The 223918-nt window shown below is 68.5% G+C and carries 208 protein-coding genes, 5 tRNA genes, 8 pseudogenes and 1 riboswitch (1 of these 222 cut by a window edge); of the genes and pseudogenes, 113 read left to right on the top strand and 108 right to left on the bottom strand.

Going from position 1 to position 223918, the window contains the following annotated elements:
- On the bottom strand, window positions 1-1429 hold the 5' portion of the coding sequence (gene secA, locus H5395_RS04395) for a preprotein translocase subunit SecA (protein WP_182791295.1). 1277 nt of this gene lie to the left of the window's left edge; the window shows 1429 of its 2706 coding nt (coding positions 1-1429); the start codon lies at window positions 1427-1429; the stop codon falls past the left edge of the window.
- Window positions 1430-1631: 202 nt separating this feature from the next.
- On the opposite strand from secA, the gene H5395_RS04390 reads away from it, so the two are divergent.
- The 4 genes from H5395_RS04390 to H5395_RS18780 all read left to right on the top strand — a co-directional run bounded on the left by H5395_RS04390 (window position 1632) and on the right by H5395_RS18780 (window position 4606).
- The gene (locus H5395_RS04390) at window positions 1632-2513 is read left to right on the top strand and encodes a peptidylprolyl isomerase (protein WP_255440512.1); all 882 of its coding nucleotides are present in this window, start codon (window positions 1632-1634) and stop codon (window positions 2511-2513) included.
- 2 nt (window positions 2514-2515) lie between these two features.
- Complete coding sequence (argJ, locus tag H5395_RS04385) at window positions 2516-3856, top strand: bifunctional glutamate N-acetyltransferase/amino-acid acetyltransferase ArgJ (protein WP_182791294.1); 1341 nt, start codon at window positions 2516-2518, stop codon at window positions 3854-3856.
- A gap of 55 nt (window positions 3857-3911) precedes the next feature.
- Window positions 3912-4322 carry an 8-oxo-dGTP diphosphatase MutT gene (gene mutT, locus H5395_RS04380; protein ID WP_182791293.1) on the top strand — a complete coding sequence of 137 codons (411 nt, stop codon included), beginning with the start codon at window positions 3912-3914 and terminating at the stop codon, window positions 4320-4322.
- A 155-nt stretch (window positions 4323-4477) separates the two neighbouring features.
- Window positions 4478-4606 carry a hypothetical protein gene (locus H5395_RS18780; protein ID WP_255434732.1) on the top strand — a complete coding sequence of 43 codons (129 nt, stop codon included), beginning with the start codon at window positions 4478-4480 and terminating at the stop codon, window positions 4604-4606.
- 437 nt (window positions 4607-5043) lie between these two features.
- On the opposite strand, the gene infB is transcribed toward H5395_RS18780, so the two are convergent.
- The 7 genes from infB to H5395_RS04345 form a co-directional block, all read right to left on the bottom strand.
- Complete coding sequence (gene infB / locus H5395_RS04375) at window positions 5044-7587, bottom strand: translation initiation factor IF-2 (RefSeq protein ID WP_182791292.1); 2544 nt, start codon at window positions 7585-7587, stop codon at window positions 5044-5046.
- Window positions 7577-8215 carry an RNA-binding protein gene (locus tag H5395_RS04370; RefSeq protein ID WP_182791291.1) on the bottom strand — a complete coding sequence of 213 codons (639 nt, stop codon included), beginning with the start codon at window positions 8213-8215 and terminating at the stop codon, window positions 7577-7579. Before H5395_RS04370 ends, infB begins: the two co-directional genes overlap by 11 nt.
- A gap of 16 nt (window positions 8216-8231) precedes the next feature.
- A complete protein-coding gene (gene nusA / locus H5395_RS04365) occupies window positions 8232-9902 on the bottom strand; it encodes a transcription termination factor NusA (protein ID WP_182791290.1) in 1671 nt (556 codons plus the stop codon).
- Window positions 9903-9905: 3 nt separating this feature from the next.
- The gene (gene rimP, locus H5395_RS04360; RefSeq protein WP_182791289.1) at window positions 9906-10577 is read right to left on the bottom strand and encodes a ribosome maturation factor RimP; all 672 of its coding nucleotides are present in this window, start codon (window positions 10575-10577) and stop codon (window positions 9906-9908) included.
- A gap of 142 nt (window positions 10578-10719) precedes the next feature.
- Complete coding sequence (locus H5395_RS04355) at window positions 10720-12087, bottom strand: AI-2E family transporter (protein WP_255440510.1); 1368 nt, start codon at window positions 12085-12087, stop codon at window positions 10720-10722.
- Window positions 12088-12412: 325 nt separating this feature from the next.
- Window positions 12413-13645, bottom strand: a complete 1233-nt coding sequence (locus H5395_RS04350; protein WP_182791288.1) for a saccharopine dehydrogenase family protein — start codon at window positions 13643-13645, stop codon at window positions 12413-12415.
- 24 nt (window positions 13646-13669) lie between these two features.
- Window positions 13670-14770 (bottom strand): carboxynorspermidine decarboxylase, encoded by a 1101-nt coding sequence (locus H5395_RS04345; protein ID WP_182791287.1) that lies wholly within the window; start codon window positions 14768-14770, stop codon window positions 13670-13672.
- Window positions 14771-14964: 194 nt separating this feature from the next.
- Between H5395_RS04345 and grxC the strand changes: the two genes are divergently transcribed.
- The 3 genes from grxC to H5395_RS04330 are packed head-to-tail and all read left to right on the top strand — an operon-like array spanning window position 14965 to window position 16518.
- A complete protein-coding gene (gene grxC, locus H5395_RS04340; protein ID WP_182791286.1) occupies window positions 14965-15225 on the top strand; it encodes a glutaredoxin 3 in 261 nt (86 codons plus the stop codon).
- A gap of 4 nt (window positions 15226-15229) precedes the next feature.
- Window positions 15230-16069, top strand: coding sequence for a carbon-nitrogen hydrolase family protein (locus H5395_RS04335; protein WP_182791285.1), 840 nt, complete (start codon window positions 15230-15232; stop codon window positions 16067-16069).
- The gene (locus tag H5395_RS04330) at window positions 16066-16518 is read left to right on the top strand and encodes a MarR family winged helix-turn-helix transcriptional regulator (protein WP_182791284.1); all 453 of its coding nucleotides are present in this window, start codon (window positions 16066-16068) and stop codon (window positions 16516-16518) included. Before H5395_RS04335 ends, H5395_RS04330 begins: the two co-directional genes overlap by 4 nt.
- A gap of 3 nt (window positions 16519-16521) precedes the next feature.
- Here the strand turns inward: H5395_RS04330 and ubiG are convergent, their stop codons facing one another.
- On the bottom strand, window positions 16522-17262 hold the full coding sequence (gene ubiG, locus H5395_RS04325; RefSeq protein WP_182791283.1) for a bifunctional 2-polyprenyl-6-hydroxyphenol methylase/3-demethylubiquinol 3-O-methyltransferase UbiG: 741 nt from the start codon (window positions 17260-17262) through the stop codon (window positions 16522-16524).
- Window positions 17263-17321: 59 nt separating this feature from the next.
- Between ubiG and pip the strand changes: the two genes are divergently transcribed.
- Window positions 17322-18299, top strand: a complete 978-nt coding sequence (pip, locus tag H5395_RS04320) for a prolyl aminopeptidase (protein WP_182791282.1) — start codon at window positions 17322-17324, stop codon at window positions 18297-18299.
- A gap of 73 nt (window positions 18300-18372) precedes the next feature.
- Here pip and der read toward each other — a convergent pair whose 3' ends face one another.
- Genes der through H5395_RS04305 form a run of 3 tightly spaced genes read right to left on the bottom strand, consistent with a single transcriptional unit; the run spans window position 18373 to window position 21942 of the window.
- Window positions 18373-19854 carry a ribosome biogenesis GTPase Der gene (der, locus tag H5395_RS04315; RefSeq protein WP_182791281.1) on the bottom strand — a complete coding sequence of 494 codons (1482 nt, stop codon included), beginning with the start codon at window positions 19852-19854 and terminating at the stop codon, window positions 18373-18375.
- Window positions 19854-21179: a PQQ-like beta-propeller repeat protein gene (locus H5395_RS04310; protein ID WP_182791280.1), complete on the bottom strand. Its 1326-nt coding sequence runs from the start codon at window positions 21177-21179 to the stop codon at window positions 19854-19856. Before H5395_RS04310 ends, der begins: the two co-directional genes overlap by 1 nt.
- A gap of 40 nt (window positions 21180-21219) precedes the next feature.
- Window positions 21220-21942 (bottom strand): hypothetical protein, encoded by a 723-nt coding sequence (locus H5395_RS04305; protein WP_182791279.1) that lies wholly within the window; start codon window positions 21940-21942, stop codon window positions 21220-21222.
- Window positions 21943-22131: 189 nt separating this feature from the next.
- On the opposite strand from H5395_RS04305, the gene H5395_RS04300 reads away from it, so the two are divergent.
- Window positions 22132-22731: a superoxide dismutase gene (locus H5395_RS04300; protein ID WP_182791278.1), complete on the top strand. Its 600-nt coding sequence runs from the start codon at window positions 22132-22134 to the stop codon at window positions 22729-22731.
- 312 nt (window positions 22732-23043) lie between these two features.
- Here H5395_RS04300 and H5395_RS04295 read toward each other — a convergent pair whose 3' ends face one another.
- From H5395_RS04295 to H5395_RS04270, 6 genes are all read right to left on the bottom strand, one after another.
- Window positions 23044-23562 (bottom strand): sarcosine oxidase subunit gamma, encoded by a 519-nt coding sequence (locus H5395_RS04295; RefSeq protein ID WP_182791277.1) that lies wholly within the window; start codon window positions 23560-23562, stop codon window positions 23044-23046.
- Window positions 23555-26485, bottom strand: coding sequence for a sarcosine oxidase subunit alpha family protein (locus H5395_RS04290; RefSeq protein WP_182791276.1), 2931 nt, complete (start codon window positions 26483-26485; stop codon window positions 23555-23557). Before H5395_RS04290 ends, H5395_RS04295 begins: the two co-directional genes overlap by 8 nt.
- Window positions 26482-26886, bottom strand: a complete 405-nt coding sequence (locus H5395_RS04285) for a sarcosine oxidase subunit delta (RefSeq protein WP_182791275.1) — start codon at window positions 26884-26886, stop codon at window positions 26482-26484. Before H5395_RS04285 ends, H5395_RS04290 begins: the two co-directional genes overlap by 4 nt.
- Window positions 26887-26973: 87 nt before the next feature.
- The gene (locus tag H5395_RS04280) at window positions 26974-27246 is read right to left on the bottom strand and encodes a hypothetical protein (protein ID WP_182791274.1); all 273 of its coding nucleotides are present in this window, start codon (window positions 27244-27246) and stop codon (window positions 26974-26976) included.
- Window positions 27247-27357: 111 nt separating this feature from the next.
- Window positions 27358-27597 carry a hypothetical protein gene (locus H5395_RS04275; protein WP_182791273.1) on the bottom strand — a complete coding sequence of 80 codons (240 nt, stop codon included), beginning with the start codon at window positions 27595-27597 and terminating at the stop codon, window positions 27358-27360.
- A gap of 61 nt (window positions 27598-27658) precedes the next feature.
- Complete coding sequence (locus H5395_RS04270; protein ID WP_182791339.1) at window positions 27659-28942, bottom strand: sarcosine oxidase subunit beta family protein; 1284 nt, start codon at window positions 28940-28942, stop codon at window positions 27659-27661.
- A 154-nt stretch (window positions 28943-29096) separates the two neighbouring features.
- On the opposite strand from H5395_RS04270, the gene ccmI reads away from it, so the two are divergent.
- The 4 genes from ccmI (at window position 29097) to zapE (ending at window position 32279) form a co-directional block, all read left to right on the top strand.
- Window positions 29097-30329, top strand: a complete 1233-nt coding sequence (gene ccmI / locus H5395_RS04265) for a c-type cytochrome biogenesis protein CcmI (RefSeq protein WP_182791272.1) — start codon at window positions 29097-29099, stop codon at window positions 30327-30329.
- Window positions 30326-30793, top strand: a complete 468-nt coding sequence (gene ruvX, locus H5395_RS04260; protein WP_182791271.1) for a Holliday junction resolvase RuvX — start codon at window positions 30326-30328, stop codon at window positions 30791-30793. Before ccmI ends, ruvX begins: the two co-directional genes overlap by 4 nt.
- The gene (locus H5395_RS04255) at window positions 30790-30945 is read left to right on the top strand and encodes a DUF1289 domain-containing protein (protein WP_182791270.1); all 156 of its coding nucleotides are present in this window, start codon (window positions 30790-30792) and stop codon (window positions 30943-30945) included. The genes ruvX and H5395_RS04255 overlap by 4 nt, the downstream gene beginning before the upstream one ends.
- A 203-nt stretch (window positions 30946-31148) precedes the next feature.
- Window positions 31149-32279 (top strand): cell division protein ZapE, encoded by a 1131-nt coding sequence (gene zapE / locus H5395_RS04250; RefSeq protein WP_182791269.1) that lies wholly within the window; start codon window positions 31149-31151, stop codon window positions 32277-32279.
- Window positions 32280-32414: 135 nt separating this feature from the next.
- Here zapE and H5395_RS04245 read toward each other — a convergent pair whose 3' ends face one another.
- A complete protein-coding gene (locus tag H5395_RS04245) occupies window positions 32415-33686 on the bottom strand; it encodes a folylpolyglutamate synthase/dihydrofolate synthase family protein (protein ID WP_182791268.1) in 1272 nt (423 codons plus the stop codon).
- A gap of 3 nt (window positions 33687-33689) precedes the next feature.
- Window positions 33690-34661 carry an acetyl-CoA carboxylase, carboxyltransferase subunit beta gene (gene accD / locus H5395_RS04240; protein ID WP_182791338.1) on the bottom strand — a complete coding sequence of 324 codons (972 nt, stop codon included), beginning with the start codon at window positions 34659-34661 and terminating at the stop codon, window positions 33690-33692.
- Between the two features lie 91 nt (window positions 34662-34752).
- Between accD and cls the strand changes: the two genes are divergently transcribed.
- From cls to H5395_RS04205, 7 genes are all read left to right on the top strand, one after another.
- Window positions 34753-36183 carry a cardiolipin synthase gene (gene cls / locus H5395_RS04235; protein WP_182791267.1) on the top strand — a complete coding sequence of 477 codons (1431 nt, stop codon included), beginning with the start codon at window positions 34753-34755 and terminating at the stop codon, window positions 36181-36183.
- An 11-nt stretch (window positions 36184-36194) separates the two neighbouring features.
- A complete protein-coding gene (locus H5395_RS04230) occupies window positions 36195-36539 on the top strand; it encodes a 4a-hydroxytetrahydrobiopterin dehydratase (RefSeq protein ID WP_182791266.1) in 345 nt (114 codons plus the stop codon).
- Window positions 36540-36548: 9 nt separating this feature from the next.
- Window positions 36549-37226, top strand: a complete 678-nt coding sequence (locus H5395_RS04225; RefSeq protein WP_182791265.1) for an AzlC family ABC transporter permease — start codon at window positions 36549-36551, stop codon at window positions 37224-37226.
- Window positions 37223-37537 (top strand): AzlD domain-containing protein, encoded by a 315-nt coding sequence (locus H5395_RS04220; RefSeq protein WP_182791264.1) that lies wholly within the window; start codon window positions 37223-37225, stop codon window positions 37535-37537. Before H5395_RS04225 ends, H5395_RS04220 begins: the two co-directional genes overlap by 4 nt.
- 68 nt (window positions 37538-37605) lie before the next feature.
- Window positions 37606-39339, top strand: a complete 1734-nt coding sequence (gene ilvD, locus H5395_RS04215; protein WP_182791337.1) for a dihydroxy-acid dehydratase — start codon at window positions 37606-37608, stop codon at window positions 39337-39339.
- An 11-nt stretch (window positions 39340-39350) separates the two neighbouring features.
- Complete coding sequence (locus tag H5395_RS04210) at window positions 39351-40136, top strand: DUF6478 family protein (protein ID WP_182791263.1); 786 nt, start codon at window positions 39351-39353, stop codon at window positions 40134-40136.
- An 8-nt stretch (window positions 40137-40144) separates the two neighbouring features.
- Window positions 40145-40528 (top strand): hypothetical protein, encoded by a 384-nt coding sequence (locus H5395_RS04205; protein ID WP_182791262.1) that lies wholly within the window; start codon window positions 40145-40147, stop codon window positions 40526-40528.
- 3 nt (window positions 40529-40531) lie between these two features.
- Here the strand turns inward: H5395_RS04205 and H5395_RS04200 are convergent, their stop codons facing one another.
- Both H5395_RS04200 and H5395_RS04195 read right to left on the bottom strand, forming a co-directional pair.
- Window positions 40532-41239, bottom strand: coding sequence for a GNAT family N-acetyltransferase (locus H5395_RS04200; RefSeq protein WP_370576370.1), 708 nt, complete (start codon window positions 41237-41239; stop codon window positions 40532-40534).
- Complete coding sequence (locus tag H5395_RS04195; RefSeq protein ID WP_182791335.1) at window positions 41236-41976, bottom strand: molybdopterin-binding protein; 741 nt, start codon at window positions 41974-41976, stop codon at window positions 41236-41238. Before H5395_RS04195 ends, H5395_RS04200 begins: the two co-directional genes overlap by 4 nt.
- A 100-nt stretch (window positions 41977-42076) precedes the next feature.
- On the opposite strand from H5395_RS04195, the gene map reads away from it, so the two are divergent.
- Entirely contained in the window at window positions 42077-42877 is an 801-nt protein-coding gene (gene map / locus H5395_RS04190; RefSeq protein WP_182791261.1) for a type I methionyl aminopeptidase, read from the top strand.
- Here map and H5395_RS04185 read toward each other — a convergent pair.
- From H5395_RS04185 to tsaD, 6 genes are all read right to left on the bottom strand, one after another.
- Window positions 42874-44694, bottom strand: coding sequence for an ABC transporter transmembrane domain-containing protein (locus tag H5395_RS04185; RefSeq protein ID WP_182791260.1), 1821 nt, complete (start codon window positions 44692-44694; stop codon window positions 42874-42876). The genes map and H5395_RS04185 overlap by 4 nt on opposite strands.
- A 171-nt stretch (window positions 44695-44865) precedes the next feature.
- The gene (locus tag H5395_RS04180; RefSeq protein WP_182791259.1) at window positions 44866-45258 is read right to left on the bottom strand and encodes a DUF1761 domain-containing protein; all 393 of its coding nucleotides are present in this window, start codon (window positions 45256-45258) and stop codon (window positions 44866-44868) included.
- A gap of 4 nt (window positions 45259-45262) precedes the next feature.
- Complete coding sequence (locus tag H5395_RS04175) at window positions 45263-45682, bottom strand: EVE domain-containing protein (RefSeq protein ID WP_182791258.1); 420 nt, start codon at window positions 45680-45682, stop codon at window positions 45263-45265.
- Entirely contained in the window at window positions 45679-45951 is a 273-nt protein-coding gene (locus H5395_RS04170; protein WP_182791257.1) for a YciI family protein, read from the bottom strand. Before H5395_RS04170 ends, H5395_RS04175 begins: the two co-directional genes overlap by 4 nt.
- Window positions 45951-46883: an NAD(P)H-dependent glycerol-3-phosphate dehydrogenase gene (locus H5395_RS04165; RefSeq protein ID WP_182791256.1), complete on the bottom strand. Its 933-nt coding sequence runs from the start codon at window positions 46881-46883 to the stop codon at window positions 45951-45953. The genes H5395_RS04170 and H5395_RS04165 overlap by 1 nt, the downstream gene beginning before the upstream one ends.
- A complete protein-coding gene (tsaD, locus tag H5395_RS04160) occupies window positions 46880-47944 on the bottom strand; it encodes a tRNA (adenosine(37)-N6)-threonylcarbamoyltransferase complex transferase subunit TsaD (RefSeq protein ID WP_182791255.1) in 1065 nt (354 codons plus the stop codon). The genes H5395_RS04165 and tsaD overlap by 4 nt, the downstream gene beginning before the upstream one ends.
- 61 nt (window positions 47945-48005) lie before the next feature.
- Here tsaD and H5395_RS04155 point away from each other — a divergent pair, with 61 nt between their 5' ends.
- From H5395_RS04155 to H5395_RS04135, 5 genes are all read left to right on the top strand, one after another.
- On the top strand, window positions 48006-48707 hold the full coding sequence (locus tag H5395_RS04155; RefSeq protein ID WP_182791254.1) for a uroporphyrinogen-III synthase: 702 nt from the start codon (window positions 48006-48008) through the stop codon (window positions 48705-48707).
- Between the two features lie 121 nt (window positions 48708-48828).
- Complete coding sequence (locus tag H5395_RS04150; RefSeq protein WP_182791253.1) at window positions 48829-50901, top strand: COG4223 family protein; 2073 nt, start codon at window positions 48829-48831, stop codon at window positions 50899-50901.
- Window positions 50902-50912: 11 nt separating this feature from the next.
- Complete coding sequence (locus tag H5395_RS04145) at window positions 50913-52661, top strand: heme biosynthesis protein HemY (RefSeq protein WP_182791252.1); 1749 nt, start codon at window positions 50913-50915, stop codon at window positions 52659-52661.
- Between the two features lie 44 nt (window positions 52662-52705).
- Window positions 52706-52781 (top strand) — tRNA-Thr (locus tag H5395_RS04140).
- A 390-nt stretch (window positions 52782-53171) separates the two neighbouring features.
- Window positions 53172-53915, top strand: a complete 744-nt coding sequence (locus H5395_RS04135; RefSeq protein WP_182791251.1) for a hypothetical protein — start codon at window positions 53172-53174, stop codon at window positions 53913-53915.
- 78 nt (window positions 53916-53993) lie between these two features.
- Here the strand turns inward: H5395_RS04135 and H5395_RS04130 are convergent, their stop codons facing one another.
- Complete coding sequence (locus tag H5395_RS04130) at window positions 53994-54497, bottom strand: CAP domain-containing protein (protein ID WP_182791250.1); 504 nt, start codon at window positions 54495-54497, stop codon at window positions 53994-53996.
- A 209-nt stretch (window positions 54498-54706) separates the two neighbouring features.
- On the opposite strand from H5395_RS04130, the gene H5395_RS04125 reads away from it, so the two are divergent.
- Window positions 54707-56587, top strand: a complete 1881-nt coding sequence (locus H5395_RS04125) for an acyl-CoA synthetase (protein ID WP_182791249.1) — start codon at window positions 54707-54709, stop codon at window positions 56585-56587.
- Here the strand turns inward: H5395_RS04125 and H5395_RS04120 are convergent.
- Together H5395_RS04120 and chrA are read right to left on the bottom strand one after the other, a co-directional pair.
- Window positions 56562-57488: an XdhC family protein gene (locus H5395_RS04120; RefSeq protein ID WP_182791248.1), complete on the bottom strand. Its 927-nt coding sequence runs from the start codon at window positions 57486-57488 to the stop codon at window positions 56562-56564. The genes H5395_RS04125 and H5395_RS04120 overlap by 26 nt on opposite strands.
- Before the next feature lie 61 nt (window positions 57489-57549).
- On the bottom strand, window positions 57550-58749 hold the full coding sequence (gene chrA, locus H5395_RS04115; RefSeq protein ID WP_182791247.1) for a chromate efflux transporter: 1200 nt from the start codon (window positions 58747-58749) through the stop codon (window positions 57550-57552).
- 73 nt (window positions 58750-58822) lie between these two features.
- Between chrA and H5395_RS04110 the strand changes: the two genes are divergently transcribed.
- From H5395_RS04110 to H5395_RS04090, 5 genes are all read left to right on the top strand, one after another.
- The gene (locus tag H5395_RS04110) at window positions 58823-59395 is read left to right on the top strand and encodes an NTP transferase domain-containing protein (protein ID WP_182791246.1); all 573 of its coding nucleotides are present in this window, start codon (window positions 58823-58825) and stop codon (window positions 59393-59395) included.
- 19 nt (window positions 59396-59414) lie between these two features.
- Window positions 59415-59611, top strand: a riboswitch (cobalamin riboswitch).
- 127 nt (window positions 59612-59738) lie between these two features.
- Window positions 59739-61604, top strand: a complete 1866-nt coding sequence (locus H5395_RS04105) for a TonB-dependent siderophore receptor (RefSeq protein ID WP_182791245.1) — start codon at window positions 59739-59741, stop codon at window positions 61602-61604.
- Entirely contained in the window at window positions 61598-62416 is an 819-nt protein-coding gene (locus H5395_RS04100; RefSeq protein WP_182791244.1) for an ABC transporter substrate-binding protein, read from the top strand. Before H5395_RS04105 ends, H5395_RS04100 begins: the two co-directional genes overlap by 7 nt.
- Complete coding sequence (locus tag H5395_RS04095; RefSeq protein WP_234450885.1) at window positions 62413-63408, top strand: iron ABC transporter permease; 996 nt, start codon at window positions 62413-62415, stop codon at window positions 63406-63408. Before H5395_RS04100 ends, H5395_RS04095 begins: the two co-directional genes overlap by 4 nt.
- Window positions 63405-64175 (top strand): ABC transporter ATP-binding protein, encoded by a 771-nt coding sequence (locus H5395_RS04090; protein ID WP_182791243.1) that lies wholly within the window; start codon window positions 63405-63407, stop codon window positions 64173-64175. The genes H5395_RS04095 and H5395_RS04090 overlap by 4 nt, the downstream gene beginning before the upstream one ends.
- Here H5395_RS04090 and H5395_RS04085 read toward each other — a convergent pair.
- Window positions 64123-64752 carry a DsbA family protein gene (locus tag H5395_RS04085; RefSeq protein WP_182791242.1) on the bottom strand — a complete coding sequence of 210 codons (630 nt, stop codon included), beginning with the start codon at window positions 64750-64752 and terminating at the stop codon, window positions 64123-64125. The genes H5395_RS04090 and H5395_RS04085 overlap by 53 nt on opposite strands.
- 97 nt (window positions 64753-64849) lie before the next feature.
- Between H5395_RS04085 and H5395_RS04080 the strand changes: the two genes are divergently transcribed.
- Together H5395_RS04080 and H5395_RS04075 are read left to right on the top strand one after the other, a co-directional pair.
- The gene (locus tag H5395_RS04080) at window positions 64850-65161 is read left to right on the top strand and encodes an HNH endonuclease (protein WP_182791241.1); all 312 of its coding nucleotides are present in this window, start codon (window positions 64850-64852) and stop codon (window positions 65159-65161) included.
- 64 nt (window positions 65162-65225) lie between these two features.
- Window positions 65226-65417 (top strand): hypothetical protein, encoded by a 192-nt coding sequence (locus tag H5395_RS04075; protein ID WP_182791240.1) that lies wholly within the window; start codon window positions 65226-65228, stop codon window positions 65415-65417.
- Window positions 65418-65831: 414 nt separating this feature from the next.
- On the opposite strand, the gene H5395_RS04070 is transcribed toward H5395_RS04075, so the two are convergent.
- From H5395_RS04070 to rimO, 5 genes are all read right to left on the bottom strand, one after another.
- Window positions 65832-66503, bottom strand: coding sequence for a toll/interleukin-1 receptor domain-containing protein (locus H5395_RS04070; protein ID WP_182791239.1), 672 nt, complete (start codon window positions 66501-66503; stop codon window positions 65832-65834).
- Window positions 66504-66550: 47 nt separating this feature from the next.
- On the bottom strand, window positions 66551-68206 hold the full coding sequence (gene ettA, locus H5395_RS04065) for an energy-dependent translational throttle protein EttA (protein ID WP_182791238.1): 1656 nt from the start codon (window positions 68204-68206) through the stop codon (window positions 66551-66553).
- An 85-nt stretch (window positions 68207-68291) separates the two neighbouring features.
- Window positions 68292-69488, bottom strand: coding sequence for a homoserine O-acetyltransferase (locus tag H5395_RS04060; protein ID WP_182791237.1), 1197 nt, complete (start codon window positions 69486-69488; stop codon window positions 68292-68294).
- Window positions 69489-69551: 63 nt separating this feature from the next.
- Window positions 69552-70421 carry a sulfotransferase gene (locus tag H5395_RS04055; RefSeq protein WP_370576369.1) on the bottom strand — a complete coding sequence of 290 codons (870 nt, stop codon included), beginning with the start codon at window positions 70419-70421 and terminating at the stop codon, window positions 69552-69554.
- Window positions 70422-70578: 157 nt separating this feature from the next.
- Window positions 70579-71979, bottom strand: a complete 1401-nt coding sequence (rimO, locus tag H5395_RS04050; RefSeq protein WP_182791236.1) for a 30S ribosomal protein S12 methylthiotransferase RimO — start codon at window positions 71977-71979, stop codon at window positions 70579-70581.
- A 251-nt stretch (window positions 71980-72230) separates the two neighbouring features.
- On the opposite strand from rimO, the gene H5395_RS04045 reads away from it, so the two are divergent.
- Window positions 72231-72731, top strand: coding sequence for a hypothetical protein (locus H5395_RS04045; RefSeq protein ID WP_182791235.1), 501 nt, complete (start codon window positions 72231-72233; stop codon window positions 72729-72731).
- A gap of 3 nt (window positions 72732-72734) precedes the next feature.
- On the opposite strand, the gene H5395_RS04040 is transcribed toward H5395_RS04045, so the two are convergent.
- From H5395_RS04040 to H5395_RS04015, 6 genes are all read right to left on the bottom strand, one after another.
- A complete protein-coding gene (locus H5395_RS04040) occupies window positions 72735-73844 on the bottom strand; it encodes a Hint domain-containing protein (protein ID WP_255440507.1) in 1110 nt (369 codons plus the stop codon).
- A 69-nt stretch (window positions 73845-73913) separates the two neighbouring features.
- Window positions 73914-74675, bottom strand: a complete 762-nt coding sequence (locus tag H5395_RS04035; protein WP_182791234.1) for an ABC transporter permease — start codon at window positions 74673-74675, stop codon at window positions 73914-73916.
- Window positions 74672-75610: an ABC transporter ATP-binding protein gene (locus H5395_RS04030; RefSeq protein WP_182791233.1), complete on the bottom strand. Its 939-nt coding sequence runs from the start codon at window positions 75608-75610 to the stop codon at window positions 74672-74674. The genes H5395_RS04035 and H5395_RS04030 overlap by 4 nt, the downstream gene beginning before the upstream one ends.
- Window positions 75611-75640: 30 nt before the next feature.
- On the bottom strand, window positions 75641-76453 hold the full coding sequence (locus H5395_RS04025) for a 1-acyl-sn-glycerol-3-phosphate acyltransferase (protein ID WP_234450888.1): 813 nt from the start codon (window positions 76451-76453) through the stop codon (window positions 75641-75643).
- Window positions 76454-76608: 155 nt separating this feature from the next.
- A complete protein-coding gene (locus H5395_RS04020; RefSeq protein ID WP_182791330.1) occupies window positions 76609-77511 on the bottom strand; it encodes an ABC transporter permease in 903 nt (300 codons plus the stop codon).
- A 71-nt stretch (window positions 77512-77582) separates the two neighbouring features.
- A complete protein-coding gene (locus tag H5395_RS04015) occupies window positions 77583-78257 on the bottom strand; it encodes an ATP-binding cassette domain-containing protein (RefSeq protein WP_182791232.1) in 675 nt (224 codons plus the stop codon).
- A gap of 106 nt (window positions 78258-78363) precedes the next feature.
- Between H5395_RS04015 and H5395_RS04010 the strand changes: the two genes are divergently transcribed.
- Window positions 78364-79350 (top strand): zinc-ribbon domain-containing protein, encoded by a 987-nt coding sequence (locus H5395_RS04010; RefSeq protein ID WP_182791231.1) that lies wholly within the window; start codon window positions 78364-78366, stop codon window positions 79348-79350.
- A gap of 470 nt (window positions 79351-79820) precedes the next feature.
- Here H5395_RS04010 and H5395_RS04005 read toward each other — a convergent pair whose 3' ends face one another.
- The 5 genes from H5395_RS04005 to argH all read right to left on the bottom strand — a co-directional run bounded on the left by H5395_RS04005 (window position 79821) and on the right by argH (window position 85628).
- Complete coding sequence (locus H5395_RS04005; RefSeq protein ID WP_370576367.1) at window positions 79821-82382, bottom strand: DUF4175 domain-containing protein; 2562 nt, start codon at window positions 82380-82382, stop codon at window positions 79821-79823.
- Window positions 82379-83644, bottom strand: coding sequence for a diaminopimelate decarboxylase (gene lysA / locus H5395_RS04000; protein WP_182791328.1), 1266 nt, complete (start codon window positions 83642-83644; stop codon window positions 82379-82381). Before lysA ends, H5395_RS04005 begins: the two co-directional genes overlap by 4 nt.
- A 129-nt stretch (window positions 83645-83773) precedes the next feature.
- Complete coding sequence (locus H5395_RS03995) at window positions 83774-83962, bottom strand: hypothetical protein (protein ID WP_182791230.1); 189 nt, start codon at window positions 83960-83962, stop codon at window positions 83774-83776.
- A 119-nt stretch (window positions 83963-84081) separates the two neighbouring features.
- Entirely contained in the window at window positions 84082-84225 is a 144-nt protein-coding gene (locus tag H5395_RS03990) for a hypothetical protein (RefSeq protein ID WP_182791229.1), read from the bottom strand.
- A complete protein-coding gene (gene argH / locus H5395_RS03985) occupies window positions 84219-85628 on the bottom strand; it encodes an argininosuccinate lyase (protein WP_182791228.1) in 1410 nt (469 codons plus the stop codon). The genes H5395_RS03990 and argH overlap by 7 nt, the downstream gene beginning before the upstream one ends.
- A gap of 19 nt (window positions 85629-85647) precedes the next feature.
- On the opposite strand from argH, the gene H5395_RS03980 reads away from it, so the two are divergent.
- From H5395_RS03980 to H5395_RS03965, 4 genes are all read left to right on the top strand, one after another.
- Window positions 85648-86193, top strand: a complete 546-nt coding sequence (locus tag H5395_RS03980; RefSeq protein ID WP_182791227.1) for a TlpA disulfide reductase family protein — start codon at window positions 85648-85650, stop codon at window positions 86191-86193.
- A gap of 89 nt (window positions 86194-86282) precedes the next feature.
- A complete protein-coding gene (locus tag H5395_RS03975) occupies window positions 86283-87113 on the top strand; it encodes an EAL domain-containing protein (protein WP_182791226.1) in 831 nt (276 codons plus the stop codon).
- Window positions 87114-87211: 98 nt separating this feature from the next.
- The gene (phbB, locus tag H5395_RS03970) at window positions 87212-87937 is read left to right on the top strand and encodes an acetoacetyl-CoA reductase (protein ID WP_182791327.1); all 726 of its coding nucleotides are present in this window, start codon (window positions 87212-87214) and stop codon (window positions 87935-87937) included.
- Window positions 87938-88761: 824 nt separating this feature from the next.
- Window positions 88762-90261 (top strand): catalase, encoded by a 1500-nt coding sequence (locus H5395_RS03965; RefSeq protein ID WP_182791225.1) that lies wholly within the window; start codon window positions 88762-88764, stop codon window positions 90259-90261.
- Window positions 90262-90759: 498 nt separating this feature from the next.
- Here the strand turns inward: H5395_RS03965 and H5395_RS18775 are convergent.
- Window positions 90760-91113 (bottom strand): annotated as a pseudogene (locus tag H5395_RS18775) (LysR substrate-binding domain-containing protein); the annotation flags it as partial.
- Between the two features lie 23 nt (window positions 91114-91136).
- Window positions 91137-91436, bottom strand: a complete 300-nt coding sequence (locus H5395_RS18770; RefSeq protein WP_234450890.1) for a LysR family transcriptional regulator — start codon at window positions 91434-91436, stop codon at window positions 91137-91139.
- Between the two features lie 95 nt (window positions 91437-91531).
- Here H5395_RS18770 and H5395_RS03955 point away from each other — a divergent pair, with 95 nt between their 5' ends.
- Together H5395_RS03955 and H5395_RS03950 are read left to right on the top strand one after the other, a co-directional pair.
- Complete coding sequence (locus H5395_RS03955) at window positions 91532-92740, top strand: pyridoxal phosphate-dependent aminotransferase (RefSeq protein ID WP_182791224.1); 1209 nt, start codon at window positions 91532-91534, stop codon at window positions 92738-92740.
- A complete protein-coding gene (locus tag H5395_RS03950) occupies window positions 92737-93171 on the top strand; it encodes a RidA family protein (protein ID WP_370576365.1) in 435 nt (144 codons plus the stop codon). The genes H5395_RS03955 and H5395_RS03950 overlap by 4 nt, the downstream gene beginning before the upstream one ends.
- On the opposite strand, the gene H5395_RS03945 is transcribed toward H5395_RS03950, so the two are convergent.
- Entirely contained in the window at window positions 93164-93667 is a 504-nt protein-coding gene (locus H5395_RS03945) for a LysR substrate-binding domain-containing protein (RefSeq protein ID WP_234450892.1), read from the bottom strand. The two genes, H5395_RS03950 and H5395_RS03945, sit on opposite strands and share 8 nt — an antisense overlap.
- A gap of 36 nt (window positions 93668-93703) precedes the next feature.
- Between H5395_RS03945 and H5395_RS03940 the strand changes: the two genes are divergently transcribed.
- Entirely contained in the window at window positions 93704-93997 is a 294-nt protein-coding gene (locus H5395_RS03940; RefSeq protein ID WP_182791346.1) for a hypothetical protein, read from the top strand.
- Between the two features lie 14 nt (window positions 93998-94011).
- Here H5395_RS03940 and H5395_RS19325 read toward each other — a convergent pair.
- Window positions 94012-94182 (bottom strand): annotated as a pseudogene (locus tag H5395_RS19325) (LysR family transcriptional regulator); the annotation flags it as partial.
- A gap of 26 nt (window positions 94183-94208) precedes the next feature.
- On the opposite strand from H5395_RS19325, the pseudogene H5395_RS03930 reads away from it, so the two are divergent.
- From H5395_RS03930 to H5395_RS19400, 4 genes and pseudogenes are all read left to right on the top strand, one after another.
- A pseudogene (locus tag H5395_RS03930) lies at window positions 94209-94616 on the top strand (FAD-dependent oxidoreductase); the annotation flags it as partial.
- A gap of 52 nt (window positions 94617-94668) precedes the next feature.
- Window positions 94669-95337, top strand: coding sequence for an FAD-dependent oxidoreductase (locus H5395_RS03925; RefSeq protein ID WP_182791222.1), 669 nt, complete (start codon window positions 94669-94671; stop codon window positions 95335-95337).
- Window positions 95268-96146, top strand: a complete 879-nt coding sequence (locus H5395_RS19405; RefSeq protein ID WP_370576376.1) for a hypothetical protein — start codon at window positions 95268-95270, stop codon at window positions 96144-96146. The genes H5395_RS03925 and H5395_RS19405 overlap by 70 nt, the downstream gene beginning before the upstream one ends.
- A gap of 87 nt (window positions 96147-96233) precedes the next feature.
- Window positions 96234-96848, top strand: a pseudogene (locus H5395_RS19400) (LysR family transcriptional regulator); the annotation flags it as partial.
- Between the two features lie 117 nt (window positions 96849-96965).
- Here H5395_RS19400 and H5395_RS03905 read toward each other — a convergent pair.
- On the bottom strand, window positions 96966-97985 hold the full coding sequence (locus tag H5395_RS03905) for a histidine kinase dimerization/phospho-acceptor domain-containing protein (protein WP_182791221.1): 1020 nt from the start codon (window positions 97983-97985) through the stop codon (window positions 96966-96968).
- Window positions 97982-98728, bottom strand: coding sequence for an ABC transporter substrate-binding protein (locus tag H5395_RS03900; RefSeq protein WP_182791220.1), 747 nt, complete (start codon window positions 98726-98728; stop codon window positions 97982-97984). Before H5395_RS03900 ends, H5395_RS03905 begins: the two co-directional genes overlap by 4 nt.
- 32 nt (window positions 98729-98760) lie before the next feature.
- On the opposite strand from H5395_RS03900, the gene H5395_RS03895 reads away from it, so the two are divergent.
- From H5395_RS03895 to H5395_RS03885, 3 genes are all read left to right on the top strand, one after another.
- On the top strand, window positions 98761-99090 hold the full coding sequence (locus H5395_RS03895) for an ABC transporter permease subunit (protein ID WP_370576364.1): 330 nt from the start codon (window positions 98761-98763) through the stop codon (window positions 99088-99090).
- A 299-nt stretch (window positions 99091-99389) separates the two neighbouring features.
- Window positions 99390-99962 (top strand): amino acid ABC transporter permease, encoded by a 573-nt coding sequence (locus H5395_RS03890; protein ID WP_255440506.1) that lies wholly within the window; start codon window positions 99390-99392, stop codon window positions 99960-99962.
- A gap of 10 nt (window positions 99963-99972) precedes the next feature.
- A complete protein-coding gene (locus H5395_RS03885; RefSeq protein ID WP_220494797.1) occupies window positions 99973-100722 on the top strand; it encodes an amino acid ABC transporter ATP-binding protein in 750 nt (249 codons plus the stop codon).
- On the opposite strand, the gene H5395_RS03880 is transcribed toward H5395_RS03885, so the two are convergent.
- Window positions 100706-101680 carry a GlxA family transcriptional regulator gene (locus H5395_RS03880; RefSeq protein WP_182791219.1) on the bottom strand — a complete coding sequence of 325 codons (975 nt, stop codon included), beginning with the start codon at window positions 101678-101680 and terminating at the stop codon, window positions 100706-100708. The two genes, H5395_RS03885 and H5395_RS03880, sit on opposite strands and share 17 nt — an antisense overlap.
- Window positions 101681-101798: 118 nt before the next feature.
- Here H5395_RS03880 and H5395_RS03875 point away from each other — a divergent pair, with 118 nt between their 5' ends.
- From H5395_RS03875 to purU, 6 genes are read left to right on the top strand one after another with little or no spacing between them, the layout of a single operon-like run.
- Complete coding sequence (locus H5395_RS03875) at window positions 101799-103049, top strand: sarcosine oxidase subunit beta family protein (RefSeq protein ID WP_182791218.1); 1251 nt, start codon at window positions 101799-101801, stop codon at window positions 103047-103049.
- A gap of 9 nt (window positions 103050-103058) precedes the next feature.
- Window positions 103059-103349 carry a sarcosine oxidase subunit delta gene (locus H5395_RS03870; protein WP_182791217.1) on the top strand — a complete coding sequence of 97 codons (291 nt, stop codon included), beginning with the start codon at window positions 103059-103061 and terminating at the stop codon, window positions 103347-103349.
- Window positions 103346-106276: a sarcosine oxidase subunit alpha family protein gene (locus H5395_RS03865; RefSeq protein WP_182791216.1), complete on the top strand. Its 2931-nt coding sequence runs from the start codon at window positions 103346-103348 to the stop codon at window positions 106274-106276. Before H5395_RS03870 ends, H5395_RS03865 begins: the two co-directional genes overlap by 4 nt.
- Window positions 106269-106835 (top strand): sarcosine oxidase subunit gamma, encoded by a 567-nt coding sequence (locus H5395_RS03860; RefSeq protein WP_182791215.1) that lies wholly within the window; start codon window positions 106269-106271, stop codon window positions 106833-106835. The genes H5395_RS03865 and H5395_RS03860 overlap by 8 nt, the downstream gene beginning before the upstream one ends.
- Window positions 106832-107722: a bifunctional methylenetetrahydrofolate dehydrogenase/methenyltetrahydrofolate cyclohydrolase FolD gene (gene folD, locus H5395_RS03855; protein ID WP_182791214.1), complete on the top strand. Its 891-nt coding sequence runs from the start codon at window positions 106832-106834 to the stop codon at window positions 107720-107722. Before H5395_RS03860 ends, folD begins: the two co-directional genes overlap by 4 nt.
- A 35-nt stretch (window positions 107723-107757) precedes the next feature.
- Window positions 107758-108642, top strand: a complete 885-nt coding sequence (gene purU, locus H5395_RS03850) for a formyltetrahydrofolate deformylase (RefSeq protein WP_182791213.1) — start codon at window positions 107758-107760, stop codon at window positions 108640-108642.
- Between the two features lie 440 nt (window positions 108643-109082).
- Here purU and H5395_RS03845 read toward each other — a convergent pair.
- Window positions 109083-109159: transfer RNA gene (locus tag H5395_RS03845), tRNA-Arg, on the bottom strand.
- A 97-nt stretch (window positions 109160-109256) separates the two neighbouring features.
- Between H5395_RS03845 and H5395_RS03840 the strand changes: the two genes are divergently transcribed.
- A complete protein-coding gene (locus H5395_RS03840; protein ID WP_182791212.1) occupies window positions 109257-110282 on the top strand; it encodes a LacI family DNA-binding transcriptional regulator in 1026 nt (341 codons plus the stop codon).
- 3 nt (window positions 110283-110285) lie between these two features.
- Here the strand turns inward: H5395_RS03840 and H5395_RS03835 are convergent, their stop codons facing one another.
- Together H5395_RS03835 and H5395_RS03830 are read right to left on the bottom strand one after the other, a co-directional pair.
- Window positions 110286-110762 carry a DUF411 domain-containing protein gene (locus tag H5395_RS03835; protein ID WP_182791211.1) on the bottom strand — a complete coding sequence of 159 codons (477 nt, stop codon included), beginning with the start codon at window positions 110760-110762 and terminating at the stop codon, window positions 110286-110288.
- A gap of 78 nt (window positions 110763-110840) precedes the next feature.
- Window positions 110841-111533 carry a metal-dependent hydrolase gene (locus H5395_RS03830; protein ID WP_182791210.1) on the bottom strand — a complete coding sequence of 231 codons (693 nt, stop codon included), beginning with the start codon at window positions 111531-111533 and terminating at the stop codon, window positions 110841-110843.
- A 93-nt stretch (window positions 111534-111626) separates the two neighbouring features.
- Here H5395_RS03830 and gatC point away from each other — a divergent pair, with 93 nt between their 5' ends.
- From gatC to H5395_RS03800, 6 genes are read left to right on the top strand one after another with little or no spacing between them, the layout of a single operon-like run.
- The gene (gene gatC / locus H5395_RS03825) at window positions 111627-111914 is read left to right on the top strand and encodes an Asp-tRNA(Asn)/Glu-tRNA(Gln) amidotransferase subunit GatC (RefSeq protein ID WP_182791209.1); all 288 of its coding nucleotides are present in this window, start codon (window positions 111627-111629) and stop codon (window positions 111912-111914) included.
- Window positions 111911-113389 (top strand): Asp-tRNA(Asn)/Glu-tRNA(Gln) amidotransferase subunit GatA, encoded by a 1479-nt coding sequence (gene gatA, locus H5395_RS03820; protein WP_182791208.1) that lies wholly within the window; start codon window positions 111911-111913, stop codon window positions 113387-113389. Before gatC ends, gatA begins: the two co-directional genes overlap by 4 nt.
- 32 nt (window positions 113390-113421) lie before the next feature.
- Complete coding sequence (locus H5395_RS03815; RefSeq protein WP_182791207.1) at window positions 113422-114078, top strand: hypothetical protein; 657 nt, start codon at window positions 113422-113424, stop codon at window positions 114076-114078.
- Between the two features lie 28 nt (window positions 114079-114106).
- Window positions 114107-114763 (top strand): N-acetylmuramoyl-L-alanine amidase, encoded by a 657-nt coding sequence (locus tag H5395_RS03810; RefSeq protein ID WP_182791206.1) that lies wholly within the window; start codon window positions 114107-114109, stop codon window positions 114761-114763.
- Window positions 114757-115092 carry a DUF952 domain-containing protein gene (locus H5395_RS03805; RefSeq protein ID WP_182791205.1) on the top strand — a complete coding sequence of 112 codons (336 nt, stop codon included), beginning with the start codon at window positions 114757-114759 and terminating at the stop codon, window positions 115090-115092. The genes H5395_RS03810 and H5395_RS03805 overlap by 7 nt, the downstream gene beginning before the upstream one ends.
- A complete protein-coding gene (locus H5395_RS03800; RefSeq protein ID WP_182791204.1) occupies window positions 115089-116150 on the top strand; it encodes a quinone-dependent dihydroorotate dehydrogenase in 1062 nt (353 codons plus the stop codon). The genes H5395_RS03805 and H5395_RS03800 overlap by 4 nt, the downstream gene beginning before the upstream one ends.
- On the opposite strand, the gene cysE is transcribed toward H5395_RS03800, so the two are convergent.
- From cysE to H5395_RS03700, 20 genes are all read right to left on the bottom strand, one after another.
- Complete coding sequence (gene cysE / locus H5395_RS03795; RefSeq protein WP_182791203.1) at window positions 116147-116971, bottom strand: serine O-acetyltransferase; 825 nt, start codon at window positions 116969-116971, stop codon at window positions 116147-116149. The two genes, H5395_RS03800 and cysE, sit on opposite strands and share 4 nt — an antisense overlap.
- 59 nt (window positions 116972-117030) lie before the next feature.
- Window positions 117031-117750: a DUF2793 domain-containing protein gene (locus H5395_RS03790; protein WP_182791202.1), complete on the bottom strand. Its 720-nt coding sequence runs from the start codon at window positions 117748-117750 to the stop codon at window positions 117031-117033.
- A complete protein-coding gene (locus tag H5395_RS03785; protein WP_182791201.1) occupies window positions 117743-121615 on the bottom strand; it encodes a glycoside hydrolase/phage tail family protein in 3873 nt (1290 codons plus the stop codon). The genes H5395_RS03790 and H5395_RS03785 overlap by 8 nt, the downstream gene beginning before the upstream one ends.
- Window positions 121616-121659: 44 nt before the next feature.
- Window positions 121660-122094 carry a peptidase gene (locus H5395_RS03780; protein ID WP_182791200.1) on the bottom strand — a complete coding sequence of 145 codons (435 nt, stop codon included), beginning with the start codon at window positions 122092-122094 and terminating at the stop codon, window positions 121660-121662.
- Window positions 122091-122927 carry a DUF2163 domain-containing protein gene (locus H5395_RS03775; RefSeq protein WP_182791199.1) on the bottom strand — a complete coding sequence of 279 codons (837 nt, stop codon included), beginning with the start codon at window positions 122925-122927 and terminating at the stop codon, window positions 122091-122093. Before H5395_RS03775 ends, H5395_RS03780 begins: the two co-directional genes overlap by 4 nt.
- Complete coding sequence (locus H5395_RS03770) at window positions 122924-123556, bottom strand: DUF2460 domain-containing protein (protein ID WP_182791198.1); 633 nt, start codon at window positions 123554-123556, stop codon at window positions 122924-122926. Before H5395_RS03770 ends, H5395_RS03775 begins: the two co-directional genes overlap by 4 nt.
- A gap of 131 nt (window positions 123557-123687) precedes the next feature.
- Window positions 123688-124344, bottom strand: a complete 657-nt coding sequence (locus tag H5395_RS03765; RefSeq protein WP_182791197.1) for a phage tail tape measure protein — start codon at window positions 124342-124344, stop codon at window positions 123688-123690.
- Between the two features lie 16 nt (window positions 124345-124360).
- Window positions 124361-124579 carry a phage tail assembly chaperone gene (locus H5395_RS03760; RefSeq protein ID WP_182791196.1) on the bottom strand — a complete coding sequence of 73 codons (219 nt, stop codon included), beginning with the start codon at window positions 124577-124579 and terminating at the stop codon, window positions 124361-124363.
- Entirely contained in the window at window positions 124576-124893 is a 318-nt protein-coding gene (locus H5395_RS03755; protein WP_234450897.1) for a gene transfer agent family protein, read from the bottom strand. Before H5395_RS03755 ends, H5395_RS03760 begins: the two co-directional genes overlap by 4 nt.
- On the bottom strand, window positions 124890-125318 hold the full coding sequence (locus H5395_RS03750) for a phage major tail protein, TP901-1 family (RefSeq protein ID WP_182791195.1): 429 nt from the start codon (window positions 125316-125318) through the stop codon (window positions 124890-124892). Before H5395_RS03750 ends, H5395_RS03755 begins: the two co-directional genes overlap by 4 nt.
- Before the next feature lie 13 nt (window positions 125319-125331).
- The gene (locus H5395_RS03745; protein WP_182791194.1) at window positions 125332-125763 is read right to left on the bottom strand and encodes a DUF3168 domain-containing protein; all 432 of its coding nucleotides are present in this window, start codon (window positions 125761-125763) and stop codon (window positions 125332-125334) included.
- Window positions 125760-126098, bottom strand: coding sequence for a head-tail adaptor protein (locus H5395_RS03740; RefSeq protein WP_182791193.1), 339 nt, complete (start codon window positions 126096-126098; stop codon window positions 125760-125762). Before H5395_RS03740 ends, H5395_RS03745 begins: the two co-directional genes overlap by 4 nt.
- On the bottom strand, window positions 126095-126703 hold the full coding sequence (locus H5395_RS03735; protein WP_182791192.1) for a hypothetical protein: 609 nt from the start codon (window positions 126701-126703) through the stop codon (window positions 126095-126097). The genes H5395_RS03740 and H5395_RS03735 overlap by 4 nt, the downstream gene beginning before the upstream one ends.
- Window positions 126704-126838: 135 nt before the next feature.
- On the bottom strand, window positions 126839-128008 hold the full coding sequence (locus H5395_RS03730; protein ID WP_182791191.1) for a phage major capsid protein: 1170 nt from the start codon (window positions 128006-128008) through the stop codon (window positions 126839-126841).
- Between the two features lie 158 nt (window positions 128009-128166).
- Entirely contained in the window at window positions 128167-128712 is a 546-nt protein-coding gene (locus H5395_RS03725; RefSeq protein ID WP_182791190.1) for an HK97 family phage prohead protease, read from the bottom strand.
- 3 nt (window positions 128713-128715) lie between these two features.
- The gene (locus tag H5395_RS03720; protein ID WP_182791189.1) at window positions 128716-128949 is read right to left on the bottom strand and encodes a hypothetical protein; all 234 of its coding nucleotides are present in this window, start codon (window positions 128947-128949) and stop codon (window positions 128716-128718) included.
- 1 nt (window position 128950) lies between these two features.
- A complete protein-coding gene (locus H5395_RS03715) occupies window positions 128951-130141 on the bottom strand; it encodes a phage portal protein (RefSeq protein WP_234450938.1) in 1191 nt (396 codons plus the stop codon).
- Window positions 130142-130301: 160 nt separating this feature from the next.
- Complete coding sequence (locus H5395_RS03710; RefSeq protein ID WP_182791187.1) at window positions 130302-131687, bottom strand: DNA-packaging protein; 1386 nt, start codon at window positions 131685-131687, stop codon at window positions 130302-130304.
- Window positions 131599-131961 (bottom strand): permease, encoded by a 363-nt coding sequence (locus H5395_RS03705; RefSeq protein ID WP_255440502.1) that lies wholly within the window; start codon window positions 131959-131961, stop codon window positions 131599-131601. Before H5395_RS03705 ends, H5395_RS03710 begins: the two co-directional genes overlap by 89 nt.
- A 1515-nt stretch (window positions 131962-133476) precedes the next feature.
- Window positions 133477-134397: a LysR family transcriptional regulator gene (locus H5395_RS03700; RefSeq protein ID WP_182791185.1), complete on the bottom strand. Its 921-nt coding sequence runs from the start codon at window positions 134395-134397 to the stop codon at window positions 133477-133479.
- A 94-nt stretch (window positions 134398-134491) separates the two neighbouring features.
- Here H5395_RS03700 and H5395_RS03695 point away from each other — a divergent pair, with 94 nt between their 5' ends.
- On the top strand, window positions 134492-135646 hold the full coding sequence (locus H5395_RS03695) for an aromatic ring-hydroxylating dioxygenase subunit alpha (protein WP_182791184.1): 1155 nt from the start codon (window positions 134492-134494) through the stop codon (window positions 135644-135646).
- Between the two features lie 390 nt (window positions 135647-136036).
- Complete coding sequence (locus tag H5395_RS03690) at window positions 136037-137107, top strand: ABC transporter substrate-binding protein (protein ID WP_182791183.1); 1071 nt, start codon at window positions 136037-136039, stop codon at window positions 137105-137107.
- Between the two features lie 30 nt (window positions 137108-137137).
- Here H5395_RS03690 and H5395_RS03685 read toward each other — a convergent pair whose 3' ends face one another.
- The 4 genes from H5395_RS03685 to H5395_RS03670 all read right to left on the bottom strand — a co-directional run bounded on the left by H5395_RS03685 (window position 137138) and on the right by H5395_RS03670 (window position 140615).
- The gene (locus tag H5395_RS03685) at window positions 137138-138085 is read right to left on the bottom strand and encodes a LysR family transcriptional regulator (RefSeq protein ID WP_182791182.1); all 948 of its coding nucleotides are present in this window, start codon (window positions 138083-138085) and stop codon (window positions 137138-137140) included.
- A gap of 97 nt (window positions 138086-138182) precedes the next feature.
- On the bottom strand, window positions 138183-138857 hold the full coding sequence (locus tag H5395_RS03680; protein WP_182791181.1) for a DUF1028 domain-containing protein: 675 nt from the start codon (window positions 138855-138857) through the stop codon (window positions 138183-138185).
- A gap of 4 nt (window positions 138858-138861) precedes the next feature.
- Window positions 138862-139278, bottom strand: coding sequence for a RidA family protein (locus H5395_RS03675; protein ID WP_182791180.1), 417 nt, complete (start codon window positions 139276-139278; stop codon window positions 138862-138864).
- A gap of 35 nt (window positions 139279-139313) precedes the next feature.
- A complete protein-coding gene (locus H5395_RS03670) occupies window positions 139314-140615 on the bottom strand; it encodes an NAD(P)/FAD-dependent oxidoreductase (protein WP_182791179.1) in 1302 nt (433 codons plus the stop codon).
- Between the two features lie 155 nt (window positions 140616-140770).
- On the opposite strand from H5395_RS03670, the gene argE reads away from it, so the two are divergent.
- A complete protein-coding gene (gene argE, locus H5395_RS03665) occupies window positions 140771-141949 on the top strand; it encodes an acetylornithine deacetylase (protein WP_182791178.1) in 1179 nt (392 codons plus the stop codon).
- A gap of 532 nt (window positions 141950-142481) precedes the next feature.
- Here the strand turns inward: argE and H5395_RS19395 are convergent.
- A pseudogene (locus H5395_RS19395) lies at window positions 142482-142580 on the bottom strand (cell wall hydrolase); the annotation flags it as partial.
- Between the two features lie 247 nt (window positions 142581-142827).
- Window positions 142828-143727, bottom strand: a complete 900-nt coding sequence (locus H5395_RS03655; protein WP_234450899.1) for a DMT family transporter — start codon at window positions 143725-143727, stop codon at window positions 142828-142830.
- 130 nt (window positions 143728-143857) lie between these two features.
- On the opposite strand from H5395_RS03655, the gene H5395_RS03650 reads away from it, so the two are divergent.
- On the top strand, window positions 143858-144865 hold the full coding sequence (locus tag H5395_RS03650; protein ID WP_182791177.1) for an Ldh family oxidoreductase: 1008 nt from the start codon (window positions 143858-143860) through the stop codon (window positions 144863-144865).
- A 237-nt stretch (window positions 144866-145102) separates the two neighbouring features.
- Here the strand turns inward: H5395_RS03650 and H5395_RS03645 are convergent, their stop codons facing one another.
- Both H5395_RS03645 and H5395_RS03640 read right to left on the bottom strand, forming a co-directional pair.
- Window positions 145103-145399, bottom strand: coding sequence for a hypothetical protein (locus H5395_RS03645; protein ID WP_182791176.1), 297 nt, complete (start codon window positions 145397-145399; stop codon window positions 145103-145105).
- 79 nt (window positions 145400-145478) lie between these two features.
- A tRNA-Thr gene (locus H5395_RS03640) sits at window positions 145479-145553 on the bottom strand.
- Window positions 145554-145673: 120 nt separating this feature from the next.
- Here H5395_RS03640 and H5395_RS03635 point away from each other — a divergent pair.
- From H5395_RS03635 to H5395_RS03610, 6 genes are all read left to right on the top strand, one after another.
- Complete coding sequence (locus tag H5395_RS03635) at window positions 145674-145874, top strand: hypothetical protein (protein ID WP_182791345.1); 201 nt, start codon at window positions 145674-145676, stop codon at window positions 145872-145874.
- Window positions 145874-147157, top strand: coding sequence for a UDP-N-acetylglucosamine 1-carboxyvinyltransferase (gene murA, locus H5395_RS03630; RefSeq protein ID WP_182791175.1), 1284 nt, complete (start codon window positions 145874-145876; stop codon window positions 147155-147157). Before H5395_RS03635 ends, murA begins: the two co-directional genes overlap by 1 nt.
- Window positions 147150-147626, top strand: coding sequence for a DUF2948 family protein (locus H5395_RS03625; protein ID WP_182791174.1), 477 nt, complete (start codon window positions 147150-147152; stop codon window positions 147624-147626). Before murA ends, H5395_RS03625 begins: the two co-directional genes overlap by 8 nt.
- Before the next feature lie 136 nt (window positions 147627-147762).
- Window positions 147763-149067 (top strand): histidinol dehydrogenase, encoded by a 1305-nt coding sequence (gene hisD / locus H5395_RS03620; RefSeq protein WP_182791173.1) that lies wholly within the window; start codon window positions 147763-147765, stop codon window positions 149065-149067.
- Window positions 149068-149149: 82 nt separating this feature from the next.
- A complete protein-coding gene (locus H5395_RS03615; protein ID WP_182791172.1) occupies window positions 149150-149632 on the top strand; it encodes a UPF0262 family protein in 483 nt (160 codons plus the stop codon).
- A gap of 5 nt (window positions 149633-149637) precedes the next feature.
- A complete protein-coding gene (locus tag H5395_RS03610; protein ID WP_256435026.1) occupies window positions 149638-150141 on the top strand; it encodes a low molecular weight phosphatase family protein in 504 nt (167 codons plus the stop codon).
- Window positions 150142-150211: 70 nt separating this feature from the next.
- Here H5395_RS03610 and hisH read toward each other — a convergent pair whose 3' ends face one another.
- The 4 genes from hisH to H5395_RS03590 form a co-directional block, all read right to left on the bottom strand.
- A complete protein-coding gene (gene hisH, locus H5395_RS03605; RefSeq protein ID WP_182791171.1) occupies window positions 150212-150847 on the bottom strand; it encodes an imidazole glycerol phosphate synthase subunit HisH in 636 nt (211 codons plus the stop codon).
- A gap of 1 nt (window position 150848) precedes the next feature.
- Window positions 150849-151454 (bottom strand): imidazoleglycerol-phosphate dehydratase HisB, encoded by a 606-nt coding sequence (hisB, locus tag H5395_RS03600; RefSeq protein ID WP_182791170.1) that lies wholly within the window; start codon window positions 151452-151454, stop codon window positions 150849-150851.
- 193 nt (window positions 151455-151647) lie between these two features.
- Entirely contained in the window at window positions 151648-152835 is a 1188-nt protein-coding gene (locus H5395_RS03595) for a hypothetical protein (RefSeq protein WP_255440501.1), read from the bottom strand.
- 58 nt (window positions 152836-152893) lie between these two features.
- Window positions 152894-152977: transfer RNA gene (locus tag H5395_RS03590), tRNA-Tyr, on the bottom strand.
- Window positions 152978-153086: 109 nt separating this feature from the next.
- Between H5395_RS03590 and rlmB the strand changes: the two genes are divergently transcribed.
- The 4 genes from rlmB (at window position 153087) to H5395_RS03570 (ending at window position 156950) form a co-directional block, all read left to right on the top strand.
- Window positions 153087-153902: a 23S rRNA (guanosine(2251)-2'-O)-methyltransferase RlmB gene (gene rlmB / locus H5395_RS03585; protein ID WP_182791168.1), complete on the top strand. Its 816-nt coding sequence runs from the start codon at window positions 153087-153089 to the stop codon at window positions 153900-153902.
- 164 nt (window positions 153903-154066) lie between these two features.
- Entirely contained in the window at window positions 154067-154504 is a 438-nt protein-coding gene (locus tag H5395_RS03580) for a YHS domain-containing (seleno)protein (RefSeq protein ID WP_234450906.1), read from the top strand.
- A 192-nt stretch (window positions 154505-154696) separates the two neighbouring features.
- Window positions 154697-155134, top strand: a complete 438-nt coding sequence (locus H5395_RS03575; RefSeq protein WP_182791167.1) for a CoA-binding protein — start codon at window positions 154697-154699, stop codon at window positions 155132-155134.
- 235 nt (window positions 155135-155369) lie between these two features.
- Window positions 155370-156950 (top strand): 2-isopropylmalate synthase, encoded by a 1581-nt coding sequence (locus H5395_RS03570; protein ID WP_182791166.1) that lies wholly within the window; start codon window positions 155370-155372, stop codon window positions 156948-156950.
- A gap of 30 nt (window positions 156951-156980) precedes the next feature.
- Here H5395_RS03570 and H5395_RS03565 read toward each other — a convergent pair whose 3' ends face one another.
- Window positions 156981-157358, bottom strand: a complete 378-nt coding sequence (locus tag H5395_RS03565; RefSeq protein ID WP_182791165.1) for a rhodanese-like domain-containing protein — start codon at window positions 157356-157358, stop codon at window positions 156981-156983.
- A 192-nt stretch (window positions 157359-157550) separates the two neighbouring features.
- Here H5395_RS03565 and H5395_RS03560 point away from each other — a divergent pair, with 192 nt between their 5' ends.
- From H5395_RS03560 to H5395_RS03535, 6 genes are read left to right on the top strand one after another with little or no spacing between them, the layout of a single operon-like run.
- On the top strand, window positions 157551-158585 hold the full coding sequence (locus tag H5395_RS03560) for a rod shape-determining protein (protein WP_182791164.1): 1035 nt from the start codon (window positions 157551-157553) through the stop codon (window positions 158583-158585).
- 10 nt (window positions 158586-158595) lie between these two features.
- Complete coding sequence (mreC, locus tag H5395_RS03555) at window positions 158596-159582, top strand: rod shape-determining protein MreC (protein ID WP_182791163.1); 987 nt, start codon at window positions 158596-158598, stop codon at window positions 159580-159582.
- Between the two features lie 3 nt (window positions 159583-159585).
- Window positions 159586-160125 (top strand): rod shape-determining protein MreD, encoded by a 540-nt coding sequence (locus H5395_RS03550; RefSeq protein ID WP_182791162.1) that lies wholly within the window; start codon window positions 159586-159588, stop codon window positions 160123-160125.
- Window positions 160126-160128: 3 nt separating this feature from the next.
- Entirely contained in the window at window positions 160129-162078 is a 1950-nt protein-coding gene (mrdA, locus tag H5395_RS03545) for a penicillin-binding protein 2 (RefSeq protein ID WP_182791161.1), read from the top strand.
- Window positions 162079-162088: 10 nt separating this feature from the next.
- A complete protein-coding gene (gene rodA, locus H5395_RS03540; RefSeq protein WP_182791160.1) occupies window positions 162089-163231 on the top strand; it encodes a rod shape-determining protein RodA in 1143 nt (380 codons plus the stop codon).
- Window positions 163231-164151: a glyoxylate/hydroxypyruvate reductase A gene (locus tag H5395_RS03535; RefSeq protein ID WP_182791159.1), complete on the top strand. Its 921-nt coding sequence runs from the start codon at window positions 163231-163233 to the stop codon at window positions 164149-164151. The genes rodA and H5395_RS03535 overlap by 1 nt, the downstream gene beginning before the upstream one ends.
- 166 nt (window positions 164152-164317) lie before the next feature.
- On the opposite strand, the gene H5395_RS03530 is transcribed toward H5395_RS03535, so the two are convergent.
- Complete coding sequence (locus H5395_RS03530) at window positions 164318-165079, bottom strand: hypothetical protein (RefSeq protein WP_182791158.1); 762 nt, start codon at window positions 165077-165079, stop codon at window positions 164318-164320.
- Entirely contained in the window at window positions 165076-165675 is a 600-nt protein-coding gene (locus H5395_RS03525) for a uracil-DNA glycosylase family protein (RefSeq protein ID WP_182791157.1), read from the bottom strand. Before H5395_RS03525 ends, H5395_RS03530 begins: the two co-directional genes overlap by 4 nt.
- Before the next feature lie 149 nt (window positions 165676-165824).
- Here H5395_RS03525 and H5395_RS03520 point away from each other — a divergent pair, with 149 nt between their 5' ends.
- The 3 genes from H5395_RS03520 to kdsA are packed head-to-tail and all read left to right on the top strand — an operon-like array spanning window position 165825 to window position 169136.
- Window positions 165825-166478: an ABC transporter ATP-binding protein gene (locus tag H5395_RS03520; protein ID WP_182791318.1), complete on the top strand. Its 654-nt coding sequence runs from the start codon at window positions 165825-165827 to the stop codon at window positions 166476-166478.
- Complete coding sequence (locus H5395_RS03515) at window positions 166462-168294, top strand: capsule biosynthesis protein (protein WP_182791156.1); 1833 nt, start codon at window positions 166462-166464, stop codon at window positions 168292-168294. The genes H5395_RS03520 and H5395_RS03515 overlap by 17 nt, the downstream gene beginning before the upstream one ends.
- Window positions 168291-169136, top strand: coding sequence for a 3-deoxy-8-phosphooctulonate synthase (kdsA, locus tag H5395_RS03510; RefSeq protein ID WP_182791155.1), 846 nt, complete (start codon window positions 168291-168293; stop codon window positions 169134-169136). Before H5395_RS03515 ends, kdsA begins: the two co-directional genes overlap by 4 nt.
- A 3-nt stretch (window positions 169137-169139) precedes the next feature.
- Here kdsA and H5395_RS03505 read toward each other — a convergent pair whose 3' ends face one another.
- Both H5395_RS03505 and H5395_RS03500 read right to left on the bottom strand, forming a co-directional pair.
- A complete protein-coding gene (locus tag H5395_RS03505) occupies window positions 169140-169961 on the bottom strand; it encodes a class I SAM-dependent methyltransferase (RefSeq protein WP_182791154.1) in 822 nt (273 codons plus the stop codon).
- A gap of 122 nt (window positions 169962-170083) precedes the next feature.
- Complete coding sequence (locus H5395_RS03500; RefSeq protein ID WP_182791153.1) at window positions 170084-171304, bottom strand: NAD(P)/FAD-dependent oxidoreductase; 1221 nt, start codon at window positions 171302-171304, stop codon at window positions 170084-170086.
- Window positions 171305-171398: 94 nt separating this feature from the next.
- Between H5395_RS03500 and H5395_RS03495 the strand changes: the two genes are divergently transcribed.
- Window positions 171399-171473, top strand: a tRNA-Gln gene (locus H5395_RS03495).
- Window positions 171474-171839: 366 nt separating this feature from the next.
- On the opposite strand, the gene H5395_RS03490 is transcribed toward H5395_RS03495, so the two are convergent.
- Window positions 171840-173507, bottom strand: coding sequence for a recombinase family protein (locus tag H5395_RS03490; RefSeq protein ID WP_182791152.1), 1668 nt, complete (start codon window positions 173505-173507; stop codon window positions 171840-171842).
- Window positions 173504-173977 carry a DUF2924 domain-containing protein gene (locus tag H5395_RS03485; RefSeq protein ID WP_182791151.1) on the bottom strand — a complete coding sequence of 158 codons (474 nt, stop codon included), beginning with the start codon at window positions 173975-173977 and terminating at the stop codon, window positions 173504-173506. The genes H5395_RS03490 and H5395_RS03485 overlap by 4 nt, the downstream gene beginning before the upstream one ends.
- Before the next feature lie 499 nt (window positions 173978-174476).
- Between H5395_RS03485 and H5395_RS03480 the strand changes: the two genes are divergently transcribed.
- Genes H5395_RS03480 through H5395_RS03465 form a run of 4 tightly spaced genes read left to right on the top strand, consistent with a single transcriptional unit; the run spans window position 174477 to window position 177478 of the window.
- Window positions 174477-174824 (top strand): hypothetical protein, encoded by a 348-nt coding sequence (locus tag H5395_RS03480; RefSeq protein WP_182791150.1) that lies wholly within the window; start codon window positions 174477-174479, stop codon window positions 174822-174824.
- Window positions 174802-176133 carry a DNA methyltransferase gene (locus H5395_RS03475; protein ID WP_182791149.1) on the top strand — a complete coding sequence of 444 codons (1332 nt, stop codon included), beginning with the start codon at window positions 174802-174804 and terminating at the stop codon, window positions 176131-176133. Before H5395_RS03480 ends, H5395_RS03475 begins: the two co-directional genes overlap by 23 nt.
- Complete coding sequence (locus H5395_RS03470; RefSeq protein WP_182791148.1) at window positions 176130-176969, top strand: DUF5681 domain-containing protein; 840 nt, start codon at window positions 176130-176132, stop codon at window positions 176967-176969. The genes H5395_RS03475 and H5395_RS03470 overlap by 4 nt, the downstream gene beginning before the upstream one ends.
- Window positions 176939-177478, top strand: coding sequence for a Crp/Fnr family transcriptional regulator (locus H5395_RS03465; RefSeq protein ID WP_182791147.1), 540 nt, complete (start codon window positions 176939-176941; stop codon window positions 177476-177478). The genes H5395_RS03470 and H5395_RS03465 overlap by 31 nt, the downstream gene beginning before the upstream one ends.
- Before the next feature lie 59 nt (window positions 177479-177537).
- Here the strand turns inward: H5395_RS03465 and H5395_RS03460 are convergent.
- Window positions 177538-178233 (bottom strand): annotated as a pseudogene (locus H5395_RS03460) (IS3 family transposase); the annotation flags it as partial.
- 67 nt (window positions 178234-178300) lie between these two features.
- Between H5395_RS03460 and H5395_RS03455 the strand changes: the two are divergent.
- The 3 genes from H5395_RS03455 (at window position 178301) to H5395_RS19320 (ending at window position 180021) form a co-directional block, all read left to right on the top strand.
- Window positions 178301-179020 (top strand): IS6 family transposase, encoded by a 720-nt coding sequence (locus H5395_RS03455; protein ID WP_182791146.1) that lies wholly within the window; start codon window positions 178301-178303, stop codon window positions 179018-179020.
- A 231-nt stretch (window positions 179021-179251) separates the two neighbouring features.
- Window positions 179252-179668 (top strand): DUF6484 domain-containing protein, encoded by a 417-nt coding sequence (locus H5395_RS03450; protein ID WP_182791145.1) that lies wholly within the window; start codon window positions 179252-179254, stop codon window positions 179666-179668.
- Entirely contained in the window at window positions 179668-180021 is a 354-nt protein-coding gene (locus H5395_RS19320) for a hypothetical protein (protein ID WP_182791144.1), read from the top strand. Before H5395_RS03450 ends, H5395_RS19320 begins: the two co-directional genes overlap by 1 nt.
- Here H5395_RS19320 and H5395_RS03440 read toward each other — a convergent pair.
- From H5395_RS03440 to tssH, 5 genes are read right to left on the bottom strand one after another with little or no spacing between them, the layout of a single operon-like run.
- A complete protein-coding gene (locus tag H5395_RS03440) occupies window positions 180009-180953 on the bottom strand; it encodes a hypothetical protein (protein ID WP_182791143.1) in 945 nt (314 codons plus the stop codon). The genes H5395_RS19320 and H5395_RS03440 overlap by 13 nt on opposite strands.
- 2 nt (window positions 180954-180955) lie before the next feature.
- The gene (locus H5395_RS03435; RefSeq protein ID WP_182791142.1) at window positions 180956-181930 is read right to left on the bottom strand and encodes a DUF4150 domain-containing protein; all 975 of its coding nucleotides are present in this window, start codon (window positions 181928-181930) and stop codon (window positions 180956-180958) included.
- Window positions 181927-182991, bottom strand: coding sequence for a 3-oxoacyl-ACP synthase (locus tag H5395_RS03430; protein WP_182791141.1), 1065 nt, complete (start codon window positions 182989-182991; stop codon window positions 181927-181929). Before H5395_RS03430 ends, H5395_RS03435 begins: the two co-directional genes overlap by 4 nt.
- Window positions 182988-184082, bottom strand: coding sequence for a DUF2169 domain-containing protein (locus H5395_RS03425; protein ID WP_182791140.1), 1095 nt, complete (start codon window positions 184080-184082; stop codon window positions 182988-182990). The genes H5395_RS03430 and H5395_RS03425 overlap by 4 nt, the downstream gene beginning before the upstream one ends.
- A gap of 5 nt (window positions 184083-184087) precedes the next feature.
- Entirely contained in the window at window positions 184088-186874 is a 2787-nt protein-coding gene (tssH, locus tag H5395_RS03420; RefSeq protein ID WP_182791139.1) for a type VI secretion system ATPase TssH, read from the bottom strand.
- A gap of 188 nt (window positions 186875-187062) precedes the next feature.
- Between tssH and H5395_RS03415 the strand changes: the two genes are divergently transcribed.
- The 14 genes from H5395_RS03415 to tagF all read left to right on the top strand — a co-directional run bounded on the left by H5395_RS03415 (window position 187063) and on the right by tagF (window position 205248).
- Window positions 187063-189183 carry a serine/threonine-protein kinase gene (locus H5395_RS03415; protein ID WP_182791138.1) on the top strand — a complete coding sequence of 707 codons (2121 nt, stop codon included), beginning with the start codon at window positions 187063-187065 and terminating at the stop codon, window positions 189181-189183.
- A gap of 108 nt (window positions 189184-189291) precedes the next feature.
- Window positions 189292-190413, top strand: coding sequence for an ImpA family type VI secretion system protein (locus H5395_RS03410; RefSeq protein ID WP_182791137.1), 1122 nt, complete (start codon window positions 189292-189294; stop codon window positions 190411-190413).
- A gap of 54 nt (window positions 190414-190467) precedes the next feature.
- Window positions 190468-191004, top strand: coding sequence for a type VI secretion system contractile sheath small subunit (gene tssB, locus H5395_RS03405; RefSeq protein ID WP_182791136.1), 537 nt, complete (start codon window positions 190468-190470; stop codon window positions 191002-191004).
- Between the two features lie 3 nt (window positions 191005-191007).
- Complete coding sequence (gene tssC, locus H5395_RS03400; protein ID WP_182791135.1) at window positions 191008-192519, top strand: type VI secretion system contractile sheath large subunit; 1512 nt, start codon at window positions 191008-191010, stop codon at window positions 192517-192519.
- A gap of 119 nt (window positions 192520-192638) precedes the next feature.
- Window positions 192639-193130 (top strand): type VI secretion system tube protein Hcp, encoded by a 492-nt coding sequence (locus H5395_RS03395; RefSeq protein WP_182791134.1) that lies wholly within the window; start codon window positions 192639-192641, stop codon window positions 193128-193130.
- A gap of 25 nt (window positions 193131-193155) precedes the next feature.
- Window positions 193156-193905, top strand: a complete 750-nt coding sequence (locus H5395_RS03390) for a type VI secretion system baseplate subunit TssE (protein ID WP_182791133.1) — start codon at window positions 193156-193158, stop codon at window positions 193903-193905.
- Entirely contained in the window at window positions 193905-195764 is a 1860-nt protein-coding gene (tssF, locus tag H5395_RS03385; protein WP_182791132.1) for a type VI secretion system baseplate subunit TssF, read from the top strand. Before H5395_RS03390 ends, tssF begins: the two co-directional genes overlap by 1 nt.
- The gene (tssG, locus tag H5395_RS03380; RefSeq protein WP_182791131.1) at window positions 195728-196777 is read left to right on the top strand and encodes a type VI secretion system baseplate subunit TssG; all 1050 of its coding nucleotides are present in this window, start codon (window positions 195728-195730) and stop codon (window positions 196775-196777) included. The genes tssF and tssG overlap by 37 nt, the downstream gene beginning before the upstream one ends.
- A complete protein-coding gene (gene tagH / locus H5395_RS03375) occupies window positions 196774-198027 on the top strand; it encodes a type VI secretion system-associated FHA domain protein TagH (RefSeq protein WP_182791130.1) in 1254 nt (417 codons plus the stop codon). The genes tssG and tagH overlap by 4 nt, the downstream gene beginning before the upstream one ends.
- Window positions 198028-198032: 5 nt before the next feature.
- Complete coding sequence (tssJ, locus tag H5395_RS03370; RefSeq protein WP_255440498.1) at window positions 198033-198500, top strand: type VI secretion system lipoprotein TssJ; 468 nt, start codon at window positions 198033-198035, stop codon at window positions 198498-198500.
- A gap of 12 nt (window positions 198501-198512) precedes the next feature.
- Window positions 198513-199847 carry a type VI secretion system baseplate subunit TssK gene (tssK, locus tag H5395_RS03365; protein WP_182791128.1) on the top strand — a complete coding sequence of 445 codons (1335 nt, stop codon included), beginning with the start codon at window positions 198513-198515 and terminating at the stop codon, window positions 199845-199847.
- Window positions 199848-199857: 10 nt separating this feature from the next.
- Window positions 199858-201240: a type IVB secretion system protein IcmH/DotU gene (gene icmH / locus H5395_RS03360; protein ID WP_182791127.1), complete on the top strand. Its 1383-nt coding sequence runs from the start codon at window positions 199858-199860 to the stop codon at window positions 201238-201240.
- A 1-nt stretch (window position 201241) separates the two neighbouring features.
- Complete coding sequence (tssM, locus tag H5395_RS03355) at window positions 201242-204772, top strand: type VI secretion system membrane subunit TssM (RefSeq protein WP_182791126.1); 3531 nt, start codon at window positions 201242-201244, stop codon at window positions 204770-204772.
- Window positions 204754-205248, top strand: coding sequence for a type VI secretion system-associated protein TagF (gene tagF, locus H5395_RS03350; protein ID WP_182791125.1), 495 nt, complete (start codon window positions 204754-204756; stop codon window positions 205246-205248). Before tssM ends, tagF begins: the two co-directional genes overlap by 19 nt.
- Here tagF and H5395_RS03345 read toward each other — a convergent pair.
- The 4 genes from H5395_RS03345 to H5395_RS03330 all read right to left on the bottom strand — a co-directional run bounded on the left by H5395_RS03345 (window position 205235) and on the right by H5395_RS03330 (window position 211733).
- A complete protein-coding gene (locus H5395_RS03345; RefSeq protein ID WP_182791124.1) occupies window positions 205235-207562 on the bottom strand; it encodes a type VI secretion system Vgr family protein in 2328 nt (775 codons plus the stop codon). The genes tagF and H5395_RS03345 overlap by 14 nt on opposite strands.
- Before the next feature lie 94 nt (window positions 207563-207656).
- Window positions 207657-210059 (bottom strand): ImcF-related family protein, encoded by a 2403-nt coding sequence (locus H5395_RS03340; protein WP_182791123.1) that lies wholly within the window; start codon window positions 210057-210059, stop codon window positions 207657-207659.
- Entirely contained in the window at window positions 210035-210937 is a 903-nt protein-coding gene (locus H5395_RS03335) for a M15 family metallopeptidase (protein WP_370576361.1), read from the bottom strand. Before H5395_RS03335 ends, H5395_RS03340 begins: the two co-directional genes overlap by 25 nt.
- Before the next feature lie 40 nt (window positions 210938-210977).
- Window positions 210978-211733, bottom strand: coding sequence for a PP2C family serine/threonine-protein phosphatase (locus H5395_RS03330; protein WP_182791121.1), 756 nt, complete (start codon window positions 211731-211733; stop codon window positions 210978-210980).
- Window positions 211734-211849: 116 nt separating this feature from the next.
- On the opposite strand from H5395_RS03330, the gene H5395_RS03325 reads away from it, so the two are divergent.
- The 5 genes and pseudogenes from H5395_RS03325 to H5395_RS03305 all read left to right on the top strand — a co-directional run.
- On the top strand, window positions 211850-212476 hold the full coding sequence (locus H5395_RS03325; RefSeq protein ID WP_255440494.1) for an OmpA family protein: 627 nt from the start codon (window positions 211850-211852) through the stop codon (window positions 212474-212476).
- A gap of 110 nt (window positions 212477-212586) precedes the next feature.
- On the top strand, window positions 212587-214329 hold the full coding sequence (locus H5395_RS03320) for a ShlB/FhaC/HecB family hemolysin secretion/activation protein (protein ID WP_182791119.1): 1743 nt from the start codon (window positions 212587-212589) through the stop codon (window positions 214327-214329).
- Window positions 214330-214342: 13 nt separating this feature from the next.
- Window positions 214343-220213 carry an MBG domain-containing protein gene (locus H5395_RS03315; protein ID WP_182791118.1) on the top strand — a complete coding sequence of 1957 codons (5871 nt, stop codon included), beginning with the start codon at window positions 214343-214345 and terminating at the stop codon, window positions 220211-220213.
- A 52-nt stretch (window positions 220214-220265) separates the two neighbouring features.
- A complete protein-coding gene (locus H5395_RS03310) occupies window positions 220266-222137 on the top strand; it encodes a caspase family protein (protein WP_255440493.1) in 1872 nt (623 codons plus the stop codon).
- Between the two features lie 47 nt (window positions 222138-222184).
- Window positions 222185-222364 (top strand): annotated as a pseudogene (locus H5395_RS03305) (hypothetical protein); the annotation flags it as partial.
- Window positions 222365-222431: 67 nt separating this feature from the next.
- On the opposite strand, the pseudogene H5395_RS03300 reads toward H5395_RS03305, so the two are convergent.
- Window positions 222432-223655: pseudogene (locus tag H5395_RS03300) on the bottom strand (IS256 family transposase).
- Window positions 223656-223918 lie beyond the last annotated feature (263 nt).

The raw sequence follows: 223918 nt of genomic DNA, 5'->3' as shown, positions 1-223918 counted from the left end.
CCTGTTCGTGCTGGCGGGCGTTCAGGACGTTGTGGGGGATGCCCTCGGCCTTCAGCATCTCGGACAGCATTTCCGACTTCTCGATCGAGGTCGTGCCGACCAGCAGCGGCTGGCCCTTGGCGTGCGCCTCCTTGATCGCCTCGATCACGGCGGCGTATTTCTCGGTGGCCGTCCGGTAGACGCGGTCGTGTTCGTCCACCCGCTGGACCGGGCGGTTGGTGGGCACCTCGACCACGCCCAGCTTGTAGATTTCGGCGAACTCGTCGGCCTCGGTGGCCGCCGTGCCAGTCATGCCGGCAAGCTTCTCATACAGACGGAAGTAGTTCTGGAACGTCACGCTGGCGAGCGTCACGTTCTCGGGCTGGATGTCCACGCCCTCCTTCGCCTCGATGGCCTGGTGCAGACCGTCCGACAGACGGCGGCCCTGCATCATGCGGCCGGTGAACTCGTCGATCAGCACGACCTCGCCGTCCTTGACGACATAGTTCTGGTCGCGGCGGAACAGCTTGTGCGCCCGCAGCGCCTGGTTCGCGTGATGGACCACGGTGGTCGATTCGGGATCATACAGCGTCTGGTTCGGCGGCAGGACGCCCGCCTCTTGCAGCCGCTTTTCCAGGAACTCGTTGCCATCCTCGGTGAAGGTGGCGTTCCGGGTCTTCTCGTCGATGGTATAGTGATCCGCAGTCAGTTCCGGGACGAACTGGTCCAGGGTCCGGTAAAGCTCGCTGCGGTCCTGCGAAGGCCCCGAGATGATCAGCGGCGTCCGCGCCTCGTCGATGAGGATCGAGTCCACCTCGTCCACGATGGCGAAGAAATGGCCGCGCTGGCTCATTTCCTCGATCGAGCCCTTCATGTTGTCGCGCAGGTAGTCGAAGCCGAGTTCGTTGTTCGTGGCGTAGGTCACGTCGGCGCGATAGGCATCGCGCTTTTCCGCGTCCTGCTGGAAGGGATAGACCACCCCCGTCTTCATCCCCAGCGCGGTGAAGACCTTGCCCATCCATTCGGCGTCGCGCTTGGCGAGGTAGTCGTTGACGGTGACGATATGGACGCCCCTGCCCGCCAGCGCGTTCAGATAGGCGGGGAAGGTGGCGACAAGGGTCTTGCCCTCGCCCGTCTTCATTTCGGCGATATTGCCCCCGTGCAGGAAGATGCCGCCCATCAACTGGGTGTCGAAGGCGCGCAGGCCAAGGGCCCGGCGCGCGGCCTCGCGGCAGTTGGCGAAGGCTTCGGGCAGCAGCCGGTCAAGGCTTTCGCCGGACTGGGCGCGTCCCTGAAGCTCGCGCGTCTTGCCGATCAGGTCGGCGTCCGACATCGCCTGGAACTGCGGTTCCAGCGCGTTGATCTGCTGGACGAGCGGCCGGACCGATTTCACCTTGCGGTCGTTGGGAGAGCCGAAGATCGACTTGGCCAGATTTCCGATGCCGAGCATGGTGTCCTGTCAGGTTTGGCGCGGCGGGCGTGACCCCACTTGCCCCGACCGACGGCCTTGCCCTATCAGAAGGCCGGAAAATCGGCGGCGGGCGCGCATTTTCGGTTGCGCCGGATGTAGGCCCCGCCCGCCCCACTGTCAACGCCGACGCCCCGGCTGGCCAAGCCGCAAGGCGATCCATCTCGTGAAGGATGCCCCTGCCATGCTGAAATCGCTTCCGGCCCTGATGGCCGCAGCCCTGATGGCCGCGCCCGCGCTGGCGCAGGCGCCTGCCGAAACGCCCCCCGCAACGGCCGAGGCCACGGGCGCCCCCCGCGCCGATACCGTTGTCGCAACCGTGAACGGCGAGGCGATCACGCTGGGCCAGATGATCGCGATGCGCGAAAGCCTGCATTCCTCTGCAGTCGAGGGCCTGCCCGACGCGGCGCTGTGGGACCTGATGCTGGATCAGATGATCCGGCAGGCCGCCGTGGCCCAGGTCGCCGCGCAGTCGCCCAGCCCGCGCGACAAGGCCGTGCTGGAAAACGAGCGCCGCGGCTACCAGTATGCCGCCACGCTGGAAAAGGTCGCCGCCCCCGAGCCGAGCGAAGAGGAACTGCGCGCCGCCTATGACGCGGCCTTCGGCACCCAGACCGAGCCCAGGACCGAATACAGCGCCGCCCATATCCTTGTCGCGACCGAGGAGGAGGCCAGGGCCATCGCCGACGAGCTGGCGAATGGCGCCGATTTCGGGACGCTCGCCGAGGAACGGTCCACCGACAACAGCAGCGGGAACAAGGGCGATCTCGGCTGGTTCACGGCCGACATGATGGTCAAGCCCTTCGCCGACGCGGTGGTGGCGCTTGAAAAGGGCGCCATCTCTGCCCCGGTGCAGTCGCAGTTCGGCTGGCACGTCATCAGGCTGAACGATTCGCGCACTCAGACCCCGCCCGAGTTCGAAGCCGTCCGCGACCAGCTTGCCAACGAGGTCCGCCGCCAGAAGGTCGAGGCCGAGGTGCAGGCCCGCGTCGATGCCGCGACGATCGAGAAGACTCCGGGCCTCGATCCGACGCTGCTGAGCCGCAGCGAACTGCTGGACAACTGATCATGGCCAAGGACAAGAGCGATGCGAAGTCCGGGAAGAAGGCCGGAAAGGCCAAGACCAAGGACAAGGCCGTGGGGAAGAAGGCGGGGAAATCCGCCAAGCCGGTGCTCGTCTCGCCGCTGGCGCCCAAACACTTCCCCGACCTGCCGGTGATCGCGGGCGTCGAGTTCGCCTCGGGCGCGGCGGGGATCAAGTATCAGGGCCGCACCGACGTGACGCTGGTGAAGCTGCCGCCGGGAACCGCCATCGCCGGGGCCTTCACCCGGTCATCCACCCGCGCGGCCTGCGTGCTGGACTGCCAGGACAAGCTGTCGGGCAGCCAGGATACCGACCAGGGCGCGGCCATCGTGGTGAACTCGGGCAACGCCAATGCCTTCACCGGGGCCGAGGGCCAGCGCGCGGTCGATGCGGTCACGGATGCGGTGGCCCGCGCCCTGGGCGTGCCGGCGCGGCGGGTCTTCTCCTCCTCGACCGGGGTGATCGGGGAACCGCTGCCCACGCAGAGGATCACCGCCATCGTGGACCAGCTTGCGGCCGATCTGGACGAAGGCGGGATTGCCGGGGCCGCCCGCGCGATCATGACGACCGACACCTTCCCCAAGGGCGCGGGCGCCGAGATCGAGGTGGACGGCGGCACCATCCGCATCGCCGGGATCGCCAAGGGCTCGGGCATGATTGCCCCCGACATGGCGACGATGCTGGTCTATCTCTTCACCGACGCGAAGATCGAGGCGAAGCTTCTGCAGCGTATCCTGTCCTCGCAGATGGACGAGACCTTCAACGCGATCACGGTGGACAGCGACACCTCGACCTCGGACGCGCTGATCCTGGCGGCCACCGGGCGGTCTGACGCCCCCGCAATCACCGACCTGCGCAGCAAGCCCGCCCGCGCCTTCACGGATGCGCTGGGTGGCGTCATGCGCGACCTTGCCCAGCAGGTGGTCCGCGACGGCGAGGGCGCGACCAAGTTCGTCGAGGTGCAGGTGACGGGCGCGGCGAACGATGCCGACGCCCACAAGGTCGCCATGGCCATCGCCAACAGCCCGCTGGTCAAGACCGCCATCGCGGGCGAGGACGCCAACTGGGGCCGGGTCGTCGCCGCAGTCGGCAAATCCGGGGCGCAGGCCGACCGCGACCGGCTGTCGATCCGCTTAGGCGACATGGTACTGGCCGAGAACGGCTGGCGGGCGCCCGGCTATGACGAGGCCGCCGTAAGCGCCTACATGAAGCAGGACGATCTGGTGATCGGCGTCGATCTGGGCCTGGGCCGCGGCAAGCGCACGGTCTGGACCTGCGACCTGACGCATCGCTACATCGACATCAACGCCGATTACCGGTCGTAAGGGAAGCCGGGGGCTTCGCGCCCCCGAACCCCCGCGGGATATTTGGACGAAGAAGATGGACGAAGGCTTCCGCATGGTTCTGGTCGCGGCGGTCGCGCTAATCGACGCGGACGGTCGGGTGCTGCTGGCGCGGCGGCCGGAGGGCAAACCCATGGCGGGCTTGTGGGAGTTTCCGGGCGGCAAGGTCGATCCCGGAGAAACCCCCGAAGCCGCCCTGATCCGCGAGCTTGACGAGGAACTGGGCATCGAGACCTGGAACTCCTGCCTCGCGCCGCTGACCTTCGCCAGTCACGCCTATGACAGCTTCCACCTGCTGATGCCGCTTTATGCCTGCCGCCGCTGGCAGGGCACGCCCCAGCCGCGTGAAGGGCAGGAACTGGCTTGGGTGCGGGCCGCCGATCTTGCGCGCTATCCCATGCCGCCGGCTGACGTGCCACTGGTGCCGATCCTGCGCGACTGGCTGTGACCTGCGCATTTCGTCGCAGGCGCATGTGGCGCCGTTGCGTCATTCTTCCGGCTTTCCGCTGCGCCGCCTAGTTATCGCTAACCTTTCATCAACGGTTTGGCGACAATATGGGCCATGTTCCCATCAGGGGTCGGAAAGTTCGGGAGGATTGAAGGATGATTCGCACAATCACCGTGGGTAGCTGCATCTCTGTCCAAGGCATGTTCGAACGCGACATGGGCAATGGCCAGATCGCCGTTCGCGTGGGCGAGCAGACCTATGTCGGAAAACCGGTCCAGCGCTGAAATGGCAGGCAGCCAGCACAGCGGGTCGGCAGAAAGATGACGGGGCCGCTTGCCCGGCGGCCTCGTCCATGATCCCGCGCATGTCCGGCGATGCTTTCGCCGGACATGCGCGGGATGGGGCTTTCTTCAGGACAGGGCGCTTTTCTTCACATCGGGGTTGCTTGCCGAGGTGCTGGCTGGAGGCTGATCCCGAGGATCACTTCCCTTGGCCCGCGCGCCCCAATCAGACGCGTCTTCGGGTCTGCGCCGTGACGCCCTGAACGGACACCCATTTTCTCGATTTCTTCAGCAGACCACCGCCAAGCCGTCCGCCATGCTGGCGGATTCGGTTGCTGCCTCCACATCAGCACTTCCGGCTTCTTCGTCTTTCCCCATGCGGCAAAGAAAAACGGCGCGTTCCGTGGGTGGAACGCGCCGCCTGTTCTGCTTTCCGGGGCTCAGAGCTTCCGCTCGACTTCCTCGCGTTCGAAGATCTCGATGATGTCGCCCTTGCGGATGTCGTCGTAGTTTTCAAACGCCATGCCGCATTCCTGACCGGACTGCACTTCCTTGACCTCGTCCTTGAAGCGCTTGAGCGTCTTCAGCGTGCCTTCGTGGATCACCACGTTGTCGCGCAGCAGGCGCACGCCTGCGGAACGACGCGCCACGCCTTCGGTGACAAGGCAGCCAGCAACGTTGCCGACGCCGGTGACGCGGAAGACTTCCTTGATCTCGGCGTAGCCGATGAAGTTCTCGCGCACTTCGGCCGACAGCAGGCCCGAGGCCGCCGCCTTGATGTCGTCGATCAGGTCGTAGATGATCGAGTAATACCGGATCTCGACGCCCTTCTGGTTCGCGGCATTCCGCGCCGGGGCATTCGCCCGGACGTTGAAGCCGATGACCGGCGCGCTGGACGCCTCGGCAAGACCGATGTCAGATTCGGTGATCGCACCCACGCCGTAATGCAACACGCGGACGCGGACCTCTTCGTTGCCGACCTTTTCCAGCGCCTGGACGATGGCTTCGGCAGAGCCTTGCACGTCGGCCTTCACCACCACCGGCAGTTCGGCCACGCTTTCATCAGCCTTGGCCTTTGCCATCAGTTCCTGCAGCGTGGTCGCGGCACCGGCGGCGGCACGCTTGTCCTTGGCGGCCTCGCTGCGGTAGTCCGCGATCTCGCGGGCCTGCGCCTCGGTTTCCACCACGTTCAGCACGTCGCCCGCCTCGGGCGTGCCGTTCAGGCCCAGCACCTCGACCGGGGCCGAGGGACCAGCCTCGCTGACGCGCTCGCCCTTGTCGTTGATGAGCGCGCGAACCTTGCCCCACTGTTCGCCGACGACGAAGATGTCGCCCTGCTTCAGGGTGCCGTTCTGGACCAGAACCGTGGCGACGGGGCCGCGGCCCACGTCCAGCTTGGCCTCGATAACCGCGCCAAGCGCAGCGCGTTCGGGGTTGGCCTGCAGTTCCAGGATCTCGGCCTGCAGTGCAATGGCTTCCAGCAGCTCGTCGATGCCTTCACCGGTATGGGCAGAGACCTCGACGTCCTGCACCTCGCCCGACATCGCTTCGACCACGATCTCGTGCTGCAGCAGGTCCGTGCGGACCTTCTGCGGATTGGCGCTGGGCTTGTCGATCTTGTTGATCGCCACGATCATCGGCACACCCGCCGCCTTGGCGTGGTTGATGGCCTCGACCGTTTGCGGCATCACGGCGTCATCCGCCGCCACCACCAGCACGACGATATCGGTGACGTTCGCACCGCGCGCGCGCATCGAGGTGAAGGCCGCGTGGCCGGGGGTGTCCAGGAAGGTCAGCAGCGCACCCGATTCGGTCGTCACCTGATAGGCGCCGATATGCTGGGTGATGCCGCCGGCTTCGCCCGAGACGACATTGGCCTGGCGGATGCGGTCCAGCAGCGAGGTCTTGCCGTGGTCCACATGGCCCATGATCGTGACGATCGGGGCGCGGGGCTGCAGGTCCTCGGGCTTGTCCTCGACGGTGTGGATGACCTGTTCCACGTCGGCGTCAGAGACGCGGACGGCCTTGTGGCCGAATTCCTCGATCACAAGCTCGGCGGTATCTGCGTCGATGGTCTGGTTGGCCGTGACCATCATGCCCATTTTCATCAGCGACTTGATGATGTCGCCGACACGCTCGGTCATCCGGTTCGCAAGCTCACTGACAACAATGGTTTCCGGCAGTTGCACGTCGCGGAACTGCTTTTCGGCGCGCTGCGACTGGCCCATCGCCTTGGCGCGGGCCTTTTCCTGCTTGCGCTTCATCGCGGCAAGGCTGCGGACGCGCCCGCCCTCGCCCCCGGCAAGCGCCTGGGTCAGGGACAGCCGGCCGGTGCGGCGGTTTTCCTCGGCCTTGGCCTTGGCCTTGGCGTCACTGTCGCCGCTGGTATCGCGGCGGTCGCGGTCGGTGCGGCGCGGGCCCGTCGCCACGCCGGGCTTCTCGGCCCGGGCAGCAGCGGCTTCGGCCGCGGCACGGTCGGGGGTCGCGGCGCGGTCGGCGGGCTTGGCCGTGACCTCGGCCTTCTTCTGGGCACGCAGCTCGGCTTCGCGCAGCTTGCGGGCGTCCTCCTCGGCCTTGGCCTTGAGGGCTTCCTCGCGCTCGCGCTCCTCGCGCTCCTTCGCCTCGATCTCGGCGCGGCGGCGCTCGCGCTCTTCCTCGCGCGCCTTTTCCTCGGCCGCGCGGCGCGCGTTGTCCTCGGCCTCGCGCGCCTTGGCGGCGGCAAGGGCCTTGAGGCGACGCTCCATTTCGGCTTCGGTAATCCCGGCCGGGCGCTTGGACGGGTCCGAGGCCACCGAGGCAGGCGAGTTCGGCCGCAGCAAGGGATTCGGCCCCGTCGCCGGCTTGGGCGTCACGACGCGCTTGCGCTTGGTCTCGACCACCACGTTATGCGTGCGCCCGTGGCTGAAGCTCTGCTTCACCTGGCCCGAACGCCCGCCCGTGCCGCCGCCCAGACCCAGGGGCTTCTTTCCGTCTCTATCGCTCATCCGCTCTCGAATCCTTCCCGGCAACCGAATTGCCGATTTGCCCGCGCAGACCGTTCAGTCTGCTGGCGTCCCTGATAACCTTGTCGGTCAGGCCTCCACGCGCGAGCGCGCTGTGTATGACATGATCGCGCCCGAAAGCCAAACCCAATTCCGACGCCGTAAGGCACCCGAACCAGCGTCCGCCGGTCGGGGTCCACAGCTTGCCCTTGCCACGGTCCGAACCGTCGCTGGCTTGGAACAGCACCTTGGCCTTGCCGTCGGCCAGCCAGCCCTTGACCTTCTCGAATCCCGCCACGGCATCGCCGGCCTTGCGGGAAAGCGAGATCAGCTCGACCACCCGACGCGCCAGCGCCGCCTCGATCCCGTCCACGAGATCCGGCTCTGCTCTTACATGGGCCTTCGCACCGCGGGAAAACAGCCCCTTGTCGGCAGCTTTTTGCAATGCGGATCTGTCTGCCGCGACCCAGAAGCCCCGGCCCGGCAGTTTCTCGGCAAGATCGGGCACCACCATGCCGTCCGGCCCCGCGACGAATCGGATCAGCCCGGCCTTGGGCTGAACCTCGCCCGTGACGAGGCAGCGCCGTTCCGGCGGTGCCTCGCGGTCCTTTTCACGACCCCCGCGCGTCAAGCGGCATCCCGGGGCGTTACACCCCGGCCTCCTCGGTTGCGGGCTCGTCGGCCACGGGGTGCAGTTCGTCGGGGTCCACCCAGCCCAGCATGACGCGGGCGGTCATCACCATGTCCTGGGCCTGTTCCAGCGAGATGCCGAAGGGTTCCAGCAGCCCGTCGTCCTTGACGCGCTGGCCGTCCTGCGTGGTCCAGCCTCCGGCGAGTTCCCAGTCGGCGCAGGTGGCGAAGTCTTCCAGCGTCTTGACGCCGTCCTTGGCCAGCGCCTCGACCATCTGGGAGGTCAGGCCCTCGAAGGCGATCAGGCTGTCCTCGGCGCCAAGCTCGCGCGCTTTTTCCAGGGCCGCGCGGCTGGCGGCTTCCAGGTGGTCGCGGGCGCGGGCCTGAAGTTCCGCGGCCGTTCCCTCGTCCACGCCGTCGATGGACAGAAGCTCGTCGAGCTCGACGTAGGCGACTTCTTCCAGGTTGGTGAAGCCCTCGGCCACCAGAAGCTGGGCGAAGAACTCGTCCAGGTCCAGCGCATCCATAAACAACTGGGTGCGGCTGTTGAACTCGGCCTGGCGGCGCTTCGACTCCTCCTCTTCGGTAAGGATGTCGATGTCGAGACCGGTCAACTGGCTGGCCAGCCGCACGTTCTGCCCGCGCCGGCCGATTGCCAGCGAAAGCTGTTCCTCGGGGACCACGACCTCGATGCGGTTGCCGCCGTCCTCGTCCACGACGACCTTGGCGACCTCGGCCGGTTGCAGCGCGTTCACGAGGAACGTCGCCTGATCCTGCGACCACGGGATGATGTCGATCTTTTCGCCCTGAAGCTCACCGACAACGGCCTGCACACGGCTGCCGCGCATGCCGACGCAGGCGCCGACCGGGTCGATCGAGTTGTCATAGGAGATGACCGCAATCTTCGCGCGGGAACCGGGATCGCGGGCCACGGCCTTGATCTCGATGACGCCGTCGTAAATTTCCGGCACTTCCATCTTGAACAACTCGGCCATGAACTGCGGATCGGTGCGCGACAGGAAGATCTGCGGACCCCGCGCCTCGCGGCGCACGTCCTTGACATAGGCGCGGATGCGGTCGTTCGGGCGATAGCTTTCGCGGCCGATCTTTTCGTTGCGGCGCAGGATCGCCTCGCCCCGGCCCACGTCCACGATGATATTGCCGTATTCTTCCCGCTTGACGACGCCGTTGATGATGGTGCCGGCGCGGTCCTTGAATTCCTCGTATTGCCGATCGCGCTCGGCCTCGCGGACGCGCTGCAGGATCACCTGCTTGGCCGATTGCGCGGCGATGCGGCCGAGTTCCACCGGGGGCACCTGCTCCTCGAACACGTCGCCGACCTGCGGGCCGCCGGCGAAATCCGTCAGCGGGGCGCCGTCGCGCAACCAGCGGGACTGGCCCCTCGTCGGCTCGAAATAGGGCTTGGCGTCAGCGACCGAAAGCTGCGCCTGGTAGTTTTCGACCTCCTCGTCCTCGACGACGGTCCGGACGCGGGTGAAGCCCGCGTTGCCGGTCTTGCGGTCGATGCTGACGCGGATGTCCATTTCCGCGCCGTAACGCGACTTGGCCGCGCGGGCGAGGCTGTCCTCCATCGCTTCGATGACGAGGCCGGGGTCGATCATCTTTTCCCGTGCGACCGCCTCGGCGGTCTGCAGCAGTTCAAGCTGGTTGGCAGAGGTGATGGCCATCAATCACTCCTTGGTCGCGGCAGGGCCGCCTTGTTCGGTTTCGGGGTCCGGCCCCTCGTCCAATTCAATCTCGTCGAAGCCCGAATCCTCGGGGTCGATCGCCTGTCCGTCGCCGATGCCCGCGCCAGCCTCGGCACCGGGGGGCAGCGTGCCCGCCTCTTTCCGCTGCTTCAGCATCAACGCGATCAGTTCGTCGGTCAGCAGCAGCTTGGCCTCGGCCAGAAGATCGAAGTTCAGGCCGATGGTGTGGGTCTGGCCCTGCTCCTCGATGTTCAGCAGCACCTCGTCGCCTTCCACCCCGGCCAGCACGCCCTTGAAGCGCTTGCGGCCGTCGATGGGCTGGTTGGTTTCCAGCCGGGCATCATAGCCCTCGAAGGTCGCGAAGTCCTTGAGCCGCGTCAGCGGCCGGTCGATGCCGGGGCTGGAGACCTCGAGGTGATAGGCGTCCTCCAGCGGGTCCTCGACGTCCAGCGTGGCGCTGACGGCGGTCGATATCTGGGCGCAGTCCTCGACGTTGATCCCCCCTTCCGGGCGGTCGGCCATGATCTGCAGCGTGGCGGTCTTGCCCCCCTGCAAGCGGACGCGCACCAGTTCGTAGCCCATGCCCTCGATCACCGGCTGGATGATCTCGGCCAGGCGCCGGTCGATGGCGGTCTTGGCGATGAGGTCGGTCATTGTCCGATCCTGAAAATAAAAACGGGCCGTCTGGGCGGCCCGTGCAAGCATCCGGTGGGCGAGGTTTGGACCCCCGCGCCGCTGTGATGCTCATATAGCCGAAGGCGGGCCGCATTGCAAGGCCCGCGTCGGGTTTGGCTCATCATGGCCCTTCCTTCTCCTCCTCCAGCGCCGGGGGCGGCTCGCCAGCCAGGAAGTTGCCGAACTTTTCCAGCGCCGGGACGTGATCGGACAGCACCCGCATGACCACCAGCACCGGCACCGCGACCACCATGCCCAGCACCGACCACAGCCAGGCCCAGAGCGCGACGGTCAGGAACACCACGACCGGATTCAGTTGCAGCCGCCACGAGACGAAATAGGGCGTGATGAACTGCCCCTCGAAGGCGGTCAGGCCGAAATAGGTCAGCCCGACCAGGACCGCGGTCCAGCCGTCGTCGAAGACCACCAGCGCCACCAGTGCCGACCCGACATAGCCCAGCGCCGCGCCGATATAGGGGATGTAGTTCAGCACCGCCGCGGCGATCCCCCACAGCAAGGGCGAGGGCATCCCCCAGGCCCACATCGCCAGTCCCGAGGCAATACCGAGTCCCACGTTGATCAGCGTGATCGCGCCCAGATAGGACCCCAAGCTCGCCTCGATCTGGCGCAGCGCGTCATAGGACGCGCGCTTTTCCGACAAGGTGTCAAAGCTTTGCACGATCCGCAGATACAGCAGGTCGCCCGAGGCCAGCAGGAAGAACAGGAAGATCAGGGTGAAGACGGTCTGGCTGACGATGGCGGGGCCGAGATCGAAGATAATCTGGGTGATCGATGTGCCGGTGGAGGGGGCGGCGACCTCGACCCGCAATTCGTTGGTGGGGGCCTCGCCATCGGTGACCGTCGAGGAGGCGACGATGGTGCCCGAATCCTGCGCCACCACGTCCAGCCCCGTAGGGATGGTCTGGGACGGCGGCTGGCCGAGGGGCTGGCCGATGGTGCCGTCCCTGGCCACATTGGGCAGCGCGGCGGCGGGACCGGGCGGTGTCGCGGGAAGCTCGACCGTGGCGACGGTGCCCGGCGCCCCGGGCGGCACCGCCACCACGGCGGCGCTGTTGCCTGAAAGGTTTTCGGCGGCGCGCTCGATGCCGCGGAAGTTCTCGCGGAAGGTTTCATAGCGTTCCTGAAGCTGCCGGCTGATGCCGGGCGCTTCCTCGATCAGCGCGCCGGCAGGACCCGAGATGAAGAAGCCGAGCGTGCCGATGGTCGCGAGGATGCCCAGCACCACGATGCCGGCGGTGACGCCGGGCCTGATCCCGCGCCGGTCCATCCAGCGCCGGAAGGGCACGAAGACGAAGAACAGCAGCACGCCCAGGCAAACGGGCATCAGGAAGGCCCGCGCCGTCGCCAGCATCTGGAAGGCGAGGATGATGAAGATGCCGGTGACCGCCCAGTTCGCCACCGGCAAGGGTCCCTTCGGCTCGGCCTTCCGGCGGGGGAACATGTGCCGTTGCGGGGGTGTCTGCGCCATTGCCGCCCTTCCAGAGGAAATCCTTGGCCAAGACAGGCCCGGACCCGTGGAACGGCAAGGAATCCGTTTCGTTCCCACAGCTTGCCGGAAAGAACAGGGGAAAAGGCAGGGTCTGACGAAGGCAGCCTGCGCCTTGCGGGGGCGTGATCTCGGGCCTTCGGGGACCGCGGAAAGACCCATTCCGCGCCGGCCGCCGCAGCTTGGCGTGAGGATATGGACCGCAGGCCCTGCTGGCGGGGATCGGTTTTCCCGCCGGCTTTCCCCGGAAATGAAAAGGACCGACCCTCGTCGGGGCCGGTCCTTTCCCAAGGCTCAGGCTACCGCCTCAGATCGGGCGGTCGCCGTCTGCATCGATGACGCGGGTGGGCAGGCCCATCTCGCCCAGCAGTTCAAGGAAGGAACGCGCGGGCAGGTCCTCGACGTTGACCATGCGCTTCACGTCCCATTCGCCCCGCGCGATCAGGATCGCGGCGGCGACCGGGGGGACGCCGGCGGTGTAGCTGATGCCCTGCGACCCGACCTCCTCATAGGCTTCCTTGTGGTCGGCCACGTTGTAGATGAAGACCTCGCCCGGCTGGCCGTCGCGCGTGCCCTTCACGAGGTCGCCGATGCAGGTCTTGCCGGTATAGTCGGGCGCAAGGGTCGCGGGGTCGGGCAGCACCGCCTTGACGACCTTGAGCGGCACGACCTCCAGCCCTTCGGCAGTCGTCACCGGCTGCTCGGACAGCAGGCCGATGTTCTTCAGCACGGTGAAGACGTTGATGTAATGCTCGCCGAAGCCCATCCAGAAGCGCACATCCGCGTCCGGGTAGCGGGCGGGCAGCGAATGCACCTCGTCATGGCCCGAAAGATAGGCGGTGCGCTTGCCGACGACGGGCAGGTCCCATTCGCGGCCGACCTCGAACATCTTGTTCTCGCGCCATTCGCCCCCCTGCCAGGAATAGACCGTGCCGGTGAACTCGCGGAAGTTGATCTCGGGGTCGAAGTTGGTGGCGAAATAGCGGCCGTGGGTGCCGGCATTGATGTCCACGATGTCGATGGACTCGATGGTGTCGAAATACTCGTCCTCGGCCAGCCGGGCATAGGCGTTGACGACGCCCGGATCGAAGCCCGCGCCGAGGATGGCGGTCACGCCCGCCTTCTCGCAGTCCTCGCGCCGCTTCCATTCGTAGTTGCCGTACCAAGGCGGCACTTCGCAGATCTTCGCCGGGTCCTCGTGGATCGCGGTGTCGATATAGGCCGCGCCCGTGTCGATGCAGCCCTGCAGCACCGTCATGTTGATGAAGGGCGAGCCGACGTTGATGACGACCTTCGCATCCGTCTTGCGGATCAGATCGGCCACCGCCGCGCTGTCCATCCCGTCCAGCGCATGGGTCGTGATCGTGCGCCCACTGGCATGGCCTTTCGCCCTGATCCCCTCGACGATGGCGTCGGCCCGGCCTTGGGTCCGGTTCGCCATGTGGATGTCGCCGAACTCGTCGGCCCATTGCGCGACCTTGTGGGCCGAGACCTGGGCGACGCCGCCGGCACCGATGATGAGGACGTTGGGTTTGGCCACCGCAGCGGTCTCCTTTCAGGAAAATCAGGACAGCGAGTCCCGGAAATCGTCATAGCCGAAGCTGCGCACGGTCGTGATGCGACCGTCAAGCTCGCGGATGCAGATGGCGGGCATGGCCACGCCGTTGAACCAGTTCTTCTTGACCATGGTATAGCCCGCCGCGTCCTCGACGCTGATGCGGTCCCCGACCTTCAGCGGCTGCGGGAAACGCGCATCGCCGAAGATGTCGCCCGCAAGGCAGGACTTGCCCGCGATCTGGTATCCGTGGTCGCCATCCTGCGGCAGCTTGGCATTCTCTCGGTAGATCAGCAGGTCGAGCATATGCGCCTCGATCGAGCTGTCCACGATGGCGACTTCCTTGCCGTTGTTCAGGATGTCCAGCACCGTGAGTTCCAGTGTCGTGGTGCCGGTGATGCTGGCCTCGCCCGGTTCCAGGTAGACCTGCACCCCGAAGCGGTCGGAAAACGCCTTGAGCCGGTCGGCCAGCGCATCCAGCGGATAGTCCGCGCCGGTGAAATGGATGCCGCCGCCCAAGGACACCCATTCCAGCTTTTCCAGGAACCCGCCGAACTCGGATTCGATGCGGTCAAGCTGGCCCGCGAACAGGTCGAAGTCCCGGTTCTCGCAGTTGTAATGGATCATCACGCCGCTGATGCGGTCGAGCGCCTGTTCCAGCCGCGCCATGTCCCATTCGCCCAGACGCGAGAACTTCCGCGCCGGGTCGGCAAGGTCGAATCCGCTGGTCGAGAACCGCGGGTTCAGCCGCAGCCCGCGGGCGATCCCGCTTGCGCGGTCGGCAAAGCGGTCAAGCTGGCCGAGGCTGTTGAAGATGATCTTGTCGGCATAACCCACCGCCTCGTCGATCTCGTGATCGGCCCAGGCGACGGAATAGGCATGCGTTTCCCCCCCGAACTTCTCGCGCCCCAGCCGCAGCTCGTTCAGCGAGGACGAGGTGGTGCCGTCCATGTATTGCGACATCTGGTCGAAGACGCCCCAGGTCGCAAAGCATTTCAGCGCCAGCAGCGTCTTTGCGCCCGAGCGTTCGCGCAGCCGCACCATCCGGTCCATGTTCGCCTGAAGCTTCGCGCGGTCGATCAGGTAGAAGGGGGTCTTCGGTCCGGTCATCGAAGCCTCGGGCGGGAAAGGGGAAACCCGGCATATAGGGTCCGCCGCCCTGCCTGACAAGCAAGTGCGACGCCGGCATGACAGCCGGGAACATGCGCGGGGCGGTTGCGTTCCCATCCGGCACAGGCTCGGGGCGGCTCTGGCAGCCCGCGGGTTTCGCCCCTAGATTCACAAGCGCCTCACAGGAGTTTCCCATGACCGCCCGCGTCGAAATCTACGCCACCCAGAGCTGCCCTTACTGCCATGCCGCCCGCGGGCTTCTGCAGAAAAAGGGTGTGGCCTATGACCTGATCGACGTGAGCGGCGACCCGGAACGCCGGGCCGAGATGACCCAGCGCGCGAACGGCCGCCGCACGGTGCCGCAGATCTTCATCGACGGCGCCCATGTCGGCGGCTCGGACGACATCCATGCGCTGGACCGGCAGGGCAAGCTGGACCCGCTACTGGGGCTGTAAGGGCATGCGCGCGGCCCTGATCCAGCTGAACACCGGCGATGACCCGGCGGCGAACCTGCCCGTCACGCTGGATCTCCTGCGTCAGGCGGCAGCGGGCGGCGCGACGCTGCTGCTGACACCCGAGGCCACCAACATCATCACCCCCGACCGCGACCGCCAGCGCGCGGTCCTGCTGCCCGAGGCCGGGGACCCGACACTCGCCGCCCTGCGCACCGCCGCGCTTGAACTGGGGGTCTGGCTGTCCGTCGGCTCGCTGTCGCTGCGCCATGACGACCCGGCCGAGGAACGCTTCGCCAACCGCAGCTTCCTGATCGCGCCGGATGGCGGGATCGCCGCGCGCTATGACAAGATTCACATGTTCGACGTCAATATCGGCGCGGGCGAGAGCTTCTGCGAAAGCGCCTCGTTCCGGCCCGGCGACCGCGCGGTGGTGGCGCAAGGCCCCTGTCCGATGGGGCTGACGATCTGCTATGACCTGCGCTTTCCGGGGCTGTATCGTCGCCTCGCACGGGCGGGGGCAAAGATCCTGACGGTGCCCGCGGCTTTCCATCCCCGGACGGGCGAGGCGCATTGGCACGTCCTTTTGCGCGCCCGCGCCATCGAGACGGGCTGCTTCGTGCTGGCCGCGGCCCAGACGGGCACCCATCCCGCCCCCCACAGCCCCGACCGGAAGCCGCGCGAAAGCTATGGCCGCTCGCTGGCCGTTGCGCCCTGGGGCGAGGTGCTGGCGGACGCAGGCACCGAGCCCGGCGTCACGCTGGCCGATCTGGACATGGCGCAGGTGGACGACGCGCGGGCGCGCATCCCCGCATGGCGCCACGACCCGCTTGTCTGGGGACCATGAGCGACGATTCCGAATCTGCCGCCGCGCTGGCCGCGAGCCTTTTCGCCGAGGTCATCGTCAGCGAGCAGATGGCCCGCGCGCTTGTCACCCGCGCCCTGCCCCGCGGGATGCAACTGTCGCATTTCTCGGTGCTGAACCTGCTCGCCCATCTGAACGAGGAACGCACGCCGGCCCAACTGGCCGATGCCTTCCACGTCAACCGCAGCGCCATGACCAACACCGTCGGCCGGCTGGAATGGGCCGGCCACGTCCATGTCCGTCCTGACTGGAACGACGCGCGGCGCAAATGGGTGGGGATCAGCCCGTCGGGCCGGGCGGCGCGGGATGCGGCGCTGGCGGCCTTCCTGCCGCACCTGACCGAGATCGTCCGCGACATCGGCCCCGCCGAGGTCCGCCGCGCCCTGCCCGTCCTGCGTCGGCTGCGCGAACGTCTTGAGGAGGAGGCGTAGGCCCTACTGCCTGACCCCGGTCATCAGGTAATTCACCGACAGGTCGCGCTTGGACAGCGACCATGACCAGCCCAGCGGGTTGAAGACCATCCCGCTGCGGTCCACCACCCGCACGCCTGCCGCGTCGAACATGGCCCCAAGCTCGGTCGGGCGGATGAAGCGCGACCATTCATGCGTCCCGCGCGGCAGCCATCGCATGATCCACTCGGCCCCGACAATGGCCGCGGCAAAGCTTTGCGGCGTGCGGTTGAGGGTCGATGCGACCAGCAGCCCGCCCGGCCGCAGCAGACGCGCGCAGGTGGTGATGAACTCCTGCGGGTCGGCGACATGCTCGACGATCTCAAGCGCCAGCACCACGTCGAAGCGGGCGCCTTCGGCCAGGATCGCCTCGGCCGTGGTCGCGCGATAGTCGATGGCAAGGTCCGACTGCGCGGCATGAACGCGGGCGACCTCGATGTTCTCGGCCGCGGCATCGGCGCCCGTGACCTCGGCCCCCAGCCGCGCCATGGGTTCCGCCACCAGCCCGCCGCCGCAGCCGATATCCAGCAGCCGCAGCCCCTCGAAGGGCCGGCGAGCTTTCCGGTCGCGCCCGAACTCGGCGGTGATCTGGCCGGCGATATAGTCCAGCCGCAGCGGGTTCAGCATGTGCAGGGGCTTGAACTTGCCGGCGGGGTCCCACCACTCGGCCGCCATCGCCTGGAACTTGGCGACCTCGCCCGCATCGATGCTGCTCTGTCCGGTCATCTCGCTTCTCCGTCTGGTGCCGATTGGCCTTGGCCCGGCGAGCGGTATATATCTCAGCCATGGACCGTATGGCAGACCGAAACGCCGCGTCACCCTCGCATGGCCGGCTCTACCCCCCGATCGAGCCCTTCGACGCGCGCATGATCGACCGCGGCGACGGCCACCGGCTGTATGTCGAGCAATGCGGCAACCCAAATGGCCGCCCGGTGATCGTCCTGCACGGGGGACCGGGGGGCGGCTGCAGCCCGATGATGCGCCGCTTCTTCGACCCCCATCACTGGCGGGTCGTGCTGTTCGACCAGCGCGGCTGCGGCCGCTCGGTTCCCCATGCGAGCGTCATCAGAAACACGACCGCGCATCTGCTGTCCGACATCGACACGATCCGCGAAAAGCTCCGCCTCGGCCCCGCCGTCCTTTTCGGCGGCTCCTGGGGGGCGACGCTGGCCCTGGCCTACGGGCAGCACCGGCCCGAGGCGGTCTCGGCCTTTGTGCTGCGCGGGGTCTTCCTTGGCCGCCAGTCGGAACTCGACTGGTTCTATGGCGGCGGCGCGGGGCGGTTCTGGCCGGAGCTCTGGGCGCGCTTCCAGGGGGCCATTCCCCTTGCCGAACAGGACGATCTCATCGCCGCCTACCACCGCCGCCTGTTCAGCGGCGATGCCTCGGTCGAGACGCGCTACGCGATGCCCTGGCTTGCCTGGGAAAACGCGCTGGCGGGCCTCGACACCGGCGCGCCCTCGCACGCGCCCCCGGCCTATGCGCGCACCTTCGCACGGCTGGAAAACCATTATTTCGTCAACGCCTGCTTCCTCGACGACAACCAGCTTCTGCGCGACCGCCACCGGATCGAGCACCTGCCCGCCGTGATCGTCCAAGGCCGCTACGACATGGTCTGCCCGCCGATCGGCGCATGGGAACTCGCGCAAGGCTGGGCAAAGGCCGAGCTGCGGATGATCCCCGCATCGGGCCATGCCCTGACCGAGCCGCGAATCGCCGCCGAACTCGTCCGCGTCCTGCAGACGATGGCCGGGATCGACTGACGCAAACGTCCCTCCTCGGGCCGGATTGAAATATCCCGGGGTCCGGGGCAGAGTCCCGGTCCGGCCGAGAAGTTCACGCCCCTTTGGGTTTTTGCCGGTCCTTGTGCTTCGCCAGCGACCCGGTCTGGCGCTTGTTCGACTTGTCCTTGTAGGGGTTCTTCGTCCCTTGGTCGCGGAAGGTCAGCCGGATCGGCGTTCCGGGCAGGTCGAAGTCCTGCCGCAGCCCGTTGACCAGATACCGGCGATAGCTTTCCGGGATCTCGTCGGTATGCGTCGCCATGACGACAAAGCCCGGCGGCCGAGTCTTCACCTGCGTCATGTAGCGCAGCCGGATGCGGCGGCCGCCCGGCGCGGGCGGCGGATGCGCCTCGGTCATGGCGGTCAACCACTGGTTCAGCCGCGCCGTGCCGATGCGGCGGTTCCAGACTTCATGCGCCTTCAGCACCGCATTGTGCAGCCGGTCCAGCCCCTTGCCCGTCCGGGCCGAAACCGTCACCAGAGGCGCGCCCTTCAACTGCGGCAACAGCCGCTCGAAGGCTTCGCGCAACTCGTTCAGCTTGTGCGACTTATCCTCTTCCAAGTCCCACTTGTTCGCCGCGACCACGACCGCCCGCCCTTCGGTTTCCGCGAAATCGGCGATGCGCAGATCCTGCTGCTCGAAGGGGATGGCCACGTCCAGCAGGACCACCACCACCTCGGCAAAGCGCACGGCCCGCAGCCCGTCGGCCACGGAAAGCTTTTCCACCTTGTCGGTGATCCGCGCCTTCTTCCGCATCCCGGCAGTGTCGAAGATGCGGACCGGGGTGCCCATGAACTGGGACCGCACCGAGATCGAATCGCGGGTGATCCCCGCTTCGGGGCCGGTCAGCAGCCGGTCCTCGCCGATGATCTTGTTGATGAGCGTCGATTTCCCGGCGTTCGGCCGCCCGATCACCGCAATCTGCAAGGGGCGGGTTTCGCTCGGACGCCAATCCTCGGCCCCCTCGCCCGATTCCGCCTGCTCGTCGGTCAGGGTGACGTCGGTTTCGGGCGTGATCGGCGCGGGACGCTCGGATTCGACGATCTCGGACAGCGGCTTCAGGGCGCGATACAGGTCCTCCAGCCCCTCGCCATGCTCGGCCGAGATCCGCAGCGGCTCGCCCAGACCCAGCGACCAACCTTCGGTCGCGCCAGCCTCACCCGCCGCCCCTTCGGCCTTGTTGGCGGCTAGGATGACGTGCTTCGCCCTCCGCCGCAGGATGTCGGCGAAATATTCGTCGGCCGCCGTCACGCCCACGCGCGCGTCCATCACGAACAGGCAGATGTCGGCCTCGTCCACCGCGCGTTCGGTCAGCCGCCGCATCCGGCCCTGCAGCGAATCGTCCTCGACCATCTCCAGCCCGGCCGAATCGATCACGACAAAGCGCAGGTCGCCCAAGCGCGCGTCGCCCTCGCGCAGGTCGCGGGTGACGCCGGGCTGGTCATCGACCAGCGCCAGCCGCTTGCCGACAAGGCGGTTGAACAGGGTGGACTTGCCGACATTGGGCCGCCCGACGATGGCGAGGGTGAAGCTCATCAGCGGAACGCGTGCAGGCGGCCGTCGCGGCCGGAAACATAGATCGTGCCGCCCGAGACGACGGGCGCGGTCGCCGCCCCGCCGGGGATCGGCGCCTGCCCGACCAGCGCGCCCGAGCGGGGGTCGAAGCTGCGCAGCACCCCGTCGGATGAGGCGACGAACAGCCGGCCCCCCGCCAGCACCGGGCCGTAGTGGACATGGATATCGTCCTGCCGCCGCACCCGTTCCGCCCTGTAATAGGGCAGCGGCACCGCGAAGATGCGCCCGCCGGTCGCCGCGTCCAGCCGCACCAGTTGCGCCTGGTCGTTGACCGCGAAGATCGAGCCGCCGGCGACCAGCACCGGGCTGTTCGCCCCGTCCTGTTCGTTCCACAGCGGCAGCCCCGTCGCGCGGTCGAAAGCAGCGATGCGCCCCGAGGACGAGCCCGCCAGCACCACATCGCCCGCGATCACCGGATCGCCCGTCAGGTCGCGGATGAAGGCGATGGCGCGGCCGCGGCGGGTGCCGGCGACCTGCGCGCTCCACCGTTCGACGCCGGTGGCGGTGTCGACGGCCAGCAACTGCCCCGAGGCGAAGGGGAAGACGGCAAGATCGCCATCCACCGCGGGCGCGGACACCCCCGTCACGCCCGACTGCGCGTTGATGCCGGATACGGTCCACAGCACCCTGCCGTCCGAGGCCCGCACTGCCCAGCCGGTCGAATCTCGGCCTGCCACATAGACCACGCCGTTCTGCACCGTGGGCGCGCCGCCGATCGGCGCCTCGACCCGCTGCCGCCAGAGGATGCCGCCCGAGCCTGCGTCCAGCGCCACAAGCTCGCCATAGGCCGTGGTCACGAAGACGCGCCCCCCCTCATAGGCGATGCCGCCGCCGGACACGCTGTCGCCCCGCTCGGTCGCAGGGGTCAGGTCGCGGGTCCAGGCGGTGCCGCCGTTCAGCGCCGTGGCCGCCACCTGCACGCGGCTGTCCAGCGTGAAGACGCGCCCGCCTGCCACAACCGGATCGGCGCCGATGCGGTGACGCCGCCCCGAGGGCTGGCCGATGGGGGCCGACCACAGCGGCTGCAGCCCGGTCCCGGCCAGCACGGAATGCGGGATCAGATGCGCCGGATTCGCCGCCCGGGTGGTCCATTCGACCGAACGCGGCGCGGGCAGGTTCAGCGCTGTCGAACTGACGCCGGCGGGTCCGTCAACCGCGGGGCCTTCGGCCGAGGCGATCTCGCGCGGGTCAAGCCGGACGCCGGGCAGGATCGTGTCGCGCGACTGGCAGGCTGCCAGGGCGGTCAGGGCGGTCAGGGGCAGCAGCAGCGCGTTCAGTCTGGTCATCTCGGGCTCCGGGTGGCGGCGCAGGCGAGGGATGGAGGGTTCAGCCGGCCACCGCCGGCATCACCCCGGCCGGGGGCGTGGAATCGGGGGCGGTCAGGCTGTCCGTTCCCGGTTCGGGATCGACGCCGAGGGTTATCAGATGCTCGGCCAGCCGCTGGTGCATCTGCTGGCTCAGCCCGTCCTTCTGCTGGATCTGGCGGATCAGCGTCACCGCGTCATCCCGGCGCCCCGCGCCCGACAGCGCCACAGCCTTGAGTTCCAGCGCGATCAGTTCGAACGGCGCTCCGGAGGCCGAAAGCCGCGCCAGCACGGCGTCGCGGGTGGCGGGGTCCATCCCCGCCCCCTGCGCGATCACCGACTTCAGCGCGGCCAGGTCCCTGACAACCGCGTCGTCGCCCGCCTTGATCGCCGCCGCGTCGAACCGCTGCGCGGCTTCCGCGACATTTCCGGCCTCGACCAGCGCATTGGCGGCCAGGATGTCGCGCAGCACCGTCTGGCGGACGCTGCCGGCCGGAACCTCGGCCAGCGCCTGCGCACGGGCGGCCGCATCGCCCGAGGCCCCGGCAGCAAGGATGGCGTCGCCGAAGTCCTGCGCCGCCGCCGTATCGCGGGCCCGGGAATATTCGCGCCATGCGGCGCCCGCGACCAGCGCCACGACCAGCAGAAGCGCGATCCAGCCATAGCGGCGCAGCATCAGGAACAGCCGGTCGCGGCGCAGATCCTCGGTCACCTCGTCGATGAAACGGTCGTTCTGGTTCGCCATGCGCGGCCGCTTTCCCTGCCCTTTGTCGTCGATGCTGCCCTTCTACACATGGCCGGGGCGGTTTGCCAACGCTTGCGCGGGATGTCGGCCCCTGTGTCCTGATCGGAACCGCTTCCCCTTGCAAGGCGTTGTCGGGGCAGCGAGACTACACCGTGACGTGTAGCACAAACCCCTGAAAGGACTGCAAACATGGCTTTCACCCTGCCTGATCTGCCTTATTCCCACGACGCGCTGGCCAGCGGCGGGATGTCCAAGGAGACGCTGGAATATCACCATGACAAGCACCACAAGGCTTATGTCGACAAGCTGAACGAGCTGATCGCGGGAACCGAGTGGGAAAACGCCTCGCTCGAAGAAATCGTCAAGGGCAACTACAAGGAAGGCGCGGTCGCCCAGAACGGCATCTTCAACAACGCCAGCCAGCACTGGAACCACGCCCAGTTCTGGGAGATGATGGGCCCGAACCCCGGCAAGATGCCCGGCAACCTTGAATCCGCGATCACCGAATCTTTCGGCTCGGTCGCCGACTTCAAGAAGAAGTTCGCCTCCGAGGGCGTGGCGCAGTTCGGCTCGGGCTGGGTCTGGCTGGTCCGCAACAGCCAGGGCGGGCTTGAGATCACCAAGACCGAGAACGGCGTCAACCCGCTGTGCAAGGGCCAGACGGCGCTTCTGGGCTGCGACGTGTGGGAGCATTCCTATTACATCGACTTCCGCAACGCCCGCCCCAAGTATCTGGAAAACTTCCTTGAGAATCTCGTGAACTGGGAAAACGTCGCCTCGCGGATGTGAGTGACGCGACATGACGAAGGCCCGCCACAAGTGGCGGGCCTTTTGCTTTCGTCAGAAGCCGGTTGGTTGAACAATTTGAAGTCTCGAAGGCGCGAAGAAGAACCTCAAGCTACGTCCATGGCGGAAGGCCGAGCGACCGGGGGCAACGCCTTCTTGGCATCAAAGCCGATCAGCGAGGGACCGGGTTCGTGCCGGCCACGGGCTTTCGGGTGGCCGGCGGTATCCGCAGCTTGCAAGCGGATGTCATCCGGTCAGAAGGCGCTTTCTGACGCTCTGCCGTCCTCGCTTGCTGACGCCCCTTGCAGGGTTGCCTCAGCGTGGGTCCAGTTGCGTTCCCGGAGCCGCCGCGCCTTCCAGCACCTGCCTCAGGTAGTCGGTAATCGCGCGGAAGGCGACGATGCGCCATCCATCCCCCTGCCGCCACAAGGCGCAGGCCACCTGAGCGGCGCGGGTGCGGCGGACGGCGTCTTCGGGCAGCGTCCCGAAATCAACGGGGCAGAGCTTGGCCAGCACCTGCTCGGGCGCCTGCCCCGCCAGGTCGAAGACGCAGCGCATGTCGCTGACATCCTGCACCAGCGCATGCTCGGTCGAAAGCGCGTCGGCCAGGGCGGAAAGCGCCTCGGGCATCCCTGCATGGGGCAGGATCAGCAGCAGTTCATCCGGCGACATCCAGCCGAGCCAGCGGCTGCCAGCGGTGGTGAAGCGCAGCTTGTCGGGAATCGCCAAGCCCGCCGCCGCAGCGATGGAATCGGCCGCGCGGTCCAGGTCGGCGCGGATCAGGATCATGCCGAGGCCGTGGACCTGGGTGATGGCTGCCAAGGCGTCAGACATTCGCGGCGGCCCCTTCCTTGTCATGGAACACCGGATCGACGATGCGGGCACGGAACGTATCCTTCTGCACCGGGAACTCCAGCACCTCTCCCATCCGCTCGGGGCCGTGCCGCACCAGTCCCATGGCGATCGGCGCCTTCAGCGTCGGCGACCAGTAGGTCGAGGTCACGCGGCCCTGCGTGTTCCGCTGTCCGTTGGCATTCACCCCTTCGGCCACGGCCAGCGCCCCGTCCGGCAGCACCCGTCCATCGAGGCTCTCCAGCCCCACCAGCCGCCAGCGGTCGGGGTCCGCCATGAAGCGGCGTTCCTGCGCGCGCTTGCCGATATAGTCGGGCTTTTTCGTCGAGATGGCCCAATTCATTCCCAGATCCTGCGGGATCACTGTGCCGTCAGTCTCGTCCCCGATCATGATGAAGCCCTTTTCGGCGCGCATCACATGCATCGCCTCGGTGCCATAGGGGGTGATGCCGAACTCGGCCCCGGCCTCGTGCAGCTTTTCCCATATCTCAAGCCCGCGGTTGGCGGGCACGGCGATCTCGAAGGACAGCTCGCCCGAGAAGCTGATGCGGTAGATGCGGGCGGGGACGCCCGCCAGATGGCCTTCCGCGAAACTCATGAAGGGCAGCGCCTCGGCGGACAGGTCCATGCCGCCCAGCTTTTCCAGCACCATGCGCGCTTTCGGACCGGCAACGGCGACCTGGGCGAATTGCTCGGTGATGTTGGCGGTGTAGACCTTCCAGTCCCACCACTCGCATTGCAGCCAGTCCTCCATATACCCGTGGATGCGGTCGGCGCCCCCTGTGGTGGTGTGGCAGAGCCATGTGTCCTCGGAGAGCCTGACCGCCACGCCGTCATCGACAAGGAAGCCGTTTTCCGAACACATCAATCCGTAGCGGCACTTGCCGACCGGAAGGCTGGACATCATCCCGGTATAGATCATGTCGAGGAAGCGGCCCGCATCCGGTCCTTTCACAAGGATTTTTCCCAGCGTCGAGGCATCGAGCGTCCCCACCCCGGCCCGAACGGCCAAGATTTCGCGGTTCACGGCATCCCGGTGGCCTTCGCCCGTGCGGGGATAGCAGTAGGCTCGGCGCCACAGGCCGACAGGCTCCCAATGGGCGCCATGGAATTCGTGCCAGTCATGGATTGGGGTACGGCGCAGGGGCTGGAAGACCTCACCCCTTGCCTCGCCCGCGATGGTGCCCAGAGTCAGGGGCGTGTAGGGCGGGCGGAAGGTCGTCGTGCCAGTCGCGGCGATAGGTTGATCCAGAGTCGAGGACAAGATAGCAAGTCCGTTGATGTTGCTGATCTTTCCCTGATCCGTCGCCATGCCGAGCGTGGTATAGCGTTTTGCGTGTTCCACACTGGCATAGCCTTCCAGCGCGGCAAGCTGGACGTCGGAAACCTTGACGTCGTTCTGATAGTCCAGCCACATCTTGAAGCGCGCCTTGGGTGTGGCGTTCTCGGGCATGACCCAGACCGGCAAGATCGGCGCCTCGGGTCCGGCATCGCTCAGCCCGGCCACCCTCAGATCGCCCGCGGCCGCACCCGCCGACAGCACGTTCGGCTGTCCGTTCGCGCCAACTGGCGGGCGGTCGGGGTCGGGGGCGAACAGCGCCTGATCCTCATGCCACTGCAGTTTGCCGCCGCAATGGCTCCACAGGTGGACGACCGGGGACCAGCCGCCCGACATGGCGATCACGTCGCAGGCGATGGTTTCCAGCGGCTCGCCCGCGCCCTGATGCGCGCAAAGCGTCAGGCCCTCGACACCGTGCTTGCCCTGCACCGCAGCGATGCCCTTTCCTTCCGCGATCCGCACCCCGCGGTCGCGCAGAAGGCGGGGCAGCGGCCCGTCGACGGCAGGCCGGGCGTCGATCACGACGGGCACCTCAAGCCCCGCATCCAACGCCGCTAGCGCCGTGCGGTAGGCGTCGTCGTTGTTCGTCACCACGGCGATGCGGCGGCCGGGCGCCACGCCGTAATCCGCGATGTAGTCGCGCACGGCCGAGGCCAGCATCACGCCCGGCACATCGTTGCCCGCAAAGGCCAGCGGCCGTTCCAGCGCCCCGGCCGCGTTGACGACCCGCCCGGCCCGGATGCGCCACAGGCGCTGGCGCGGGATGTTCGCGTGGGGTTCGTGGTCGGCCAGATGCTCTCGTGCGAGCAGGTAGCCGTGATCGTAAAGCCCCGTCGCCATGGTGTTGCGGCGCAGGGTGACATTGGGCAGGGCGCGCAGTTCCGCCAGCAGGGCCTCGATGAGATCCGTGCCGTCGGGATGATCGACCGGGCTGCGGCCGCCCCAATGGGGCTGCTGTTCCAGCAGGATCACGCGACCGCCCGTCCGCGCAGCCTCGCGGGCCGCCGCAAGCCCGGCAATTCCGCCGCCCACCACGACGACCTCGGCAAAGGCATAGGCCTGCTCATAGTGGTCGGCGTCGGGCAGCTTCGGCGCGCGGCCAAGGCCCGCGGCGCGGCGGATCACCGGCTCGAACACCCGCTTCCAGGCGGCGCGGGGATGGATAAAGGTCTTGTAATAGAAGCCCGCCGGAAAATACCGCCACAGCCTGTCGTTGATGACCCCCCAGTCTCGGTTCAGGCTGCCCCAGGCGTTCTGGCTGACCGCGACCATGCCATCGACAAGCGGCGTGGTGGTGGCGCGCTGGTTCGGTTCGAACCTCGCGCCCTCGCCCAGGCCCAAAAGGGCATTTGGCTCCTCGACGCCCGAGGCCACGGGGCCGCGCGGGCGGTGATACTTGAAGCTGCGCCCCATCAGAAGCTGGCCATTCGCCAGCAGCGCCGAGGCGAGCGTGTCCCCGGCAAACCCGTCCATGCCGCGGCCGTCGAAGCGGAACCGGCGCGGCTGGGCGCGGTCGATCAGGCGGCCGCCCTGGGACAGGCGGAAGGGCGCGGTGCGTCTGGTCATGCGATGGTGTCCCGCGTGGGCGTTGGGTTCGGGGCGGGATCGCGCTCGACCCCCGGCGCGCTGTCATCCTCCAGCGGCTCGGGCGGTGGCTGCCAGCCGGGTCGGGCCGCGCGGATCCTGGCTATCAGGGGATCGGGCGGGCCGTCGCATTGCGGCGGGTAGGTGCCGAAGACCTGCAGGGTCGCGGTGTCGCGGGCGGCAAGGAACCACTTGCCGCAGCCGTAGACATGGCGCCAGCGTTCGAAATGCACGCCCCTGGGGTTGCGGCGCCCGAACAGGTAGGTTTCGAAATCCGCGTCCGACGAGCCGGGACCGAAGCGTTTCAGATGCGCCTCGCCGCCCGGCGCAAGCTCGGTTTCCTCGGCGGCTACGCCGCAGAAGGGGCAGGTCAGGGTCAGCATGGAACGCAGGTCCTTCCAGTCGGGACAGTGCAACGCGAAAGGCCCCGCGCGCGGGACGCGCGGGGCATGCTGCGGAACGCGACCGGGTCAGCCGCGGGTCGTGTCGGTGCCGGTGCCGGGCGCCACGTCGGGGTTGGGCGGGGCCTCGCCGGGCGCGCCGGGCTGAGGCGCATCGCCGGTTTCCCCGGCAGGCTCGCCGGCGGTGCCCTGCGCCGCGGGGCTGTCGGGCAGGGGCGTGGGTTCCGGGACCGGGGCGGCCATGAAGAACAGGACCGCGACCAGGATGACCGCAGCCGCAGCCAGAACCAGCAGCCAAGGGTTGACGCCGGTTGACGAGCGGGAATTTCCGGGAGGTGCCATGATCGAACCTTTGCACAGATTTCACTTGTCGCGGGGGCGACAGGCCGGAAAGGACCCGGCTGCCGCGCAGAAACGATGCGCGGCGCGGCCTGGGCGGGCCGCGCATCGGACTCAGTCTCTGCCGCCGGGCATCCCGGCGGAAGGTGGCGCGCCCGCATCCGCCATGGCCTCGACCAGCGCCCTGTCGTCCGGGGTGCCGGAACCGGGCAGTTCGGCGATGCTGACGTCGGCGATGCCGCTTGGGGGCGCGCCCGCCCCGAAGTCGAGAAACCATGCCAGCGCCACCGCGGCGGCCGCGACAAGGGCCGCGATGATCCACAGGTTCCGGTTGGTGGGGTTGAGGGCTGCCATGATCGACTCTCCTTGCCGGTCATCGAACGCCAACGGCCCGCCGCAGGTTTCCCGAGCAAGATCAATGCGCCACCCCGGCGGCCACGCTTTCGTCGATGAAGCGTCCCTCGGCAAAGCGGTTCAGCCCGAAAGCGGCGGCCAGCGGTCCCGGCGCGCCCTTCGCCACCAGTTCCGCCATGGCCCAGCCCGATCCGGGGATCGCCTTGAACCCGCCGGTGCCCCAGCCGCAGTTGACGAAGATGCCCTCGACCGGCGTCGTGGACAGGATGGGAGAGCGGTCGCCGGTCATGTCCACGATGCCCCCCCATTGCCGCAGCATCTTGAGGCGCGACAGCATCGGGAAGGTCTCGATCAGCGCGCGCACGGTTTCCTGGACATGGTGCCAGGACCCGCGCTGGGTGTAGTTGACAAAGCCGTCGGTGCCGCCGCCGATCACCATCTCGCCCTTGTCGGATTGCGACAGGTAGCCGTGGACGGTGTTGGCCATCACGACCACGTCCATGCAGGGCTTGATCGGCTCGCTGACCAGCGCCTGCAGGGCAAGGCTTTCGATGGGCAGGCGGAAGCCCGCCATTTCCGCCAGAACCGAGGAATGGCCCGCCACCACGATCGCCAGCTTGTCGCAGCCGATGGTCCCGCGCGTGGTGGTGACGCCGCGCACCTGCCCGCCGGTGGTGTCGATCCCCGTGACCTCGCAGTTCTGCAGGATGTGCATTCCCATGTTGGAACAGGCCCGCGCATAGCCCCAGGCCACGGCGTCGTGGCGCGCGGTGCCGCCGCGTTCCTGGTAAAGCCCGCCGAGGACCGGATAGCGCGGGCCGTCGATGTTCATGATCGGGACCAGCCGCTTGACCTCGGCCGCGTCGATCCAGCGGGTCGAGACGCCCTGCAGGTGGTTGGCAATGGCCGTGCGCTTGTAGCCGCGCACCTCATGTTCCGTCTGCGCCAGCATGATCAACCCGCGCGGGCTGAACATGACATTGTAGTTCAGGTCCTGGCTGAGCGTTTCATACAGTTGCAGCGACTTGTTGTAGATCGCGGCAGACGGGTCCTGCAGGTAGTTCGAGCGGATGATGGTGGTGTTGCGGCCCGTGTTGCCGCCGCCCAGCCAGCCTTTTTCCAGGATCGCAATGTCGGTGATGCCGAAGTTCTTGCCAAGGTAATAGGCCGTCGCCAGCCCATGCCCGCCCGCGCCCACCACGACGACCTTGTAGCGGTCGCGCGGCTGGGGGCTGCCCCAGGCGCGGCCCCAGTCGCTGTGCAGGCTCATCGCCTGGCGGGCAATGGCAAAGACCGAATAGCGGCCCGAGCGGCGCTCGGGGACGGGGGGGCGGGAAGGGGTCATCGTCATCGCAGCCTGCGTTCTGGGCGGGGCGATGATTGCCCGGCGGCGCTGCCTTCGCAAGTCCCTCGGTGTCGCAGCCGCGGCCTGCGGCGTCCCGGCGCTTTCGCCCGTGCCGGAAAACCCCTATCTGGTCGGGCAAAGCAAAGAGGCGGCGATGTTCTGGATACTGACGGCGGCGATGACAGTCCTGGTGGCGGTGGCGATCCTGCGGCCGTTCATGGGGCGCGCGCAGGCCGTGGCCGAGCCGGCGGCCGCCTATGACCTGGGCGTTTACCGCGACCAGCTGCGCGAGGTGGACCGCGACGTGAAGCGCGGCGTCCTGACCGGGGACGAGGCCGACCGGCTGAAGACCGAGATCGGCCGCAAGATCCTCGACGCCGACCGCGCCATGGCGAAGCCTTCGGCGCCCGCGTCCCGCAGCGCCCGGCCCTGGGTTGCCGCCGTTGCGCTGGCGCTGGTGGTGGCGGGCAGCACCGCGATCTACTGGCGTCTCGGCGAGCCGGCGATGCCGGACCTGCCGCTGGCCGCGCGCATCGCCGCCTCGGACGAGCGGCTGGCCGCCCTGCCCTCTCAGGCCGAGGCCGAGGCGGCTGCGCCCGCGCAGCCCTCCCCGCAGGCCGATCCCGAATACCTGCGGCTGGTCGAACAGTTGCGCGACGCCGTGTCGCGCCGCCCCAACGACCCGCAGGGCCTTGAACTGCTGGCCCAGCACGAGGCCCGCCTAGGCAACATCGCCGCCGCCCGCGACGCGCAGCAGCGGCTGATCGCCATCCGCGGCCCCGCGTCGCAGGCCCCCGACCACGTCCGCCTGGCCGCGCTGATGATCGAGGCGGCGGGGGGCTTCGTCTCGGCCGAGGCGCGCGCCGAGATCGAGGCGGCGCTGCGGATCGATCCCGCCGACGGGCAGGCGCGCTATCTGGCCGGGCTGATGTATGCCCAGAACGACCGCCCGGACCTTGCCTTCGGCCTCTGGCGCGACCTGCTGGAAACCGGCCCGGCGGATGCCCCCTGGGTCGCGCCGATCCGGCAACTGATGCCGGAACTTTCATGGCTCGCGGGCGAGCCGAACTACCAGCCGCCGCCCATGGCCGGATCTGACCTGCCCGGCCCGGATGCCGGGGCTGTGGCCGCCGCCGGCGAGATGAGCCCCGAGGAACAGCAGCAGATGATCACCGGGATGGTCCGCAACCTCGAGGCGCGGCTGATGACCGACAGCGGCCCGCCGGCGGAATGGGCGCGGCTGATCACCTCGCTGGTCCGCATCGGCGAGGAAGCCCGCGCCCGCGAGATCCTGGCCCGCGCCCAGGCCATCTTCGGCGGCACCCCGCAGGCGATGGAGATCATCGACCGCGCGGCGGCGACCGTGGGCCTGGTCCCCGCCCCATGATCTGCGCCGCCATCGAGGATTTCGCAGCAAGCCTTCCCCGCAGCGGTGCCATCGCTGGGCTGGACCTTGGCACCAAGACCATCGGCGTGGCGGTCAGCGACGGGATGCGGCAGGTGGCGACGCCCCTGACGGTGATCCGGCGGCAGAAGTTCACGCTGGACGCGGCAGAACTGCTGCGGATCGTGGATGAGCGCGGCCTTGTCGGCATCGTGCTTGGCCTGCCCCGCAACATGGACGGGACCGAGGGTCCGCGCGCCCAGTCCACCCGCGCCTTCGCCCGCAATCTGGAACGGCTGACGCCTCTGCCGCTGTCCTTCTGGGACGAGCGTCTGTCCACTGTCGCGGCCGAGCGCGCGCTGCTGGAGGCCGACGCCTCGCGCCGCAAGCGGGCCGAGGTCATCGACCAGGTCGCGGCGGGCTATATCCTGCAGGGCGCGCTGGACCGGCTGCGGTATCTGGCATGAGCGTTGAAAGCCCCTGCCGCAAGCTCTGCGCGCTTGACCCCGACACGCGGGTCTGCGCCGCCTGCCTGCGGACCCTGGACGAGATCGCCCGCTGGGGCCGGATGGCCGACGAGGAAAAGCGGGCGGTCCTGCGCCGGATCGCGGCCACCTAGCGGCAAGGACGCCGCTGCAACAGCCTGCCGGTTTCCGCTTGATGTGCCTCCGTTGCCCTGCGGGCCGGACGTTCTGTGCCTCGGCGATGTTGTTGTTCTTCGCCCAGATATCCCGGGTTGAATGGGGATGGGGACCCATTCATGGGCAGCGACCGCCTTTTCGCCACCTTGCGCAAGAGGCCGATCTTTGGCACGGCTCGGCCATGAGCAATCCCGTCACGCACCAAGTCACCGCCGCCTATGACCGCCGCGTTGCGGAAGGCGCCATCGGGGACGACGCAGCCCAGCGCATGGTGCTGCCCGCGCTGGACCGGCTGGTGGCGGCGCTGGGCCGGCCGCATCCGGCGGGCAAGCCCGGCGGCCTGCTTGGCCGCATCTTCGGGGCGAAGGCCAATCCGCCGCCGCCGGGGCCGGAACTCAAGGGCATCTACATGTGGGGCGGCGTCGGGCGCGGCAAGTCGATGCTGATGGACCTGGTGATGGATGTGGCCCCCCTTGCCGAGAAGCGCCGCGTCCATTTCCACGAGTTCATGCAGGAGGTGCAGGCCGGGCTGAACGAGGCCCGCGCCCGGGGCGAGCAGGACGTCGTCCGCCCGGTGGCCGAGGGCATCGCCGCCCGCACGCGGCTGTTCTGCTTTGACGAGATGCAGGTCACCGACATCGCCGACGCGATGATCGTGGGACGGCTGTTCCAGGTGCTGTTCGATCGCGGGGTGACGGTGGTCACGACCTCGAACCGGGTGCCCGAGGATCTCTACAAGGACGGGCTGAACCGGCAGTTGTTCCTGCCCTTCATCGCGCTGGTCCGGGAACGGATGCATGTCCTGCATCTGGAATCGTCGCGCGATCACCGGCAGGGGCGCGTGGCCTCGGGGCAGGTCTGGTTCACCCCGGCCGACGCCGCCGCGCACGAGGCGCTGGACGAGTTATGGGTCGAACTGACGAATGACGCCCGGCCTTCGCCGCGCGAACTGCCGGTGAATGGCCGCAGCCTGACGATCCCCGCCGCATCCGGCAGCGTGGCCCGCACGGGCTTCGAGGATCTGTGCGGGAATCCCCTCGGCCCGGCGGATTACCTGTCCATCGCCGGGGCGTTCGACGCGCTGCTGATCGACGGCATCCCCACGCTCGGGTCCGCGAACCACGACCGCGCCAAGCGCTTCGTCACGCTGGTGGATGCGCTTTACGAAGCGAAGGTGCGGCTTTACGCCAGCGCCGCCGCCGAGCCCGAGGCGCTTTACCCCGAGGGCCGCGGCGCCTTCGAGTTCGAGCGGACGGCGAGCCGGTTGCGCGAGATGCAGGGAGCGGGCTGGGGAAGCGCTCCGGCTTCGTGAAGTCCGGGGCCGCCTGCCGGAGATGCGGCCGTGGCGCTGCCTCCGTGAGCGTGGCATGGGTATTTGGGCCAGAAAGAAGCCTGCTGGCCGGTCCCGGATGGGAAAGCGGCGTGGGTGTGAAATGACCGCAGTGGTTCAGCCGTTCTCGCGCAGCACGCGGCCTGCGAGGTAAAGCGAGCCGCAGATCAGAATGCGCGCGCCCGGATGCTGGCGGACGATCCCCGCGACGGCTGCGGACACGTCGGGCGCGGTGGCGGCGGGAATGCCCACGCTTTCCGCCATGTCGGCGGTTGTCCGGGCGGGCAGCGTCGCGGGTTCGCCTTCGATCGACACCGCCGTGAGGCTTTCAACCTGCGGCGCGAGCGGGCGCATGTAGCCGGCCACGTCCTTGGTGTTCAGCATCCCGCAGACCAGATGCGTGGGCTTGCGCGGCATCGCGGCCAAGGTCGCCGCTAGCGCCTCGCCGCCTGCCGGGTTGTGGCCGCCGTCAAGCCAAAGCTCGCAGGACCCTGCCGCCCGGACCAGCGGCCCGCGCGTCAGCCGCTGCATCCGGGCGGGCCATTCGACCTGTTCCATCGCCGCCACGGCCTCGGCCTGTCCGAAACCCAATTCGCGCAGGGCGGCGATGGCGGCGCCCGCGTTCCCGATCTGGTGCGGACCGGGCAAAGCAGGCAGCGGCACATCCGCAAGCCCGCGTTCATCCTGATAGACCAGCGCATCCGCTTCGCGCGCAACGGTCCAGTGCTGGCCCGCGACCGAAAGCGGGCAGCCAAGGCGGGCGGCCGCAGCCTCGATCACCGCAAGCGCCTCGTCGGGCTGGCGGGCCACGATGCAGGGGACGCGGCGCTTGAGGATGCCCGCCTTCTCGCCCGCGATCTGCGTCAGCGTCTCGCCCAGATATTGCGTGTGATCGACGCTGATGGGGGTGATGACGGTCAGGAGCGGCGCCTTGACCACGTTGGTGGCGTCCAGACGCCCGCCAAGACCCACTTCCAGCAGGGTGTAATCCGCAGGCACCCGCGAGAAGGCTAGGAAGGCCGCCGCCGTCGTCACCTCGAAGAAGGTGATGGGACGGCCCGCGTTCACCCGCTCGACCTCGGCCAGCGTGTCGGCCAGCATCTTGTCGCCGATGAGTTCCCCCGACAGCCGGATGCGCTCGTTGAAGAAGGCGAGGTGCGGCGAGGTATAGGCGTGGACCCCCAACCCCGCCGCTTCCAGTCCCGCGCGGATGAAGGCCTGGGTCGAGCCCTTGCCGTTCGTCCCTGCGACATGGATCACCGGCGGGATGCGGTCCTGCGGGTCGCCGAGGTCCGACAGCAGTTGCCGTATCCGGTCCAGCGACAGGTCGATGACCTTTGGATGCAGCGCCGTCAGCCGCTGCAGGATGGCGTCGGTCGCGGCGCTCATGCCTCAGTCCCGCGCGGCGGCCGGTTCGGGCGCGGCGATCACCTCGGCCGGTTCGGGTTCCGGCGGGGTATCGGGCAGCGCCGAGGGCAGGACGCCCGGCGGCGGCAGGTCGGCCACCACGGGCGCGGATTGCCTGGTCAGCATCCGCAGGACCGAGATCAGCTCCTCGCGCAGCTTCTTGCGATGGGTCACCCGGTCCAGCATCCCGTGTTCCAGCAGGTATTCGGCGCGCTGGAAGCCCTCGGGCAGCTTTTCGCGGATGGTCTGCTCGATCACGCGGGGACCGGCGAAGCAGATCAGGGCGTTGGGTTCCGCGATCTGGATGTCGCCCAGCATGGCGTAGCTGGCGGTCACGCCGCCCGTGGTCGGATGGGTCAGCACGACGATATAGGGAAGCCCCGCTTCCTTCAGCATCTGCACGGCGACGGTGGTGCGGGGCATCTGCATCAGGGACAGGATGCCTTCCTGCATCCGCGCCCCCCCCGAGGCGGAGAACAGCACCAGGGGCCGCTTCATCTCGACCGCCCGCTTGGCCGCGGCGATGATGGCATTGCCGACATACATCCCCATCGAGCCTGCCATGAAGTCGAAGTTCTGCGCCGCGGCGACGATGGGCGTGCGGCCCATCTCGCCCTCGGCCACCAGCATGGCGTCCTTTTCGTCCGATGCCCTTTGCGCGGCCTTCAGCCGTTCGGGGTATTTCTTCTGGTCCTTGAAGCCCAGCGGGTCCACCACCGGCTCGGGCACCTTCACCTCGGAAAAGACGCCGCCGTCGAACAGCGCGGTGAAGCGGGCGCGCGGGCTGATGGGCAGGTGATGGTCGCAGTTGGTGCAGACATTCAGGTTGTCGGCCAGTTCGCGGTGGAACAGCATGGTCCCGCATTCCGGGCATTTGGTCCACAGGTTCTCGGGCACCTCCCGCCGCGAGAACAGCGAGTTGATGCGCGGGCGGACGTAGTTGGTGATCCAGTTCATGGCGGTCCCCTGCGAAATCCGGGCGTCGCGCCGGAATAGGCCGGGGCGGGCGCTATTGCAATCGCGCGCGGGCTCGGCATGGTGCCGGACCATGTGGGCCGACCTGGCGATCATCCTTCATGCCGTGGCGGCGCTAGCCGTCTCGGCAAGGGTGCTGATGCGCCCGCGGCTTGAACCTCCAGTCAGGCTGGCGTGGCTGCTGGTGATCGTCGTGCTGCCGCTGGCGGGCATTCTCGGCTACCTTCTGTTCGGAGAGATCCGGCTGCGGCGCGGCTATCTGCAGACGCGGCGGCATGTGCGCGACCGGCTCGGCGGGCGCTGGCGGCGGGGCGGGCACGACCTGCTCGACCCCCTGCCCGACCATGCCGAGCCGGTGATCCGCTGCGGCCGCGCTGTGGGCGGCTTTCCGGCCGTCGCCGGAAACGAACTGCATCTTCTGCCCGAGGACGACAGCGCGCTGGACGCCATCGCCGCCGAGATAGACGCGGCCCGCGACCATGTGCATCTGCTGTTCTACATCTGGCTGCCCGACCGGTCCGGCACACGTATCGCCGATGCCGCGATCCGCGCGGCCGAACGCGGCGTGACGGTGCGGGTGATCGTCGATGCGGTGGGCTCGCGGCTGCTGGTCCGCTCGGCCCAGTGGGGGCGGATGCGGGCGGCGGGGGTCGCCTGCCATGCGGCCTACCCCGTGGTCTATCCGTTGCTGCAAGTGCTGTTCCAGCGCCTCGACCTGCGCAACCACCGCAAGATCGTGGTGGTGGACAACGCCGTGGCCTTTACCGGCAGCCGCAACTGCGCCGACATGGCATTCGCCATCAAGCCGCGCTTCGCCCCCTGGATCGACATCCTCGTGCGGATCGAGGGGCCGGTCGTGCGCCAGATGCAGACGGCCTTCCTGGCCGACTGGATGAGCTATACCGGGCAGGATCTTGGTCACATGATGGACGGCACGCCCTCATCCGTCGAAGGCAGCGCCATCGCGCAGGTCATCGCCACCGGGCCGGACCACCGGCAGGCGTCGATGTCGGACACGATCACCACCCTGATCCACAGCGCACGCCACCATCTGACGATCACCACCCCCTATTACGTCCCCCAGGCCCCACTGGATTCCGCCATCCGCACCGTGGCGCGGCGCGGCGTCCGGGTCACGCTGATCCTGCCCGAGCGGAACGATTCACTGTTCGTGAAAGCCACCAGCGAGGGGCTGTGGCACGGGCTTCTGTTGGCGGGGGTCGAGATGCGGCTGTTTCAGCCGGGGCTGATCCATTCCAAGATCATCACCGTGGACGGGCGGATGGCGATGCTGGGCAGCGCCAACCTCGACCGCCGCAGCTTCGAGCTGAACTACGAACTGAACCTGGTGGTGGTGGACGATGCGCTGACCGCAGAACTGGACGAACGCCAGCGCAGCTACGTTGCCCGCTCGCGCCCCCTGACGCTGGCCGAGGTGCGGCGCTGGCCCTGGTGGCGGCGGCTTCGCAACAACATCCTGGCGCTGGCCGCGCCGCTGCTGTGAAAGGACTAGGCATGACCGACGCATCCGATCTGGCCACGCGCCATTGCGTGCCCTGCGACGGCGGGACGCCCCCCATGACCCGCGCCGAGGCCGAGGCGGCGCTTGCCGTGCTGGAGGGCTGGACCCTGTCGCCCGACGCAACCGCCATCGCGCGGCGATGGCAGTTCAAGGGCTTCGCCCGCGCCGCGCAGATGGCCAATCTGGCGGCCTGGCTGGCCGAGCAGCAGGGGCACCATCCCGACATCTGCTTCGGCTGGGGCTATTGCGAGGTGAGCTTCACCACCCACGCGGCGGGCGGGCTGACCGAAAACGACCTGATCTGCGCGGCCAGGCTGAACGCGATCCTCGCGCTATAGCCGCCGCCCATGAGCCAGCTTCCCGACAGCTTCTGCGCCGGCCTGCGCGCGGCCATGCCCATCTCCATCGGCTACCTGCCGGCGGCCTTCGCCTTCGGCGCGGCGGCAACCGGCATCGGGCTTGGCGTGGCCGAGGTCGGCGCCATATCGGCCATCGTCTTTTCCGGCGCGAACCAGGCCTTCCTGCTGGCCGCGATCCCGGCCGGGATGCCGGTCGTCGTGATGATCCTGCTGACTGGCGCTGCAAGCCTGCGGCACCTGCTTTACGGCCTTGTCCTGCGCCCCCGCATCCAAGCGGGCCGGGGCGAACGCGCGGTCTTCGCCTTCGGCCTGACCGACGAGGTCTTCGCCACCGCGCTGGCCGCGACCGGCAATGGCTGGCGGCCCGGCGGGCGCTGGCTGATCGCGCTGGCCCTGACCGCCTGGGCCGCCTGGGCGGGCGGCAGCCTGATCGGCGCGGCCGCGGGCGACGCCCTGCGGCGGATGAGCGAATCGGCCGCCGCCGCGATGGGCTTTGCCCTGCCCGCGCTGTTCATCGGGCTGATGCTGGGGTCCATCCGGCGAGAGGTCGCGGTGCCGGTGGCGCTGGCCGCCGCCATCGCCGCGCTGGCGGTCCTGACCGGGCATGACAGGCTGGCGATCCCCGGCGGCGCGCTGGCCTGCCTATCTGCGCGGTGGTTCCGGTGACTGCCGCGCTCTGGGTGGCCTTTGTCGCGATCGGGGCCGTGACCTATCTGACCCGCGCCCTGCCCCTGCTGCGCGACCACCCCGGCAAGGGTGCCAGGCCGCCCCCCGCATGGATGGAGGCGCTGGGCCCCTGCATCCTTGCCGCCATCGCCGTTGCCGTGCTGCTGCCCGAAGCGCGGGGGGCGCTGGCGCAGGGCAGCCTGCGCCCCTTCCTGCTGGGCGCGGCGGCGGCGGGCGCGGCCATGCGGTGGCGCCGCGATGCCGGGCTTGCAACACTCGCCGGGGTTGCGGCTTACTGGCTGGCTCTGTGAGCGCCCTTGCCCTTGCCCGCCCTGCCGCACGCGACTATCCCATCCCCAAGCCAGAGGGGACCAGCCAGATGCACAACACGCGCTTCGACAAGTCGAAACTGCCCAGCCGTCACGTGACCGAAGGGCCGGCGCGCGCCGCGCATCGCAGCTATCTTTACGCCATGGGCCTGTCCGAGGAGGAAATCCACCAGCCCCTCGTGGGCGTCGCCACCTGCTGGAACGAAGCCGCGCCCTGCAACATCGCCCTGAACCGGCAGGCGCAGGTCGTGAAGATGGGCGTCAAGAAGGGCGGCGGCACCCCGCGCGAGTTCACCACCATCACCGTCACCGACGGCATCGCCATGGGGCACGAGGGGATGCGGTCCTCGCTGGCCTCCCGCGACGCCATCGCGGACACGGTGGAACTGACCATGCGCGGGCATTGCTATGACGCGATCGTGGGGCTTGCGGGCTGCGACAAGAGCTTGCCGGGGATGATGATGGCGATGGTGCGGCTGAACGTGCCCTCAGTCTTCATCTATGGCGGCTCGATCCTGCCCGGCCGCTATCAGGGCCGCGACATCACCGTGCAGGACATGTTCGAGGCGGCGGGCAAGCACGCGGCGGGCCTGATCTCGGACGCGGAACTGGACATCATGGAGCGGGTCGCCTGCCCGTCCTCGGGCGCCTGTGGGGCGCAATACACGGCCAACACCATGGCCTGCGTGTCCGAGGCGATCGGGCTGGCGCTGCTCAACTCCTCAGGCGCGCCTGCCCCCTACGAGTCCCGCGACCAGTTCTGCGACGCCTCGGGCGTGGCGGTGATGAACCTGATCGAAAAGAACATCCGCGCCCGCGACATCGTCACCCGCAAGTCGCTGGAAAACGCGGCCCGCGTCGTCGCCTGCACCGGCGGGTCCACCAACGGGGGTCTGCACCTGCCCGCCATCGCGCATGAGGCGGGGATCGACTTCGACCTGTTCGACGTCTGCGACATCTTCCACGACACGCCCTATTTCGTGAACCTGCGGCCGGGCGGGGAATATGTGGCCAAGGACCTGTATGAAGTCGGCGGCATCCCGGTGGTGATGAAGGAACTGGCCCGCGCGGGCCTGCTGCATCTCGACTGCATCACCGCTTCGGGGCGCAGCTTGGGCGAGGAACTGGACGAGATCCGGGGCGAGCCGGACGGCAAGGTCATCCACCCCGTCGCCACGCCCCTGACCCCAACCGGCGGCGTCGTCGGCCTGCGCGGCAACCTCGCCCCCGACGGCGCCATCGTGAAGGTCGCGGGGATGAGCGAGGCGGATCAGGTCTTCACCGGCCCGGCCCTTGTCTTCGAATGCGAGGAGGACGCCTTCGAGGCCGTCCAGTCGCGCACCTACACCGAAGGCTGCGTCTTCGTGATCCGCAACGAAGGCCCGGCGGGCGGGCCGGGGATGCGCGAGATGCTGGCGACCACTGCGGCGCTGTCGGGCCAGGGCATGGGCAAGAAGGTCGCGCTGATCACCGACGGGCGCTTTTCCGGCGCCACGCGCGGCTTCTGCGTGGGCCATGTCGGTCCCGAGGCCGCCCATGGCGGACCGATCGCGCTGGTCAAGAAAGGCGACATCATCACGCTGAACGCTATCGAGGGCACGATCTCGGTGGACCTCTCGGATGACGAACTGGAACGCCGCAGGGCCGAATGGCAAGGCCCGCGCAAGACCGACTATGCCTCGGGCGCGCTGTGGAAATACGCGAAGCTGGTGGGCTCGGCCCGCTATGGCGCGGTCACGCATCCGGGGGCGCAGGCGGAAACCCATATCTACATGGACCAGTAAGGGGGCGCATCGTGGCATTCCGTCCGCGCAGGTGGCTGGCAGACGCCGTGCGGGGCCGGGCGGCCACGCATTGGGCGGCGATCGCCGCCAGCACCGACAGGATGTCGAACGGCCGGTTGCGCGCGATCCAGGCCGATGCGCTGGGCCTGCGGGCCAGCCTCGACCGCTTCCTGTCCCGCGCCCAGTTCCGGCTTGAGGGTCTGGGCCGGGCCATGGACGTGCTGAACCTGCCGCCCGGCACCGACTGGCGCTGGCGGCCGTCCTTCTTGTCCGACCGGATCACGCCCGCGGGTATCGCCGCGCCCGGAAACGGCCAGCATTTGGGCGACGAGGCCGCCGTCTGGCACGATTGCCCGTCGCAGGCGCTGATCCTGCGCCAGATGCCCAACCGCAACGCCGCCGACCTTGCGCCCCATGGCCTGCAACTGGAAACGCTGGGTTTCGGCGGCAGCTACCTTTCGGTGGCGATCAACCTGCCGCCGGACAGTCTCGACAACCTCACCCGGTCGCACATCATCCGCCTTGATGCCACCCTCAGCGTCGAGCGGCCGATGAGCATCTATGCGCGGCTGAACATCGGCCATGGTCCGAACACGGACGAACTGCTGCGCCACCTGGGCGACCTCGTGCCCGGCGATGTGCTGACGCGCGCCATCGAATTCGACCTGCATTACCTTGAAATCAATGAAAAACGGCTGGAACGCATGTGGCTCGACCTGATTTTCGAGACGCCTCAGATGAACTCGGTCCGCATCCGGGACCTGTTCTTCTCGCGCCACCTGCGCGCCGACATGTAGAGGTTCAGATGATCGGGAAATTCGCTTCGCTGGGATTGACGGGCGGTATCTGGGAAGGCGCCCTGCGGCTTGACGAGGCGCCTGCCCGCGTCGCCCTGACCCTGAACGGCCGCACCGTCGGGCTGGCCGAGGTCGAGCCCGAGGGCGAGGGGCTGTGGCGCATCCGCGCAAGACTTCCGGCCGAGACGCTGGCGGGCGGCGTCCAGACCTACATGCTGATCGCCGACGACGGCGAGGGGGTCGAGGGGCCGCGCCCCGGCGCCCTGCGGCTGGGGCACCTGCCGCTGCTGGCGGGCGAGGGGCTGGAGGGCGACCTGCGGGCCGAGATCGACCTGCTGCGGGCCGAGCTTGACCTGCTCAAGCGCGAATTCCGGCGCTTTGCCGCAGGCTGAGGCTCAGCCGCGCCGCCAGTAGCTGTAGCCGCCGGTCTCGGTGAAGCCCAGCCGGTCGTAAAGCCTCAGCGCCGGCGCGTTCGCCCGCGTCACCGCAATCGCCAGCTCTCGCGCGCCCTGCCCTTGGGCAAAGCGCGCCGCGCGGCGGACCATCCAGGCGCCCAGTTCCCTGCCCTGCCATTCCGGCAGCACCGCCATGGCGTGCAGCATGGCGAACGGCCCATGCACCGCGACAAAGGCGATCCCCGCCGCGCGGTCCTGCGTCCGCCCGAGGATCGCGGCCTTCGGCCCCTGCGCACGGTCGATGATCGCCTGCCGTTCGGGGCCGATGCCGGTCTGCATCCACAGGTCGCGCTGGATGGCCAGTGGCGGCCAGCATTCCATTGCCGTGACGGGCGGGATCGGCGGCTCGGCCAAGGGGGCGACCGGGGCCGACAGGATCGCCGTCGGATCGGATTCGCGGTATCCGCGCCCGGCCAGCGCCTCTGCCAGCGTCCCGTCATCCACTGCAAACAGCGGCGGCTGGCCCCAGGCGTGATGCCGGGCCTCGGCGGCCTCGATGTCGTCGGCCGTCCAAGCTCCCACGGCTCGCGCCGCGCTGACGCGGCCGCCGCCGCCTTCGCCGCGTGCGACCAGGAACCCGCCCTCGCGCGCATATTCGGCGGCGGGCCAGGTGGCGGTCCATGCGTCCTCGAACCCGGGCGGGATCACAGCCCCAGCCGCCGGATCAGGGCACCCCTCGCCTGCGCGACCTCTTGCGCGTCGAGGCCGCGGATCACGAGATTGGTGCCGAAGCGGTCCTCTTCGCGAAAGGGATAGCTGCCCAGCGACAGCCGGGGATGGGCGGCGGCGATTTCGCGCAAGCCGTCGGCGACCTCGGATTCAGGCCGCTCGACGCGGATCGAATCCGAGACCACCGGCCGCCCGCGGGTCAGCCGGGGCAGCAGCGCATCGACCATGCTGCGGAAGACCGAAGGAACGCCCGCCATGACATGCAGCCCTCCGATGGAAAAGCCGGGGGCGGCGGATTCGGCGTTCTCGATCAGGGTCGCGCCGACGGGGATGCGGGCCATCCGCAACCGGCTTTCGGTGATCTCGGTCCCGAGCCGCGCCCAGCGTTCCTCCATCATCCGCCGCGCCTCGGCGTTGATTTCCAAGGACGCGCCATAGGCGTCGGCCACGGCATCGGCAGTGATGTCGTCATGCGTCGGCCCGATCCCGCCCGAGCTGAACACCATGTCCCAGGCGCCGCCCAGATGCCGGTCCAGCGCCCGAAGCGCCGCCACGATCACCTGATGATCGTCGGCCACCACCCGGATTTCCCGCAGGTCGATCCCGACCGAGGTCAGCACTCCGGCAAGGTGATGGGCGTTCAGGTCGCGGGTGCGGCCGGACAGGATCTCGTCCCCGATCAGCAGGATCGCGGCGGTGGGATTTTCCGATTGCATCGTCATGCCTCGCTGTTCGGGCGTCATAATGCCCGTGCGCGGGACTGGAACAAGTGGAACCCGAGGGCTATCTGCGTGAGGGAAGTGAAAGGACCGCTCGATGAACGATGCCCGCGTGACCCCCGAAGGAATCCGCATCCATGCCCGCGAGGATTTCGCCGGGATGCATGCGGCCGGACGGCTGACCGCGCAGATCCTCGACGAGGTGGGCGACCTGGTGGTGCCCGGCGCCACCACGGGCGAGATCGACGCCTTCATCGAGCGCCGGGTCGGGGAACTGGGCGCCACCAGCGCCACCATCGGCTATCGCGGCTACCAGCACGCAAGCTGCATCAGCGTGAACCATGTCGTCTGCCACGGCATTCCCGGCGAAAAGCGGCTGGCCGACGGCGACATCCTGAACATCGACGTGACAGTGATCCTGGACGGCTGGTTCGGCGATTCCAGCCGGATGTATGTCGCGGGGACGCCCTCTGTTAAGGCGAAGCGGCTGATCCAGGTGACGCATGACGCGCTGATGAAGGGGATCGAGGCCGTGCGCCCCGGCAACACCTTCGGTGACATCGGCCATGCCATCCAGACCCATGCCGAGGGCCAGCGGATGTCGGTGGTGCGCGATTTCTGCGGCCATGGCGTGGGCCGCACCTTCCACGCGCCGCCGAACGTCCTGCACTTCGGCCGCCCCGGCAAGGGGCCGATGCTGGAGGAAGGGATGTTCTTCACCATCGAGCCGATGATCAACCTCGGCCGCGCCGAGACCAAGGTGCTGGCCGACGACTGGACCGCCGTGACCCGCGACAAGTCGCTGTCGGCGCAGTTCGAGCACGCGGTGGGCGTGACGGCGGACGGCTGCGAGATCTTCACCCTCTCGCCCGCGGGCAGGTTCTTCCCGGCGATCTAGCCCGCGGCGACCCGCGGCACCGACGCGACCGGCGTCGCCGCAGGCCCGTCGGTGAACTGCAGCCGCGCCAGCCGCGCGTAAAGCCCGCCCTGCGCCACCAGTTCCTCATGCGTGCCCTGCTGCACGATGCGGCCCCCGTCCATCACCACGATGCGGTCGGCCTTCTTCACGGTCGCGAGGCGATGGGCCACGATGATCGTCGTGCGCCCCCGCGCGAGTGCGTCGATGGCGTCCTGCACCAGCCGCTCGGACTGGGCGTCCAAGGCGCTGGTCGCCTCGTCCAGCAGCAGGATCGGGGCGTCGCGCAGGATCGCGCGGGCAATGGCGATGCGCTGCTTCTGGCCGCCCGACAGCATGACGCCGCGCTCGCCCACCTGGGTGTCGTAGCCTTCCGGCAGCGACATCAGGAAGTCATGGGCGTTGGCGGCGCGGGCGGCGGCCTCGATCTGCGCGTCACTGGCGCCGGACTGGCCGAAGCGGATGTTTTCCCGCGCGCTGGTCGCGAAGATCACCGGGTCCTGCGGGACCAGCGCGATGGCCTGCCGGAAATCGGCGCGAGCCATGTCGCGCAGGTCGATGCCGTCGATGCAGACCCGGCCCCGGTCGGGGTCCCAGAAGCGCTGGATAAGCTGCACCACCGTCGTCTTGCCGGCGCCCGAGGGGCCGACCAGCGCCACCGTCTCGCCCGGACGGATCGCCAGCGTGATGTCATCCAGCGCCGATATGTCGGGGCGGGTCGGATAGCGGAAGCTGACACTGTTGAAGTCGATGCGGCCCTTGACCGGGCGCGGCAGAGGCACCGGGTTCGCGGGATCGCGCAGCGTGTCCTCGGTCGCCAGCAGGTCGCCCAGCCGCTCGGTCGCGCCGGCGGCACGCTGCAGTTCGCCCCAGATCTCGGACAGGGCGCCCAGGGAACCGGCGACAAGAACGGCGTAGATGACGAACTGCACCAGTTCGCCCACGGTCATGGCGCCCGCGTTCACGTCGCGTGCGCCCACCCACAGGACGCCGACGACGCCCGCGAAGATCAGGAAGATCACCACCGCCGTCATCAGCGCCCGGATGCGGATGCGCCGCGCGGCCGAGGCAAAGGCGCTTTCGGTGACGCCCGCGAAGGCGGCGCGCGCGGGTTCCTCGGCGGTGAAGGCCTGGACGGTCTGCGCGGCCAGCAGCGTCTCGGAGGCGGTGCCCGAGGAACTGGCGATCCAGTCCTGGTTCTCGCGCGACAAGGCCCGCAGGCGGCGGCCCAGCAGGATGATGGGCAGGATCACCACCGGCACCATCAGGAACAGAAGGCCGGTCAGCTTGGGCGAGGTGACGAGCAGCATGACCAGCCCGCCGATCACCACCACCGTCTGCCGCAGCGCCAGCGAGACGGAGCTTGAGATCACCGAGAGGATCAGCGTGGTGTCGGTGGTGATGCGGCTGATGATCTCGCCGGTCATCACCCGTTCGTAGAAGGCCGGGGAAAGCCCGATCACCCGGTCGAAGACGGCGCGGCGGATGTCGGCCACGACCCGCTCGCCCAGCCGCGTCACCAGCGCGTAGCGCAGCGCCGTGCCGAGGGCCAGCGCCGCCGCAATGATCAGGGCCGCGACGAAATATTCGTCAAGCAGTTGCGAGTTCTCGGCGAATCCGTCCACGACGCGGCGCACGGCGACCGGCAGGATCAGGCTGACCGCCGCCGTGGCCAGCAGCGCGACGGCAGCCGCGGCCATCATCGCGCGGTAAGGGCGCAGGAAGGGCCACAGCGCCCTCAGCACCCCGATGCGGCGGGTGGTCGGGCGGTCGATGGCGGCTTTCGGGGCTCGGGCCAAGGCTTTCTCCGGCGCTGGGTCCGGGATGGTGTAGGCATTCGGCCGCGCTGGGGCAACCCGCAGGGCTGCGGCATCCTGCCCGGTGCCGCGGCAGGGTGCGTGGTTCTCAGGCACAGCCCCTTGCCGCACCCTGCTCCCGCAGGGTGCGTGCCCTTGCACGCAACGTTGCCCTCAGACCCCGCCCATGACCGCGCCGACCACGGCGCAGGCGATCACCGCATAGCCCATGTCGATCAGCGTCATCACCATCGGCCGGGGCGAATAGGTGTTGGTGATGAAGAACCACGGCGCCACGATGCCCGCCCCGATCCCCGCGCCCCAGCCGAGGCCCGCCACGATCCCATCGATCCCGGCGCGCACGAACAGGATGCGGATCATCGCCGCAATGGCGACCAAGGCCACCCCCGCCAGCAGGTAGGGCGTGACGGACCGCGACAAAGGATGCCCGATGTTCTGCACCTGCAGCCCCGAGGCATTGCTGTAGATCCGGTCGTTCATCCGGTACCAGATCGCCCCGATCACCCAAGCGAGGATGGCTGCGGCAATGACGATCATCAGTTCCATCGGCTCACCCCCTTGCGCCCGCAAGCGCCAGCACCGCGTCCCATTCGGCATCCGTCACCGGCTGCACCGACAGGCGCGAGTTCTTGACCAGCACCATGTCGGCAAAGCGCGGCTCGGCCTTGATCTCGGCCAGCGTCACGGAACGCGGCAGCGGCTCGACCGCGCGGATATCCACGCATTCCCATCTGGGATCATCCGAGGTGGAATCGGGATGCGCCTCGGCGATCACCTCGACGATGCCGACCACGGCCTTGCCTTCGTTCGAATGGTAGAAGAAGCCCCGGTCGCCCAGCTTCATCTGCCGCATGAGGTTGCGGGCCTGATGGCTGCGGACGCCGTCCCATTCCTCGCCCGCCTCACCCTTTGCGGCAAGGTCGTCCCATGAAAACACCTCCGGCTCGGACTTGAAGAGCCAGCGGTTCATCCGATGACCTTGCGCCACTCGCTGACCTCGACGGATTCAAAGACATCCGCCGCCGCATAGGGGTCCTCGGCGACCCAGGCCCTTGCCGCGTCGAGATCATCCGCCTCGATCACCAGCAATGATCCGCAGGGCTGGCCGTCCTGAAGGAACGGTCCCGCCAACTGCACCCTGCCCGAGCCGTTCAGCCATGCCAGATGCGCCTCGCGCGTGGTCATGCGGCTGTCCAGGCGACCGGGCTTGTCCCGGCAGATCACGGTGAAAAGCGGCATCATTCCTCCTTGAGCGGGCGTGCGAGCAGAAGCTCCACCGCCTGTTTAACGCCCACGCGGCCCCCGGCAAGCCCGGCGATCAGGGTCGAGATCGGCATCTCGATACCGTCGCGGGCGGCAATGGCGGCGACGGCGCGGGCGGTCGCGGCGCCTTCCACGGTAACATGGGGGTCGAAGGGCTCGGCCCGGCCCAACGACAGGCCATAGCGGAAGTTGCGCGACTGCTCGGATGTGGCGGTCAGGATCAGGTCGCCCAGCCCCGACAGGCCGGTCAGGGTCTCGGGGTCGGCGCCGTTTGCCGCGGCGAAGCGGGTCATCTCGGCAAAGCCCCGGCTGACAATGGCGGCGCGGGCGGAATCGCCAAGCCCCGCGCCGATCGCGACCCCCGCCGCGATGGCGATGACGTTCTTCAGCGCGCCGCCCAGTTCCGCCCCGCTCACGTCGGTCGTGCGGTAAAGCCGCAGGACGGGGGTGGAAAGCGCATGCTGCAGCCCGTGGCCCGCCCTCGCGTCGGCGCAGGCGAGCGTCAGGGCGGTCGGCAGCCCCCGCGCGATGTCGGCGGCGAAGCTGGGACCGGTCAGGACGGCTACCGTCGCCGCGGGGCACGCCTCGGCCAGCATCCGCGCGGGCGAGCGCCCGGTGGCGAGGTCGATCCCCTTGGCGCAACTGACCAGCGCCCGCCCGTCCAGCCGGGCCGCGTGGTCGGATAGGAAGGCGCCCGTGGCCTGCGCGGGGATGGCGACCAGCAGGATGTCGGCGTCGGGCAAGCTCTCGGTCGCCGTGATGCCGCCGGGCAGGATGACGCCGGGCAGCAGCGGGTTTTCCCCGCGCCAGCCGATCCGGCGACCCCACAGCGCCACCGGCCCGTTCGCCGAAAGCGCCACCGCCAGCGCGGTGCCGAAGGCGCCTGCGCCGAGGACGGCGACGCTCATGCCTTGGCCCCGCGCTTGCCCGCGCCCAGCATCGGTGCTGCGTTTTGGTCCAGCGGCCAGCGCGGGCGGGCAGCGAGGTCCATGCCGTCGCGGTGGCCCAAGCGGAAGCGCTCGATCCCCGCCCAGGCGATCATCGCGGCGTTATCGGTGCAAAGCGCCAGTGGCGGCGCAAGGAAGCGGACGCCGGCCTCGGCGGCCACCCGTTCCAGCGCCGCCCGGATGGTGCGGTTGGCGGCGACCCCTCCGGCGACGGCGACCACCGGCACGTCGGCTTCAGCCAGAGCGCGGCGGGTCTTTTCGGCCAGCACCTCGGCCACGGCCCGCTGGAACGAGGCGCAGATGTCGGCGCGCAGGCCGTCGCGCAGCCCCCCTTCCGCCGCCACCGCCTGATCGCGGACCCGCAGCACGGCGGTCTTGAGCCCGGAAAAGCTGAGATCGCAGCCGGGTCGGTCCAGCAGCGGGCGCGGCAGCGGGACGGCGGCGGGATCTCCCCTGGCCGCCTCGGCTTCCACGGAAGGTCCGCCCGGCTGGGGCAGGCCCAGAAGCTTCGCCACCTTGTCGAAGGCCTCGCCCGGGGCGTCGTCGACGGTGCCGCCGAGGCGGGTGAACTCCTCGGGACCGGATACCCGCAAGAACTGGCAATGCCCGCCCGAGACCAGCAGCATCAGGTAGGGGAAGCCGATCCCGTCGGTCAGCCGCGGCGTCAGTGCGTGTCCGGCAAGGTGGTTCACGCCGACCAGCGGCAGCCCCGTGCCCGCAGCCAGCCCCTTGGCCAGCATCACCCCGGCCATGACCCCGCCGATCAGCCCCGGCCCTGCCGTCACTGCAATCGCATCCAGATCGCGCAGCCCGACGCCCGCCTGTTCCAGCGCCATTTCGACGCAAAGGTCCAGCCGCTCGGCGTGCGCCCGGGCGGCGATCTCGGGGACCACGCCGCCGAAACCCGCGTGCAGCGCCGTCTGGCCGGACACGACCGAGGACAGCACCTCGCGCGCGCCCGTCACGACGGCGGCGGCGGTGTCGTCGCAACTGCTCTCGATGCCGAGGACGGTAAGGGTCATGGTTGAAATCGCGGGGCTGCTGCGGCTTATCGGGGGTTAGCACCCGTCCCGAGGAAACGCCATGCAAGAGCCTGCCGCACCCGTGGTGCTGATCACCCGCCCCGAAGCCGCCGCCCGCCGCTTTGCCGCGCAGGTCGAGGCATTGGGCCTGCGGCATGTGATCGCGCCCCTGCTGCGGATCGTCGGGGTGCCGCATGACACGGCGGCGGTGCGGGACGCGAATGGGCTGGTCTTCACCTCGGAAAACGGCGTCCGCTTCGCCGGGCCGGGAAGGGGCCGTCCCGCCTGGTGCGTCGGCCCGCGCACGGCGGAACAGGCGCGCAAGGCGGGCTATGACGTGCGCGAAGGTCCGGGCGACGCGGCCCGGCTGATCCCGCTGATCGACGATCTCGGCCCCGGCTGGCTGCACCCCCATGGCGCCCATGTCGCGGCCCGCCTGCCGGCGCCGGGGATGGTGGTCTACGACCAGTTGCCGCTGCCGCCTTCGCCCGAAGCGCTGGCGCTGCTGCAAGGCACGGCGCCGGTGATTCTGCCGCTGTTTTCGCCCCGCAGCGCCCGACTTGCGGCCGAGGCGGCGCGGGGGTCGCCGGGCGCCCCCCTGCGGATCGTGCCGATCAGCGCGGCGGCCGAGGCCGCATGGCGCGTAGCATGGCCTGAAGGCGCGGTCCGGTCCGTCGTCGCGGACCAGCCCGATGCCCAAGGCATTCTGCGGGCCATCCGGGCGGTGACGGATACGGAACGCGAGCCCTTCAGCGCGGGTTGAGCGCGCTGACGCCGCCGTCTAGGGTTGGCGCCATCGTGCCCGCCGTGGCGCGTCCTCTACCTGGGTTTTCGACCGAACCGGCGGGCGCCTGTCCCCCGGAACTGCAAGGGATCGCCGCCACATGACCGACCGCCCCGACGACGCCACACCGACCGGCCGCCGCGCGCCCGCCGTCCCCGGCTCGGCCGTGCCCTCGCGCGAGGCGCCGGCGCCATCGGCCGACGCGGCCGAACGCCCCGCCGCGCCGCCGATCGATTCGGCGCTGGTCGGCAAAGGCGGCGACCGCCCCGCGATGGCGCGGCGGAAGGCTGCAGTACGTCCGGTTTCTGGCGGAACCGACAGGATCGTGGCGGGAAACAGGGTCGAGGGTTCGTCAGGCGACCCCACGTCGGCTGCATTGGCGCGGCCGGACGTGGTGGCGGCCGGCATGTCCGAACCCGTGACCGGCGACGCCGCGAATCCCCCCTTTTCGACCGGCGCCGGGGCGACGGCCGGCGACGGCGCCGGCCCGGCCCCGAAAAGCGGGACGGCGGCGGGATCGCCGGAAACATCCTCTGGCATCCCGGCGGTGGCGCGCGGTGACAAGGTGCGCGGGCCGAACGCCCCTGCCCCGGCAGCCCGCCCCGCCGAGCCACCGGCGCCCGTGCAGCGGCGGGGCGGCTTCGCGCCCCTGTTCCTTGGCGGCGTGGTCGCGGCGGCCCTGGGCGCGGGCGCGGCCTACTGGGCGGTGCCGCGGCTGCCCCCCGCCTGGCAGCCCTCGGCCCCCGCGCCGGCCACCGATACCGCCGCGCTGTCCGAGGCCGCAGCCGAGGCTGCCCGCGCCGAGATCGAGCGGCAGGCGGGCGTTGTCGAATCGCGCGCCATCGAGGCGGCAAGGCAGGCGGCGGCCGATGCCGCCACGCAGGCGGCGGGCGCCAGCCTGTCGGCGCAGGGCGAGACGCTGATCGATCAGGCCCGGCAGGCGGGGGCGGATGCCGCCGCCCAGCTTCTGGCCGAAGCGCCGGCGGGTCCCGGCCCCGACCCCTCGCTGCAGACGACGCTGGCCGCGCAGGCGCGCCAGCTTGCCGCGTTGGATCAGGCGCTGACGGAACTGCGCGAGGCGCCCGGCCAGACGATCGACCTTTCCCCCGTGCAGCAGGGGATCGAGACGCAGGCCGCCCGCATCGACGCGCTGGAACAGGCGCTGTCGGCGCAGCCGGCCGGCGATCCGAGCGCGCTTGATTCGGCGCTGCAGGCGCAGGCGGGCCGGATCGAGGCGCTGGAACAGGCGGTCGCCGGGCTGCGGGACGCTCCACCCGTCGATCTTGGCCCCATCCAGGCACGGCTTGACGAACTGGCGCAGCGCCCGGTCGTGGACACCGAGGCCGTCGAGCGGCTGAACACGCTTGCGGCGGATGTGGTGGCCGCGACCCAGCGCATCGGCATGGTTGCCGAACAGGCCGAGGCGCGTCTGGCCGAGGTGGAATCCCGCGCCGCCACGCTGGCGGACACGGCCGACGAGGCCGCGCGCCGCGCGCAGGCCGCCGCCGCCGCCGCCGCCATCGGCGAGGCGCTGCAGACCGGCGCCCCGCGCGACGCCGCGCTGAGCCAGCTTGCGGAAGCGGGTGTCACCCCGCCCCCCGCCCTGATGGTCGAGGTGCCGACGCTGGACGAACTCGTGGCGGGCTTCCCGCCTGCGGCGCGGGCCGCGCTGCGCGACGCGCTGCAGGCCGAAACCGTGCAGGGACAGGGCAGCTTCCTCGGGAACTTCCTGCGCGCCCAGACGGGTGCCCGTTCCGTCGCGCCGCGCGAAGGGGACGACGCCGACGCCGTGCTGTCCCGCGCCGGGGCCGCGGTTGAACGCGGCGAGATCCGGGCGGCGCTGGCCGAGCTTGCCGCCCTGCCCGAGCCTGCGCGCCCTGCCATGGCGGAATGGACCGCGCAGGCACAGGCCTATGCCGACGCGCATTCCGCCGTCGAGGCGCTGGTCGCACCCGAGCCTGCCGCACCCGCCGCAGGCCAGGAGGAGGCATCCGCGCAGCCTGAACCCGCCGAAGACGAACCCGCAGCCGAGCCCGCCGGCGCAGACGCGCCCGCGCAGGCCGAAGACGCGCCGGACCTGCGGCCGACGCCGCCGGTCATCACCACAACCGTTCCCCTGGGCCAGCCCGCCCCGCCGCCGGCTGACGCCGGTGCCGCAGCCCCGTCCAACTGAGGTTCCTGCCGATGCTTCTCACGCTTCTGAAGGTCACGTTCTTCTTCGCCGTCGTGCTGGCGGCGGCGCTGGGGGCGATGTACCTGGCCGAACACGGCGCGCCCTTGCTGATCCAGTTCAACGGGGTCGAATACACGCTGGGACCCGTGCAGGCGGCGATCGCGGCGGTGCTGCTGCTGTTCTTCGCCTGGCTGGTCGTCCAGATCCTGCGGCTGGTCTGGGCCTTCCTGCACTTCCTGATGGGCGACCGCACCGCCATCGACCGCTATTTCGACCGCGCGCGCGAGCGCAAGGGCTACAAGGCGCTGGCCGAGGGGATGCTGGCCGTGGCCTCAGGCGAGGGCCGTGCCGCACAGGATCATGCGGTCCGCGCCGCGAAATACCTCGACCAGCCGCATCTGACGAACCTGCTGGCCGCGCAGGCGGCCGAAACCGCCGGCGACGCCGCGCAGGCCGAATCTGTCTATCGCACCATGCTTGCCGACAACCGCACCCGCTTTGTCGGCGTCCGCGGGCTGATGCAGCAGCGGCTGGCCATGGGCGACACGGCGACCGCGCTGCGGCTTGCGGAAAAGGCTTATGCGATCAAGCCCGGCCATGCGGATGTGCAGGACACCCTGCTGGGCCTGCAGACGCGCGAGCATGACTGGAAGGGCGCGCGGGCCACGCTGAAGGACAAACGGCGTCAGGGCGCGCTGCCCAAGGACGTGGCGCTCCGCCGCGACGCGGTGCTGGCGCTGCAGGAAGCCTCCGAGGTGCTGGCGCATGGCAATTCCATCAGCGCCCGCGAGGCCGCAATCAGCGCCAACCGCGCCTCGCCCGACCTGGTGCCGGCCGCCGTGCTGGCCGCGCGCAGCTACCTGGCGCAGAAGGACACCCGCAACGCCAGCCGCCTGCTGCAGAAGGCCTGGGGCGCGCAGCCGCATCCCTCGCTGGCCGCGGCCTATGCCGAGATCGTCCCTGACGAGACGCCCGCCCAGCGGATGCGGCGGTTCGAGGACCTGATCCGCCAGAACCCCGACCACCAGGAATCGCGCCTTCTGCAAGCGGAACTGGCACTGGCAGCCGAGGACTTCCCTGCTGCCCGCCGGGCCTTGGGCGATCTGGCGGAAACCCATCCGACCGTCCGTTCCATCGCCATCATGGCGGCAGTGGAACGCGGCTCGGGCGCGGATGACAGCGTGGTGCGCGGCTGGCTTGCGCGTGCGATGAACGCCAGCCGCGGGCCGCAGTGGGTCTGCGACAACTGCCACAACATCATGGCCGAATGGTCGCCGGTCTGCGACAGTTGCCACGGCTTCGACACCCTGACCTGGCGCGAGTCGCCGGTCGCGGCGCAGATGGTCACGGCCGGCAACGGCGTCGAGATGCTGCCGCTGATCGTCGGCCGCCCCCGCCACGCGCCCGAGCCGGGTGAGGCCGCCGAGGTCACGTCACTGCCGGCACCCCGCCCGGCCCCGCCCCGCCCGGCCCCGCGCCCCGTGGCCCCCGGCATGGTGGAACGGGATTCTGACTACGCCCCCTCGGTCACCGTGACGCATCGCCAGGCGCCGCCGATCCCTGACCCGGCCCCCGTGACGCCCCAGCCCCCTGCCGCAGCCCCGGCCATGCCCCAGCCCCCGGTTGCCGAACCAGCCTCGCAGCCCGAGCCGGAACCGCCCACGACGGTCACGGTCGAGGTGATCGACGCCCCTTCGGGCGAGCCGCCCGTGCGCCCGGACGTCGAGCCGCTGGCAGAGGGCAAGCGGGAATCGCGCTGAACCCCCTTTTCCTGCCCGAGGATAGGTGGTAGTCCGCGCCCCACGCCGCAGTAGCTCAGCTGGTAGAGCACGTCATTCGTAATGATGGGGTCGGGGGTTCGAGTCCCTTCTGCGGCACCAGCTTCAGACTGAAAAGCGCCGGTTCGTCCAGATGGATGAACCGGCGCTTTCGCATCTCCGCGCAGCCGGGATGCGGCGTCTTGGCCGCGGGAACTCTCAGGCGGCCGGAAGCCAGCGGGGCCGCCCGCAGGCGGGCATCCTTACCCGGCCGGGATGAACGGGAAACAGCTCGCCATGCGCTGTTCCGACAGGGCCTTCTTTCCGCGGAAAACAGCGCGTCCGGGGTGTCCGGGCAGTTCTCGCCACAGGAATCCTCATGCTTGTCCGTAGGGGCGCAAGCTGTTCAGCCCGCCGAACCCTGTGCGAACCCGTTGACGGTCCCGAGCAGACATCCCTAAGCTTCGGACAAATCACCTTTCAGGCGGATTCTCGGCGGGCAAGGACTGCCCGATGGGAATCCTCGCAGATTACCGGAGAATAAATATGTCCATGGCCCAGCGCATCGCGGATCTCGGTCCCTGGTTTCAGACGCTGGATTTCGGAAACGGCATCCTTTCGCCGGGACGATGGAATCCCCGGCAGCAGGCCGCAGAGATCGCCGGGTGGATACCCGGCGGCATCGCAGGCAAGTCGCTGCTGGAGGTGGGGTCGAATGCCGGTGGAATCGGCATCGGACTGGCCGAGCTTGGCGCATCCGGCGTCACCCTGCTGGAGAAAGGCGAACGCTACCACCGGCAGGCCGAGCTGTATCTGGAATCCCGCAGCCTCCTGCCGGTTCAGGCGGTCAACGGCAGCGCCTTTGACGTGCACAGGATGGACCGCAGGGATGTGACCCTGTGGCTGGGGCTGGTTTATCACTTCCGGCATCCGCAACTGTTCCTTGATTATGCTGCGGGGTGCGGGGGCGCGCTTCATGTCGTCTCGACCCAGGCCACAGACCTTCCGGACCTCACCATGACCAACCGGAAGCGGAAATACGCGGACAACCCCAGCCCCCTTCTGGGATGGGAACCGACGCGGGAGCTTTTCCTGAAGATGCTGGCGCTGGCGGGGTATGACATCATCTCGTGCCATCAGCGTTCGGGCATCGAGTGGACCAACAACCTTTATGTCGTCTGCAAACCGCCAGCCCGGCCGGTCTGTGATCTGGAAGCCGCGTCGCGCATCCTGGGCGGACCGGGCATCTGGTCGTGATCGCCTTTGCCGGTATGAAGCGCCTTCCCGAACTGCTTGCCCCGTGATCTTCCCGGAAGCGGCGCGGCTTGCCGGATTTCAGCCCGGCGCGGCATAGACGGCGGTCCAGAACACCGTCCGTCCGTCCGAACCGACCGCGCGGCCGATGCCGAAATCACGCACCTGCGGCAGCATGACGTTGCCCAGATGACCCGACGAGGCGTTCCAACTGGCAAGAACCGTTGCAAGGTCGAAGGGACCGGCGGCGATGTTCTCGGCCGTGATCCTTGGACGGTAGCCCGCGCCCTTCACCCGCTGGGACGGACCCGAGGAGCGGCTGCCCCCATGCGCCATCACCCCGCGCCGGGCCATGTCGCAGGCGTGCTGCGCGGCGGCGCGGGCGAGCTTGTCGTTCGGGCGCAGCGCCGGAAGCCGGCCCGCGGCGCGTTGCCGGCTGGTGGCCTCGGCCGCCGCGGCATTCTCGCCGGGGCTGGTGGGGGCGCATTGCGCTTGGCCGGGGGCTGAGGCTCGGATCTGGACGGGATCGGCCCATGCAACTACAGGAAGCAGAGCAACAGCCAGCGTCACGATTTTTTTCTTCATGGTTAACCTCCGGTTAACTAGAATTCATGCTCTTGGATTCCGCAGCCACAAAGACATGCTTGCATAGACTGTGCAACTTCAGATTGCGCAGCATCTGAACAAAGGCCCGATGACGCGGCGTTCCCGCGCCTTCCCGCCGCTGAAAACTTGCCGCCTCGGCAGGTTTCGGCCCATGTTCGGTGTGCGAAACTGCGGAAGAGGGAGAGCCGATGGCGCGCTTTGTCAGCATTGCCGACCGGGACCGGATCGAGGCCGAGATGCCCTATGCGGACCGGCCGCTGCCGAAGACGATCTACGGCTTCCTGTCAGGGACGCGCGAACGCCACCCGTTGCGCCCGGCGCTGGCCTTCCAGCTTTTCTCGGACCCGCGCAGCCGGGCCTGCACCCTGAACTGGACCGAGTTCCACGACCGGGTGACCGAGGCGGCGAACCTGTTCCGCAGCCTCGGCGTGGGTCCCACCGATACCGTCGCCTACCTGCTGCCGAACTGCCTGGAAACGCCGGTGGTGCTGGTGGCGGGCGCGACGGCGGGGATCGTCAGCCCGATCAATCCGCTGCTGGAACCGGCGCAGATCGCCAGCATCCTGCGCGAAACGAACGCCAGGGTGCTGGTCACGCTGAAGTCGATGCCCCGGTCGGACGTCGCCCAGAAGGCGGCGGCGGCGCTGGAACTGGCGCCGAATGTGGAAACCGTGCTGCAGGTCGATCTGGCCGACTACCTTTCCGGCCTCAAGCGGTTCCTCGTCCGCTTCCTGCGTCCGCGCGTGGTCGTCAGGCACAAGGCGCGGGTGCTGGATTTCGAGGCCTGCGCCTCGGCCCAGCCGCACGACCGGCTGATGTTCGAGGATGTGCAGGCCGACCGCATCGCCGCCTATTTCCACACCGGCGGCACCACCGGGATGCCCAAGATCGCCCAGCACAAGTATTCGGGGATGATCTACAACGGTTTTCTCGGCGGCTCGTTGCTGTTTGACGAAAAAGACGTGCTGATGTGCCCGCTGCCGCTGTTCCATGTCTTCGCGGCCTATCCGATCCTGATGTCCTGCATCCATTCGGGCGCGTCCATGGTGATGCCGACGCCTGCCGGCTATCGCGGCGACGGTGTGATGGACAATTTCTGGAAGCTGGTCGAACGCTGGCAGGCGACATTCCTCATCACCGTGCCGACCGCCATCGCCGCGCTGATGCAGCGGCCCGTGAACGCCGACGTCTCCAGCCTGCGGACGGCGATTTCCGGCTCGGCGGCGCTGCCGGTCGAACTTTACAACCGCTTCAAGCAGGCCACGGGGGTCGAGATCGCGGAAGGTTACGGGCTGACCGAGGCCACCTGCCTTGTCAGTTGCAACCCCGTGGACGGGCTGAAGAAGGTGGGGTCCGTGGGCCTTCCCCTGCCCTACACCCATGTCCGCATCCTGCGCCGCACGTCCGCAGGCTTCGAGGATTGCGGCGCCGACGAGGTGGGCGAGATCTGCGTGGCCAATCCCGGCGTCATCGAGGGCTCGACCTATACCGAGACGGACAAGAACCGCGACCTTTTTGCGGAAGGCCGCTTCCTGCGGACGGGCGACCTCGGGCGGATCGACGCGGACGGCTACCTGTGGATCACGGGCCGGGCCAAGGACCTGATCATCCGGGGTGGCCACAACATCGACCCGGCGGTGATCGAGGAAGGGATGCTGTCGCATCCCGACGTGGTCGGCGCCGCCGCCATCGGCCAGCCCGACGGCTTCGCGGGCGAACTGCCCTGCGTCTATGTCCAGCTTCGCGACGGCGCAACTGTCGGGGTCGATGCCCTGAGCGGGCATGCCAAGACGCATATCCACGAACGCGCGGCGATCCCCAAGCATGTCGAGATCCTGCCCGAGCTTCCGACCACGGCGGTGGGCAAGGTCTTCAAGCCCGCGCTGCGCAAGCTTGCCATCACCCGCGTGCTGTCGGCGGCGCTGGAAGGGACGGGCGCCTCGGTCGCCGAGGTGGTCGAGGACCGCAGGAACGGCCTGACCGCCCGCATCGCGAAGGGTCCGAAGACCGACGAGGCCGCCGTGAAAAGCAAGCTGGGAGAGTTCACCGTGCCGTGGGACTGGGCATGAGCGCCTGAGCGGTGCGGGCAGCGTCCTCGGCCACGATCTCGGCCAGCACCGACAGCGCCAGCACCTTGGGATCGCGGGCCGAGCGGATGACGCCGATGGGTCCGCGCAGGCGGGCCATGGTAACCTCGGGAACGCCAAGTTCCGCCAGCGCGGCGCGACGGGCGTTGTGCGCCCGCAGGCTGCCCTGGGCGCCGATGTAGAAGGCCGGGCCGGACAGTGCCTCGGCGATGATGGGCGGCTCGATCTCGTGGTCGTGAAAGAACAGGACCACGGCTGTCCATTGGTCGGTGGTCAGTGGCGAAAGCGGCCGGGCCTCGACGCCGCGGGCCTGTGCGGAGGCGCGGGTGGATTCGTCGGGCGAGAGCAGCCGCACCGGGTAGCCTGCGGCATGGGCGAGGGCGGCGAAACTCGCGGCCTCGACGCCGGTGCCGGCGACCTCGATCCGCAGGGGTGGGCGCAGTGGCAGGGCGATGCCAGGGGCCGCGTCGGCATCCGTCAGCGTGACCGTGGCGCGATCCGGCTCGATCAGCAGCCGCGAGGGTTGCCGCGCGGCGCGCAGGGCAAGCGCCTGCCGCACCGCCGAGACATCTGCCAGCGGCACCAGCGCGATGTCGATGCCGCCGCCGCAGGGCAGGCGCAGATCGACGAAGGGCGACCCTTCTCCATAGCGCAACCGGCGCGAGCGGCCGTCGGCGGCGGCCCTTTCGGCGTGGATGGCAAGATCGCCCTCGATGCAGCCCGAGGTGATCTGGCCGACACGGGTCCCGTCCGGCAGGAAGGCCATGACGGTGCCGGGGCGGCGGTAATGCGGCCCCTCGACGCCGGTCAGGATGGCCAGCACCGCGCCGGGAACCAGCGCCTGAAGCGGATCGGCAAGCAGAAGGTCGGGCAGGTCGAACATATTGAACCGGGGCAGCGCAGACGACAGTCAGACCACGCCCCGCGCCGGAAGGCCAGCACCTTCAGGCCACCAGAAGCGCGCCGCCGATTGCGCCCGCAACGACCACGACCCAGGGCGGCGCCTTCCATGCCACCAGCGCGACGCAGCAGGCGAGCGCCAGCGCGAAATCGGCCCGGTTGCCGACGGCGCCGGTGAAGACCGGATCATAAAGGGCCGCGCCGAGGATGCCGACCACGGCGGCATTCGCCCCCTGCATCGCCGATTGCGCCCATGACCGCCGCCGCAGCCGGTCCCAGAAGGGCAGCGCCGCGATCAGCAGCAGGAACCCTGGCAGGAACAGCGCCAGCAGCGCAATGACGGCGCCGGGAATGCCGTTCGGCCGGGGTTCCATCACCGCGCCCAGCCATGCGGCAAAGGTGAACAGCGGCCCCGGCACCGCCTGCGCGGCACCGTAGCCCGCAAGGAAGGCATCCTCGCTGACCCAGCCGGCCGCGACCGTTTCCGCCTGAAGCAGCGGCAGCACCACATGGCCGCCGCCGAAAACCAGCGATCCGGCGCGATAGAAGCTGTCGATCAGCGCGAAGCCCTGCCCCATGCCGGCAAGCAGCGGCAGCCCTACCAGAAGCAGGACAAAGGCCGAGGCCGCCGCCACTCCGGCCCGGCGCGACACCGGAACGGTCGGCATCACGCCCTCGGCCGCGCGTCCGCGGCCGAGGGCAAGCCCGGCCAGCGCCCCCAGAAGGATCGCCGCGACCATCCCGACCGACCCCGGCGCGACGGCCAGCAGCACAACCGCCGCCACGGCGATGGCGGCGCGTTCCCGGTCCGGGCAAAGGCTGCGCGCCATCCCCCAGACCGCCTGGGCCACCACTGCCACGGCCACGATCTTCAGACCGTGCAGCAGGCCCGCCATCAGCGGCCCCTCGATCCGCCCGGCGGTCAGCGCCAGCGTCACCAGCAGGACCGCCGAGGGCAGCGTGAAGGCCAGAAAAGCGGCGATGGCCCCGCCCCAGCCGGCGCGCATCAGGCCCAGCGTGAAGCCCACCTGACTGGACGCGGGGCCGGGCAGGAACTGGCAGAGCGCCACGACATCGGCATAGGCTGCTTCGGTCAGCCATCTGCGGCGGACCACCAGCTCGTCGCGGAAATAGCCCAGATGCGCGATCGGGCCGCCGAACGAGGTCAGCCCGAGCTTGAGAAAGGCCAGAAAGACCTCGGCCACGCTGCCCTGCACCCGTGTTGGCGCGTCCTGCGAAAGCATTGCGGCTCCTTCCCTTGCGGATCGGGTCGCGGCCGGCTTCGCACATGCTATCCTTTGGGGCAACGCGGAGGGCATGTCGATGACGGCACCAGAGGTTGCGGGCATCCTGCTGGCGGCCGGCCACGGCCGCCGCTTTGGCGCGGGCAACAAGCTGCTGGCCGACTGGCATGGCGCCCCCGTGGTGGTTCATGCAGCCGATGCGCTGCGACGGATCGGCGCGGCGCAGTTGATCGCCGTCCTGCGCGACCGGCGGGTGGCGGCGCTGCTGCCGGGGTTCCGCATCGTCATGGCCGACAGTGCCGAAAGCATGTCCGACAGCCTGCGGCTCGGCCTCGCCGCCGCGTGCGCCGACAAGGCGCTGGTCGTCCTGGGCGACATGCCCGCGGTGCCATCTGCCCATCTCGCCGCGCTGATCCGTGCCTGCACCCCGGACCTTGCGGCGGCCAGCGCCTATGTCGCGCCCGACGGGCCTCGTGCCGGAGTTCCCGCCTGCCTGCCCCGCGCCATGTTCGCAGCCGCAGCGGAAATTCAGGGCGACCGGGGCGCACGCCACCTGCTGACGGGCGCGAGGCTGATCCCCCTGCCGCCCGGCGCCGCCCATGACATCGACCGCCCAGAGGATCTGGCTCGGCCGCACGGCCATTGACGCCCGCCCGCCCGCGGGCGTAAGTGCCGCTCGTCCGAGTTCCGGCCCCGCCGGATTCAAAGGGAACACGGGACGGCCTTCGGGCCGAGGCCGTGGCTGCCCCCGCAACTGTGCGCGGAGAGCGGCGCCGAACTGCCACTGGGGACATCCCCCGGGAAGGCCGGCGTCTGCTGTGACCCGCAAGCCAGGAGACCTGCTCGGCGACACCCTTTCGATGGTGCGGGGTGCGCCAGCGAAGCGGCTTGTCCCGCAGCGGTGATTGCCACTGTCCGCGGGGTCGATCCGTCCCCCGGACCCACGCCAATCCTGCGGGCCCATGCGCCCGCGACCACGGGGACCGACCATGTCCGACACCATCCGCACCCTTCGCCTGACCGCCGCGCCGCTTGCGTTGGTCCTTGCCCTTCCGGCCTTTGCGCAGGACTCGCTGACGCTCGACCCGGTAATCCTGTCCGGCGGCTTCTCGCCCGTCGAGGCCGCCGCCTATGGCCGCGCCGCCACCGTGCTTGACGCCGAGGACCTGCGCCGGCGCGGCGTCTCGACCGTGCAGGACGCCCTGCGCGGCTTGCCGGGCGTGTCGGTCAACAGCACCGGCGCCGCGCTGACCTCGGTCCGCATCCGGGGCGGCGAGGGGCGGCACACGCTGATCCTGATCGACGGCGTCAGCGCGGCCGCGGGCGACCAGCCCTATTACCTCAGCGGCCTCGACATCGGGGATGTCGAGCGCATCGAGGTCCTTCGCGGCCCGCAGTCGGTCTATTACGGCTCCTCCGCCGCCTCGGGCGTCATCAACATCATCACCCGCAAGGCCAGCGAAACCGGCGGCCATGCGCGGGTCGAGCTTGGCAACGGCGCGGCGGCGGGCTTGGGGCAAAGCATCGTCACCGACCGCTGGCGGCTGCAGGGCGACTGGTCCTGGCGCGACGACCGGGGCCATGACGTTTCGGGCGGCGATGGCGATCGCGATGGCCTTCGCCGGGGCACGCTGAGCCTTTCGGGCGAGTGGCAGGCGACCGGAACGCTGAGCCTCGGCTTTTCCGCGCGCCGCGCTGATGAACGTTACGACTACGACGACACCGACTTTCTGGCCTCCCGCGTGGAAGATTACGTGGTGGACAGCGACGCCGATGCGGAGCGCGACGAGCGCCTCGGCACCGTCTGGGGCAGCCTCGATACGCTGGACGGCCGCCTGAACCATCGCCTGTCATGGGAGGACACGCGCCTCCGGCTTGACCAGAGCGACGGGACCGAGACGCGGGCACGCCGGCGGGCGCTGAAATACCGTGCGACACTGGGGCTGGACGGCGCGGTGGACACGGCGGAGCAGACGCTGGCCTTCGCGCTGGACCGGATCAGCGACAACGCCTCGGGCGTGGCCGAGAACCGGCGCGACACGACCTCGGGGGCATTGGAATATCGGGGCGCCTTTGCCAACGGTGTCGATGTGCAGCTTGGCTTGCGGCATGACGACAGTTCGGATTTCGAATCCAAGACGACCTGGAACGCAGGCCTGTCCTGGCGGATCGAGGGCACGCCCTGGCGGCTGCATGCCTCGGCCGGGACGGGGCTGCTGCATCCGCAATATTACCAGATCCTCGGCGGCTTCGGCAGCATCGGCAACCCGAACCTCAAGCCCGAGGAGAACCGCAGCATCGATCTCGGCGTGGAATACAGCCTGCCGGACGGGCGCGGCGTGATCGACGTGACCTGGTTCCGCGAGAAGCTGCAGGACGAGATCACCTACAGCTTCCTGCCGCTGCCCGACGGCACCAACTATTACAACGAAACGGGCGAAAGTCGGCGCGAGGGGATCGAAGTGGCAATCCGCCAGGACGTGACCGACGCGCTGACGCTGGGCGCGGCCTATACCTACCTCGACGCGGAAAGCCCGAACAGCGCAATAGAGACCCGGCGGCCCCGGCATGAGCTTGCGCTGAACGCAAGCCTGCAGACATTCGGCGGGCGCGGCTGGGTGGCGGCCGACCTGCGCCATGTCCGCGACATGGCCGACACCCTGCCCTTCGGCAGCTTCGAGACGCGCGAACTGCCCGATTTCACCACGGTCAACCTTGCCGCCAGCTACGACATGACCGAAACCGCGCGGCTGTCGGCCCGCATCACCAACCTGTTCGACAAGGATTACCAGGAATCCTGGGGCTATGCCGCGCCCGGCCGCGCCGGATGGCTGGGGATCGAGACGCGATGGTGAGGCGCCCGGCCCTTGCGGCGGCGCTGGCCGTGCTGCTGGCGCTGCCCGCAGGGGCCGAGCTGCCCGCCCGCGTCGTCTCGATGAACCTCTGCACCGATCAGTTGTCGATGGCGCTGGCCGCGCCGGGGCAGGTGATCTCGGTGTCCCACGTCGCCCGCGACCCGCGCGCCTCGGCGATGGCCGACGAGGCGATGCACTATCCCGTGAACCGGGGCCGGGCCGAAGAGATCTACCTGCTCAAGCCCGATCTGGTGCTGGCGGGAAACTTCGGCGGACCGGCGGTGGCCATGCTGCACCGGCTGGGCGTGCCGGTGGTCGAGGTCGCGCCGCCGACCTCTCTGGTCGAGGCGCGGGATGCGATTGCCCAGGTCGGGGCCGCGCTGGGCCGCGACAAGGCGGCAGCGGCGATGATCGCGGATTTCGACCGGGACGTGGCCGAGCTTTCCCGCGAGGCCGGACCCGACGCGCCCACGGCGGCGACCTGGGGCGCGAACGGCTATTCCGTCGGCGGCGACACGCTGGCCGGTGACATCATGCGCAAGGCGGGCTTTGCGCTGGTGGCGGACGGGCTGGGCATGGAAAGTTCCGGCTTCATCACGCTTGAGCAACTGGTCATGGCCGACCCCGACCTGATCGTGACCGGCACCCCCTATCCCGCCGCCTCGCGGGCGGAAGAGGTGCTGGACCATCCCGCGCTGGACAATCTGAGCGGCCATGTCCTGCGGGTTCCCGACGCGCTGTGGACCTGCGCCCTGCCCCGCTCGCTGGAAGCCTTGGCGATGCTGTCGGCCGAAGTCGAGGCGCTGCGGTGAGCCGCGACGTGCGGCTTCTCGGCGGCCTTGCCGCGCTGGTCGCGGGGCTGGCGCTTCTGTCGCTGCTGACCGGCCCGGCAGGCGCCGGCCCCCGCGCAAGTCTTTCCGCGCTGTGGACCGGAGAGGGACCCTTGGGCATCGTCCTGCGGGAAATCCGCGCGCCCCGCACCCTGCTGGGCATCATGGTCGGCGTCAGCCTCGGCCTGTCGGGCGCGGCGCTGCAGGGCTATCTGCGGAACCCGCTGGCCGAGCCGGGGCTGATCGGCATTTCCACCTCGGCCGCGCTGGGGGCGGTGATCGCCATTCAGGCAGGTGTCTCGGTGCTGGGCCTTGGCGTCCCCCTCGCAGCGCTGGCCGGCGCGCTGGGGGGCGTGGCGCTGATCCTCGGCCTTGCGGGCCGCAGCGGAGGGATCGCGGGCGGGGGCCTCGGACTGATCCTCGGCGGCATCGCCGTTTCGGCGCTGGCGGGGGCGCTGACGGCGCTGGTGCTGAACCTCTCGGCCAATCCCTTCGCCGCCTATGACATCATGTTCTGGACGATGGGCTCGCTGGCCGACCGAAGTTGGGGGCATGTGCTGACAGCGGCGCCGCTGATGGTGCTGGGCTGGGCCGCGCTGATCCGCACCGGGCGCGATCTGGATGCGCTGTCGCTGGGCCAGGAAGCCGCAGCCTCGATGGGCGTCGACCTGTCGCGGCTGCGGCTGACAGTGGTGCTGGGCGCGGCGGCTGCGGTGGGGGCCGCGACGGCGGTGGCGGGCGCCATCGGCTTCGTCGGGCTGGTGGTGCCGCATCTGCTGCGCGGCGCGGTGGGCGCGATGCCGTCGCGCCTGCTGCCCGCATCCGCGCTGGGGGGCGCGGCGCTGGTGCTGGCGGCGGATGTGGCGGTGCGGCTGATCCTGCCCGAACGCGACCTCAAGCTGGGGGTGATGATGGCGCTGGTGGGTGCCCCGGTCTTCCTGCACCTCATCTGGCGCACGCAGGCCGGCCGATGAGCCTGACCCTGCACAACCTGACCGTTGCGCCCGAGGGCCGGGCGCTTCTGGAGCGCGTCAGCCTGACCGTGCCGGCGGGCAGCTTCGTCGGTCTGATCGGCCCCAACGGCGCCGGCAAGACAACGCTCATGCGGGCGGCGCTGGGGCTGATCTCCGCCGAGGGTCAATCCGACCTCGCCGCCCTGCCACCCGCCCGCCGCGCCCGCCGCGCCGCCTGGCTGCCGCAGGTACGCGAGATCGCGTGGCCCATCCCCGTCGAGGCGCTGGTGCGCCTCGGCCGCCGCGCCGATCCCGACCGCCGTGCGGACGGACCCGCCGTGGCCGAGGCGATGGCCGCATTGGACGTCACCCACCTGGCGCAGCGCCGCGCGACCGAGCTTTCGGGGGGGGAACTTGCCCGCGCCCTGATCGCCCGCCTGCTCGCGCAGCGCACGCCGCTGATTCTCGCGGATGAGCCGGTCGCGGGCCTCGACCCCGCGCACCAGTTCGCCGTAATGGAATTGTTCGCCAGCCTCGCCCGGCAGGGCCGCACCGTGATCGCCTCGATCCACGACCTGGCACTGGCTGCGCGCTATTGCCAGCGGCTGGTGCTGATGGACGCAGGCCGCATCGTCGCCGATGGCACGCCCACCGAGGTCCTGTCGCCTGCGCGGTTGACCGCCGCCTTCGGCGTCTCGGGCGCCTTCGTGCCGACGCCTTCGGGGCCGGTCTTCGTCACCCTGCCGCCACCCCCAGGGTCCGCCGCGCCCGCGCCACCAGAGCCGTGAGATCCTGAAAGCTCTGGTCCCCGAACAGCGCCTCGTCGCCCGCGATCAAGGTGGGCGTGCCCAGCAGGCTCATGTGCTCGGCCAGCATGAAGGAGCGGGCGATGTGATCCTCGACCCGATCGGAATACATATCCTCGCGCAGCTTCGCCTCGTCCAGCCCCAGACGGCGGACAACCCGCATCACCGACGGCTCGGCCGCGCGGTCGCGCATTCCCATCAGGCTGGTGTGAAGCTGCCAGTATTTCCCCTGATCCAGCGAAGCCAACGAGGCGCGCGCCGCGAAATCCGAGCCCTCGCCGAAGATCGGCCATTCGCGGAACACAACCCGCAACTGCGGATCGGAACCGATAAGCCGCTGCATCCCGGGGACGATCTTCTTGCAGAAGGGACAGTTGTAATCGAAGAACTCGGTCAGCGTGATGTTGCCCTGCGGGTTGCCCAGCACGATGCCGTTGCGGTCGCGCTCCAGCGCCTCGCGCAGCTCCTCGGGCATCGGGTTCGGCCGGTCGCCCTGACCCAAGGCGGGCGAAGCCACTGCTGCGGCAAGAAGGGCGAGCGTTGCGCGGCGACTGGGCATGGGCGTCCTTTCCGTGGTCCGTCGCCACGGTAGGAACGTTGGGTGACACAGGGAAATCACGAAGCCTCCAGTCCCGGGGGGCTGCCCCGGAGGACAGATGCCGCGCAGATCCGCCCCGTCGATCCGAGAACCCGAGGCGGTGCCCGCCTGCCCCCTCTGCCTGCGCCCGATCCCGCCCGGCGTGCCACAGAGCCGCCATCACCTGATCCCGAAGCTGCGCGGCGGCAAGGGCGGCGAGACGGTGCTGCTGCACCAGGTCTGCCATTCCACGACCCATCGCACCCTGAGCGAGACGGAACTGGCCCGCAACTACGCGACGGTGGAGGCCCTGCGCGCCCATACGGAACTGCGGCGGTTCTTCGACTGGGTGGCGAAGCGCCCGCCGGGGTGGAAGGGGAAGGTGCGGTGAACGTTTGGAGATCGAGTGATTCGGGTGCATGATCGACCCTCTCTCCTGCCGGAAAGGAACCGCCATGCCCCGCCTGACGATCTTCAGCCTCGCCTCGGCCTGCGTCCTCGCCGCCTCGCCGGTCCTGGCCCAATCCGCCGCAACCACGACGCCCACGCCCCAGCCGGTGGTCACGACCCCGGATCAGGGGGCGACTCCTGCCAGGCCATCCGGGCGGACCGGGTGCGGGTCGAAGGCACGGCAGGTCATGTCGTGATGTGAGCGCCACGCCGGTGATCCGACGAAGCGTTTGCATCTAAGATCGCGCGTGCAAAGCGCGCACCTTATGCTTGTTAGATGCAACCAACGCGAATCTGCGCGCCAGCTAAGGCGTCGCGGGGCTAGTAGGGGTTGCGGCGGCTTTTCGACTGATTAGAGAAGTGGCCGGTGTAAGGAGCAGAAGGAGCAGAAGGAGCAGTAAAAAGTAGTGCGCCTAAATCTATGCACTCGGCATTGCGGCAGCGGCAGCACGTAACTCTTAGCTTGCCTCTAACCAAAAAAATGTACAAGACTTCTAGGAAGCTAGAAGCCTTCGATTTCTAATGGCTTGCAAACGGCGTTCAAGCTTCTCTTGCAAGTCAACTCCTGTAGTCCATCGTATTGCATGCAAATCCTGCACATCAAAGTGAGGTCAGGTGCCCTCACGGCAAGTAAGGATTATCTGCCTATTAAGGCCCAACGCATACCCCGTCTCAAAGTAAACATTCGGTCGATCATTTGTTATATCGCATAGAATTATTGATGAATTTCTTATCAGACGGAATATTTCCTGTGAGATGGATTCGCTATCTTCTTTCTCATCTACTCGCTTGACAGCAAAGTCGAACTTGGCGCCTGTCGGGACTATTACTGTCTTGAATATGGAGTTCAACTCCGGATCACCAAGAGCCATAACCACGAATATCTGATCTTCTAACGGGATTCGGCGTACGACTTCATTGATCCCATCGACAATCTCGTCTTCGATTATGACTTCCGCTTTCCCTGTAAGGAGCGCGTGGAGCGGATGCTTGTCTACGCAGACAGGAATCACAAATGAACGACGGCGTTCTCGCTCGATTGCGAGGATGGAAAAAAGCTCTCTTTGCAGCCAAGGGTCTTCGGCGTACTCCTTCGACCAAACGACAATGACCATCTCGAATTTTTGAAGTTCATTTTCTATGAACCCATCTAGGTCAGGACGTCCATGACTCATGATCCTGAGATCATACGCATTGGCATCAATATTACTGCCATTGCATTGCGCCACAATGCGCCGGCCGACTTCCTTGCCATCTCCCGCATAGCTTACGAAAATCTTCATTTTCGAACCCCGCTATTTATCTGAGTACCAGGAATACTCCTGCGCGGCTACCGCGTAAACTTCTTGTACTTCACCCGCTTCGGCTCGATTGAATCCGGCCCCAGCCGCCGCACCTTGTCCTCTTCATAAGCCTCGAAGTTCCCCTCGAACCACTCGACATGCGCGTCGCCTTCAAACGCAAGGATATGCGTGCAGAGGCGGTCGAGGAAGAAGCGGTCGTGCGAGATGATGACGGCGCAGCCGGCGAAATCCTCGAGCGCCGCTTCCAGCGCCTGCAGGGTTTCCACGTCAAGATCGTTCGTCGGCTCGTCCAGCAGCAGGACGTTGCCGCCGGATTTCAGCAGCTTCGCCATGTGGACGCGGTTGCGTTCGCCGCCCGAAAGCAGGCCCACCTTCTTCTGTTGGTCGCCGCCCTTGAAGTTGAACGCGCTGGCATAGGCGCGCGAGTTCATCTGCGCGTCGCCCAGGTCGATCTGCTCGGCGCCGCCCGAGATCTCCTCCCACACAGTCTTGTTGGGGTCCAGCGCGTCGCGCGATTGGTCCACATAGGACAGCGCAACGGTGTCGCCGAAGATGATCTCGCCCCCATCGGGCTTTTCCTGACCGGTCAGCATCCGGAACAGGGTGGATTTCCCCGCGCCGTTGGGGCCAATCACGCCGACGATCCCCCCGGGTGGCAAGCTGAAATCCAGACCCTCGATCAGCAGCTTGTCACCGAAGGCCTTGGTCAGCCCGGCGACCTCGATCACCTTGCTGCCTAGGCGGGGGCCGTTCGGGACGATGATCTGGGCATTGCCCACCTTCTCGCGCTCGGATTTGGACGCCATTTCGTTATAGGCGTTGATCCGCGCCTTCTGCTTGGCCTGCCGGGCCTTGGCGCCTGCGCGAATCCATTCCAGCTCGCGTTCCAGCGATTTCTGCTTGGCCTTGTCCTCGCGGGCTTCCTGCGCCAGCCGCTTGGCTTTCTGTTCCAGCCAGGCAGAATAATTGCCCTCGTAGGGAATCCCCCGGCCGCGGTCCAGTTCCAGAATCCAACTGGTGATATCGTCCAGGAAATAGCGGTCGTGCGTCACGATCAGGATCGTGCCGGGATATTCGATCAGGTGCTTCTGCAGCCAGGCAATGGTTTCGGCGTCCAGATGGTTGGTCGGTTCATCCAGCAGCAGCATGTCGGGCGCTTCAAGCAGCAGCTTGCACAGCGCCACGCGGCGGCGTTCGCCGCCTGACAGCGTGTCCACGTCGGCGTCGTCGGGCGGGCAGCGCAGGGCCTCCATCGCGACATCCACCTGAGAATCCAGATCCCACAGGTTCTCGGCGTCGATCTCGTCCTGCAGCTTCGCCATCTCCTCGGCGGTTTCGTCCGAGTAGTTCATCGCAAGCTCGTTATAGCGGTCGAGCTTGGCCTGCTTGGCCTTGACGCCCTCCATCACGTTCCCGCGCACGTTCAGGGCGGGATCAAGCTGCGGCTCTTGCGGCAGGTAGCCCACGGTCGCGCCCTTGGCGGCCCAGGCCTCGCCGGAGAAGTCCTTGTCGATGCCGGCCATGATCCGCAGCAGGGTCGATTTCCCCGCGCCGTTGACGCCGACGACGCCGATCTTGACGCCGGGTAGGAAGTTCAGGCGGATGTTTTCAAAGGTCTTCTTTCCGCCGGGATAGGTCTTGGACAGGCCGTCCATGTGATAAACATACTGATACGAGGCCATGAGCCGCTCCTGTTCGCTTGTTGCGGGCTATCTAGGCCACCGGCGGGGCGAATGTAAGCGGCGCCACGCGGGCGCCGCCTTGGGATCACTGGGTCAGGTCGCGGTCGAGGAAGGCGCGGATCTGCTCGCCCGCCTGGGCGATGTTCACCACGCCGTCCAGGTGGCCGCGGGTGCCTTCCAGTTCGACCACCTCGACGGGGGTGCCGTCGGACTTGATGATCGCGGCGGTCTCGCGCACCGCATTGCCGGGGAAGACGAGATCCTCGTCGGTGTGGATCAGCATCACCGGCACGTCGATGGCCTTGAGGCCGTCATAGACGCTTTCGCCCTCTGCCCCGCCGGCGACGAAAAGCTGGTTCGCACGGATCAGATAAAGCAGGTGGTTCGCGTCAGACGTCGCCGCCCGTGCCGCGCCGCCGTCGTTCAGCGTCTTGACCACGGCGAACTCGTTTTCCATCGCGGCGGCGGGATCGGCCCCTTCCTCGGCCCAGTCGCGGCCGAAGGTGCCGTTGGTCCATTCGGCCGAGTTCGCGTGCAGCGTCACGATCTTCAGCGCCTGCGCCAGCCCCGCGTCGGGCGGCGTGCCCTCGTAATAGTCGCCGCCGTGCCAGTTGGGATCCAACCGCACCGGCGCACCCCAGATGTCCAGCCATGCGATCAGGTCCGCATCGGCCCAGCCCGAGGCGATCACGGGGATCACCCGCGTCAGCTTGTCGGGATGCCGCGCCGCCCAGTCATAGGCCTGCAACCCGCCCATGGATGGACCCATGACGGCATGCCACCGCTCGATCCCCAACTGCTGCATCAGCCCGTGCTGGGTTTCCACGAAATCGCCGATGGTCAGGATCGGGAAGTCCATGCCCCATGGCTCGCCCGTGGCCGGGTTCACGGTCGCGGGGCCGGTGGTGATGACGGTGGGGCTTTTCGCGGCTAGGTTCACCGGCGTATCGGCAGAGACGACGAAATACCTGTCCGTGTCGATGGGCTTTCCGGGCCCGATGATCGCGTCCCAATAGCCGGGCGCCGCGTCATCTTCCGCGTATTTCCCGGCGGCGTGAGAGTTGCCGGAAAAGAAATGCGTGATCAGGATCGCGTTGTCCTTCGCTTCGTTCAGCGTGCCATAGGTTTCATAGCCCAGCGTCATCTCGGGGATCGTCTCGCCGCCGAGCGTCCGAAAATCCGTCAGCGTGAAGCTTTTCTTCTCTACGATCTCGTCCAGCGCGAAAGCGGGCGCGGCCAGCAGCAGCCCGCCCATCAGGGCGGCCAGGCAGTGTCGTGTCATGGGGTCTCCTCTCCCTCGTCCTTGCGGCGAGTAGAGCCGAAGCCCGAAAACCTGTCCACCGCTTCAGCGGATCAGGGCCGAGAACTCCTTGCCGAAGGTTTTCTCGATAAAGGCGAACTGCGGCTCAAGCCGTTCGCGGATCTTCGCGCGGGCCTCGGCCGGGAACGAAAGCTCGCCGTTGGCGGCGAAGACCTTGGCCCCGAGATCGCGATAGCCGAAGGGGTCAAGGCCGCAGAAGCCCTCGATCCGCCGCATGAAGCCCTCGGGGTCCCTGGCGATCTGGCCGAAGGGCAGGATCAGCAGCCGGTCCTGCGGCAGCCGCGAGGTCCAGCGCGGCACATAGGTCGCGTAATCGCCGCGGTCATACAGCACCGGGTCGTCGATCTCGGCCAGCCATGCCTCGACGCCCTTGGGGTGCTTCTTCTTGCGCGTGAGGTTCATCTTCAACTGGCTGATCGCGCGATCGACCGGGTGGCGGATGATGTAGATGAAGCGGCCCTTCGGCAGGAAATCGGCGACGAAATCGACCCCCTCCTCGGGCAGCGTCGAATATTCGGGGGTGATGTCGCAGGGGATCGTGCCCTCGGGCGCGGGGGCGAAGACCTGCTTGTACCAGCGGTTGGTGAACATCTCGCCCGTGGTGATCCGCTTGAGCCAGGCGTCGAGTTCGGGCGGCATCTCCTGCCCCTTGCCGGCATAGCGCTTTTCCTGGTTCTGGCGGGCGCGCCTGAAATGCCAGGGCAGCCATTGCCGGTGTTCCGGCACGAAGCGGTGGTTGAAGAACTGCGCTTCCTTGAAGGGCGGCAGCCAGACCTGCGGATGCTGGGCGATCATCTGCCCCAGCCAGGTGGTGCCGGCCTTCTGCGCCCCGATACCGACGATCTGCGGCTTTTTCGGGGCGCCCTCGGGGTCCCATTTCGGCAGAACAGTCACGGCGCAGCTTCACCACGTTCAGGGTCCGCCCGGCCCCGGCCTTCGGCGCGGTCGCGCCCGATCCGGCCACCGCGACAAAACCCCCGGCGCAGACGGTTTCACCCGTCTTTCGCCCATATCCCGCAGCCGGTCAAACCGATAGCCCGAGGGTCCGTCCCTATGGCCGGCCCCAGAGGTCGTAATCCGAGGCCTCGTCCACCGTGACCGTCAGGGTGTCGCCGGGTGAAAGCGCCTCGAAGCCCTCGTCGATGAACAGGTTGCCGTCGATTTCCGGCGCGTCGGCCATGGTGCGGCAGGTGGCTCCGCCCTCGTCCACGCTGTCCACGATGACCTGCTGGCGCGTGCCGACCCTGGCGGCCAGCTTCGCTGCGGAAATCGCCTGCGCCTTCTGCATGAAGCGGTCCCAGCGGTCCTGCTTGACCTCGGGGGCCACATGGTCGGGCAGGTCGTTGGCCCGCGCGCCACGCACGTTCTCATACTGGAAGCAGCCGACGCGATCCAGTTGCGCCTCGTCCAGCCAGTCGAGCAGATGCTGGAACTCGGCCTCGGTCTCTCCCGGATAGCCGACGATGAAGGTGGACCGCAGCGTGATCCCCGGAGCGGCGGCGCGCCAGGCAGCGATCTCGTCCAGCGTCTTGGCGGACGCGGCAGGCCGGGCCATGCGGCGCAGCACGTCCGGGTGTGCGTGCTGGAAGGGGATGTCCAGATAGGGCAGCACCCCCGCGCCCCTGGCCGCCGTCTCGGCCATCAGCGGGATCAGGTTGCGGACATGGGGATAGGGATAAACGTAATGCAGCCGCACCCATGCGCCCAGAGAACCCAGATCACGGGCAAGGTCGGTGATATGGGCGCGGTGGCCTCGCTCCTCGGCGTGACGCAGGTCCACACCGTAAGCCGAGGTGTCCTGCGAGATCACCAGCAGCTCGCGCACGCCGCTGGCGACCAGCTTTTCCGCCTCGCGCATCACGGCATGGGCCGGGCGGCTGACCAGTTTACCGCGCATGTCGGGAATGATGCAGAACTTGCAGGCGTGATTGCAGCCCTCGGAAATCTTCAGATAGGCATAGTGGCGGGGCGTCAGCCGCACCTCGGACGCCGGCAGCAGGTCGATGAACGGGTCCGGCGCGGGCGCCACGGCCAGATGGACTGCGTCCAGCACCTGCTCGTATTGATGCGGTCCCGTCACCGCCAGCACGCGGGGGTGGACGCCGGTGATGTATTCCGGTTCCGCCCCGAGGCAGCCGGTCACGATAACCCGGCCGTTTTCCGACAGCGCCTCGCCAATGGCCTCAAGGCTTTCCGCCTTGGCGCTGTCCAGAAAGCCGCAGGTGTTCACGATCACGGCATCCGCGCCCTGATAGGCGGGGCTGATCGCATAACCCTCGGCCCGCAGCCGGGTCAGGATGCGTTCGCTGTCCACCAGCGCCTTGGGGCAGCCGAGGCTGACCATGCCGATGGTGGGCTGCCCCGCGCGCCCCGCAGCCGCGCGGGCGGGCGCATCGTCGAGGCGAAGGGCGGGGGCGAGGTCTGGGCGAAGGCTGGGAGGGTTCAGGCTCATGCGCCGCCATATAGCGACGGACAGGCCGAACGCAAAGCGCCACGACGCGGCGTTGTCGCGGATGGTGCCTGCGGGGCGCGCAGCCTGCGGGGCGTCTATGTGCGAGGCACAAGGTCGCGGCAGCGCCGGACGGCGGGCAGGATGCGGGGCTACGCGGCCCGCCCGCCGCTGGCGCGGTCGTGATCCACGAGCCTGGCCCCAGCAACATCCCGTGGATTTTCATTTCCGCCGCCGCTGGGCATGATGCTGCCATGCAGATCATCCCTCGCCATTTCCGCCGTGCCGCTGTCCTCGCGCTGTTCGCCCTGCCTGCCTGCGCCGCGCAACCGCCCGCCGCCACCGTCGCCACCGTCGCGACCGCGTCCCAGCCGCTGCAGGTCGCCGCCACGACGGAACCCGTCGTCATCCACAACAACCGGGGCGGCAATGTCCTGCAGATGATCGCCCGGCGAAACGAGCTGGAGGCCTCGGGCCGCCCGGTCCGCATCACCGGCCTCTGCAACTCGGCCTGCACGATGCTGATCACGCTGCCGAATGCCTGCCTTGCGCCGGATGCCTCGGTCGGCTTCCACGCGCCGCGCCTGCCGGGGACGCAGATCATCCCGCCCATCGTGGACCAGTTGATGGCGATGCACTACCGCAATGGCATCCTTGAACGCTGGGACAGCGAATGGCGCCATTCGCTGAAGATCCAGAGCATCAGCGCCCGCGAATATGTCCGGCTCGACCCCCAGACCCGGCTTTGCCGGTAAGGCTCAGGCCGGCGCCGAGACCAGCGGCTTGAAGTTGCGGACCTGCCGCTCGATCAGCCTTGCCACGGGCTTGCCGCGCATCACCGGCCTTGCCATGGGCGGCGGATCGTCGTGGCGCGGGGCGACCAGGTCGGGGAACAGCGCCCGCAGTTCCCGCAGCGCGGCATCGGTCATAGAGGCCACGGCCATCGGCCCCAGGTAAAGCGATTCGGCCTCGGCCCCTTCGGCAAAGACGATCTCGTGGCGGTCGAACATCAGGTGCCAGTAGCCGATGCCGTCCTGCGCCGGAACGCAGTCGATCCCCGGATGGCCGACAAGGTGGACAGCGGCGATCAGCACCTCGGTCGAGCCGGTCATGCGTTCCGCGATGGTCGAGCGGACCAAGATCCGGTGCTGCGGGGAAACGATGAGGTCGCGCAGCGGCATCCCCGGCCCCAAGGCACCGGCGGCGATGCGGATCGGGTTCAACCCGGGGTTTGCCACGAGGCTTGCTGCCGAAAGCCGCCTGCCGCCCAGCCAGCGCAGGGGCTGCAGGCCATGGTCGCGGGTGCGGATCAGGTCGCCCACCCGCAGCCGGTGGACCGGGCGCGGCCCCTCGGCCGTCTCGATCAGCGTGCCGGTGGCGAAGCAGGTGACGTCAACGCTGAAATCGTCGTCGCCGTCGATCTCACCCCAGGGAACCTGCCGGACGGCCTCGGTCGATCCGATGTAAACGAACTGGATGGCCTTGCCCGGCACTCCGTTCCAATCGACGGCGGCACCGTCAATGGGCAGCCAGAGCTGGGCCTTCGGTGCATCTGAAGTCCCCGTCAGAGACAGGATCAGCGCGTCAACATTGCCGCCGGTGACACCCTCCGGCCCGCTGAAGTCGGTGTACATCAAGCCTCGGCGGATAAGAGAGATGCTGTAGCGGACATCATTCAGGATGATGATGTCATCCACCGAAAGGAAACCCGGCGCCGCCTGAACCACCTCCAGCGGATCAAGGCTGGCCGAGATGTGGTGCGTCGGCTTGTAGGCATAGCCCTCGCCCGTCCGCCCTTCCGGGAAGATGGCGGCCGCGTCCAGCGTTTCCGGCCCCGTAAGGATGCTCGCGTCATAAAGCTTCGCCATGGCTGCCCCCTTGTTTTCACAAAGGATTAATGGCCAAGGGTTAAGGCTTGGTTAAGCGCGGCGGAAAGATCACTCGCGCAGGCGCCAGCCGGTCAGGAAGATCCAGCGGATCGCGGCCAGCAGCACGACGATCATCAGCGCGACCGCCACCAGCGAGACCCCCACCGGCACGTCGGCCAGGTCGAAGAACGACCAGCGGAAGCCCGAGACGAGGTAAAGGACCGGGTTCAGCTTGGCCACCTGTTCCCAGAAGGGCGGCAGCATGGATGCCGAGTAGAAGGCGCCGCCAAGGAAGACCAGCGGCGTGATGATCATCATCGGCACGATCTGCAACTGCTCGAAGTTCCTGGCCCAGAGGCCGAGGATGAAGCCCAGCAGCGCGAAGGCCGTCGAGGTCAGGACAAGGAAGGCGACCATCCAGAAGGGATGGACGATATGGACGCCGACGAACCAGAAGCTGGTCAACAGGATCACCAGCGCGATCAGGATCGCCTTGGAGGCGGCGGCGCCGACGAAGCCCAGCGTGACCTCGACCCAGCCCGTTGGCGCGACGAGGTATTCATAGACCGTTCCCGAGAACTTGGGGAAGAAGATGCCGAAGCTGGCGTTCGACACCGACTGCTGCAGAACCGTCAGCATCATCAGCCCCGGCACGATGAAGGCGCCGTAGGGCACGCCCTCGACCGACTGGATGCGCCCGCCGATGGCCGCACCGAAGACCACGAAATACAGCACCGTGGACAGCACCGGCGAGGCCAGCGACTGCCAGATGGTGCGGAAGAAGCGCGACATCTCGTGGCGGTAGATCGCGCGGACGGACCCCCAGTTCATCGCCGCTCTCCTGCGCTGGATTCCAGAAGCGACATGAACACCTCCTCCAGCGAGGATTGCTTAGTGGCGACGTCGCGGATGCCGATGCCGCGCGCGTTCAGGTCGGCCAGCAGGCGGCCGATGCCGGTGCGCTCGGCCCGCGCGTCATAGGCGTAGCCAAGGCTGCGGCCGTCGTCCGACAGGGTGATATCGTCCTCGGCCCAGCCCTCGGGCAGCGCGGACAACGGGGGGTCCAGCTCCACCGTCAAGTGCTTGCGCCCGAACTCTCCCATCAATTCGGCCTTGGGGCGGACCAGAAGCAGGCGGCCCTTGTCGATGACGCCGATGCGGTCGGCCATCTCCTCGGCTTCCTCGAGGTAATGGGTGGTCAGGATGATCGTCACGCCCGAGGCCCGCAACTCGCTGACGACGGCCCACATCTCGCGGCGCAGATGCACGTCCACGCCGGCGGTCGGTTCGTCGAGGAACAGCACCTTGGGCCGGTGCGACAGCGCCTTGGCGATCAGCACCCGCCGCTTCATGCCGCCAGACAGCGCCCGCGTGGGCGCGTCGCGCTTGTCCCACAGGGCGAGGCTGCGCAGCACCTGCTCGATATAACCCTCGTCCGGCGCCTCGCCGTAGAGGCCGCGGGTGAAGCGGACCGCGTTGGCGACGGTCTCGAAGGGTTCCAGCGCGATTTCCTGCGGGACAAGGCCGATCAGCCGCCGCGCCGCGCGCCAGTCCGTGCGGATATCATGGCCATCCACGCGGACGGTGCCGCCGGTCGGGACCACCAGCCCGCAGATGATCGAGATGAGCGTGGTCTTCCCGGCCCCGTTCGGCCCCAGCAGCGCGAGGATCTCGCCCTGCTCGATGGTCAGGCTGACGTCGTCCAGCGCCTTCGTCCCGCCCGCATATTGCTTTGACAGGTGGTCGATCTCGATGATCGGGGGCATGGGCGTTCCTTCCAGCGGCTGGATCGAGAGCTATGCAGCCCCGCCCTGCTTGTCCAGCGCAAGCCCGGCATCCGCCATCAGCCGATCCGAGGCGGCCTCGACCTTTTCCTCCACCCGGGCCACCAGTTCTGCGGCGGGCAGGGTGACGGTCACGGGATCGAGGAACTCGATCACCGCACGTCCGGGCCTGATCCGCAGCCCGTCCCTAGGCCAGAACATACCGCAGTTGACAGCCACCGGGTGGACCGGCAGCCCGGTCGCCTGGTGGATAGTGCCGACGCCGTGCTTGTAGCTGCGCCGCTCGCCCGGCCGTGTGCGGGTGCCCTCGGGGTAGATGATGAGCTGGCCCAACCCGTCCGCCGAGGCGCGTGAGGCCTGAATCCCGGCGATGATCTGGCGCATCGCCTCGGAGCCGCGGGTGCGGTCGATGGGGATGCAGCCTGCCAGCCGCGCGTAATGGCCCATGATCGGCACCCGCAGCACCTCGCGCTTCATGATGAAGGCGCATTGCGGGACCGCATGGGCGATGGCGAGGATGTCGAGGAAGCTCTGGTGCTTGGCCGCGATGATGCAGTCATGCACGGGGGGGGTGCCCCGCAGTTCGACCGAGACGCCGAGGATCGCGCGGGCCGCGGCCAGCAGGCGCCCGGTCCAGGCGATGGGCAGGACATGAGCGTTCTGCGGGTTGCGCCGGATCTTCGGCCACCACCACAGGCCCATGAAGATGGTGACAAGGGCGATCCAGACGTAGAACACGACCATTCTGAGCGGCCAGAGGAGCGGCAGGGGGCGGGGTTCGTAGCGCGGATCGGCGCCGGGCCGGCGCTCTGCCCTGTTCGCCACTTCCGGGGCCTCGCTCGCCAAGAACGGTCCACCGGACCGTTCTCCCGGCGCTCGGGAGTCCCGGATATTTTCAACCGAACGACTTTCGCCGAAAGTGCTGCCGGCAGGCGCGGGCAGCAGCGCCCAGCCGGGTTGCTCGATACGGCGCGGCGGCATCAGCGGACCTCGCGCAGCATCCGCAGCGCGGCGGCGCGGGTCGCGACGAAGCCCACCAGCGCACCCACCGGCGGGATCAGCAGCGGCCAGAGCCAGCCCCAGCCGGAAAAGCCGAGGCCAGTCAGGAAGCCCCCCGCCGCCTGCATGTCGGGCAGCGCGAAGATGGCGAGCATCCCCAGCGCTGTCCCCCCCGCCGCCCCCAGCGCGGCGCGGCGGGTCAGGCGGCGGACGAAGGCCTGGGCGATGGTCAGGTCGCGGGCGCCGATCAGCCGCATGACCCGGATCACCTGCCCGTTCGCGGCCAGCGTCGCCTGCGCCGCCAACGTGACGATGGCCGCACCCGCCGCCCCGATCAGGACCAGCGACAGCCAGCCAAGCACCCGCAGCCGCGAGGCCGCCGAGACCAGCGGCTGGCGCCAGCGGGTGTGGTCGTCCAGCACCGCGCCCGGCGCCTCGGCCTCAAGCCGCAGCCGCAGCCCCTCGGCGTCAAAGCCGCGTGCGGTCGTGACCTGCACCAGCCGGGGCACCGGCAGCGCATCGACGGGGACATCTGGACCGAACCAGGGTTCCAGCAGCGCCTCGACCTCGGCGGCGTCCAGCAGGTGGCTTTCGGCGATGCCGGGCGTCGTTTCCAGCACCTGCCGGACCGTGGCCGTCTGCGCCTCGATCTCGTCCGTCGGGGCCGAGACGCGGATCGTCACCGTCTGCGCCAGCCCCTCGGCCCAGCGGTCGGCCAGCCGCCCCGTAGCCAGCGACAGCGCCAGCGCGAATACCGCAAGGAAAGCCATCACCCCCGCGCCGAAGGCCGTCAGCTTCGCGGTCACGCCCGAAGGCGGCACGATCCGGTCCCCCAGCCCCGCCTCGCGCCCGGCCAGCGACCGCCAGAGCGTGCCGAAATCCAGCGCCTGCAGGTCGGCGCGAACCGGGCGCGCGCGGCGGAACCTTGCCCGCCAGTCGGAACGGTTCGGCCCGCTCACAGCTCGGCCCCCGCCGCCTGGATGCGGCAGCCGCCGATCCGCAGCACGCGGGCCGACACCTGCTGCCTGGCGGCGCGCACGAGGTTCAGATCATGGGTGGCAATCAGCACGGTCTTGCCCGACTTGTTCAACTCGATCAGCAATTGCAGCAGCCTCAGCGACATGTCCCAGTCGAGGTTGCCCGTTGGCTCGTCCGCAAGGATCACGTCCGGCGAGAGGATCACCGCGCGGGCCAGCGCCGCGCGCTGCCGCTCGCCCCCCGACAGCGATGGCGGCAGGGCGCGGGCGGCCTGCGTCATCTGCACCCAGGCCAAGAGGTCACGGATCGCCGCCATGTCCACCGGCTCGCCCGCGATGGTCATCGGCAAGGCGATATTTTCCGCCACCGGCAGATGGTCGAGGAACTGCGTATCCTGGTGGACCAACCCGATCCGGCGGCGCAGGCTGGCAATGGCGTCGCGGCCCAGCGCCGCCGCATCCTCGCCGAACAGCGACAGCGTCCCCGAGGTCGGCAGCAGGTCGGCGATGCAGAGCCGCAGGAAGGTGGTCTTGCCGGAACCGGAGGGGCCGATCAGGAAATGGAACGAGCCGCGCGGCAGGCTGAGCGTGATGCCCTGAAACAGCGCCTCTCCCCGAGGGTAGGCGAAGCCAACATCCCGCATCTCGATCACGTCCGCCCTCCTTGGCCCGCGGCGCGCTTGGCGGCCGAACGCGGCGTTGATAGAACGTCCGCGCGCCGATGAAAACCAGCGGCGCAGGCGAAACGGGGGCCAAGCGATGCGGCTGATCTGCCCGCGCTGCAACGCGCAATATGAAATCGACGCGGGCGCGGTCCCCCTGGCCGGGCGCGACGTGGAATGTTCCGCCTGCGATCACGTCTGGCGGGCGATGCCCGATGCCGAGGATTTCGACGCCGGGGCGCGGCCGCAACTCAGCCGCCGCCTGAGCGAATCGGTGATCGGCATCCTGCGCGAGGAAGCCGCGCGCGAGCTTGAGGTCCGCGCCTCCGAGCGCCGGACCCAGCGCGCGGCCGAACGCGCCGCGGCGATCGCGGCAGAACTTGGCGGGCCGGGGCCGGACCCTGCGCCGTCTTCCCTGGACGGCAGCACCGATGCGCAGGGGACGGGCCGGCAGGAACCGCGCGGCACCGTCATTGCCGCGTCCGTGGGCGTTATGCCGGAAGAAAAGCCCCATCCGGCGGGCGATGTGCCCGACGCCCATGCGCAGGAGGTTGAGCCTGGCGCCGACGCGGGCAAGGGGACGACTGCCGTTCATCCGGTTTCCGACCTCGGGGCGTCTTCCGCAAGCGCGCCCCTTGCCAGCCGCGGCCGGTCGGAAGGCGCACCGGAAGGCGCTGCCGCCGATTACAGCGGGGTCGGACCGGGCAAGGGTCCCGATGCGGAAGACCTGCGCGCGCCCCGAGGCGAGGCGCCACGTCGGCTTCGCCCGGATAGCACGGTCGAAAGCCTGCGCGAAGGTCGGGACCGGGTCGCCCCTTCCTCCGGCGCGGCACAGCCGGTCCCAGCGGCGCGGAAAGGGGGCGTTCCGCGCCGTCGGGGTTATGCGGCAGGCTTCAGCACCGCCGCGATCATCGCGCTGCTGGTGCTGGCACTCTACGCGCTTGCGCCGCGGATGGCGGATCAGGGGGCACCCGGAGCGGCCCTTGATGGCTGGCGGAGCGAGGTCGATCGTGGCCGCGACTGGCTGGCCGAGCAAGGCGGAGCCGCCACAGGCAGCCTGCGGGATCTTCTGCGGGGCGAATAGAACTTCTGCAAACAGGGACTTCAGGATACATCCAAGCGGAGAAAGACGGGACGGCTGGACCGGACTTCAACGCAGGGCGTCCGGCCTGGCGGGAGAGGCGGCCTGACGGCACGGGAAGACCTCGACCCCTGCGTTGTCGCACCAACGGCCGATGCGCCAGCAGCCTTCCGGCTGGCCACCAATCCCTCGCCCCCACCCCTCGCTGCGCCGGGCGTTCGGTCAGAACATGAGCCACTCATGTGCTCCGGACCCGGACGCCTGGTGACATCATTCCGGCGACGGCAGGTGCTGGAGCAATCTTCCGGCTGCGGCCCAAGGGTCGCCCTGATACTCCTGTGGCACCCGGTCACAGCACGATCCAGACTTGTGTTCGGACCCGGACACCTGTGGCCTCGTCCCGTTATGGCGGATGCCGGGGGCCGCCTTGCGACCAGTGGCTCAAGTATCGCTCCGCCCCCTCGATCGTCCGGTCAGAACCTGTCCAGCAGCCGCCCCAGATAGTCACGCTCCACCCGCGGCCGGTCGGCGTCGCCGCTGCGGCGGCGGATCTCGTCCTGCAGTTCCCGGGCGCGGTTGGCCTGCCGCTCGCCCTCGGCCAGAGGCTCGCCGGTGGTCACGTTGCTGCCTTGGCCGCGGGTCTGGCGGCCCAGCGGGTCAAGTGTCGCACGGTCGCTGAAGCCCTCGCCGCCATCCGCCCGCGACTGGCCCTGCTGGCCGGGCTGGTTGCCTTCGCCGTCCTGCGCCTGCCCCTGCTCGCCCTGTTGCGAACGGGCAAGATCGCTCAGCGCCCGCATGCCTTCGCGCATTGCCTCGATGGCATCGGCCTGCCCTTCCATCGCGCCGGCCGGGTCGCCCCCGCGCAGGGCGCGCTCGGCGTTTTCCATGGCCCGGCCCGCTTCGTCCAGCCGCTGGCGGGCGGCATCGCCCTCGGGCGTGCCCTGGCCGGGCAGAAGCCCCTGCTGGCGCCCGAGCTCCTCGCGCAGCCCGCGCTGGCGGTCGGCAAGCGAGCCCTGCCCGTCCTGGCCTTCGCCGCCCTGGCCGGCGCCCTGCTGGCCTTGTTGGCCTTGGCCCTGCTGCTCGCCTTCGCCCGGCTGCTGGCCGAAGGGGTTCTGGCCGAAGGGATCGCGCTGCGCCTCGCGCATGGCCTCGTCGGCCAGCCGTTGCTGTTCGCGCAGCGTGTCGCCCAACTGCTCCATCGAGCGGCCGCCGGGGCTGCCCTCTCCGCCCCCCTGGCCTTCACGGACCTGCATGTTCTCCATCATGCGGTTGAACTGCTCCAGCAACTCCTGCGCCTCGGCCATGCGGCCCTCGTTCATCAGGCGCTGGATCTCGTCCATCATCTGCTGGATCTGGTCGCCTGTGACCGCCTGCCCCTGTTGTTCCGAGCGGTCGAAGCGCGCGGCCGGGTCCTCGCCCCGCTCGGCCAGCATCCGGGTGTAGTCATCGGTCGCGGCCTTCAGCTCGTCCATCAGCTTCTGGATCTCGTCGGGGCTGGCGCCGTTGCGGATCGCCTCGGACAGCCGTTCCTGCGCTTGCCGCATCCGGTCCAGCGCATCGCCAAGGCCGCCGTCCTCGATCTGCATCGCCGCGTCCCACAGCGCATCGGCGAGCTTGTCGCGGGCTTCGGGGGACAGCGGGCCTGCCTCCAGCGTCTGCACGGCGGCAACGATGGCGGCTGCGGCTTCCGGGGGGATGTTGCGGCCGGGCCGCCAGACCATCGCCCGCAGCAGCCGGGCGGACCGGGCGGCGTTCTCGCGCGACCACAGCAGGTCGCGGCGCATTTCCACCAGCCCGGCGGCGAGCGGATCGAAGAAGCGCCGCCCCGGCAGGATCATCGCGGTGGGGGCGGTCTCGGCGGACTGGCCGATGCCGTCCTGAACCTGCAGCCGGACCAGCACCGGCAGGTTCGCCCAGGGGTGGCGGGCGAGGTCGGCGGTGATCGTGCCCTCGACCTGCCGGCGCTGGCCTGCAGCGGGCAGCGGCAAATCCAGCACCAGCGCCTCGCGCGGCTCGGGGTCGGGAACCAAGCCGAAGCGGCGGTCCACGGCGGGCAGGTCCAGGTCCATCGTCGCCAGCCCCGAGGCGATGCCGTGGTCGTCCCCGGCCGCAAAGCCCTGCGCCATCCGGCCATCGGCCCGCCGTTCCGCCAGCGCCGCAAGCTGGACAGATGGCGCGTCGTCGGGGTCCACGGTGAGCGTGAAACTGCGCCCGGCCACGCTGACGATGCCGTTCTCCTGCGCGGTGAAGCGCGGCGCGTCGGGCGGGCTTTCGACGGCAGCGCCCACGTCCTGCTCGACGCCAAGCCCCTGCCCGTAAAGGCGGAAGCTCAGCACCGTCCCCTCGGGCACCGTCAGCGCGTCGCCCTTGAGCGCGTTGAGGTAGATCGTCGGGCGGCGGGTGTGGCGCGGAGGTTCCGCCCAGCCTTCCCATGCAGGGCCGGTCGCCACCGGCTCGTCAGGCCCGCGGGGGCTGGGCGCCCAGCTTGCCGCCAGCGCGCCGAGGCCCTGCCCGACCGGACCCGCGCCCCCGAACAGCAGCGCCATCGCCAGCGCGGTCAGCCCGACCAGCCGCAGCGCGAAGGGATCGCGCCTTGGCAGCCCCGCGTCGGGCGTGGCACGGCGGGCTTGGGCGGCGGCCTTGCGGGCGGCGTCCAGATGGGCGCGCCACAGCGCCTCGGCCCCCGGCCCGCCCAGCGCCATGCGGTCGCCCAGCACTGACAGCGGCCGCCCCGCGATCCGCATGTCCACCCGCGCCAGCGCCTCGGCCCGCACGGGCCGGCGGAAGCGCATCCACCCGGCCAGCAGCGCGGCAAGGAAGGCCAGCGCCCACAGGACCGATACCCAGCCCAGCGCGGCAGGCGGCAGCGCCGCCACCAGCCCCAGCGCCAGCGCGGCCACGGCCAGCATCGCCAGCGTCACCGGCACCCAGAAAGCGCGGGCCAGCCGTTCCCACCACATCCCCGCCCATGTCAGCGCCACGGCCCGCCGGGCGGCGGGGGGCAGCGCGTCGATATGGAGGGGGCGGCCCTTCACAGCCAGTCCGGGATGCGGTCGCGGGCCAGCATCTCCTCGATCGTGGGACGGGGGCGGATGATGGCGAAGCGGTCGCCCGAGACCAGCACCTCGGGCACCAGCGGCCGCGAATTGTATTCCGAGGCCATCACCGCGCCGTAGGCCCCGGCCGAGCGGAAGGCGACCAGATCCCCTTCGTCCAGCGGCGGCAGTTCCACGCCGCGGGCGAAGGTGTCGCCCGTCTCGCAGACCGGGCCGACCACGTCCACGGGCGCAAGGTCGGTGCCGGGCGCGTATTCCCGCACCGGCACGATGTCGTGATGCGCGTCATACATCGCGGGCCGGATCAGGTCGTTCATGGCGGCGTCCACGATCAGGAAGTCCCGCCCCTCGCCCCGCTTCAGCCAGATCACCGAGGAGAGCAGCACCCCCGCGTTGCCGGCGATGTTGCGGCCCGGCTCGATCTCGATCTCGCAGCCAAGGTCGCCCACGGTTTCCCGCACCACCTGCCCGTATTCCAGCGGCAAGGGCGGCGCGGCATTGTCGCGGCGATAGGGGATGCCCAAGCCCCCGCCGAGGTCCAGCCGCGTGATCTGGTGCCCGTCCGCCCGCAGCGCGTGGCAGAGTTCCGCCATCTTGGCATAGGCCTGCCGGTAGGGGTCGAGGTCGGTCAACTGGCTGCCGATATGCATGTCGATGCCGACGACCTGCAGCCCCGGCAGCGAGGCCGCCAGCGCATAAACCTCGCGCGCCCGCGAAATGGGGATGCCGAACTTGTTTTCCGACTTGCCGGTGGCGATCTTGGCGTGGGTCTTCGCATCCACGTCCGGGTTCACCCGCACCGCGATCGGCACCGTCGCGCCCAGCGATTGCGCGACCTCTGACAGAGCCTCAAGCTCCGGCTCGCTTTCCACGTTGAACTGGCGGATGCCGCCGCGGATGGCCTGCGCCATCTCCTCGCGCGTCTTGCCGACGCCGGAAAAGACGATCCGCTCGCCCGGCACGCCGGCGGCGCGGGCGCGGGCGTATTCACCGCCCGACACGACATCCATCCCGGCCCCGAGGTCGCTCAGCAGCTTCAGCACCGCGATATTCGAGTTCGCCTTGACCGCGAAGCAGACCAGATGCTCGGTCCAGTCCAGCGCCTGCCGGAACAGGTTGAAATGCCGCGTCAGGGTGGCGGTGGAATAGACATAGACCGGGGTGCCGACTGCGCGCGCGATCTCGGCCAGCGACACGTCCTCGGCGTGCAGCGCGCCGTCCTTGGTGTTGAAGTGGTCCATGCCGTTCCATGTCGTGATCCCCGAGGTCACGATATTGCGCCAGCATGGACGCCTTTGCAAAGGCCGCGCGATGGTGCGGGCCGCCGGCCGGTTCAGCCGCACGCAATCGTGCGCGGCCATGGGCTGCGGTCAGGTCGGTTCCAGCCCGATCAGGTCGGCGCCCGACAGCGACACCGGAGCATGGCGCTGGTTCGGGTTGTAGGTGTAGGTGCCCTGCTGGATCATCACCTCGCCGTCGTCCCCGCCGGACCCGCCCGAGCCGGCGCAAGCCGAAAGGGCCGCCATCGCCAGGGCGATCATCGTCAGTCGTGCGATCATGTCTTGCCTCGTCTGCTCGTTGCGCGGGTCTTGCGCCCGCTTGGGGAAAGCCGCGCCGCCGTTCCGGCGTGTCGCGGATGGCAGGCCGGGCAAGGGCGACCCCCTGCCCGGCCGGATGGTCAGGGCGTAAAGATGACGCCCATGGTGGCATCGCCCGAAATGCTCACGCCCGGGGCGGGACCGGCGCGCGGCGCCTCGGGCGGGCCGTCCACGCCGCAGCCCGACAGGACCAGCGCGGCGGCGAATGCGAGTCCTTTCACCATTCCTCCATCACCTTGCGCCAGCGCGCAACCTGGGCGCGCACCTGATCGGGCGCGGTTCCCCCGTAGGATTGCCGCGAGGCAACCGAGTTGTGAACGCCCAAAACACCGAACACGGCAGATGTGATCGCCGGGTTGACGGACTGCATCTCCTCCAGCGTCAGTTCGGGCAGATCGACGCCCCGCGCCTCGGCCGTCGCGACCAGAGCGCCGGTCGCGTGGTGGGCGTCGCGGAAGGGCAAGCCGGCTTCCCGCACCAGCCAGTCGGCAAGGTCAGTCGCGGTGGAAAATCCGCTTGAGGCCGCCGTCTCCAGCCGGTCCCGGTTCACGGTCAGGTCGGACATCATCCCGGTCATCGCGGCCAGCGCCAGCATCAGCGTGTCGGCGGCGTCGAAGACCTGCTCCTTGTCCTCCTGCATGTCCTTGGAATAGGCGAGCGGCAGGCCCTTCATCACCGTGAACAGCGCCACTGCCGCCCCCAGGATGCGGCCGATCTTGGCGCGGATCAGTTCGGCGGCATCGGGGTTGCGCTTCTGCGGCATGATGCTGGAGCCGGTGGACCAGCGGTCGGACATGGAAACGAAGCGGAACTGCGCGCTGGACCAGATCACCAGTTCTTCCGACAGTCGTGACAGGTGGGTGGCGCAGATCGCGGCGGCGCTCAGGAACTCCAGCGCGAAGTCGCGGTCGCTGACGGCGTCGAGGCTGTTCGCCGTGGGCCGGTCGAAGCCCAGCGCCTCGGCCGTCGCGTGCCGGTCGATGGGGAACCCCGTGCCCGCCAGCGCGGCGGACCCCAGCGGCGATTCGTTCATCCGGGCGCGGGCGTCGGCAAAGCGCCCGATGTCGCGGCCCAGCATTTCCACATAGGCCATCATGTGATGCCCCCATGTCACCGGCTGCGCCACCTGCAGATGGGTGAAGCCCGGCATCACCCAATCCGCCCCGGCCTCCGCCTGGTCCACCAGCACCCGGATGAGCGCCCGCAGGCCCTCCACCGCCGCGTCGCATTGGTCGCGCACCCACAGGCGGAAGTCCGTCGCCACCTGGTCGTTGCGCGACCGCGCCGTGTGCAGGCGACCCGCGGGTTCGCCGATCAGTTCCTTCAGCCGGGCCTCGACGTTCATGTGGATGTCTTCCAGTGCCGTCTGGAACCGGAACTGCCCGCCCTCGATCTCTGACAAGACGGTGAGCAGCCCTTCCCGGATGGCGTCGGCATCGCTAGGGCTGATGATGCCTTGTGCGGCAAGCATCGCCGCATGGGCCCGGCTGCCCCGGATATCCTGGGCGTAGAGCCGCCGGTCGAAACCGATCGAGGCGTTGATCGCCTCCATGATCGCGTCGGGACCTGCGGCAAAGCGCCCGCCCCACATGGTGTTGGCCGTGGGTGTCTCGGGCGTGTCGGTCATGGTCGGTCCTGGAGGTGATATGCTGCGTGTCCTCGCCCTTTATACGTCCCTTGCCCTTGCTGCAAACGCAGGGGTGGCGGGGCCGGTGGACTGGCAGGCCGCGCGCGACGCGGGCCTTCCCAAGCTGGTCGAATCCGAGGTCGCGCCCGTGCCGGATGTCGAGTTCACCGATCTCGACGGCGGCACCCACAGGCTTGCCGACTGGCAGGGCAAGGTCGTGCTGCTGAACTTCTGGGCCACATGGTGCGCGCCCTGCCGCGAGGAGATGCCCTCGCTGGACGCCCTGCAGAAGGCGAAGGGCGGCGAGGATTTCGAGGTTGTCACCGTCGCCTCGGGCCGCAACACGGCTGCCGCGATCCACCGTTTCTTCGAGGAATCGGGCGTGACGGACCTGCCGACGCTGACCGACCCGCAGATGCGGCTCGCCCGCGCCTTCGGGGTGATGGCGATGCCGGTCACGGTGCTGATCGACGCCGAGGGCCGCGAGGTCGCAAGGATGAGCGGGGACGCCGACTGGTCCTCGCCCGCCGCGCTGGCGCTGGTGGACCAGATGCTGGCGGAGTAACCTATTAATCTTCTTGCCAGATCCTGTCTGGCATTTACGATTTGTTTGCTCATCCTTGTCACAGTCGCTTCGAGGACAAGGGGACAGCGATGCGATTCGAGACTGACGACCGGAAGCCCGCAGGCCATGCCTCTCCGCTGGATTTCGCGGTCGATCACCAGTCGCGGCTGACCATGGCGACGGTGCGCCGCGCCGTCGAACGCGGCGATGCGGTGCTGGCCTTCCAGCCCATCGTGCAGGCCAGCCGCACCGACCAGCCCGCCTTCCACGAGGGGCTGATCCGCATCATCGACGAAACCGGCCGGATCGTGCCCCTGCGCGACTTCATGCCGCTGGCGGAACTGGGCGAACTCGGGCGGCAGATAGACTGCCTTTCGTTGGCACTGGGCCTGCGCTCATTGTCCGAGGAACCGGGGCTGCGGCTGTCCATCAACATGTCGGCGCGGTCCATCGGCTACCCCGACTGGCTGCGGGTTCTGCGCCAAGGGATCGCGCAGAATTCAACGGTGGCCGAGCGGCTGATCCTGGAAATCACCGAAAGCTCGGCCATGGGCCTGCCCGATCAGGTCCGCCAGTTCATGCGCGAACTGCAGCAGGCCGGGGTCTGCTTCGCGCTGGACGACTTCGGCGCGGGCTATACTTCGTTCCGCTACCTGCGGGATTTCTCCTTCGACCTCATCAAGATCGACGGCCAGTTCATCCGCGAGATCGCCGAGCATCCCGACAACCAGGTGCTGACCCGCGCACTGATGTCGATCGCCGCGCATTTCGACATGTTCACCGTGGCCGAGCAGGTGGAAACTGCCGATGACGCCGCCTTCCTGATCGGGCTGGGAATCGACTGCCTGCAGGGCTTCTATTTCGGCGCGCCGACGATCTCTCCGCCCTGGCGCGCGCCGAATGCGGCGGCACAGCGCTGAGGCTTCCGGCAAAAGTTCGACCAAGGCCTTGCGTAACATTCTTTCCTCTCATAACCCTTGGACGCAAGAGGATTACTTGCCAAGTGTTGGAGGGGATGATGGCGAAGGTCGCTTTGGTTACAGGGGGTTCGCGCGGGATCGGCGCGGCGATCTCGAAGGCGCTCAAGGAGGCGGGCTACGAGGTTGCGGCCAATTATGCCGGCAACGACGAGGCTGCAAAGGCCTTTACCGACGAAACCGGCATCAGGACGTTCAAGTGGTCGGTCGCCGACTATGACGCCTGCGCCGAGGGCATCCGGCAGGTCGAATCCGAGATCGGCCCGGTGGACGTTCTGGTGAACAATGCCGGCATCACTCGCGACTCGATGTTCCACAAGATGACCCCCCAGCAGTGGAAAGAGGTCATCGACACCAACCTGACCGGCGTGTTCAACATGACCCACGGGGTCTGGAACGGGATGCGCGACCGCAAGTTCGGCCGCATCGTCAACATCAGCTCGGTGAACGGCCAGAAGGGCCAGGCCGGACAGGCGAACTATTCAGCCGCGAAGGCGGGCGACATCGGCTTCACCCGAGCCTTAGCGCAGGAAGGCGCCCGTGCCGGCATCACCGTCAACGTCGTGGCGCCTGGCTATATCGGGACCGAGATGGTGCGGGCCATCGATGAAAAGGTGCTGAACGAGCGCATCATCCCCCAGATCCCCGTCGGCCGCCTGGGCGAGCCCGAGGAAATCGCCCGCTGCGTTGTCTTCCTTGCATCTGACGATGCTGGCTTCATCTCGGGCTCGACGATCAGCGCCAACGGGGCGCAGTTCTTCGCCTGATCCCTGCCCGCAGGAAGAGCAGACAATTCCGCCAGCCGACCAAGCGGCTGGCGGCCTGAATACTGCGACCGGTGCCCCGGCAGGCTGGCATCGCCCGGACCCAGACCGAGCAGCAAGGAGGCCCTCGACTGCCCCCTCGCCCGCAGGAAGGGCAGGCGGTTCCACGGGCCGACCAGATGGTTGCCCAGTCGAATGCTCCGCCCCTGCCACCATGTCCCGCTGGACGGGTGTCGCCCGGACCCTGACTCCGCAGCAGGGCTCCCGCTGCCGCACCAGCCTCTCGCCATGCAGGATGGACTGTCGCCTGTCTGGCGCGGGCAACCCGTAGCGACGATCCTCGTTCCCCATGGTCTGGAATATCTGACCTCCGCAACCGATCCCTTCCCGGCAGTGCCGGGCGGAAACGGCGCGCCTCTTGTCCTGCCCGACCGTAGTGCAAGCAGCTTTGTCATCCTGCAACCGAAACTGTCAGTCGCGCCGGGCGTCCGTTGTCTCCCTGCATCTGCCCCCAAAGGACATCAGCAGGATGCGTCAGTCGTCCATCAAGGCTGCGGCAGGTCCGGGCGGGATGACGCGGCGGCCCTGCCGGGTCTTTCCGGACCTGCCCGGCTTGCTCCTCCGACGGAAATCGTAAACATTGCCGTGTATCGAAACGAAGCGGTCTTCGCGGCCCGCGGTTGCCGGCCGCTGGATCCTGTGGCCACGGCCAGTTGACCGTGCCGTGCATGGCCGCTTTCCGGGCCTGCAACCTCGCAATTGCGCAGGTTTTCAACTATCTGCTGTGGCAGAGCCGAAGTGCCAAACGAAAGAAGGAAGAAGACGAGATGTCCGATGACACCCAGCGCGGCAAGTTTCCCTCGACCATGTCCACAGGCGCGCCCGCCGTCAGCGACCGCCACAGCCTGACGGTCGGCGCGGACGGCCCCCTGGTCCTGCATGACGTGCATTTCCTGGAACAGATGGCGCATTTCAACCGCGAGAAGACCATCGAGCGCCTGCCCCACGCCAAGGGCTCAGGCGCCTTCGGCACCTTCGAGACGACCGAGGACGTATCGAAATACACCAAGGCCGCGCTGTTCCAGAAGGGCGCGCAGACCGAGATGCTGGCCCGTTTTTCCACCGTTGCCGGCGAGCAGGGCAGCCCCGACACCTGGCGCGACGTGCGGGGCTTCAGCCTCAAGTTCTACACCTCCGAGGGGAACTATGACCTCGTGGGCAACAACACGCCCGTCTTCTTCGTCCGCGACCCGATGAAGTTCCCGCATTTCATCCGCAGCCAGCGCCGGCTGGCGGCCAGCGGGCTGCGCGACAACCACATGCAGTGGGACTTCTGGACGCTGAACCCGGAAAGCGCGCATCAGGTGACCTACCTGATGGGTCCTCGGGGCCTGCCGCGCAGCTGGCGCAACATGAACGGCTACGGCTCGCACACCTACATGTGGGTGAACGAGGCAGGCGACCGCTTCTGGGTGAAATACCACTTCCACACCCGCCAGGGGATGAAGTTCTTCACCGACGAGGAAGCCTCGCAGATGTCGGGCCATGACGCCGACTTCCACCGCCGCGACCTGTTCGACGCGATTCAGGACGGCGAGTTCCCGCAGTGGGATCTGTCGGTGCAGATCATGCCCTACGAGGAAGCCAGGACCTACCGCATCAACCCCTTCGACCTGACCAAGGTCTGGCCGCACGGGGATTACCCGCTGGTCCCGGTCGGCGTCATGACGCTGAACCGGAACCCGGAAAACTTCCATGCCCAGATCGAGCAGGCGGCATTTTCGCCGGGCAACACCGTGCCGGGCATCGGGCTTTCGCCCGACAAGATGCTGCAGGGCCGCGCCTTCGCCTATAACGACGCGCAGCGGAACCGGATCGGCGCGAACTTCCACCAGCTTCCGGTGAACCAGCCGAAGGTGCCGGTGAACACCTACCAGTTCGACGGGCCGATGCCCTATCTGCATTCGGGTTCGGCGGCGACCTATGCGCCCAACAGCGAAGGCCGCCCGTGGTCGGACGAGACCGGCGCGGTGGACAACGGCTGGCAGGCCGACGGCGACATGGTCCGCAGCGCCTATACCCTGCGCCCCGACGACGACGACTTTACCCAGCCAGGCATCATGGTGCGCGAGGTCTTCAACGACGCCGAGCGCGAGGCGCTGGTGAACACCGTCGCCGGCAGCTTGGCGGGCGGCGTCCGCGAGCCGGTGCTGAGCCGCGCCTTCGACTACTGGAAATCCGTCGACGCCGAGATCGGCCGCCGGATCGAGGAAAAGGCCCGCTCGGGCGCCGCGCCCCAGCCCGCCGAGGGCATGGGCGAGGCCTGAGCTTCCCGGCACCCGGACAACACAAGGGGCGCGGAGAAGACTCCGCGCCCCTTTCGTCTGCGGCCCGATCGGGCGCTCCTTGCCGTCACTCCCCGCATATCCGGCACCGGCTTGACGGGACCATCTGCGGCATCCGCCAGAATGGGTAGCCGTGCCAGAAGCAATGCCAGGGCGCCGCAAGGATGATCGGCAGCAGCAAGACCGGAACCCGCAACGGACAGGCCGACCGCCGCGAACCCTCCGCTTGTCCTGCGGGCACAGATCCCGCGACAGGTTGCATCGGCTGCCTGGATCCTGCCTGCAGATGCGATGCGCCCCACCCCGCTGCAGGCGCGGACAAAGGCGCGGATCGCGGCCTGACGCGCCCCTGAAAGATGCCAGATGACGCCGGTGCGACATATGTAGCCGCCCGGAAGCAGCCTTTTGCGTATTCGCAGCCCCTCGGGCCAAGGGGGGTGCCCAGTCAGGCACGATGGCAACCCCCGATTCCTTGCCCACCGAAGCGGCGATGGCATCCAGCGCGTCGAGTTCAGGCCATTCCCGAACCGTCAGGTCGGGACCGCGCAGATACCTGTCCACAAGCTGCCCGCCCCACTGGTTGCGGTCGCAGCGGATGAAGCGCGACTGTGCGATCGCCAGATGCGGGTCCTCCCCGGCGGCGTCCTGCGGGGTGATGAAGGCCAGCAGCTCGTTCCGCACCGTCAGCCAGCCGACCGTCTTGGGCAGGGCGAATTGCGGGCGCACGATGATCGCGGCGTCCAGCTCGCCCTCCAGCACGCGATGATAAAGGTCGGCCGAGGAGGCCGGCTGCACGAAATACCCAAGGGCGGGATAGCCCGCGCCGGGGTCCATGAGGATCGAGGGCAGCAATCCCGTCAGCGCAGTCGCGGTCCCCCCAGCCGCAATTGCCCGGTGGGCACGTCCTGCGCGGCAAGCGCGCGCAGGTCGCGCGTCCCTTCCACCAGCACGCGGGCGTGACCCAGGATCGCCAGCCCCTTGGCCGTGGGCTGGATGGTCCGGCCCGAGCGCATGACAAGGGGATGGCCGAGGTCCTGCTCCAACGCCAGCAGGCGCCGGGCTGGGGCGGCGGGGATGCGGTTCAGGCGCGGTGCCGCCTCGGCGATCGAACCGCAGTCGGCAACGGTAATGAAGGTTTCAGGAAACCTTGTGCCCATGAGTTTTCCTGTCACCTGAAGGCAGGAAAGCAAGTTTCCCTTGTCTCTGCCCGGCCGCTATACGTCACCCCGACACAGGCTTCCGGAGACCGCAGATGACCATCCAGGACAAGTTCCTCAGACTCGCGACCGACAACGCCCCCGGCCAGGAGGTGCGCCAGTCCCGCGGGGCGGACTTCCTGCGGGGCGAGCCGCTGGACGGCCCCGTTGTCGATTTCTCGCATGGCGATGTCGATGCCCACGCCCCCACCCCCGGCGCCTTTCAGGCCTTTGCGGCAGGCGTCGAGGAAGGCGGGGCGCAGGCCTATACCGAATATCGCGGCCGGTCGGACATCCGCGAGACGCTGGCCGCCAGGCTGGCGGATTTCACCGGCGCCCCGGTCGATGCGGCGGACGGGCTGATCATCACCCCCGGCACCCAAGGGGCGCTGTTCCTGGCGGTGGCCTCGACCGTGGCGCGGGGCGACAAGGTCGCCATCGTGCAGCCCGACTATTTCGCCAACCGCAAGCTGGTCGAGTTCTTCGAGGGCGAGATGGTGCCCGTCCGGATCGCCTGTTCGGGCGCGGCCGAACACGAGGCCGGGCTGAACCTCGACGAACTGGAAGCGGCCTTCAGGGACGGGGCAAAGCTGTTCCTGTTCTCGAACCCGAACAACCCGGCGGGCGTCGTCTATTCGGCCGAGGAAATCGACTGCATCGCCGCTCTTGCCGCCCGCTACGGCGCGACCGTGATCGTGGACCAGCTTTATTCGCGGCTGCTTTACCAAGGCGCAAGTTATACCCATCTGCGGGCGAACCGGGCGGCGGAAAACGTCGTGACCATCATGGGGCCGTCCAAGACGGAATCGCTCAGCGGCTACCGGCTGGGCGTGGCCTTCGGCCCGGCCGAGATCATCGCGCGGATGGAAAAGCTGCAGGCGATCGTCTCGTTGCGGGCGGCGGGCTACGCCCAGGCCGTGCTGCGGACCTGGTTCAACGAGCCCGAGGGCTGGATGGCCGACCGCATCCGCCGGCATCAGGCGATCCGCGACGACCTGGTGGCGCTGTTCCGGGACATCCCCGGCTGTTCGGTGCGGGTGCCGCAGGCGGGCAGCTACCTGTTCCCCGGCCTGCCCGCGCTGTCCATCCGGCCTGCCGAGTTCGTCAAGGCGCTGCGGCTGCATGGCAATGTGATCGTCACGCCCGGCACCGAGTTCAGCCCCCAAACGCCCGGCTCGGTCCGGCTGAACTTCTCGCAGGACCACGCGGCGGCCGTCTCCGCGGTCAAACGCATCGCCGCGCTCGTGGACCGGTATCGCGCGTGATCGCCGCGCCCGCCCACGGCGCCCCGGTCCCGCAGGGCGACTACGTCCCCGCCCGGCGCAGCGGCAAGCTGATCGTCACCGCGGGGATGACCCCGCGGATCGACGGCAGGCTGGCCCACCAAGGGCCGGTCCGCAGCGACACCACTGTTGAGGACCATCGCGAAGCCGTGGTCCTGGCCTGCAGCAACGCCCTGCGCGCGGCGCGAAGCCTGCTGCAGCCGGGCGAGGAACTGGATGCCATCCTGTCGATGACGGTCTATATCGCCGCGGAACCCGGCTTCACCGCCCATTCCCGGCTGGCCGACGCGGCCTCGGCCTTCCTGCGGCAAGAGCTTGGCGACGCGGGCATCTGCAGCCGCGCGGCGGTGGGCGTCGCCTCGCTGCCAGGCGGCGCCCCGGTCGAGATCCAGTTGATGGCGGCCGTCAGGTAGGCGGCCGGACCGGCTGGCCGTGAATCACGACCACCTGACCAGGAAGCGCATCGTGCGGGTTCTTTCCGGCCAGTCGCCCGCCCTTCCGGGCGTGCGCGGCCTGACCCTCGACAACCGGAAAGCACACTGACACCCAGGCCATGAAATCGCGGACCGCGGCGGTTTCCCTTCGGTGCAGGTTCCGGCTCATCCCGAGGACAAGCGGGGCCGGGACGCCCCCGCCCAGCAGCGCGGCCAGTCGCCCCTCGGCCACCGGCCGTTCCGCATAGCTGGGGCAGATCACCGTCACGCCCGCCCCCGCGGCGGCGAGTTCGACCGCCGACAGCGCGTTGTCCACGCGGATGGGCGGCAGCCGGGGGCGGCGCTCGCGGCGCATGCCCTGACACCACAGGTCCCACAGCGAATGCCGCCCTTGCACCTCGATCTGCGGCAGCTCATCCACGTCCGCCCTGCCCGCCTGCTGCGGCCCGCCGACCGGCACCAGCGAATTCCGCACAGAACCACTGTCCCGGACGGCAGACAGGCCGGGTCCATGATGCCGAAGCTCAGGTCGGCAAGCTCGCTGTTCGGATCGGTCCAGATCGAACTGTTCAACTGCAGGGCAATCCCGCGATGCTGCGCAAGGAAGCCGGGCAGGCGTGGGCCGAGCCACAGGTTCAGGAACGAGATCGGCCCGGAAACCGTCAACGCCTGGTGCAGACTGCGTCCGGTCAGGCCGCGCGTCGCCGCCTCGGCGATGTCCAGCGCCTGCATGATCCCCGGCAGGAACGCCTTTCCGGCGGAACTCAGTTCCAGCCTGCGCACCCGCTGGCTGATGGCGGCCTGAGTGCAGTTCAGCTCGTCCGCGGCGCGGGTGAAGCTGAGATGCCGGGCCGCCGCCGCGAAGGCCTGAAGCTGGACCAGATGGGGCAGTTCGCGTTTGGGCCTCTCTGCTGCAACTGGGCAGCCATAACGGAAACGGGGTCTGCGGGCAGTATCCGTTGCTTGAGACGCGCGTGCCCCCGCCGCCATCGGCCCGCAACGGGAAGGAGCGCCCGATGCCGTTTGCACTGCTCGGATATGGCCTGTCCTCGACGGACAGACCCTTTCGCGCCCTGCCGCCGACGCCGGATCTGAAACCGTCCTATGACGTGGTCATCATCGGCGGCGGCGGGCACAGGCTGGCCGCGGCCTGTTACCTGTCGAACCATCACGGCATCCGGTCGGTCGCGGTGCTGGAAAAGGTTTATCTCGCCGGCGGCAACACGGCACGGAACACCACGACGATCCGGTCGAACCACCTGACGCAGCCCTTGATCCGCTTCTGCAAGGAGGCCCTCGCGCTTCACGAGACCATGTCCTCGGACCTCGGCTTCAACGTCATGTTCTCGCAGCGCGGACAACTGACGCTGGCCCATTCCAAGGCAACGATGCGCAGCTTTCACCTGCCGGCCGAGATGGCCAGGCACGCCGGAATCCGCATCGAGGTCGTCGATCCGCAGACGGTGCGCGAGCTTCATGGTGGAAAGCGCGCTGCTGGGGTCCGGCCGCTGGGTCATGTCGCGGTCCTTCAAGTATCACCGCCCGCACGGCCCCCTGACCATGGCCGGGCAGGACGCCGACACGCTGGTCCAGATCGGGTCCGAGCCGAACGCGCCGGCCGACCGCGACCTGAACAGCGCGCTGGACCGCTTCGGCGGCTTCATGCCGGTGGGCTTCTACTACCGCAGCTTCTTCGGCCCTCGGAAGGCCGACTGGCTGTGCTACTGGGGACCGCTGATCCGCAAGTCGGCGGGCCTGGGCCGCATCGCCACCGCCCTGCCCCCGGCGGATTGCCGCAAGCAGAACCTTCATTGCGACGTCCTCGTGGTGGGCGCCGGTCCGGCCGCCATGGCGGCGGCGCGAACAGCCGCGCAGGCAGGGGTCGAGGTCGTTCTGGTCGATTCCGAGCCGGAAACCGGCGGCGCCCTGACCCAGGGCCGCCATGCGGGCGACCTGCTGCAGCGGCAGCGCGAGGCCCTGCGCGTCCTGCTGGGGGCGACCTGCAACGGCTGGTTCACGGACAACTTCATCCCCGTGCTGCAGGGCGACCTGCTTTCCCGCATCGGCCCGCGCAGGTGGTCATCGCGGCGGGCACGCAGGACCAACCCCTGGTCTTTCGCAACAACGACCTGCCCAACATCGTGATGGCCTCGGCCGTCCAGCGGCTGCTGCGGCATGACGGGGTCCCCCCCGGCAGCCGCGCGGTGATTTTCGCCGGAATACCGCACGGGGCGGCGGCCGCGCTGGATCTGGACGATGCCGGGGTTCCCGTCGCGGTCGTGGTGATCCCGCAAGCGGCCCGGCTGCCCGAGGCAATGGTTTCCGAACTGCGCGCCGAGGGCCTGCGCATCGTGGAGGGCGCGACGATCGCCGTGGCGCAGGGAACCCGCGGCAACCGCCGGGTGAAGTCGCTGCGCGTTGAATCCCCTGCCGGGCCTGAGTTGCTGGACTGCGACTTTGCCTTGATTGGCGCGGACACCACCCCCGGCTACCAGCTTCGGCGGCATGCCGGGGCGAAGCTGGGCTTTGATGAGGAAAGCCAGAGCTTTCCGCTGACGGGCCTTCCGGCGTCGATGCACCTTGCTGGCCGCAGCGTGGCGCAGATCGGGGTCACGACCTCGCGCCTGCCCTTCGGGCCGGAAAAGCTGGGGCTGCTGGCCGGTCCGCGGCAAAGCCATGACCGGCTGACGCCGATGGACGGCTGGCACCGCGCGGCAGGCGCGAAGATGATCCCGGCGGCCCTGTGGTGGCGGCCGCTTTGTTACGGCGACTCTGCCGGGGTGGTCGCCGACGGGGTCCGCCTCGTGCGCGAGGGCGGGGGGATGCTAGACGTCTCGACGCTGGGCAAGCTGGCGGTGCGCGGCCCCGACGCGGGCGCGTTCCTCGATCGCATCTACACCATGGCGCATGAAAACCAGCCGGTCGGGCGGGCCGCCCTGCTGAACGAGGCGTGACGGAGGACGGCGCAGAGGGTGCAGGCGGCCGCCGCCCGGGATAAAGGTGGCAGGTTGCTTCAAAAGCATCCTCGCAGGATCAGGCCCATGACGTCGCTCAAGCGCAACCTTCCGCCCCTGACCAGCATCGTCGCCTTTGAAGCCGCGGCCCGGCTGGGCAGCTTTTCCGAGGCCGCGCGCGAGCTGAACGTCACGCGCGAGGCCGTCAGCCGCCAGATCAGGGCGCTGGAAACCCATCTCGGTCTGTCGCTGTTCCAGCGCTACGCCAATGCGACCACCCTGCGCGACTGGAGCCGCCCGTATTTCGAGGCGGTCTCGGCCAGCCTCGAACGCCTTGCGCGGGCGTCGCAGATGATCGGCGGCACGCAGGAGGAGGGCGCGGGGGATGGGACCGGCGCGCCCGCCCCCGACGACGAGGCGGGGGCGGAACGGGCGCGCATCCTGGTCGTGGACGACATGCCCGCGAACATCCAGCGGCTGCACGACATCCTGCGCGGCCGCTATGACGTGATCGCCCATACCAGCGCCAGCGATGCGCTTGACTGGCTGGCGGCGGGCGGGCGCGCCGATCTGGCGATGCTGGACGTCCACATGCCCGAGATGGCGGGATACGCGCTCTGCCGGCGGATCAAGGCGGACCCCCAGCATTTGCGGATGCCGGTGATCTTCCTGACCAGCCTCGACGCGCCGCAGGACGAGACCGAAGGCTTCGCCGCCGGCGCCTGCGACTACATCGCGCGGGGCACCGCCCCGGCGGTGCTGCTCGTCGAACACCTTCTCGGGGGCGAAGGGGACATGCTCGAACACCATGCGCCCGGCTTACAGCTTGGACAGGTCCAGCACCGTGTCGATGCTGCCCAGCAGTTGCCGGGCGGCGCTGCGCATGTCCGACACATGGCGCTGCACCGCCGAGGGAAGCCGTTCGGCCAGCAGCAGTTCCGACAGGCCGGTGATCGCGTTCAGGGGCGTGCGCAATTCATGGCTCATGTTCGCGAGGAACGCCGATTTCGCGCGGGACGCCGCCAGCGCGTCGTTGCGGGCCAGCACCAGTTCGGCGGTGCGCTGCTCCACCTCTCCGCGCAGGTTGTCGCGGTAACGCTCCATTCTTGTCACGGTCAGGGTGAAGTCGCGGGCGAGGCTGGCGATCTCGTCGTCGCGTCCCTCGGACAGCAGCCCGGCCGCCCTGCCGGTCAGGCGGAAGCCCCCGCCCTCGCGCTGCGTCCGCGCCGCCCGGCTCAACGAATTCAGCGGGCGGATGACGAGGCTGCGGATCAGCACGAACAGGATGCCCGGGATCAGCAGCGCCTGCAGGACCGTGACCGCGACGACGCTGATCGCGCGGCGGCCCAGCTCGTCGTAAAGCCCGGCAAAGGACAGATCGACGTTCAGCCGGGCGATCGGCTCGGGCGAGCGCGGGGCCGAGAGATCGAATTCCAGCCGCCCCGACAGCCAGTCCCGCGGCACCAGCCGGCCCAGCGCCGACCGGGGTTCCGCGGCCAGGTCGGATTGCGCCGCGAGCGGGCCGATGTTGACCGTCCGCAGGTCGTTGGGCGCGAAGACGAGATCCCGCAGGGACAGGGAATGGACCAGCGGCGCCTTGGCCAGCCGGTCCAGCGTCGTCTGCGTGGCCACGAGGTCCAGGTCCCAGCAGGCGCTTTCCGGTTGCGGCAGCGCGGCGCGGAGCAGGCGTTCCGAGTTCTCGATCGCCGAGGCGAAGCTGCGGCGGAAATCGCCATAAGCGCTGATCCCGCCCAGTCCGATGCCTGATGCAACGCTGATGATGCTGGCCAGCGCGATCTTGCGCGCGATGCCGCCGCTGCTGCGCCGGGGCACGCTCATTCCGGCCGATGCCGCTGCAGGATGCGCTCAACACGGCCATCGTCCGTCATCTGCCGCAGGACCGTCCCCAGAAGCGCGGCTTTCCCGGCCCCGGCGGGATCGCGGCGGAAGGCGGCATAGCGCGGCTGTTGCGCAAGCGGGGTCGGCAGGATGCGCACCCGGTCCCGCACCCCCAGCCTGTCCGCCGCATGAACCAGGTTGGCCTCGCCGCCGAGGATCACGCTCGCGCGGCCGAGCAGCAGCTTGCGCAGGCTGGTCTCGTCGTCCATCGAGCCTTCGCGGATGAAGCCGCCCGCCTCGTCGAAGGCGGCGCCATAGGTGAAGCCGTTCACCGTTCCCACGACCTGCCCGGACAGCCCGCCAAGGCCGCCGATGTCCGCCAGCCCCGATCCGGCCGGGACCATGAAGACCAGCCGCGTCATCCGCATCGGCCCCGTCATGTGCCAGTGGCGGATGCGCCGGGGCGTCGGCGTCAACTGGAACAGCCCGTCCGCGGCGCCCGTCTCGAACGAGAGGATCGCGCGCTGCCAAGGCAGCGGCAGCATCCGCATCGTTATGCCCAGTTCGCGGGCCGCCTCGGTCAGGATGTCGATGTCGAGGCCGACCAACTCGCCGCCCTTCAGGTGGTTGTAGGGGGGGAAATGCTCCATCGCGATCATCGACCATTCGCGCGACGATGCCGCCGCGACATGCGGCGCGGCCAGTCCCGCCGCCGCAAGGCCCGCCGAGGCCAGCCCCGCCATGATCCAGCGCCGGGACAGGGCGGGCGGGGACGGTGCCCGACTCCACCCGCGAGGCGGCGGAATTGCTGGGGATGTCCCGGCTGATGACCTGCAACAACGTCGTCTTCCCGCTTGCGCTGCGCATCTCGATGCCGGCGCTGACCGCGAACCTGGTCAACCTCGTGAAAACCACGAACCAGGCCTATGCGATCGCGGTGCCGGAACTGCTTTATCAGTCCGTGTCGATCTGGAACGACTATCCGTTGGCGCAGAACCCGACGATGCTGCTGATGCTGGTCCTCTACCTGGGCCTGGTCGGCATCGTCTCGGCCGGCATGGGCACATGGGAACGCAGGATGAGGATTCCCGGCTATGGCGCGTAAGACCCCCGTTCCGATGGCGCCGGTCAGGGGCGCGCTGCCGGTGCTGCTGCCCTTCAGCCCCCACGGGCCGGCTTGGGACGATTTCTTCATGCTGCGCTGGATCGCCTCGATCCCCGCGGCCTGGCTGCTGGCGCTTGCCGCGCTGTTTCCCTTCGCGGTCATGGCGCAGTCCGGCCGCGACGCCGCCTCGGCCTTCGAGGCGGTGATCCGCTGGGCGCCCTTCCTGTTCACGCAGGGGTTCCTGTTCAACGTGCTGATCTCGGTCCTGGCGATGGCGCTGGGAACCGCGGTGGGGGGGGATGGCCGGACTGGGACTGATCTCGCGCAACCGCCTGCTGCGGAGCGTCGTGCAGGCCTATGTCACCTTCTTCCGCAACGTGCCGTGGCTGGTGCTGCTGTTCATCGTCCTGCTGGGCCTGCCCTTTCAGGTGCAGACGTTCGGCATGACGATCCCCCTGCCCGGCTGGATCAAGGTGGTGATCGGCCTCGCCCTGCCGGTGTCGGCCAACATCGCCGAGGTGGTGCGCGGCGCGGTCCAGTCGGTGCCAACCGCCCAGTGGGAGGGCGCGGAATCGCTGGGCTTCACCCGGCAGCAGACCATCTGGCAGATCATCCTGCCGCAATGCGTCAAGCGGATGCTGCCGCCGTGGATGAACTGGTATGCGACCATGGCCATGTCCACGCCGCTGGCCTCGCTGCTGGGCGTGAACGAGGTCATCAGCCTGACCCGTCAGGCGATGGAGGCCGGGGGCAACTATCCCGAGCTTCCGATGTCTTTCTACGGCTTCGCCCTGCTGCTTTTCCTGGCCTGCTGCTATCCGATCGCACGCCTGACGATGCGGCCGGAGCGGCGGTTCGCCGTCAAGACCTGAGAGGTTCCCGATGACGAACTGGACCAAGAGCCAGCCCATCGTCCGCATCCGCGACGTCCGCAAGTCCTTCGGCCAGGTCGAGGTGCTGCGCGGCATCAGCTTCGACGTGATGAAGGGCGAGGTGGTCTGCATCATCGGCCCCTCGGGGTCGGGCAAGTCCACCCTGATCCGCTGCATCAACGCGCTGAACGACATCCAGGGCGGCTCGATCCAGGTCGAGGGGCAGGAGGTGCATGACCCGAAACTCGACAAGCTGGCGCTGCGGCGCAAGGTCGGGATGGTGTTCCAGCAATACAACCTGTTCCCGCACAAGACCGCCCTGCAGAACGTGATGATGGCGCCGGTCAAGGTGCTGAAGGAGGACAAGGCCGAGGTCGAGGCCCGCGCCCGCGCCCTGCTGAAGAAGGTGCGGCTGGAAGGGAAAGAGGATCACTATCCCGGCGAGCTGTCCGGCGGCCAGCAGCAGCGGGTGGCCATCGCCCGGTCGCTTGCGATGCGGCCCGACGTGATGCTGTTCGACGAGGTGACGGCGGCGCTGGACCCGGAAACGGTCAAGGAGGTGCTGGTCACGATCAAGGACTTGGCCGCCGAGGGCATGACCTGCATCCTCGTCACCCACGAGATGGGCTTTGCCCGCGAGATCGCCGACCACATCTATTTCACCGACCGCGGCGTGATCGTCGAACACGGCCCGCCCGCCGAGTTCTTCACCAGCGCCAAGGACCCGCGGACGCGCGATTTTCTCAACCAGGTGCTCTGACGGGCGGGCGAGAGACCGCTTCCGCCGCCCGCCGCCTGCGGCCCGGGGGCGTGCCGTATCTGTCGGCAAAGCAGCGGGTGAAATGGGCGGCGCTGGAAAACCCGGTCATCACCGCAATCTCAAGCACCGGCAGCGCGGTCTGCTGCAGCAATTCATCCGCCTTGGCCAGCCGCAGATCGCGGTAGAAACCCGTCATCGTCTGCCCGAACCGGGCCGCGAACAGGCGTTGCAACTGCCGGGCGCTGGCGCCGGACAGCGTCGCGAGTTGCTCGGGCGCCAGCGGGTCGGCAAGGTGGCTGGCCATCAGTTCCACCGCCGCCTCAAGCGCCGGGTGGTGCAGGTCAAAACGCTGTCCCGCGCCGGGCTGCTGCGGCTCGTCGGCCGTGCGCAGGCGGGGGTGGATGAACCAATCGCTGACCTCACGGGCGAACGACGCCCCATGCTCGCGGGCGATCAGCGCCCCCATCATGTCCATAGCGCCCACCCCCCCCGCGCAGGTATAGCGGTCGCGGTCGATGACATAGAGGGCGCGTTCGATCAGCAGGTCGGGGCCGTATTCCTGCAGCGCGTCGATATGGGTCCAATGGACGGTGAAGCGCCGCCCCGCCATCAGCCCCGCCTTGGCCAGATGCGCCGAGCCGCCGGAAATCCCGCCCAGCCGCATCCCCTTCTGCGCCAGCCCGCGCAGCCCCCGCATCAGCGCGGGATCGTCGTGCAGCATCGGATTGCCGCCCGAGACGACCATCGCGAGGTCCAGCCCGGCGTCCGCGGCGTCGGCCAGCGGCTGCGTGTCGAAGCCCCCGCCCGAGGACGAGGCAGCAAAGCCACCAGCGACGGAATGGAACTGGAAATGGTAAAGCGACCGGCCCGCCAGGTGGTTGGCCGCCCGCAGCGGCTCGACCGCCGAGGCGACCGACATCAGCCCATGATCGGGCGTCAGGATGAAACCGATCCGCATGGCGCGCCAGTAACACGCGCGTCCGAGGTGGACAAGAATATGTCCGCACTGTGCAAGCCGCGCGCGCCGCGCCGCGCTACGAACCTCGCAGACCCTGCTGACTTAAGGATGATCCGACTTGCGCTATTCGGCTTACCGGGTTGTCAAAGAGGCGCTGAGCGGCCATCGCGGCTGGCGCCCTCTGTGGCGCAACCCCGACCCCCGGCCCGCCTATGACTATGTCGTCGTCGGCGGCGGCGGGCACGGGCTGGCAACCGCCTATTACCTCGCCACCACCTTCAGGCAGGCCCGCATCGCCCTGCTGGAAAAAAGCTGGCTGGGGTCCGGCAACATCGGCCGCAACACGACGATCATCCGTTCCAACTACCTGCTGCCGGGGAACGAGCCGTTCTACGAGTTCTCCATGAAGCTCTGGGAGAACATGGAGCAGCTTCTGAACTTCAACGCGATGGTCAGCCAGCGCGGCATCCTGAACCTGTTCCACAGCGACGGCCAGCGCGACGCTTACCGCAGGCGGGGCAATGCGATGCTGCTGGCTGGGGCGGATGCGGAGCTACTGGACCGCGACCAGGTGCGGCGGATGGCCCCCTTTCTGAATTTCGACAACGCCCGCTTCCCGATCAAGGGCGGCTTGCTGCAGCGCCGCGGCGGCACTGCGCGCCATGACGGCGTCGCCTGGGGCTACGCGCGCGGCGCGGACCTCGCCGGGGTGGACCTGATCCAGAACTGCGAGGTCACGGGCTTTCGCATCGAGGACGGCCGCGTGAAGGGCCTTGAGACCTCGCGCGGCTATATCAGGGCGGGCAAGGTCGGCGTGGCGGTCGCGGGATCGTCCAGCCGGGTCATGTCACAGGCCGGGATGCGGCTGCCGATCGAAAGCCATGTCCTGCAGGCTTTTGTTTCCGAGGGGCTGAAGCCGACCATTCCGGGGGTCATCACCTTCGGCGCCGGGCATTTCTACGTCAGCCAGTCCGACAAGGGCGGGCTGGTCTTCGGCGGCGACATCGACGGCTACAACTCCTACGCCCAGCGCGGCAACCTGCCGGTGATCGAGGACGTGGCCGAATCCGGCATGGCGCTGATGCCGATGATCGGGCGCGCAAGGCTGCTGCGGGTCTGGGGCGGGATCATGGACATGTCGATGGACGGCTCGCCCATCATCGACCGCACCCCGGTCGAGGGCCTCTACCTGAACGCAGGCTGGTGCTATGGCGGCTTCAAGGCGACGCCCGCCAGCGGCTATTGCTTCGCCCATCTGCTGGCGACCGACACACCCCATGACACCGCCAAGGCCTATCGGCTGGACCGCTTCGAGCGCGGCTACCTGATCGACGAAAAAGGCATGGGCGCCTCGCCCAATCTGCATTGAGAGCCTGACATGCTTATCCCCCACCCCCTTCTCGGCCCGCGCGACGCGCAGGAGTTCTTCTGCCTCGGCTCGGCCTCGCTGCTGGACCGCCCCGACGGCATGGCCGAGGGCGCGCAGCCCGCGTTCCACGATTACGTCTATCTGCGCGACAACCCGGCCGGCGTGCATCGCGAATTGTGGTTCCACGAACAGGGCGACCGCTCGTGGCTGGTCGTCACCCGCAACACCCTGACCCATGAGGTTCTGGGCGCCGAGCTTGCCCGTGACGTGGCACTGCGCGCGAAAGGGGGTGCGGCATGACCCGGCTATCCGGCGGGTTGATAGACCGCTCGCGCAGGCTGCGCTTCAGCTTCAACGGGAAGGACTTCACCGGCCATCCGGGCGACACGCTCGCCTCGGCGCTGATGGCGAACGGCGTCGGGCTGGTCGGCCGCAGCTTCAAGTATCACCGCCCGCGCGGCATCTTCACTGCCGGGTCCGAAGAACCGAACGCGCTGGTGGAGATCGGCAGCGGCGCGCGGTCCGAGCCGAACACCCGCGCCACCGTGGTGGAACTGTTCGACGGGCTTCAGGCGCGCAGCCAGAACCATGTCGGCTCGCTGAAACGCGACCTCTTGGCGGTGAACGACTGGTTCTCGCCCTTCTTCGCGGCGGGCTTCTATTACAAGACCTTCATGTGGCCGCAGAAGTTCTGGGAGAAGTTCTACGAACCCGCCATCCGCCGCGCGGCGGGGCTTGGGCGGCTGTCGGGCCAGCCCGACCCCGATGCCTATGACAAGGGCTTCCTGCATTGCGACCTGCTGGTGACCGGCGGCGGCGGGGCGGGGCTGGCCGCCGCGCTGACGGCGGCGCGGGCGGGCGCGCGGGTGATCCTTGCCGACGAGGACTTCCGGCTGGGCGGGCGGCTGCTGGCGGAAGCCCATCCGCTGAACGACGCCCCCGCGACGGACTGGATCGCCGCGGTCGAGGCCGAGCTTTCCAGCCTGCCGAATCTGCGGATCATGCGCCGCACCACGGTCTACGGCGTCTTCGATTCCGGCGTCTATGGCGCGCTCGAACGGGTGTCGGACCACCTTCCCGCGCCCGGCAAGCTGCGCCAGACGCTCTGGCGGATCACCGCCCGCCGCGCCGTTCTGGCCGCCGGCGCGACCGAGCGGCATATCCCCTTTGCCAACAACGACCGCCCCGGCGTGATGCTGGCGGGGGCGCTGCGGGCCTATGCCAACCGCTACGCCGCGGCCCCCGCCGACCGGGTGGCGATCTTCACCAACAACGACGACGGGCACCGGACGGCGCTGGACCTGCTGGGCAAGGGCATCAGCATCGCGGGCGTGATCGACCCGCGTGCCAATGCCACAGCGCAGGGCGACTATCCGCTGTTCGCGGGCGCCATGGTCACGGACAGCAAGGGCCGTCACGGCTTGCGCGCGGTTCAGGTCACGCGGAACGGGCGGGACGAATGGCTGGACTGCGGCGCGCTCGGCGTCTCGGGCGGGTGGAACCCGAACGTGCATCTGGCCTCGCACCACCGGGGCCGCCCGGTCTGGGACGAGGCGGCGCAAGCCTTCCTGCCGCCCCCCGACGGGCCGGAGGGGCTGGTCGCCGCTGGGGCCGCCGCCGGGCATGGCTCGACCGCCGCCGCGCTGCGGTCGGGGGCCGAGGCCGCGCGGGACGCGCTGGCGGATCTCGGCATCGACGCCCCCCTGCCCGGCCTGCCGCGGGCCGAGGATGCGGGCCTGAACCTGCATCCCCTGTGGCATGTCCCCGGCAAGGGCCGCGCCTGGGTGGATTTCCAGAACGACGTGACCGTCAAGGACATCGCGCTGTCGTATCTGGAAAACATGCGCTCGGTCGAGCATCTCAAGCGTTGGACCACGCTGGGCATGGCGACCGACCAGGGCAAGACCGCGAATGTCACCGCACTGGCGGTCATGGCGGAACTGACCGACCAGACCATCCCGCAGACCGGCACCACGGTCTTCCGCCCGCCCTATACGCCTGTCGCCCTGTCGGCGCTTGGCGGTGGCGACAACGGCGGGCATTTCAAGCCGCGTCGCCTGACGCCCACGCATGAATGGGCCGCCGCACAGGGCGCGGTCTTCGTCGAGGTCGGCCAGTGGATGCGGGCGCAATACTTCCCGCAGCCCGGTGAAAGCCACTGGCGCGAGACGGTGGACCGCGAGGTCCTGGCCACCCGCAAGGGCGTCGGCATCTGCGACGTGACGACGCTGGGCAAGGTCGATGTGCAGGGCGCCGATGCGGGCGAGTTCCTGAACCGCCTCTATGCCAATGCCATGGGCAGCCTGAAGGTCGGCATGGTCCGCTATGGGCTGATGCTGCGCGAGGACGGGATCGTCTGGGACGACGGCACCTGCGCCCGGCTGGCGGACAGGCATTACGTCGTCACCACGACCACGGCCAATGCGGGCACGATCTACCGCCACATGGAGTTCTGCCGCCAGTGCCTGTGGCCGGACCTGGACGTGCAACTGATCTCGACCACCGACGCCTGGGCGCAGATCGCTGTCGCCGGGCCGAATGCCCGCCGCCTGCTGGAACGTGTCGTGGACGGGTTCGACCTGTCGAACGCGGCCTTCCCCTTCATGGCCTGCGCCAACCTGACCGTCTGCGGCGGGCTGCGCGCGCGGCTGTTCCGCATCTCGTTCTCGGGCGAACTGGCCTACGAGATCGCGGTGCCCGCCCGCTACGGCAACGCGCTGATGGCGCGGCTGGTGGAAACCGGCGCGGACCTTGGCGCCACCCCCTACGGGACCGAGGCGCTTGGCGTCATGCGGATCGAAAAGGGCCATGCGGCGGGCAACGAGCTGAACGGTCAGACCACCGCGCAGATGCTGGGGCTGGGGCGGATGGTCTCCACGAAGAAGGACTCGATCGGCGCCGTCATGTCGCGCCGCGCGGGACTGGCCGACGATCGCCGCGTGCTGGTCGGGCTGGAAGCCGTCGATCCGGCCGAGCCGGTGGTCGCGGGCGCCCATCTGTTCGCCGAAGGGGCCGAGCAGAACACCGGGACCGATCAGGGCTGGATCACCTCGGGCGCGCACAGCCCGCATCTGGGCCACGCCATCGGCTTGGGCTTTCTTGAAAACGGCGCGGCGCGCATGGGCGAGGTGATCGTTGCGGCCAACCCGCTTCAGAACCAGACTGCGCGGGTCCGCGTCACCAGCCCCCATTTCATCGACCCTGAAGGAGAACGCCTCCGTGCCTGACCTTTCCCCTCTTTGCGCCACCGGCGGGTCCGCGCCGGCCGAGGCGCGCCATGGTGTCCTGAGCATCCGCGAGAACCCGGAACTGGCGCTTGCTTCGGTGGCGCGGCGGCAGGGCGCGCCCGAGCCTTCGCCCTTGGGTCTGAGCCTTCCCGGACCCGGCGGCTGGACCGCGGCCGGGGAAGTCTCGGCCTTCTGGACCGGGCCAGACCAGTGGATGATCGAGGGGCACGGGCTGGCGGACAGCGACTTCGCGGCCCGGGTCGCCGCCGATTGCCCGGATGCGTCCGTGACCGAGCAGACCGACGGCTTTGTCGCCTTCGAGATCCGCTCGTCCGCAGGCGAGCGGCCGATCACCGATCTGCTGGCCAAGCTCGTGAACCTCGATCCGCAGCGGCTTCAGCCCGGTTCCGCCGCCCGCACCGGGCTGGAGCATCTCGGCGTCTTTGTCATCCGCCGCGCCCCGGACCGGCTGGCGGTCATCGGCATGCGCTCGGCTGCCGGGTCGCTGTGGCACGCCCTGGAAACCGCGATCTCGCGGCAGGTCGAGGTGGCGGCATGACGGCGAAGATCATCGACGGCCGCGACTTTGCGCAGGGCATCCGCGAGAAGGTGGCGGCCCATGTCGCCCGGATCAACTCCGACCACGGCCTCACCCCCGGCCTCGCCGTGGTGCTGGTGGGCGAGGACCCCGCCTCGGCGGTCTATGTCAAAAACAAAGGCATCCAGACGCGCGAGGTCGGGATGGGCAGTTTCGAACATCGCCTGCCCGCCGACACCCCCGAGGCCGATCTGATCGCGCTGATCGACCGGCTGAACGCCGATGCGGCGGTTCACGGCATCCTTGTGCAACTGCCCCTGCCCGATCACCTTGATTCGGAAATGATCATCAACCGCCTTGACCCGGCCAAGGACGTCGATGGCTTCCACGTTCTGAACGTCGGCCTGCTGGGCACGGGGCAGAAGTCGATGGTGCCCTGCACGCCTCTGGGTTGCCTGATGATGCTGCGCGATCTGCATGGCAGCCTGTCGGGGCTGAACGCCGTTGTCGTCGGCCGGTCGAACATCGTCGGCAAGCCGATGGCGCAACTGCTGCTTGGCGACAGTTGCACCGTGACCATCGCCCACAGCCGCACCCGCGATCTGCCCGAGGTTTGCCGCCGCGCCGATATCCTGGTCGCCGCCGTGGGCCGCCCCGGAATGATCCGGGGCGACTGGGTCAAGCCGGGGGCAACCGTCATCGACGTCGGCATCAACCGGGTCGAGCGGGACGGAAAGGCCCGCCTTGTCGGCGACGTCGATTTCGACGAAGCGGTGCAGGTCGCCGGTGCGATCACCCCGGTTCCCGGCGGCGTCGGCCCGATGACCATCGCCTGCCTGCTGGCCAACACCCTGACGGCCTGCTGCCGCGCCAACGGGCTTGCCGAACCGCAAGGCCTTACCGCCTGATCCTTCCCCCGAACCCCCCGGAGGCTTGAGAACCCATGTCCCGCTACGCCCTTCGCGTCACCTGCCAGTCCACCCGCGGCATCGTCGCCGCCATCGCGGGCTATCTTGCCGAACAGGGCTGCAACATCACCGACAGCGCCCAGTTCGACGATGCCCATACCGGCCGCTTCTTCATGCGGATCAGCTTCCAGAGCGAGACCGGCAAGCAGCTTGCGGAATTGCACGAGGGCTTCGCGCCCGTGGCGTCCCGGCTGGGGATGGAGGCCGAGTTCTTCGACGAGGCCCGCAAGCGCAAGGTCATCCTGATGGTCTCGCGTTTCGGCCATTGCCTGAACGACCTCTTGTATCGCTGGCGGATCGGGGCGCTGCCGATCGACATCGTCGCGGTGATCTCGAACCACATGGACTATCAGAAGGTCGTCGTGAACCACGACATCCCCTTCCACTGCATCCGGGTCACGCCTGAGAACAAGCCTCAGGCCGAGGCCCGGATCATGGAGGTGGTCGAGGAAACCGGGGCCGAACTGATCGTGCTGGCGCGCTATATGCAGGTCCTGTCCGACGCGATGTGCCGGAAGATGTCGGGCCGGATCATCAACATCCACCACTCCTTCCTGCCCTCGTTCAAGGGTGCCAATCCCTACAAGCAGGCCTATGAGCGGGGGGTGAAGCTGATCGGGGCGACCTCGCATTACGTCACCGCCGATCTCGACGAAGGCCCGATCATCGAGCAGGATACCGTGCGCGTCACCCATGCGCAGTCGCCCGAAGATTACGTGAGCCTCGGCCGCGACGTCGAGGCCGCGGTCCTGTCGCGTGCGGTGCATGCCCATGTGAACGGCCGGGTGTTCCTGAACGGCAACAAGACGGTGGTCTTCCCCCCTTCGCCCGGTTCGCACGCATCGGAACGGATGGGCTGACGCACCGGCCCTGCGTCTCAGGGGTGCGACGTGCCCTCTTGAGACGCATCCGTGGCGCAAGGCCCCGGCGCCCATGTCGGGCTGCGCGCCCGCACGGGCGCCTGTCTCGGCCCGGACACCCAGATCATACTCAAGCAGCGCTGCGCCCCAGCTTCACGCGGGCCGTCGTCCGCCGATGTGTTCCAACCCCAAGGGACGATCGAGGGCGCGGAGGCATGAAACGCATACTCTGCTGTCGGAAACACCGACCCCGGTTGCGCCTTCCGGCAGGCCGGGGTTTTTCCGTTTCCATCGTAGAACTCGCCGAACAGGCTTCCGCGTCCTGCAAGGAATCTGCACGCAGGCTCACGATCCATTCCGGGAAAACAGGCATCTTTTCCAAAGATGCTGCAAGAAGCGGACCAAAGACCCTTGAGAAAGCCGGCATCCGCCGCGATGTCTGGCGACCCCGAGAGGATTCGAACCTCCAACCTGCCCCTTAGGAGGGGGCTGCTCTATCCAGTTGAGCCACGGGGTCTCGCCTGCCTTCTCGCACAAGGCTGCGCGTGAAGGCAAGGTTGCGGAAGGGGGTTGTCATGCGCTAACGGAAGACAGATCGCGCAGGTGACACCTCCATGACCGCATCCCGACCCCGCCGCCGTCCCCTGACGCTTCGTGACGTGTCGCTCGCGTCGGGCGTCAGCGAGATGACCGTCAGCCGGGTGCTGCGCAACCGCGGCGACGTGTCGGCGGCGACGCGGGAAAAGGTGCTGAACGCGGCCCGCGCCTTGGGCTATGTGCCCAACAAGATCGCGGGGGGGCTGGCCAGCCAGCGGGTCAACCTGGTCGCGGTGGTGATCCCCTCGCTGTCGAACCTGGTCTTTCCCGACGTGCTGGGGGGGATCTCGGCGGAACTCGACGACACCGGGCTGCAGCCGGTCGTGGGCGTCACCAACTACGGTCCCGCGCGCGAGGAAGCGGTGCTTTACGACATGATAAGCTGGCGGCCGACGGGGATCATCCTCGCCGGGCTGGAACATTCGCGGGCTTCGCGGGCGATGCTGGAAGGCGCGGGCGTCCCGGTGGTCGAGATCATGGACGTGGACGGCACCCCCGTCGACACCGCCGTGGGCATCAGCCACGACCGCGCCGGGACCGAGATGGCGGGCCATATTCTTGCCGCCGGATACCGCCGCATCGGCTTCATCGGCACCCACATGCCCGAGGATCACCGGGCGCGCAAACGCCTCGCGGGGTTCGAGCGGGCGCTTGAGGCGGCGGGCGTGGCGCTGGTTGCGCGGGAATACTACCAGGGCGGCTCGTCGCTGGCGAAGGGGCGCGAGCTGACGGAACGCATCCTCGCGCGCGAGCCGGACCTGGATTTCCTGTATTACTCCAACGATCTGATCGGCGCGGGCGGGCTGATCTGGGCGCGCGAGCGCGGCATCGACATTCCGGGAAAGCTGGGGCTGGCGGGCTTCAACGGAGTGGACCTGCTGGACGGGCTGCCGATGCGGCTGGCAACAACGGATGCGCGGCGGCTGGATATCGGCCGGCGGGCGGCGCGGATCGTCGCGGGCAAGGACCCTCGCCCCGAGGACGGGATCATCGCCCTGTCCCCGACCTTCCTTCCCGGCGACACCATCCGTTCGGTGCGCTGAGACTCAGGCGGCGGCGTAATGCGCGAAGACCTCGGTCCCGCGGTCGCGGCGGAGCAGGAGGACGTCATAGGCCTCGCGTTCCGATTCCGGTCCCATGCCGGGCGAGCCCCAGGGCATCCCCGGCACCGTCAGCCCGATCGCGTCCGGGCGCGCATCCAGCAGCCGCAGGATGTCGCGGGCGGGCACATGGCCCTCGATCAGGTAGCCCTCGACCTGCGCGGTGTGACACGAGGACAGTTCCGCCGGGATGCCGCCCTCGCGCTTGACGCGGTGCAGTTGCGCGAGGCTGACCACCTCGACCGTGGCCTCAAGCCCCTCGGCCCGCAATGTATCGACCCAGGCGGTGCAGCAGCCGCAATCGGGGTCCTTGAGGACATGAAGCGCGGGCTTCCCCGCCCGCAGCGGAGCCGCAAGGCCCGCAAGCGCCAGCGCCCCGCCAGCCACCAGCAGCTTCCGGCGCGAGATGATGGATTGCGTCATGCCGACCTCATTCCCCTTGGAACAGGGCCAACATGGCGCAGGATGGCGGCAGGCACACTGCGGCCAAGCGGCGCAGCCTCAAAGCTCGACCGTCTCCATCACCTCGGGCGTCAGCACATCGACGCCCGGCAGGGCGCGGCGCATCACCTCAGGGTCCTGCTTCAGCAAGGGAAAGGTGTCGTAGTGGCAGGGGATGACGGTCTTGAAGTCGAAATACCGCTTTGCCGCCCAGGCCGCGCGCTCCATGTCCATGGTGTAATGGCCACCGGCGCAGAGGATGCCGATCTCGGGGCGGTGCAACTCGCCCATCCACTCCATGTCCGCCATGATGTCGGTGTCGCCCGAGACGTAGATCGTCCGCCCCTCGCCCCGGATCATGTAGCCCGACTCGTGCCCCGCATAGACCGGCTTGCCGTCCACCATCAGCGAGGAGGAATGGCTGGCGTTGACCATCGTCACCTTCGCCCCGTTCAGGTCCACCCTGCCGCCCTTGTTGAAATCGATGCCCTCCACCCCCTCGGCTGCGGTCCAGTAACCGATCAGGTCGGCGATACCGACGAGGGGGATGCCCAGTTCCCTGGCCAGCCCCAGCGCGTCGCCGGTATGGTCCCCGTGCCCGTGGGTCAGCAGGATGTGGGTAGCGCCGCGCACCGCCTCGTCGCGCCGGTCCGCGGGGAACACGGGGTTCCCGGTCAGCCACGGATCGATCAGGATCACCGCGCTCTCGATTTCCAGACGGAAGCCGGCGTGGCCCAGCCAGGTCAGTTTCATCCTTGCACCTCCTGCGTTTCGGGCGGCAGGCTAGCGCGGCTTGCAGGGCCGGTCCACCGGCGGTAAACCCGCGCCCAAGCGAAAGGAACCCGCATGTCCATCACCGAAGCCGAGGCCCGGAAGGTCGCGCATCTGGCGCGGATCGCGGTCGCGGATGAGGCGCTGCCCGCGCTCGCCGCCGAGCTGAACGGCATCCTGCATTTCATGGAGCAGTTGAACGAGGTCGATGTCGAGGGCGTCGAGCCGATGACCGGCGTCGAACGGATGCGGCTGAAGCGGCGCGAGGACGTGGTGACGGACGGCAATATGCAGAAAGCGATCCTGAAGAACGCCCCCGACGCCCGCGAGGGGTTCTTTGCCGTGCCGAAGGTGGTGGAATGAGCCTGAACCGACTGACCATCGCGGATGCCCGCGACCGCCTGCGCGCGCGCGAGATCACGGCGGCCGAACTGACCGACGCCTGCCTTTCCGCCGCCGATGGCGCTGGCGCGCTGAACGCCTTTGTCCACCACACGCCCGAGATCGCGCGCCAGCAGGCGGCGGCGGCGGACGAACGGCTCACCTCAGGCGATGCGCCGGCGATGTGCGGGATTCCGGTGGGGATCAAGGATCTGTTCTGCACGAAGGGCGTGCCCTCGCAGGCGGCGTCCCGCATCCTCGAAGGCTTCCGCCCGGAATACGAATCGACCGTCACCCAGAACCTGTTCGATGCGGGCGCGGTGATGCTCGGCAAGCTGAACATGGACGAATTCGCCATGGGCTCGTCGAACGAGACCAGCGTCTATGGCAATGCGGTGAACCCGTGGAAGACGGATGACCGGCAACTGACGCCGGGCGGCTCCTCGGGCGGCTCGGCGGCGGCGGTCGCAGCGGACCTCTGCCTTGCGGCGACGGGCACCGACACCGGCGGCTCGATCCGCCAGCCCGCGGCCTTCACCGGGACGGTGGGGCTGAAGCCGACCTATGGTCGCGTCAGCCGCTGGGGCACAATCGCCTTCGCCTCGTCGCTTGACCAGGCCGGGCCGATGACCAAGACGGTCCGCGACGCCGCGATCATGCTGGGCGCGATGGCCTCGGTCGATCCGAAGGATTCGACCTCGGCCGACCGCCCCGTGCCGGACTACGAAGCTGCCCTGACCGGCGACATCCGCGGGCGTCGCATCGGCATCCCCCGCGAATACCGCATTGACGGGATGCCCGCCGAGATCGAGGCGCTGTGGAAGCAGGGCGCCGAGATGCTGCGCGACGCCGGCGCCGAGATCGTGGACATCAGCCTGCCGCACACGAAATACGCCCTGCCCGCATATTACGTCATCGCCCCCGCCGAGGCATCGTCCAACCTCGCCCGCTATGACGGCGTCCGCTACGGCCGCCGGGCAAAGCTGGGCCAAAGCGACGGCATCACCGAACTGTATGAAAAGACCCGCGCCGAGGGCTTCGGGTATGAGGTCCGGCGCCGCGTCATGATCGGCACCTATGTGCTGTCGGCAGGCTTCTACGACGCCTATTACAACCGCGCCCGCAAGGTCCGCGCCCTGATCCGGCGCGACTTCGACCAAGCCTTCGCAGAGGGCATTGACACAATCCTCACCCCCGCCACCCCATCGGCCGCCTTCGGATTGGGCGAGATGAAGGACGCTGATCCGGTCAGGATGTATCTCAACGACATCTTCACCGTCACGGTGAACCTTGCCGGCCTGCCGGGTCTTGCGGTCCCGGTCGGCCTCGACGCGCAGGGCCTGCCTCTTGGCCTGCAACTGATCGGCCGTCCGTGGGACGAGGGGAACCTGCTCAACCACGGCGCCGTTCTGGAACGCGCGGCCGGATTTGTCGCCAAGCCCCAACGCTGGTGGTAAGCTCGGGCCTGACGCCCCACGAGGAGACCTGAATGCGCGCCCTGATCCTGATCCCTCTCCTCGTCCTTGCCGCCTGTTCGGGCGAGAACCAGGGCTGGAACCCGAACTACAAGGCCTTTGCAACGCCTTACGGCGACTACCTGCGCGCGCGCGAGCTTGCGCTGACCGGCCACCGGGCCGAACCGCCGCGCGTGATCCCCGTCGCGCTGCCCGCCCGCGCCCTGACTGCGGCCGAGATCGCAGGCCCCTCGCCCGTCCAGATCCTTGAACGCGCGGTGACGCCGTCCTCGACCCCGGTGCGTCGCGTGCAGATGCGCGGGGCGCCCGCCATCGATCCGCGCCCGCCCTCGCTGCCCAGCAGCCGCGCGGTGCTGCCCAGCGAGCGGACGGTGCTGCCGCAGCCGGTCGTGACCCCGCCGCCGATGCCGCCTCGTCCGGTGGTCGTCACCACCCCGTCAAGCGCGACCGTGGCGCCGGTGCAGTCGCGCCGACTGTCCACCAATGTCCAGCCGCTTTATCCCCGCACGGCCGACGTGACCGGCGACTGCTCGGCCTATCCGACGCCCGCCGCAGCCCAAAGCGCCTTCCGCAGAGAGGGAGGACCGCAGCGCGATCCCCTTGGCCTCGACCCGGACGGCGACGGCAACGCCTGCAGCTTCCGCCCGGCGACGGTGCCGCTGCCGCGATGATCCATCGCGCTGCGGGCGCGCTGCGCGCATGAGCTTCCCCTCGCCCAACCACGGGGAACGGCGCGGCGCGCAGAGGCCCGACCTGATCGTGATCCACTACACTGGCATGGCCGATTTCGTCTCGGCCCGCGCCCGGCTCTGCGATCCGGCAGCCGAGGTCTCGGCCCACTGGCTGATTGACGCCGACGGCACGACCGAGTCGCTGGTCCCCGAGGACCGCCGGGCTTGGCACGCCGGCGCCGGAAACTGGCAGGACCGCGAGGACGTGAACTCGCACTCCATCGGCATCGAGCTTGCGAACCCCGGCGACCGCCCTTTTCCGCATCCGCAGATGACGGCGCTGGAGGCCCTGCTTGCTGCGATCATGGCCCGCTGGTCCATCCCGCCGCATCGGGTGATCGCCCATTCCGACATGGCGCCGGGCCGCAAGTCCGACCCCGGCCCGCGTTTCGACTGGGGCCGCCTCGGCCGCACCGGCCTTGCCCTTGCACCAGCCGCATCGTCCATGACCGGGCCGCTTTCAGCCATGCTCGACCGCATCGGCTATCCCGCCGTTGACCCGGCGCCCCGCCTGTCCGCCTTCCGCCTGCGCTTCTGCCCGTGGAACGAAGGCCCGGAAAACGACCTTGACCGCCGCATTGCCGCAGGCGTGCTGGCGGCCCTGCCGCTTGAGGAAACATGCTGATCTACAAGGTGTTGCGCGCCGATGAATGGGTCGCTTTGCAGGCCGAAGGCCGCAGCGCGGGCGCGCCGGTGGACGTGGCGGACGGCTACATCCACTTCTCGACGGCCGAGCAGCTTGCCACCACCCTCGCCAAGCATTTCGCGGGCGAGGAAAACCTCGCCCTCCTCGCCTGCAACGCCGAGGCGCTCGCCCCCGACCTGCGGTGGGAACCGTCACGCAGCCGCGCCCTGTTCCCGCATCTTTACCGCGAGTTGCGGCTGTCCGACGTCCGATGGCACCGCCCCGTCCCGCTGGGACCGCAAGGCCACGAGCCGGGGGAACTGGCATGAGGCTGATCGAACGTGCGGGCCTCGCCGCCCTTCACCGTCTGGACCCCGAACGCGCCCATGATCTGTCGCTGAAGGCGCTGGCGACCGGCCTCGTGCCCCTGCCGGGCCAGCCCTTCACCTCGCCGCGCCTTGAGACGCGCGTTGCCGGGCTGAACATGCCCAACCCGGTGGGCCTCGCAGCCGGCTACGACAAGAGCGCCCGCGTCGTCGGCCCCCTGACCCGCGCGGGCTTCGGCTTCGTCGAGGTCGGCGCGGCCACCCCCCGCCCCCAATCAGGCAACCCGAAACCGAGGCTGTTCCGGCTGACCGAGGACCGCGCGATCATCAACCGCTTCGGCTTCAACAACGAGGGCGCGGATGCGATCTGTGCCCGCCTCGCAAACCGTCCCCCTGGTGTCCCCGTCGGCCTCAACATTGGTGCCAACAAGGACAGCGCCGACCGCGCCGCCGACTTCGCCCATGTCGCAAGCCTCGCCGCGCCGGTGGCCGACTTCCTGACAATCAACGTCAGCTCTCCCAACACGGAAAAGCTGCGAGACCTGCAAGGCGCCCGCGCCCTCGCAGCCCTGATTCGGGGCGTCCTCGACGCCCGCGATGCCTCCGGCGCGCAACCGTCCGTCTTCGTCAAGATCGCCCCCGATCTCGATGAACAGGCGCTTGTCGAACTCTCCGCCGTCCTGAAGGGCAGCGGCATCGACGGCGCGATCGCCACCAACACGACGCTGACCCGCGGCGGCCTGACCTCGCGCCACGCAGGCGAAGCCGGAGGCCTCTCGGGCGCCCCCCTGTTCGACCTCTCCACGAAAATGCTCGCCCGCCTCTACCGCCACCTTGGCGGTAGCCTGCCGATCATCGGGGTCGGCGGCATCGGCTCGGTCGAGCAAGCGTGGGCCAAGATTGAGGCCGGCGCCTCAGCCATCCAGCTTTATACCGCCCTGATCTACCAGGGTTTCTCGCTGGCCGATCGCATCGCGCGCGGCCTCGACGCCCGGCTCGCTGCGGAAAACACCACTCTGGCCGACCTCACCGGCAGCGCCGCCCACCGCTGGGCCGCCTAGACAATCCCTTCCAGCCCGAGGATCTGCTCCATCGTGTCCGAGGGCGTGCTGCATCCCGCATCGCCCACGATCCGCGCCGGCACCCCGGCGACGGTCTTGCAGGGCGGCACCTCGGTCAGCACGACCGAGCCCGCGGCAATGCGGCTGTGGTGCCCCACAGAGATATTGCCCAGCACCTTGGCTCCGGCCCCGATCATTACCCCGTCTCCAATCTTGGGGTGGCGGTCGCCGTCCTCTTTCCCGGTCCCCCCCAGCGTCACCGAATGCAGCATGGACACGTCGTTGCCGACCACCGCCGTCTCGCCGATCACGATGGAATGGGCGTGGTCGATCATCACCCCGGTCCCGATCCGGGCAGCCGGGTGGATATCCACGCCGAAGACCTCGGAACAGCGCATCTGCACGAAATAAGCCATGTCGCGGCGACCATGATCCCATAGCCAATGCCCGATCCGGTAAGCCTGCAGCGCCTGGAAGCCCTTGAAGAACAGCATCGGCTGCATCAGCCGGTGGCAGGCAGGGTCGCGTTCGTAAACCGCGCGCAGGTCGGCCTCGGCCGCGACAGCCAGCGCGGGCTCGCGCCGGTGGGCGTCGTCGGCGATCTCGCGCAGGATCTGCTCGCTCATCTCGCCGGACGCGAGCTTCAGCGAGAACCGATAGGCCAGCGCCGCCGGGAAGGTGCGGTGGTGCAGCAGCCCCGCATGAATCAGCGCCCCCAGCAGCGGCTCTGTCGCCGCCGCCTCGGCGGCCTCGCGCTGGATCTGGTGCCAGACCGAGGCGTGTACCACCTCGGGACTGTCGGCATAGGGCTGTCCGTCCATGTCACGGTTCCTTTCGTCGCCCCTATCCATTTAGGGCAGGTTGAGGGCGACGAAAAGCCTCAGACCGGATCGGGCACGCGCAGGGCCAGCCAATGCACCGCCAGCCGGACCCGCCCGCCGGCGAAGTTGCCCCCGGTTGCGGTCAGCCGCAGTTCCTGTGCCGCATAGACGGCGGATGGCGCCGACAGCAGCTCCTGCGACCAGGAATTCAGCGGCAATCCCAACCCCGAGCCATAACGGTTCGTCGCCCCCGCCACCCCGATCATCCAGCTGGTCAACGTGCCCGTAATAGGCTTGATGACCCGCCCAGTGAGGCCCAGAACCAGCACGTTCTCCGGGATGAACAAGCCCGTGCCCAAGCCGGCTCCCGCCGTGATCTCGACCTCGCCCGTGGTGATGCCGGCGTTGAAGCCGCCGCCTGCGGCGCCCAGCGTCAGCGCGCCCGGCAGCCAGGCCGCACCGTCCCACAGCGCGCTCAGCCCCTGGTCCACGACAAAGGCCCGCTGCCCGCGTGAAGGCGGGACAAAGACCCAGCCGCCGTTGGCGCCGATGGCGATGCGCCCCGCCTGCCCCGCCCAGGCGCCCCCAGCGCCAAAGGGCACCGCCCAGCATTGCCCGTCCGTCACCGCGACCGGAGGGCTGGCCACCGAGACGCTCTGCAGCACCAGGTTCACCAACCCGTCCAGCCGCATCAGCCCGTCGTTCACCGTGACATGCTTCTGCGCCTGAGCGGGCTGCAACAGCGGCAGCCCGCAACGCAGCGTTGCCTGTTCAGACATGAATGTTCCTCCTGACAGACGGGCCCGGCCCGTAGATTTCGGAAAGCTGCGCCACCTCGATGGCGAAGCTGCCCCCTTGCGCCGCGTGCGCCCAGACGTTCTCGGGGATCGCCCAGGCAGGCCGCGCGACCTCCTCGCGGTGCAGCAGGGTCGTGCCGCGCACCAGCCGCACGACATAGCGCTCATAGGCCTCGCCCAGCGGCACCTCGGGCGCATCCCAGCCATCGCCCCCGGTCCGGGTGCGCCGGACCCACGTCACTTCGCGGTCCTTCACCGACAGGTGACTGGGCGACAACGGCCGCAAACCAGCGCCCACGACGACAAGCGACCGCTGCCGATAGCTCTCGTCATCCGGCGACTGGCTCGACGGCCCGATCCGCCAGTGGCGCAACTGCCCCCGCGCGTCCGGGTCCAGGTCGACCTGCCTGGGCGAGCCATCCATCAGAACGACCACGCTGCCCGCCGGCCATTCCGCCGGCATCAGCGCATCCGTCCCCGCCTGCCCCCGAAGCCGCCCCGAGATTTCCCACTCGCCCGGCGCCACCAGCTTCGCGTCAGAGAACTGCATCAACTCCCAGTTCCCCGGAGAGCCGTCGCCGATCGCCAGAACGTTGCCCCCTGCCATCAGGGCATTGCGGCCGATGGACCGCAGGTTGCCCCCCTTCACCCGCACCCTCAGCGCAGGCCCTCGGTCCAGAACCCCCGGCCTCGCCGCAGGCAGCGCGCCCAGTGTCACCCCCATGACGGCGCGCGAGGGAAGGATCACGTTCGGCTGCCAGCCGCTGTCCTCCTCGAACGACACCCAGGCCCGCACCGCCCCCGGCCACGGAGTCCCCGTGGCGGCCAACCACGGCGCATGAGGCACCTCGGTCCCCCGCATCATCGGCAGGTCCAAGAAGACCGGCCAGACCGGCCCCGCCGGGACATGCGCCTTCCCGCGCAATCCCTCGCTCACATGGGGCGCAGGCCGATAGACCCCCGGCTCGACCCGCACCGCCTCGACCAGAGTCGCACCGGCACGCTCGACCCGGTCGATGCGCCAGCGGTCTCCGGCCCCCGCGCCATCCGCCAGCCGCACCACATCGCCCGGCCCCAGACCGGCCCGCGACGGAGGCAGCGCGAACCGCGCCGCATCCTGCGCCACTTTCGCCTCGACCAGCCAGCGCGATGCGACCGCGTGCCCCTCAGCCAACGTCAGCACCATCGGCAGGTCATTGTCCGACACCGAGAGGACCTGCCCGTCCGGCAAGGCCGCCTCGGCCGTCCGCGCGCCATAGTCGCCGCCCGTCTCGACATGGCTCAGCCGCACGCGCCCCACCATCTCGGCCAGAGGGGCGCGAGTGATCTCGAACCCGCCCAACTCCTCGGCGACGGCAAGCTCGCCCTCGGCCAGCACCGCATCCACCCGCCCGTCGCGCATGACAAAGCGCAGCACGCCGTCGCGTTCCACCGCGTCGAACCCATGCGCGAGCATCAGCGGCTGCAACGCCGCCCGCCCGCTCTCCGGCCCACTGACAGCATAGCCGCGCACGACCCCATGCAGCCCGCTCACGTCATAGGCCGCGACCCCCGCCCCTTCGCAGATGTCGCGCACCACATCGGCCAGGGGCACCGCGCCCGCGCGGCCGTTCAGCCAATGCCCCCGCTCCCAGGCAAGCCCGTCCGACCACAGGTCGTCCCGCGCCGGAAACGCCGGATAGGGCCGCGCGTCCCAGGCCCAGACATGGGCGCGCGACAACTCGACCATCCGCCCGACCTTCATGGCAGGATTGTTCGCCGGATCGGCCCAGTATGACGTGACCGCCTCGACATAGGCCGCCTGGATCGCATCGTCCCGCCGCCCATCGGAAAACCAAGGCAGCATCGCCTCGCTGCTCATGGCATCAAGGAACTTGTTCGGCTGGTTCGTCCCCTTGTCGAGCGCCGCGCAGCCGTATTCCGTGAACCAGATCGGCTTCGACCCCGGCACCCAGGCCGTCGGCTCGGCCGACCGCGCACCATCCGGCCCACGGTCGTAATGCCAGTTCGACCACCAACCCTTCAGGTCCTTGTAGCGCCAGATCCACGGCTCGCCCTGCCCGTCCGTGATCGGCGTCCGCAGTTGCGTCAGCCGATCCTCGTCGCTGGCGTAATACCAGTCGAACCCCTCGCCTCCGCAGACATTGGTCCGCAGGTAATCGACATTGCGGATATCGACCCAATGCGCGTCGAGGTGCCCCTCGCCCTCGCGCCAGTCCGACAACGGCATGTAGTTGTCGATGCCGACAAAGTCGATGTTCTCGTCGCCCCACAGCGGATCGAGGTGGAACACCGCCTCGCCCCCGCCCGGATGATGGCCGAAATACTCGGACCAGTCCGCCGCATAGCCCAGCTTCACCCCTGGCCCGAGAATCGAACGCACCTCGGCCGCCAGCCGCCGCAAGGCCGCGACCACCGGATAACCGCTCGCCCCCCGGATCTGCGTCAACCCGATCATCTCGGACCCGATCAGGAAGGCGTCGATTCCGCCCGCCATCCGGCACAGATGCGCATAATGCAGGATAAAGCGGCGATAGCCCCACTCCTGCGGCCCCGAATAGACGATCCGCCCGTCCTTCTCGGCAAAATCCGCAACGCAAGCGGTCCCGAAGTACGCCGCCACTTCGGCATCCGCCGCCGCAGTCCCCTGCGGCGAGCCCTTGCGCCCCGCAGCCACCGAACTCGTGATCCGCCCCCGCCAGGGCATGACCGGCTGATCCTTGTTCCCCGTCCAGGGGTCAGGCCGCCCGTTCCCCGCCATCTGCTCCATCAGGATGAACGGATAGAACACCGCCGCCCGCCCCGAGGCGCGGATTGCCCGGATCGCCTCGACCACCGACCCGTCAGCCGGAGTCCCCCCGTAGATCGACCGCCCCTCCTTCCGCGCGATGGTCGCTGCCTCGGCGCGCTTGATTCCACCCGCGCGCCACGGCATCTCCTCGCCGTCGATCTCGGTCTGCTCGACCTTTGGCCGCACGGTGCAGTTACCGGCCCGCAGATCGTCCCCGAACCACGACACAACGACAGAGACCGACCCCACCTTCGGCAACTCGCGCCCCAGCGTCGCCAGCGAGACCTGAAAATCAGTCCCTCCCATCGGCGTGTTGCGGTTGAGAATCCGAGTCTCCCCCAGCCCCAGATCAATCGAAACCTGTCGCGTCGCCAGCGCATACTCCCCGGTTCCCGGGATCAGCGCCACCGCCTGCACGTTCTCGGCCAGCGAAGCCGCGCCCTTCACGCCCCGCGTCACCTCGAAGCTCATCTGCGGCACGCGGTTGCCCCAGCGTTCCAGCGCCAAGTCCTCCAGCACCACATAGGCGATGCCGCGATAGGCAGGCGCGGCCTCGCCCTCATGCGCGGCGATCACCGGGTCGGGCAACTGCGCTTCGTCCCCGCGATAGACGCGCAGGTTCAGGTCCGACGCCGCGACCTCCTCGCCATCCGCCCAGACGCGCCCCACGGACAGGATCGGCCCCTCGCAGAGCGCGATGGCCAGGCTCAGCCGATAGCTGATCTCGGTCACGCGCGGACCTGATCCCTTGCCCCCCGCGTCCTGCGACCGGCTGATCTCGGTCACCGGCGAGGCCCAGATGACATGCCCCGGCACCCGCATCTGCCCCCAGACGTGCGGAATCGCCGTCCCCTCGCCCGCCGTCTGCAGCCGCAGCCGGTCGATGCGCCCCGTTTCCACCAACCGCGCGCCGCCGCCCAGCAACCGCTGGTCGATCACGCGACCGACCGTCGCGCCCACCGCGCGGCCGATGACGGCCCCGGTCAGCCCCAGCATGGTGCCGCCGAAGCCCGCGCCCACGGCAGAGCCGGCCGCCGCCAAAAGGATGGTCGCCATCGCCTTCTCCCATGTCTCTTGAAATGCCGGCCCTCAGGCCCGCCTCACGGCCCGGGCCATCGGAACCGCGCCGCGATCCGCGCCCGCCACGGGGCGGAGAGCGGGCTTTCGACCACCCCGTGCCGGTCATAAGCGTGAACGAAGCTCGCCCCCTCGCCCACTCCCGCACGGATACCCAGATGCTTGGCGACCGCTCCGTCCCTCATACGGAACAGCAGTACCTCGCCCACGGCTTCGGGGGCATCCGGCGCCACCGCCACCAGGTTCCGCAGCGCCGCCGCCAGCAAGGGCTCGCCCCTTCCCGTCTCGCCCCAGTCAGCGGTATAGGGCGGCGCGGCTTCCGGCTCGGTCCCGTAGAGCCCGCGCCAGACGCCCCGCACCAGTCCCAGGCAATCCGCCCCCGCCCCCCGGGCCGAGCCCTGATGCACGTAAGGCGTCCCGATCCATCCCCGCGCCAGTTCGACCGCTCGCCGGCTCATCTCCGCCCCCTGTTTGCCTGCGGCGCAATCAGCCAGTCCTCGGGCGGCAGATGCGGAAAGCCCCGGAAGTTGAGGAAGTTTAGGAATTTCCCCTGGCAGGTCTCGGCCCGCTTGTCGCATCCTGCCGTCAGCCGCACCCTGTTCCCCACGGTGGGCGCCGCACCGGGAGCGGCCCAAAGCTCGACCTTCCGCACCCCCTGCGCGGGCATGAGGTCGATCTTGACCGCCCCCGTCAGGCCCCTCGCCCTGCCGTCCAGAAACGCAATCCGCCCATGCTCGAACCACCCCGAGGCATGTGCCGGCACCCCGCGCAGCCTCAGCCGAGCACCGCCCTCGTCCAGTGACTCGATGACGCCCTCGGCCCAGAACCCCTCACGCCCCAAGTCGAACCGGCACTGGCCGTCCCCCAGAAGCGCCGAGCAGCGCGGATGATAAACCTGCCCCTGCGCCCGGTTCAGCGCCTCGGCCAAGCCCCGCAGCTCGGCACGAAAGGCGCCCGCCGCAAAGGTGATTTCGCCCAGCGAGCCGCGGAACACCAACCGCCGCGCCGCCACATTGGTCCAGTCCACCTCCCACAGCCGCACCTCGGCGCCGTCCCAGCGGCCTGCCGCCAAGTCCTCTGCGGTGATGGAATCATCCGACAGCACCCCCTGCGCCTCGGTGTTGTCCACCGCCAGCCCAAGCCCCTGCACCAGCGTCTGCGCCGTCAGCCCCGCCTCGGGCCGGAACGCGATCCCCTCGAAGGACAGCACGCCATCATGGTCCGTGAACCCCAGCTGCAGCCCGTCCGAGCGGCTCACCGCCCAGGCTCGCGCGATCGTGGTCGCCGTCATGACCGCACCTCGATCACCGGGATCTGCGGGGCGTCGCCGGCCTGGAATGTCGCCACCGACACCGCGATCCGGTCGGTGTCGAAGCGCACCGGCACGTCGAACTCGAATCCCGCCGTGACGGGGGCATCCATCATCGGCGCGTCCTTCAACAGAATTACGCCCGTCTGATGATCGCAGGTGAAGTCGATCGTCTCGAACCTCTCGACCCCGCCGATGCCCACCCGCACCGTGCCCTCGACCAGCTTGACGATGGGTCGCCGATACGCCGCCGCGCCCGAGCGATAAAGCTGGCTCAACCGGAACTCGACGGTGTTCCCGTCGCCCCGCCCGATCACCTGATCGTCGAAGGCGACCGCCCGGCTCGGCAGGCAGGACTTCCAGTCCGTCCAGTCCTTCCACCGGAACCCGTGCAACTGCCCGCCCCGCGCCTCGAAGAAGGCGATCAGCGCCGCCATGTCGTCGAGGCTGCGCAAGCCCACGCCCGCGTCATACCGCCTGCGCGAATGCGCCCAGGGGCTGTTGCGCTCCTCGAATCCGTTGGTCAGCGTCACGATCTCGGTCCGCCGCTCGGGCCCGCCCATCGAGCCGAAGGACAGATCGGCCGGAAACCGCACCTCATGAAATGCCATCGTCGCCACCACTCCTTACGACCTGTATTTCTTTCTGGCCCAAATACCCCAGGGCTTCCGAGCGCCGGAAAACGGCCCACAAGGCCGTTTCCATCGAGGAAGGACGAAGGGCGGCGGGGGCGAAGCCCCCATCACCCGTTCCGCTCGCCGCGAGAGATCACCCGCCCCAGCCGCGCCGCGATCTGGCTCTGGCTGCGCTGGAACCCGGCCACATCCGGCGTCGTCACGTTGAAGGTGACGTTCACCGCCCGTCCGCCCCCCGCCGCGGCCACGCCCAGCCGCCCGTCGGCGCCGTGCCGCAACGGCATGATTGCCTCGGGGCCCGCCTCGCCCATCAGCCCGGTCGCCCCGCGCAGGGGGAAATGCGTGGGTTGGCTCACGACGCCGCCCTTGGCAAAGGGCATCACCCGTCCTTGCGAAAACGCCCCGCCATCCGCAAAGGGCAGCGCCCCGCCAACGAAACCGCTGACCCCCTGCGCCAGCGCTCCCGCCATCGCCTGCTGCACGGGCCGCATCGCCACGGCAAAGACCGTGTCCGCCATGCTTTGTGCCACGCCCTTCAGCGCGTCCGACAGCTTCACCCCGTCGAACGCCACGCCCTCGAAGGCGCGACGCAAGCCCCCGCCGAAGCCCGAAGTCAGCGAGGACACCTCGCGCCCCGTCTGCCCCATGACCTGTCCCAGCCTCGAAAGCTCCGCCTCGAAGGCCGCCGTCATCCGGCCCGACTGGTCCAGGCGCTCGCCCAGACGATCGAGCCCGTCGCGGCCGAAGCCGTCCCTGTCCGCCATCCGCTTTCTCCATTCCTCAACCGTCGGGAAACTCGGCCATCAGGTCGCCCAGCCGCCCGCGCGTCATCGCGCCCGCGCCGAACTCGATCCCCAGCATCAGCGCCAGTTCGGCGGGCGTCAGGTCCCAGAACTCGCGCGGCCTCAAGCCAAGCCCACGGAGCCCCGCGCGCATCAGCCCCGGCCAGTCGAGTCCCCCCCCAGCGCGGGCAGCCTCCCCGCCGCCCGCGCCGCTCATGCCGCCCCGTGGAAGGCGCGCGCGATCAGCTCGGCCGCGACCCGCGCCGCGCCCACCGGCCCGCCATCCACCTCGACCACCATCAGATCGGGCACCTCGCCCTGCCAGCCGCCGCCGCGCAGCCCCGCGACCAGAACGGCGATCACATCGCGGCTGGAAAACCGCCCGCTCTCGAACCGCTCGATCACGCCCAGCAGGCTGTCGCAGCCCAACTCGCCTTCCAGTGCCGCCAAGGCGCCCAAGGTCAGCCGGGCAACATGGCGCTGGCCGTCCAGCACCACCGCCACCTCGCCCCGATGCGGGTTCACGCTCACGGCTCGACCACTGCCACGGCCAGGAAGCTCAGCGCCCCGGCCGAGGCCAACGACAGCTCATAGGTCGCCTCGCCGTTATAGCTGCCAGCGTATTCCAGCCCGGTGATCTGGAACGGTCCCTCGACCGTGCCGAACCCCGGGATCACCACCTGAAAGCGCGGCACCTCGCCGTCGAAGAAAGCCTGCCGCGCCCGCGCATCCGTCGCCTCGTCGCGGAAGACCCCGGACCCGGAAATCGAGGCCGACCGCACCCCCGCGCCGCCCAGCAACTCGCGCCAGCCGCCCTCGCTGGCGACGGAGGTCACGTCGATCGTTTCCGCGTTGAAGGCCAGCCGCGTCGCCCGCAGCCCGGCCACCGTGGCAAAGCTGCCGTCGCCCGTCATGTCCATCTTGATCAGCAGGTCGCGCCCGTTCTGCACCGCCATCACCCAGTCCTCCTCATGCCACCTTCAGGCCCAGGTCGATCCGCGCGCGGAATGTCATGTCCACGCGGCGGCCCGAGCCGCCATCCGCAGGCCGCGCCCGCGCGCTGACGAACCACAATCCGGCCAGATGGCCGGTCGAAAGCGAAAGCGCGCCGTCCTCCAGCGCCTCGACGACCGCCCCCGCGGCCTCCTTGACCGGGGCGAAGCCGCCCCTGTCCTCGGTGCCCGACAAGACCGAGACGATGAAGTCGTGCCGCGCGCCGCCCCCTGTCATGTCGCCCGCGTCGGCCACATCCTCGGGCCCCAGCGCCACATGAGTGCCGCTGGGAGGCGCCGCAGGCATCGCGTCGAAGATCGCGTCACCGACCAGTTCGGCCAGCGCCACGTCAGCCCGAAGCGCCTGATAGACCGCAGCCTGCAAGGCCACGGATGCGTGGAAACTCATGTCAGCCCCTCTTCCCTTGCCCGGCAGTCCAGCCACAGCCCGGCGGAACCCGCCTCAGCCACCGCCTCGATGCGGAAGACCCGCCCGCCCATGCGGAACCGCTGCCCCGCAACCGGCCTGCGCGGATCGCCCGCCCGCGCCGCGCGCACCGTGATCCGCCAGGGCACAACGCTTTCCGCCCCGACCTCGCCCTGCCGCTCGGCGCCCGAGCCCGCCCGCATCTGCGCGTAAAGGATGCCCAGCGCCCGCCATTCCATCCGATAGCCGCCCATTCCGTCCGCCACCCGTTCTGGACGTTCCAGCACCAGCGGTATCGTCGCCCGGGGCGCGCTCATGCCCGCCCCCCTCGGCCCGCGAGGGTCCGCACAGCCCGCCACCGCTCGATCAGCGCCCCGACCCCGTGCGGCAGCGCCAGTTGCGTGCCGTCGAACCCCCGGTCCTCGTAATATCGCGCTGCCAGCATCATCACCGCCTGCGCCAGATCGCCCGGCACCCGGTCCCAGCTTGTCCCGAAGCCCGCCGCAAAGCGCACCGTGACGAAGCCGCCCAGCGGCACCGCCGGCAGGCTGGACCCCAAGGGCGCCAGGATTGGCCGCTGGTTGTCGGGAACCAGCCGCCACAGGCTCGGCGGCACCTCGGTCACGATCCCGGCATGGTCGGTCATCTCGACGGTCTCGACCGACAGCGCCGGGGCCAGCGGCAAGGGCTGGCCGCGGGGATCGCGCCAGTCCTCCAGCCGCAGCCGGAACACCCGCGTCAGCAGCACCTTGCCGGTGCGCGCCTCGACCGTGGCGATGGCGGCGCGCAGGAAGCCCGCCAGCGCCGCATCCTCGGTCGCATCCTCGACCGGCTCGAACCCCGACCCCATCCGCAGGTGGCCCCGCAGCGCGGCGACGGGCAGCGACGCCTGTGCCGGTGCGGTTTCCTCGACGAGCAACATTCCTGAAACCTCCCGTTCCAATAGCAACCGCTGGTGAAAAGGCGGGGCCGCGGCGCGGCCGCAGGCCACAGCGCGCGCGGACAGTGGCTGTGCCGGTCTGGCCGGCAGCCCGCCGCGACCCCGCACCCCGCGTCCTCAGCTACCCATGTGCAGCAGCTTGTAGGCGCGGGGATCGACGACCGCGCCGCCGACGCGCTTGGTCGCGTAGAATAGCACATGCGGCTTGGCCGAGTAGGGGTCACGCAGGATGCGCAGGTCGGGCCGCTCGGCGATGGTGTAAGCCTTGCGGAAATCGCCGAAGGCGACCGACTTGGACCCCGGCGAGGGGTTCGGCATGTCCTCGGAAATCAGCACCGGATAGCCCAGCAGCCGCGCGGGCTCGCCCGCCGACAGCCCGTCAGACCAGAGGTAGCGCCCGTCGCCGTCGCGCATCCGGCGCACCATGCCGGCCAGGCGGCTGTTCATCAGAAAGGCTGCGTTCGCCCGGTAGCCCGCGCCCAGCGCATAGACCATGTCGATCAGCGCATTGGCCGGGGCCGCTGCAGCGAAATCGCCCGCCGCCCCCGTGGCCACGAAGCCCACCTGCGTCTCGTTCGCCGCCGCGTTGGGGGCAGAGGGCACGCTCAGGATGCCGCGCGGCTTGTCCGAGCCGTTGCCGGTGATGAAGGCGGCCGCTTCGGCGCGGGCGAACTTCTCGGCAATCCGCTCGGCCAGCCAGCTTTCCAGGTCGAACGAGGCGTCATCCAGCAGGCGTTGCGTGGCCTTCGGCATCGCGGCCAGCTCGTGCAGCGCGATCGAGATCTTCTCGACCTGCGGCGTGTCGGTCTCGGCCGTGGCCGTCACCTCGGAGGCCCATCCCGCGCCGATGTCCGTCTTGTCCATCAGCACTTCGTAGGCCGAGGCCTCGACCTGCACGACCGTCGCCAGCGACCGCAGCGAGCCGGTGGTGCGCAGCACCTCTTGCACGGCTTCCGAGATGATCGGCACGGCCAGGTAGCCCCCATCCGTGCCCGAGGCCATGGCCTTTTCTTCCAGCGCCAGGCTGCGCAGGCCGGTGTCGTCGCCGCGGCGCAGATAGGCGGCGAAGGCCTTCTGGTGCGGCGCCTCGATCTCGGCGGCCTGCGACAGGGGCGAGCGGCCCCGGAAGGCGGTCTTGCGGTCCAGCATGGTCATGCGTTTGTCCTGTGCTTGCAGCTTTTCATCGACATTTTCGCGGAAGGCCTTGAGTTCATCCACGAACTCGGCCATCGCGCCCTTCAGTCCTGCGGGCATGGCGCTCCCGCCCGCGGCATCCACCTCGGTCATCGCCGTCTCTCCTCGTCAGAAAAGGCGGTCGCAGCGTCCCGACCGCCTGCCGTCGGCACGGGCGCATGGCCCGGCCGGTTCCTTCGCAGCGCAAGGGCGGCGGGTCCGGGGCGCCTCACCAGCCCCGCCCTCCCGCCGCCCGGCCGCGATCCCTTGTGTCAGCCCCGCAGCGCGGCCGAGGCCGCCCGCAGCGCCTCGGCCAGCGCGCCGGCCTCGTCACCCTGATCCTCGGACTTCCGCCCGACCTTGGCCTCGCGCAGCATCGGAAAGGTCACGAGCGAGACCTCCCACAGTTCGACCTCGGTCAGCACCCTCCGGCCCTCGCGGTCCCGCTCGGCCCGCACGGTGCGATAGCCGATCGACAGCCCGTCGATGGCCCCCGCCGCGATCAGCGCCGCCGCCTCGCGCGCCTGCGCCACCTCGGGCAAAAGGCGTCCCCGGACCCACAGCCCGCGCCCGTCCTCGTGGATCTCCTCCCAGATGCCGATGGGCTGGGCAGGATCGTGCTGCCACAGCATCCGCACCTTGTCCCCGCGCGCCGCCAGCCGTCCCAGGCTCGCCGCGTAAGCGCCCGGAGCCACGATGTCCCCGCCCTGGTCCGCCACCCCGAACAGGCTGGCGTAACCCTCGAGCACATGGCCTTCCGTCAGCACGGGCGCGCCGCCCGCGAACTTCAGCTCAAGCCCCAGATCGTCCATCCGCATCCCTCAGACCCCTTTTTCCGCGAATTGCAGGATCGACTGGACCGCCTGCGTCAGGATCACGGCGATGACGCCGTAGACCGTCATCCACAGCCGCCCCTCCAGCCCCTCGATCAGCGCCTCGATCCGTTCGAGCCGCTTGTCCACCTGCCCGAACTGCAGCGCCATGATCCGCTCCTGCGCCTCCAGCTTCTGCTCGTGCCAGACCGAGCGGCGGTCGATGAACTTCGACCCCTCCATCTCAGCCCCCCGCGACCGGAGGCAGCCCCAGCGCCGCCCGTTTCTCGGCATCCGTCAGGAAGCCCGCCGCCCCGACCCTGGCCCAATGCTGGTCCCGCTCCTCGGCCAGCGCCGGAACCTGGTCCAGATCGGGCTTGAGGTCGATCTCGACCCCCAGATGCTCGGACAGCCACCAGGCGACTCCCGCCGCGACCCGAGTCGCCAGCGGCAGCACCGTCAGCCGGTAAAAGGCCCGGTGCGCCTCGGCGTAATTGGCATAGGTCGCGTCCCCCGGTATCCCGATCAGCATCGGTGGCACCCCGAAGGCCATCGCGATCTCCCGCGCCGCAGCCAGCTTGGTCTCGTGGAACTCCATGTCCGAGGGCGAGAACCCCATCGGCTTCCAGTCCAGTCCGCCTTCCAGCAGCATCGGCCGCCCGGCATTGCGCGCACCCTGATGATGCTGCTCCATCTCGCTGACCAGCCGATCATACTGGTCGGGGCTCAGCACCCCCTGCCCGTCCGCGCCCTTGTAGATGATCGCCCCACTCGGCCGCGCCGCGTTGTCCAGCAGCGCCCGCGACCAGGCGCTGGCCGAATTGTGGACATCCACCGCCACCGCCGCCGCCTGCATCGGCGACAGCCCGTAATGGTCATCCGTCGGATGAAAGCTGCGGATGTGGCAGATCGGATCGGGCGAGCCGGTCATGTCGAAGCGATGCTTCCGCCCGCCGACCGCGTATTCATAGGCCACCGGCCAGCCATCCGCCCCCGGCACCACGCTCATCCGGTCCGACCGCAGCACGTGCAGCTCTCCCGGCAGACCCGAGGCGCCCACATCCACCGCCTCCAGAAACCCGTTCCCCGACAGCAGGATCTGCCCGAACAGCGCCTCGAACAGCTCGGCCCGGCCCTGCCCCGGATTGGGCCGCCGCATCAGGTCCAGCACCGGATGCACCTCATAGCGCCGCTCCGCGTCCTGGCAGACCAGAGGCACCGCCGCCGCCGCCTCGGCCACCAGCTTCACCGCCCGGAACCCCACCGGGTTGCCGACAAAGCCGCCCCGCGTCAGCGCCCCCATGTCCCGCGCGCCCCACAGCGCCCGCCCAGCCCCCTGCGCCGCCATCACCTTCCCGGCCGCGCTCGCCTTGGCCTCGACCACCGCCGCGACCGGCGCCACCCTTTCTTCGGCGGCCCCTTCAGGGGCGCCCATGTCTTCCCGCGGCCCGCGCCGCCCGAACCACCGCATCGCCATGCGTGCCTCCTGATCCAATGAAAAAGGGCCGCCCCCACGGACGACCCCTTCGATCCTGCCGAAACCCAGAAGGCTTCTTTCTGGCCTCGTTACACATTCAGCCGCGCAGCAAGGTGCGCTACAGCCCCCGAACCTGAGGCCGCCGATAGCTCGCCGCCGGCTCGATCATCAACTCGTGGACCGCCCAGACCAGCGCATCCAGCCGGTCAGGCGAGCCGCGCCCCTCATAACCGCGCACCGTCATCCGGCACATCTGGTCCTCCAGCGCCCCCAAGGCCCCGGATCGCAGATGCTTCACCCGCCCCTGCTCATACAGCGCCGCCACCGGCTCGGCCCTCAGCCCCTTGCCCCGGCCCGCGCGCAACGCCCGGAACGGCACCAGAGGGTCCACCTGCCGGATCACGCTTTCCACCAGATCGCCGCCCTGGTTGACCTCGGCCACCAGCCGCTCGGCCCCGTGCCGCTCAACCGCCGCGATCGCCGCTCGCGCCCAATCCAAAGGCCCGCCCCGCACCGAGGCATCCTCTAGCACAAACGCCCGCCACTCCTGCGGCGGCCCTTCGCAGACGACCCCCGCGACCACGATCCCGCATTCGTCGCTGGACTTCCCCGCCGTCACCGACGGGTCCACTGCCACCACCACCCGGTCCATGGCAGGCGCCGCATCCACCCGGCACCCTTCCAGCATGGAGGTCGTCCACAGCGCACCTTCCACGTCGTCCAGCAGCACGCCCTCAAGCTCCTGCCGCCCCAGCCGGGTCCCGGCATAGCGCGCCTGAACCTCGGAAAGAAAACTCTCCGCCAGATAGGCCCGGTTCGCATCCGTCGGCGCATGCGTCACCACCGTGGACGGGTTCCGCAGGATCGCCTTCAGCACCCCCACGTTGCGCGGAGTCGTCGTGACCACCTGCTGCGGGTTCTCCCCCAGCCGCAGCGCGAACTGCAGCATGTCCCAAGTGTCCTCGGCCTTCTTCCACTTCGCCAGTTCATCGACCCATGCCGCATCGAACTGAGGACCACGCAAAGCCTCCGGCTCATGCGCCGAATAGACCGTCGCCGTCGCCCCGTTCGGCCAGACGAGCCGCCGCCGCCCCGCCTCCCACACGGGCCGCCGGTCCGGCGGACAGCAGGCCAGAATCCCCGAGTCCCCCATCACCATCACGTCCCGCCCCTGATCGAAGGTCTCGGCCACCAGCGCCACGCGCCGCGCCCGCCCCAAAGCCTCGGGAGTCGCCCCTTCGACCTGAGCGCGCACCCATTCGGACCCGGCGCGGGTTTTCCCCGCCCCGCGTCCGCCCATGATCACCCACGACTTCCAGTCGCCCGCGGGGGGCAACTGGTGCGGCAAGGCCCAGAACTCGAACAGCCACGGCAAGCTTGCCAGCGCATTGTCCGACAGGCCCGAAATGAAGGCGTCAACCTCCTCCGGCCCGGCGGAGGCAAGCCAGGCGGCGCCCGATCTCGTCTCGTGCGGCGGCAAGGTCGAGGCGGCCGGCCCCGACATCTCCGGCGACTTCCTTGCGAAGCTTGTCAACTCGGTTCCTTTCCTCCAGCACCAGCTGGGTCGCGGCCCGCAGGTCGCGCACCAGCCTCGCGGTGTCCTTGACGTCATCGGTGCTGCCGCCCCGCAGCCCGATCCTCAGCCTGTGCAGCTCCTCGGCCACTTCGCGGAACATCTCGCCCGCGACGTCGATCGCCTCGCCCGCACCCAGCGCCCCCTCGTCCCCCCCGGCAACGAACGGTCCTGCCAGGGGTGCGCCCCCCGGCTCGAAACTCATGTCCATGTTGTTGATGCCCTGCCCCCGGTGCCTGTCCGCACGAGCAAGAAACGAAAAAGCGGCCCGAGGTCTCACCGACCCGGCCGCTTGCCCACCTCTTCCAGCATGTCGAATGTGTACCCGAGACCGTTCGCAAAGTCAATCCGCAACACGGCCCCGGCACCCGCCATTCGGTTCTTTCCAAATCCTTTACAACAACTTACCCGGCGCAACACCCCACCGTTCAGCACGCAACACCGCTGCCGCGAGGCAGGAAATACCTCCCGAATCCATCCCCGATGCAGCGTGACAGCGATTTCTGCAGCAGAGCGTTTCTCGATGTCGTTTCCTGAATTTCGAGGTCAAGGCCGGCTGAAGAATCCTGCCTTCGTCGTGGCTCTGCCGCGATGCCTGCCATGAGCACGCACCCCGTTCAATCGGCTCTTCTGACTGCCAGTTCTGGCCACCGTTGAAGGGATGCTGAAGGCATCCAGAACATATCTGCCCTGCCACCGAGCTTCTTCGGCAGGTCCGACAAAGGACCGCCTTGCCGCCCGTCATCCGCGTTGTCGTTCCTCGATCCGTGCCGCCAGCGCAGCGAGTTGCTCGCGGATGCCGGGGATCTCCCAGAAGCCCGCGGGTCAGGTCGGACCGATGGCAAACAGGCCCTCGATACATTGTTCCTCGTGGTCATGGATGGTGCAGTCCATTGCGACGTCAAGCCGATCCGCAACGGGTCGAGCCGGACCTGCCCCCCGTTCGACCATCGCCCGCATCAGCGGCCAGCCGTTGCGCACCGCATCCCGGCAGATGCCGCGGCAGTCGATGATACGCGGGGCGGGAACCCTCGATGCACCCGGCCCGACCGGGCAGCCGCGCCCGGGCGGTCACCCCCACCCCGCCCGCATGGACCGACAGGAAGCCGCCCCCTATCACCCGAAGCCACCCAGCGGAACAGGGCGCTGACCGGGGCGCTTGGCGGAACATCACCCGGTCACAGGATCGGGGCACGGCCAAGCCATGCTGGCCCGGCTGCAGGCCGCGCCGCAACAGGCCCAAGCCCCCTCGGTGGCCGTGCGCCGACAGCGACAGCGCCCGATCGATCATCGGAAGCCCCGTGCAAATGATCAGCACACGCCCGTCCGGGTCCGTCCGGGGATCGGGTCCCATCCCCCCGTCAGCAACCCCAAGAGGCGGGAACCTTGCGTCAGGGCGCTGAAGGACAACGACGTATCCCTGCCGGACCCTGCGAACCGCCGGGTGGCGATGGCGATCGTCTCCAGTTGCGACAGATCACACCAGGCCAGCAGAAGAATCTCGCTTCACGCCCGAGCCTGCGGCAGGACCGGGTCCGCCCGGCGCGCAGTTTCTTCGGCCTGAGGTCGTGCAGGAAAGGCCGCCACCAGCTTTCCATCATTCCGCCTTGCCCGCCATTCCGTTCAGGCCCGAGTCGGCCTGCAGTTCCGTCGCCTCATGCCCGGCGACTGGCTTCTTTCTGCCCTCCGCCCGACCTTCGCCCCGCCAGGTGGCGCCGGTTCATGAGCCTCGAAGATTGCGCGTCTCGAAATAGGCAACGGCGTGGTCGGCGAAGCGCTGGGCGATCTTTCCAGCATGGGCCACCGCGCGAAAGGCGAGGACGACCCGCAGCGGCCGCAGGTCGTCGCGGATCTGCAGCGTCCTGACCTCGCCGCCGTCATAGGTCAGGGGCGATGGCGGGCGCATCACCAGCAGGGTAAAGCCGAAGCCTGCCGCAACCGCAGAGCGCACCGCCTCCATCGAGGTCGAGGCATAGGCGATGGGCGGAGAGATGCCGCCTGCGGCAAGCAGGTCCTCGAAATAGCTGCGGCTGCCGGGTGCGTCGAACATCACGTAGGGCGCGTCGGCCAGTTCCGACAGATCGACCGCATCGCGCCCGGCCAGCGGGTGATCCTTGCCGACGACGGCCATCGGCCGCAATTCGGCCAAGGGCCTGAACGCCAGTCCCCCGGCAGGCGCCCCCTGGTCATAGGTCAGGGCGAAATCCAGCGAACCCTCGCGCAGCCCATCCGCAAGCTGCACCAGCGACAGTTCCTGCTGCCGGATCGCGATGCCCGGCGCAGCCTCGGCAAAGCTGCGGATCAGGCCGGCGGCATAGAAGGGCGCGAGCGTCCAGAAGACGCCCAGCCGGATCTCGCCCGAGGTTCCGGCAGCAAGCGCCAGCGCCTCGCGTTCCATCTGCCGGGCGTCGTCGTCAAGGCGCCTGACATGGTCAAGGAACAGCCGCCCCTGCAGCGTCAGGGTCAGCCCGCGCGCATGATGCCGCTCGAACAGGACAAGGCCGGTCACGTCCTCGAGCTTGTCGATCGCCTGCGCCACCGAGGGCTGCGAGATGTTCAGCACCCGCGCCGCCTGCGCGATGCCCCCCTGCTCGGCCACAGCGCGGAAATAGGCGCATTGGCGAAGCGTGAAACGGACCATATCCTGCCTTCCTTCTGCGAAGGATAAATGAGTTTTCATATTCTTTCGGGGAAGTTCAAGCTGGCGCAAAGCCATGCCAACAAAGGTCGCCCCCATGTCGCTGGACCAGCCTGTCGCCGAACTGCTCGACGCCGCCGCCCGCCCGCTGGAGGACGCGCGTGCCATGCCGCCTTCGGTCTATACCAGCCCTGCCTTCCTGCAGCGCGAGATCGAGACGATCTTTTCCAAGGAATGGATCTGCGTCGGGCGGTCGGATGGGCTGGCGAACCCCGGCGATTACGTCACCTGCGACCTCGCCGGCCAGCCGGTCATGGTCATCCGCGACCGCGAGGGTCAGGTCCGCGCCTTTTCCAACGTCTGCCTGCACCGGATGTCCACGCTGCTGGAAGGCTCGGGCAACGCCCGCGTCATCGTCTGCCCCTATCACGCCTGGACCTACGGGCTGGACGGCAAGCTGCGCGGGGCGCCGTTCATGGCCCAGACCACCGGCTTCTGCAAGCACGACTATGGCCTGCCCAGCATCCGCTGCGAGGAATGGCTGGGCTGGGTCTACATCACGCTGGACAACGACCGCCCCAGCGTCGCGTCCGAACTGGGCGAACTGGAGAGGCTGATCGCGCCCTACGGGATGGAGAACTACGTCCAGTGCTTCCGCGAAACCCATGTCTGGGACACCAACTGGAAGGTGCTGGCCGAGAACTTCATGGAAAGTTACCACCTGCCGGTCTGCCATGCCGACACCGTGGGCGGCCATTCCAGGCTTGAAGAGATGGAGTGCCCGCCAGGCCTGCGCGCCTTCAACTATCACTGGATCACCAAGGAAGCCTCGCTGGCGATCGGTAACGCCCATCCCGACAACACCCGGCTGGACGGCCACTGGCGCAAGACCACGGCGCTGATCACGCTGTATCCCAGCCATCTGATCACCCTGACTCCGGGCTATTTCTGGTATCTGTCGCTGCATCCCAAGGGCACGGGGCAGGTCGCCATCACCTTCGGCGGCGGACTGTCGCCCGAGTTCATGAAAGACCCCAAGGCGCCGGAATACATCGCCAGCCTCAAGGCGCTGCTGGACGAGGTGAACCTGGAAGACCGGGGCTGCACCGAAAAGGTCTTCCGCGGCCTGTCCGCCCAGATGGCGCGGCCGGGGCACCTGTCCTATCTGGAACGGCCGATCTACGACTTCATGCAGTATATCGCCGAGCGCACCGCGAGCTTCGAGCGCAGCCTTGCGCTGGCGGCCGAGTAAGCCCGGCCGCATCGCCCCGGCGACCGGGCGGCGCCGGACCACGACCGGCCGGGACATCCGCCGCCCCTGCTGATTCGCCCGGCTTTTGCCTGCACCGGGGCGGTTCCCCGTGGGACCGTTCCCGGACTGCCTGCCTTTCGGGCAGTCCCGCCTTCGCCCTGGCGTCCTGCACGCCACTGCGCCAATTGCAGGACCACAGGCGCAGCTTAGTTTTCCCCGAAGCAAGGCTGCGGAAAACGCTTATTTACCCCTGGGCCCCAGAGTTCGGATGATCCGGGAATGGCCGGGCGGACAGCATGACCGCCTGCCCGCCCATGGCCGTCATCCTCAAGACCCGGATACGCGCCGCGACATGGGTCGAACAAGCAGACCAAGGACAGGGACCAAGGAATGAAGCAACTGATGGTTCAGGCGACCGCGCTCTGCGCGCTGGCACTTCCGGCCCATGCCGACCTGACGGTGATGAGCTGGGGCGGCGCCTACGAGAAAAGCCAGGTCGAGGCCTACAACAAGCCCTTTACCGCGGAAACGGGAATCGCCGTCAACATGACCTCGGCCGACAACCCGGCGGGACCGATCAAGTCGATGGTGGACGCAGGCAACGTCACCATCGACGTGGTGGACCTTGAATATACCGACGCCGTGCGCCTCTGCGACGAGGGCGTGCTGGAAGAGATCGACCATTCCACCCTGCCCCCCGCGCCTGACGGCACCCCCGCGGCCGAGGACTTCCTGCCCAACGCCCTGACGGATTGCGCCGTCGCCTCGATGGTCTTCGCGACCGTCTACGGCTTCGACACGACCAAGTTCACGGACGAGCAGCCCTCGACCATCGCCGACCTGTTCGATGCAGAGAAGTTCCCCGGCAAGCGCGGGCTGCGCAAGGGGCCGAAGATCAACCTTGAAATCGCGCTGATGGCCGATGGCGTGCCGGCGGCCGAGGTTTACGACGTGCTGGCAACCCCCGAGGGCATCGACCGCGCCTTTGCCAAGCTCGACACGATCAAGCCCCATGTCGTCTGGTGGGAGGCCGGCTCGCAGCCGCCGCAGCTTCTGGCAGATGGCGAGGTCGCCATGACCACCGCCTACAACGGCCGGCTGTTCTCGGCCATCGCCGCCGAGAACAAGCCCTTCAAGATCGTCTGGGACGGGCAGGTGCAGGAATACGAACTGTTCGCGGTGCCGAAGGGGACGCCGAACCGGGACGCCGCGATGGACTATATCCGCTTTGCCACCGGCACCCAGCGGCTGGCGGACCAGACGAAATGGATCGCCTATGGCCCGGCCCGCAAGTCGTCGATCCCGCTGGTCGGCACCTTCGAGGATGGCACCACCGAGATGAAGCCGTTTCTGCCCACCAACCAGGACAACATGGCGAATGCACTGCAGTCGTCCCATGACTTCTGGGTGGACCGCGAGACCGAGATCACCGAGCGCTTCACCACCTGGCTGTCGCGATAAGCCCTGCGCGGCCGGTGACGCGCCGGCCGCTCACGCATCCTCGGGCATGGGGCCGCCGCCGGACAGGCGGTGGCTGTTGCGCCGGACCCATTCGCTGGCGCTGGCAAGGAAGGTCCGGTGCAACTGGCTGCGTTCCACCGCCGTGCTGACCAGCATCCCCATCTTCATCGCCCGCGCCTTGCCCGCCAGCGGCAGAAAGCGCAGCGGGCGCCCGTCGGGGGCCACGTCGTTCAGGGGCCGCAGGTTGACGATGGAATAGCCGAAGCCGTTGGCGACGAGGCTGCGCAGCACCGCCATGTCCCGCGTCCGTTCCGTGATGTTCGGGCGCAGGCCCCGGTCGGCGAAGAAGGACAGGAAGTAGTCGGCGCTCAGCGGCAGGTCCAGCAGCACCATCCGGTGCGGGGCCAGTTCCTCGACCGAGACCTCGGGCTGGTGGGCCAGAGGGTGATCCTCGCTCATCGCGACCAGCGGCGGCAGCTCCATCATCGGGAAGAAGCGCAGGTCGGCGGGCAGGTCCAGGTCATAGGTCAGCGCGACGTCGATCTTCGCCTGCCGCAGCAGGCTGAACAGTTCCGCCTGATCGGCCTCGACCTGCGAAATGCGGACCTCGGGGTATTCCTCGGCAAAGCTGCGCCGCAGCGCCGGCAGGACGGCATGGGCGAAGGTGGTCATGCAGCCGATCGCCAGCGGCCAGCGGATCGAGCCGGACAACTCGCGCGCAAGGTCGCGCAGCGCCGCCGCCTCGCGCAGCACCATGCGGGCGTGTTCCAGCAGCTTGCGCCCGGCCAGCGTCGGCGTCAGCCCCTGCGCATGGTGGCGGACGAACAACTGGACGCCCAGTTCCTCTTCCAGATGCGAGACCCCGGCCGAGATCGAGGGCGGCGAGACGTTCACCTGCTGGGCCGCCGCGGCGATGCTGCCCGCCTCGCCCACCGCCACCAGGTATTCCAGTTGCCGCAAGGTATAGCGAACGGGCATTTTCCTCGGGTCTTTCAGGCGCAGGGGACCGCGGCGACGGCCACGGCCCGGCACGCTAAGTCAAAGACCAGAGCCGGACAAGGCGCTCCTGCGCCCGCTATTCGTCGCCCGGCACCCCGTAGGAGGGTGCCGCGCGGGGATCGAGCGCGCGCTGGACATAAGCATCAAGCTGGGGCTTGTAGACCTCCCATGCCGCGGCGACGGCCTCGATGGGGCAGGTGTCGGTCCAGTCGCAGCGCAGGTCGGCGACCGGCCAACTGACCCTGTCCACGATCTTCATGCCGGCGGAATGGACCGGCCCGGCCTCGCCCCCCGCCGCAAGCCCCGCGCGCATCGCCGCGATCAGCCTGTCGCCCAGGTGGCCGGTCGAGGACAGGAACCCGTCCACGATGGCCTGCGGCACGCCGTCATCGGCCAGCAGGTTGCCGCCCGAGGCGACGTTTTCGGCCTGCGCCTGCGTCCAGATGCCCAGCGAGTTCGGCCCCGAATGAATGGCCGTCCGCCCGTTCCGGTCCACCGCCAGCACCTGCCGGTATTCGATGAACCGGCCCCGGCGCCGCACCTCGGCAATCGCGTCCTCGGCGGAAAGACCGCCTTCCATCAGATCCAGCGCCATCGGCCCCAGCGTCGGATCGGTGACGTTCTGCGAGGCGACCGCCCCCACCCCGGCGCGGGCATAGGAACAGCGCGCCGCGACGGCGGGCGAGGAGGACGAGATGGCGACGCCGAACATCCCCGTCCCGGCGCAGCGGGCGACAAGCGAGAAGGTCATCGGCTCACTCCGGGATCACGGCGGTGGCGTCGATCTCGACCAGCCACTCGGGGCGGGCCAAGGCCGAGACCACCAGCCCGGTCGAGACCGGATGCACGCCGCGGATATATTCGCCCATGGTGCGATAGACCGCCTCGCGGTGGCGAACATCGGTGATGTAGACGACGACCTTGACCAGATGCTCCATCCGCCCGCCCGCTTCCTCGATCAACTGGCGGATGTTCTGCATGACCTTGTGGGTCTGCTCGGCCGGATCGTGGCTGTCGAGGTTCCGCGCATCGTCGAGGTTCTGCGGGCATTGCCCCCGCAGCCAGACGGTCCGGCCCCCCTGCGTCACCACCGCCTGGCAGAGATCGTTGTCCAGCTTCTGCTCGGGGTAGGTGTCGGCGGTGTTGAACTTGCGGATACGGGTGTGGGCCAAGGCGGTCTTCCTCGTGGTGCTGTGAAATCTCTGTGCTAGCCGGCGCGGCGCTGTCCGTCGGGCTGCTGCTGGGCCGCGCCCTGATGATAGTCGAGATACTTGCGCTGGATGCCGATCTGCTCGGCGATGTGCCTGGCGTCGTGCCAGACGCCCCAGATGAAGCTCGACCCCCGCCGCGACTGCCAGGGCAGGCCGAGGAAATAGATGCCCGGCTCGACCGAGACGCCGCGCTGGTGGATGGGGCGGCCGCGTTCGTCGAAGGCGTCGATCCTCATCCAGCCGTAATCGACCGAGAAGCCCGTGGCCCAGATGACCGTGGCGATTCCCGCCCCGGCCAGATCAAGTTCGCGGATCGGTCTGGCGATGCAGTCTGCATCCGGCCAGCGGCGCCGTGCCCCGGGGTCTTCCGGCAGGTCGAGGCCGTTGCGCCGGGCATAGTCGTCGGCCTCGTCCAGCAACCCGTCGTGATTGGCGTCGCCGTTGTTCAGGTTCGTCACCAGATCGTCCGCAAAGACCAGCCTGCCGTCCGCATAGCCTTCTGTCCGGCCCACGAGGATCATGCCCTCCTGCGCCAGACGGCGGAAGTCGATGGTCTCGCCGCCCCGCGCGCCGCTGACGGCGATGGTGACATGCTCGGTCCCCGGTTTCGGCGCGGCCATGTCCCACTTGCCCAGCACCCCCAGCCACCAGCAGAAGTCGCGCCCGCGATAGCTGCGCGGCGGGCGGTCATGCGGGCCCACGGACAGATAGACCTTGCGTCCCGCGCGGCGCAGTTCGTCCGCGATCTGCACGCCGGACGAGCCTGCCCCCACGATCAGCACCGCGCCCGGCGCAAGCTGGCCGGGGTTGCGGTAGTCGCTGGAATGAATCTGCGCCACGCCTGCGTCGGCGGGGATCACGGGCGGAATGACCGGCTTCTGGAACGGGCCGGTTGCGGCGACGACACGCTGCGCCTCGAACGTCCCCTGCGAGGTCTCGACCCGGAAGCCGGGGCGTCCGTCCAGCCGCTCGACCGATCGCACCTCGACGCCGGTGCGGACGGGGGCGCGGAACCTGCGGGCATAGGCTTCCAGATAGGCCGCCACCACCTCCTTGTGCGGGAAGTCGTCGGGGCCGGTTCCGGGATCGACCTCGTCGAAGGTCATGCCGGGAAAGCGGTCGTGCCAGGCAGGCCCGTTCGCGACCAGCGAGTCCCACCGCCCCGAGCGCCAGCGTTCCGCGATCCGGTCCCGTTCCAGCACCAGATGCGGCACTCCGTCCCGCGTCAGATGCTCGCTCATCGCGAGCCCTGCCTGCCCGGCGCCGATCACAAGCGTGTCTGTCGTCTCAACCGGCATCCCTGCGTCCTTCATGGCCCCAAAGGATGTAACCGCGCGATGCACAGGCCGAAAACCACGATCTGGCGTCGCATTGGTTAGGCTGTTCCTAAGGCGGCTTGCACTTCGACCCTTGCTGCGGAAGCAATGGCCCCTGCATCAGCCCGGAGCCTCCCATGCCCGTCCCCTCGACAGTCGAGATCCTGCGCGACCTGGTGTCTTTCCCGACGATCTCGCGCCAGTCGAACCTGGCGCTGCTGGATCACGTCGAAAACCTGCTGGTTCCCGCAGGCGCGCGGGTCGAGCGTTTCGCCCATCCCGACGGATCGCGGGCGAACCTGTGGGTGACGGTCGGCCCCGAGGGGCCGGGGGGCCTTGTCCTGTCCGGCCACACGGACGTTGTGCCGGTCACGGGCCAGAACTGGACGACCGATCCCTTCACGCTGACCGAGGTGGACGGACGGCTTCACGGGCGCGGCACGGCGGACATGAAGGGCTTTCTTGCCGCGGCGGTGCGCGCTGCGCTGATGGCGGCGGGGCGGGATCTTCGGGCGCCCCTGCACCTTGCCCTGTCCTACGACGAGGAGATCGGCTGCCTGGGCGTCCGCGGCATGATCGAGGCGCTGGCCGCCCGCCCCGACCGCCCCGCGCTCTGCCTCATCGGCGAGCCGACGGGCATGAGGATCGCCGCCGGCCACAAGGGCAAGGCCGCCTTCCGCGCCTGCTGCCACGGACGCGACGGCCATTCGGCGCTGGCCCCGCAGGCGCTGAACGCGCTGCATTTGGGTGCCGCGTTCATTGCCGCGCTTCAGGCCCGGCAAGAGGACATCGCCGGCAACGGCCCGCGCGATCCCGGCTACGACATCCCCTACACGACGATCCACGCCGGGATCATGACCGGCGGCACGGCGCTGAACATCGTCCCGAACCGCTGCGAGATCGACTTCGAGATCCGCAACATCGCCCAGGACGACCCTGATCCGATCCTCGCGAGGATCGAACAGGATGCGGCCGGGATCGTGGCGCCATACCGCGACAGCTTTCCCGAGGCCGCCATCGCCATAACCGCCGTGTCCCGTTATCCGGGCCTGAACGCCGCCAAGGATTCCCCCGCGATCCGGTTCCTGCGCCGGATCACGGGCGACAACGACCCGACGATCAAGGTCGCTTTCGGCACCGAGGCCGGGTTGTTCCATGACGGCCTGCAGATCCCCACCGCCATCTGCGGGCCGGGCTTCATGGAGCAGGGCCACAAGCCCGACGAATTCGTCTCGCGCGAGCAGCTCAACCGGTGTGACATGATGCTGGAGCAAGCGGTCGAGGCGGTGGCCTCGGGCCTTGATGACCACATCTGACAGGCCCTTTCGCGAGGCGCCGGATCATCAAGGGCGGCGGGCGGACCGCACATGGGCGCACCGGCTCAGGCGTGAAAGCGGATTGTCTGGAGTGATCTGCACGTCGATGCCTTTGTTCGGCGAGGATCGCTCTGGAACCAGCCACTGCGTTCACATGAAGGCTGATACATCGCCCTGAAAGGTGAACCGGGACTGGAGCAAGGCTGTGACAAGGCCAATGGCCGTTGAAACTGCCGGGCGGCTTCCCACGGCAGCATCGGTTGACCTGCGGCAGAAGTATGCTGCGCTTGGAGCGCCTGGTCGGGACGCAGCATTTGAGGAGTTTCGGGAGGGGTTCTGCGGCCAGGCGCTCGACCGGGAAGCGGGCTGACCCTTCGCGGCCAGATGCCGGAAGCAGGGTGCAGGCACTGTCACCCCTTGCAATGCCCTTGGGCTTGGCATCACGTCGAAACGAAGGCGCTCACTCGGCTGGTGCGCGCATCACCGTGGTGAGATCGAATTTCACCTCGAAACCGACGCCGGCAGGTCGGACATACTGGCGGGATGCGACCCGGTTCATCACGACGCTGCCGACCGCCGCCATGCCATCCCGGCTGGAGCGGTTGGATTGGAAATACATGGCACGCTCCATGCATTTTGCACATGCCGCAGCCGGACAGGGCTGCCACTGCAATCGCCACCAAAGGAAGGTTCCAGGCGAGGCGACGGGATCCCATCGACGGCTGCTCTTCGGTTGAAATCGCTGCACCTTGTCCAAGGCGGCCGGGAACGGCAGGGCGTCGCCTTTCCCGTGGTGGCGGGATGTCGTTTGCGAGAGGCTCGGCCTTCAGGTTGCCTTCGGCAGTTCCCTTCGATGGGGGCACTGACCCTCCGCCCGATCATGCGGCTGCATTGCCCCTGCGGTTCAGCCGCAGGGCCGTGATCCCGGCCAGGATGATCAGGACCGAGCCGGTGACGGTCCACAGGTCCGGCCGCTCGCCGAAGACCATGATCCCGGCGATCATCGCGAAGACGAGGCGGGTATAGCGGAAGGGCGTGACGGCGCCGACCTCTCCGGTCCGCATGGCGATGGTCAGCGAGGTATAGGCGCCGATCCCCGCCACCGAGGCGGCCACGAGACCCAACCATGTGGCCGCATCGGGCCGGACTGGCGCCGGCCCGAAAGGCAGGGCGATCAGCCCCGCCACGATCAGCATCATGAAGCCCAGCACCCCGAGCTGCCGGAAGGACAGCGCGGGCGGCGCCGCACGGGTCGCGAGGTCACGCCCCGCGAAGCCCAGCATGGCAAGAACGGCCAGCACCGACAGCGACCCGAAGCCTTGCGCGCCGGGACGCAGGATCATCAGCACGCCGGCCAGCCCCACAGCGACCGCCAGCCAGCGCCGCGGCCCGATCCTTTCGCCGAAGATCACGATCGCGCCGACCATGACCACCAGCGGCGTCGCCTGCAGGATCGCCGAGGCGGTCGAAAGCGGCGTCAGCGCGATCGCCAGCATGAAGAACAGCCGCCCGACGATCTCGGACAATGAACGCAGGATCATCGCCGGCCGCAGCATGGCGCGGCTGACGGGCGGCTCGCCCGACCCTATCGCCCAGGCCGAAAATGCGATCACCCCGAAGACGCCGAAGGTCATCAGCACCTGCCCGACCGGCAGGCTGCCCGCGGCGAGCTTCAGCAGCGCATCCTCGACCGAAAAGCCCGCCATGGCGAGGCACATGAACAGGGCGCCCCGGCGGTTCCAGGCAGGACCAAGGCGGGATGACAGGGGCATGTCCATGAACTCGGTCCTTCAACTGTTCCCAAGCAGAGCCGGGCGGAACCCGCGCCGAAGGCAGGCCCCTGTCCGGGTGAACTGGCATCCCGCGCGGCACCTTGGCAATATGAGCCGTTATGGAGGATGATCGACCTTGACCGACGAGATACGGCTTTCCGAGGCCGAGACATACCGGCTTGCCCATGACTTCCTGACCTTTCACGGGTTGTCACAGGATCAGTCGGCGGCCATGGCAGGAATACTGACCAAGGCCCAGCGCGACGGGAGCCTTTCCCATGGGCTGCAGCGCCTGCCCGGAACGCTCGAAACGATGGGCCATCCCGCCTTTGACCGCCAGGCCGTTCCCGTCGTCACCCCCGTCACGCCGGCAGTCGTCCGGGTGGACGCGGGCTTCGGCTTTTCCATATCCGCCGCCCTGGCCGGCCTGCCTGCCCTGATCGAGCGCGCGCGGGCGCTGGGCATCGCCATGCTGGCGGTCAACAACGGCTTTCACTCGACGGCGCTCTGGCCGGTGATCGAGGAGATCGCCGAAAGCGGGCTTGTGGCGTTGTCGATGAACCCCACCCATGACTGGGTCGCCCCGGCCGGCGGCACGAGGCCGGTGCTGGGCACCAATCCGCTGGCCTTCGCCTGGCCGCGGGCCGGGAAGCCGCCCTATGTGTTCGACTTCGCCACCACAGCGGCCTCGCGCGCCGACATCGCCCTGCACCGGCAGGCGGGCAAGGCGATCTCCGAAGGCTGGGGCCTCGACCCCGAGGGGCGCCCGACGACGGACCCTGCCGAGGTGCTGTCCGGCGCAATGCTGCCCTTCGGCGGCCACAAGGGCTCGGCGCTCGCCACCATGATCGAGCTGATGGCAGGCCCCTTCATCGGCGACCGCACCAGCCGGCAGTCGGCCGAGTTCGATGCGGGTCAGAATGCCGCCCCTTGCCATGGCGAGCTGATCATCGCCTTCGATCCCTCGCTGCTGTCCACGCCTGACGATCTCGCCGCCGCCGAAAGCGTGCTGGACGCGATCGAGGACCAGGGCGCCCGCCTTCCCGGCAGCCGCCGCCATGCCGAGCGCGCCCGCAACCTGCGCGACGGCATCCCTGTCAGCCGGGCGCTGCACGAGCGGATTCGCGGGTTGATGGAAGGCTGACAACAGCCCTGCCAGCCGGACGCCCAGGGGCCGGGGAAGGTGCCCATGACTGCGGCGCCGACATCGCGCACATGGCTTACCAACCTGAGCGTCCAGTCTGAACAACGAACTTCGGCGGTCTGGCATCCAAGTTCAAGAAGCCGAGGATGCAGCGGCACGTCGCAGACGTCACCTGCCTCGTGTTCCGTTTTCTGGCCCGCAACAATCAATCATGACGGACGCATGGCGCGGATCGTTTCAAGCCAAATCATGAAGGCGATCATGCCGGGCGTGGTGCGAGGCGGCAAGCTGCGCTGGCACAATCAGGTATCGCGCAACCTCCGCAGACTGCCCGGCCTGCCGCTCGGGCTTGGTGATCAGACGTCGGGGTTCGGCAACCGCCCCTGGCAGCAACCGCACGGCCCCGCTCCACTCGCCGCCGATGGGCTGTATCAGCCCTGTCCTGCCGATAATTGGTTGAAGCGCCTTCGGGACAGCAATCCGGGCGTAGAATCTTCCACCCGCGACCTTCGGATGACGGACTTGTCCGGTCATGTCGCAGCCCTTGTTCTGGCACCAGAAACGGCACAAGGCCCGGTGACGCAAGGGCTTTCAGAAATTGCCGAGAAAGCGATGGTGCTGCGAGAGAGGATTGAACTCTCGACCTCACCCTTACCAAGGGTGTGCTCTACCACTGAGCTACCGCAGCGCCGTGCGGGGCGATTTAGACCCAAGCTCTCGGGGGCGCAAGGGGGTAGTCGCGGAAATCCGCCATGATCCTGCGCGGCGGCTGCTGGACGGGACGGCCCCCGGCAATTAACAGGGCCGGATGAGCAAGGATCGCCCTTCCCATCCCGCAGACAGCCGCGAGGCCCGGCTGGGCGCGGCCTTGCGCGCCAACCTCGCGCGGCGCAAGGCGCAGGCGCGCAGCCGGGCTGCGGATGAACGGGACGACAGGTCGGACCCCGCAGGAGCCGGGGACAACGCAGAGACGGGGACGAACCCGCACAAGGGGCACGGGCAGGACTGATGGACACGATTCTGGTGCGCGGCAACGGGCCGCTGAACGGCGAGATTCCGATCGCGGGGGCGAAGAACGCCTGTCTCACGCTGATGCCTGCGACCCTGCTGACGGATGAGCCGCTGACGCTGACCAACGCGCCGCGGCTGTCCGACATCCGCACCATGACGGCGCTGCTGCGCTCGCTGGGGGCCGAGGTGGCCGGCCTGCAGGACGGGCAGGTCTTGGCGCTGTCCAGCCATGCGCTGACCAGCCATACCGCCGATTACGACATCGTGCGGAAGATGCGGGCCTCGATCCTGGTGCTGGGGCCGATGCTGGCGCGGGATGGCCACGCGGTCGTCTCGCTGCCGGGCGGCTGCGCCATCGGGGCGCGGCCGGTGGACCTGCACCTGCGCGCGTTGCAGGCGATGGGGGCGGATCTGGACCTGCGCGACGGCTATGTCCACGCCAAGGCGCCGGCGGGCGGCTTGAAGGGCGCGGTGATCGACTTTCCGCTGGTGTCCGTGGGCGCGACCGAGAACGCGCTGATGGCGGCGACTCTGGCACGGGGCACGACGGTCCTGAACAACGCGGCGCGCGAGCCGGAGATCGTCGATCTCGCCCGCTGCCTGCGGCGGATGGGGGCCGAGATCGAGGGCGAGGGCACCTCCACCATCACCGTGCAGGGCGTGGACCGGCTGGGGGGCGCGACCCATCCCGTCGTGACCGACCGGATTGAGTTGGGGACCTACATGCTCGCGCCGGCGATCTGCGGCGGCGAGGTGACCTGCCTCGGCGGCAGGATCGAACTTGTGCAGGCCTTCTGCGAAAAGCTGGACGAGGCCGGGATCAGCGTGACCGAATCCGAGCGTGGGCTGACCGTGAGCCGCCGGAACGGACGGGTGAACGCGGTCGATGTCGTGACCGAGCCTTTCCCCGGCTTCCCCACCGACCTGCAGGCGCAGATGATGGCACTGCTCTGCACGGCGGATGGCGTCAGCGTGCTGGAGGAGACGATCTTCGAGAACCGCTTCATGCACGCCCCCGAACTGGCGCGCATGGGCGCGCGGATCGAGGTCCATGGGGGGCACGCCCGCGTGACGGGGGTGGAAAAGCTGCGGGGCGCGCCGGTGATGGCGACGGACCTGCGGGCAAGCGTCAGCCTGATCCTCGCGGGGCTTGCGGCGGAAGGCGAGACGGTGGTCAACCGCGTCTACCATCTGGATCGCGGCTATGAGAAGGTCGTGGGCAAGCTGCGCGCCGTGGGCGCGGATATCGAACGGATCAAGGAGCAGCCAGCCCATGACTGACGCCAGCTACGCCGACGCCGATCCCGCAGGCCCTGTCGCCATCCGGGCCGAGGACGCCGACGACCTGCGCATCCTTGCCACGCTGGTGCAGGACGCGGTGCTGACGGTCGCGGACATGGCGCATGACGGGAAGGCGCGGCGCTTCAGCCTGCTGCTGACCCGCTTCCGCTGGGAGGATGCCGAGGCCGCGCGGCGCGAGGGGCGGCCCTTCGAGCGGGTGCGCTCGCTTCTGGTGATCTCGGACGTGCTGCGGGTGCGCCATGACGGCATCGACCGGGGCGATCCGGGCACGGTGATGTCGCTGCTGGACGTGGCCTGGACGCCGGGCGAGGACGGCACCGGGGTCGTGACGCTGAGTTTCGCGGGCGACGGGACCATCGCCATCGACGCCGAGTGCCTGTGCGTCGATCTGCGCGACGTGACCCGGCCGCATCGGGCGGTCTCGGGCGAGATGCCGCGGCACGAGTGAAGGAAGGGGCTTCGCCCCTCGCCGCCGCTGGCGGCTCACCCCAGGGTATTCGGGCCAGAAAGAAGTCGCGGGCATCGGCTTGAGAGCCGGGGCACGGGACGGTAATTGGCGGGCCAAGCCGCCGAAAGGACTGACCATGCCCGTCTTCCTGTCCACCACCGACGCCGATTTCGAGGCGCGCTTTGCCGCCATGCTGTCGGCCAAGCGCGAGGATGCCGCCGATGTGGGCGACGCCGTGGCCGCGATCATCGCGGATGTGCGGGCGCGGGGGGATGCGGCGCTGGTCGAACTGACCGCGCGCTTCGACAGGCTGGAGCTGACGGCCGAAGGGCTGCGGTTTTCCCCGGCCGAGATCGAGGCGGCGGCGGCGCAGGTGTCGGAGGAGGATCGCGCGGCGCTGGAACTCGCGGCCGGGCGCATCCGCGACTATCACGCGCGGCAGGTGCCCGAGGACGCGATGTGGACCGACGGGGCGGGCGCGCGGCTGGGCTGGCGCTGGACGCCTGTTTCGTCGGCGGGGCTGTATGTGCCGGGAGGTCAGGCGAGCTATCCCTCCTCGGTGCTGATGAATGCGATTCCTGCACAGGCGGCGGGGGTCGGGCGGCTGGTGGTCTGCGTGCCGACGCCACGCGGCGAGGTGAATCCGCTGGTGCTGCTGGCCTGCCGGATCGCCGGGGTCGATGAGATTCATCGCATCGGCGGGGCGCAGGCGATTGCGGCGCTGGCCTATGGGACCGAGACGATCCGTCCGGTGGACAAGATCACCGGGCCGGGGAACGCTTATGTCGCGGCGGCCAAGCGGCAGGTCTTCGGCCGCGTGGGCATCGACAGCATCGCCGGGCCGTCCGAGGTGCTGGTGATCGCGGAAGGGGCGCAGAACCCGGAATGGCTGGCGCTGGACCTGCTGGCGCAGGCGGAACATGACGCGGACGCACAGGCGATCCTGATCACGCCGGACCCCTCGCTGGCGCAGGCCATCGCAGCCGAGGTCGAGCGGCTGCTGCCCACCCTTCCCCGCGCCGCCATCGCCGGCGCAAGCTGGCGCGACCACGGCACGGTGATCGTGACCCGCGATCTGGCCGAGGCGGCGGCGCTGTCAGACCGTATCGCGCCCGAGCATCTGGAGCTTTGCGTGGACGACCCGGACGCACTGGCCGCTCAGGTCAACCACGCCGGCGCCATCTTCCTGGGCGGCTGGACGCCCGAGGCGGCGGGCGATTATGTCAGCGGGCCGAACCATGTCCTGCCGACGGCACGCTCGGCGCGGTTCTCGTCCGGGCTGTCGGTGATGGATTTCCTCAAGCGCACGACGCTGTCGCGGCTGGACCCCGGCTCGCTGTCGGCCATCGGACCTGCGGCGGTGCGGCTGGCCCTGTCCGAGGGGCTTTCCGCCCATGCCCGTTCCATCGAGGCGCGGCTGGCCACGCTGAACCGGGGCTGACGTGTTTCCCGCTTGAATGATCCCGCGCTTGCCGTGATCTTGGCACCCGCCCACAGGGGCAGCGCAGCAAGGGGCACGCCCGATGACAACCGATCGCCTGATCCGCGTCGAGATCGACGATTCCGCCCTGCCCCCGGCCACACCCGAGATGGAGCAGGAGCGTCGTGTCGCTATCTTCGACCTGCTGGAAGACAACAGCCTCGCCCTGCCCGGCCGCCCCGACCAGCCCGCGCCGGATGGCCCCTATGCGCTGCTGCTGGCGGTGCGCGACCGGCGGCTGGTGTTCGAGCTGTCCTCGGAAGCCGGCGAAAGGCTGGCCGAGTTCCATCTGGCGATGGGTCCCCTGCGGCAGGTGGTGAAGGATTATTTCCAGATCTGCGAAAGCTATTTCGACGCGGTCAAGCGCCTGCCCCCCGCGCAGATCGAGGCCATCGACATGGCCCGGCGCGGCATCCACAACGAAGGCGCGCGGACCCTGCAGGAACGGCTCGACGGCAAGGCCAGGGTGGACATCGACACCTCGCGCCGACTGTTCACCCTGATCTGCGCGCTGGTGGCGGAATAACCCCCGTGGAGGCCAAGACAGGTATCCCGAACTCGGTCCTGTTCTGCTGCGATCACAATGCCATCCGCTCGCCCATGGCCGAGGGGATGATGAAGAAGTTCTATGGGCGCCAGGCCTATGTGCAGTCGGCGGGCGTTCACAACGACATGGAGATCGACGGCTTCGCCATCACCGTCTGCCACGAGATCGGGATCGAGCTGTCACGCCACCGCACCCGCAGCTTCGAGGACATGCGCGACTGGGGCGACGACCTCGGGCAGTTCGACCTGATCGTGGCGCTGTCGCCCGCCAGCAAGCACCAGTCGCTGGAACTGACGCGGCATTTCCATCTGGACGTGGAATACTGGCCGATCATGGACCCCTCGGGGATCACCGAGGCGCGCGAGGCGAAGCTGGCGCTTTACCGCCAGTCGCGGGACCAGATCATGGCCCGTATGCTTGGCCGCTTCGGCGAGCCGATCGAGTCCGAGGGCAGTGAGTCGCTGCGCGCTGCCATGCCGGACCGCTGACCTCTCCCTTCAATCTTCCTTGCCGGAACCCCCCGCGAGTGAGCCAAGGGGAAAAGCCCCGTGGCCACGCTCAGGGTCTCCAGTCGAGGAAATTGCCGAGGATGCGAAGGCCCAGCGCCTGCGACTTCTCGGGGTGGAACTGCAGGCCCAGGATGTTGTCGCGGCCCACCGCTGCCGTAACGGGGCCGCCGTAATCGACCGAGGCGACCAGGTCCTCGGGGCGCTCGGTGACGAAATGCCAGCTGTGGACGAAATAGGCGTGGCCGCCCGAATGCACGCCGTCCAGCACCGGATGCGGGCGGTGGAGGATCAGGTCGTTCCAGCCCATGTGGGGCACCTTCAGGCGGGGGTCCGAAGGGGCGATCCGTTCCACCCGGCCGGCGATCCAGCCGAAGCCCGGGGTCGGGCGGTATTCCAGCCCCTCGTCCGCCAGCATCTGCATTCCGACGCAGATGCCCAGAAAGGGGACGCCGCGCTGCGTCACGGCCCGTTCCAGCGCCTCGTGCAGGCCGGGGACGGCGTCGAAGGCCGCCCGGCAGGCAGGAAAGGCGCCGTCGCCCGGCAGGATGATCCGGTCGGCGCGGGCGATCACCTTGGGGTCGGACGTGACCTGAACCTCGGCGCCGCGTTTCGCGCCGACCAGCGCCACCGCCTTGGCCGCCGAATGAAGGTTGCCGCTTTCATAGTCGATCAGGGCCACGCGCATCTTAAAGCGCCCCCTTGGTCGAGGGCAGCTCGTCCCCCATGCGCGGGTCCGGCTCGACCGCTTCGCGCAGGGCACGGGCCACGGCCTTGAAGGTGGCCTCGGCGATGTGATGCGCGTTCAGCCCGTGCAGCCGGTCCACATGCAGGGTGATGCCGCCATGGGTGGACAGCGCCTGGAAGAACTCGCGCACCAGTTCGGTGTCGAAGCTGCCGATCTTCTGCGCCGGGAAGGGCACGTTCCAGACAAGGAAGGGCCGCCCGGACAGGTCCAGCGCCGCGCGGATCAGGGCGTCGTCCATCGCCAGGTGGAAGCTGCCGTAGCGGCGGATGCCGCGCTTGGTGTCCAGCGCCTGTCCCAGCGCCTGCCCCAGCGCGATGCCGCAATCCTCGACCGTGTGATGGTCGTCGATATGCAGGTCGCCCGTGGCCTGCAGGTCAATGTCGATCAGCGAATGGCGGGCCAACTGGTCGATCATGTGGTCGAAGAAGCCCACGCCTGTCCGGCTGCGGGACCGGCCGCGCCCGTCCAGATCAACAGTCACCGTGATGTCGGTTTCTGCCGTCTTGCGGGCAACGGTGGCGCGGCGGGAGATGTCTGTATCGGGCATGGTCGGCTCCTTGTCGAAGGACGGCTCGGCTTAGCGCAAGAGGATGCGGGGGTGCAACGGCAGGACCGCAGCGGGCGCTGCCCCCGCCGCGTCGGGACCGCGCCGCGGCGGGGGCCTTCCTCCCTGAAAACAACCCGCCGGATGGTCCGGGCGCTCGGAAGCCCGGGATATTTGCAACCGTTCGAAGCCCCGGTCAGTCGAACCAGAGTTCGGCCTGCTTCAGCCGCCTGCGGATGCCGCGTTCCGGGGCGAGCGGCGGAGTGTCCGTGAACATCGGCCGGATCTTGCGACGGCCGGTGCCATCGCCGATCAACCGCTCGGCCGCTTGCCAGCCCGACAGCAGGGGCGCTATCCCGGGCATGGCGGCGATGGCCTCGAACTCGTCGATGGCGTGCTGGGGCCCACGGGCGTAAAGCAGGGGCAGGTTGCGATAATGCCAGGTCACTTCGCCGTCCAGTCCGGCCAGTTCCGGGCCGGGGCGGCCGCCGCCGAAGCTGTGGATCACCAGCGGCAGCACCGCCTGATCGAGCCAGGGGTCCAGCGACTGGCAGGCCAGCGCCTCGCCCGGATCGTCGCGGACGGCCACCGCCCAGTCGCGGAAACGGCGGCCGAATTCGGGACCGTCCGCGCCGAAGAACCAGCCGGCGTTGAAGTAAAGGAACCGCTCCCAATGCTCATCGGGCTGGGTCAGGTCCAGCGCGCCGTCCATGTCCAGCCCGAAACGGTCGTAAAGCGAGCGCCAGATCGAGGCGTAGGTCTGGCGATAGGCCGGAGGCTGGGGCCAGCTTCCCTCGCGCCGCATCGAGGCCGAAGGCCGGGCGAAATCAAAGGGCAGCGCGCCGATGTCGCCGAGGATCAGCGTGTCGCTGTCGAGAAACAGGAAGGGCCGGCCGGGGTCGAGCAGCGCCAGCGCCTCGATCTTGTTGCCGTAAGGGTAGCTGCGGCCGAAGTCGCGGGCGATCAGCGGGCGGATGTCGGCACCAAGGGCGTCAAGCGCGGCGCGGGCCTCGGCCGACATGCGCGGGTCGGTGCCGGACCACGCGCCTTCCGGCTGCGGTTCGGCGACAATCAGGCGGCCGCGGAAACCCGGCGCGTTGCGGCGCAGGCTGGCGGCAAGGATCGCGGCCTGCCGGTCGATCCCTCCGCCCTGTGCGACGATGAGGATGTCGAACTCGGGCGTGACCGGATGGGCGGCGGCGCTTTCAAGGGCGGTGTCCGGCGGAGGCGTGGCAGCGGCCTTGCGGTCCTTGTCCGCAGGCTTCGTGCGCGCGGCGCGTTCCGCCTGACGCTCGACCCGCACCGCTTCGCGTTCGGCGATGCGCCGGGCCTTGCGGGCCTCGCGTTCGGCCTGGCGGCTGTTGCGATCGGTGCTGTCCGGCATCTGCATCCCCTTTTGTGGCGATCAGCGGCCACCATCTGCCCGGCCTGAAAAGGGAGAGTGGTGGGCGACCCTGGAATCGAACCAGGCATGGGTCTCCCCGGCGGAGTTACAGTCCGCTGCCGCACCTTGCAGCACGTCGCCCGACGCCGGGGGTGATTAGCCCCGGCGCGGGCGCTGGTCAAGCGCTTCCGCACGGGCGCGCTTGCATCCCGCCCACACCCGCTGCAATCACCCGTGGGACAGGAGTTCGCATGACCAATCCCCCCCGCCCCGCCCGGCCGAAGAAGCCCACATGGGTCATCGACAAGGAACGCGCGAAACGCGCCGCCGCGGCCGAAACGCTGTGGCTGTTCGGGCTGCACGCGGTCCGGGACGCGCTGATGAACCCGGCCCGCACGCGGCTGCGGCTGGTGCTGACGCGCAACGCCGCCGACCGGCTGGCGGATGCCGTGGCGGGTTCGGGAATGACCCCCGAGATCGTCGATGCCCGCGTTTTCGACCGCGAGGTGCCGCTGGCCCCCGACAGCGTCCACCAAGGTGCTGCGGTCGAGGTCAGGCCGCTGGCATGGGGCAAGCTGGCCGATGTCGCTACCGAAGGCCCCGAGGGCACCCGCCCGCTGGTCGTGGCGCTGGACCGGGTGACCGATCCGCACAATGTCGGCGCGATCCTGCGCTCGGCCGAGGTCTTCGGGGCGCGGGCCGTGGTCGCCACCGCCCGCCATGCCGCGCCGGAAACCGGGGCGCTGGCCAAGACGGCCTCGGGGGCGCTGGAACGCCAGCCCTACCTGCGGGTCACGAACCTTGCCGAAGCGCTGACCGAGCTAAAGGACATGGGCTATGTCGTCCTCGGCTTGGACGGCACGGGCGATGCCACGCTGCCCGAGGCGCTGGCGGATCTGCCGGGTCGCGCGATCTGCCTTGTGCTGGGCGCCGAGGGGCCGGGCCTGCGGGAAAAGACGCGCGAAACCTGCGACCGGGTGGTGCGGATACCTTTCGCCGCCGGCTTCGGCTCGCTCAACGTGTCGAACGCGGCGGCCATTGCGCTGTATGCCGCAAGCACAGGTTGATCACGTCACGCGCGACTGTTGCGAGGTGGCCGCACGGCTCGTCACGTTGCGGCGAGCCGGGGCGGCGCGGCGTTGCGCGGCGGCCTGCGCGATGCGACATCGACCGCATGTCCTTTGTCGATCGTCATTTGCAGTCCCGGCCTGTTTCCCTGATCGGATCGGCTTTGCGGCGACCGCCGCGCCCTGCCCGGCCGCTTCTGGCGCTGCTTGCCGCCGCCGCCATGGCCGCCGCGCCGCTGGCCCCGGCAGAGGCGCAGGCGCTGGGCGGCATGGACGCGGTCAGCCTGCGCGATGCGGGCCGGGTGGTGGGCGGCGAGCCCTCGATCTCGACCCACTGGAAGGGACATGAATGGCGCTTTGCCAATGAGGCCAACCGCGCTGCCTTCGAGGCCGATCCCCGCGCCTATGCCCCCGCCTTCGGCGGCAACTGCCCCGTGGCCCTGTCGGAAGGAGAGCGTCGCGCCGGCCAGCCGGATCTGTTCGTCGTCATCGGCCGGACGCTTTACCTGACCAGCTCGCCCGAGGCGCGGCGGCGGCTTGGCGACGACCCGCAGGGCGTCCTGGACCGCGCCGCCAGCCAGTGGAAACGCATAGGTAGATAGAATCTTCACGTTTTCGCGAGAAGGTTGGAACTTCGGCGGAATGATGCACATTTACATCATGAACCTGACCACGGAACGGTCTCGTTCAGATCACTGTCCCTCGTTCCGCGACTTGCGCCCGGTTTCGACCGGGCGCTTTTTCATTTGAAGCATGGCCTGTCCATGAAACGGAAAGCCCAAGGGGAACGCAGCATGACCGCAGCCGACATCGCCCGCATCGCATCCGAGACCCAGACCATTGCAATCGTTGGGCTGTCCCCCAAGCCCGAGCGGCCCAGCCATGGCGTCGCCCGCTTCCTGCAGGAGATGGGCTATCGCATCATTCCAGTGAACCCCGGCCATGCGGGCGAGACGATTCTGGGCGAGACGACCTATGCCTCGCTTTCGGACATTCCCGAATCGGAGGCCGTGGACATGGTGGACATCTTCCGCCGGTCCGATTCCGTGCCGCCGGTCGTGGACGAGGCGCTGGCCTGCCTGCCGGAGCTGAAGACGGTCTGGATGCAGATCGGCGTCATGCACGAGGGTGCGGCGGAAAAGGCCCGTGCCGCCGGGATGACGGTGGTGCAGAACCGCTGCCCGGCGATCGACTTTCCGCGGGTCGGCGCGCGGGGTCCGGGACGGGGCTGAGGCGAAAAGTCGCGCTTTCCCCTTTTCAACCGCGAAGGGGCGGGTATAGTCGCCGCCATGACGCGGATCATGCCCATGGCCACGACGATCGACGCCGGCACCCAGCCGGGCGCCCGTTTGGTCGTGAATCTCCGCGGTCTGCTGCTTCTTACGCTGCGCTGAGCGGGTCCGCCGGGCCGCCGCTCAGTCAAGCGCAGCGCCCGGCTTCTTCCCCCGACAGCCAGAAAGAAGCACCATGACCACCACCGACACCCGCGATCCCGACCGCGTCATCATCTTCGACACCACCCTGCGCGACGGCGAGCAGTCGCCGGGCGCGACCATGTCCCATGCCGAAAAGCTGGAAATCGCCCAGATGCTGGACGAGATGGGCGTGGACGTGATCGAGGCGGGCTTCCCAATCGCGTCCGAGGGCGACTTCGCCGCCGTCAGCGAGATCGCGAAGCAGGCGCAGACCTCGGTCATCTGCGGGCTGGCCCGCGCCCAGATCCCCGACATCGACCGCGCCTGGGCAGCGGTGCGCCATGCGCGCAGGCCGCGCATCCACACCTTCATCGGCACCTCGCCGCTGCACCGCGCCATCCCGAACCTGACGATGGACGAGATGGCCGACCGCATCCACCAGACGGTGACGCATGCCCGCAACCTCTGCGAGGACGTGCAATGGTCGCCGATGGACGCGACGCGGACGGAACATGACTATCTCTGCCGCGTGGTGGAAATCGCCATCAAGGCCGGCGCCACCACGATCAACATCCCCGACACCGTCGGCTACACCGCGCCGCGCGAATCGGCGGCGCTGATCCGCATGCTGCTGGAACGGGTGCCGGGCGCCGACAGCGTGATCTTTGCCACCCACTGCCACGACGACCTTGGCATGGCGACCGCGAACAGCCTCGCCGCCGTCGAGGCGGGTGCGCGGCAGATCGAATGCACCATCAACGGTCTGGGCGAGCGCGCCGGCAACACCGCGCTGGAAGAGGTGGTGATGGCGATGAAGGTGCGCCACGACATCATGCCCTTCACGACCGGCATCGACACGAAGAAGATCATGGGCATCTCGCGCCGGGTGGCGCAGGTCTCGGGCTTCCCCATCCAGTTCAACAAGGCCATCGTCGGCAAGAACGCCTTCCTGCACGAATCCGGCATCCACCAGGACGGCGTGCTGAAGAACGTCGAGACCTTCGAGATCATGAAGCCCGCCGACATCGGGCTGAACGAGACCAACATCGCCATGGGCAAGCATTCGGGCCGCGCCGCGCTGCGCGCCAAGCTGGCCGACCTTGGCTATGACATCAGCGCGAACCAGCTGAACGATGTCTTCGTGCGCTTCAAGGATCTCGCCGACCGCAAGAAAGAGGTTTATGACGACGATCTCGTCGCGCTGATGCAGGACAGCAGCGCCAATACCGACAGCGACTACCTGCAGGTGAAGAAGCTGCGCGTGGTCTGCGGCGGCGGAGAGCCCGCGATGGCCACCCTGACCATGGTCGTGGGCGACCGGGAACAGACAGAGACGCGGCAGGGCGACGGCCCGGTGGACGCGGCCTTCAACGCCGTCGATGCGATGTTCCAGCACCACGGGCGGCTGCAGCTTTACCAGGTCCATGCCGTGACCGAGGGCACCGACGCCCAGGCCACCGTCAGCGTGCGGATGGAGGAGGACGGCCGCATCGCCACCGGGCAGGCGGCGGATACCGACACGATCCTCGCCAGCGCGAAAGCCTATGTCGGCGCGCTGAACCGGCTGAAGGTGCGGCGTGAAAAGACCGCGCCCGATGCCGACACCAAGGCCGTCAGCATGTATTCCCACTGAACCGGACGGGGCGGCGCAGGCCGCCCCTTTCTATTGCTCGGTTTCCATCCCGGCATCGGCCGCCTGCTGGAAGCCGCCGAGGTTGTAGACGCTGTGATACCCCATCTCGGTCAGGGTCTGCCCCGCCAGCGCCGCGCGTCCACCCGATCCGCAGTAAAGCACCATCGGCCGCGCCGGGTCGAAGGCCGGGTCGTGATACTTGCTTTCGCGATCCGCCCGGAACTCCAGCATCCCGCGCGGCACCGCCGCCGCACCCTTCAGCCTGCCGGTCTTTTCGATCTCGGCCGAGTCGCGCAGATCGACCAGCAGCGCGTTTTCCTGCTCGACCAGCCGCCGCGCCTCGGTCGTGTCCACCTTGGGCACAACGGCATTCGCCGCGTCGAGCATCTGTTGCACCGTCTTCGCCATGCGTCCTCTCCTTTACGTTGGAACCCGTGGGGGAAAGCCTAGCACAAGCGCCAGCCGACCGGTCTCACCTTATGCGTGAATCCGCTTTCCCGAAGTTGCGCGGTTGCCTATATGGGGCCGCGGCCGCCGCCGACCCATCAAGGTCGGGCAGAACGAAAAGCGGGGCCGGGCAGGCACGGAAGGGACTTCACCATGGCATTCTTCGGTCTGTTCTCGACCGACATCGCGATCGATCTGGGAACCGCGAACACGCTGATCTACGTCAAGGGCAAGGGCGTGATCCTGAACGAGCCCTCGGTCGTGGCCTATCACGTCAAGGACGGCAAGAAGCAGATCCTGGCCGTGGGCGAGGATGCCAAGCTGATGCTGGGCCGCACCCCCGGCAGCATCGAGGCGATCCGCCCGATGCGCGAGGGCGTCATCGCCGATTTCGACAGCGCCGAGGAAATGATCAAGCATTTCATGAAGAAGGCGATCCGGCGCGGTTCGCTGTCCAAGCCCAAGGTCATCGTCTGCGTGCCCCATGGCGCCACCCCCGTCGAAAAGCGGGCGATCCGGCAGTCGGTCCTGTCGGCGGGCGCCCGCCGCGCCGGGCTGATCGCGGAACCCATCGCCGCGGCCATCGGCGCGGGGATGCCGATCACCGAACCCACCGGCAGCATGGTCGTGGACATCGGCGGCGGCACCACCGAGGTCGCGGTGCTGTCGCTGGGCGACATCGTCTATGCCCGCAGCGTGCGCGTGGGCGGCGACCGGATGGACGAGGCGATCATCAACTACCTGCGCCGCCACCACAACCTGCTGATCGGCGAAAGCACGGCCGAGCGGATCAAGACCTCGATCGGCACCGCCCGGATGCCCGATGACGGGCGCGGCGCCACCCTGATGGTGCGCGGCCGGGACCTGCTGAACGGCGTCCCGAAAGAGGTCGAACTGACCCAGGCCATGATCGCCGAGGCGCTGGCCGAGCCGGTCCAGCAGATCTGCGACGCGGTGATGATCGCGCTGGAAGCGACGCCCCCCGACCTTGGCGCCGACATCGTGGACCGGGGCGTGATGCTGACCGGCGGCGGCGCGATGCTGGGCGAGATGGACCTTGCGCTCCGCGAGCAGACGGGGCTGATGGTCGGCCTTGCCGACCAGCCGATGAACTGCGTGGCGCTGGGCACCGGCAAGGCGCTGGAATACGAAAAGCAGCTTCGCCACGTCATCGATTACGACAGCTGAGGCGGCCTGGATGGCCCGCCGCGGCTATGACTATGCCAGGCCGATGCGCCGCATCCTCGTGGCGCTGCTGGTCATGGTGCTGATGGCGGTCTTCGTCTTCTGGCGCATCGACAGCCCGCGGGCGGAACGGATGCGCGCGGCCGTCGTGGACCGTTTCCTGCCGTCGATGGACTGGGCGATGGTGCCGGTCACGGCCGCCAGCCGCATGGTCGCAAGCTTCCAGTCCTACCAGCGGCTCTACGAGCAGAACCAGGAATTGCGGCGCGAATTGCAGCGGATGAGCGCCTGGAAAGAGGCCGCCGTCCAGTTGGAACAGGAAAACGCCAAGCTTCTGGCGCAGAACAACGTCCGGCTGGACCCGGCGTTGACGGGGGTTTCGGGCGTGGTGCTGGCCGACAGCGGCACCGCCTTCCGCCAGTCGGTGCTGCTGAACCGCGGGGCGCGCGACGGCATCCTCGAAGGCTGGGCCACGATGGACGGGCTGGGCCTTGTCGGCCGCATCTCGGGCGTGGGGGAAACCACCAGCCGGGTGATGCTGCTGACCGACCCGTCCTCGCGCCTGCCGGTGACGATCCAGCCCTCGGGGCAGCGGGCGCTGCTGACGGGGGACAACACTGCCCTGCCCTATCTGGATTTCATGGAAAGCCCCGAAAACATCCGCCCCGGCGACCGCGTGATCACATCCGGCGACGGCGGGCTGTTCCCGCCGGGGCTGCTGGTGGGACAGGCCGTTCAGACCACCGACCGGCGGATGCGGGTGCGGCTGGCCGCCGACTACGGCCGGCTGGAATTCCTGCGCGTCCTTCGCAGCCACCCGGCCGAGCAACTGGCGGACAGCGGCGTGCTGATCCTGCCGCCCGAGCCGGGGATGATCGGCCCGCAACTGCCGCAACCCGTCCCCACCCCCACCGACCAGGCCGCCGCGCTGGCGACCGCCCCCGTCCCCGCCCTGTCGCCCGCGCCCGAGGCCGACCGCGAAGCGCAAGTGAGCGACTGAGCCATGCCGGTTCCCCACCGCCACCGCCAGCTTCTGGGCCTGACCCTGTATCTGCTGGCCTCGCTGGCGCTGATCGTCGTTGCGCTGCTGCCGCTTGCGCCGGGCCGGATCGGGTGGCCGGGGCCGGACTGGCTTCTCGCCCTGACCTTCGCCTGGGTGCTGCGGCGGCCCGAACAGGTGCCGGTTCTGGCGATTGCCGCCGTCATGCTGATCGCCGACATCCTGACCCTGCAGCCCCCCGGCCTTGGCGCGGCCCTTGCCGTGATGGCGACGGAAGTCGCGCGGCAGCGACAGCAGCGTTGGCGCGACCAGGGATTTCTGGTTGAATGGCTGCGCGTGGCGATGCTGATGGGTCTGATGGTGCTGTCCGAGCGGGTGATCCGCACTGTGTTCCTTGTCCCTCCGACGCTGGCGCCGCTGCCGCCGCCGGGGCAGGATGTCCTGCGCCTGATCGCCACGATCGGCGCCTATCCCCTTGTCGCCGGGATGCTGTCGGCCCTCGGGCTGCGCCGCAGCCGGCGCGGCGCCTTTGAACTCGGCTGAGCCATGAAGAAATCCGCCCGCGACATTTCCGACAGCAGCAGCAGCATCCGCCGCCGCGCCCTGATGCTGGGCGCGATCCAGGCCGCCGTGGTGGCGACGCTGGGCTGGCGGCTGAAGACGATGCAACTGGACCGCGCCGACGAGTTCCGGCTGCTGTCCGACGGCAACTCGATCAAGATCCGGCTGCTGCCGCCCGCGCGTGGCCTGATCCACGACCGCAACGGCATCGTCATCGCCGGGAACGAGGCCAATTACCGCGCCACCATCACGAAAGAAGAGGCGGGCGACCCCGCGCTGGTGCTTGCCCGGCTGCGGCAGCTTGTGCCGATGACCGACACCGCCGTGGCCGCGCTGCTGGCGGAAATCGACAAGCGCAGCGCCATCACCCCCGTGATCGTCGCCGACCGCCTGACATGGGATCAGTTCGCCTCCATCGCCGTCAACGCGCCTGCCCTGCCCGGCGTGACGCCCGAGGCGGGCCTGTCGCGCAGCTATCCCCGCGCGGGCGATTTCGCCCATGTGCTGGGCTATGTCGGGCCGGTCTCCGACTATGACCTGTCGAAGATGGAAAACCCCGATCCCGTGCTGATGCTGCCCGAGTTCCAGTTGGGCAAGCTGGGGGTCGAGGCCAAGCTGGAGGACCGGCTGCGCGGCAAGGCCGGCACCCGCCGGGTCGAGGTCAACAGCGCCGGCCGCGAGATGCGCGAGCTGGAACGGATCGAGGGCCAGCAGGGCGAGACGGTGCAGATGACGCTGGACGCGGGCCTGCAGAACTTCGCCGTCCAGCGGCTGGGCGAGGAAAGCGCCGCCGCCGTGGTGATGGATGTGCGCAACGGCGACATCCTCGCCAGCGCCTCGTCGCCGGTCTTCGACCCCAACCTGTTCGTGCGGGGGATTTCCGGCGCCGATTACAGGGCGCTGATGGAACATGACCACCGGCCGTTGGCCGACAAGACGGTGCAGGGTGTCTATCCGCCCGGCTCGACCTTCAAGATGGTCACGCTTCTGGCGGGGCTGGAATCAGGCCTGATCGACAGCCGCACCCGCCATCACTGCCCCGGCCACACGACGGTCGCGGGCCGCCGCTTTCATTGCTGGAGCAGGGGCGGCCATGGCTCGGTCGCGGCGGTGGCCAGCCTCGAACGGTCTTGCGACGTTTATTACTATGAACTGGCGCAGAAGATCGGGATCGAGCGCATCGCCGCCATGGCGCGGTTGCTGGGCATCGGGGTGCGGCATGACCTGCCCATGTCCGCCATTGCCGAAGGGATCGCCCCCGACCGCGCCTGGAAGCGGGCGCGCCACGATCAGGAATGGCATGTCGGCGACAGCATCAACGCCTCGATCGGGCAGGGCTATGTGCTGGCCTCGCCCCTGCAACTGGCGGTGATGACCGCGCGGGTGGCGACGGGGCTGGAGGTCAGGCCGCGCCTCGTCCGCGCCGTGGAAGGCATGGTCGCCCCCGATCCGGTCTTTGCCGATCTGGGGCTGTCGCCGGCGCATCTGACCACGGCCCGCGCCGGGATGGATGCGGTGATGAACGGCGGCAGCGGCACGGCCGCGCGGGCGCGCATCCAGCGGGCGGAATGGCGGATGGCGGGCAAGACCGGCACCAGCCAGGTCCGCAACATCACCGCGGCCGAACGCGCCCGCGGCGTCATCCGCAACGACCAGTTGCCCTGGAACCGCCGCGACCACGCGCTGTTCGTCTGCTACGCGCCCTTCGATGCCCCGCGCTATGCGGTGTCGGTCGTTGTGGAACATGGCGGCGGCGGCTCGGCGGTGGCGGCACCCATCGCGCGGGACATCCTGCTTTACGCGCTGGCCGGGGGCCTGCCCCCCCTTGACGCCTATCCGTCCGAACAGCGCGACGGCATCGCCGAGATGCTGGGCCGGATGCGGCTTGCACCCTCGCCCGTGGCGCAGGCGGGCACCGGGCGAGCGCGGGCATGAGGCGGGCGGCATGAGCAGCTATCTCGACTACAAGCCCGACCATGCGCCGGCCGGCTGGCGCAAGATCCTGCATCTGAACTGGCCGCTGACCCTTCTTCTGGCAGCGGTGGCCTCGACCGGATTCCTGATGCTTTATTCGGTCGCGGGCGGCCGGGCCGAGGCCTGGGTCGAGCCGCAGGTGGAACGCTTCGCCGTCGGCTTCGTCGCCATGATCGCGCTGGCCTTCACCCCGGTCTGGTTCTGGCGCTCGATCTCGGTCGCGGCCTATGTCGTCTGTCTCGGGCTGCTGCTGGCCGTGGACATCGTCGGCCACAATGCCATGGGGGCGCAGCGATGGCTGGACATCGGGCCGATCAAGCTGCAGCCGTCGGAAATCAGCAAGATCGCGCTCGTGCTGGTGCTGGCGACCTATTACGCCTGGCTGGACCTTGCCCGTGTGTCGCGGCCGCTGTGGGTGCTGATCCCGGTCGCGCTGATCCTGCTGCCGACCGGGCTGGTGCTGGCGCAGCCGGACCTTGGCACCTCGGTCATGCTGGTCGCGGGCGGCGGCATCATGATGTTCGTGGCGGGCGTCAGCCTGTGGTATTTCGCGGCCGTGATCGGCGCGGTGGGCGGGCTGGTCTTCGCGGTCATGCGCAGCCGCGGGACGGAATGGCAGTTGCTGCACGACTACCAGTATCGGCGCATCGACACCTTCCTTGACCCGACCACCGACCCGCTGGGGGCGGGCTACAACATCACCCAGGCGCAGATCGCGCTGGGGTCCGGGGGCTGGTCGGGGCGGGGCTTCATGCAGGGCACGCAGAGCCGGCTGAACTTCCTGCCCGAAAAGCACACCGACTTCATCTTCACCACGCTGGCCGAGGAATTCGGCTTCGTCGGCTCGATCACGCTGCTGGGGCTTTACGCCCTCATCATCGCCTTCTGCATCTATTCGGCGATGACCAACCGCGACCGTTTCGCCAGCCTCATGACGCTGGGGATCGGGGGCACGTTCTTTCTGTATTTCGCGGTCAACATGGGGATGGTCATGGGCCTGATGCCGGTCGTGGGGGTGCCCCTGCCGATGGTCAGCTATGGCGGCACGCAACTGATGATCCTGCTGATGGCCTTCGGCCTTGTGCAATCCGCCCACGTGAACAGGCCCCGGTGATGCGCGTCTTCTTCGCCGCCCCTTCGCGCCTCTGGGACGAATGGTCCCCCGCCCTGCGCGCCGCCTGCCCCGAGATGGAGCTTTGCCGCGACGGCGACCCGGCCAGCTTCGACGCGCTGATCTATGCGCCGGGCTACCCCGACACGGGCGAGCCGATGGACTTCCGCCCCTTCACCCGCGCCCGCGTGGTGCAAAGCCTCTGGGCCGGGGTCGAGCGGATCGTGGGCAACAAGACGCTGACCCAGCCCTTGTGCCGGATGGTCGATCCGGGGCTGGCGCAGGGGATGGCGGAATGGTGCCTCGGCTGGACCATGCGGCTGCATCTGGGGATGGACCGCTACCTGCAGGACGGGCAGTGGCGGAACGGGCTGGTGCCGCCGCTGGCCTCGGAACGCCCGGTCACGATCCTCGGGATGGGAGAGTTGGGGCGGGCGGTGGCCGAGAAGCTGCAGGGCGCGGGCTTTCCCGTCACGGGCTGGTCAGCCTCGGGCCGCGCAGTTCCGGGGATTCGGGTGCTGGGGGCGGATGCGCTGCCGCAGGCGCTGGAGGGGGCGGAGATCCTGATCTCGCTGCTGCCCGACACGCCCGGGACGTGGAACCTGCTGGATGCGCAGAGGCTGGCGATGCTGCCGCAAGGGGCCTTCCTGCTGAACCCCGGACGCGGGACGGTGCTGGACGACGAGGCGCTGCTGGCCGCGCTGGACGAGGGGCGGCTGGCCCATGCCGTGCTGGACGTCTTCCGCACCGAGCCGCTGCCGCCCGGCCATCCCTTCTGGGCGCATCCGGGCGTGACGGTGACCCCGCATATCGCCGCCGACACCCGCCCTGCGACTGCCGCGCCGGTCGCCGCCGAGAACCTGCGCCGCGCCATGGAGGGGCGGCCCCTGCTGCATCTGGTGGACCGGACACGGGGCTACTAACGGTCAGCGCCAAACAACGACCGCATGAAAGCAGCAAGCGTGCCGAGATCGCCAAGAGCAAAAGGCGGCAGCTTGGCTGAAATGCGAGAAGGTCAGCGCAGCCAGAAGCGCGATTTGATTTGGTCAGGATTGTGCAAGGACAGCAACGCTGCCGTAACGTGAGGCGTCAGCGCAGCCGGGGCGGGGCGTCGGGATCGCGGCGCTTGGGTTCGGGTTTCGGCACGGCCACCGCCTCGATCCGCACGGCGCCTTGCGGCAGCGGCAGGTCCTCGAAGGTGACATCCACGCCGCCCTCGACCGGCGGCAAAAAGGCGATCAGTTCCGCCAGCGCCTTGGCAATCGCCGGCCTGTCGGGGTTGCCGGCGCCGGCCACGACGATCAGGTGCCCCTGCCGCCCGTCCTGCCAGTCCACGCCCACCAGCGCCGCGCCTGCCACCATCCCCGCCATGTCGCCCAGCCGGGTGGCGAGCGGCTCGGCCACCGTCCCGACCGCATTGGGGCGGGGCGCGGTCAGGCGGCGGGGGGCAGCCTCGCCCGCCTCGGGCGCCTCGGCCAGGGCCGCGATCAGCCAGCCCAGCGCACCTGCGTCCAGCAGCATCTCGGACGGGCGGCCGGGGTTGACCAGCAGCCCCAACCCCGCCTCGGCCAGTTCCCGCGCCAGAATCCGGCCCGGTAGCGAAACATGGGCGACCGGCCCGCCGAGGAACCCGGCAAGCGCCGCATCGTCGTCGCAGGCCAGCGCCACCGCGCCGCCCGGCAGGTCGAACATCCGCAACTCGGCCCGGTCGCCCGCAGGCTCGGACACAAGGGCGGCGTGCAGTTCCGTATCGGCCAGCCGCCGCAGGACCGCCGCGCGCTGGACCGGGTCCGCGTCGTGGAAGGGCACATGCGCGCAAAGGCGGTCGAGTTCGGTCTGGGGCGTCGTCACAGCACCTCGGCCAGCGTGCGGCGCAGTTCGGGCACCAGCTCGGCCTCGAACCACGGGTTGCGTTTCAGCCAACCGGTATTCCGCCAGGACGGGTGAGGCAAGGGAAACACCCGCGGCGCATGGTCCCGCCAGCCCGCCACGGCGGCGGTGACGTCCCGCAGGCCCAAGTGCCAGCGGATGGCGTAGCCGCCGATCAGCAGGGTGACGCGGGGCTGCAACTCCTCCAGCACCCGCGCCCGCCATGTCGCCGCGCAGACCGGGGGCGGCGGCAGGTCGGACCCCTTGGCATCATAGCCCGGAAAGCAGAAGCCCATCGGCACGATCGCCACGCGCGCGCGGTCGTAGAAGGTGGCCTCGTCCACCCCCATCCAGGACCTGAGCCGCTGGCCCGAGGCATCGGTGAAGGGCCGGCCCGAGTGATGCACCCGCATCCCCGGCGCCTGGCTGGCCACCAGCACCCGCGCGCCCCGTGCGAACCAGACCACGGGACGCGGCGCGTGGGCCGTCGCGGTCAGGGCGAAGCGGTCGGCACAAAGGCGGCAGCCGCGCAACTCGGCGGCGACGGGCAGGTCTTGGGGCGGGGACAGGTCGGTCATGCGGGTTCAGATAGGAACGCGGCGGGACGATAACACCTCGCATTCTCACGATCCGCTGCGTTTGATTGGACATAAGGGCGTCTGCGCCCTATGTTCGGTCCCTGAAAGCGGGCGGCTGGCGCCCGATGTCTCATGCGCCTTTTCGCCGGATGCTGGAATTCGACAACGTTTCAAAGTCGTTCTGGACCGGAACGCAGCGCAAGGTCATCCTTGACCAGGCCTCGTTTCGGGTGGAACTGGGGCAGTCGCTGGGCATCCTCGCGCCCAACGGCACCGGCAAGACCACCATCATCAACATGATGTGCGGGCTGGAAAAGCCCGACGAGGGCACGATCCGGGCGGACTGCCGGGTGTCCTTCCCGCTAGGCTTCATGGGCGGGGTGATCCCCAAGCTCTCGGCCAACGAGAACGCGCGCTATATCGCGCGGATCTACGGGCTGGACCCCGATTACGTTTCGGCCTTCTGCCGCTGGCTTTGCGACATCGACGAATATTTCGACCAGCCGGTCGGCACCTACAGTTCGGGGATGCGCTCGCGGCTGACATTCTCGCTGCTGCTGGCGCTGGATTTCGACATCTACCTGATCGACGAGGGGATGCCGGGATCGACCGACGTGGAATTCAACCGCAAGGCCGGCAGCGTGCTTTATGACCGGCTGAAGACCGCAACCGTGGTGGTGGTGTCCCACCAGCCCGCCACCTTGGAAAAATTCTGCCGCCGCGCGGGCGTCTTGCGCGACGGGCGTCTTTACATGTTCGATTCCCTGGACGAGGCCAAACAGTATTATGACTACACCGCCTAAGGTCCGCCGCTTTCATCTCAGCCCGTCCGAATCCCCTATCGCCGCCGCCCGCGAAGCGGCAAGGTCGGCCGTCCGCCCGGATGCCGCCCCGCGCCGCGCCGAGGCAGAGCCTGCGCGCACGGGCGTCAGGGTCGAGGTGCACAAGGGCGGCCGCCCGGCCGGACCGGCGGGACCGGCCGCAGATCAGGGTCAGCCCGGCGCCGAGATGCCCTTTGCCGACACGGACGACGGCTTCGGCAGCATGCGCTTTCCGGGGGCCGACGCGGCCACCCCGCCACAGGCGGCGAACGCGCCCGCGGGACCCGGGGCCGAAGCGGATGCCGCGGCGCTGGCCGCGATCCGGGCCGAGAACCTGACCTCGCGCCAGTTGCGCATGGCCGCCCGCATCGCCGCCATGCACGAGATCGAGGTTTCCTCGGAATACGAGGCCGTGCTGCGCCTGCGCCAACGCGGCATCGACCCCTTCCACCGCGGCGCGGTCGGCAAGATCCTGTCGGACGCGGGCCACGAGGCGCAGGCCGCGCCCTCGCCTCTCGCCCCGGCCACCGTGCCGGGTGGAAGGCCCCAGCGCAGCCGCAGCCGCGAGATCGTGCCCCTCCCCCCGCCCGGCGAGGTCGGCCCGCCACGGCGTCCCGAACTGCCCTCGCGCGAGGCGCTGACCGAGGAACGCCGCGCGGCGGAAATCTACCGCATCCAGCGCGACATCGCCCGCCGCCGCCGCAAGCGGCTGGCCTTCCTGATGGCGCGGCTGGCCTTCTTCGTGGGCCTGCCGACACTGATCGCGGGCTGGTACTACTTCACCCAGGCGACGCCGCTTTACGCGACCCATTCGCAGTTCCTGATCCAGACCGCCGATGGCGGCTTCGGCGGCGAATCGGCGGGCCTGCTGGGCGCCTCGCCCATGGCCACCAACCCCGACAGCGTGTCGGTGCAAAGCTACCTGACATCGCGGGGCGCGATGCTGCGGCTGGACGACGACTTGGGCTTCACCCGCGCCTTCCAGGACCCGGCGGTCGACGCACTGCTACGCCTGCCCGAGGATGCCACCTCGGAACAGGCCTACAAGCTTTACGATCAGTCGGTGAAGATCGGCTATGACCCGACCGAGGGCGTCATCAACATGGAGGTGATTGCCCCCGACCCCCAACTGTCCGAGCAGTTCTCGCTGGCGCTGATCCGCTATGCCGAGGGGCAGGTGGACCAGATGTCCGCCCGCCTGCGCGACGACCAGATGAAGGGTGCCGCCGAAAGCTATGCGGATGCCGAGCGGAAGGTGCAGGAGTCGCAGGACCGCATCCAGGAACTGCAGGTGCAGCTTGGGGTGCTGGACCCGATGGCCGAAAGCGGCGCGGTCATGGGGCGGATCAGCACGCTTGAAACCCAGTTGGCCGAAAAGCGGCTGGAACTGGGGCAGCTTCAGTCCAACCCCCGCCCGAACCAGAGCCGGGTGCAGGGCGTCGAGGGCGACATCAGCCGGATCGAGCAGATGATCGCGGAAACCCGCGCCCAGTTGACCGAGAATACCGGCAACCGCGCCTCGCTGGCGGCGATCACGGGGCAGTTGCGGATCGCCGAAAGCGACCTCGCCACCCGGCAGCAACTGCTGGCGGCAGCCGCCACGCAGATGGAGGCCGCGCGGGTCGAGGCGAACAAGCAGGTGCGCTATCTCTCGCTGTCGGTGGCTCCGGTTCCGCCCGACGCAGCGACCTATCCCAAGGCGCTGCAGAACACGATCGTGGCCTTTCTCATCTTCTCGGGGATCTATCTGATGATGTCGCTGACCGCTTCGATCCTGCGCGAACAGGTGTCGTCATGAGCACCGCCCCGCGCCACGTCGCCGTGAGGGACGTGACATTCGGCAACGACCTGCCGCTGGTCCTGATCGCCGGTCCCTGCCAGTTGGAAACGCTGGACCACGCCCTGTCCATCGCCGAACCCTTGGCGCAAGCCTGCGCCACGGCGGGCGCGGGCTTCGTCTTCAAGGCCAGCTACGACAAGGCGAACCGCACCTCGCTGTCGGGCAAGCGCGGCGTGGGTATCGACGAGGGGCTTGCGATGCTGGCCGCCGTGCGCGACCGGATCGGCTGCCCGGTGCTGACCGACGTGCATGACGAGGCGCAGGCCCTGCGCGCGGCCGAGGTCGCGGACATCATCCAGATCCCCGCCTTCCTGTCGCGCCAGACCGACCTGCTGCTGGCCGCCGGCCGCACGGGCGCGGTGGTCAACGTCAAGAAGGGCCAGTTCCTTGCCCCCTGGGACATGGGCAACGTGGCCGACAAGGTGGCCTCGACCGGCAACGACCGCATCCTGCTGACCGAACGCGGCGTCAGCTTCGGCTACAACACGCTGGTCGCGGACATGCGGTCCCTGCCGATCATGGCGCGGACGGGCTGGCCAGTGGTGATGGACGCGACCCACTCGGTCCAGCAGCCGGGCGGCCAAGGCGGATCGTCGGGGGGCCAGCGCGAGTTCGCGCCGGTGATGGCCCGCGCCGCCGTCGCCATCGGCGTGGCGGGCGTCTTCATCGAAACGCATGAGGACCCCGACCGAGCGCCCTCGGACGGGCCGAACATGGTGCCGCTGGACCGGATGCCGGCGCTGATCGCCAGCCTGATGCGCTTTGACCAACTGGCCAAGTCCGACCCGGTGATGGGCTGATCCCTAGGAAACCTGCGGCACCTTCACCGTCACCAGCAGATAGCGCGCCCGGATCAGGGTCTTGCCGTCTTCCCCCTGATTCTCGCGCTCGATCAGCGCGAGCATCCTGCCGCGCAGTTCATCGGCGCGCGGCCCCGGCCCGAGCCATTCGAACACCCGGATCACCGGGCCGAAATACTTGAGGAAGATCTCCAGCAGGGCCGAGGGCGGGCCATCCAGCCGGAACTCCTTGATGGACGGCTGCATGGCGATCGCCTCATGCGGGATGCCCGCCTGTCCGAATCGCTCGATCACCTTCGCCTCGATCCCCCAATCCGTTGGCGGGATGAACCCCTCGGGCGGCGGCGGGCCGTATTCCTGCATCATCCTGAGGATCTGGGCAGGCATGGTCGGATCGTTCGGAATCCAGTTGCCCATGACGATCCGCCCGCCGCGCCTGGCCACCCGGACCATGCTGCGCGCGACCTCCTGCGGGCAGGGCGCGAACATCGCGCCAAAGACGCTGAGCACCAGATCGAAGGCGTTGTCCGGCAGCGCCGACAGATCACAGGCATCGCCCTCAATGATGCGGATGTTGGTCAGCCCTTCGGCCGCCACCCGCGCCTGCGCCGCGGCCACGAGGTTGCGGGCGATGTCCACGCCCAGCACTTCGGTCCCGCGCCGCGCCATGGGCAGCGCCGTGCCGCCGTCCCCGCAGGCAAGATCCAGCGCCTTCATCCCCGGCGTGATGCCCAGTTCCTCGACCAGTTGATCCGCGCTGCCGCGCATGGTCTCGGCGAGCTTCGAGAAGTCGCCCTTCTCCCACAATTCCTTGTTCGGATTCATGATCGGTCTCCACCCTCGCGGTGACACGCGACGCCCGGTCCGCGAAGCCGGCCGGGCGAAGGGCGGACAGGCAGCAGGCCCGCCCGTCGAACACCGGCACCCGCCGGTGCGGCGCGATCATATCACGCGGCGGCCATCGGCGCGCCGAGAATCGCCCTGGCCGCTGCATGTCCCGAGGCCCAGGCCCATTGGAAATTGTAACCGCCCAGCCAGCCGGTCACGTCCACGACCTCGCCGATGAAATACAGGCCCGGAACATGGCGCGAGCGCAGGCTGCGGGCATCGAGATCGCGGCAGTCCACGCCGCCCACCGTCACCTCGGCGGTGCGATAACCCTCGGTTCCCACGGGCCGGATGCGCCAGCCATGGACCCTGTCGGCCAGCGCGCCCAGCCGCACGTCGGGCTGATCGGCCAGCCGCGCGCCTTCAAGGCCCGCCTCATCGACGATGGCGGCGGCAAGCCGCTCGGGCAGCATCCGGGCCAGCACCGTTGCAACCTGAACCCGGCCTCCCTCGCGCCGCGCAAGCTTCAGCGCCGCCGCGATCCCGTTCTGTGGACGCAGGTCCAGGGCCAGTTCCTCCCCTGCCCGCCAGTAGCTGGAGATCTGCAGGATGGCCGGGCCGGAAAGCCCGCGGTGGGTGAACAGCAACTGGTCGTCAAAGCTGATCGCCTTGCGGCGGGGCGCCTTCAGCGCCGGCAGCGAGGCGCGGGCCGCGACCGCGACCCCGGCCAGCGGCGCCGAGAGTTCCAGGTCCTGCCGGGCAAAGGTCAGCGGCACCAGCCCGGGGCGCGTATCCACGACCCGGTGCCCGGTGGCTGCGGCAATGTCATAGCCGATCCCCGTCGCGCCCATCTTCGGAATCGACTTGCCCCCGGTCGCGACGACGACATGCGCGGCCTCGATCGGTCCCGCCGAGGTCTCGACCCGCAGCCGTTCACCGGGCAGGATGCCGGTCACGGCAACGCCCAGCCGCAGCTCGGCCGGTCCCATCCTTTCCACCAGCATCCGCACGACCTGGGTGGCGCGTCCATCGCAGAAAAGCTGCCCCTGCGCCTTCTCGTGCCAAGCGATTCCGGCGCGGTTCACCAGCGCGACGAAATCCTCGGGCCTGAACCCGGCCAAGGCCGAGGCGCAGAATCGCGGCACATCCGACAGGAAGGTGTCATGCCGGGTCGCAAGATTGGTGAAATTGCACCGTCCCCCGCCCGAGATGCGGATCTTTTCGCCCGGCGCACGGGCATGATCCAGCACCACGACCCGCAGCCCGTGCCCCGCAAGGCTGCCCCCGCAGAACAACCCGGCCGCCCCCGCCCCGAGAATGACGACATCCACCTGTTTCATCCGGCGCCGATAACCGTCCGTACAGGCCGGCACAAGTTTTTGTGCGCGCCCTCTTGCGCGCCCCGTGAGGCACCGCTAAACACCCCCGCACTGCTGGGGCGTGGCCAAGTGGTAAGGCATCGGTTTTTGGTACCGTGTACCGTAGGTTCGAATCCTACCGCCCCAGCCAGTCATCTTACCTGACTTCATCTCACGCCTGAGGCGCAGGAAGACCTGCGCTATTTCCGTGGCTTGTGCAGGCTCGCTGCGCACTGAGACGCGGCTTTCTCCCTGATATCCCCGCATCTTCCGTGCCCGTCTCAGGAGGGGTTTTCGGTCGTACGGTTTTCGCCTGCCGCAGGCGTTTACAGGGAAATTACAGGGAAAATATCAGGCAAAGCTCAGTCAGGGCAGGATCAGACAGCTGTTTGAGCACCGGTTTTCAACGGCTTGGCACGGGAATTCCCTGCCCGCATGAACAGGGAATTGGTGGCGCAGCATCAGGGAACAGGCGCCGCCCGATCAGGGAAACAACAGAGAGGAACAGGGAAGCGGATCAAGCCGGGGAGATGCCGGTGCGGCGGTACTGCTGATCCCACTCCGGCGGCATTTCAGGCCGCGTCAGACTGTGCAGGGTCAGGTGCTCGGGCTGTGTGCCGTCGAGGATCGCGCTCTGGATCTCAGGAGCGAGAAAGGCCAGCTGCAGATGCCCGCGCAGGCAGCCGGCGGAGATGCCGGAGTCATGGGCCAGCCGACCCAGATCCGCGCCCTGACGCAGGGCACCGAGCCATCGGTGGGCGCGGATCAGCGCGCCGGCCAGCTTCGGATCCGGTTGCCGGGCAAACTCGCCGATCACCACCTTTGCTCCCACGCCACGCCGGCAGAGGGAGACGGCAAGGGTCAGGCTCAGGGCGTCGGGACAGAGGTCGTGCGGCTCCAGACCGCAGAGCGCTGCGACAGCGCCGGAGGACAAGTGAAGCGTGAGACGGTCGGTCGCGACCCGACCCTCCTCAATCAGTCCTAGGAGCCGCGCCTCCGCTTCGGACTTGCCGCTCGCGTCAAAAATCTTCGCTGTCAATTGCTCTTCAGCCGAGCCGTGGCGCAGAAGATCGGGTTCAGCGAGCAACCTGTGCTCGTGCAGGAGCCGGGCGAAGTGCGCACGGATGCCGGTTGCGATCCCGGTCTCCAGCGTCGCCGCGGGCAGGCGCCAGGCGGTCGGATCGGGCGGACCGGAGATGAGCCGGTTGGAGACGTAATAGCGATAGCGGCGCGAACCCTTCGTGGTCTGGGTCGGAGTGAGGCGGTCGCCGGCTTCATCGGTCAGCTTGCCGATGAGCGGAGAGGAGGCGCTGCCCTCCGCAGTTTCCTGCCCACGCATCCGCCCGGCACGCTCCTGCACCCGCTGCCACTGCTTCGCTCCGATGATCGGCGGATGCCGGTCGGGGTGGTCCATGCCGCGATGCCGGACGCGACCGATGTAGACCGGATTGGTCAGCAGATAATACAGCTGCCCGCGCCCGAAGGGTCTTTGACCCACCTCCTCATCCATGCGATTGCGGCGCGCCTTGGTGCACATTCCGAGCGCCTTTGCCTGGTCCGTCAGGGCCGTGAGGCAGCCGGTCTCCTCGTAGAGATTGAAGAGTCGTTGCACCTGCTCGGCCTCAAGAGGGTTCACCACCAGCACCTGCTCGCGCGCATCGGGGTGGCGGTCGTAGCCCAAGGGCAGCGTGCCGCCCATCCACAATCCCCGTCGTTTCGAGGCTGCGATCTTGTCGCGGATGCGCTCGCCCGCAACCTCGCGCTCGAACTGCGCAAAGCTCAGGAGCACGTTCAGGGTCAGCCGCCCCATGCTGGTCGAGGTGTTGAAGGCCTGCGTCACCGAGACAAACGAGCAGCCCTTCGCCTCCAGCCGTTCCACGAGACGCGCGAAGTCGGCAAGCGAGCGGGTGAGGCGGTCGATCTTGTAGACCACGATCATGCCGATGCGGCCCGCGTCGACCTCGGCGAGCAACCGCTGCAGCGCCGGCCGGTCGGTATTGCCGCCCGAGAAGCCGCCGTCATCGAAGCGGTCCTTCACCAGTCTCCAGCCCTCGTGCTTCTGGCTCGCGATGTAAGCGGCGCAGGCCTCATGCTGGGCGTCGAGGGTGTTGAAGCCCTGATCGAGCCCCTCCTCCGTGGACTTGCGGGTGTAGATGGCGCAGCGGACCGGGGCCGGCGAGCTCATGTCCGCCGCCTCTTCTGCCCTGCGTCCTGCCCTGTCCCATCAAGCCCGAAGAAGCGCGGACCCGACCACTGCGCCCCGGTGATCTCGCGGGCAATGGCCGAGAGCGAGCGCCATGGGCGACCGTTCCAGAAGTATCCTTCCGCTCTGATCTCCACGACATGGGTGGTGCCGTTCCATTCGCGCAGGAGCCGCCCCCCGGCGACCGGAACTGCCGCCTTCGGGCGACTGTCCGAACGGGCTGCGTGTTCGAGCCGCTCGGCGAGGGCCGGGGGCCAGCCGCCGACGGTGCCGAGCTGAAGATCGAAGGCCAGCACCTTGCGCAGGAGCGGCTGGCTCATGGACCGTGGCGGTCGGCCGCCGTGGAGCTCCTGCCAGAGCCCAAGAAGCCCGGCACGGTCGAGACTGGAGAGGCTGGCAACCGAGGCGGCGGTACGCGGCGCTGCGGCCGGAGCGGTCTGGGACTGGGACATCGGGTTCTTCCGGCTGTGGTGACCGTTGCGGTCGCTGGTACCGGAGAGAGCCCGGCGATGGTCCGGGCGTGCAGTCAGTCACGCTCGGCGTCGGCCGGAAGTCCAGTCGGAGGGAGACGATCTCGACGGCAACATCGAGAGACCTGCCCGTCTTGTAGGATTTTTCTCCGCAGACAGATATTATCCTGTAGCCAGCGCCGGGCCTCAGCCACATACTGGATCTATGAGCACCTCTTGTTACTCATACAAGCCATCGAAGCGACCGCCGGGCCGCCCGGCTGGCTCCGCGCCCTACAAGGCGGAGGATGAGGCCCTTCTGAGGAAGGCCGCCTGTGCACTGGCGGAGAACGATGCCCTGACCCTCACGGCTGTCCTGCGGGCCTGTGACGTGACGCGGGAGAAGGATCTTGCACGGCTCCGGGCACGGTGGCGACAGGTCGGCCCAGCCTTTCTCGATGACGCCCGACGCAACCGGGCAGCCCCTGCGGTTCGTGACTCCTTGCTCCTGCTCTCTTCCGTGGTGGCCGAGTTTGCCGATCGCAGCCGAAGCTCCGGCGATTTCCAGGAGCTGAAGCAGGTGCTCGCCAAGTGTCGCGAGGAGCTTCGTGGTCAATCCGGCGTCCGCCTCACCGATTTAACCACAGTTTTCTGGGCGATGCACGACAGCGGCAACCAGACTGGGAGCTCAGTGGCCAGGCCTCCCAGCCTCATTGGCGACAGAACGACGGCTCATGGGATATCCGATGGCGATCTGCTCTTCCTGTGGGCGCGTCTCTGCGACCGGGAGGCCATCGCGGCATGGGCAAGGGAGGAGAGGCTGAACGATGACCAAAACCCCACGGATTGAGCATCTCCCGCCCGCCGAGTTGAAGCCCTGGGCCAGAAACGCCCGCAAGCACTCCCGCAAGCAGCTGCGGCAGATCGCCGACAGCATCCGCGAGTTCGGCTTCACCAACCCCGTCCTGATCGATGAGACGCGCACCATTCTCGCCGGACATGGACGTGTCGAGGCCGCAAAGCTCCTCGGCCTTGCCCAGGTTCCCTGCGTCTTCATCGAGCACATGAGCGAGGCCCAGAAGCGCGCCTATGTGCTGGCCGACAACAAGCTCGCGCTGAATGCCAGTTGGGACGAAGAGCTGCTTGCCGAAGAGCTGGCGGCACTGGCGAGCATTGATGCCGGGTTCGACCTTGGCGTGACCGGTTTCGAGATCGCCGAGATCGATGCGCTGATCGATGCAGCCGAGCCCGAAGCCGACCAGGACCCGCGCGACGACGCCATCCCGAAGGATGTCGAGGCCCGGGTGCAGCCGGGCGACGTCTGGGCGCTCGGTCCCCATCGCCTGATCTGCGGCGACAGTCTCGATCCGGGTGTCGTCGGCCGGCTCATGAAGGGTGAGCAGGCCCGGATGGTGTTCACCGATCCGCCCTACAATGTTCCGATCGACGGCCATGTCAGCGGCAAGGGGGCGATCCGGCACCGGGAGTTCGCAATGGCGTCGGGTGAGATGACGGCCTCCGAGTTCACGGACTTCCTGCGCCGGGTGTTCTCGAACCTCGTCGCCCATGCAGAAGACGGCGCGATCCACTTCATCTGCATGGACTGGCGCCACATGGGTGAGATCATGGCCGCGGCTCAGGGCATCTATAGCGAACTCAAGAACCTGATCGTCTGGGCCAAGGACAGTGGCGGCATGGGGACCTTCTACTGCTCGCGCCATGAACTGATCGTTGCCTACAAGCAGGGAACGGCGTCTCACACCAACAGCTTTGAACTCGGCCAGCATGGGCGCTACCGGACGAACGTGTGGCAGTATCGCGGCGCCAATCTGGAGGAGCTTCGGCTGCACCCGACCGTGAAGCCGGTTCAGATGATCGTGGATGCTATCCGGGACGTCTCGGCACGCGGCGAGATCGTCCTTGATCTCTTTGGAGGCTCCGGCTCGACCCTCATTGCCGCCGAGAAGACCGGCCGGCGGGCACATCTCTGCGAGATCGATCCACAGTACTGTGACATCATCCTGACCCGCTATGAGGCTTGGGCTCATGACGAGGCCGTGCTGATCGACCGCCCGGCCCCAGCTGCGGCAAGCAGTTCGCCGCGAAGCACGGAGGCGGTCAGCGCCGCGGATGATGACATCAGGCGGCTCATCTCATGACGGATGCGCCCAGAACGCCCACGAACGGCGATTACGAAGTGGGCTATGGCAAGCCGCCGAAGCACAGGCGCTTCCAGAAGGGCAAATCGGGCAATCCAGCCGGTCGGCCTCGCGGGGCCAAAAACAAGTCGAAGTTCTCGAGCAATACCCTGAATGACATGCTGCGCCGGGAGTTGGAGCGAGAGGTCGAGATCCGGGGGACAAGCGAACCTGAGGTTCTGTCCATTGCCCAAGCCGCGATGCGGGCGCTGGGGGTGCAAGCCGTCAAAGGCAATGTCCGTGCCCAGCAACAGGTCATCGCGCTGCAGCGCGACCTCGACATGCAGGAGGCGGCACGGCAGGCAGAGCATGATCAGGCCCTGATTGCCCTGCGCAACGGCCAGCTGGCCAGCCGGGATCGATGCCGGGAACTCGGCTTGTCCGAAGATGACATCATCCCCAACCCCGATCATATCGTCCGCGACCGCGCGACCGGGAACATGATCATCCGCGGACCTGCTGACCGGCAGCAGAAAGTCGAGTGGGAGCGGATGTGGGCGTACCTGGGTTCGTTCCAGTGCGAGATCGAGAAATCGCGAAAGAAGCTGGCCAGACTGGCTCCGTCTCATGTGCAGGAACGAAAAGACCTGACCGAGAGCATCGAGACGAACGGGTATTGGCTGACCTTCTACGACATGAAGCTGATGACCGTCTTCTCGCTTCCGGCATGGCAGGTGTCAGAGGACCGCCAGGAACAGGATGTGCTGGAGCAGCGGGTGCGGGAGGGCAGATGGCCTGATCCACCGGCAGATGTAAGGCGCGGTAGTTGGGACTTGCACTGTTCAAGTCCGCCTTAAAGCCAACGGCACAGGTCGCCTTTGAGATCGAGCAGAACAAGTCCGACGCCGAGGGCAGTGAAACGACCCGGCCGCCAGCAAGAGGAACAGCAGATGATCAGGATCTGACGGCAGAGCGGACGACGCAAAGCTGGATCGACCGCTTCAGGCTGCTGTCGCGCTTGCCTAAGGATATCCGTGCCGATCTGGAGACAGGATCGACGATCGTGTCGGTGCCGGCCGGCGGGCAGGTCTTTGCCCCGGGTCAGTCGGCAGAAAACGTGCTGGTGGTTCTCTCCGGGACGGTAAGTGTCCAGCGACCACCTGAAAATGGGCGCAGTCCGCCCCCGTTTGAGTTGGGGCCCGGTGAGCCCTGCATCCTGGCCCTGTCCAGTGAGATGGCGATTGAAGACTACGGTGCCGACGGGATCGCTGTAACCGCCGCGACCCTCGTGGCCATTCCAAGCGCGATTTTTGTCGACGTATTCACACGCTCGCCTGACTTCCGCATGTTTGTGTTCGAGCTTTGACAGCAAATACGCTGCTCCCCAACGTTCTACCGCCTGAAGGCAGAGTCTTCCAGCTTCGCTCAGGGTGACGGGCTGGTGACGTCCCCCGATTTCGTCAGCGTGATCAGAACCTTGTTGCCGATCGCACCGTATGGCCGCTCTTCGTTGTAGTATCTATGCCAAGCCTCCAGCTTTTCTGCCGCATCGGCAAGGGTCAGGAACCAATGCTGGTTTAGGCACTCGGTCCGGAACCGGCCATTGAACGCTTCGATGAACGCATTGTCGGTCGGCTTCCCTGGCCGGGAGAAGTCGAGAACAACGCCGCGCTGATAGGCCCACAAGTCCATGTCTCGCGAGACGAACTCGCTGCCCTGATCGACCCGGATCGTCTTCGGATAGCCGATCTTCCGGCAAACCCGCTCGAGGGTCGCCACCACGTCTTCGCCGCGATAGCTGTAACGCACATCGAGAATGGGAACATAGCGCGAGAACGTGTCAACGACCGCCAGCACGCGCAGTTTCCTGCCCGTTGCCAGTTGATCATGTACGAAGTCCATTGCCCACACCTCGTTCGGGCCGACTGCCTCGACACGGTCGTCGCGCAGTTTGGCCTTCACCCGCCGCTTCGGCGTCTTGTTCCTGAACTGAAGCCCCAACTCCCTGTAAATTCAGTAAACCTTCTTGATGTTGATGCCCCAGCCTTCGCGGTCGAGCAGGACATGGACCCGGCGGTAGCCATACCGGACACGCATCTCGCAGATTTCCCGGATCCGCTTGGCGACAGCGGGCGCTGTCAAAGGAACCGGCTGGCGGCGAGACCTTGACCGCCCTACCCTGCCCGGCATGACCCAGCGCAGTCCCTTCCGCTATTTCAAGACCTCGCCCGAGATCATCCGCCTGGCTGTGATGCTGTATGTCCGCTTTCCACTATCATTGCGGAACGTCGAGGACCTGCTGCATGAGCGTGGCATCGACGTGAGCCACGAGACCGTCCGCTTCTGGTGGCACAGGTTCGGGCCACTCTATGCCGCCGAGATCCGTAGAATGCGTGCTTCGGCCATGCGGTCTGGTCCACAATGGAAGTGGCACTTGGACGAGGTCTTCGTGAAGATCAACGGACGCACCCACTACCTCTGGCGGGCCGTCGTCCACGAGGGCGAGGTGCTGGAATCCGTCGTCACCAAGACCCGCGATAAGACCCGCGATCGTAAGGCAGCGCTGAAGTTCCTGAGGAAACTGATGCGCAGGTACGGCCGGCCAGAGCAGATCGTCACCGACCGACTGCGCTCCTACGGGGCAGCCCTTCGGCAACTCGGCGCAGGCGCCCGACAGCACTCGGCAAGACATGCGAATAATCGCGTCGAGAACTCGCATCTGCCGTTCCGGCGACGAGAGCGGGCCATGCTCCGCTTCCGGCGGATGAAGACGCTACATCTCTTTGCTGCCGTCCGCTCTTCCGTCTCAAACCACTTCAACCAGGATCGCAGCCTCTCTCGTCGTCAGCACTTCAAGGCCAACCGAGCCGCCGCTCTCGCTGAGTGGCGGCAGCTCGGCGCGGCCTGAGGGCCCGCCCGACCGCGAACACTGAGACGAGTTCGCATTCGTCTGGCAGCACACAAGTTCGCATTCCTCTGACAACGCATGAGGAGGTCCATCACTGACGCCGTTCTGCGCTCTGAAGACCGGGTACCTCGACACTCCCCAAGACTGGTGAGGCGGATCTTAGCCAGGATCGCTGGTGAAATGCCCTCATCGTTGTGCTATGTTAGGATCTGCCGGACAGGAGAACGCGGCATGATCGGCGAGGCTGCTCGCGACGGCGTGGTGATCGGGATGCTGCTGGGATTGGAGCAGGGAAGCCCACTGGTCGTCTTTGCCGGCAACCTGTCGCCGGAAGCCATCCCCGCACGCAGTCTCGTGCGCCTTGAACCCGAGGACATCGGTGCCGAACTCGCCCTTCTCTTCGAGGACGGGGACGCCAGCCGCCCACTGGTGATCGGCCGCATCGTCACCCCCCTCCCCCAAGGCACGATCGTCGTCCGCGACGGCGAGCCGCTGCGCATCACCGCGCGCGAACGGATCGAACTTCGATGCGGCAAGGCATCGATCGTGATGGAGGCCGACGGTCACATCACCATCCGCGGCACCTATCTGGTCAGCCACGCCTCGGCCGCGAACCGCATCCGGGGCGGGTCGATCAACCTGAACTGATGTACCCGCCTGCCCCCGTCCTGCCCGAGATCCTGCGCCAACACGCCGAGCAGGCGGCGTTCCTGTGGACGGTCTATGACCGGGCGATGCTGTTCCCCGAGGAGAACCCGGAAATGGACGCCCTGCGCATTGCCCGGCTGCTGGAGCGGCTGGAGGCGCATCTGGACGGGTTGCGCGTGGCTGGCGCCGAGGGGCTGCGGGTGGCGGAGGCGCGGTTCGCGGAATACCCCGAGGCGGGGGAGTTGTTCGTGGTGCGGATGTTGCAGCCGGGAGCGGAGAAGGTGCGGGTGGCGGACTTGGATTGGGAGCGGGTCAGGGGGTATCTGACCCGCTGCCTCGATCAGCCGCCGTAATCCGCCATATCCAGTCGGCGCAGGAAGATGTTGCCGTCATAGCCCATCTCGAACCCCTCCCAATTCTGGCCGTCGAAGACGAAGACCTCCTTCCAACCAGAGATCACCAGCTTCTCGGCCGAGGCATGCATAAAGAAGCCCTGCCCCAGGTTGCGGAACGGGCGCAGCGCGCGGCCCTCCTGCACGCTGATGCCATAGCTGGGGTCGGTCCAGTAGCGCCGGCCCTTGAAGCTGCGTATCCCGAAATAGTCCCAAGGCTCGGCCTCGAGCGCGATCAACTCGTCCGCGACCAGCGCATAGGCGGTGCCCCCAGCACCACCGAAATGCAGCGCGCCATCGGCCGAAACCTCCAGCGCATAGAGATTGCGCTGGTCCGGGATCTCCAGCGGCACCCAAGCGCGCCCCTCAAGCCGCAGCAGCAAACCGCCATGACCGCAGGCATGCACGTCGCCGGCCGAGGTGCCGTGTATATCGCGCAATACCGCAAGATCGTAGGGCTGGATCAAATTCCAGCCCGCGCCTACCTCGCGGATATAGGCGACGCCGTGATCACCAAAGACGAATTGCGGGCCGCCCTCCAGATGCCAGACCCGGCGCAGCACCCCCTCGGGCAATGCGGTAACGCTGTCACCCGCCGGCGTCAGGTCATGGACCAGCCCGCCCAGTTCCAGTACCACATGTCGGTCCGGGACCAGTGTGGCATGCGAGTTGATCGCGTCCTCGATCTGCAGCCGTATCGTGAAGGTCAGCGTCTCGCCGAAGTCGATGTCGAGCAGGAACGAGCGCGAGAACTCGCAATCGACATCGGTCAGCTCGAAACTTGCGCTGTAGCGCGTGCCGCCAAGATGGAAGGCGTCGACGGTCTCGATGCGGACCTCGGAAGGGTCGAGGTCGTCCAGCGGATTGTCCGAAGGGGTGTCGGTATCGGTCATTCTCAACTCCTCAGCGGCGTGTTCAGGATCTCCTGCGTCGATGGCTGGCTGGTCGTGCCATCGGCATTCTGCTTGGGTTTGGCTACGCTCTGCAGATAGGCCACGATCACCACTTCGATGCACTCCAGCGCGGCCTTCTTTTCATCTTTCGAGGCATTGGGGGGCTGCAGCTTGTCATGGTGATCACCGTACGCCTGCTTGGTCACATCCAGCGACTCGCGCACGGTCGGCTTGGCTGTCTTCTTCAGCAGGTCGCGGTTGGCCTTGGTCTTCATCGGATGCGGCGCCCCCTTCATGCTGCCCGCGCCACTCTTGGGGCTGCCGTCCGGGTTCAGGTTGTAGGAACGCATGCAGATGCAGGGCGCTTTGTCCTTATGATATCCCGGAAAGGCGGCATAATTAATTCCGCCCCGCGATTTCTGCATCATCTGGTTTTCGAGCGGATGCTCCGACTGATCGGGATGCGTGCAGGTCTTCTTGCCATGTTCGTGCAACTGCATGTCCAGCTTATTGAGCAGCGTCACGCAGTCGGCGAAGGCTGGATTGACCGCGCAGATCTCGGGGAAAGGCGGCGTCTGCCCCGGATCAGAGGCATGGTTATGCGTCGCCAGATCGGAGAACCGGATCACCGGCTCGCCGTCGAACTTCACATCGTTGGACCACGCGTGGAAGTACTTCTTCCCCGTGTTCTTCGAGGTGATGATACCCTTCTTCGCCGCGCAGCCTGCCTCTGTGCCCGAGGTCTTCGCCTCATCCGACTTGTTCTTTATGTTCACCGTCTTGCCGCCGATGAACACCGTCCCGCTGCCGTTCTCGGTATCCGAGGCCATGCCGAAACTCGGATAGGGAACTGGCACGCCTGGCGGTGTTGCGGGGTTCTCGGGCGGGGTGAAGCAGGTGTCGGGGAAGGCGGCGATGGTCTTCGCGTTCACCGCCTTGCCGCTGATCTCCAGCCCGTTGGCGAAGACGTTGCTCATGGCGCAGTACTGCCGCCGAAGCGGTCCTCGGCCGAGGCGCGCCGGGCCGGTCCGCGCGCCTCGTGCAGCACCGCAGCCCCGCAGGCTCCGTCGTCGCCCGAGGCCTCGATCAGCACGGGCGAGCCCGGCGCGTAGCCCTTGCGCGCGGCCGCCAGCGCCATGCCCAGCATCACCGGCACCGCCGCCGCGCCGATGTTGCCGAGGCTCTCGGCCGGGCTCCACAGATCCTGGAAAGCCTTGCGCCCGCGTTCCAGCCGCAGGGTCATCAGCGCGGCCTGCTTGAAGAAATGCTGCTCTCCGGTCAGGTCCGAGATGCGGTATTCGACATGGGCCAGGTCGGTTTCCGCCTGCGCCAGCGCGGCGCGATAGGCGGCCACCATGCCGTCGCCGCGCAGGGGCAGGTCCTCGCCGTCCTCACCCTTGCCGTTGCCGAGGTATGCCACCTCGCGTGCCAACCCCAGGCCGGTCAGCCGCAACGGGCCGCCCGGTCCCAGCAGGACGGCCGCCGCGGCCTCGCCGGGGATGAATCCGTCGGCATTGCCCTCCTCCAGCAGGCGCTGGAGCCCGGCGTAATGGGCTATGGCGGGGCCGGTCAGGTAGCTGTCGATGCCCAGCACGATCACCTGACCCGCCTGTCCCCCGGCGATCACGCGCCGTGCCTGGTCGAGCGCCACGAAGCCCGAGGGCCGGCCATGCTGGACCACATGCGTGCGCCGCTCGGGCAGGCGCAGGATCGCGGCCAGCATCCGCAGCAGTGCGGCTGGATCGGTGACCGGTCGGCCGGGGCGAGTTTCCTCGGCGAGACACAGGATGAGCGCCGCATCCCGCGCCGCGGGTTCCTGACGCAGGATGTCGGCCAGTGCCCCGGCGGCCAGATGCGCCATGCGTCGCGGACCGATCCAGTTGCGTGGCAGCGGCACCGCCGCGCCGATCCGCCAGCCGCCCCCGGCGACGAAGCGAGTCTCGGCGAAGCCGTCCAGACGGGCGCGGATGGCGGCGGCCGACGAGGCCCAGTCCAGACCCACCGCCGTCACCATCCCGGCTGCGCGGACACCTATCATGGCTCGGCCTCCTCCCCGAGCACGGCGGACAGGCGCAGGTAGCCCCGGCCCTCGCGCTCGGCCCGCAGCATGGCCTCGGTCGGTGGACCGATCCAGGCGCGCGAGAACTCAGCCAGGGTGCGGCGGACAGGCACGCTGACGCGCCAGACCAGCATGAAGACGCGCGCCTCGGCGTCGATCAGCAGGCTGTCGGGCAGCGGCTGGCCGTCAAGGCAGAGGTCGGCGCCACGCCAGATCCGGATCGGCAGGCGGGTGTCGGGAAGCCGGAATGCCTCGCGCCCGCGCGGGGTCAGATGGACCAGAACGACAGGAGTTAACGGGGCAAGCGGGGAGACCTGCTGGTCGGGTGGCGCCATCTGGTAATAACACTCGTCGAAGTCCGGAGGCAGGAAGGGCGCGATGTGCTCCACCCAGTTCTGATCATAGGTCCCTCCGAAGGGCAGGCGCAGCGGCCAGCCGCGCCCGTAGGGGCCCAGCGCCATCGGCCGGTAGCTCCCATAGGGCGAGGCCACCTCCTCTCCCGGCGCCTCGGTGTTGGGCAGCGCGAGCCCCGCAGGATTGCCGCCGGTGGCAGTGGCGAAACCCAGACCGACGGGGTTTGCTGCGTAAACGGGCACGTCCGGACCGGGCGGGCGACTGCGGTCGGGGCCGCCGAAGGCGGTGTCATAGGAAAACGGCATCCGCCTGAAGGGATAGGGCCGGGTGGCGGTGATTGCCGGGCCAAGGGTGCGCCATTCGCGCTGGCCCACCACGTCAAACTGCTTGGACCAGCCCCCTACGGCCAGTCCCACGCGCAGCCGCTCGACCGGCCGGCCGCCGGGCGCATGGGCCGCGCCGTTCAGCACGACGTCGCAGGCGGGCTTGCGAAAGGCGAAGTCGCTTTCCCATAGCGGCGCCGAAAATCCGGGGGCGCCGGTGTATTCGTCGGCCATCACCAGCGGCCTCTGCGTTTCCAGCGGCCGCGGCGGATCGCCCTCGCGGTCGGGAAAGGCGAAGCTGCCCTTGATCGTCAGCGTCATGAAGCTGCGGCCCGCCACGTCCATTCCCGCGCCCATCTGATGGGGAAAGCGGGTCTGGTCGAGGATCTGCATGGTGTTCAGCCCAGATCGTAAGCGAAGCCGTCGGGCCCGCCCGTGACCGTTACCCGAGCGATACCGCGGCCTTCAAGTCGCGCCTCAAGCACCCGGCGGCTGAGTTCGGGCAGCAGGGTCCCGGTTAGGATCGCGTCGATCATCCGCCCGCCGGACTCGACCTCGGTGCAGCGGGCGCGGATCTGCGCCATGACGCCGTCGCCGATCACCAGTTCGGCCCCATGCGCTTCGTGCAGGCGGCGGGCGATGGCGCGCAGCTTGTGGCTGGCGATGGTCTCGATCATGGCGTCCGACAGCGGCAGATAGGGGACTGTCACCAGACGCCCCAGCAAGGCCGGGGGAAAGACCTTCAGCAGCGGCGGGCGCAGCGCGGCCGCCATCTGGTCGAAGCGGACCGGCGCATGGCCGGCATCCGTCAGGGCCATGATCTCGTCGGTGCCGACATTCGAGGTCATCAGGATCAGCGTGTTGCGAAAATCGATCCGCCGCCCTTCGCTGTCGTCGAGGCTGCCCTTGTCGAACACCTGGAAGAAGATCTCGTGGACATCCGGATGGGCCTTTTCCACCTCGTCCAGCAGGATGACCGCATAGGGACGGCGGCGCACCGCCTCGGTCAGCACCCCGCCCTTGCCGTAGCCGACATAACCGGGCGGCGCGCCCTTGAGGGTCGAGACGGTATGCGCCTCTTGGAATTCGCTCATGTTGATCGAAATGAGGTTCTGCTCGCCGCCATAAAGCGCGTCGGCAAGCGCCAGCGCGGTTTCCGTCTTGCCCACGCCCGAGGGACCGCAGAGCATGAAGACGCCGACCGGCTTTTCCGGCGCGCCAAGGCCTGCCAGACCGGTCTGGACTCGGCTGGCGATGGCCTCCATCGCGTGGTCCTGACCCACGACCCGCTCGGCCAGAAGCGCGGCCAGGCCCAGCGCGCGCTCGGTCTGGCTGGCCAGCATCCGGCCGACCGGGATTCCGGTCCAGTCCTGCACGATCGCCCCCACCGCCAGCCGGTCCACCGAGGGCAGGATCAGCGGCCGCTCGCCCTGCCTGCCGGCCAGCTCGGACATCTTCGCGCGCAGATCCGCAAGGCGCGCCGCCGGGTCGGGGGAAGTGGCCCCCTGCTCGTCCAGACCCGGATCTTCCGTTGGCAGAGGGGCAGGCGAGGCGTCTGGCGGCACCCCGGCCTTTTCGCCCCCCGCTTCCGACCCATCCGCACGCTGTTCCGGCGTCACCCCGTCCAGGGCCACGCCCTCGCCGCGCAACTCGGCCCGCAGCCGCAGGATATCCGCGACCAGCGCCTTCTCCGCCTTCCATCGCTCGACCGCGGCATCGCGGTCGGCTTCCGCCGCTACGCGGGCCGCGTCATTGGCCGCCTGCCGCTTTGCGGTGTCCACGCCCACGGCGGTTTCGCGCGCGATGATTCCCGCCTCGATCTCCAGCGCCTGCAGGCGGCGCTGCAGATCCTCAAGTTCGGCCGGCGTGGCGTGCTGGCTGACGGCGACGCGGGCGCAGGCTGTATCCAGCAGGCTGATCGCCTTGTCCGGCAACTGCCGCGCCGGGATGTAGCGATGGGACAGCGCCACCGCGGCGCCGATCGCCTCGTCCAGGATCTCGACGCGGTGATGCGCCTCGAGCACGCCGGCCATTCCGCGCAGCATCTCGATCGCGGCGGCTTCCGACGGCTCCTCGATGCGGACCACCTGGAAGCGGCGGGTCAGCGCGGGATCCTTTTCGATATGCTGCTTGTATTCGGCCCATGTGGTGGCGGCGACGGTCCGCAACTCGCCCCGCGCAAGCGCGGGCTTCAGCAGGTTCGCGGCGTCCCCGGTGCCCGCCGCGCCACCCGCGCCGATCAGGGTATGGGCCTCGTCGATGAACAGGATCACCGGCCTGACCGAAGACTGGACATCGTCGATCACCGCCTTCAGCCGCTTCTCGAACTCTCCCTTCACGCTGGCGCCGGCCTGCATCAATCCGATGTCCAGCAGCCACAGATCGACCGAGGCAAGCTGCGGCGGCACGTCGCCCCGCGCCAGCCGCTGGGCGAAGCCCTCGACCACGGCGGTCTTGCCGACACCCGCCTCGCCGGTCAGGATCGGGTTGTTCTGCCGCCGCCGCATCAGGATATCGATGATCTGGCGGATCTCGGGGTCGCGCCCGACGACCGGATCGATCCTGCCGGCCCGCGCCCGTTCGGTCAGGTTGGTGGCATACTTCGCCAAGGCTCCGTCGGCCTGCCGCGCCGCCACCGGTTCTGCAGTGGCAAGCGCCGGGGGCTCCGCCTCGCCAGAGGCTGCGACAATGCCGGGCAGGTCCGGCGCCATGAGGTCCGCGTCGATGCGGCCGAATTCGGGACTGATCCGCAGCAGCAGCGATTCCAGCGCAGGGGTCTTGAGACAGGCGATCAGGATGTCGGCCGATCGCACCTGATCGGTGCCGCGTTCCAGCGCGGCTCGGGTCCATCCTTCCTGGATGGCATGGAAGATGTGGTCGGAAAACTCCTCGACCGCGCTTGCCCCGCGCGGCAGCGCATCCAGCGCGCGCGCAAGATCCCCCTCCAGACGGGCCGCATCGACGCCCGCCGCCGCGCCGATCAGGGCAAGATCCGAATCCTGCCGCTCTGCCAGTGCAGCGATGAAATGAGCCAGTTCGACATAGGGATTGCCGCGGGACTTGGCCTTTCGCGCCGCGTCGGAAAAGGCCCGCAGGCAAAGCGGGTTCAGCCGGCCCACCAGTTCCTTGCGCTTGACGGTCTCTCTCGAGCCAGGGGGAAGGATACGGGGGGTCACGGTCGTCATTCCGGCCATCCTTGGACAGGGGACGAAAGAACTGCAGAGGAAAATGCCGACGCAATGAAACAGGGCTTGCGCGAGGCGGGTGCCAAGAGAAAACTGTTCCTGCGGAAAGTGTATTTCAAAACCGCTGCATCCGGAAACATTTTCGCGGGACCGCGAAGCCGGGACGCAGGGGCGAAAGGGCCGCCATCATGATCCCGTCTCTGCCTGGGGACATCTTCCGCCCGGGTCAGGTGCTGAACAACACCTGGACTGTCGAGGGCGTCCTGGGCCGCGGCGGCACGGGCGAGGTTTATCGCGCGTGCAGCCTCGTGACCGGCAGGATCGTGGCCATCAAGGCATTGTCGGCGCAGTTCGCGGGCGATGAAGGCTATCTGGAACTGATGCGCCGCGAAGAGGCGATGCGCAACATCATCCACGATGCCGTGGTGCGCTACAGCGAATGCTCCCGCACCGCCGAGGGAAATATGTTCCTGGTGATGGACTTCATCGACGGTCCGGCCCTGTCCGAGGTCATGAACGCCCGAAGGCTGAGCCCGCGCGAGTTGTTGATCATCGCGCACCGCGTGGCCGAGGGCCTCGCCGCCGCCCACGTCCATGGAGTCGTGCACCGCGACTTGTCGCCCGACAACATCATCCTGCGCGATAACCGAGTCGAGGGCGCGACGATCATCGACTTCGGCATAGCCAAGGACACCTTCAGCCGCGCGCGCTCGGTGGTGGGCAACCAGTTCGCCGGCAAGTACGAATATGCCGCGCCTGAACAGTTCGAAGGCAAGGCCGTGCCGGCCAGCGACCTTTACGCCTTGGGCGCGACGCTGGCCGCCGCCGCGCGCGGAGAGATTCCCTTTGCCGGGTCCACGCCCGGAGAGATGATCCGCCGCAAGTCCGAGCCACTGGACGTGTCTGGCCTGCCCGAGCCCTTGGCCGGGCTGATCCTCTGGCTGTCTGCCCCGAAGCTGGCGGACCGCGCCCCTTCGGCCACCGCCGTGCTGGCCCGGCTGGATTCGCTGCTCAAGGGTCAGCCCCAGGCGCCGGCGCGCGGCGGACGCAGCACGACCGGGGATCGGGGCACCAAGCGCGCGCGGAAAGGCGGGGGACTGGGCCGGGCGTGGCTTGCCGGACTGGCGGCGGTCCTGCTGGTGGCGGCCACGATCCTCCTTGTGCGGCCGCTTGTCGGGCCCGACCTGCCCTTGGCCGCGCCCTGGCGGCTCGAGGCCGCGTCCAGCCCGGCGCCACGCCTGTCGGGACATGCCCCCAACACGGCCACGGCAGGCCGGATCGCGGGTGCCGTCGCGTCGGCGACCGGCGCCCCACTGCCTCCGGATGCACTGGCCGAGGCGCGCGGCATGCCGGCGCCGGGCTGGGCCACAGCGATGGAGCGGCTTTTCCCGGAACTGGAAGGACTGGAGGACTGGATCGTCTCGGTCACGGACCTCACCGTCGAGATCGCAGGGCGTGCCGCCTCGACCCAGGAACGCGACATCATTGCCGAGAGGCTGGAGAGTTGGGCGCACCAATCGGGCATGACCCTGCGCCTGGACCTGACCGCACCGGTCCTGCTGTCCGCTGCCGAGATCGAGGCGGTGTCGGCGCGCCATGCGGCTTGCGGCGCACTGACCAGCGACATTCCTAACGCCGGGGTACCGGACGATGGCAGCGTCACGATCACGGGCACGCTGCCCGACGCGGGCGCGGAAGCCGCGCTGGCCGGGGATCTAGGTCCGCTGGTTGGCGCACGGACGCTTCGGCTGGATATCGAGACGCTGGACACGGAGCTGTGCCGGATCCAGGCCGCCCTGGCCGGGTTGCCGGAGGGTGGCGTCACCATTCGCCTGTCCGAGGCACGCCGTCCCGAACGCTCGCTGACCGGCATCTATCATCCCGGCGACAATCCCGTCGCCGACGTGCTTATTCCCACGGCGCTGGCCGCGACCCCGGGAGCCGAACTCTGGCTTGCCCTTGCATATTCAGGAAAGGTTTACCCCCTGCGACCCACTCTTGCCGATGAGGAGACGCGGCTCGACCGGATCGGGCAGGCGTCGGGTGCACTCCACATCGTCCGGGCGCTGTGGACTGCCGATGAGGTCAAGGCAGTCAGGGGAAGAGCCGGCTTTACCGTGAACGACAAGGACTTCGGCAAGGCGGGGCTGTTCGCCCTCATCAGCCAAGGGCCGCTCTTCCCCGAACGGCGGCCCGGCGACGAGTCCGCGGCTTCGTTCGCCGAGGCGGTGGCGGCCCGCCGCGCCGCGCGGCCCGACCTTGTGCTGGCGGCCACCTTCCGGGCGCTGGATCTCCGTCCCCGACAGTAGGGCGTGTTTCGATACTCTGCAGGACTCATTGCGTAACAGCCTGATTCATGGGATGATCGGCAGGCTTGGGGAACTGCACACACGGCCTTGCACATAAAGGTTTCGGCCATGTTTCTCGCGCCCTTGTCCGTCCCGGACTCAGCCGGGCTGGATCTTCGCAACGACACGAGGTTTCTGGCGCTCGAGCGGGCGCTGGACGGGGCCTCGCGAGCAGTCAGGGCGGCGCAGGTGGCCAAGGGCAACACCGGCGACGTGCCGCTGGAGTGGGCGAAGCTGCTCGAGGATGCGGCGGCACTGGCCGAGGCAGGGCGCGATCTGCGGTTGCTGGTCATCGCCGCGCGGATCATGACCAACCTCGACGGTCCCGCCGGGCTGGCCGAAGGGCTGAACCTGCTGGGCGGCGCGCTGGAGGACTGGTGGGACAACCTCCATCCCGCCCTGCGCGACGGCAAGTCCCCACGTGAATCGGCACTGCGGCGCATCAATGCCCTGTATCAGATCGAGAATTCCGATGCGGGGATCCTGGGCGATCTGGATTTCAACACGATGCTGGCGCCCCGCGGCCTGCCTGTCGTCTCGGGAGGGGATCTCGCCGCGGGCGCCGTCAGCCAGGCCATTCTGGCGGCCGAGGGCAAGACCGGGCTGTCTCCGGCCGAACAGGCCGAGCGCGCGGCGCGCCATGAGGCCCGGGTGGCGCGGGTGATGACCGCCTGCCGCGCCTCGCGCGACCTCGAGCCCGAAGCGGTGTCCGTGCTGGAAACGGGCCTGGATGCCGCGCTGGCGGCGCTTGCCCGGCTCGAGACCGCGCTGGCCGCCCGCATCGGGGACGAGCCCCCAACCCGCTTTGCCGCCTTGCGCCAGATGCTGCAGCGGATGCAGGCGGCGCTGGCCAGTCCGGCCGCCCAGCTTGCCCCCGCCTCCGGCAGCCCGGGCAATGCGGCAGAACCGGAGAATGTCGGGCCGGCACCGGCGCAGATGCCGGTCAGTGCCGGCGCTCAGCCGATGGGCCTGCCCGCCCGGCTGTCATCACGCCGCGAGGTCGAGACCTGCCTCGACCTCGTCATAGACTTCTACGAACGCAACGAACCGGCCTCGCCGCTGCCGCATCTGGCACGACGCATGAAGAGGATGGTGTCGATGAACTTTCTGGAACTGATCGAGGAACTTGCCCCCGGAGGGATGAAGGAATTCCGCAATGTCGCCGGCGTCACCGAGGACAAGGGCCGCTGAGCGGCATCAATGGACCCGACACCGCTGGACCCGCCGCAAGAGGGAGTAGCCGCAATGAGCGAGAGCAAGTCAAAGGTCATCGAACGCAATCGCCCGCCGCGGGTGCAAATCTCCTATGATGTCGAGCATTACGGCAGCCCGACCACGATCGAGCTGCCCTTCGTCATGGGCGTCATGGCGGACCTGGCGGGCCAGTCGACGTCGCGCGAGGCGCAGAAGCCGCCGGCCGAACGCAGCTTCGTCGAGGTGGATGCCGGCCGCTTCCGGTCCTTCATGGAGGCGCTCTCTCCGCGCGTGACCGCACGCGTCCCCAACCGCCTGCCGGGCAAGCCCGGCCAGGAGGCACCCGACGAGGAGATGTTCGTCGATCTGACCTTCCGCGACATGGGAGGCTTCACCCCGGACCGCATAGCCGAGCAGATCCCCGAACTGGCCGAACTGCTGAAGATGCGCCGCAAACTCGAGGAACTGCTGAGCTACATGGACGGCAAGTCCAGCGCCGAAAAGCGCATTGCCCAGCTTCTGAACGATGAACCCCTGCTGGCCCGCATCGCCGAACAGGCGATGGGCGGCGACAAGTCCGAGAGCTGAGCCATGGCCGAACAGGAACTCAAGGCCGCCGACACCGCCGCCGAGGTCGAAGCCGTCGACCTGGACGAATTCGGCGCATTGCTGGAAAAGGATTTCCGCGTCAGGGAGGACGACAGCGCCAAGCTGCGCGAGCTGGTCGCCAACCTGGCGCTGGCCGCACGGGAAAAGGCGGGCAGCGCCACGATCAGCGGCAATGCGGTGCGCTCGATCAAGTCGCTGATCGCCGGGATCGACCAGCTTCTGACCACGCAGATGAACGAGGTGCTGCACGCCCCGGAGGTCCGCGAGATGGAAGGCACATGGCGCGGGCTGCACTATCTGGTGAACAACACCGAAACTGACACCATGCTGAAGATCCGGGTGCTGAATATCACCAAGGACGAGCTTGCCGACCAGCTCGAGGACTTCGAGGGACAGATGTGGGACCAGTCCCCCTTGTTCCGCAAGCTTTATACCGAGGAATATTCCAGCTTCGGCGGCGCGCCCTTCGGCACCGTCCTCGGGACCTACGAATTCAGCCATCACCCTCGCGACGTGGGCTTGCTGCGGAATCTGTCGGGAATCTGCGCCTCGGCCCATGCGCCCTTCATCGCCGCCGCTTCCCCGCGGCTGTTCCGCATGGAAAGCTGGCAGGAACTGCCCAATCCGCAGGACCTGAAGATGGTGACCTCTTCCCCCGACTACGCGGCCTGGCAGAGCCTGCGGGAAAGCGAGGACGCGCGTTACATCGGGCTGACGCTGCCGCGGGTTCTGGCCCGGCTGCCCTATGGCCCCGACACGATCCCGGTCAAGGGCTTCGACTTCCGCGAGGAGATCGACGGCCGGCACGACCATTACGTCTGGATGAACGCGGCCTTCCCGATGGGGGTGAACATCAACCGCAGCCACAAGCTGTATGGCTGGGGCAGCCAGATCCGCGGCGTGGAATCGGGCGGCGCGGTGACAAACCTGCCGGTGCATACCTTCCCCGGCGACGACGGATCGGTGGTGATGAAATGTCCCACCGAGATCGCCATCGATGACCGGCGCGAACTCGAACTGGCAAGGCTCGGGCTGATGCCGATCCTGCATCGCAAGAACACCGATGTCGCGGCCTTCCTGGGTGCCCAGTCCCTGCAGGATTGCGAGGCAAGGGCCGGACGGCTGGTCGATCCCGACGCCCAGGCGAACGAACGGCTGTCGGCGAACCTCCCCTATCTGCTGCCGGTCTGCCGTTTCGCCCATTACCTCAAGGCCATCGCCCGCGACAAGATCGGCACCTTCAAGGAACGCGCCGACATGGAGGTGTGGCTGTCCGAATGGATCAACCGCTATGTCCTGGCGAACACCGCGATGGCCGATGACAAGGCCAAGGCGCGGCGACCGCTCGCCAAGGCCGAGGTCAAGGTGGACAGCGTCGAGGGCCGGCCCGGCTATTACGCCGCCCGCTTCTACCTGCGCCCGCATTACCAGCTCGAAGGGATCAATGCCTCGCTGCGGCTGGTGTCGGAACTGCCCTCGGTCAAGGGCGCGTGACACTCTCGCGCCGGGCCACCCGGCCCGCGCTCCTGGCCTGGCGACGCCGGACCTCCGACGCGGCCCCCGCGGGGACCCGCCACCCTTGAACCCCAGCCTGCCGGAACAGGAGCATTGTCATGGCCTTCACCGGATACCTCAAGATCGACGGCATCGACGGCGAATCCCGACGAGCCGACCACGAGGGCGAGATCGACGTCTGGGGCGTCAGCCTGAACGCCGCGCAGAAAAGCTCGGCCGCGACCGGCTCCGGTCGCGTGCGCGGGCGTGCGACGGTCAGCGACCTGACGCTGCGCAAGTGGTACGACGCCGCCTCGCCCTATCTCGCGCTGGCCTGCATGCAGGGCAAGGCCTTCCCCGAGATCGTCTTCACCGCCCGCAAGGATTCCGGCGAGGCGCATCTGGATTACCTGACGATCACGATGAGCAACTGCCTGATCTCTGGCTATGACATGAAGCAGGACTCGCCTTCGGAAGACTCGGCCGCCCTGATCTCGGAAGAGGTCGGGATCTCGTTCGAGAAGATCAAGATCAAGTATGTTCTGCAGGCCGACGACCATTCGAAGGGTGACGAGCACGAGGTCGAATACGACCTGATGGCGGCCAAGTGACCGCCGCGCCCGCAGGAGTGCCGAAATGCCCGGCCCACCCCTGGACGAACGCCCCCGGACCGCCCTGCCCCCGCGTGGACGGCGCGAGGCGGTGCAGCCGAGCCTGTGGGACCGGCTGATCGACGACCTGCCCGGCCTTGCGGCCGAGATAGCCCGCCTCGAGGCCACGCTGCGGCCCAGGATCGGCGCCGAACGGCTGGAGGCGCTGTCTGCAGGAGGCGATGCCCAGGGGCTTGCCCCCGAGGACGCGCGGGACTGGGCAGCCCTGGCGCAATTGCGCAACCGCCGCACGGTGCTTCAGGACCGGGGCGTCTTCGTGACCCCCGAGCAGTTGCGCGAGGCGGTGCGCCGCGACGTCGAGGACCTGTTCGGGGTCGAGCGGTTCGAGGTGCGCTATCTGCTGACGGACATGGAGCGCCGCATGGCCCCGCGCGGGATGGCCGGGGGGGCCGAGGATCCCGCCGAGATGCTGGTCGATTTTCCCCATGTCCGGGCCTCGGTCCTGAACTACGGCGTGCCCGCCTTTGCCGGGCGACGGGCGAGCGATTTCGATCACGAGGCGCTGGCCCGCGAGTTGCGCGAGGTGTTGGCCCTGTTCGAGCCCCGCCTGCGCCGCGACAGCATCCGCGTCACGGTCGAACCCGGCGCCCGCGTCGGCCTGCGCATCCGCATCGAGGGACTGCTGCTGATGGCCCCGGTGCCGGAAAGGTTGCGCCTGCTGACCACCATCGACCTCGACACGGGCGCCGCCGCGACGGCGCTGGAGGAGGGCTGATGGACCGCGCCTTCCTTGCCGCCTACGAGGCCGAGTTGGACCATATCCGGGGGCTCGCCTCGGAATTCGCGGCGCTGCATCCGAACGTGGCCCGCAACCTGTCGCTGGATTCAGTGCCCTGCCCCGATCCCTATGTCGAGCGGCTGCTCGAAGGCGTGGCTTTCCTGGCGGCGCGCACGGCGCTGAAAATCGAGGCCGAGGGCCGGCGGTTCACGGCGGGCGTACTGGAGGCGCTGTGGCCCGATCTTGCCGCGCCGGCGCCCGCCATGGGCATGGGCGTGCTGCAGCCCGGCCCCCAGGTCCAGGCCATGCCCGCAGGCCACCGCGTGCCCCGCGGCAGCCGGTTGTGCGCCGTCATGCGCGAAGGGCTGACCACGCGCGCCACCTATACCACGGCACAGGATGTCACCCTTTGGCCGATCGCGCTGGAAGCGGCAGAGTATCTTCCCGATCGCGGCGCTCTGGCCGCCGCGGGCCTCGGGGTGCCAGCCAGCCGGGCCGAGGCCGCGATCCGCCTGATCCTGCGCGGCGCCGGGCCCACGTCCCTCTCCGCCCTGACGCTCGACCGGCTGGACCTGTGCTTCGCCGGAAGTCCCCGCGCGGCCGCGCTGTTCGACGCGGTCCACGGCAGCGCCATCGCTGCGGTCGCCCACCCGGCGCGGCCCGGCGCGGCGGGGCAGGCCATTGCGCTGCCGGCCATGGTCGGCGTTGCCGATGATGAGGGCCTTACCCCCCGCGTCCGGCAGAGCTTCGAGGGATTTCGCCTGCTGCGGGATTATTTCCTGATGCCCGAGCGCTTTCATTTTCTGCGTCTGAACGAGATTTCCCCGGCCGCGGCTCAATGCGGTCCCGGCGTGGCGCTTGACCTTGCCGTGCTGCTGTCGCGGCCCGAACCGCAACTGGCCGGTCTGGACGCGGGCGACTTTCGGCTTTTCGCGACGCCGCTGGTCAACCTGTTCGAAAAGGAATGCAACTTCGTCGATCTCGACCCCCGCGCGACCGCCCACCCGGTCCATGCCGACCGCGCCCGGACCCGCGATTTCGAGATCTATCGCCTGCTCCGTGTCGCCGATGCCGACCGCGAGGGGGACTCGGGACTTCTCTGCCCTGTCCATGCGCCGCGGGCCCGCACCGGCGAAGCCCCGCTGTGGTGGGCCGAACGCCGCCCCCGCCGCCCTGCCACCGACGAGATCAGCCGCGGCCAGATGCGCAGCTCCTATGCGGGCGACGACCTGTGGATCTCTGTCTCGCAGAGCGCCGGCGCCATGCCCCGGCGGCTGGACATCCGCGCGCTTTGCACCAACCGCGACCTGCCGATCCTGGACGACACGCCGCGCCTGACCCCCGAGGGCGGAGAGCCGATCCTGCGCGTCGATCTGATCGCCCCTATGCGTCGCCCGCAGCCGGCGCTGACCGCGGCGGATGCGGGCGCAACCAGGGCCCCCGGGGACGACACCGCATGGCGGCTGGTGGCGCAACTGTCGTCCAGCCACCTGTCGCTGGCCGAGGCCGGGCGCGGGGGCGCGCCGCTGAATGCACTGCTGGCGCTTTACGCCGACCGCGGCGATCCGGCGCTGGCCCGCCACGCTCGTGCGGTTGCGTCTGTGTCCAGCCGGCCAGTGATCGAACGGCTGGCCCTACCCGGCCCGCTCGCCTTCGGACGGGGCACCGAGATCACGCTGGACATCGACGAAACCCTGCTGGCCGGCGCAAGCCATTTTTTGCTGTCCGCGCTGCTGGACCGGCTGTTCGCTCGGTATGCTTCGGTCAATGCCTTTGTCCGCACGCGCACCCGGCTTGTCCGCAAACAGGAGGAGATGTCATGGCCGATGCGGCCCGGCTGTCGCGCCCGGATCTGACCCCGGACAGCACCACACCGAACCCGCCGCCCGACATCGAGGCCTTCGAGCTGATGCGGTGGCTGGAAACCCCCGAGCGCCACTTCGGGCGGGCGGGTGGCCCGGCGCAGGAGCCCGCCCGGCTGGGGCAGCAGATCCGGCTCGGTCCTGCCGCTTGCGAGATCGCCGGATGGGACCCCGGCCGAAGCGACGCTCCTGCCTGGATCGCGGTCGAGATCACCGGGCTGTTCGGCCCCGAGGGTCCGATGCCTCTGCATCTCAGCCGCCGCATCCTTGAGCGCATGTCCGAACGCTGGTTTCCGGGCGATCCCTCGCCGGAACCCGGCGCCGACCGCACCTTTCTCGAATTCTGCAACCTGCTGCAGCACCGGATGATCGCATTCCACTATCGCGCCTTCGCCGAGGCGCAGCCTGCCGTCGCCGCCGATCATGGCGGCCGTGGACAGGTGACCATCATGCTCGCCGCTCTGGCGGGCATCGGCCTACCGGGGATCACCGAGGCGCTGGACGACCCTGACCTTGTACTCCGTCATGCCACCAGCCTCGCCAGCGAGATACGCAACCCCGAGCGGTTGGAGGAGGTCTTGTCCGACCTGCTTGACGCGTCCGTCCAGGTGGTGGAGTTCACGCCTTGCTGGCAAACCATCCCTGCGGGCCTGAGTAGCCGTCTGGGGCTGGCCTACGCCGGTCTGGGCCGCAGTGCCGTCCTGGGTCCGCGCATCTACCAGCCGCAAGGGCGGGCGGAGATCCAAGTGGGCCCGCTGACGCTGGGGCACTATCTGGCACTGGCCGGCGAGGGTTCGGCGCAACAGGCTCTCTGCAACGTCCTGCGCTTCGTCATGGGCGAGGAGACCGGCTTCGATCTGCGCCTTGTCCTGGCGGGGGGTGAAATCCCTGCTTCCCTGCTGGGGGAAGGCCCGACCCTTGGCCGCACCGCCTGGCTTGCGGGGGGCAAGGCGGGAAACCGGGGTGATCTGGTGATGTCGCTGGATGAAAGGCAGGCCCTGCGATGACCCTCAGTCTTGCCGTCCTCTCCAGCCCGGTTCCCCAGCCGCTCGCCACGTTCCGGCTCGAGTCCGGGCGGGCGGTGCTGGGGCGGGGCGAGGACTGCGACTGGCGGCTTGAGGATCCGGGGATGTTCGTCTCGCGCCATCATTGCGTGGTAGAGGTCACCGACCGCGGCTGCACCGTCACCGACACCAGTTCAGGCGGGCTTTTTCTTGACGAGGGGCCGCAGCCGCTGGGCCAGGGGCGCTCGGCCTCGCTTCGTGACGGGATGAGGCTGCGGATGGGGGACCTGATCCTCGGGGTCGAGCTTGGCCAGTTCGGTCAGGCACCTGAGGCGCCCCGGGATTCAGGCGTCGGCCGCGATCCGTTCTTCGATCCGCAGGAGGTGCCGCCACCCGTTTCCCGCCCCGCGGACTTGCCCCCCCCCTTCGAGCACCCGATCCCTGTGCAGAACCGGACTCCCGAGGCAACGCTGCCGGGCCTTGATGATCCCTTCACCCTGGACCCCCTTACCACCTCGCGGGAACCGCCGCCAGAGAAAGCGGCCAAGGGGGGCATCGAGTGGGACTGGGGGCCCCCGCCGGTCAAGTCGGGGTCCGAGACAACCGAGCCGGGGGACCGGGTCTCGCCAGTCACCGATCTGCAGGACCGGGAGCCCGAGGCGCCGACGCCTGCGTCGGCTGCGGCTGCGGCTGCGGCGGCTTTCCTGCGCGGTGCGGGCCTGGACCCGAACGGGACGGATGTGCCGGACTTTGAGGCACTCGGTCGCCGCTATCGCATGATGACCGAAGGACTGGTGGCTCTCCTGCGCGCGCGATCTGAGGAAAAGGCGGCGCTGCGCGTCGCGCCCACGCTGATCGGAGCGCAGCAGGTGAACCCGCTGAAGTTCCTTGTTCTGGCCGAGGAACAGGTGGCGGCCCTCGTCGCGCCGCGCGGCCCGGGCTATCTGGACCCGGACGCCGCCATCGCCGAGGCCTTCCGCGACCTGGCCGACCACCGGATGCGAAGCTGGAAGGCCATGCAGGCTGCCCTGCGGCGAATGATCGACCGCTTCTCGCCCGAGGCGATCGAGGCCGAACTGGCCGATACGGGGCAACTGCGCGCGCTGCTGGCGGGGGGACGCCCCGCCCTGCTGTGGAAAGCCTATGCCGCGCGCTGGGCCGAGACGGCCCGCGCCGCCGAGGATCGTTTCCTTGGCGAGGTCGGCCCCGAGTTCCGCGACACCTACGAAACACCAGACCGGAGGGAACCATGACCGCCATGCCCCGTCTTCTTTCGCGCCGCGCCACCTTGGGCGGGCTGTCCACCCTGGCGCTGACCTCGGCCTGCGGCGGCGGGCCGAAGCCCCCGGGCTCGGTCGATCTGGCCATATCGGGGCAGGCGGGGGCGAATCCCGGCCCCGGTGGCGACGACCGTCCGCTGACGCTGCAGATCCTGCAGCTGCGCGGCACCGCCGCCTTCGACGCGGCCAACGCGCTGTCCCTGCAGGATCCCGCCACGGCGCTTGGGGCCGAGTTGGTCAAGGTCGAAACCGTCGCGCTGGCGCCGGGCGGGACGGGTTCGAAGACCCTGGTCCTCGACCCCTCGACCACGGCTGTCGGCGTGGTGGGCGGCTATCGAGACCCGGCCGGGAAGACGGTACGGGCCAAGGCCGCCGTCTCGCCCACCGACAAGGCCAGCTTTGCCGTGACGGTCGGGCCAAAAGGCGTGATGATGGCTCCGGCCTGAAAGGAAAAGCTCATGGCCGAAGGCAGTCGCGTCGTCTGGTCCGAGGGCCTGTTCCTGCGGCCGCAGCATTTCCAGCAGCAGGACCGACATGTCGAGGGCGGTCTGCGGATGGTGCTGCGCGCGCAGCCACGGCAGGCTTGGGGCTTCGTCACGCTGCGGCTGGATGCGGCTGCGCTGGACGCGGGGCAGGTCGGCCTGACCGAGGCCGAGGGCATCCTGCCCGACGGCACGGCCTTCCGCATCCCCGCCGACTGCCCCGCGCCTGCGCCCGCGACGGTGGCGCGCGCAACGCCCGCGGGCGCGGTGCTGCTCGGGGTCGCGCCCCGGCAACCGGGCGTCCCTGCGGTCGATCCCGCCCATGCCGAGGCGGGCGGGGCGCGCTGGCGCGGGGAATGGACGACCCTGCCCGACGAGATCCGCGGTGGGGCCGAGCCTGCCGAGGTCGAGATCGCCCGTCTGAACATGCGACTGATCCTGCCGGGCGAACCGACTCAAGGGGCGATAACCCTGCCACTGGCCGGGATCGAGGGACTGGCGGCCGATGGCCATGTCGCCCTGTCCGAGGGCTGGCTGCCGCCGGCGCTGACGGTGAGCGCTGCACCCTGGTATGCGGGGCTGCTGAAGGAATTGGTGACCGGGCTCGATCGCATCATCGAGGCGCAGGGGGCCATGGTGCTGGGCGGCGCCGGCCGCTCAGTCGAAAACCTGCTGATCCTTGAACTGGCCAATGCCGCGCGGCCACGGCTGCAGCACCTGCTGGCGCAAGATCTGGCGCATCCGTCCGACCTGTTCGCGGAACTCGCCGGACTTGCCGGACAGATGGCAACCTATGGGTCGTCCACGCGAGGGCTGTCGCCCCTGCCCGACTACGACCATGCCAATCCGCAGCCGGCCTTTGCGGCACTGACCGACGCGCTGCGCTCGCTGATCCTGTCGCTCCGCCACGTTGAGCCGAAGTCCCGCGCCCTGCCAGTCGCGCGCCACGCCCAGAACGTCTGGAAGGTCCGCATCGACAACCCCGACATGCTGCGGACCTGTCGGATCGTGCTGCGCGTGGGTTCCGAGATGTCGGACGAAGGACTGATGCAGTTGTTCACGCGGCAGGTCACCGTTGGCGCGGCGGATGAATTCGAGACGCTCTGGACCTCGCGCCTGCCCGGCATCCCGCTGAAGCCGCTGCATTCGCAGCCGCGCGAGATCCCTTACGACGGCGACCGGCTGTGCCTTGAACTGGATCGCAAGTCCGAGCACTGGGCGCGGCTGCAGACATCGCCCGGCTTCGTGCTGGGCGTTTCGGGCAAGCTGGAACGCGAGCCCGAGATCGACTGCTACGCGATCAGCAGATAGGAGGGCGGCAATGGGCCATCAGGACGATCCCTTCGGCCTTGGCGACCCCGGACGCACCCGCATCCGCCCCATCGGCGCGGGCCGGCCACTTGCCGAGGCACAGCCTCCGATCGCCGCCGGATGGAAGGCGACCGGTCCCTCATGGCAGGCGGGCTCCGACGCCGCGCCGCGCGCGCGGCGCGGACGGGCCCATCCCAACCCGCTGGTCGCCGCGCATGCAACGCTCCTTGAACTCGCGCCCGAACTCGAGCGGGCCAATCCTCCTGACCGACCCGAGGCGCTGCGGGCGCGACTTCAGGCCGTGCTGATCGAGGGACGGGAGGCCTCGGTCGCGGCGGGGATGCCACTGGCCCGCGCCGATCAGGGCGCCTGGTTCGTCGCGGCGCTGCTGGATGATCTCGCGCTCAATACGCCTTGGGGAGGACAAAGCGGCTGGCCGCGCCAGCCGCTGGTCACGCAGATGAGCGGCGAGGTCGATGCCGGCACCCGCTTCTTCGACCGGCTGGAGACGTTGATGCGCAATCCGGTTGCCGAACGCGACCTGCTGGAACTTGCCTGGCTCTGCCTGTGCCTGGGCTTTCGCGGCAAGTATCGCGTCCAAGGCAGTGCGGGCGAAGGCGCGCTTGTGGCGTTGCGGAGCCAGATCGCCCGGCTTTTGCGCGACCCCGAGCGCGAGGCGGCGCCCCTTGCGCCTCACGGTGCAGGGGTAGAGGCGCCTGACGTGCCTCGGAGGTTCACGATACCGCTGTGGACATTGTGGCTGACGGCGCTGGCACTGGCGCTGGCCATCCATGCCGGCCTCTCCATGCGATTGTCGCATCAGGCGCAGGAACTGTTCGTGCAGGCTTCGGCCCTGCCGCCGCCCGATCGTGCCCCCATCTTCCGGCCGCTGCGCCGAACCGACGCCGAGCCCCTGGTCCTGACCGGCCCCGTTGTCGACCCCCTGCTGCCGGAGTTCGAACGCGCCGTGCCAACGGCGCTGCGCTCCGCCCTGCAGGGACGCGAGACACCGGGGCTTGCCGTGCTTGTCGTGCAGGCCAGCGATCCCGAACTGTTCCGTTCGGCCAAGGCGGTGATCAATCCCACCTACCAGCCGCTCATTGACGCGATCGGCCGGACCATCGTCGCCAATCTGCACCGGATCGGCGGAGTGGCGGTCAGCGGCCACACGGACAACGTGCCGGTGCAGCGCTCGAACCCCTTCCCCTCGAACCAGGGACTGTCCGAGGCCCGAGCCGAGAACATCGCCAAGGCCCTGGCGGCCGCCGGCGTTCCGCCCGAGCTGCTCAGCGCCGCCGGCCGCGCAGACGCCGAGCCGGTGGCCGACAACACCACCCCGCAGGGTCGCGCCCGCAACCGCCGGATCGAGATCCGGATCGAGAAGAGGCAGTGATATGCGTGTCCTGAAGGCCATGTTCCGCTTTTTGCTCTCACGCGGACTGTGGACCTTCCTGGGCCTTGCCCTGCTGGCGGCCGGGGTGTGGTTCTACGGGCCGCTGGTTTCGATCGGCGGTGCCGTTCCCCTGGAAAGCGCGGAAGTGCGCGCCATTGTCATGGGCACGATCCTTGTCCTGTGGCTGGTCATCCTGCTGATCGGGCAGATGCGCGCCGCACGGCGCAACCGGATGTTCGTCACCGAACTGGCCCCGCCCGCGCCCGCGTCCCCGACCCCCGATGCCGCGGCCGAGATCGGCAGCAAGTTCCAGGACATCCTGGCCACCCTGGGCCGTTCGCGCTTGGGCAAGCGACGCTTCCTGCGCGAGATGCCCTGGTATGTCATCATCGGCCCTCCCGGCACCGGCAAGACCACCGCGCTGCGCCAGTCCGGGCTGAAGTTTCCCATCGCCCTGGACGACGACCTGAAAGGCGTCGGGGGCACGCGCAACTGCGACTGGTTCTTCACGGAAGAGGCGGTGCTGGTCGATACTGCGGGCCGCTATACCGACCAGTCCAGCGAGCCCGAGCGCGACGCGGCGGAATGGGCGGGTTTTCTGGACCTGCTTAAGAAGCATCGCGGCCGGCGCGCGCTGAACGGGGTGATCGTGGCCTTGTCGCTGGACGAGATTCTGGGCCCCGAAGACGCTCTGCGCCATCATGCGCGCGAAATCCGCAAGCGCCTCACCGAAATTGGCGAACGGCTGCAGATGCAGCTTCCGGTCTACCTGATGCTGACCAAGGCCGACCGGTTGCCCGGCTTCGAGGCCTTCTTCGGCGCGCTGAACTCGCGCGAACGGGCGCAGGTCTGGGGCGCCACCCTGGCCGTGGACCAGCAGCCCGAACCCGAGGCGATCGTCCGCGAGTTCCGCAGCCTCGGAATCGTGCTCGAAGGCCGCCTGGATGCGCGGCTGGCCGAGGATGCCGACCTGCCCGAGCGCGCCGCGATCTTCCGCTTCCCGGCCGAGTTCGAACGCCTGGAGCCGCGCCTGCGGTTGCTGATCGACACCACCTTCGGGGAAAGCCGCTATGAGCAAGCGCCCTGGCTGCGCGGTTTCTATCTGACCTCGGCCACGCAGGAGGGATCGCCCCTTGACCGGATGGTGGCGGGAATTGCCGCAGGTTTCGGCCTGGCCCCGGCGCCGGCCATCCATCGTGCGCTGGGCGAGCGGCGGTCGTTCTTCCTGCACGATCTTCTGGCCGGTGTGATCTTCGGCGAGGCGGGGCTGGCGCTGTTCGATCCCCGGGCCGAAGAGCGCCGGACATGGATCTGGCGCGGCTCGGCGGCGGTGGCGGCGCTGCTGGTCCTGCTGGCGGGACTGGCCTTCCTGGTCAACTTCACCCGCCAATCCGGCGCGGTCGCCGACCAGGCAAGCCTATTCGCCGACCTGTCCGGACGGCTGGCCAACGCCGCCTCGCGCCAGGCTCCAACCGAGCCCCTCGACCTTCCCGTGGCGCTGGACGCGGTGACCCGGATCGCGGCCGCGCGGGCCGAGGTGCCGGGGGGACCCTTGGCGCTGATCGGCCCCTCGGCGATGGCCGAGATCGCGCGCGCGAGCGATCTTGCCTACGAGCGGGGTCTCCGGAACCTTCTCGAGCCGCGCATGGTCGCCTTTCTTGAAGCAACCATGTGGCGACAGATCCGCGATCCCGATTTCCTGCTGGGTGCGACGAAGGCCTATCAGATGCTGACCGGGCTGGGACCCTATGACAGGGTCTGGCTGGCAGACTGGTGGCAGCAGGTTCTGCCCGGGTTTGCCGCCGAGCCGCTGTTTCCGACCGAGGCCGCCCGCGCCCATCAACTGGCCGCGCTGGAGCGTCTGGGAACCGACGAGACGCGCATCGCGGCTGATCCCGAACTGGTCGAGGCCGCCCTGCAGACGATCTGCACCGTGCCGCTGTCGGTGCGCGCCTATCGCAGCCTGAGGTCCGAGCCCGAGATCACCGGCCTGCCCGTGTGGATTCCCGCAGAAAAAGCCGGTCCGATGGCGACGCAGGTCCTGACGCGGCTGTCCGGCCAGACCCTGCGGCAGGGCATTCCGGGGGTTTTTACCTGGCAGGGTTTCCATGCTGCGGTCCTGCCGCTGCTGCCGGTGACTGCAGAGGCGGCTCTGCACGACCGCGAGGTCTTTGCCGGGGGATGTGCGGAAAGCTCGGATGCCTCGGCCGAGACGCTGCAAGCGGACATGATGAAGCTTTACCAGGATGATTTCATCAGCCAGTGGGACAGCTTCCTGCGCGACGTGCGGCTGGCGCCGATCCCGGACCTGGCGACCGCGACCGCCAGTCTCAAGGATCTCGCCAGTCCCGACAGCACGCTGAAGAGGCTCTTGAACGCTGTGGTCGCCGAGACCGACCTGACCCGCCCGCCCGAGGAAGGCAGCGCCCCGGAGATCGATCCCGGCGTGCTGAAGAAGATGGCCGGCCGACTTGGCCTGGGCAAAGCCGCGAAGATCGGCACCAAGGTCGCAGACGTGGCCGGGGACCGGGGCGGGGCCGCCCCCCCGCCGCCCGGCGCCGAGATCGCCCGCCATTTCGCGCCGCTGAAGGCGATCGTGACCGAGGTGGACGGCAAGCCGCCCCTGATCACGGATGCGGAGGCCGCTCTGGGCGCCCTCTCCAAGGAACTGCTGAGCGTCCAGGCAAGCCCCGATCCGCAGGCGGCGTTGCTGTCGCGGGGCGGCCTGCCGCAACTGACCGGAGACCTGCGGAATGTCGCGGCCACCCTTCCCGACCCGGTGAACGCATGGCTTGCCTCGATTGCCGGCGATACGATCAGCATCACGCGCGAGGCGATCGTCGCCCAGTTGAATGCACGCTTCCGGGCCGATGTGCTGCCCTTCTGCCGCATGGCGACGGCGGGGCGCTATCCCTTTGACCCCGGCGCCATCATCGACGTGACCGTAAGTGATTTCCAGCAGCTTTTCGGCCCCGGCGGCCGCTTCGATAGCTTCACCAACGACACGCTGGCCCCCTATGTGGACACAAGCGTGCGGCCTTGGCGCTGGCGGACCGATCTGGGCCTGAACGCCCGCACTCTGGCGCCCTTCGAACAGGCGCGCACGCTGCGGGACGCCCTGTTTCCCGGCGGCGCGGGTCCGGTCCTGGCCTTCACGCTGGAGGCCAAGGACCTGACCCCGAACGCCGCACGGGTCACGCTGGACGTGGACGGTCAAAGCATCGTCTACTTCAACAACCCCACTCGCCCCGTGCCGATGACCTGGCCCGGCAAGGACGGTACCAACCTGATCTCGCTGAGCTTCACTCCCTTGGACGGATCAGGCGAGGCGTTGATCACCGAAACCGGCGCCTGGGCCTGGTTGCGGCTGATCCGGAAGGCCGGGCTTGCGCCGACAGCGCAACCCGAAGTCTTCGGCCTGCGTCTTGCCGTAGGTCTTTATGCCGCAAGCTTCGAACTTCGGGCGGCTTCGGTCGAAAACCCGTTCGACCTCGGGATGTTCGGGGCTTTCCGATGCCCGGACACCTTCTGAACACACAGGCAGGCTTCTGGGGCAAACTGCCGGTTCGCGGCGATTTCGTCGGCCGTGGCCTGCCCGGGGGTTTTCGACGCCGCTGGGACGCCTGGGCATCTGCCCATCTCGCCCGCCGTACCGACTGGCCGCAAGGCGGGCTGCGGCTGCGGATCGAGGGCGGGAAGCGCGCCGCGGCGGGGCTGGTCCTGCCCTCGGCGGACCGGATTGGGCGGCCGTTTCCCCTGGCCCTGTTCCTGCTGGCCGACGCCCTGCCCGGCGTGCCGGCGCTGGAGCCCTGGTGCGAGGCCGCGCTGGCCGCCACGGCGGAAGCGGAGCCCGAGGCGCTGGGCAGGGCCCTGGAGCGTCTGCCCTTGCCCGATGGCGCGCCTGAAGATGGTCCGCCGCTGCTGCTGTGGCGACGCGGCCTTGCTCCGGTCCCGGCCGACCCCTGGGGGCCAGAGCAGGCGCTGGCCGCAGTCTTCAGTTCAGATTGATCTTCGATCCCTTGATCGTCGTCTCGCCACGGGCCTGAACGTTGATGGCGCCCGATCCCTTCACGGTGATGTCCTTGCCCTCGATGGTTATGGTGCCATCATTCTTCAGCACGATGGCCGATGAGCCGCAGGTGATCGCGATCGACTCGGCCGCGACGATCGCCAGCGTAGCGCCTACGTCCAAGGCCATCTTGCCGGTGACCTTATGGCCCTCGTCACCGCCGACCTGCGTCGCCCGCTTGCCGGTGATTTCCAGCGCCGCGTCGCCGCCGACCTTTTCCCCGCGGTTGCGGGTGATCGAGACGCTCTCGTTGCCTGTCACGCCGACCGTGCGGTTGCCGCCAATGGTCCATCCGTCGTCCGACGTGATCGCATGCGTCTGCCCCGCCATCACGGTCACGGCCCGCTGCCCGACGATGGTGTTGGTCTGCGCCGCCCCGACGCTGCGGGTTTCGCTGGCGATCACGCTGTCCACGCGGGCCGCCATGACGGTGACGGTCTGGGTGCTGCCCACTGTCTGGGTGTGGGTGCCGTCGATGCTTTCCGTCGAGCTTGCCGCGACATGGATCGTTTCGGTGGCGCCGACATCGAGGCTGCGATGGGCGCCGACCGTCTCGGTGTCGTCCGCGCCGATGGAAACGGTGCGGTTCGCCTTGACGCTGGTGAACTTGTCGTTGCCCACGCTTTCGCGCCGGTCGTTGCCGACGGATTGCGTGGCGTCGTTGACGACATCCTCGATCCAGTCATGGCCGATGCTGCGGGTCTCGTCGTTCTTGATCAGTTCGTTATGGTCCTTCTGGGCCTGGAAATATACCTCCTCGGCACCCGCCTTGTCCTCGAAGCGCAACTCGTTCCAGCCTCCTCCGCCCGGAGAGCTGCTCGACTTCCAGCCCGACTGCGTGGCGCTGCCGGGCAGGCCATAGGGGGGGATCTGCTCGGCATTGTAGACGCGGCCGGTGATGATAGGGCGGTCGGGATCGCCGTCGAGGAAATCGACGATCACCTCCTGCCCGATGCGGGGGATCTGGATGAAACCCCAGCCCGAGCCGGCCCAGCTCTGGCTGACGCGCACGAAGCAGCTAGAATGGGCGTCGCGGGCCCCCTTGCGGTCCCAGAAGAACTGCACCTTCACCCGGGCGTGCTCGTCCGTATGGATCTCGGCCCCGGCAGGGCCGACGACCACCGCGGTCTGCGGCCCACGCATGGGCCGCCGCGACGTGCGCCGTTCGGGCCGAAAAAGGATGCGGGCGGGCGCACATGTCAGGGTGACGCGGTAGCCAAGGGGGTCGCCGTCGTCCGCACGCGCGCGCTGTCCGGCGCGCACCTGTTCGTCCCACATCCGATAGCTGGCCCGCAGCACCAGATGGGCCGCGTTCTCTGCCTCGCGCGGGAAACCGGCGAGGGTGAAGCGCCGCCCGGGGCCCAAGGGGCGCGCGGTCCCCTCGGCCCGGACCCGCTCGAACCCGGCCTGCGCCTCCTCCAGCCGAATGCCGGCCAGCCGGTCGCCGCGCCCGACGTCCAGATGGCGGCCGGGATAGAGATAAACTTCGCGTCGATCGCCGACATGGCCCTCGGGGTTGCTGGCCTTGATCAGGAGGTCCGCCGAGGGCTTAAGGAAATCGTAATCGGTCTGCGCAAATGCACCGATCCGCACCGAGGCCCGGGGCACCCAGCCGGTCAGGTAGTCCCCCTCGCGCGGGGCGGTCGGGCTGTCGGGCTCATAAGCGATCTCGTCGGCGCCTGGCGCAGGCTTCATCGCGGCATTGGCATCGGCCAGCACGGCGACATGGCCGTTTTCGGAATGCTCGAAAAAATAAAAGATCCCCTCCTCCTCCATCAGCCGCTGGAGGAAGTCGAGGTCGCTCTCCTCGAATTGCACGCAATAGTCCCGCGGCGCATAGCTGCCATCCAGCCGCTTTTCCGTGACGACATCGGGATAGGCGCGCAGCACCTCCTCGATGATGTCGGGGACCGACAGGTTCTGGAAGATGCGGTTGTCGGTCGCAAGGCTGGCGAACCACAGAGCCGGGCGCAGCAGCAGCCGGTAGAAGGCGAAGTCGTCGCGGATCTCGGCCAGCCCGAACTCGGCGACATGGCCGTCGAAATGCCGCGGCTCGCTGTCTTCGGGCCCGGCCACGGTGATGGTGGCCCGAGTCCCCAGGATGCTCGCGGCCTTCAGGTCCAGCGTCTTGGCCGAAATGCGCAGATCGAAGGCGAAGGGGGTCGAGACCTCCTCCTCGCCCTCCATGCGCTCGAAGCTGAAGGACTCGCTGATGGCGGGAATGGCGACCGTGATCTCGCGGGCGGATGACATGCTGACCTCCTGCGGCCGGACCCGGGACCGAGACCGCAGGTCTTGCCGGATCTCTAAGCCTAGTATGACGCAAGGCGGGCGAAGTAGCGAATGATTACAGCACTTGCGGGCAGGCAAGGCCCCTGGCCAGCCGTCGGGTGGACAAGGGGTTGGCCGGACGGTCGAAGGTCATTTCCAGAAACAGCCGGGCGCCCCCGATGCGCAGGTCGATCAGGAAGCGCTGGCCCCCGTCGCGTTCGCGCAACCGCAAGGGGCTCAGCAGGCGCAGCAGCCCCCAGGGACCGGGTTGCTCCAGACGCGCCGCTCCCTCGGGCGTCGAGAAATCGACGCTGATGCCCTCGGCCGCTCGTGGTCCTGGCCAGTCAAGAAGCAGGTTCTCGCCCGCTGCCCCTAGCGGTCCGCCCTGTCCGCCCAGGACCAGCGTGGCGCGGCCGCGTTCGGCCAGCGCCGCGGCGGTGATCCGCGCGCCTGGCGCAAGCGCCGCCCCCACGGCCAGCGCATGCTGAAGGAAGACGGCGCTGTCAGGGTCCAGACCGGCCAAGCGGGCCTCGGGCTTCCAGCGCCAGCTTGCGGCCTCGCGATCCAGCAGGTCGGCATGGGCACCCAGGAAACGGTCGATGCCGCCGCCTGGACCAAGCAGTGCCGCCACGGCCGCGGGATCGGCATCCGGACCGTCGGAAAAGGGAAATCGGCCCGCCAGTGCCGACGCGCAAAGCGGCAGCACCTGGGTCTGCCATGCGCGGGTCACGGGATTGGTCAGATCGCTGACCTCGGCCGCGGTGCTCTCGGCAAAGGTGTCCTCGACCAGCCGTCCGATCAGGGGCGGGGCGTCGCGCAGCGCCTCGATCGACCGCACCCGGCCCTGCGCCGTCAGCAGGCGCCGCTGCGCGTCCGCGGCATCGCTGTCCATCGCGCCCAGCGCCACGTTCAGTTCGGCGAACCGCGCCGCGATCCGGGCAATCCGGCCAGTCTCGACATACTGGATCTCGGGGCCGAACCGCACGGCGATGGCCAGTTGCAGGGGATGGGGACGCGTGCGGTCCGTGCCGCCCGCCTGCCGCCACACCTCGGCAATCAGCGCCTTCAGCGGAGAGTCAGGCTGCGCCAGCGCCCCCGACACCAGCACCGCCCGCCGACGATCGTCGAACGAGCGCAGCCGCAGGTCGGCAAGCCAGGCCTCCCATCGGTCCAGGGTGGCCGCCTGCAGCAGGGCCATAACCTGATCGGGACTGTCATTGGCAACCAGGAGAGGATCGGAGAACAGCCGTTCCGCGGCCCTGCGTGCCGCCTCGACCGCAAGGCCTGCGCCGCGAGAGGCCGCCATGTCCCAGCCGGCAGCGGTATAAAGCCCCGGCAGAGGTGTTCCAATGGCCCGCCCCGATCGCCGCTCGGCGATTGTGCCCAGCGCCGGCACTGCGTCGAGCGGGGACCACGCCGGCAGGGCAGCCGCTTGCGGCGACCGGCTCAGTTCCAGATAGGCGCGAACCGGCTCGGGCGCCTCGGCCGCAAGATCGCGCGCCTGGGCCAGCAACTCGGCGTCCGGTCCCGGGATTTTGGTTTCCGGGCGGGTAAGCAGGGCCAGAACATGCGGGGCAAGGCCCGTAAGCACCGGCTGGGCCGCCGCGCGATCCTCGGCCCAGCCGGCCAGCCACGAAGGGTGCCAGTCCATCGCCCCGGAGAGCACGGACCAGGCACGCACCGTGTCATAAGCGGCCGCCGGCTCGCCCTCGCTGGCCAGTGCCATCCCGATGGCTATCCCAAGCACCCTTGGAAGATGACGGGCGCGCAACTCGGCCAGCGTCGCGGCGGCGCGGCGGCCGGCATCCCGACCCGTCAGACCCGCCCAAGGCCTCAGCCGAACCTCGGACATACCGGCCGCAACCTGCCGAGCCGCAAGGTCCACACGATCCAGACGGGCGGCGAGATCGGGAAAGACCGCATCGCGATCGAGACCCGCCGCGATCAGTTCGGCCTGAAAGATCCGCTCCAGCGCCCGTCCCTGCGTGCTCTCGACCCAGAACGCCCATCCGACGGCCACCATGATCCATGCTCCGACCAGAACGGCCACCATCCCCCACCAGCCCGCCGGCAGGTCGCGGTCAAGCACCTGCCGGCGGGCCTCGATCCGTGCCAGGCAGTCGTCGATCAGCGCACGCACGGGGTCCAACCCCGGCCCGCCGCGCCGCAGGATCTCGGCCAGGGCGACACTGTCGATTGCCCCAAGGCTCCGGGCGGCTCCCTGCCAGCCGGACAGCGCGAGGTTGGCCGCGCCGGCATCCTCCAGCAGCAGCGCCAGCGCGCCGCGTGCCGCGGCCACCGCCTGCGGCGGCAGGCCATGGCGCAGCGCGTCGGTCTCGAACCGTTCCAGCAGTACGCGGGCTTGGGCGACCAGCGCGCCCCTGTCCTCGGCCACCACCGGCAAGCGGTCGGCATAGGCCAAGACCGGCCGGGCCAGCCGCTCGATTGGAGCGCCTACAGCTTCCCCTCGGCCTGCCATTTCCGCAGCATCTCCTCGCCGACCTCGAAATGCATGGAATCCTCGCGGCTGTTGTAGGCCGCACCCCAGAACCAGCCCTCCTCGTTGAAGTACTCGGCCAGGATCAACAGGCCGAATTGCGTGCCCCCATCTGCAAAGGGATCGAGCTGTCCTTCCAGGGTGATGTCGATGGCCGTCCCCCAGGAGTGGTTCGAAATCGAACGGTTCGAGCCCCGGATCAACCGGGCACAGAGCGCGCCGGCCGTGCCCAGCTTGGCATGGATGTCGGGATCGCTTTCCTTCAGCCGGGCAAGCACCCGCTCCAGGCTGTCGAGCGCCGGGGTCAGCATGGTGACGGTGATCGGCCCCACCTGCCGCGTCTGCAGCAGCGCCTTGAGGCGCGGATTGGTCACCGGCTGGCAGGACGTGCCATAGCTGTTACGCGGCTGCCCCAGAATTGCCAGCATGGTAGAATTGCGCGGCTGGGTGATGCCCTTGTTGAAACGGGCCTTGGCCAGCTTCATCTGTTCAGTCAGGGCCTCGGTCGGGGGTTGCTCGAAGTTCTCGTCGCCCAGATCGGATGGCACGGGATCGACAGAGGGCCCAGGCTGAACCGCGGGCACCACCGGAGCGCGGTTTGCCACGAGGCTGAGATCGTCGCGCAACTGCGCCAGATCGGCGCGCAGGCCCAGCCTTTCGGTCCGGGCTGCCGCAAGCTCCTCGCGCAGGGCTGCCAGTTCGACCTCTTGCCGCGACAGGCGCAGTTCGATGCTCTGGTCGGCGCTGTCCAGCAGCCATGTCGTGACCGCAAAGGCGATGGCGCCGATGACAACGCCGATTGCGACGATGATCGGCGCGGCCAAGGTACCGGCGGGCGCGGGGCGCAAGGCGCGCGGCACCGGCCGGGCACGCGCCGGCGTGGCGGGACGCCGCCCCTTGTCATTGTGCCGAGATGTCGATGACGATGACTGAAACATTGTCGGGCGCCCCTTCGGCGAGCGTCTGGCGCAACAGCCGGGCGCAGGCGGCATCGGCGGGCGTTCCTTTTTCCGGCGCGGCATCGGGAAGGGTTGCATTCAGCGCCTCGGTCAGCGCGGCGTCGGGCAGCACATGCGTCAAGCCATCCGAGCAGAGCATCAGCCGGTCCCCCCCGGCCAGCGCAAGCGCCTTGAATTCGGGCTCGCCCCCCGTTCCCACGGCTCGCGTGACGACATTGGCCTGCGGATGGGTCCGTGCTCCCTCGGGCGTCAGGCTGCCCCCATCGACCAGCTCCTGCACGACGGAATGGTCGCGCGTCAGCCGGACCAAGCGACCGTCCCGCAGCAGATAGGCGCGGGCGTCCCCGGCCCATGCAAGGGTCGCCCGCCCCTCCCGGATGACGGCGGCCACCGCCGTTGCCCCGATCGTCCGTCCCTCGTCCCGGCCGCGCGCCATGATGTCGGCATCGGCCTGCGCAAGTCGCGCAGCCAGGGCCGGGGCCGCTTCCTCGTCGTCGCGGATGGTTTCCAGCGCCGCGATCACCCGTTCGGACGCATAGGCCCCCAGGGCATGCCCGCCCATGCCGTCGGCAACCGCCCAGACCCGGCCCGAGAGGTCTACCAGGATCGCATCCTCGTTCCGGTCGCGGACTTGGCCACGATGGGTCAGCCCCGCCCCCCTGGCCCGTAGTTCACCGCGGGCCGCGCGGCCGCTCACCGGATGATCCTTCGCAAGCACGGCATCGATCCCCTATCGGAACGGATCAATTGAAAGCGTCTCCATTCTAGCGTAGAATTCATTCACCGAGGCGCAGTTTTTTCATGGTGGTTGCCATGTCGTTGCCTGCTCAGGTGCTGTCTGTCGTTCTGTGCTTCCTCGCCGTGCCGGTTTCCGCACAGGAGTTGACCGACGCGCAGATCCTGCAGCGCTTCGAGGCGCAGCGGGACATGTACCGGACTACCCTGAGCGGTCAAAAGACCCGGGGTCTGGACATGATCGTCGTGCCGCCCGATCCCGCCGCCCCTGCGGCGGCCGCCGAAGCAGAGACGATCCGGTCCGAGGCGACCTTGGCTGGGACAACGCAAGATACGGGCGGCACGGTCGTCTTCGCCCAGTTCGCGCCCGAGTTGCAGGTGAATGTCGCCATCCGCTTTGCCTTCGACTCGGCGAGCATCGCCCCGGATCAGCGTCCGGCACTGGAAAGAATGTGTTCGCTCATGCGGCAATCCGATGTGGGCCTGTTCCGCATCGTTGGTCACACGGATGCGAAGGGCAGCGACAGCTATAACGAGAACCTGTCACGGTTGCGGGCCGAAGAGGTTCGTCGCTGGCTGATCCGCGATTGCGGCATCGCTGAGACGCGCCTGCAGGCGCTTGGAATGGGCAGGCGGTTCCTGGCGAATCCCGTCGATCCGGCTGCGGCCGAGAACCGCCGCGTCGAGTTCCAAGCCCTGAGTTGAGCCCGCCGCGCAGGCTGCCGGAGGCTGCGGCGCAGTGCCCATGAATCATTAGGCGTGGGCCGGAGATCGTGATAACATCGGCGTTACCTGACAGCTTGAGAGGTAAGCCCGTGGCCTTCTCGACGCACAGCATCCCCCTTTCTCGGTCGACCCTGATGATGGGGCTGCTTGGCGCGGGTCTGCTGGCGGGCACGGCACTGGCACAGACAGCCGCGCAGGTTACCCAAGACAGCTATCAGCCGCCCATGCAGCGTATGACCGGATCGCTGGTCTTCAGCGGTACGCCCGGCCTCGCGCCGCCGCCCGGGTCCGAGTCGCTCACGATCCGGCTTGCCGATGTCAGGGTCGAAGGCGCCCTGCCCGGCAGCGAGGCCGAAGTCGGGGCCCTGCGCGAGCGGCTGACGGGCAAACGGATCGTGGTGGCCGACATCTTCGCCGCCGCCTCGGATCTCGAGGCGGCTTATGCGCGCATGGGCTATGTCCTGTCGCGCGTCGTGATCCCCGAGCAGACCCTGGAGGACGGCGGCTCGCTGCGCCTGACGGTCGTGAACGGCTTTGTCGAACGGGTGGATACCAGTACGGTGCCCGAGCCGCTGCGGGCCCGGCTTGATGCCTTGACCACGCCGTTGGTCGACCGACCATCGCTGCGCCTGCCCGACATCGAGCGGCGGCTTCTGCTGGCTGGGGACATGTTTGGCGTGTCCCTGGGATCGGCGCTGTCGACGGGCGCCCGCCCCGGCGGTACCGTCGTCATCCTGAACCCTCAGTTCCGCTCGGTCACCGGTTTCGTCGGGCTGGACAACAGCTTCTCGAAGGACTTGGGCCGAGTGAACTTCAGCTCGGGCCTCGAATTCAACAATCATCTCGGCCGGGGCGAGGTGTTCTACGTGCGCGCTTCTGGCAACCCCAGGCTGGGATCGGACAGCTACTTTGGCGACGGGCCGAAGCTGCGCACCCTTGCCGCCGGCGCGATCTTCCCGGTGGGGACCAACGGGCTGACCTTCGGCGTCGAGGGGGCCAATTCCCGAACCGGTCCGGACACCGGCGCCGTGGCCACGGATTCCGACTTCAACCGCCTGTCGTTCAGGCTGTTCTATCCGGTGATACGGTCGGTCAAGCGCAACATCTCGGTCACGGCGGCATTGGACATTCAGCAAGACCGGCAGGATCTGGAAACCATTGCAGGCGACATTCCCCTTTACGAGGATCGCACGCGGGTCCTGCGCCTGACGGGCGAGGGCAACTGGCAGTTGTCGGACAGCAGCGCGCTTCGGACGGGGGCAATTCTGTCAGTCGGACTTGACGCGTTGGGCGCGCGTTCTGCAAGCGATGCGACCCCTGACAGGCCGCTTTCGACCGGGGGAGCCGACGCGGACTTCCAGAAGCTGGAACTGTCCTTCAGCTACGCTCGCGATTTCCGCCAAGACTGGAGCCTGTCGCTGGCGGGACAGGCGCAAACGTCATTCGGCACGCCCCTGCTGTCCAGCGAACAATTCGGCATAGCCTCGACCGAAGGGCTGTCCGCCTTCGACCTGGGCGACCTGACGGGAGATTCCGGCTGGTTCGTCCGCAGCGAAGTCGCCCGCAACTTTCCCGTCCAGCGCGCAGGCAGCCCGCTGATCGTCAGTCCCTACCTGTTTGCCGCCGTGGGGATGGTCGATCTGGAAAGCCCGACCCTGGACGAGGCGTCCAGCATCAATGCCACTTCCTTCGGAATCGGTGTCGATTTCCAGCTTCTCCGCGATCCCAACTACTCGTCCGCCTCCGTCAGGTTCGAATATGGCATAGGGAACAGGGACGATGATGACGATGACCCAGAACGGTTCACGATCGTCAGCTCCTACCGCTTCTAGGCACAGGCGCCGCTTGTGGGCGGCGCTTCTGGCCTGCAGCGCCTTGGTGCCGGGCGAGGCGGTCGCACAATCGCTGCCCAGCGACCCCAGTGTCGTCGGCGGCGAGGTCACGGTCACGACCCCCCGTCCCCACAACATGCGCGTCGACCAGCATAGCGGCCGCGCCATCATCAACTGGGGCAGCTTCGATATCGGGACGGGTGCGTCGGTCCGGGTGAACCAGCCAAGGCGCGACTCGGCCCTGCTGAACCGCGTGACCGGCGACCGGCCGACGCGGATCGATGGTTTTCTGGGTGCCGACGGTCAGGTCTTCGTGGTCAACCGCAACGGCATGGTGGTCGGCCCGGGTGGCCGGATCGCAACCGGGGGGTTCGTCGGCTCGTCGCTGGACATCAGGAACGACGACTTCATGGCGGGCCGCCTGACCTTCTCGGGCGACCGCCCCGGGCGGGTGGCGAACGAGGGGCGCATCGACATCATCCCCGGCGGCTATGCGGCGTTGCTGGGCGGCCAAGTCAGCAATTCCGGCGTGATCCGTGTCCCGCTGGGCTCGGTCGGGATGGGCGCGGGACGACGGGCGACCCTGAACCTGAGCGGAGACGACTTCCTGTCGGTGGCCTTGCCGCCCGAGCAGAGCGACGAATTGCAGGCTCTGGTCGAACAGACGGGTCATGTCTCGGCCGACGGCGGCACGATCGAGATCCGGGCCGCGACGGCACGCGACGCGGCCCGCAACGCGATCAACCTTTCGGGCGTGACCGAGGCGCGGACCGTGTCGGGCAGGTCGGGCCGCTTGGTCCTGGGTGGCGGAGGTGGCGGCAAGGTCAAGGTGACGGGACAGGTGCGCGCCACCGGCACCCGCAAGCCGGCGGCTGTGGCGCCCGCGCTGCCCCGGATGACGCAATCCGATCCGCCGATGGCACGCCCCCAGCGCGGCGGCGAGATCACCATCACGGGCCATCAAATCGAACTGGCCGGTGCGCTTCTGGACGTCAGCGGGACCGCTGGCGGCGGCCTCATACGCATCGGCGGCGATTATCAGGGGAAGGGTGCCCTGCCCCATGCACAGCACAATTCGATCGGTGCGGGCACCCGTCTTGTCGCAGACGGGCTCGGGCATGCCGACGGCGGGCGGATCATCGTCTGGTCGGATACACTGACCCATTTCGGCGGCAGCGTTTCGGTACGCGGGGGCGATTACGGGGGCAACGGCGGCTTTGCCGAGATTTCCAGCAAGGGCCACCTGGCGATCCGCAGCTCGGAGGTGTTTCTCGGCGCACCGGAAGGACGGGCCGGGACAGTGCTGTTTGACCCACGAAACTTCCGCATCGTCAGCAACGGGACCTACAATCCCGCTGATCCCACCCATGTGCTTGATACGACGATCTATGCCCTGCTGGCGCGATCCGGCAGCTATGTGCTGTCGACGGCGGGGGGCGGAAACGATGCGGGCGACATCGTCGTGGATACGGCGCTGCGCTTTACCTTTCCTCCCGGAGAGGGGCCGGACATCAACCGGTTCGAACTCAGCGCCTCGAACGATCTCTTGGTCAATCAGCCGCTTTCCTGGGACGGGCCCGGTCGAGTGTTCCTGAATGCCGGCCGCGACATCGACGTTGCCGTTGCCCTTACATGGAGAAACGCCAACGGCCTGAACGTTTCTGCAGGAAACGACCTCCTGATCGGTGACGGCATGTCCTGGAGCGGGCCGGGCGAGACGCTTCTGCGCGCCGGGCGCGACATTGACATCGCCGGTGCCCTGACATGGAGCAACGCCAACGGCCTGAACGTTTCGGCAGGAAACGACATCCTGATCGATGACGGCATGTCCTGGAGCGGCCCCGGCGAGACACTTCTGAGCGCCGAACGCGACATCGACATCGCCGGTGCCCTGACATGGAGGGACGCCAACGGCCTGGCCGTTTCGGCAGGAAACAACATCCTGATCGATGACGCCATGTCCTGGAGCGGGCCCGGCGAGACGCGTCTGAGCGCCGGGCGCGACATCGACATCTACGGTGCCCTGACATGGAGCAGCGCTGGCGGTCTGGACATCTCCGCCGAGAATGCGCTTGCCCTCAGGGCGCCGATCGTTGGCTCCGAAGGCATCCTGACCCTGCAGGCCCCTCTGGTCACGGCAGACGACAGCGTCAGGGTCGACAGCTTCGAGCTGACCGGGCGATCGCAGTGGCGGCAGAACGAGGGCAGCCTGCCAGGCTTTTCCGCCGCCGATTTCTTTATCGAGGAGGGCGCGGGCTTCCTGCGCGCCCAGGGTGGGTCCGGGACGGTCGCGGACAGATACGTGATCGCGGATGCTTACGGGCTGGCCGGGATGGGCTCGGCCGGTTACTCCGGTGCCCACTATGCCCTGGGCGCCGACATTCCTGCCGGCAGCACAGGCGCCTGGAATTTTGGCGCCGGATTCACCCCCATCGGCACCGAAGAGGCGCCCTTCACGGGCAGCCTCGACGGCAGGGGCCGGGCGATCAGCGGGTTGACCCAGACCATCTTCAGCGACACGGGAGGACTGCTCGGCACCATTGCTGGCGCCGAGATCGCGAACCTGCGCCTGCTCGACATCGATCTGAGGGCCGCGGACGCCTTCTTTCCCGTGATGGGCGGGGTCGTCGGACGCGCAATCGCGGGCGAGCGGCCCAACCTGATCGAGAACGTCCTTGTCACTGGCACCCTCACGGCGAACCTGGGCGTAGAGGTCTTCACAGGTGGCACCTTCGGTGGCATCGCCGGGGCCTTTGGAAATGGTCGCATCACCAATGCCCAGTCTCGCGTCGAGTTGTCAGTCTCGGGCGAGGCCGACGGGCCGGGCGATGCCGTCCTGATCGGCGGCGTGCTGGGACGTTCGCTCGGCGAGTTGACGATGGAGGATAGCAGCCATGCCGGCCGCATCGCATCGGCGTTCAACGGATTGTCGGAACTCGACGATATCGCCCTGGCTTCTGTCATCGGAGGCCTTGTCGGAACGGCTCAGGCCGGCGACACGATCCGCAATTCGACCGCCCAGGCCACCCTTGCCCAGACCGGGGTGGGCGACTGGGTGATCGGCGGGCTGGCAGGCGTGAACAGGGCCACGCTGGAGGGCGTCACTGCCACAGGCACGATCAGCGTCACCCAGGACGCGGACGACATATCCCCGGCACTCGTGGCAGGCGGGCTGATCGGAGACAACCGGGGCACGATCCTGCGGTCTTCGGCAGATACGGCCATAGATCTGAACACTCCGGGGGTCGTGCAGGCCGGAGGGCTGATAGGCACCAATGCGGGAATTGTGCGTTCCTCGTTCAGCACCGGCTTGCTTGACCTTGTCCTGACGGACTTGCCCGAAACCCGCTCCGTTGCCACGGTCGGCGGGCTGGCGGGCACGAACGCGGGCCTTCTGAGCGACGTCTTTTCGACCCGCGCCATCAGCCTTTCCGGCAGTGGATGGTTTCTGGCGGGCGGCCTTGCCGGCGGGAACTCGGGCCGGATCGAACGTGCGCGGGCCTCTGGCAGCGTGGCGGCCACGCTGGACGGAGCCCCGGGACCCCTGGACATCGGCGGGCTGGTCGGCAGGAATATCGGCACGGTCGTGGATTCCTATTCGCTGGCGCCGGTTGCCTTTGCCGGCACGCGGGATGCGCGGCTGGGTGGGCTGATCGCCTACAATGAGGGCAGCATCCGCCAATCCTATGCCGCGGGGCGCCTCACCGGCACGGGTGCCAGTGGATCCCTGATCCAAGGCGGTCTGGTGGCAGCCGACAACGAGGGGACTGTTGCTCTGTCCTTCTGGGACCGCGACGCCACCGGCCAGTCCACTTCGGCGGGAGGCACCGGGCTGACCACCGCAGAGCTGCAGGACACCACCGGCTTCCGGCGGCTGGCCGCCTGGGATTTCCAGAGGGTCTGGGCGCCCGGGGGTAGCGACGCCTATCCCCGGCTTTACAGCCTCGACCCGGTGCTGTGGGCCATCCCGACGTCCGTATCCGTGACCTATGGCGACGCACTGCCCACGCCCGGTGGAACTGTCCGGGGACTGGGTCGCTATGTCTTTGCCGCGCCCGGCGACCTGCCGCCCGTCGGAGACATATTCCGCTTGCCGGTGGGCGCGCGCAACGCCGGAACCTACGTCATCGGGGCGGCCGGTTCCGTCACCTCGCCGGGCGGCGTGACCTATAGCATTGTCAGTTCCGACGCGCGCCTGACCATCCGGCGCGCGGCACTGACGGTTACGGCACGCGACCAGACCAAGCTTTACGGGCGCGAACTGCGCTTCTCTAACGACGACGTGACACCGAGAGGCCTGCGATACGCAGACACCCTCTCCTCGGTGCGACTGGCCAGTGACGGGGCCCCGGCACGGGCACGGGTGGCAGGCTCACCCTATGACATCACCGCAAGCGATGCCGTGATCGCCGGCCAGGGCGGCGATGTGACAACGAATTACAACATCACCTACGAGACCGGCGCCCTCACCATCACGCCGCGCCCGATCACCTTGTTGGGCATTGCAGTAGGCGCCCGAGACAGCGAAAGCGTTTATGGTGAAACACCTGTCTTGGACTGGCGCCTGATTTCCGGCACCCTCGTGCAGGGCGACGAGATCACCAGCGTCCGGCTGACCAGCCCCGGCACCGCCTTCAAGAGCAGGGTGGGCACCTATCGCATCGACGCCTCGGATGCGCGCATGAGCGACGGGGCCGAGACGAACTATCGCATCACCTACACACCCGGCGCCCTCACCATCACGCCGCGCCCGATCACCTTGTTGGGCATTGCAGTAGGCGCCCGAGACAGCGAAAGCGTTTATGGTGAAACACCTGTCTTGGACTGGCGCCTGATTTCCGGCACCCTCGTGCAGGGCGACGAGATCACCAGCGTCCGGCTGACCAGCCCCGGCACCGCCTTCAGGAGCAGGGTGGGCACCTACCGCATCGACGCCTCGGATGGGCGCATGAGCGACGGGGCCGAGACGAACTATCGCATCACCTACACACCCGGCGCCCTCACGATCACGCCGCGTCCAATCACCATCGAAGCGCAAGGCAGCGTCATTCCCTTTGGTCTGACGCCGGTCCTGGATTGGCGTCTTTCCGAAGGTACCCTTGCGCAGGACGACGTCATTTCCAGTGTCCGACTGGCCAGCGATGGCAGGATAGGAAGCCCGCCCGGCAGCTATCGGATCGATGCCTCCGACGCGAGGATGAATGGCGAGGCTGAAGCTAACTATGATATCTCCTATGCGCCGGGCAGGTTGCAGATACTGACTCCAGGTCGTGTCAGCGGCGGATCGAACCCAAGCCCGACCCAAACCGTGCGTCCCGCGCCTCCGCCGAACTTCCCGGACGAGTTGTCCATCTACCCCCTCGCCGCTGCAGTTCCCGTGTCCCTTGGCCGGAACCTGCCGATCATCACCGATCCGCAAGGCGCATCGACCCGTCTTGCGGCCTTGTCCGAGGAAATCGGGACGATGATCGACGCCTGCAGCCAGAACGAAGGCCAGACCGAGGACATGCTGGCCTGCCTTTCGCGCGCGCTGAATCGCTATTCCAGCGCCTTGGACGAGCTTTCGGCCGAACTGCCGCCGTCGTTGCAGACCGTCTCGGCCGTCCTGCGCGCGGCCAGCACGGATATCGAAGCGTCGCGGAGCCGGGCGCTGAACCGCCTTGCCGGCGCGAGATCCGAACCCGAGCGCCGGGCCATCCGCCAGCAGGCCCTGACCGAAGCCCGCCGCGCCATCACCACGGCCCGCACCGAGATCGTCAAGCAGATCGAACTGCTGCGGGTCGAGGATCCCGAGCTTGCCCGGGCACATGCACGGCAAGAGGGCCTCATTCTAGCCACGGTTGACAAGGCCGATGCAACGCTTGCGCGCGCGGTCGGGCTTTAGTCCCGGCCGCCTCTTCTCTGCCGTCCTCGCGTCTCTGGCCCTTGTCCTGCTGATGGCCGGGCCGGCCGCGGCAGCCTCTCGCGTCGCGCTGGTCATCGGGAACGCCGCCTATGTCAGCGTGCCCGTGTTGGACAACACGCTCAACGACGCGAATGACATGGCGGCAACGCTGGAGGATCTGGGCTTCCAGGTCATTCTGGGGACTGACCGCGACCGTCAACAGATGGAAGAACTGATCGCCCGTTTCGGCGTGGCGGCCAAGGCGGCGGATGTGGCGCTGTTCTTCTATGCCGGGCATGCCTTCCAGGTTGCCGACCGGAATTATCTGGTGCCGCTGGATTTCCGCATGACGCGTCCCGAACAGGCGATCGATCAGACCGTGCGGTTGGATGGTGTCCTTGACATCATGTCGGCCAGTCCCGGGCTGAAGATCGTGCTGCTGGACGCCTGCCGCGACAATCCGCTGCGCCTGCCCGACGGCGACGGCCTAGCCCGCGTCGGCAGCGCGGCGGATTTCCTGATTGCCTATGCGACCCAACCCGACTCCGTGGCCTATGATGGCGAAGGGCGCAACGGGACCTTCACGGAAGCCCTGCTGAGCCATGTCAGGACGCCGGCCCAGGACATCAGCGAGATGATGATCTCCGTGCGGAAGGATGTGATTGCACGGACCGGAGGCCAGCAGATCCCGTGGGAAAGCTCCTCGCTGACACGGCAGTTCCGTTTCGACGACGCGCCCCCCACCGCCACGCCTGAAACGATCCTCTATCAAGTGGCAGCGCGCACGGTCGACCCCTCACTGCTGCGTCTCTACGTCCAGCGCTATCCCGACGGCACCCATGTGAATGAAGTTCTGGCACTGCTGTCGCAGAATGCGGGCGATCTGACCACCGCACGTCGCAGCATGGAGCCGGATCAGGAAGGCGGCGAGCAGCTTTGGCAACTCGCGCAGCGGAGCCGTCTGGCGCCGCTGTTCGAAAGCTACGCCCGCAACTATCCCGAAGGACCGCATGCCGCCGAGGCAGGCCGGATGCTGGCAGAGCTTGGGACCGAAACCCGGCCCGGTCCTGCACGCCAGTGCGAGTTGCTGGGGACCCACCCCCGCGACGGGACCGAGACGACTCCGGGCGTGCCCTTCGAGTTGCTGGCCCGCAATGCAGCCGAAGCGATTGCGGCTTGCGAGGAGGCGATGCGGCTTGATCCCCGTCAGGCGAAATACCTGGCGCTCCTGGCCCGAGCTTTCGCTGCGGCCGGTCTGCGGAAGCGGGCAGTCGAACTTTACTCTACGGCGGCCGAGCGGGGGGATCTGCGCGCCATGGTCAGCTTGGCACTATTGAAGGAAAGCGGCGACGGTATCGCGCAAGACCCGGAGGGCGCGCACGCCCTGTATGAGCGTGCGGCGGCCGCAGGCAGTGCGGATGCAGCGATCAATCTCGCGGTTGCGCTGCTGGAAGGAGGTCCGAACCCTGCGGATCGCGCGCGTGGCATCGCCCTGATGCAGCAGGCATCGGCAGCCGGATCAGCCATCGCCACCTTCAACCTCGGGGTACTGGCGCAGGAAGGGCAGTTCGGCGATCGCGCCGATGCCCTTCCCCTGTTCGAGCGCGCAGCGCGCGAGGGCGAGCCTCGAGGCTATCGCGCGGCGGCGATACTGCTGGACGAGGGCCGCGGCACGGCCCGCAACCCCGCCTTCGCGGCGGTCCAGTTGCTGCTGGGAGTGGCCTCCGACGACGGCAGCCTGTTGCGCGAACTGACGGAACAGGGGCAGAACTGGAGCCGTGACACGTTGCTCTCGCTTCAGCAGCGTCTGGCCCGCGCCGGGCTTTACCAGGGTCACCCGGATGGTGTGCCGGGACCCATGCTGGCCCACGCGTTGGAGGCTTGGCGAAACGGCGGCTTCGATAACTCGGTGCTGTCGGTCTGATCGCTCGCTTGGGCACTGTCAGACAAACTCGGGTTGCGCGAGCGGAAGTGACCGCCCTATCCTTCCGGCATGAACCAGCGTGGTCCCTTCCGCTGCTTCAAGACTCGCCTGAGGTCATTCGACTGGCCGTGGTGCTCTGCGTCCGGTTCCCACTCTCACTCACGAACGTCGAGAACCTGCTGCACGAGCGCGGCATCGAGATCAGCCACGAGACGGTGCGCTTCTGGTGATTTGGTATCCCCGCCCGTGGTGTAGCTGGTGGCGGGCCTCGCGCTCTGGTGCGGGCCGAGCAGGTCAGTCGCTCTGCGCAGCAGGCAGGCTCACCATTACATCATCGCAGACGGGCGCGAGCGTTTCCAGCGTCAGGTAACGGCCGCGCTGGACGGTCCATTCTTCGGTCTGCTCCATCAGGATCGCGCCGACGAGCCTGCGGATCGAAGCCTCGTTCGGGAAGATGCCAAAGACGTCGGTGCGCCGCTTGATCTCGCCGTTCAGACGCTCGATCGGATTCGTCGAATGCAACTTGGCGCGGTGCTGGGCAGGGAATGTCATGTAGGCCAGCACATCCTCCTCCGCCGTGTCCATGAGGGTGGCCAGCTTCGGCAGCTTGGGGCGCATCTGGTCCGTTACCAGCCGCCACTGAGCCTTGGCCGTGGCGTGGTCCGGTTGGGCGAAGGCCGTGGCGATGAAGGCGGAGACCACCCTGCGGCTGCTCTTTCCGGCATGGGCAAGAGCGTTGCGCTGGAAATGGACGCGGCAGCGCTGCCAGGTAGTGGACAGGACTCGCGCGGTCGCGGCCTTGATGCCCTCATGCGCATCGCTGACCACCAGCTTCACGCCGCCGAGACCCCTGCGCACGAGGTCACGGAGGAACTCGGTCCAGAACGGCTCGGCCTCGGCCTCGGACGCGCCGATCGCCATGCCCAGAACCTCGTGCCGCCCGTCGGTATTCACGCCCACCGCGATGGTGACGGCCGCGTAGACGATGCGACCGCCCTGGCGCACCTTGAGGTGGGTCGCGTCGATCCAGAGGTAGGGCCGTCGGCGTATACGCCGCCCCCCTCGATCAGCCGAGTGAGGAAGGCATCGACCCGCTCATCGATCTCTTCGCACAGACGGCTGACCTGGCTCTTCGAATGCCGGTGCCGCCCATGGCTTGCACGAGGTCGTCCATCGATCGCGTCGAGCCTCCGTGAACATAGGCCTCTTGGATCACGGCCGTCAGCGCCTTCTCGACCGAGCGCCGCGGCTCGAGAAAAGAGGGAAAGTAGGAGCCGGTCCGCAGGTGCGGGATGCGCAGCTCGACGCTGCCCGCACGGGTCCGCCATTCCCGGTCGCGGTAGCCATTGCGCTGCGCCAGCCGCAAGCCGCTTTTCTCGCCATACTCGGCGCCAGTCCTGGCGCCAACCTCCAGCTCCATCAGCCGCTCGGCAGCAAAGCTGATCATCTCGCGCGAGCCGGGTCCGCATCACCGCTCTTCTCGACGAGCGCGCGCAGGTCCATCATCGGTTTGGTCATCGGGGGGCATCCCTCGGTTCAGGTTGGCTCAGCAACCCGACCCTACCGAGAAACCCGATGGCCACCGCCAGCTACACCATCATCTGGGACGTCACCGCTCGGTGCCGCCTGAAAGACGGCCCTGCTGCAAACACTAAGAGCGCCTAACAAAACCGCCTCTCGTGCGTTAGGGGACATGAGCAAGCCCCTTGTATCCGATGATCTGTGGGCGGCGCTGGAGCCGTTGCTGCCGAGGCCGCGGCCCAAGCCCCAGGGCGGCCGTC

It is taken from the genome of Paracoccus sp. MC1854 (assembly GCF_014164635.1).
In the GTDB taxonomy this organism is placed as follows: domain Bacteria; phylum Pseudomonadota; class Alphaproteobacteria; order Rhodobacterales; family Rhodobacteraceae; genus Paracoccus.
Note: the sequence above shows the minus strand (reverse complement) of the source record. Positions and strands in the feature narration are given on the sequence as shown.

What these genes read in the sequence shown, in the direction of transcription:
- H5395_RS03735 (WP_182791192.1), bottom strand. Translation starts at nt 126,703, where the DNA reads ATGTTGCTCGTCGAGGAAACCGCACCGGCACAGGCGTCGCTGCCCGTC.
- H5395_RS04310 (WP_182791280.1), bottom strand. Translation starts at nt 21,179, where the DNA reads ATGACCAGACTGAACGCGCTGCTGCTGCCCCTGACCGCCCTGACCGCC.
- H5395_RS03535 (WP_182791159.1), top strand. Translation starts at nt 163,231, where the DNA reads ATGCGCGTCTTCTTCGCCGCCCCTTCGCGCCTCTGGGACGAATGGTCC.
- H5395_RS03750 (WP_182791195.1), bottom strand. Translation starts at nt 125,318, where the DNA reads ATGGCGGTGCAGAACGGGCGCGACCTGCTGATCAAGATGGACATGACG.
- ruvX (WP_182791271.1), top strand. Translation starts at nt 30,326, where the DNA reads ATGATCTGCGCCGCCATCGAGGATTTCGCAGCAAGCCTTCCCCGCAGC.
- H5395_RS03690 (WP_182791183.1), top strand. Translation starts at nt 136,037, where the DNA reads ATGAAGCAACTGATGGTTCAGGCGACCGCGCTCTGCGCGCTGGCACTT.
- H5395_RS04125 (WP_182791249.1), top strand. Translation starts at nt 54,707, where the DNA reads ATGGCGCGCTTTGTCAGCATTGCCGACCGGGACCGGATCGAGGCCGAG.
- H5395_RS04080 (WP_182791241.1), top strand. Translation starts at nt 64,850, where the DNA reads ATGCCGCGCAGATCCGCCCCGTCGATCCGAGAACCCGAGGCGGTGCCC.
- ubiG (WP_182791283.1), bottom strand. Translation starts at nt 17,262, where the DNA reads ATGACCGGACAGAGCAGCATCGATGCGGGCGAGGTCGCCAAGTTCCAG.
- H5395_RS03515 (WP_182791156.1), top strand. Translation starts at nt 166,462, where the DNA reads ATGACTACACCGCCTAAGGTCCGCCGCTTTCATCTCAGCCCGTCCGAA.
- H5395_RS04355 (WP_255440510.1), bottom strand. Translation starts at nt 12,087, where the DNA reads ATGGCGCAGACACCCCCGCAACGGCACATGTTCCCCCGCCGGAAGGCC.
- H5395_RS04180 (WP_182791259.1), bottom strand. Translation starts at nt 45,258, where the DNA reads ATGGAACTGATGATCGTCATTGCCGCAGCCATCCTCGCTTGGGTGATC.
- H5395_RS03870 (WP_182791217.1), top strand. Translation starts at nt 103,059, where the DNA reads ATGCTTATCCCCCACCCCCTTCTCGGCCCGCGCGACGCGCAGGAGTTC.
- H5395_RS03310 (WP_255440493.1), top strand. Translation starts at nt 220,266, where the DNA reads ATGGCCGGGCCGGCCGCGGCAGCCTCTCGCGTCGCGCTGGTCATCGGG.
- H5395_RS03965 (WP_182791225.1), top strand. Translation starts at nt 88,762, where the DNA reads ATGTCCGATGACACCCAGCGCGGCAAGTTTCCCTCGACCATGTCCACA.
- rodA (WP_182791160.1), top strand. Translation starts at nt 162,089, where the DNA reads ATGAGCAGCTATCTCGACTACAAGCCCGACCATGCGCCGGCCGGCTGG.
- H5395_RS03810 (WP_182791206.1), top strand. Translation starts at nt 114,107, where the DNA reads ATGAGCTTCCCCTCGCCCAACCACGGGGAACGGCGCGGCGCGCAGAGG.
- tssK (WP_182791128.1), top strand. Translation starts at nt 198,513, where the DNA reads ATGGCCGAAGGCAGTCGCGTCGTCTGGTCCGAGGGCCTGTTCCTGCGG.
- H5395_RS04040 (WP_255440507.1), bottom strand. Translation starts at nt 73,844, where the DNA reads ATGGCGAAGCTTTATGACGCGAGCATCCTTACGGGGCCGGAAACGCTG.
- H5395_RS03760 (WP_182791196.1), bottom strand. Translation starts at nt 124,579, where the DNA reads ATGAGCGGCGCGGGCGGCGGGGAGGCTGCCCGCGCTGGGGGGGGACTC.
- tssG (WP_182791131.1), top strand. Translation starts at nt 195,728, where the DNA reads ATGGCCGATGCGGCCCGGCTGTCGCGCCCGGATCTGACCCCGGACAGC.
- argE (WP_182791178.1), top strand. Translation starts at nt 140,771, where the DNA reads ATGCCCGTCCCCTCGACAGTCGAGATCCTGCGCGACCTGGTGTCTTTC.
- H5395_RS03525 (WP_182791157.1), bottom strand. Translation starts at nt 165,675, where the DNA reads ATGACCGACCTGTCCCCGCCCCAAGACCTGCCCGTCGCCGCCGAGTTG.
- H5395_RS04130 (WP_182791250.1), bottom strand. Translation starts at nt 54,497, where the DNA reads ATGAAGAAAAAAATCGTGACGCTGGCTGTTGCTCTGCTTCCTGTAGTT.
- H5395_RS04390 (WP_255440512.1), top strand. Translation starts at nt 1,632, where the DNA reads ATGCTGAAATCGCTTCCGGCCCTGATGGCCGCAGCCCTGATGGCCGCG.
- H5395_RS04100 (WP_182791244.1), top strand. Translation starts at nt 61,598, where the DNA reads ATGGTGAGGCGCCCGGCCCTTGCGGCGGCGCTGGCCGTGCTGCTGGCG.
- H5395_RS03815 (WP_182791207.1), top strand. Translation starts at nt 113,422, where the DNA reads ATGCGCGCCCTGATCCTGATCCCTCTCCTCGTCCTTGCCGCCTGTTCG.
- H5395_RS04170 (WP_182791257.1), bottom strand. Translation starts at nt 45,951, where the DNA reads ATGCCGCTTTTCACCGTGATCTGCCGGGACAAGCCCGGTCGCCTGGAC.
- H5395_RS03900 (WP_182791220.1), bottom strand. Translation starts at nt 98,728, where the DNA reads ATGGCGGGGCTGGCCTCGGCGGGCCTTGCGGCGGCGGGACTGGCCGCG.
- H5395_RS04255 (WP_182791270.1), top strand. Translation starts at nt 30,790, where the DNA reads ATGAGCGTTGAAAGCCCCTGCCGCAAGCTCTGCGCGCTTGACCCCGAC.
- H5395_RS03770 (WP_182791198.1), bottom strand. Translation starts at nt 123,556, where the DNA reads ATGGCATTTCATGAGGTGCGGTTTCCGGCCGATCTGTCCTTCGGCTCG.
- H5395_RS03595 (WP_255440501.1), bottom strand. Translation starts at nt 152,835, where the DNA reads ATGCCGGACAGCACCGATCGCAACAGCCGCCAGGCCGAACGCGAGGCC.
- H5395_RS03455 (WP_182791146.1), top strand. Translation starts at nt 178,301, where the DNA reads ATGACCCAGCGCAGTCCCTTCCGCTATTTCAAGACCTCGCCCGAGATC.
- H5395_RS03830 (WP_182791210.1), bottom strand. Translation starts at nt 111,533, where the DNA reads ATGAAACTGACCTGGCTGGGCCACGCCGGCTTCCGTCTGGAAATCGAG.
- rimP (WP_182791289.1), bottom strand. Translation starts at nt 10,577, where the DNA reads ATGACCGACCTCATCGCCAAGACCGCCATCGACCGGCGCCTGGCCGAG.
- accD (WP_182791338.1), bottom strand. Translation starts at nt 34,661, where the DNA reads ATGAACTGGATCACCAACTACGTCCGCCCGCGCATCAACTCGCTGTTC.
- H5395_RS03925 (WP_182791222.1), top strand. Translation starts at nt 94,669, where the DNA reads ATGGTGGAAAGCGCGCTGCTGGGGTCCGGCCGCTGGGTCATGTCGCGG.
- H5395_RS03415 (WP_182791138.1), top strand. Translation starts at nt 187,063, where the DNA reads ATGATCCCGTCTCTGCCTGGGGACATCTTCCGCCCGGGTCAGGTGCTG.
- H5395_RS04300 (WP_182791278.1), top strand. Translation starts at nt 22,132, where the DNA reads ATGGCTTTCACCCTGCCTGATCTGCCTTATTCCCACGACGCGCTGGCC.
- H5395_RS04085 (WP_182791242.1), bottom strand. Translation starts at nt 64,752, where the DNA reads ATGCCCAGTCGCCGCGCAACGCTCGCCCTTCTTGCCGCAGCAGTGGCT.
- H5395_RS03785 (WP_182791201.1), bottom strand. Translation starts at nt 121,615, where the DNA reads ATGGCGACCATCCTTTTGGCGGCGGCCGGCTCTGCCGTGGGCGCGGGC.
- H5395_RS03520 (WP_182791318.1), top strand. Translation starts at nt 165,825, where the DNA reads ATGCTGGAATTCGACAACGTTTCAAAGTCGTTCTGGACCGGAACGCAG.
- H5395_RS03340 (WP_182791123.1), bottom strand. Translation starts at nt 210,059, where the DNA reads ATGGCAGGCCGAGGGGAAGCTGTAGGCGCTCCAATCGAGCGGCTGGCC.
- H5395_RS03745 (WP_182791194.1), bottom strand. Translation starts at nt 125,763, where the DNA reads ATGAGTTTCCACGCATCCGTGGCCTTGCAGGCTGCGGTCTATCAGGCG.
- H5395_RS04135 (WP_182791251.1), top strand. Translation starts at nt 53,172, where the DNA reads ATGGGAATCCTCGCAGATTACCGGAGAATAAATATGTCCATGGCCCAG.
- H5395_RS03720 (WP_182791189.1), bottom strand. Translation starts at nt 128,949, where the DNA reads ATGGAGGGGTCGAAGTTCATCGACCGCCGCTCGGTCTGGCACGAGCAG.
- H5395_RS03670 (WP_182791179.1), bottom strand. Translation starts at nt 140,615, where the DNA reads ATGCCGGTTGAGACGACAGACACGCTTGTGATCGGCGCCGGGCAGGCA.
- H5395_RS03790 (WP_182791202.1), bottom strand. Translation starts at nt 117,750, where the DNA reads ATGTCTGAACAGGCAACGCTGCGTTGCGGGCTGCCGCTGTTGCAGCCC.
- tssM (WP_182791126.1), top strand. Translation starts at nt 201,242, where the DNA reads ATGCGTGTCCTGAAGGCCATGTTCCGCTTTTTGCTCTCACGCGGACTG.
- H5395_RS03435 (WP_182791142.1), bottom strand. Translation starts at nt 181,930, where the DNA reads ATGAGCAACGTCTTCGCCAACGGGCTGGAGATCAGCGGCAAGGCGGTG.
- H5395_RS03680 (WP_182791181.1), bottom strand. Translation starts at nt 138,857, where the DNA reads ATGACCTTCTCGCTTGTCGCCCGCTGCGCCGGGACGGGGATGTTCGGC.
- H5395_RS04060 (WP_182791237.1), bottom strand. Translation starts at nt 69,488, where the DNA reads ATGACACGACACTGCCTGGCCGCCCTGATGGGCGGGCTGCTGCTGGCC.
- H5395_RS03475 (WP_182791149.1), top strand. Translation starts at nt 174,802, where the DNA reads ATGACCAAAACCCCACGGATTGAGCATCTCCCGCCCGCCGAGTTGAAG.
- H5395_RS04165 (WP_182791256.1), bottom strand. Translation starts at nt 46,883, where the DNA reads ATGAGCGTCGCCGTCCTCGGCGCAGGCGCCTTCGGCACCGCGCTGGCG.
- H5395_RS04225 (WP_182791265.1), top strand. Translation starts at nt 36,549, where the DNA reads ATGAGCCAGCTTCCCGACAGCTTCTGCGCCGGCCTGCGCGCGGCCATG.
- H5395_RS03975 (WP_182791226.1), top strand. Translation starts at nt 86,283, where the DNA reads ATGCGATTCGAGACTGACGACCGGAAGCCCGCAGGCCATGCCTCTCCG.
- argJ (WP_182791294.1), top strand. Translation starts at nt 2,516, where the DNA reads ATGGCCAAGGACAAGAGCGATGCGAAGTCCGGGAAGAAGGCCGGAAAG.
- H5395_RS03885 (WP_220494797.1), top strand. Translation starts at nt 99,973, where the DNA reads ATGACGAACTGGACCAAGAGCCAGCCCATCGTCCGCATCCGCGACGTC.
- H5395_RS04070 (WP_182791239.1), bottom strand. Translation starts at nt 66,503, where the DNA reads ATGAAGATTTTCGTAAGCTATGCGGGAGATGGCAAGGAAGTCGGCCGG.
- argH (WP_182791228.1), bottom strand. Translation starts at nt 85,628, where the DNA reads ATGACCGACACGCCCGAGACACCCACGGCCAACACCATGTGGGGCGGG.
- grxC (WP_182791286.1), top strand. Translation starts at nt 14,965, where the DNA reads ATGACCGCCCGCGTCGAAATCTACGCCACCCAGAGCTGCCCTTACTGC.
- H5395_RS03805 (WP_182791205.1), top strand. Translation starts at nt 114,757, where the DNA reads ATGCTGATCTACAAGGTGTTGCGCGCCGATGAATGGGTCGCTTTGCAG.
- H5395_RS04295 (WP_182791277.1), bottom strand. Translation starts at nt 23,562, where the DNA reads ATGTCTGACGCCTTGGCAGCCATCACCCAGGTCCACGGCCTCGGCATG.
- H5395_RS03880 (WP_182791219.1), bottom strand. Translation starts at nt 101,680, where the DNA reads ATGCGGATCGGTTTCATCCTGACGCCCGATCATGGGCTGATGTCGGTC.
- tssC (WP_182791135.1), top strand. Translation starts at nt 191,008, where the DNA reads ATGGCCGAACAGGAACTCAAGGCCGCCGACACCGCCGCCGAGGTCGAA.
- map (WP_182791261.1), top strand. Translation starts at nt 42,077, where the DNA reads ATGAACGATGCCCGCGTGACCCCCGAAGGAATCCGCATCCATGCCCGC.
- purU (WP_182791213.1), top strand. Translation starts at nt 107,758, where the DNA reads ATGTCCCGCTACGCCCTTCGCGTCACCTGCCAGTCCACCCGCGGCATC.
- H5395_RS19320 (WP_182791144.1), top strand. Translation starts at nt 179,668, where the DNA reads ATGTACCCGCCTGCCCCCGTCCTGCCCGAGATCCTGCGCCAACACGCC.
- nusA (WP_182791290.1), bottom strand. Translation starts at nt 9,902, where the DNA reads ATGGCCATCACCTCTGCCAACCAGCTTGAACTGCTGCAGACCGCCGAG.
- mutT (WP_182791293.1), top strand. Translation starts at nt 3,912, where the DNA reads ATGGACGAAGGCTTCCGCATGGTTCTGGTCGCGGCGGTCGCGCTAATC.
- H5395_RS04155 (WP_182791254.1), top strand. Translation starts at nt 48,006, where the DNA reads ATGCAAGAGCCTGCCGCACCCGTGGTGCTGATCACCCGCCCCGAAGCC.
- mreC (WP_182791163.1), top strand. Translation starts at nt 158,596, where the DNA reads ATGGCCCGCCGCGGCTATGACTATGCCAGGCCGATGCGCCGCATCCTC.
- rimO (WP_182791236.1), bottom strand. Translation starts at nt 71,979, where the DNA reads ATGAGCCTGAACCCTCCCAGCCTTCGCCCAGACCTCGCCCCCGCCCTT.
- H5395_RS03740 (WP_182791193.1), bottom strand. Translation starts at nt 126,098, where the DNA reads ATGAGCGCGCCCCGGGCGACGATACCGCTGGTGCTGGAACGTCCAGAA.
- H5395_RS18780 (WP_255434732.1), top strand. Translation starts at nt 4,478, where the DNA reads ATGATTCGCACAATCACCGTGGGTAGCTGCATCTCTGTCCAAGGCATG.
- H5395_RS03710 (WP_182791187.1), bottom strand. Translation starts at nt 131,687, where the DNA reads ATGTCGGGGCCGGCCGCCTCGACCTTGCCGCCGCACGAGACGAGATCG.
- pip (WP_182791282.1), top strand. Translation starts at nt 17,322, where the DNA reads ATGGACCGTATGGCAGACCGAAACGCCGCGTCACCCTCGCATGGCCGG.
- ettA (WP_182791238.1), bottom strand. Translation starts at nt 68,206, where the DNA reads ATGGCCTCGTATCAGTATGTTTATCACATGGACGGCCTGTCCAAGACC.
- H5395_RS03890 (WP_255440506.1), top strand. Translation starts at nt 99,390, where the DNA reads ATGGCCGGACTGGGACTGATCTCGCGCAACCGCCTGCTGCGGAGCGTC.
- H5395_RS04010 (WP_182791231.1), top strand. Translation starts at nt 78,364, where the DNA reads ATGCGGCTGATCTGCCCGCGCTGCAACGCGCAATATGAAATCGACGCG.
- tssB (WP_182791136.1), top strand. Translation starts at nt 190,468, where the DNA reads ATGAGCGAGAGCAAGTCAAAGGTCATCGAACGCAATCGCCCGCCGCGG.
- H5395_RS03840 (WP_182791212.1), top strand. Translation starts at nt 109,257, where the DNA reads ATGACCGCATCCCGACCCCGCCGCCGTCCCCTGACGCTTCGTGACGTG.
- H5395_RS03995 (WP_182791230.1), bottom strand. Translation starts at nt 83,962, where the DNA reads ATGATCGCACGACTGACGATGATCGCCCTGGCGATGGCGGCCCTTTCG.
- H5395_RS03615 (WP_182791172.1), top strand. Translation starts at nt 149,150, where the DNA reads ATGACAACCGATCGCCTGATCCGCGTCGAGATCGACGATTCCGCCCTG.
- H5395_RS04175 (WP_182791258.1), bottom strand. Translation starts at nt 45,682, where the DNA reads ATGAACCGCTGGCTCTTCAAGTCCGAGCCGGAGGTGTTTTCATGGGAC.
- H5395_RS03865 (WP_182791216.1), top strand. Translation starts at nt 103,346, where the DNA reads ATGACCCGGCTATCCGGCGGGTTGATAGACCGCTCGCGCAGGCTGCGC.
- murA (WP_182791175.1), top strand. Translation starts at nt 145,874, where the DNA reads ATGGACACGATTCTGGTGCGCGGCAACGGGCCGCTGAACGGCGAGATT.
- tsaD (WP_182791255.1), bottom strand. Translation starts at nt 47,944, where the DNA reads ATGACCCTTACCGTCCTCGGCATCGAGAGCAGTTGCGACGACACCGCC.
- H5395_RS03450 (WP_182791145.1), top strand. Translation starts at nt 179,252, where the DNA reads ATGATCGGCGAGGCTGCTCGCGACGGCGTGGTGATCGGGATGCTGCTG.
- der (WP_182791281.1), bottom strand. Translation starts at nt 19,854, where the DNA reads ATGAGCTTCACCCTCGCCATCGTCGGGCGGCCCAATGTCGGCAAGTCC.
- H5395_RS03395 (WP_182791134.1), top strand. Translation starts at nt 192,639, where the DNA reads ATGGCCTTCACCGGATACCTCAAGATCGACGGCATCGACGGCGAATCC.
- H5395_RS03485 (WP_182791151.1), bottom strand. Translation starts at nt 173,977, where the DNA reads ATGTCCCAGTCCCAGACCGCTCCGGCCGCAGCGCCGCGTACCGCCGCC.
- H5395_RS04120 (WP_182791248.1), bottom strand. Translation starts at nt 57,488, where the DNA reads ATGTTCGACCTGCCCGACCTTCTGCTTGCCGATCCGCTTCAGGCGCTG.
- phbB (WP_182791327.1), top strand. Translation starts at nt 87,212, where the DNA reads ATGGCGAAGGTCGCTTTGGTTACAGGGGGTTCGCGCGGGATCGGCGCG.
- zapE (WP_182791269.1), top strand. Translation starts at nt 31,149, where the DNA reads ATGAGCAATCCCGTCACGCACCAAGTCACCGCCGCCTATGACCGCCGC.
- H5395_RS03560 (WP_182791164.1), top strand. Translation starts at nt 157,551, where the DNA reads ATGGCATTCTTCGGTCTGTTCTCGACCGACATCGCGATCGATCTGGGA.
- H5395_RS03625 (WP_182791174.1), top strand. Translation starts at nt 147,150, where the DNA reads ATGACTGACGCCAGCTACGCCGACGCCGATCCCGCAGGCCCTGTCGCC.
- H5395_RS04330 (WP_182791284.1), top strand. Translation starts at nt 16,066, where the DNA reads ATGAGCGACGATTCCGAATCTGCCGCCGCGCTGGCCGCGAGCCTTTTC.
- H5395_RS04045 (WP_182791235.1), top strand. Translation starts at nt 72,231, where the DNA reads ATGCAGATCATCCCTCGCCATTTCCGCCGTGCCGCTGTCCTCGCGCTG.
- H5395_RS03325 (WP_255440494.1), top strand. Translation starts at nt 211,850, where the DNA reads ATGTCGTTGCCTGCTCAGGTGCTGTCTGTCGTTCTGTGCTTCCTCGCC.
- H5395_RS04280 (WP_182791274.1), bottom strand. Translation starts at nt 27,246, where the DNA reads ATGGCACCTCCCGGAAATTCCCGCTCGTCAACCGGCGTCAACCCTTGG.
- H5395_RS03440 (WP_182791143.1), bottom strand. Translation starts at nt 180,953, where the DNA reads ATGACCGATACCGACACCCCTTCGGACAATCCGCTGGACGACCTCGAC.
- H5395_RS03940 (WP_182791346.1), top strand. Translation starts at nt 93,704, where the DNA reads ATGATGCCGAAGCTCAGGTCGGCAAGCTCGCTGTTCGGATCGGTCCAG.
- H5395_RS04270 (WP_182791339.1), bottom strand. Translation starts at nt 28,942, where the DNA reads ATGACCCCTTCCCGCCCCCCCGTCCCCGAGCGCCGCTCGGGCCGCTAT.
- H5395_RS04230 (WP_182791266.1), top strand. Translation starts at nt 36,195, where the DNA reads ATGACCGACGCATCCGATCTGGCCACGCGCCATTGCGTGCCCTGCGAC.
- chrA (WP_182791247.1), bottom strand. Translation starts at nt 58,749, where the DNA reads ATGCTTTCGCAGGACGCGCCAACACGGGTGCAGGGCAGCGTGGCCGAG.
- H5395_RS03570 (WP_182791166.1), top strand. Translation starts at nt 155,370, where the DNA reads ATGACCACCACCGACACCCGCGATCCCGACCGCGTCATCATCTTCGAC.
- mrdA (WP_182791161.1), top strand. Translation starts at nt 160,129, where the DNA reads ATGAAGAAATCCGCCCGCGACATTTCCGACAGCAGCAGCAGCATCCGC.
- infB (WP_182791292.1), bottom strand. Translation starts at nt 7,587, where the DNA reads ATGAGCGATAGAGACGGAAAGAAGCCCCTGGGTCTGGGCGGCGGCACG.
- H5395_RS03905 (WP_182791221.1), bottom strand. Translation starts at nt 97,985, where the DNA reads ATGAGCGTGCCCCGGCGCAGCAGCGGCGGCATCGCGCGCAAGATCGCG.
- H5395_RS04195 (WP_182791335.1), bottom strand. Translation starts at nt 41,976, where the DNA reads ATGCAATCGGAAAATCCCACCGCCGCGATCCTGCTGATCGGGGACGAG.
- H5395_RS03655 (WP_234450899.1), bottom strand. Translation starts at nt 143,727, where the DNA reads ATGGACATGCCCCTGTCATCCCGCCTTGGTCCTGCCTGGAACCGCCGG.
- H5395_RS03470 (WP_182791148.1), top strand. Translation starts at nt 176,130, where the DNA reads ATGACGGATGCGCCCAGAACGCCCACGAACGGCGATTACGAAGTGGGC.
- H5395_RS03550 (WP_182791162.1), top strand. Translation starts at nt 159,586, where the DNA reads ATGCCGGTTCCCCACCGCCACCGCCAGCTTCTGGGCCTGACCCTGTAT.
- H5395_RS03565 (WP_182791165.1), bottom strand. Translation starts at nt 157,358, where the DNA reads ATGGCGAAGACGGTGCAACAGATGCTCGACGCGGCGAATGCCGTTGTG.
- H5395_RS03725 (WP_182791190.1), bottom strand. Translation starts at nt 128,712, where the DNA reads ATGCGGATGGACGATCTGGGGCTTGAGCTGAAGTTCGCGGGCGGCGCG.
- tssF (WP_182791132.1), top strand. Translation starts at nt 193,905, where the DNA reads ATGGACCGCGCCTTCCTTGCCGCCTACGAGGCCGAGTTGGACCATATC.
- H5395_RS03695 (WP_182791184.1), top strand. Translation starts at nt 134,492, where the DNA reads ATGTCGCTGGACCAGCCTGTCGCCGAACTGCTCGACGCCGCCGCCCGC.
- H5395_RS04345 (WP_182791287.1), bottom strand. Translation starts at nt 14,770, where the DNA reads ATGACCGGACCGAAGACCCCCTTCTACCTGATCGACCGCGCGAAGCTT.
- H5395_RS04035 (WP_182791234.1), bottom strand. Translation starts at nt 74,675, where the DNA reads ATGAACTGGGGGTCCGTCCGCGCGATCTACCGCCACGAGATGTCGCGC.
- tagH (WP_182791130.1), top strand. Translation starts at nt 196,774, where the DNA reads ATGACCCTCAGTCTTGCCGTCCTCTCCAGCCCGGTTCCCCAGCCGCTC.
- H5395_RS03775 (WP_182791199.1), bottom strand. Translation starts at nt 122,927, where the DNA reads ATGACGGCGACCACGATCGCGCGAGCCTGGGCGGTGAGCCGCTCGGAC.
- ccmI (WP_182791272.1), top strand. Translation starts at nt 29,097, where the DNA reads ATGTTCTGGATACTGACGGCGGCGATGACAGTCCTGGTGGCGGTGGCG.
- H5395_RS04030 (WP_182791233.1), bottom strand. Translation starts at nt 75,610, where the DNA reads ATGCCCCCGATCATCGAGATCGACCACCTGTCAAAGCAATATGCGGGC.
- H5395_RS03410 (WP_182791137.1), top strand. Translation starts at nt 189,292, where the DNA reads ATGTTTCTCGCGCCCTTGTCCGTCCCGGACTCAGCCGGGCTGGATCTT.
- rlmB (WP_182791168.1), top strand. Translation starts at nt 153,087, where the DNA reads ATGACCAATCCCCCCCGCCCCGCCCGGCCGAAGAAGCCCACATGGGTC.
- H5395_RS04335 (WP_182791285.1), top strand. Translation starts at nt 15,230, where the DNA reads ATGCGCGCGGCCCTGATCCAGCTGAACACCGGCGATGACCCGGCGGCG.
- H5395_RS03780 (WP_182791200.1), bottom strand. Translation starts at nt 122,094, where the DNA reads ATGAGCCGGCGAGCGGTCGAACTGGCGCGGGGATGGATCGGGACGCCT.
- H5395_RS04205 (WP_182791262.1), top strand. Translation starts at nt 40,145, where the DNA reads ATGATCGGGAAATTCGCTTCGCTGGGATTGACGGGCGGTATCTGGGAA.
- H5395_RS03980 (WP_182791227.1), top strand. Translation starts at nt 85,648, where the DNA reads ATGCTGCGTGTCCTCGCCCTTTATACGTCCCTTGCCCTTGCTGCAAAC.
- H5395_RS03835 (WP_182791211.1), bottom strand. Translation starts at nt 110,762, where the DNA reads ATGACGCAATCCATCATCTCGCGCCGGAAGCTGCTGGTGGCTGGCGGG.
- H5395_RS03635 (WP_182791345.1), top strand. Translation starts at nt 145,674, where the DNA reads ATGAGCAAGGATCGCCCTTCCCATCCCGCAGACAGCCGCGAGGCCCGG.
- tssH (WP_182791139.1), bottom strand. Translation starts at nt 186,874, where the DNA reads ATGACGACCGTGACCCCCCGTATCCTTCCCCCTGGCTCGAGAGAGACC.
- gatC (WP_182791209.1), top strand. Translation starts at nt 111,627, where the DNA reads ATGTCCATCACCGAAGCCGAGGCCCGGAAGGTCGCGCATCTGGCGCGG.
- tssJ (WP_255440498.1), top strand. Translation starts at nt 198,033, where the DNA reads ATGCCCCGTCTTCTTTCGCGCCGCGCCACCTTGGGCGGGCTGTCCACC.
- H5395_RS03645 (WP_182791176.1), bottom strand. Translation starts at nt 145,399, where the DNA reads ATGACCGGACAAGTCCGTCATCCGAAGGTCGCGGGTGGAAGATTCTAC.
- H5395_RS04105 (WP_182791245.1), top strand. Translation starts at nt 59,739, where the DNA reads ATGTCCGACACCATCCGCACCCTTCGCCTGACCGCCGCGCCGCTTGCG.
- H5395_RS03730 (WP_182791191.1), bottom strand. Translation starts at nt 128,008, where the DNA reads ATGACCGAGGTGGATGCCGCGGGCGGGAGCGCCATGCCCGCAGGACTG.
- gatA (WP_182791208.1), top strand. Translation starts at nt 111,911, where the DNA reads ATGAGCCTGAACCGACTGACCATCGCGGATGCCCGCGACCGCCTGCGC.
- H5395_RS03490 (WP_182791152.1), bottom strand. Translation starts at nt 173,507, where the DNA reads ATGAGCTCGCCGGCCCCGGTCCGCTGCGCCATCTACACCCGCAAGTCC.
- H5395_RS03430 (WP_182791141.1), bottom strand. Translation starts at nt 182,991, where the DNA reads ATGATAGGTGTCCGCGCAGCCGGGATGGTGACGGCGGTGGGTCTGGAC.
- kdsA (WP_182791155.1), top strand. Translation starts at nt 168,291, where the DNA reads ATGAGCACCGCCCCGCGCCACGTCGCCGTGAGGGACGTGACATTCGGC.
- H5395_RS04075 (WP_182791240.1), top strand. Translation starts at nt 65,226, where the DNA reads ATGCCCCGCCTGACGATCTTCAGCCTCGCCTCGGCCTGCGTCCTCGCC.
- H5395_RS03800 (WP_182791204.1), top strand. Translation starts at nt 115,089, where the DNA reads ATGAGGCTGATCGAACGTGCGGGCCTCGCCGCCCTTCACCGTCTGGAC.
- H5395_RS03705 (WP_255440502.1), bottom strand. Translation starts at nt 131,961, where the DNA reads ATGAGTTTCGAGCCGGGGGGCGCACCCCTGGCAGGACCGTTCGTTGCC.
- tagF (WP_182791125.1), top strand. Translation starts at nt 204,754, where the DNA reads ATGCCCGGACACCTTCTGAACACACAGGCAGGCTTCTGGGGCAAACTG.
- H5395_RS04290 (WP_182791276.1), bottom strand. Translation starts at nt 26,485, where the DNA reads ATGACCAGACGCACCGCGCCCTTCCGCCTGTCCCAGGGCGGCCGCCTG.
- H5395_RS03765 (WP_182791197.1), bottom strand. Translation starts at nt 124,344, where the DNA reads ATGGCGGACAGGGACGGCTTCGGCCGCGACGGGCTCGATCGTCTGGGC.
- H5395_RS03685 (WP_182791182.1), bottom strand. Translation starts at nt 138,085, where the DNA reads ATGCCCGTTCGCTATACCTTGCGGCAACTGGAATACCTGGTGGCGGTG.
- H5395_RS04305 (WP_182791279.1), bottom strand. Translation starts at nt 21,942, where the DNA reads ATGGCGAACCAGAACGACCGTTTCATCGACGAGGTGACCGAGGATCTG.
- H5395_RS03955 (WP_182791224.1), top strand. Translation starts at nt 91,532, where the DNA reads ATGACCATCCAGGACAAGTTCCTCAGACTCGCGACCGACAACGCCCCC.
- H5395_RS04090 (WP_182791243.1), top strand. Translation starts at nt 63,405, where the DNA reads ATGAGCCTGACCCTGCACAACCTGACCGTTGCGCCCGAGGGCCGGGCG.
- H5395_RS04275 (WP_182791273.1), bottom strand. Translation starts at nt 27,597, where the DNA reads ATGGCAGCCCTCAACCCCACCAACCGGAACCTGTGGATCATCGCGGCC.
- H5395_RS04110 (WP_182791246.1), top strand. Translation starts at nt 58,823, where the DNA reads ATGTCGATGACGGCACCAGAGGTTGCGGGCATCCTGCTGGCGGCCGGC.
- folD (WP_182791214.1), top strand. Translation starts at nt 106,832, where the DNA reads ATGACGGCGAAGATCATCGACGGCCGCGACTTTGCGCAGGGCATCCGC.
- H5395_RS04150 (WP_182791253.1), top strand. Translation starts at nt 48,829, where the DNA reads ATGACCGACCGCCCCGACGACGCCACACCGACCGGCCGCCGCGCGCCC.
- icmH (WP_182791127.1), top strand. Translation starts at nt 199,858, where the DNA reads ATGGGCCATCAGGACGATCCCTTCGGCCTTGGCGACCCCGGACGCACC.
- cls (WP_182791267.1), top strand. Translation starts at nt 34,753, where the DNA reads ATGTGGGCCGACCTGGCGATCATCCTTCATGCCGTGGCGGCGCTAGCC.
- H5395_RS04285 (WP_182791275.1), bottom strand. Translation starts at nt 26,886, where the DNA reads ATGCTGACCCTGACCTGCCCCTTCTGCGGCGTAGCCGCCGAGGAAACC.
- H5395_RS03390 (WP_182791133.1), top strand. Translation starts at nt 193,156, where the DNA reads ATGCCCGGCCCACCCCTGGACGAACGCCCCCGGACCGCCCTGCCCCCG.
- hisD (WP_182791173.1), top strand. Translation starts at nt 147,763, where the DNA reads ATGCCCGTCTTCCTGTCCACCACCGACGCCGATTTCGAGGCGCGCTTT.
- H5395_RS03505 (WP_182791154.1), bottom strand. Translation starts at nt 169,961, where the DNA reads ATGAATCCGAACAAGGAATTGTGGGAGAAGGGCGACTTCTCGAAGCTC.
- H5395_RS03500 (WP_182791153.1), bottom strand. Translation starts at nt 171,304, where the DNA reads ATGAAACAGGTGGATGTCGTCATTCTCGGGGCGGGGGCGGCCGGGTTG.
- H5395_RS04245 (WP_182791268.1), bottom strand. Translation starts at nt 33,686, where the DNA reads ATGAGCGCCGCGACCGACGCCATCCTGCAGCGGCTGACGGCGCTGCAT.
- H5395_RS03700 (WP_182791185.1), bottom strand. Translation starts at nt 134,397, where the DNA reads ATGGTCCGTTTCACGCTTCGCCAATGCGCCTATTTCCGCGCTGTGGCC.
- ilvD (WP_182791337.1), top strand. Translation starts at nt 37,606, where the DNA reads ATGCACAACACGCGCTTCGACAAGTCGAAACTGCCCAGCCGTCACGTG.
- hisH (WP_182791171.1), bottom strand. Translation starts at nt 150,847, where the DNA reads ATGCGCGTGGCCCTGATCGACTATGAAAGCGGCAACCTTCATTCGGCG.
- H5395_RS03990 (WP_182791229.1), bottom strand. Translation starts at nt 84,225, where the DNA reads ATGGTGAAAGGACTCGCATTCGCCGCCGCGCTGGTCCTGTCGGGCTGC.
- cysE (WP_182791203.1), bottom strand. Translation starts at nt 116,971, where the DNA reads ATGGACGGACAGCCCTATGCCGACAGTCCCGAGGTGGTACACGCCTCG.
- H5395_RS03345 (WP_182791124.1), bottom strand. Translation starts at nt 207,562, where the DNA reads ATGTCATCCGCCCGCGAGATCACGGTCGCCATTCCCGCCATCAGCGAG.
- H5395_RS03425 (WP_182791140.1), bottom strand. Translation starts at nt 184,082, where the DNA reads ATGCAGATCCTCGACCAGACCCGCTTTCCCCATCAGATGGGCGCGGGA.
- H5395_RS03575 (WP_182791167.1), top strand. Translation starts at nt 154,697, where the DNA reads ATGACCGCAGCCGACATCGCCCGCATCGCATCCGAGACCCAGACCATT.
- H5395_RS18770 (WP_234450890.1), bottom strand. Translation starts at nt 91,436, where the DNA reads ATGGGCACAAGGTTTCCTGAAACCTTCATTACCGTTGCCGACTGCGGT.
- H5395_RS03715 (WP_234450938.1), bottom strand. Translation starts at nt 130,141, where the DNA reads ATGGGCGCCCCTGAAGGGGCCGCCGAAGAAAGGGTGGCGCCGGTCGCG.
- H5395_RS04145 (WP_182791252.1), top strand. Translation starts at nt 50,913, where the DNA reads ATGCTTCTCACGCTTCTGAAGGTCACGTTCTTCTTCGCCGTCGTGCTG.
- hisB (WP_182791170.1), bottom strand. Translation starts at nt 151,454, where the DNA reads ATGCCCGATACAGACATCTCCCGCCGCGCCACCGTTGCCCGCAAGACG.
- lysA (WP_182791328.1), bottom strand. Translation starts at nt 83,644, where the DNA reads ATGGACCACTTCAACACCAAGGACGGCGCGCTGCACGCCGAGGACGTG.